204 protein-coding genes, 3 tRNA genes and 2 pseudogenes (2 of these 209 running past the window's edge) are annotated in these 230686 nt (G+C 56.4%); 83 read left to right on the top strand and 126 right to left on the bottom strand.

Translation table 11 applies throughout. The features are described 5' to 3' along the window. The 15 genes from xrt to D0851_RS03030 all read right to left on the bottom strand — a co-directional run. Positions 1-1117 carry the 5' portion of an exosortase gene (xrt, locus tag D0851_RS02960; RefSeq protein WP_117617283.1) on the bottom strand. 461 nt of this gene lie to the left of the window's left edge, so only the first 1117 of its 1578 coding nucleotides appear in the window; the start codon lies at positions 1115-1117; the stop codon falls past the left edge of the window. A gap of 75 nt (positions 1118-1192) precedes the next feature. Beyond that, entirely contained in the window at positions 1193-2323 is a 1131-nt protein-coding gene (locus D0851_RS02965; RefSeq protein WP_117617284.1) for a GNAT family N-acetyltransferase, read from the bottom strand. After that, the gene (locus D0851_RS02970; protein ID WP_162893669.1) at positions 2317-3414 is read right to left on the bottom strand and encodes a GNAT family N-acetyltransferase; all 1098 of its coding nucleotides are present in this window, start codon (positions 3412-3414) and stop codon (positions 2317-2319) included. The genes D0851_RS02965 and D0851_RS02970 overlap by 7 nt, the downstream gene beginning before the upstream one ends. Further along, positions 3411-4286, bottom strand: a complete 876-nt coding sequence (locus tag D0851_RS02975; RefSeq protein ID WP_117617286.1) for a glycosyltransferase — start codon at positions 4284-4286, stop codon at positions 3411-3413. The genes D0851_RS02970 and D0851_RS02975 overlap by 4 nt, the downstream gene beginning before the upstream one ends. Before the next feature lie 28 nt (positions 4287-4314). After that, a complete protein-coding gene (locus tag D0851_RS02980) occupies positions 4315-5199 on the bottom strand; it encodes a glycosyltransferase (RefSeq protein ID WP_227539426.1) in 885 nt (294 codons plus the stop codon). A gap of 62 nt (positions 5200-5261) precedes the next feature. Continuing rightward, positions 5262-7187 (bottom strand): asparagine synthase (glutamine-hydrolyzing), encoded by a 1926-nt coding sequence (gene asnB / locus D0851_RS02985; protein ID WP_117617288.1) that lies wholly within the window; start codon positions 7185-7187, stop codon positions 5262-5264. A gap of 3 nt (positions 7188-7190) precedes the next feature. After that, the gene (locus tag D0851_RS02990; RefSeq protein ID WP_117617289.1) at positions 7191-8705 is read right to left on the bottom strand and encodes an oligosaccharide flippase family protein; all 1515 of its coding nucleotides are present in this window, start codon (positions 8703-8705) and stop codon (positions 7191-7193) included. After that, positions 8702-9832 (bottom strand): glycosyltransferase family 4 protein, encoded by a 1131-nt coding sequence (locus D0851_RS02995; protein ID WP_117617290.1) that lies wholly within the window; start codon positions 9830-9832, stop codon positions 8702-8704. The genes D0851_RS02990 and D0851_RS02995 overlap by 4 nt, the downstream gene beginning before the upstream one ends. Before the next feature lie 25 nt (positions 9833-9857). Beyond that, positions 9858-11234, bottom strand: coding sequence for an O-antigen ligase family protein (locus D0851_RS03000; protein WP_117617291.1), 1377 nt, complete (start codon positions 11232-11234; stop codon positions 9858-9860). Beyond that, positions 11227-12240, bottom strand: a complete 1014-nt coding sequence (locus D0851_RS03005; RefSeq protein ID WP_117617292.1) for a polysaccharide deacetylase family protein — start codon at positions 12238-12240, stop codon at positions 11227-11229. The genes D0851_RS03000 and D0851_RS03005 overlap by 8 nt, the downstream gene beginning before the upstream one ends. Continuing rightward, positions 12237-13406 carry a glycosyltransferase gene (locus D0851_RS03010; RefSeq protein WP_117620257.1) on the bottom strand — a complete coding sequence of 390 codons (1170 nt, stop codon included), beginning with the start codon at positions 13404-13406 and terminating at the stop codon, positions 12237-12239. The genes D0851_RS03005 and D0851_RS03010 overlap by 4 nt, the downstream gene beginning before the upstream one ends. Before the next feature lie 51 nt (positions 13407-13457). Then, positions 13458-14339: a glycosyltransferase gene (locus D0851_RS03015; protein WP_117617293.1), complete on the bottom strand. Its 882-nt coding sequence runs from the start codon at positions 14337-14339 to the stop codon at positions 13458-13460. 343 nt (positions 14340-14682) lie between these two features. Then, positions 14683-14937, bottom strand: a complete 255-nt coding sequence (locus D0851_RS03020; RefSeq protein ID WP_264756464.1) for an RES domain-containing protein — start codon at positions 14935-14937, stop codon at positions 14683-14685. A 47-nt stretch (positions 14938-14984) separates the two neighbouring features. Further along, complete coding sequence (locus D0851_RS03025) at positions 14985-15332, bottom strand: hypothetical protein (protein ID WP_117617295.1); 348 nt, start codon at positions 15330-15332, stop codon at positions 14985-14987. Beyond that, complete coding sequence (locus D0851_RS03030) at positions 15332-15973, bottom strand: hypothetical protein (RefSeq protein WP_117617296.1); 642 nt, start codon at positions 15971-15973, stop codon at positions 15332-15334. Before D0851_RS03030 ends, D0851_RS03025 begins: the two co-directional genes overlap by 1 nt. Before the next feature lie 141 nt (positions 15974-16114). On the opposite strand from D0851_RS03030, the pseudogene D0851_RS20920 reads away from it, so the two are divergent. Next, positions 16115-16222, top strand: a pseudogene (locus D0851_RS20920) (AbrB/MazE/SpoVT family DNA-binding domain-containing protein); the annotation flags it as partial. A 486-nt stretch (positions 16223-16708) separates the two neighbouring features. Beyond that, complete coding sequence (locus D0851_RS03040; protein WP_162893671.1) at positions 16709-18511, top strand: PQQ-dependent sugar dehydrogenase; 1803 nt, start codon at positions 16709-16711, stop codon at positions 18509-18511. Here D0851_RS03040 and D0851_RS03045 read toward each other — a convergent pair. Beyond that, entirely contained in the window at positions 18498-20102 is a 1605-nt protein-coding gene (locus D0851_RS03045) for a hypothetical protein (protein ID WP_117617298.1), read from the bottom strand. The two genes, D0851_RS03040 and D0851_RS03045, sit on opposite strands and share 14 nt — an antisense overlap. Positions 20103-20317: 215 nt before the next feature. Here D0851_RS03045 and D0851_RS03050 point away from each other — a divergent pair, with 215 nt between their 5' ends. Continuing rightward, positions 20318-20869 (top strand): ferric reductase-like transmembrane domain-containing protein, encoded by a 552-nt coding sequence (locus D0851_RS03050; protein WP_162893672.1) that lies wholly within the window; start codon positions 20318-20320, stop codon positions 20867-20869. Positions 20870-20895: 26 nt separating this feature from the next. On the opposite strand, the gene D0851_RS03055 is transcribed toward D0851_RS03050, so the two are convergent. Genes D0851_RS03055 through D0851_RS03065 form a run of 3 tightly spaced genes read right to left on the bottom strand, consistent with a single transcriptional unit; the run spans position 20896 to position 24079 of the window. Beyond that, entirely contained in the window at positions 20896-21225 is a 330-nt protein-coding gene (locus tag D0851_RS03055) for a hypothetical protein (RefSeq protein ID WP_117617300.1), read from the bottom strand. A 30-nt stretch (positions 21226-21255) separates the two neighbouring features. Continuing rightward, the gene (locus D0851_RS03060) at positions 21256-23079 is read right to left on the bottom strand and encodes an NAD(P)/FAD-dependent oxidoreductase (protein WP_117617301.1); all 1824 of its coding nucleotides are present in this window, start codon (positions 23077-23079) and stop codon (positions 21256-21258) included. Positions 23080-23131: 52 nt separating this feature from the next. Further along, positions 23132-24079 carry a class I SAM-dependent methyltransferase gene (locus D0851_RS03065; RefSeq protein WP_117617302.1) on the bottom strand — a complete coding sequence of 316 codons (948 nt, stop codon included), beginning with the start codon at positions 24077-24079 and terminating at the stop codon, positions 23132-23134. 711 nt (positions 24080-24790) lie between these two features. Here D0851_RS03065 and D0851_RS03070 point away from each other — a divergent pair. From D0851_RS03070 to D0851_RS03095, 6 genes are all read left to right on the top strand, one after another. Further along, positions 24791-26170: a hypothetical protein gene (locus D0851_RS03070; RefSeq protein ID WP_227539427.1), complete on the top strand. Its 1380-nt coding sequence runs from the start codon at positions 24791-24793 to the stop codon at positions 26168-26170. Between the two features lie 107 nt (positions 26171-26277). Continuing rightward, the gene (locus D0851_RS03075) at positions 26278-27285 is read left to right on the top strand and encodes a methyltransferase domain-containing protein (RefSeq protein WP_117617304.1); all 1008 of its coding nucleotides are present in this window, start codon (positions 26278-26280) and stop codon (positions 27283-27285) included. Between the two features lie 40 nt (positions 27286-27325). After that, positions 27326-28948, top strand: coding sequence for a hypothetical protein (locus tag D0851_RS03080; RefSeq protein WP_117617305.1), 1623 nt, complete (start codon positions 27326-27328; stop codon positions 28946-28948). 88 nt (positions 28949-29036) lie between these two features. Further along, on the top strand, positions 29037-30299 hold the full coding sequence (locus tag D0851_RS03085) for a glycosyltransferase family 4 protein (RefSeq protein WP_162893673.1): 1263 nt from the start codon (positions 29037-29039) through the stop codon (positions 30297-30299). After that, a complete protein-coding gene (locus D0851_RS03090; RefSeq protein ID WP_117617307.1) occupies positions 30296-31198 on the top strand; it encodes a hypothetical protein in 903 nt (300 codons plus the stop codon). Before D0851_RS03085 ends, D0851_RS03090 begins: the two co-directional genes overlap by 4 nt. Before the next feature lie 32 nt (positions 31199-31230). Then, entirely contained in the window at positions 31231-32157 is a 927-nt protein-coding gene (locus D0851_RS03095; RefSeq protein WP_117617308.1) for a glycosyltransferase, read from the top strand. Positions 32158-32196: 39 nt separating this feature from the next. Here the strand turns inward: D0851_RS03095 and D0851_RS03100 are convergent, their stop codons facing one another. The 4 genes from D0851_RS03100 to D0851_RS03115 form a co-directional block, all read right to left on the bottom strand. After that, positions 32197-33150, bottom strand: a complete 954-nt coding sequence (locus D0851_RS03100; RefSeq protein ID WP_117617309.1) for a UDP-glucuronic acid decarboxylase family protein — start codon at positions 33148-33150, stop codon at positions 32197-32199. Between the two features lie 65 nt (positions 33151-33215). Continuing rightward, the gene (locus D0851_RS03105) at positions 33216-34262 is read right to left on the bottom strand and encodes a Gfo/Idh/MocA family protein (protein WP_117617310.1); all 1047 of its coding nucleotides are present in this window, start codon (positions 34260-34262) and stop codon (positions 33216-33218) included. After that, positions 34259-35296 (bottom strand): methyltransferase domain-containing protein, encoded by a 1038-nt coding sequence (locus tag D0851_RS03110; protein WP_162893675.1) that lies wholly within the window; start codon positions 35294-35296, stop codon positions 34259-34261. The genes D0851_RS03105 and D0851_RS03110 overlap by 4 nt, the downstream gene beginning before the upstream one ends. A gap of 2 nt (positions 35297-35298) precedes the next feature. After that, the gene (locus tag D0851_RS03115) at positions 35299-36348 is read right to left on the bottom strand and encodes a Gfo/Idh/MocA family protein (RefSeq protein ID WP_162893676.1); all 1050 of its coding nucleotides are present in this window, start codon (positions 36346-36348) and stop codon (positions 35299-35301) included. Between the two features lie 135 nt (positions 36349-36483). On the opposite strand from D0851_RS03115, the gene D0851_RS03120 reads away from it, so the two are divergent. The 7 genes from D0851_RS03120 (at position 36484) to D0851_RS03150 (ending at position 43989) form a co-directional block, all read left to right on the top strand. Then, entirely contained in the window at positions 36484-37536 is a 1053-nt protein-coding gene (locus D0851_RS03120) for a Gfo/Idh/MocA family protein (RefSeq protein ID WP_227539504.1), read from the top strand. 30 nt (positions 37537-37566) lie between these two features. Continuing rightward, positions 37567-38475, top strand: a complete 909-nt coding sequence (locus D0851_RS03125) for a hypothetical protein (RefSeq protein ID WP_162893677.1) — start codon at positions 37567-37569, stop codon at positions 38473-38475. Further along, a complete protein-coding gene (locus D0851_RS03130; protein ID WP_162893678.1) occupies positions 38385-39653 on the top strand; it encodes a glycosyltransferase family 4 protein in 1269 nt (422 codons plus the stop codon). The genes D0851_RS03125 and D0851_RS03130 overlap by 91 nt, the downstream gene beginning before the upstream one ends. Positions 39654-39690: 37 nt before the next feature. Further along, on the top strand, positions 39691-40557 hold the full coding sequence (locus D0851_RS03135) for a glycosyltransferase (protein WP_162893679.1): 867 nt from the start codon (positions 39691-39693) through the stop codon (positions 40555-40557). A 73-nt stretch (positions 40558-40630) separates the two neighbouring features. Continuing rightward, positions 40631-41653, top strand: a complete 1023-nt coding sequence (locus D0851_RS03140) for a glycosyltransferase (RefSeq protein ID WP_117617317.1) — start codon at positions 40631-40633, stop codon at positions 41651-41653. Positions 41654-41659: 6 nt separating this feature from the next. Next, on the top strand, positions 41660-42382 hold the full coding sequence (locus D0851_RS03145; RefSeq protein WP_117617318.1) for a polysaccharide deacetylase family protein: 723 nt from the start codon (positions 41660-41662) through the stop codon (positions 42380-42382). Between the two features lie 236 nt (positions 42383-42618). Continuing rightward, entirely contained in the window at positions 42619-43989 is a 1371-nt protein-coding gene (locus D0851_RS03150) for a hypothetical protein (RefSeq protein ID WP_117617319.1), read from the top strand. A gap of 196 nt (positions 43990-44185) precedes the next feature. On the opposite strand, the gene D0851_RS03155 is transcribed toward D0851_RS03150, so the two are convergent. The 14 genes from D0851_RS03155 to prpD all read right to left on the bottom strand — a co-directional run bounded on the left by D0851_RS03155 (position 44186) and on the right by prpD (position 60682). Then, positions 44186-45205 (bottom strand): glycosyltransferase, encoded by a 1020-nt coding sequence (locus D0851_RS03155; RefSeq protein ID WP_162893680.1) that lies wholly within the window; start codon positions 45203-45205, stop codon positions 44186-44188. Positions 45206-45207: 2 nt separating this feature from the next. Then, a complete protein-coding gene (locus D0851_RS03160; RefSeq protein ID WP_117617321.1) occupies positions 45208-46434 on the bottom strand; it encodes a sugar-transfer associated ATP-grasp domain-containing protein in 1227 nt (408 codons plus the stop codon). Beyond that, positions 46434-47765 (bottom strand): phenylacetate--CoA ligase family protein, encoded by a 1332-nt coding sequence (locus tag D0851_RS03165; protein ID WP_117617322.1) that lies wholly within the window; start codon positions 47763-47765, stop codon positions 46434-46436. Before D0851_RS03165 ends, D0851_RS03160 begins: the two co-directional genes overlap by 1 nt. Next, positions 47762-48916: a glycosyltransferase gene (locus D0851_RS03170; protein ID WP_117617323.1), complete on the bottom strand. Its 1155-nt coding sequence runs from the start codon at positions 48914-48916 to the stop codon at positions 47762-47764. The genes D0851_RS03165 and D0851_RS03170 overlap by 4 nt, the downstream gene beginning before the upstream one ends. A gap of 58 nt (positions 48917-48974) precedes the next feature. Next, a complete protein-coding gene (locus tag D0851_RS03175; RefSeq protein ID WP_162893681.1) occupies positions 48975-50099 on the bottom strand; it encodes an acyltransferase family protein in 1125 nt (374 codons plus the stop codon). 31 nt (positions 50100-50130) lie between these two features. Beyond that, positions 50131-51288, bottom strand: coding sequence for a glycosyltransferase family 2 protein (locus tag D0851_RS03180; RefSeq protein WP_117617325.1), 1158 nt, complete (start codon positions 51286-51288; stop codon positions 50131-50133). Next, positions 51282-52205 (bottom strand): XrtA system polysaccharide deacetylase, encoded by a 924-nt coding sequence (locus D0851_RS03185; RefSeq protein WP_227539428.1) that lies wholly within the window; start codon positions 52203-52205, stop codon positions 51282-51284. Before D0851_RS03185 ends, D0851_RS03180 begins: the two co-directional genes overlap by 7 nt. 16 nt (positions 52206-52221) lie before the next feature. Further along, positions 52222-53508, bottom strand: coding sequence for an outer membrane beta-barrel protein (locus tag D0851_RS03190; protein ID WP_117617326.1), 1287 nt, complete (start codon positions 53506-53508; stop codon positions 52222-52224). After that, a complete protein-coding gene (locus D0851_RS03195) occupies positions 53501-54379 on the bottom strand; it encodes a hypothetical protein (RefSeq protein ID WP_227539429.1) in 879 nt (292 codons plus the stop codon). Before D0851_RS03195 ends, D0851_RS03190 begins: the two co-directional genes overlap by 8 nt. 53 nt (positions 54380-54432) lie before the next feature. Beyond that, on the bottom strand, positions 54433-55959 hold the full coding sequence (locus tag D0851_RS03200; protein ID WP_117617327.1) for an XrtA system polysaccharide chain length determinant: 1527 nt from the start codon (positions 55957-55959) through the stop codon (positions 54433-54435). 57 nt (positions 55960-56016) lie between these two features. Continuing rightward, the gene (locus tag D0851_RS03205) at positions 56017-56661 is read right to left on the bottom strand and encodes an XrtA/PEP-CTERM system exopolysaccharide export protein (protein WP_117617328.1); all 645 of its coding nucleotides are present in this window, start codon (positions 56659-56661) and stop codon (positions 56017-56019) included. A gap of 59 nt (positions 56662-56720) precedes the next feature. Next, positions 56721-58133, bottom strand: a complete 1413-nt coding sequence (locus D0851_RS03210; RefSeq protein ID WP_117617329.1) for a TIGR03013 family XrtA/PEP-CTERM system glycosyltransferase — start codon at positions 58131-58133, stop codon at positions 56721-56723. Positions 58134-58323: 190 nt separating this feature from the next. Beyond that, positions 58324-59049: a PEP-CTERM sorting domain-containing protein gene (locus tag D0851_RS20440; RefSeq protein ID WP_117617330.1), complete on the bottom strand. Its 726-nt coding sequence runs from the start codon at positions 59047-59049 to the stop codon at positions 58324-58326. A gap of 148 nt (positions 59050-59197) precedes the next feature. Beyond that, positions 59198-60682 carry a 2-methylcitrate dehydratase gene (prpD, locus tag D0851_RS03220; protein ID WP_117617331.1) on the bottom strand — a complete coding sequence of 495 codons (1485 nt, stop codon included), beginning with the start codon at positions 60680-60682 and terminating at the stop codon, positions 59198-59200. A gap of 666 nt (positions 60683-61348) precedes the next feature. On the opposite strand from prpD, the gene D0851_RS03225 reads away from it, so the two are divergent. Together D0851_RS03225 and D0851_RS03230 are read left to right on the top strand one after the other, a co-directional pair. Beyond that, entirely contained in the window at positions 61349-62977 is a 1629-nt protein-coding gene (locus D0851_RS03225; RefSeq protein ID WP_264756475.1) for an FAD-binding oxidoreductase, read from the top strand. Positions 62978-63094: 117 nt separating this feature from the next. Beyond that, entirely contained in the window at positions 63095-63907 is an 813-nt protein-coding gene (locus tag D0851_RS03230) for a PEP-CTERM/exosortase system-associated acyltransferase (RefSeq protein WP_117617333.1), read from the top strand. 76 nt (positions 63908-63983) lie between these two features. Here the strand turns inward: D0851_RS03230 and D0851_RS03235 are convergent, their stop codons facing one another. From D0851_RS03235 to D0851_RS03295, 12 genes are all read right to left on the bottom strand, one after another. Next, a complete protein-coding gene (locus D0851_RS03235; RefSeq protein ID WP_117617334.1) occupies positions 63984-64838 on the bottom strand; it encodes a THxN family PEP-CTERM protein in 855 nt (284 codons plus the stop codon). Positions 64839-65537: 699 nt separating this feature from the next. Next, a complete protein-coding gene (locus tag D0851_RS03245; RefSeq protein WP_117617335.1) occupies positions 65538-65918 on the bottom strand; it encodes a helix-turn-helix domain-containing protein in 381 nt (126 codons plus the stop codon). A gap of 2 nt (positions 65919-65920) precedes the next feature. Then, the gene (locus D0851_RS03250; RefSeq protein ID WP_117617336.1) at positions 65921-66172 is read right to left on the bottom strand and encodes a type II toxin-antitoxin system RelE family toxin; all 252 of its coding nucleotides are present in this window, start codon (positions 66170-66172) and stop codon (positions 65921-65923) included. A 203-nt stretch (positions 66173-66375) separates the two neighbouring features. Next, on the bottom strand, positions 66376-67545 hold the full coding sequence (prpF, locus tag D0851_RS03255; RefSeq protein ID WP_117617337.1) for a 2-methylaconitate cis-trans isomerase PrpF: 1170 nt from the start codon (positions 67543-67545) through the stop codon (positions 66376-66378). Positions 67546-67719: 174 nt separating this feature from the next. Next, the gene (gene acnD, locus D0851_RS03260) at positions 67720-70317 is read right to left on the bottom strand and encodes a Fe/S-dependent 2-methylisocitrate dehydratase AcnD (RefSeq protein ID WP_117620261.1); all 2598 of its coding nucleotides are present in this window, start codon (positions 70315-70317) and stop codon (positions 67720-67722) included. Positions 70318-70444: 127 nt separating this feature from the next. Then, entirely contained in the window at positions 70445-71575 is a 1131-nt protein-coding gene (prpC, locus tag D0851_RS03265) for a 2-methylcitrate synthase (protein WP_117617338.1), read from the bottom strand. Between the two features lie 120 nt (positions 71576-71695). Next, entirely contained in the window at positions 71696-72583 is an 888-nt protein-coding gene (gene prpB / locus D0851_RS03270) for a methylisocitrate lyase (protein WP_117617339.1), read from the bottom strand. Between the two features lie 157 nt (positions 72584-72740). Further along, positions 72741-73421: a GntR family transcriptional regulator gene (locus tag D0851_RS03275; RefSeq protein WP_117617340.1), complete on the bottom strand. Its 681-nt coding sequence runs from the start codon at positions 73419-73421 to the stop codon at positions 72741-72743. A 340-nt stretch (positions 73422-73761) separates the two neighbouring features. Beyond that, the gene (mdoH, locus tag D0851_RS03280; RefSeq protein WP_117617341.1) at positions 73762-75873 is read right to left on the bottom strand and encodes a glucans biosynthesis glucosyltransferase MdoH; all 2112 of its coding nucleotides are present in this window, start codon (positions 75871-75873) and stop codon (positions 73762-73764) included. After that, a complete protein-coding gene (locus D0851_RS03285) occupies positions 75866-76114 on the bottom strand; it encodes a hypothetical protein (protein WP_117617342.1) in 249 nt (82 codons plus the stop codon). Before D0851_RS03285 ends, mdoH begins: the two co-directional genes overlap by 8 nt. An 18-nt stretch (positions 76115-76132) precedes the next feature. Beyond that, entirely contained in the window at positions 76133-77686 is a 1554-nt protein-coding gene (locus tag D0851_RS03290; RefSeq protein WP_117617343.1) for a glucan biosynthesis protein G, read from the bottom strand. 90 nt (positions 77687-77776) lie between these two features. After that, a complete protein-coding gene (locus tag D0851_RS03295; RefSeq protein ID WP_117617344.1) occupies positions 77777-78952 on the bottom strand; it encodes a ShlB/FhaC/HecB family hemolysin secretion/activation protein in 1176 nt (391 codons plus the stop codon). Positions 78953-79319: 367 nt separating this feature from the next. Between D0851_RS03295 and galU the strand changes: the two genes are divergently transcribed. After that, positions 79320-80156 carry a UTP--glucose-1-phosphate uridylyltransferase GalU gene (gene galU / locus D0851_RS03300; RefSeq protein ID WP_117617345.1) on the top strand — a complete coding sequence of 279 codons (837 nt, stop codon included), beginning with the start codon at positions 79320-79322 and terminating at the stop codon, positions 80154-80156. Between the two features lie 15 nt (positions 80157-80171). Here the strand turns inward: galU and D0851_RS03305 are convergent, their stop codons facing one another. Further along, positions 80172-80426, bottom strand: coding sequence for a hypothetical protein (locus D0851_RS03305; RefSeq protein ID WP_227539430.1), 255 nt, complete (start codon positions 80424-80426; stop codon positions 80172-80174). A 277-nt stretch (positions 80427-80703) separates the two neighbouring features. Here D0851_RS03305 and D0851_RS03310 point away from each other — a divergent pair, with 277 nt between their 5' ends. From D0851_RS03310 to D0851_RS03335, 6 genes are all read left to right on the top strand, one after another. Then, positions 80704-81780, top strand: a complete 1077-nt coding sequence (locus D0851_RS03310; RefSeq protein ID WP_117617347.1) for a hypothetical protein — start codon at positions 80704-80706, stop codon at positions 81778-81780. A gap of 102 nt (positions 81781-81882) precedes the next feature. Beyond that, complete coding sequence (locus D0851_RS03315; RefSeq protein WP_117617348.1) at positions 81883-82971, top strand: hypothetical protein; 1089 nt, start codon at positions 81883-81885, stop codon at positions 82969-82971. A gap of 153 nt (positions 82972-83124) precedes the next feature. Next, a complete protein-coding gene (locus D0851_RS03320; protein ID WP_117617349.1) occupies positions 83125-84075 on the top strand; it encodes a DMT family transporter in 951 nt (316 codons plus the stop codon). 55 nt (positions 84076-84130) lie between these two features. Continuing rightward, positions 84131-84207 (top strand) — tRNA-Val (locus D0851_RS03325). 330 nt (positions 84208-84537) lie between these two features. Next, positions 84538-85503, top strand: coding sequence for a universal stress protein (locus D0851_RS03330; protein ID WP_117617350.1), 966 nt, complete (start codon positions 84538-84540; stop codon positions 85501-85503). Beyond that, positions 85503-94010, top strand: a complete 8508-nt coding sequence (locus D0851_RS03335) for a GH36-type glycosyl hydrolase domain-containing protein (RefSeq protein WP_117617351.1) — start codon at positions 85503-85505, stop codon at positions 94008-94010. The genes D0851_RS03330 and D0851_RS03335 overlap by 1 nt, the downstream gene beginning before the upstream one ends. Before the next feature lie 42 nt (positions 94011-94052). On the opposite strand, the gene D0851_RS03340 is transcribed toward D0851_RS03335, so the two are convergent. From D0851_RS03340 to dapA, 5 genes are all read right to left on the bottom strand, one after another. Next, the gene (locus D0851_RS03340; RefSeq protein WP_117617352.1) at positions 94053-95060 is read right to left on the bottom strand and encodes an NAD-dependent epimerase; all 1008 of its coding nucleotides are present in this window, start codon (positions 95058-95060) and stop codon (positions 94053-94055) included. Positions 95061-95108: 48 nt separating this feature from the next. Then, positions 95109-95846 (bottom strand): TIGR04219 family outer membrane beta-barrel protein, encoded by a 738-nt coding sequence (locus D0851_RS03345; RefSeq protein WP_117617353.1) that lies wholly within the window; start codon positions 95844-95846, stop codon positions 95109-95111. 31 nt (positions 95847-95877) lie between these two features. Next, complete coding sequence (purC, locus tag D0851_RS03350; RefSeq protein ID WP_117617354.1) at positions 95878-96591, bottom strand: phosphoribosylaminoimidazolesuccinocarboxamide synthase; 714 nt, start codon at positions 96589-96591, stop codon at positions 95878-95880. Positions 96592-96637: 46 nt separating this feature from the next. Next, entirely contained in the window at positions 96638-97639 is a 1002-nt protein-coding gene (gene bamC / locus D0851_RS03355) for an outer membrane protein assembly factor BamC (protein WP_227539431.1), read from the bottom strand. 128 nt (positions 97640-97767) lie between these two features. Further along, entirely contained in the window at positions 97768-98646 is an 879-nt protein-coding gene (dapA, locus tag D0851_RS03360; protein ID WP_117617356.1) for a 4-hydroxy-tetrahydrodipicolinate synthase, read from the bottom strand. A 74-nt stretch (positions 98647-98720) separates the two neighbouring features. On the opposite strand from dapA, the gene D0851_RS03365 reads away from it, so the two are divergent. After that, positions 98721-99188, top strand: coding sequence for a peroxiredoxin (locus tag D0851_RS03365; protein WP_117617357.1), 468 nt, complete (start codon positions 98721-98723; stop codon positions 99186-99188). A 7-nt stretch (positions 99189-99195) separates the two neighbouring features. Here D0851_RS03365 and D0851_RS03370 read toward each other — a convergent pair whose 3' ends face one another. After that, entirely contained in the window at positions 99196-100275 is a 1080-nt protein-coding gene (locus tag D0851_RS03370) for an AI-2E family transporter (protein WP_117617358.1), read from the bottom strand. Between the two features lie 16 nt (positions 100276-100291). After that, positions 100292-100519, bottom strand: coding sequence for a sulfurtransferase TusA family protein (locus tag D0851_RS03375; RefSeq protein ID WP_117617359.1), 228 nt, complete (start codon positions 100517-100519; stop codon positions 100292-100294). A 165-nt stretch (positions 100520-100684) separates the two neighbouring features. Here D0851_RS03375 and D0851_RS03380 point away from each other — a divergent pair, with 165 nt between their 5' ends. Then, positions 100685-102163, top strand: a complete 1479-nt coding sequence (locus D0851_RS03380) for a M48 family metalloprotease (RefSeq protein ID WP_117617360.1) — start codon at positions 100685-100687, stop codon at positions 102161-102163. Here D0851_RS03380 and nadA read toward each other — a convergent pair whose 3' ends face one another. The 14 genes from nadA to aspS all read right to left on the bottom strand — a co-directional run bounded on the left by nadA (position 102164) and on the right by aspS (position 113329). Then, positions 102164-103225 carry a quinolinate synthase NadA gene (gene nadA / locus D0851_RS03385; protein WP_117617361.1) on the bottom strand — a complete coding sequence of 354 codons (1062 nt, stop codon included), beginning with the start codon at positions 103223-103225 and terminating at the stop codon, positions 102164-102166. 117 nt (positions 103226-103342) lie between these two features. After that, positions 103343-103418: transfer RNA gene (locus tag D0851_RS03390), tRNA-Lys, on the bottom strand. A 69-nt stretch (positions 103419-103487) separates the two neighbouring features. Further along, a tRNA-Lys gene (locus D0851_RS03395) sits at positions 103488-103563 on the bottom strand. Between the two features lie 85 nt (positions 103564-103648). Further along, positions 103649-104395 (bottom strand): tol-pal system protein YbgF, encoded by a 747-nt coding sequence (gene ybgF, locus D0851_RS03400; RefSeq protein WP_117617362.1) that lies wholly within the window; start codon positions 104393-104395, stop codon positions 103649-103651. 16 nt (positions 104396-104411) lie between these two features. Then, positions 104412-104981 (bottom strand): peptidoglycan-associated lipoprotein Pal, encoded by a 570-nt coding sequence (gene pal, locus D0851_RS03405; RefSeq protein ID WP_117617363.1) that lies wholly within the window; start codon positions 104979-104981, stop codon positions 104412-104414. 68 nt (positions 104982-105049) lie between these two features. After that, positions 105050-106363, bottom strand: a complete 1314-nt coding sequence (gene tolB, locus D0851_RS03410; RefSeq protein WP_117617364.1) for a Tol-Pal system beta propeller repeat protein TolB — start codon at positions 106361-106363, stop codon at positions 105050-105052. A gap of 16 nt (positions 106364-106379) precedes the next feature. Next, positions 106380-107369, bottom strand: a complete 990-nt coding sequence (gene tolA / locus D0851_RS03415) for a cell envelope integrity protein TolA (protein WP_117617365.1) — start codon at positions 107367-107369, stop codon at positions 106380-106382. Between the two features lie 79 nt (positions 107370-107448). Next, entirely contained in the window at positions 107449-107895 is a 447-nt protein-coding gene (gene tolR, locus D0851_RS03420; protein WP_117617366.1) for a protein TolR, read from the bottom strand. A gap of 46 nt (positions 107896-107941) precedes the next feature. After that, positions 107942-108631, bottom strand: coding sequence for a protein TolQ (gene tolQ, locus D0851_RS03425; RefSeq protein ID WP_117617367.1), 690 nt, complete (start codon positions 108629-108631; stop codon positions 107942-107944). 3 nt (positions 108632-108634) lie between these two features. Further along, positions 108635-109096: a YbgC/FadM family acyl-CoA thioesterase gene (locus D0851_RS03430; protein WP_117617368.1), complete on the bottom strand. Its 462-nt coding sequence runs from the start codon at positions 109094-109096 to the stop codon at positions 108635-108637. Further along, positions 109089-110120, bottom strand: a complete 1032-nt coding sequence (gene ruvB, locus D0851_RS03435; protein WP_117620262.1) for a Holliday junction branch migration DNA helicase RuvB — start codon at positions 110118-110120, stop codon at positions 109089-109091. The genes D0851_RS03430 and ruvB overlap by 8 nt, the downstream gene beginning before the upstream one ends. A gap of 131 nt (positions 110121-110251) precedes the next feature. Then, a complete protein-coding gene (ruvA, locus tag D0851_RS03440) occupies positions 110252-110881 on the bottom strand; it encodes a Holliday junction branch migration protein RuvA (protein WP_117617369.1) in 630 nt (209 codons plus the stop codon). Between the two features lie 30 nt (positions 110882-110911). Then, positions 110912-111439, bottom strand: a complete 528-nt coding sequence (gene ruvC / locus D0851_RS03445; RefSeq protein ID WP_117617370.1) for a crossover junction endodeoxyribonuclease RuvC — start codon at positions 111437-111439, stop codon at positions 110912-110914. 81 nt (positions 111440-111520) lie between these two features. After that, entirely contained in the window at positions 111521-113329 is a 1809-nt protein-coding gene (gene aspS / locus D0851_RS03450; RefSeq protein ID WP_117617371.1) for an aspartate--tRNA ligase, read from the bottom strand. A gap of 333 nt (positions 113330-113662) precedes the next feature. Here aspS and fabR point away from each other — a divergent pair, with 333 nt between their 5' ends. Further along, a complete protein-coding gene (gene fabR, locus D0851_RS03460; protein WP_117617373.1) occupies positions 113663-114295 on the top strand; it encodes an HTH-type transcriptional repressor FabR in 633 nt (210 codons plus the stop codon). On the opposite strand, the gene D0851_RS03465 is transcribed toward fabR, so the two are convergent. From D0851_RS03465 to D0851_RS20150, 9 genes are all read right to left on the bottom strand, one after another. Further along, entirely contained in the window at positions 114292-114726 is a 435-nt protein-coding gene (locus D0851_RS03465; protein WP_117617374.1) for an HIT domain-containing protein, read from the bottom strand. The two genes, fabR and D0851_RS03465, sit on opposite strands and share 4 nt — an antisense overlap. 33 nt (positions 114727-114759) lie before the next feature. Then, entirely contained in the window at positions 114760-116103 is a 1344-nt protein-coding gene (locus D0851_RS03470; RefSeq protein WP_117617375.1) for a UDP-glucose dehydrogenase family protein, read from the bottom strand. A gap of 28 nt (positions 116104-116131) precedes the next feature. After that, positions 116132-117127, bottom strand: a complete 996-nt coding sequence (gene galE / locus D0851_RS03475) for a UDP-glucose 4-epimerase GalE (protein WP_117617376.1) — start codon at positions 117125-117127, stop codon at positions 116132-116134. Between the two features lie 9 nt (positions 117128-117136). Next, the gene (tadA, locus tag D0851_RS03480; RefSeq protein ID WP_117617377.1) at positions 117137-117637 is read right to left on the bottom strand and encodes a tRNA adenosine(34) deaminase TadA; all 501 of its coding nucleotides are present in this window, start codon (positions 117635-117637) and stop codon (positions 117137-117139) included. A 272-nt stretch (positions 117638-117909) separates the two neighbouring features. Then, positions 117910-118218 carry a DUF3240 family protein gene (locus tag D0851_RS03485; protein WP_162893682.1) on the bottom strand — a complete coding sequence of 103 codons (309 nt, stop codon included), beginning with the start codon at positions 118216-118218 and terminating at the stop codon, positions 117910-117912. Further along, a complete protein-coding gene (locus D0851_RS03490) occupies positions 118215-121307 on the bottom strand; it encodes an efflux RND transporter permease subunit (RefSeq protein ID WP_117617379.1) in 3093 nt (1030 codons plus the stop codon). Before D0851_RS03490 ends, D0851_RS03485 begins: the two co-directional genes overlap by 4 nt. Positions 121308-121310: 3 nt before the next feature. Then, positions 121311-122411: an efflux RND transporter periplasmic adaptor subunit gene (locus D0851_RS03495; protein ID WP_162893683.1), complete on the bottom strand. Its 1101-nt coding sequence runs from the start codon at positions 122409-122411 to the stop codon at positions 121311-121313. Continuing rightward, entirely contained in the window at positions 122404-123705 is a 1302-nt protein-coding gene (locus D0851_RS03500; protein WP_162893684.1) for a TolC family protein, read from the bottom strand. The genes D0851_RS03495 and D0851_RS03500 overlap by 8 nt, the downstream gene beginning before the upstream one ends. A 138-nt stretch (positions 123706-123843) precedes the next feature. Beyond that, a complete protein-coding gene (locus D0851_RS20150; RefSeq protein WP_162893685.1) occupies positions 123844-124236 on the bottom strand; it encodes a hypothetical protein in 393 nt (130 codons plus the stop codon). A 508-nt stretch (positions 124237-124744) separates the two neighbouring features. Here D0851_RS20150 and D0851_RS03510 point away from each other — a divergent pair. The 6 genes from D0851_RS03510 to D0851_RS03535 all read left to right on the top strand — a co-directional run bounded on the left by D0851_RS03510 (position 124745) and on the right by D0851_RS03535 (position 127273). After that, entirely contained in the window at positions 124745-125047 is a 303-nt protein-coding gene (locus D0851_RS03510) for a type II toxin-antitoxin system HigB family toxin (RefSeq protein WP_117617383.1), read from the top strand. A gap of 17 nt (positions 125048-125064) precedes the next feature. Next, on the top strand, positions 125065-125433 hold the full coding sequence (locus D0851_RS03515) for a helix-turn-helix domain-containing protein (RefSeq protein WP_117617384.1): 369 nt from the start codon (positions 125065-125067) through the stop codon (positions 125431-125433). Between the two features lie 355 nt (positions 125434-125788). After that, positions 125789-126037, top strand: a complete 249-nt coding sequence (locus tag D0851_RS03520; protein WP_117617385.1) for a type II toxin-antitoxin system ParD family antitoxin — start codon at positions 125789-125791, stop codon at positions 126035-126037. Continuing rightward, entirely contained in the window at positions 126037-126336 is a 300-nt protein-coding gene (locus D0851_RS03525; RefSeq protein ID WP_117617386.1) for a type II toxin-antitoxin system RelE/ParE family toxin, read from the top strand. The genes D0851_RS03520 and D0851_RS03525 overlap by 1 nt, the downstream gene beginning before the upstream one ends. Before the next feature lie 284 nt (positions 126337-126620). Continuing rightward, positions 126621-126863 carry an antitoxin gene (locus tag D0851_RS03530; RefSeq protein ID WP_117617387.1) on the top strand — a complete coding sequence of 81 codons (243 nt, stop codon included), beginning with the start codon at positions 126621-126623 and terminating at the stop codon, positions 126861-126863. Continuing rightward, positions 126860-127273 (top strand): type II toxin-antitoxin system VapC family toxin, encoded by a 414-nt coding sequence (locus D0851_RS03535; RefSeq protein ID WP_117617388.1) that lies wholly within the window; start codon positions 126860-126862, stop codon positions 127271-127273. The genes D0851_RS03530 and D0851_RS03535 overlap by 4 nt, the downstream gene beginning before the upstream one ends. Before the next feature lie 167 nt (positions 127274-127440). On the opposite strand, the gene guaA is transcribed toward D0851_RS03535, so the two are convergent. Together guaA and guaB are read right to left on the bottom strand one after the other, a co-directional pair. After that, positions 127441-129018 carry a glutamine-hydrolyzing GMP synthase gene (gene guaA / locus D0851_RS03540; RefSeq protein ID WP_117617389.1) on the bottom strand — a complete coding sequence of 526 codons (1578 nt, stop codon included), beginning with the start codon at positions 129016-129018 and terminating at the stop codon, positions 127441-127443. Between the two features lie 63 nt (positions 129019-129081). Next, entirely contained in the window at positions 129082-130545 is a 1464-nt protein-coding gene (gene guaB, locus D0851_RS03545) for an IMP dehydrogenase (protein WP_117617390.1), read from the bottom strand. A gap of 192 nt (positions 130546-130737) precedes the next feature. Between guaB and xseA the strand changes: the two genes are divergently transcribed. The 3 genes from xseA to D0851_RS03560 all read left to right on the top strand — a co-directional run bounded on the left by xseA (position 130738) and on the right by D0851_RS03560 (position 134630). After that, a complete protein-coding gene (gene xseA / locus D0851_RS03550; protein WP_117617391.1) occupies positions 130738-132126 on the top strand; it encodes an exodeoxyribonuclease VII large subunit in 1389 nt (462 codons plus the stop codon). A gap of 103 nt (positions 132127-132229) precedes the next feature. Then, positions 132230-134104, top strand: coding sequence for a propionyl-CoA synthetase (locus D0851_RS03555; protein ID WP_117620263.1), 1875 nt, complete (start codon positions 132230-132232; stop codon positions 134102-134104). A 316-nt stretch (positions 134105-134420) separates the two neighbouring features. Beyond that, positions 134421-134630, top strand: coding sequence for a cold-shock protein (locus D0851_RS03560; protein WP_048494874.1), 210 nt, complete (start codon positions 134421-134423; stop codon positions 134628-134630). Between the two features lie 94 nt (positions 134631-134724). On the opposite strand, the gene leuA is transcribed toward D0851_RS03560, so the two are convergent. Further along, positions 134725-136419, bottom strand: a complete 1695-nt coding sequence (leuA, locus tag D0851_RS03565) for a 2-isopropylmalate synthase (protein ID WP_117617392.1) — start codon at positions 136417-136419, stop codon at positions 134725-134727. A gap of 145 nt (positions 136420-136564) precedes the next feature. Between leuA and D0851_RS03570 the strand changes: the two genes are divergently transcribed. Next, complete coding sequence (locus D0851_RS03570) at positions 136565-137062, top strand: Lrp/AsnC family transcriptional regulator (protein WP_117617393.1); 498 nt, start codon at positions 136565-136567, stop codon at positions 137060-137062. Between the two features lie 215 nt (positions 137063-137277). Beyond that, a complete protein-coding gene (locus D0851_RS03580; protein ID WP_117617394.1) occupies positions 137278-139011 on the top strand; it encodes a proline--tRNA ligase in 1734 nt (577 codons plus the stop codon). A gap of 56 nt (positions 139012-139067) precedes the next feature. Here D0851_RS03580 and murB read toward each other — a convergent pair whose 3' ends face one another. The 8 genes from murB to D0851_RS03620 form a co-directional block, all read right to left on the bottom strand. Further along, positions 139068-140108: a UDP-N-acetylmuramate dehydrogenase gene (gene murB, locus D0851_RS03585; RefSeq protein WP_117617395.1), complete on the bottom strand. Its 1041-nt coding sequence runs from the start codon at positions 140106-140108 to the stop codon at positions 139068-139070. A 63-nt stretch (positions 140109-140171) separates the two neighbouring features. Continuing rightward, a complete protein-coding gene (gene kdsB / locus D0851_RS03590) occupies positions 140172-140966 on the bottom strand; it encodes a 3-deoxy-manno-octulosonate cytidylyltransferase (protein WP_117617396.1) in 795 nt (264 codons plus the stop codon). Between the two features lie 28 nt (positions 140967-140994). Next, positions 140995-141183, bottom strand: a complete 189-nt coding sequence (locus D0851_RS03595; RefSeq protein ID WP_117617397.1) for a Trm112 family protein — start codon at positions 141181-141183, stop codon at positions 140995-140997. Between the two features lie 19 nt (positions 141184-141202). Continuing rightward, the gene (gene lpxK / locus D0851_RS03600; RefSeq protein WP_117617398.1) at positions 141203-142228 is read right to left on the bottom strand and encodes a tetraacyldisaccharide 4'-kinase; all 1026 of its coding nucleotides are present in this window, start codon (positions 142226-142228) and stop codon (positions 141203-141205) included. Beyond that, entirely contained in the window at positions 142225-144003 is a 1779-nt protein-coding gene (gene msbA, locus D0851_RS03605) for a lipid A export permease/ATP-binding protein MsbA (protein ID WP_117617399.1), read from the bottom strand. The genes lpxK and msbA overlap by 4 nt, the downstream gene beginning before the upstream one ends. Next, positions 144000-144425, bottom strand: coding sequence for an ExbD/TolR family protein (locus D0851_RS03610; RefSeq protein WP_117617400.1), 426 nt, complete (start codon positions 144423-144425; stop codon positions 144000-144002). The genes msbA and D0851_RS03610 overlap by 4 nt, the downstream gene beginning before the upstream one ends. A 5-nt stretch (positions 144426-144430) precedes the next feature. Further along, positions 144431-145057 (bottom strand): MotA/TolQ/ExbB proton channel family protein, encoded by a 627-nt coding sequence (locus tag D0851_RS03615; protein ID WP_117617401.1) that lies wholly within the window; start codon positions 145055-145057, stop codon positions 144431-144433. A 72-nt stretch (positions 145058-145129) separates the two neighbouring features. Next, positions 145130-147562 carry a DNA internalization-related competence protein ComEC/Rec2 gene (locus D0851_RS03620; RefSeq protein ID WP_227539433.1) on the bottom strand — a complete coding sequence of 811 codons (2433 nt, stop codon included), beginning with the start codon at positions 147560-147562 and terminating at the stop codon, positions 145130-145132. Between the two features lie 81 nt (positions 147563-147643). On the opposite strand from D0851_RS03620, the gene D0851_RS03625 reads away from it, so the two are divergent. Continuing rightward, positions 147644-148189, top strand: a complete 546-nt coding sequence (locus D0851_RS03625) for a DUF2062 domain-containing protein (RefSeq protein WP_117617402.1) — start codon at positions 147644-147646, stop codon at positions 148187-148189. Here the strand turns inward: D0851_RS03625 and D0851_RS03630 are convergent. Further along, positions 148177-148866: an ABC transporter ATP-binding protein gene (locus tag D0851_RS03630; RefSeq protein ID WP_117617403.1), complete on the bottom strand. Its 690-nt coding sequence runs from the start codon at positions 148864-148866 to the stop codon at positions 148177-148179. The two genes, D0851_RS03625 and D0851_RS03630, sit on opposite strands and share 13 nt — an antisense overlap. 13 nt (positions 148867-148879) lie before the next feature. Further along, positions 148880-150121 (bottom strand): lipoprotein-releasing ABC transporter permease subunit, encoded by a 1242-nt coding sequence (locus D0851_RS03635; protein ID WP_117617404.1) that lies wholly within the window; start codon positions 150119-150121, stop codon positions 148880-148882. 122 nt (positions 150122-150243) lie between these two features. Here D0851_RS03635 and D0851_RS03640 point away from each other — a divergent pair, with 122 nt between their 5' ends. The 9 genes from D0851_RS03640 (at position 150244) to infA (ending at position 157255) form a co-directional block, all read left to right on the top strand. Next, a complete protein-coding gene (locus D0851_RS03640) occupies positions 150244-150831 on the top strand; it encodes a PilZ domain-containing protein (RefSeq protein WP_117617405.1) in 588 nt (195 codons plus the stop codon). 107 nt (positions 150832-150938) lie between these two features. Next, positions 150939-151241, top strand: coding sequence for a hypothetical protein (locus D0851_RS03645; RefSeq protein WP_117617406.1), 303 nt, complete (start codon positions 150939-150941; stop codon positions 151239-151241). 106 nt (positions 151242-151347) lie between these two features. Further along, positions 151348-152397: an agmatine/peptidylarginine deiminase gene (locus tag D0851_RS03650; RefSeq protein ID WP_117617407.1), complete on the top strand. Its 1050-nt coding sequence runs from the start codon at positions 151348-151350 to the stop codon at positions 152395-152397. Beyond that, a complete protein-coding gene (locus D0851_RS03655; protein ID WP_117617408.1) occupies positions 152397-153320 on the top strand; it encodes a carbon-nitrogen hydrolase in 924 nt (307 codons plus the stop codon). The genes D0851_RS03650 and D0851_RS03655 overlap by 1 nt, the downstream gene beginning before the upstream one ends. A 7-nt stretch (positions 153321-153327) precedes the next feature. Next, complete coding sequence (locus D0851_RS03660; protein WP_117617409.1) at positions 153328-154239, top strand: AAA family ATPase; 912 nt, start codon at positions 153328-153330, stop codon at positions 154237-154239. Between the two features lie 141 nt (positions 154240-154380). Continuing rightward, complete coding sequence (gene trxB / locus D0851_RS03665; protein ID WP_117620265.1) at positions 154381-155334, top strand: thioredoxin-disulfide reductase; 954 nt, start codon at positions 154381-154383, stop codon at positions 155332-155334. A 194-nt stretch (positions 155335-155528) separates the two neighbouring features. Next, complete coding sequence (aat, locus tag D0851_RS03670; RefSeq protein WP_117617410.1) at positions 155529-156242, top strand: leucyl/phenylalanyl-tRNA--protein transferase; 714 nt, start codon at positions 155529-155531, stop codon at positions 156240-156242. Further along, positions 156243-156956: an arginyltransferase gene (locus D0851_RS03675; RefSeq protein ID WP_117617411.1), complete on the top strand. Its 714-nt coding sequence runs from the start codon at positions 156243-156245 to the stop codon at positions 156954-156956. It abuts the gene before it with no gap. Positions 156957-157036: 80 nt separating this feature from the next. Continuing rightward, entirely contained in the window at positions 157037-157255 is a 219-nt protein-coding gene (infA, locus tag D0851_RS03680) for a translation initiation factor IF-1 (protein WP_014421226.1), read from the top strand. A gap of 105 nt (positions 157256-157360) precedes the next feature. On the opposite strand, the gene clpA is transcribed toward infA, so the two are convergent. After that, on the bottom strand, positions 157361-159631 hold the full coding sequence (gene clpA / locus D0851_RS03685; protein ID WP_117617412.1) for an ATP-dependent Clp protease ATP-binding subunit ClpA: 2271 nt from the start codon (positions 159629-159631) through the stop codon (positions 157361-157363). An 18-nt stretch (positions 159632-159649) separates the two neighbouring features. Next, a complete protein-coding gene (gene clpS / locus D0851_RS03690; protein WP_117620266.1) occupies positions 159650-160009 on the bottom strand; it encodes an ATP-dependent Clp protease adapter ClpS in 360 nt (119 codons plus the stop codon). A 317-nt stretch (positions 160010-160326) separates the two neighbouring features. Between clpS and D0851_RS20925 the strand changes: the two genes are divergently transcribed. The 8 genes from D0851_RS20925 (at position 160327) to D0851_RS20780 (ending at position 167605) form a co-directional block, all read left to right on the top strand. Beyond that, on the top strand, positions 160327-160638 hold the full coding sequence (locus D0851_RS20925; RefSeq protein WP_117617413.1) for a cold shock domain-containing protein: 312 nt from the start codon (positions 160327-160329) through the stop codon (positions 160636-160638). A gap of 190 nt (positions 160639-160828) precedes the next feature. Then, positions 160829-161467, top strand: coding sequence for a pseudouridine synthase (locus D0851_RS03700; RefSeq protein WP_117617414.1), 639 nt, complete (start codon positions 160829-160831; stop codon positions 161465-161467). Then, on the top strand, positions 161464-161919 hold the full coding sequence (locus D0851_RS03705) for an NUDIX hydrolase (protein ID WP_117617415.1): 456 nt from the start codon (positions 161464-161466) through the stop codon (positions 161917-161919). The genes D0851_RS03700 and D0851_RS03705 overlap by 4 nt, the downstream gene beginning before the upstream one ends. Before the next feature lie 44 nt (positions 161920-161963). Continuing rightward, positions 161964-163151: a tRNA 2-thiouridine(34) synthase MnmA gene (mnmA, locus tag D0851_RS03710; protein WP_117617416.1), complete on the top strand. Its 1188-nt coding sequence runs from the start codon at positions 161964-161966 to the stop codon at positions 163149-163151. After that, on the top strand, positions 163148-163792 hold the full coding sequence (hflD, locus tag D0851_RS03715; protein ID WP_117617417.1) for a high frequency lysogenization protein HflD: 645 nt from the start codon (positions 163148-163150) through the stop codon (positions 163790-163792). The genes mnmA and hflD overlap by 4 nt, the downstream gene beginning before the upstream one ends. A gap of 89 nt (positions 163793-163881) precedes the next feature. Continuing rightward, positions 163882-165249, top strand: coding sequence for an adenylosuccinate lyase (purB, locus tag D0851_RS03720; protein ID WP_117617418.1), 1368 nt, complete (start codon positions 163882-163884; stop codon positions 165247-165249). A 16-nt stretch (positions 165250-165265) separates the two neighbouring features. Further along, positions 165266-166417 (top strand): cupin domain-containing protein, encoded by a 1152-nt coding sequence (locus tag D0851_RS03725; protein WP_117617419.1) that lies wholly within the window; start codon positions 165266-165268, stop codon positions 166415-166417. Positions 166418-166639: 222 nt separating this feature from the next. After that, entirely contained in the window at positions 166640-167605 is a 966-nt protein-coding gene (locus D0851_RS20780) for a GNAT family N-acetyltransferase (protein WP_117617420.1), read from the top strand. Here the strand turns inward: D0851_RS20780 and D0851_RS03735 are convergent. Next, a complete protein-coding gene (locus tag D0851_RS03735; protein ID WP_117617421.1) occupies positions 167594-168604 on the bottom strand; it encodes a LysR family transcriptional regulator in 1011 nt (336 codons plus the stop codon). The two genes, D0851_RS20780 and D0851_RS03735, sit on opposite strands and share 12 nt — an antisense overlap. Before the next feature lie 238 nt (positions 168605-168842). On the opposite strand from D0851_RS03735, the gene D0851_RS03740 reads away from it, so the two are divergent. Continuing rightward, positions 168843-169616: a hypothetical protein gene (locus tag D0851_RS03740; protein ID WP_117617422.1), complete on the top strand. Its 774-nt coding sequence runs from the start codon at positions 168843-168845 to the stop codon at positions 169614-169616. A gap of 56 nt (positions 169617-169672) precedes the next feature. After that, positions 169673-171700, top strand: a complete 2028-nt coding sequence (locus D0851_RS03745) for an ATP-binding protein (protein ID WP_117617423.1) — start codon at positions 169673-169675, stop codon at positions 171698-171700. Here D0851_RS03745 and D0851_RS03750 read toward each other — a convergent pair. Together D0851_RS03750 and D0851_RS03755 are read right to left on the bottom strand one after the other, a co-directional pair. Beyond that, positions 171651-172130: a MarR family winged helix-turn-helix transcriptional regulator gene (locus D0851_RS03750; protein ID WP_205422262.1), complete on the bottom strand. Its 480-nt coding sequence runs from the start codon at positions 172128-172130 to the stop codon at positions 171651-171653. The two genes, D0851_RS03745 and D0851_RS03750, sit on opposite strands and share 50 nt — an antisense overlap. Next, positions 172127-172618, bottom strand: a complete 492-nt coding sequence (locus D0851_RS03755; protein WP_117617424.1) for a glutathione peroxidase — start codon at positions 172616-172618, stop codon at positions 172127-172129. Before D0851_RS03755 ends, D0851_RS03750 begins: the two co-directional genes overlap by 4 nt. 253 nt (positions 172619-172871) lie before the next feature. Here D0851_RS03755 and D0851_RS03760 point away from each other — a divergent pair, with 253 nt between their 5' ends. The 3 genes from D0851_RS03760 to htpX all read left to right on the top strand — a co-directional run bounded on the left by D0851_RS03760 (position 172872) and on the right by htpX (position 175543). Next, positions 172872-174086 (top strand): pyridoxal phosphate-dependent aminotransferase, encoded by a 1215-nt coding sequence (locus D0851_RS03760; protein ID WP_117617425.1) that lies wholly within the window; start codon positions 172872-172874, stop codon positions 174084-174086. Positions 174087-174097: 11 nt separating this feature from the next. Next, complete coding sequence (locus tag D0851_RS03765) at positions 174098-174568, top strand: hypothetical protein (protein ID WP_117617426.1); 471 nt, start codon at positions 174098-174100, stop codon at positions 174566-174568. A gap of 93 nt (positions 174569-174661) precedes the next feature. Further along, entirely contained in the window at positions 174662-175543 is an 882-nt protein-coding gene (htpX, locus tag D0851_RS03770; RefSeq protein ID WP_117617427.1) for a protease HtpX, read from the top strand. Positions 175544-175595: 52 nt separating this feature from the next. Here htpX and pdxB read toward each other — a convergent pair whose 3' ends face one another. Genes pdxB through D0851_RS03785 form a run of 3 tightly spaced genes read right to left on the bottom strand, consistent with a single transcriptional unit; the run spans position 175596 to position 178611 of the window. Next, positions 175596-176747 carry a 4-phosphoerythronate dehydrogenase PdxB gene (gene pdxB / locus D0851_RS03775; RefSeq protein WP_117617428.1) on the bottom strand — a complete coding sequence of 384 codons (1152 nt, stop codon included), beginning with the start codon at positions 176745-176747 and terminating at the stop codon, positions 175596-175598. Between the two features lie 16 nt (positions 176748-176763). Then, positions 176764-178050, bottom strand: a complete 1287-nt coding sequence (locus D0851_RS03780) for a DEAD/DEAH box helicase (protein WP_117617429.1) — start codon at positions 178048-178050, stop codon at positions 176764-176766. 6 nt (positions 178051-178056) lie between these two features. Continuing rightward, a complete protein-coding gene (locus D0851_RS03785) occupies positions 178057-178611 on the bottom strand; it encodes an elongation factor P hydroxylase (RefSeq protein ID WP_227539435.1) in 555 nt (184 codons plus the stop codon). 210 nt (positions 178612-178821) lie between these two features. On the opposite strand from D0851_RS03785, the gene dsbD reads away from it, so the two are divergent. Continuing rightward, positions 178822-180693 (top strand): protein-disulfide reductase DsbD, encoded by a 1872-nt coding sequence (dsbD, locus tag D0851_RS03790; protein ID WP_227539436.1) that lies wholly within the window; start codon positions 178822-178824, stop codon positions 180691-180693. 21 nt (positions 180694-180714) lie between these two features. Here dsbD and tusA read toward each other — a convergent pair whose 3' ends face one another. Further along, complete coding sequence (gene tusA, locus D0851_RS03795; protein WP_117617431.1) at positions 180715-180954, bottom strand: sulfurtransferase TusA; 240 nt, start codon at positions 180952-180954, stop codon at positions 180715-180717. An 86-nt stretch (positions 180955-181040) separates the two neighbouring features. Between tusA and D0851_RS03800 the strand changes: the two genes are divergently transcribed. Then, positions 181041-181331, top strand: coding sequence for an antibiotic biosynthesis monooxygenase family protein (locus D0851_RS03800; protein ID WP_117617432.1), 291 nt, complete (start codon positions 181041-181043; stop codon positions 181329-181331). On the opposite strand, the pseudogene D0851_RS03805 reads toward D0851_RS03800, so the two are convergent. Further along, positions 181328-181483 (bottom strand): annotated as a pseudogene (locus D0851_RS03805) (23S rRNA (cytidine(2498)-2'-O)-methyltransferase RlmM); the annotation flags it as partial. The gene D0851_RS03800 and the pseudogene D0851_RS03805 sit on opposite strands and share 4 nt — an antisense overlap. After that, on the bottom strand, positions 181458-181550 hold the full coding sequence (locus D0851_RS21005; RefSeq protein ID WP_162893686.1) for a hypothetical protein: 93 nt from the start codon (positions 181548-181550) through the stop codon (positions 181458-181460). The gene D0851_RS21005 and the pseudogene D0851_RS03805, both read right to left, overlap by 26 nt. 115 nt (positions 181551-181665) lie before the next feature. Here D0851_RS21005 and D0851_RS03810 point away from each other — a divergent pair, with 115 nt between their 5' ends. The 10 genes from D0851_RS03810 to D0851_RS03855 all read left to right on the top strand — a co-directional run bounded on the left by D0851_RS03810 (position 181666) and on the right by D0851_RS03855 (position 192532). Continuing rightward, entirely contained in the window at positions 181666-183507 is a 1842-nt protein-coding gene (locus D0851_RS03810) for a diguanylate cyclase (RefSeq protein ID WP_117617433.1), read from the top strand. Positions 183508-183853: 346 nt separating this feature from the next. After that, the gene (gene ccoN, locus D0851_RS03815) at positions 183854-185284 is read left to right on the top strand and encodes a cytochrome-c oxidase, cbb3-type subunit I (protein ID WP_117617434.1); all 1431 of its coding nucleotides are present in this window, start codon (positions 183854-183856) and stop codon (positions 185282-185284) included. A gap of 15 nt (positions 185285-185299) precedes the next feature. Beyond that, positions 185300-185908 (top strand): cytochrome-c oxidase, cbb3-type subunit II, encoded by a 609-nt coding sequence (gene ccoO / locus D0851_RS03820; protein WP_117617435.1) that lies wholly within the window; start codon positions 185300-185302, stop codon positions 185906-185908. A 4-nt stretch (positions 185909-185912) separates the two neighbouring features. Beyond that, a complete protein-coding gene (locus D0851_RS03825; protein WP_117617436.1) occupies positions 185913-186098 on the top strand; it encodes a cbb3-type cytochrome oxidase subunit 3 in 186 nt (61 codons plus the stop codon). Beyond that, complete coding sequence (gene ccoP, locus D0851_RS03830; RefSeq protein ID WP_117617437.1) at positions 186095-186985, top strand: cytochrome-c oxidase, cbb3-type subunit III; 891 nt, start codon at positions 186095-186097, stop codon at positions 186983-186985. The genes D0851_RS03825 and ccoP overlap by 4 nt, the downstream gene beginning before the upstream one ends. Positions 186986-187112: 127 nt before the next feature. Beyond that, positions 187113-188543, top strand: coding sequence for a cytochrome c oxidase accessory protein CcoG (ccoG, locus tag D0851_RS03835; protein WP_117617438.1), 1431 nt, complete (start codon positions 187113-187115; stop codon positions 188541-188543). 47 nt (positions 188544-188590) lie between these two features. Beyond that, the gene (locus D0851_RS03840; RefSeq protein ID WP_117617439.1) at positions 188591-189106 is read left to right on the top strand and encodes a FixH family protein; all 516 of its coding nucleotides are present in this window, start codon (positions 188591-188593) and stop codon (positions 189104-189106) included. Next, a complete protein-coding gene (locus D0851_RS03845) occupies positions 189103-191550 on the top strand; it encodes a heavy metal translocating P-type ATPase (RefSeq protein ID WP_117617440.1) in 2448 nt (815 codons plus the stop codon). Before D0851_RS03840 ends, D0851_RS03845 begins: the two co-directional genes overlap by 4 nt. A gap of 38 nt (positions 191551-191588) precedes the next feature. Continuing rightward, complete coding sequence (ccoS, locus tag D0851_RS03850; protein ID WP_117617441.1) at positions 191589-191846, top strand: cbb3-type cytochrome oxidase assembly protein CcoS; 258 nt, start codon at positions 191589-191591, stop codon at positions 191844-191846. Beyond that, positions 191843-192532: a sulfite exporter TauE/SafE family protein gene (locus D0851_RS03855; RefSeq protein WP_117617442.1), complete on the top strand. Its 690-nt coding sequence runs from the start codon at positions 191843-191845 to the stop codon at positions 192530-192532. The genes ccoS and D0851_RS03855 overlap by 4 nt, the downstream gene beginning before the upstream one ends. Before the next feature lie 13 nt (positions 192533-192545). Here D0851_RS03855 and ttcA read toward each other — a convergent pair whose 3' ends face one another. Then, positions 192546-193460 carry a tRNA 2-thiocytidine(32) synthetase TtcA gene (ttcA, locus tag D0851_RS03860; RefSeq protein WP_117620269.1) on the bottom strand — a complete coding sequence of 305 codons (915 nt, stop codon included), beginning with the start codon at positions 193458-193460 and terminating at the stop codon, positions 192546-192548. Positions 193461-193690: 230 nt separating this feature from the next. Between ttcA and D0851_RS03865 the strand changes: the two genes are divergently transcribed. Next, positions 193691-194335 carry a DNA-J related domain-containing protein gene (locus D0851_RS03865; protein ID WP_227539438.1) on the top strand — a complete coding sequence of 215 codons (645 nt, stop codon included), beginning with the start codon at positions 193691-193693 and terminating at the stop codon, positions 194333-194335. Positions 194336-194385: 50 nt separating this feature from the next. Next, positions 194386-195417: a polysaccharide deacetylase family protein gene (locus tag D0851_RS03870; protein WP_117617444.1), complete on the top strand. Its 1032-nt coding sequence runs from the start codon at positions 194386-194388 to the stop codon at positions 195415-195417. 31 nt (positions 195418-195448) lie between these two features. On the opposite strand, the gene D0851_RS03875 is transcribed toward D0851_RS03870, so the two are convergent. The 10 genes from D0851_RS03875 to D0851_RS03920 form a co-directional block, all read right to left on the bottom strand. Further along, entirely contained in the window at positions 195449-196498 is a 1050-nt protein-coding gene (locus tag D0851_RS03875) for a MalM family protein (RefSeq protein WP_117620270.1), read from the bottom strand. Between the two features lie 33 nt (positions 196499-196531). Then, positions 196532-198157, bottom strand: a complete 1626-nt coding sequence (locus D0851_RS03880) for an OmpP1/FadL family transporter (RefSeq protein ID WP_117620271.1) — start codon at positions 198155-198157, stop codon at positions 196532-196534. A gap of 38 nt (positions 198158-198195) precedes the next feature. Continuing rightward, positions 198196-199206 (bottom strand): transporter, encoded by a 1011-nt coding sequence (locus tag D0851_RS03885; RefSeq protein WP_117617445.1) that lies wholly within the window; start codon positions 199204-199206, stop codon positions 198196-198198. A 53-nt stretch (positions 199207-199259) separates the two neighbouring features. Then, entirely contained in the window at positions 199260-200060 is an 801-nt protein-coding gene (locus D0851_RS03890; protein WP_117617446.1) for a C39 family peptidase, read from the bottom strand. A gap of 271 nt (positions 200061-200331) precedes the next feature. Then, positions 200332-201801, bottom strand: a complete 1470-nt coding sequence (locus D0851_RS03895; protein ID WP_117617447.1) for an SLC13 family permease — start codon at positions 201799-201801, stop codon at positions 200332-200334. Positions 201802-201850: 49 nt separating this feature from the next. Further along, positions 201851-202456 carry a DUF2238 domain-containing protein gene (locus D0851_RS03900; RefSeq protein WP_117617448.1) on the bottom strand — a complete coding sequence of 202 codons (606 nt, stop codon included), beginning with the start codon at positions 202454-202456 and terminating at the stop codon, positions 201851-201853. A 57-nt stretch (positions 202457-202513) separates the two neighbouring features. Then, positions 202514-203719, bottom strand: a complete 1206-nt coding sequence (locus D0851_RS03905) for an efflux RND transporter periplasmic adaptor subunit (RefSeq protein WP_117617449.1) — start codon at positions 203717-203719, stop codon at positions 202514-202516. A gap of 32 nt (positions 203720-203751) precedes the next feature. Continuing rightward, positions 203752-206121, bottom strand: a complete 2370-nt coding sequence (locus D0851_RS03910) for an ABC transporter permease (protein WP_117620272.1) — start codon at positions 206119-206121, stop codon at positions 203752-203754. Between the two features lie 21 nt (positions 206122-206142). Beyond that, complete coding sequence (locus D0851_RS03915; protein ID WP_227539439.1) at positions 206143-206853, bottom strand: ABC transporter ATP-binding protein; 711 nt, start codon at positions 206851-206853, stop codon at positions 206143-206145. 25 nt (positions 206854-206878) lie between these two features. Beyond that, complete coding sequence (locus tag D0851_RS03920) at positions 206879-207199, bottom strand: TraR/DksA family transcriptional regulator (protein ID WP_117617451.1); 321 nt, start codon at positions 207197-207199, stop codon at positions 206879-206881. Positions 207200-207356: 157 nt separating this feature from the next. On the opposite strand from D0851_RS03920, the gene D0851_RS03925 reads away from it, so the two are divergent. The 4 genes from D0851_RS03925 to D0851_RS03940 all read left to right on the top strand — a co-directional run bounded on the left by D0851_RS03925 (position 207357) and on the right by D0851_RS03940 (position 212685). Continuing rightward, positions 207357-207689 carry a phasin family protein gene (locus D0851_RS03925; protein ID WP_117617452.1) on the top strand — a complete coding sequence of 111 codons (333 nt, stop codon included), beginning with the start codon at positions 207357-207359 and terminating at the stop codon, positions 207687-207689. A gap of 9 nt (positions 207690-207698) precedes the next feature. Continuing rightward, entirely contained in the window at positions 207699-209501 is a 1803-nt protein-coding gene (locus D0851_RS03930; protein ID WP_117617453.1) for a PHA/PHB synthase family protein, read from the top strand. Between the two features lie 31 nt (positions 209502-209532). Next, a complete protein-coding gene (locus tag D0851_RS03935) occupies positions 209533-211257 on the top strand; it encodes a diguanylate cyclase domain-containing protein (protein ID WP_117617454.1) in 1725 nt (574 codons plus the stop codon). 63 nt (positions 211258-211320) lie between these two features. Further along, the gene (locus D0851_RS03940) at positions 211321-212685 is read left to right on the top strand and encodes a sodium:solute symporter family transporter (RefSeq protein ID WP_117617455.1); all 1365 of its coding nucleotides are present in this window, start codon (positions 211321-211323) and stop codon (positions 212683-212685) included. 19 nt (positions 212686-212704) lie between these two features. Here D0851_RS03940 and D0851_RS20455 read toward each other — a convergent pair whose 3' ends face one another. Then, a complete protein-coding gene (locus tag D0851_RS20455; RefSeq protein ID WP_117620273.1) occupies positions 212705-213682 on the bottom strand; it encodes an FAD:protein FMN transferase in 978 nt (325 codons plus the stop codon). A gap of 214 nt (positions 213683-213896) precedes the next feature. After that, positions 213897-216044, bottom strand: coding sequence for a methyl-accepting chemotaxis protein (locus tag D0851_RS03950; protein ID WP_117617456.1), 2148 nt, complete (start codon positions 216042-216044; stop codon positions 213897-213899). 486 nt (positions 216045-216530) lie between these two features. Between D0851_RS03950 and D0851_RS03955 the strand changes: the two genes are divergently transcribed. Then, on the top strand, positions 216531-217781 hold the full coding sequence (locus D0851_RS03955) for an ABC transporter substrate-binding protein (RefSeq protein WP_117617457.1): 1251 nt from the start codon (positions 216531-216533) through the stop codon (positions 217779-217781). A gap of 147 nt (positions 217782-217928) precedes the next feature. Here the strand turns inward: D0851_RS03955 and tpiA are convergent, their stop codons facing one another. The 8 genes from tpiA to D0851_RS03995 all read right to left on the bottom strand — a co-directional run bounded on the left by tpiA (position 217929) and on the right by D0851_RS03995 (position 226552). Further along, a complete protein-coding gene (gene tpiA / locus D0851_RS03960) occupies positions 217929-218735 on the bottom strand; it encodes a triose-phosphate isomerase (protein ID WP_117617458.1) in 807 nt (268 codons plus the stop codon). A gap of 22 nt (positions 218736-218757) precedes the next feature. Then, a complete protein-coding gene (gene eno / locus D0851_RS03965; RefSeq protein WP_117617459.1) occupies positions 218758-220059 on the bottom strand; it encodes a phosphopyruvate hydratase in 1302 nt (433 codons plus the stop codon). A gap of 359 nt (positions 220060-220418) precedes the next feature. Continuing rightward, entirely contained in the window at positions 220419-222161 is a 1743-nt protein-coding gene (locus D0851_RS03970; protein WP_117617460.1) for an ABC transporter substrate-binding protein, read from the bottom strand. Between the two features lie 224 nt (positions 222162-222385). Further along, entirely contained in the window at positions 222386-222661 is a 276-nt protein-coding gene (locus D0851_RS03975; RefSeq protein ID WP_117617461.1) for a DUF2160 domain-containing protein, read from the bottom strand. Between the two features lie 13 nt (positions 222662-222674). Beyond that, positions 222675-223481: a carbohydrate ABC transporter permease gene (locus tag D0851_RS03980; RefSeq protein WP_117617462.1), complete on the bottom strand. Its 807-nt coding sequence runs from the start codon at positions 223479-223481 to the stop codon at positions 222675-222677. A 10-nt stretch (positions 223482-223491) separates the two neighbouring features. After that, entirely contained in the window at positions 223492-224358 is an 867-nt protein-coding gene (locus D0851_RS03985) for a carbohydrate ABC transporter permease (RefSeq protein ID WP_117617463.1), read from the bottom strand. After that, positions 224358-225458: an ABC transporter ATP-binding protein gene (locus D0851_RS03990; protein ID WP_117617464.1), complete on the bottom strand. Its 1101-nt coding sequence runs from the start codon at positions 225456-225458 to the stop codon at positions 224358-224360. Before D0851_RS03990 ends, D0851_RS03985 begins: the two co-directional genes overlap by 1 nt. After that, the gene (locus tag D0851_RS03995; protein ID WP_117617465.1) at positions 225458-226552 is read right to left on the bottom strand and encodes an ABC transporter ATP-binding protein; all 1095 of its coding nucleotides are present in this window, start codon (positions 226550-226552) and stop codon (positions 225458-225460) included. The genes D0851_RS03990 and D0851_RS03995 overlap by 1 nt, the downstream gene beginning before the upstream one ends. Before the next feature lie 331 nt (positions 226553-226883). On the opposite strand from D0851_RS03995, the gene D0851_RS04000 reads away from it, so the two are divergent. After that, complete coding sequence (locus tag D0851_RS04000; protein WP_117617466.1) at positions 226884-228764, top strand: sigma-54-dependent Fis family transcriptional regulator; 1881 nt, start codon at positions 226884-226886, stop codon at positions 228762-228764. 28 nt (positions 228765-228792) lie between these two features. Here D0851_RS04000 and glpK read toward each other — a convergent pair whose 3' ends face one another. Then, a complete protein-coding gene (gene glpK, locus D0851_RS04005) occupies positions 228793-230265 on the bottom strand; it encodes a glycerol kinase GlpK (RefSeq protein WP_117617467.1) in 1473 nt (490 codons plus the stop codon). Positions 230266-230470: 205 nt separating this feature from the next. Here glpK and D0851_RS04010 point away from each other — a divergent pair, with 205 nt between their 5' ends. Continuing rightward, positions 230471-230686: the 5' portion of a DeoR/GlpR family transcriptional regulator gene (locus D0851_RS04010; RefSeq protein WP_117617468.1), read on the top strand. It continues 543 nt past the right edge of the window; only the first 216 of its 759 coding nucleotides appear in the window; its start codon is at positions 230471-230473; its stop codon lies beyond the right edge, outside the window.

Raw genomic sequence — 230686 nt, forward strand, 5'->3', positions numbered from 1 at the left:
CAAACAGTGTCTGGGTATACAGCCAGTCTGGATTCTGAACTCTTGGACGCCAACCCTCCAGGTTGGTTGAGAAAAGCGGACCGTAACGTTCCCCAACCAGCTCAAGGTTCAAAGCCAGAGGTTCCGGCTTAATGGCACGATCCGATGATGGCAACGCGGCCCATACCAGAACCGGCAAAAGAGCGGTGACAACAACACCAACTTTCAGCCCCATGGCGCCAGTGCGATTAAAAGATGCCACAGGTTCATTCGCTTCCACCTTCTGATCCGAGTCTCGCTCTCCCTTCATCGACTCCAGCCGTCGGCCCACCAGGAACAGAGGAACCAGGGTGACTGCAAACACCCACCAGCCAAAACTTTCGTGGTTTTCAATCAGAGAGGATTGCATGTTGGTTTCGTGGCCCATGTAAATAATCACGAAAACTCTTATCCAGTTGGCGAAAAGCGCAAGAAACACACCCGTCGCAAACAGGATTACACGGGCGCGAAGGGTGTGCAGATTCAACTCGCCATAGATCAGCGACAACGACTGGCCAACCAGCAGATACCGCAAACCCGAACAGCCATGGGCAATCTCAAAGGCCCCCACCCCTATGAGATAAACAAACACACCCTCAATTTCAAACTCAATATCAAACAGGCCGAGTAACAACTGATTGATTTCTACCGTAATGACCTGAAGCGTCCAGGATAGAAAGTCCCAGACCGGCATCGCGAAAAACAACAACCCTACCGGCGCAATAAAGAACCGGACCTGCTTCCATCCTAAAAGAATGGCCAGCGCACCAAGCAGTAGTGGGACCAACATCAGATGCTGGAGCGCCTGCACCCGCAGCAGATCACCCAGACCATAGGCTAGCAGCGCCAGCACAAAGGGCATTAGCCACAAGGGATAAAAACCGGGTACCAGAGCTCGCTGTTTCAGCACACGGAATATCAGAAAAACAGAAACCAATAGCAGCAGAAAACCGTGAGAGTAGGATTCATCAAACCTGAGCCACCGGCTGACAATACCCTCAACGGTTGGCCAGATAAGTAGGGAAAGGGCGCCAAATACTATAAGGAACGGAAGTACTGTCTGGATCAAACTGCGAAAACGAATCCTTTCAATCGTCATACGTCTACATCCCTTACATGCCAGCCGATCCCCGGTTCATTGTGCCTGCACGCAGCGGTTTTTGCCACGACAGGATCACAATCCCACCCTACGATTGAACCCCCTCGCCATAAACGGGGGGCTGGCCGCCTGGATACGATACAGAGCCTTGAGCAGAGGGCTGCGAACTACCTGGAATGTGGAGAAATGCACTGCTTCACCATGAAAGTGCGATTTATAGAACTGATTTTTACCATTACCGGCGAGCAGATCATAGGCGCTCGTTGTCCCGTGACTGAAAGCAGCTTCAATCGCGAGCCCCAGGTGAAGATAACCCAGGGACACTTTCGGGTCGAAATCCTCCTCATACCCGGCCTGAAGATTATATCGGCAGCCGCGAACCACCAAATCATACAAAACAGAAACACATTGGTCATTGTACAAGATCAGACTCATAGCCGGCTCACCTTCACACAGATGTAGCCTTTGCAGCAGCAGGCGGTGAAACCTTAGCGCCTCCCTGTCGAACGCCGGTTTCCCCCAGCGATTCATATGGAAAGCATTGAGGCGCTCAAAAAAGTCCCCATCACGGCCTTCCTCATGGTCAAGAAAAACAAGCTCACCCTGTTTTTTCAAGTACGATCTGCGGTTATAGGCTTTAAGCCGGGTATTCTTTCCAAGCCCGGCCAACCAGTCATCAAAGCGGCCAGCGGTATCGATGCGAATTCCCACATCTTCGGTTCGGTGAATCATCCGGTAGCCGCGTTGGTCATTAAACCCCCCGACTTTAAGGTTCTCCAACTGATCCACGGGCACATCGGTACAGATCAGCTCATCCCATTCCAGCTGTTCCAGCGCCGGAACAAGCGCCGCCGTGACCGCCTGCTCATAGCCCCGACGGGCAATGATTGCGCAATACTCCGTCCGCACCGTTGGCGCAAGCCGCCAGGCATTGCCGATCCTAAAAAGGCGGGCAACCCGAACACCCCCAGGCGTCACCAGAACCCGGCGACAGAAAGGGCCAATGCCGACTAGCTCACCCCGCTGATCGAAGACGCCGAGCAGCACCAATTCCATACCCAGAACCTGGGACCAGGTTTCCCACCAGCTATACAGCCAAGGCCAGCTCATGAACAGTGGATTGGCATCGGAGGCTCCAAGGCACGCCTGCCATTCCTCCGCCATGGCGGCAAATCCTGCCTCGGAAACCGGCTTAACCCTCAGCATGGTGCACGCTCCAAAGCCGACACACCCGGCACGGTTTCCGGGTTGTAAAAATCACTGGCGGCCTGAAGGAACTCCCCATCGGAGTCACCGGCCATAATAAACCAGGCAGACGATCCGGAAGGCTGCCCCCCCGGTTCATAAATATAGAAACGTGGCCGGCCCCGGAGCTGAACAAAGCCTTCCGCCAGAAACGCTTCCGCCAGCCCCGGATCCGAGGTAACAGAAAACACCTGATCTGCGTGGGGCCAGTGCCGGACCGCTGCACCCACAAGGGCACGTTTCAGCGGCTGATTCCGGGCCGGACCGCAATAATCGACAATACGCAATGTGCCCTGGCTGAACCGGGTAACCAGTGTTGCCGCCAGCTCATCGTCATACCAGGCACAAACGAACCCGTACCGGCCCAACGGGTGCCGCTGGTAACGCCAGTCAAGGTAACCAAAGTCTCTTTTAACAATCCTTCCATACTCCGGGGCACAACGTTCCCAGAGCGCATCAACCCGTGCCCTTTCGGGGAGGTTTGAGTGTACTTTAATACTCATTCCAGAGATGCCCGGCACGGCGGAGAAAGCCCTCCGTAGGCGATTCAGCCACTGGAGACCGCCCAGCAACCAGCTGCGAAGCCCCTTGCGCCGGCGTAGCATCCGGTAGCTTCTCACCGATTCATCGGGCACCCAACCCAGGTGACGGAGCACCTCGCTGGCCCGGTTACTGATGCCAAAGGCCATGATTAAAGGTGCCTTCCTATGCAGTTCGTGCTTGATGACACTCCCCAACCCCTGCCCACGCCACTGCTCAGCGAGGTAAAAATCACAGCTCCACAAAACCCTTATTGCGTCTCCCCGGTCGGTCACGCGAGCGGCCATCACGCCGTTGAATCCCACCACTGTGTCCTCGTCGTCAACCAGCACAACGGGCGTGAAAGGCAAACCAAACGGATTGGACTCAAATTGCCACTGCCACAGCTCCGCCTTGTAGGGCACTTCCCGGAAGAGCCTCAGCACGCCTTCCCGGTATTTCGCCTGCCAGGGCACACATCGGGGCACCCCGCTACCAGCAGGCACCGCGCTTACCTTTGTACCCTGTGTCATCTTCGGGGCACCGCAACGCGATACAACGCTCGCCAGACAACCGAATCCAGCGGCGCATTGCGCAGTGCCCCGGCAATGGCGCCGACGGCCTTGCCACGCTCACCGGCACTGGCAAAGTACCTTGCCTTGCGACAATAGAAACGGGCCAGCCCCCAGCGACGTTCACCGGGAGACAAAACCTCACCATACCGCGCCAGAAATTGCTGGATAATCCGCTCGTTCGCAGCATATCGCCTGCGCTTATCCGATGAAATCTGATCCGCCATCACCCGATACGAGGCGACAATGCCGGGCTCATACTGGTAACAGTACCGGGCGGAAAACCTCAGCCAGAGCTCGTAGTCATCAGCAACACCCACCGAGGTGTCGAAACCGCCCATCTCATCAAAGCACCGCCGCCTCACCAGCGCCGTGGTAATACTCACGCTGTTGTCAGCCAACAGATACCGCGTGATCCGGCCGGAATAACGCCTCATATTCTGAAGGCTGATAACCGCACCCTGCTCGTTAATTATGGCCTCATCACCATGAACGATATCAACCTCCGGATTTGCCCGGAAAACAGCCAGTTGCTTCTCCAGTTTGTCTGGAGCCCAGACATCATCGGAATCAAGAAACGCGATAAAATCCCCCGTCGCCTGCTTAAGGGCGAGATTACGGGCATGGCTCTGGCCCTGGTTTTCCTGGTGGAAATAACGAACCCGTTTGTCTGCAAGAAAGGGCTTCAAGACATTACGGGTATTGTCTTCAGAGCCATCGTCCACAATGATGAGCTCAAGATCAGCATGAGTCTGAGCCAGAACACTGGCGACCGCGTTCGGCAGGAACCGGGCCCTGTTATAGGTGGGCGTAATTACGCTAATGACCACCATTGCACGCTCCTGAAGTCATCCATGACGATTATCTTTTTATGAGTAGTTTGCCCAACGCTCGCCAGGGCCCTTGCCACCAAGGGTAATAATTAATCCCCCTGGCGATGTCGTAAATGGAATCCCGGAACGATTTAATAGATATTTCATAACGGGCTTTTCTAATATAAAAGTGGCTCAGACCCTGCCGCCGTTGCCTGCTCGTAACAGCATCAGGATACTGCTCAAGAAATTTCAGAAGCAATCTTTCGTTACTGGATAATCGCTTTATCTTATCGGACGAAATCTGGTTCTCCATAACTCGATAATAGCTCAAAAATTCGGGAATATAACGAAACTCGAACCTGGTAGAAAACCTGAGCCACAACTCATAATCTTCCGCTACACGATCTGATTCATTAAAGCTGCCCAACTCGGCAAAGCATTTTCTACGTGTCATAGTGGTATTCATGCTTACAAAATTATCTTTTAGCAGGTGATGAGTAATGCGGCCAGAATAACGTTTCATGGTATTCTTACCGATCTCAGCGCTCTTCTCATCAATCAAGATGCCGTCTCCATAAACGATATCAGACTGTGGAAACCGGCTAAATTCCAGAAGAGAACGATCAAGTTTGTTAGGCAACCACGCGTTATCAGAATCGAGAAAGCAGATAAACTCTCCACTGGACTCAGATATGCCTCTATTTCTTGCTACGCTTTGACCTTGGTTGGACTGATAAAAATATTTTATTCTTTGATCCGTCAGATAAGGCTCGACTACCTCTCTTGTGGTATCAGTTGAGCCATCATCTACAATTATAAGCTGAAAGTTTTGATAGGTTTGAGCAAGCACGCTATCTATAGACTCAGGCAAAAAATCAGACCTATTAAAGGTGGGTGTGATAACAGAAACTAACGGATTTTCATTCGCCACAACGATGCCCTTTAACCATGATTCGAAATAGTTGAACCCATCTATCGAATTATGATGTCCACTCAGTCTAACCACGACTGAAACATCAGAATACCCCATAACTCAAAACTATAGTCTTCCCTGCCAGAAAGGTGTTCACTCCAAACCTGCCGAACCATGTCCGTTCTCCAGTAACCCTGCTCTCTCAGCTTCACCGGATCCAGAAGAGTCTCCGCCCACTCCCGCAAAGACCCTCTCAGCCAGGCCGCGACAGGCACTGCAAAACCCTGTTTCGGCCGGTCAATCAGTTCCCGGGGCACATGGCGGTACAGCACCGACCGAAGCACCTGCTTGCCGACATTTCCCTCCATATTCAGAGACGCGGGCAGCCCCATGGCGAACGACACCACCCGATGGTCCAGCATGGGGATACGGGTTTCCAGGCTGCAGGCCATAGCGGCACGGTCCACCTTGGTCAGAATATCGTCTGGCAGATACCAGTTCAGGTCCCGCCACATCAGTGTTTTCAGGTCATTGTCGGGTACCCGGCCCGGAAGTGGGGCCGTCAACCCATAACTGCCCTCGCCCGGTTCCACCAGGGCCATGGCTGGGTCTGGCCAGATAGAAACAGACTGGCGATAGAAATCCGACAGGCTTTGTGAAGAGGCGACAGCTCTGACTCGCGCCAGGCGTAACCGGATTGCTTCCACACTGCGCCCCCTCTGGGAAGGTACCAGGGCACGAATGGCCCGGGCAGTTAATTCGGGCGGCAGCCGACCGGAGAGCGCTTTCAGGCGGGAACCAAACGAACGGCGATGCTGCCATCCACGCAACATACCCGGATAGCGGGTGTAACCACAGAACAACTCGTCGCCGCCATCACCGGAAAGCGCCACGGTAACGTGCTTGCGAGTCATCTCGCTGACCAGATACGTGGGCAACTGGGACGAATCCGCAAACGGTTCGTCGTAAATCTGCGGCAAACGTGGCACCAGATCCCTTGCGTTCTGCTCTGTTACATAGAGCTCAGTATGGTCCGTGCCCAGGTGCCCCGCCACTGCCGCCGCGTGTTTTGCTTCATTAAAACCTTCCTCGTTGAAACCAATGCTGAAGGTCTTAACCGGGGTCGACGCCTGCTTCTGCATCAGGGCCACGACTGTTGAAGAATCCACTCCGCCGGAGAGAAAAGCCCCCAGCGGCACATCAGACACCATCTGCTCACCGATCACCTTGGTAAGCAGCGCTTCAAGATGGTCCGCAGCAGCCTCCACCGTCCAATCATCGGATTCAACAAACTGATCCTCAAGGCGCCAATAACGAGAGGGTTCCGGCAGTTGCCCCGGCTCAAGACGCGCAAGGTCAACGGCAACAAACGAGGCAGGCAGAAGCTTGAAAATACCGGAGTAAATCGTGTGGGGCGCAGGAATCAGGTTATGCCGAACCAGCAAAGGCAAGGCGCCGCGATTAATTTCGCCCTGCCATTCAGGGTGTTGTTGCAACGCCTTGAGCTCTGAGCCAAAGACCAGGGTACTGCCCTGCCACCCGTAATACAGGGGCTTTTCCCCCATACGATCCCGGGCCAGGTACAACCGCCGTTCCTGCTGGTCAAACAACGCAAAGGCGAACATGCCGGCGAATCGCCCGAGCGCGGCTTCCACGCCCCAGGCCTCGAAGGCCGCAAGCATAACCTCTGTATCCGAATGGCCGCGGAAATGCGCCCCATCAGCCAGCAGCTCTTCGCCCAATGCCTGGAAATTATAGATTTCTCCATTGAAAGCGATCACAAACCGGCCCGAAGCCGATACCATCGGTTGAGCACCAAGGGGCGACAAATCCAGAATGGATAAACGACGATGGGACAGGCCAACAGACAAGGCATCGTTCAGCCACACCCCACCGGCATCAGGCCCACGATGGACAATGGCCTCCCCCATTTTCCGGAGCCTTGTCTCGCAGAAATCCCTGTCGATATTACGGCCAGCCCTGGCAAACCCTGCAAAACCGCACATTGTTTAATTCCTTCCCAGTCTGCGAGACACATACTCAACAATGTACTCCCGCTCTTCCCTGTTCAACACCAGAAACCAGAAACCAGCGAGCCAGCCAAAACTGCCGAACACCACACCCGTCAAAATATCAAAATAGGAATCGTATACCCACACCTCACCAATGCCGAGCAGGATCGCCGCCATGATTACGGCGGGAGCCGCCCCGGGCAGAACAGCCGATAGCAAATACTGCCGTACTGGCAGATCGAGATGCTTACAGGTATACCGCAGGTACACCGGCACAAAAATAAGCCCTGGCACCACCGACGCAAAGGCGACCCCCTCAAGGCCAAAAGGATGCACCAAAATCAAGCTAAGGGTGATATTCAACAGCGCAGCCATGGGCGTAAGCTTCGCGAATATACCGTGCCGGTCAATTGCGGTGAGATAACGGCTGGCAAACGGATTGATGAACGGGAAGATGGTAAAGAACACCAGGAAGACAATAATCAGTTCCGCTTTTTCACCAAACTCCGGATCAAGCCAGATGGAAATGAATGGCACCCCCAGAATAAGCACGCCCGTGCCCATGGCCAAAAGGATGCTCACTACATACCGAGACGACACCAGAAACACCTGGCGGATGGTTTCGTTCTCCTCCTTGGCGCTCAATCCACTGAACAGGGGCATAAAAGCATGCGTGAGCGTCCAACCAAGACCACGTATGTGCTGGGTCAGATTCGCGGGAATGCTATAAAAGGGCACCATTGCAGGCCCCATGATCACACCAATCACAAGCACATCTGTTGCGTTTTCTACGCGTGTCGAAATACCCTGAATGAACGACTTGAAGCCAAAAACAATCAACTCCCGAAGCCTGACCCAAGAGAAATTGACAGGCCGGGCCCGAATCGCGCCATGCGCAGGCCGGGAAAGAATCCACATAAACAAGAGATATTTAACAGACAAACCAATAGCATTAATTCCTGCCAGTAATACAAGCCCGTTTTCCGGCGAAATATAGAGATATAAGAGTGATGACCCGACAATTGAATTGAAAATCGTGATGTTATTTTTTAAATAATACTTCTGAAACCCTTCCAGATAGCTCTCTGCCACATATCCCGGAAACGAAATCAGCAAGTATGCACCGATTAGAATCAGAAACAGGGTGTACTTTTGATGGGGCTCACCCTGCGGAGCTACCGAACCCGAAAACCAGAATCCCCAGAAGAAGAAAAACAGGAAAAGCAGCACCCCGACCACTGCCATGAATGCTAAGGCAGACATGTAAACCGACTGCAAAGCAGTTTCATCCTTCTCGGCCAGATGCCGGGAAGCAAAACGGCTTATTGCCGGGCGCAGTCCAAGGTCCAGAATCCCCATATACCCGACAACGGCCCCGACCATTTCCCAGAGCCCGTAATCGTATCTGCCAAGGTTATATACAAAGATCGGGGTCATCACGAAAGTGATCGCCAGTTTGACGAGCATGACGAGAACGTTAGACCCTGTATTGACCAAAAGGGTACGGATCACCCCGCTGCTCCCCGGCTCTCAAGCACACGCTCAAACAGGTGCTTCAACTTAAAGGCGGTAATGCTGACATCAAAACGCTCAGCCGCCATTTTTCGATATTTATCGAATTCCGCCTTAACCTCCGACTGCGCCGATTCAAATCTCTCCAACTGTTCCAGTAAGCCGTCTACGGAACCAACACTGAAAACCAGCGTGGGGGAATCCGCCACAACCTCATTCATGCCAATACAGTCGGTGGCAATCAGCGGCCGCCCGGATACCATCACCTCCATGGGCAACAGCGGGCAGGCTTCCCACTTGGAGGGCATTACGACCGCATCGACACCACGAATTGCGGAAGCCATGGAATCAGTCGCCGGGAAGAAATGAAAAAAATCCGTCAACCCCCGGCGTTTAATATCCGCCTGCTCTTCGCGGATGAACCCGCCCCAACCAAAACAACAAACGTGTAAAGGCCGGTGGGGACGAGACTCATTCCAGCGCTCAAGCGCATTGACCAAAAGACCAAACCCTTTCTGGGCCATGAAACGGCCAAAGAATCCTACAACCAGAGCATTTCGGGGGATCGAAGCCTCGGCTCGCAGATCCCTCGAGTCATCCCCTAGGAATGCAACCGTTCTTATACCATTCATAACCGCGACAACCTTCCCCTTTGCAGAAAGAGCAGGAAAAGTCGCACGGAAATTTTCCGCCGCGTCCTCACCAACCGGGTTCACCAGATTTGCCATGGCAAACAACCGGGCCATAACAAATTTCTTTACCTGGCCCAGTCGGCCCTTGAACTGGCCCGGCATAAAGACATCGTGAGTGGTAATCACGTGAGGAATACGCAAAAGCCACAGGGGCAATGCTGCGATCAACCCGGCGGTGAATCCGTGGGAGTGAACCAGGTCCGGCCGGTTCGTTACAACCTCTCGAACAAGAACCAGCAACAAAGGAATCAAGCCCTCGGAAGTCTGGGAACTACAACTGACATTTTCCAGGGGCCCTACCAGAGACTGCAACGCGTCAGACCGGGGCGACACCAGCCTGAAAGCATGGCTCTTTAACGCTTCATCACCATAGACATAATAGAAGTAGGTTCTGATTCCCCCACCAGGATGCCTCGCAAACACAACAACTTGCATCAAAATTCCTTTTCTGGAGGCACAATCAGCGCCTGCCGGATAGATCGACCAGATTACTGAAACGGTTTTTACGGAGTGTTCGTACTGGCGTGGCCTCCGAAGTTTCCGGGACAACAAGGTTCAACTGCATTAACCGGTGAAAGACAACAACAGCGCCAGCAAACAGATACCAATAGTACTGGGAAAGCCCCCAGTAATTCAGGCTGTATACCGCGTACATCCAGAACACAGCAGTCATCGCTTTGTTCAGATTCACATAGAAAGTATTAGATCCATGCTCCGCGATGCGTTTATTATTTTCGGCTAGCCCTTTATAGACCTTGAACAAAAACCTGAGAAAAATGAACATGCCGATGAGGCCCAACTCTACCAGCAGTTCCGCATAGAGATTGTGTGATGCCTGGCGCCTGCCCAGTATATGTGTTTTTGCCTCGGGTGTAGTGCCCAACCCATGCCCTACAGCAGGTCGCTCCAACCCCAGGGAGAATTCTTTCATTAATCCCTCGAGGCGACCTTCCGCTGATGTTGCGTTGGATGTTTCGGATTGGCCAACCAGTGACAGGTAACGATCTTTCTGCTCATCCGTCATCACCTGCCATCCCGCCATGGCAACCAATACTGCAATAACAATCAGGCTAAACTTCCGGCTGGATTCCTTGAATACGAAGAACGCGACAACCAACAAGGCAAGAAACGCCCCCCGCGATTGAGTGAGAATCAGCGCATAAAGAATTGGCGGCATCAGCAGCAAATAAAGGAGCCTGGCCTTAGGTCCGGATGACCATAGAAGATAATGAAGAAAGGGTATTGCGGTTACAATCACAAAACCCAACTCATTTGGATTAATCACATCCGATGGTGCACCTGACAATCTCTGGGAGAATTCACCACCGCCAAGGTAGGTACTACTGCCCCAGTATCCTTCGGTCAGATTCAGAAATAACGGTTCAAATACCCGGATTAACTGGCAACCTATAAAAACCAGCAAGAAAATCTTCAGTCGACGATCTGAATCCACCAGCAAGACTGTAAAGAAAAAGAAAGTGATAGCCTTAATAAAATCACTCAGATTGTTCTTAACCACACTACCTGGCCACTCTACCAGAGGTAATGAAACGGCAAGATAGATCAGCAACACGAACAACGAAGCTACGATAGGATCTTTTGACCAACCCCTGAATTTTTCCCGCTGTATAAAAAGGCTGATGGCAATTATCAGGGCCAATAACAGCGTTGGCCTCAGCAACCCGTAACCGGGAATGCGCTGTGAGAGGTGCAGAAAGAAATCAATCAGGTAAAAAATGAACAGGCCGAAGGTAAACGAACTGGCCTGAAACCTTGCCGAAGCTCCCTGCTCATCAAAGTAATCTGCTGACGACAACTTTAAGGCCGCGTTACTCATAAGGCGTTTCTCTCTGGGCCTTTCGCCACTTCATCCCCAACAATTCGATACCCGACACCGCTTTCAAAAACTGAAACTGATCTGAAGAACTGGCGTGGCGGCGCATGGCGTATCTCTGACGGTGTTCCCGGCTATCGGCAAAGGCCACGGCAGCGCATGAAAACCCAGCTTCACGAATCAATTCAACTTGCCCACCAACAAAATCATCCGGAGTGCCATTGGGGTAGCAAAAAGAGCGCAATGACTTCCCAAGGTTCTGATCCAACGCCTCGCAGCATCCAAGAATCTCGTTACGAGCCTCCGCCATGCTAACCCTGGCGAGCGATGGATGGGTTACCGTATGCCCTCCTACTTCGAGCCCTTCGGCCTGCATTTCTTCCAGCTGCTGCCAGGTAACCGCCCGGTAGGCTTCCGGAGGGTCTTTCGGCAGCTCTACCTGCCAGGCTTTGGCCATTGCGGCAAGGCACCGCAACTTTTCCGCGTTACCAGCCTTCAGCAGGGCCTGATTAATACGCCAGAACATCCGTTCAAACTCGCCTGCTTTTACCGGAGTCTGAACCTTAAACAAACCGAAATCGAATCTGTTCCCGGATTCCGGCGACCGCTCCAGCAAGTAACGCAATTGATCAGGCCACAGCCACAAATCGCCGCTCACGAAACCTGTGGTTACATAAAAAGTAGCCGGCACTTTGTACTTTTTCAGTATAGGCCACGCAATGGAATAGAAATCCTCGTAGCCGTCATCAACAGTTATCGCAACGCTGTTTTTGGGGAGCACCTCGCCCTCGTAAAGCGCCATCGCAATGCGCGATACCGTTACGGGATTGAAATACTTCGAGATGTAACGCGCCTGCCGTTCAAACTCATCGGCACTCACATGGCCGGCCGCCGATGCCTCTGAAAAACGATGATACATCAGAATGCGGGGGCGACCCGCAGTAATCGCTCGTGCTACGGAATAACCACCGAACTTACCGGCCAGTTTTATCAATCTCGAAGCATTCACCGAACCTCCACATCAGGCAGGCCCACCCGGTTCGACACTACCCTGGCATACAGGGCTGCGTGGGACTCGATCATCGTTTGCAAGCCGTGCCTGCGATGGGCTTTCTGATAACCGGCCTCACCCATCGCTTTGGCCAGGCCGTCCTGATCTTTCAGTAAATCCTCCAAACAAGCAGCCAACCGCGTTATGTCCCCTCGGGGAAACAGGTACCCGGTTACGCCGTGCTCCACGGCCTCGCTATTACCTCCCACATCCGAGGCAATCACAGGAAGGCGAGCCTGCATGTATTCTACAATCGCATTGGAGTAACCCTCTGATTCAGAACAAAGCAAACCGGCATCCATTGTACGGAGGATATCCCTGACATCGGAGCGCACTCCCAGAAAATGCACACGGTCCGCGACGCCCAAAGACTCAGCCAGTACCCGGTAAGGTTCCTGGTCACCCGCGCCAATCAGGACCAGGTGGCTATCCGGTACCGGCTCGCTAACCTTGGCAATCGCTTTAATGGCATCGCCTATGCGCTTTATCTCGCGCAAATTCGCCACCAGAGCGACAAACTGACCGCTTGTCGGCAAACCAAGAGCGCTCAGCACCGCCGGTCGTTCTTCGGGCGGCAAAGGCGATGGATCACTATCTGGCACGGGATAACCGTTGTAAATCACTGAAATCCTGGAGGACGAATACCCTTCTTTCAAAGCAGTCACCCGTTTAACCGCCTCACTATTGGCAACAACGCCGCGAACGAAGCGCGCTGTCAACCTTAGTGCCCGCAGATACTTTCCAGTGTACCAATAGCCCATATCCCTGCGTGAAATTACAGTGGGAATACCCACAAGAGAAAAAACCGGCGGGCAGATAACCGACGAATCGTTAAAAAACACGTGACACAAGGCAATGCCGTCTTTCTTTTTCCGCCGCGCAAACCGAAACATGGCCAGCCACGTTGTTATACTGAACAATTTGGAGCCCCCCAACACCTCTGTCTTGCAGGGCATATTGCCTGCCTCAACATAGTCGGATGACCGAAGTAGCAATAGTTCAGGCTGGAACCGATCCACAGGGAGATTTGCGATAAGCTGCAGTAACTGCCCCTCTGTCCCGGCATGGGGGCTGGTGAAATTGTCAATCACGAACAGAATACGAACTGGACTTTCCTTTTCCATAACACCTGTTTCCAAAGCACCTGCCTTTTCCATAGTACATGGCCCAACCGCTCAATGTGCTTTCTCTGAACCAAATACAACACCCATGGAGCGCATGGGGTCACCAAGGCCGGCTTTCAGCAAATGGACAATCGCGGTCGAATAGCGCTTTTGTTGCCAATAGACCTGCCCAATCCTGAAATGCAACAGCGCACGCCGTTTCCGGATGGTAGATCGCCGATAAGGGTATCGAGCAGCCGCACGCCGGAGAATCTCAAACCCTGTTTGCCAACGCCTTTCCAACCCTTGGTTACTTATCGACGCCTCATGCTTTCGGTAGTAAAAAACAGTGCCCTTCATGAAAGAAAACGGCGCCGCTTCCGCAATTCGAACCGCCATGTCATGATCCTGGCTGGCACGGAAATCTTCTTCAAAAAATCCAACCTGATCGTAAACCGATTTACGCACCATAGCACCGCCCGGCAAGGCCATGTAGCAATCCAGGAGCAAGCGGTTCGGATCTCCGGGCTCGACATGCCCGTCGCCTGGGATGGGGAATAACTCGCGACCATCTTCTGAAATTGCCATGGCTTGCCCGTAAACCATGCCGACTTCAGTGTTATTTTCTAAAAACTCCACCTGCCTACTCAGCTTTTCCGGGTGGAGCAGATCGTCGCTATCAAGTATCACGAGATAACTACCGTTAGCCGCCCGCAAACCAACATTCAGTGCAGCGGACTGCCCACGGTTACTGTGATTTTCATGGGTTAACAACGTCAGTTTACCGGCAGCTTCATATTCCTGCAGGATCTCGAAAGTGCCATCGGAGGAGCCATCATCCACAACGATGTACTCAATATTCCCATAGGACTGGTTGAGCACTGATTCGACGGCTTCGCCAATAAACCCGGCCCGGTTATAGGCCGGAGTGAGAACTGTCACTAAGGGTTGCAAACCACCACCTATTTAATTCGGAAAAGCACCAACTGGGTAAACCGATTCAACTGGCTGACAGCCAAGCCCGAAACTCCTCCCAGGAACCACGCCAGAGACCAGCACTCCAGGCCCATAGATACGCACCCACCAACCATTATCCGGCCAAAGCTTGGACACAAGGTAAACAATTCTCGCCATGATCGCCATCACAGCCTATATTGGCGCCCGGAATGATCCGTAACTTAACGAATGCCACTCTTATGAGTCTGGATATCTGAGACGGCCAAAATCAAGCCAAAACAATCAGTGCCCCGTCTGGGCAATCCGCTAATCTTCTGAGCCCCTGAAAGCAGTGTTCGGGTCAGGGGTCGACCACCGGGTAGCCTATAGCGTCAGCGGTTTCGAGAATCACGCGTTTCAGGGCCGGGTCAGACAGCAGACGATGGACCAGTGGGTGGCGGGGCATGAAGGCCGTGCTACGCTCCCACAAGGTAATTGCAGGCTCATTGGCATGCATGGACGAGGGATAGATGATCCCATGCGCCCGGGGGTACGCCTCATATAGCCGCTGAGCCCAACGCTGGGCCCGGGGTCGTGGCCCGGTGTTGATCGCCATGCTGGCGCCGATCTGGGTTGCGAAGGAACCGCGTAAATCCAGCAAGGTCAGTGCGCGGTGAGAGCAAAAGCACTCAGAACAGGTACCCCGTCCTTTCGATTGATCTTCCGGGTTCCCTGGAAGAACTCAGCCAGGCAAGTAGGGATGGCCCGGGGGCCGATGGCGCCGTAGAGGACTCCTCGCTCACCATTACCCGGCTGGCCAACTTTGTTTCGCAAATGGTGGTCGAAACGGGACGACGTGGGACCGAAATACCGGAAGGTATTCCATGACACAGGATACGGCCCTTCGGTGCGAAATACCCGAAAGATCTTCTCCCCGGCCTCCAGATTGACGGTTTGAGACGGGATGCTTTTCAGTGCGTCGACATCTGGCGGCTCTGGAAACTTTGCCATCAGATATCCCTGATCAGGCTCAGGACAGGCTCAGCCGGGTACCCAGCGATCAGCCAGTCACGGGGAGACAGGTTTTCTTCCAGTTCGGAGCTCCATAGGTCGTTGTTCACCTGCGTCATGAACTGCTGAACTGTGACCGGGTGTGCCTGGGGGCTGAGGGTCTGGAGTACCAGTCGCAGATGGGGTATTACGGAACTCTCGACAAACTGCCAGCGTGGAAACCACGCTTTGCTCCGGGCCCCTTTGAAACTGTACAGCCCCGGGTTGCCCGGGTTGGTGAGTTGCCGCACCCTGGCAGCTGAGATACCTAGCAGCTCGGCCACAGCTGAGGCGTACAGCGAGTCACGCTGCAACTGCTTGAATTCCAGTTGGAGCCGCATGACCGCGAGGCGCCGGGACCTCGCCAAGGCGCCGGGGGATGTGTCATCAAGGCCGTAGGCGCCGCCCTCCCGGAGAATCTCAATCTCAGCGGCCGTGAGGCCATTGGCCTGATCGTGAACCGCTGCTTCGTTCCCGGACCGGAGATCGGTCGCCAGCGCATGGAGCATCTTCTCAATGTCCGCCTTATTGATGCCCGCATTCCCCAGAGCCTGCAGGTCCTGCGAGTTGACGTTGATAGTGGTATCTGGCTCGGCGGTCATGGTATTAACCTCATACACTGTATGCATGTGTTAATTATAGGCCGCACCCCACAAATAAAAAAGGTCCTCTTCATCATGAAATGCAGTGCCAAGTGCCAAGCAGGGATATACCACACGTACCTACACCGAGAGGCGCAAATCGTGGAACGAGCAAGCATCTTTAAAAGCAACAAGAGTCAGGCATTGCGGCTCCCAAACCCCGTAGCCTACCCGGACACCGTGAAACAAGTGGATATTGTTATCCAGGGGTTGGCGGTTGTTACGAACAACACGAAAAAGTTTGAAAACGTGCCGGCGATACGCCTGGCAAACTGGGTAAATTGATTGAAAAGCCCACCGGCACAGTAGATCAGCCTTAAGTCCGACGGGTTGCTAGATTCGATGAGTTATCATCAAGGCAGAAAACGGTCATGGCAGATCCATTTTCAGTGTGAAATGACAACGATAGAGGATCCAAGCAGTTGAAAACTGCTATCGGGGATTTGACGACTTAAAATAAGCGACCGGCCTCGGCTCCCACAAACGCTCTGTCCCGCATCGCTGACTACAAAATCAACAGGCTGGACGAACTAATGCCGTGGAATTACTCTGTGGGTGAGTGAAACCGGCGCTTACCTTCAAATGGGAAATGCCCGTAGAGATAGGATTATCGATTTGGTTCAAATTGGTGGCACTAAACTGCGCCCTTCGGGCACCCTATTTGAAGTGTTGAGATGGGGAAGTTGGCATGGCGTAGTGACGATTGCACTTAGCGTACTGGTAGCGGTTGCGCTTGGGGTTGATCGGGCTCCGTCCGATTTATGGCTTCCGGTGGGCTATGTCATCGGCTTTTATCTTGCATTATCTTTGGTGATCATCGCCGCAACGCCCCGACCGAACCTGTTGTTTGGTCTTTGGGTGACCATGACTCTGCTGGCGATGGCCGCAGGGTATATGGGTCTTCGCAAACTTGGACTTGCTTTCGCAGTGCCGGTGCTGTTCGCGAGTCTTGTTCTGGCGGCGCTTGCGGTCCTGGCCCCCCATTTAGGGTGGCGCGGGCGGCTGACGGTGCTCGCGGTTTCGGCGCTGGCAGGCACCGCGGCACTGTTGATTGACATGACGCGTAATACTTCGCGCAACGATCCAATGACCACCATGTCGAGCGCGCTTTATCCGCTAGAGTTGCGGCGTTTTGAGGGGCTGGTGGCAATACCTGCGGCGGATGGTGGCGCATTGGCGGTGTTGCCGGATGGGCTGTTGCTGGCTGGTGGCGACGGGAGCTTTCAGTGGCTTGCAGGGACTGAAGGTCTGAGCGGGCGAACGGCACTTCAGCTCGACTTGCCTGCACCTGCCGACCGCGCCGCCTACTTAGCGGACTTTGACGATCCCGCAAGTGCGCCACGGCTGCGGCTCACCGATGTTATATTCGCGCCCGGCGTCAGACCCACGCGGCTGTTTGCAGCGCATCAGGCATGGTCCTCGACAGAACGTTGCTACACAATGCGGGTGTCGGTTCTTGCACTGAATTGGGATGCGGGCTCCTCTCCACGAGCGGCGAACGCCTGGACGACGCTTTATGACTCCGCGCCCTGCCTGACTGCGGAGGGTCAATTTGACGACAGCGAAACCGGCGGACGACTTGCATGGGCGCAAGACGGCGCGTTATTGCTGACGCTGGGCGATGCGGGATTCAGCGGACTCGACGGCTCAATGCCATTTGCACAGGCAGAGGAAGACAACGCATATGGCAAAATCTGGCGGATCGAACCGGACACCGGCGCTGCACGGATCGTCAGCATCGGCCACCGCAATCCGCAAGGGCTCGTGGTCGCGCAGAACGGACGGATTTGGTCGTCCGAGCACGGGCCGCAGGGCGGTGACGAGATTAACTTGATTCGCGAGGGCGCAAATTACGGCTGGCCGCTGGTGACCTACGGCACCAACTACGGTTCCACCAGTTGGCCTCTCGATGTCGATGGCTTTAACCATCGCGGCTTCGCCGAACCTGCGCTTAGCTTTGTGCCGTCGGTCGCTACCTCGGCCATAATCGAAGTGACGGGGCCGATGTTTGCGCGTTGGAAGGGCGATCTGCTTCTGGCTACTCTGCGAACCAACAGACTTTACCGGCTGCGCCCCGTGGGGGACCGGATCGTCTATTCCGAAGCGATGTTCCTGGGTGAACGGCTGCGCGATCTGGCGGAGTTGCCAGATGGGAGCATCGTTGCGTGGGTCGACCGCGGCGTGTTGCTGGAACTGCGCACCGGCGCCAAAATGTCGGCGTTTGGCCGGTACTGCGAAGGTTGTCATGCGCCGACGTTTGGCGTCCCCGCAGGGCCGTCACTGGTCGGTCTGATCGGTCGCGAAATTGCCACTGTGCCCGGCTTCAGTTATTCGCCGGCGCTGACGGCACTCGGCGGTGTCTGGGATGAGGCCAGGCTCGATGCTTTCCTCCGAGACCCCCAGGCATTTGCGCCCGGAACATCGATGGTACTGCCCCCATTGGACGATGCGGTGCGCGCAGAGCTGATCGATCATTTCACGGTGGCTAACCCGGATTAATAAGGGTTGCGGACAAGGAGGTCACGCTTGTTGGACCGACGGTTAATCCGAAGCTCGCGTTATCTGAAAGCGTGAGGGGCGGAAGTTGTTTCCAGCGGTTTGACCTGTCCGAATACTCTCCTTTTACAGTTCCCTGCAAGGCCATATTTTTCATAGCGAAATCCATTTCAACCTCGAAACTTGAATTGTTGATAACTACCAGTGCCAGCTCATTCTGGCGGTCGGAACGAAAGGCTATAACCTTGACAAGTTGATTGTCTGATTCGGCATTAATTCGTAACGAACCCGGCTTGATCCAACGGGCAAAGTGACCAACAGCAAACCCGATTCCGGTTATATGGACCTCAGATGCTCTCTGGTCAACGAGTGCGATATGACTGGATTGACTAAAAAAATCGATGTCTCTGCCTTTGAAATGCGCATCGTGGCTTTGCCTGTCCCACATGTCGTACATCGCAAAATAGGCTGATGCATTGGCATAAACCAGCTCATCATGAATATGGTTGGCACGAGCCCGCAGGTTTTCCGGAGAACCGAACGGATAATCAGCGCGGCCCGGACCCTCGGAGGTCTCTGTCATCCACACCGGGATATCATAACCGGCGGCAAGTTCATAAAGCCGCTGGCGAATCCGTATCTCATCGTGATCCGGCAGCCCTCTCCCTGATGTCTGCAAAATACGCCGGACACTGGAGTAAGCAGAATCATAGGGATAAGCGTGATAAGCCAACGCACCGATATAGGAGCGCGCGTCTTCATCGGCAAGGATGGACTCGATTGTATCGATGGATTTGGCAACGGTCTCTTCAGCGGGAACAATGAATCTCGTGCGCGCAACCCCCTCTGCGCGCAACCGTTCGCCAGCGGATTTGATAATATCGACTATTTTGTGCTTCGAGCCGCCATGCAGTTCCCGGTTACCGCTCAATGGTTCGTTAAACAGTGTAATAAACCGGGGGGCGGCCCCGGTTATTTCCCGCCAGTGTAAAACACCGGCGGCTACATATTCGGCGACTTCCTGAAGATAGCGACTGTAATCTCTTTCACGCAGCTCATCCATCCAGCGCAATTCCCGCCGCATGTCTATCTTCAGGCCAAGCGAATAATTGCTGAAACCATAGGCTCTGGCAGGACGTACAAGCAGATCGTGCATCGCGTTTGATGTTTCCCACTGAAAACCATCCTTGTTGATCAGCATGGGGTCGTCGTTGTCGTTGGCCGGCTCCAGCCACAACTCCAGGCTGCCAAGCGTCAGGCCCACGTCATGATAGACCGCCTTGATGGCCTGGTGCCTTAACGTTTCGCCCAGCATGTCGCGCAGCCCGTTTTCCGTCAGCATGATCCCGGCAAGGGTTGTCGCGCCAAATCCGGCTATTTCCTGGTATTCGATGGCGTTGTCTATTCGCACGGTGACAGGCACATCCATTTTCCCGGAACCGGTTTCCAAAGAAGCGGCGAAGCAGGCACCGGAAATCAGGACGGATGCGATTGTTACCAGTCGAAGGAATCCTGAAAATTTAACGCAGACCGATTTTTCGGGACAGACATGACTTTCGTTTTTATTGTTCTGCCTTGTGAGCTTTATCAACATGTCAGTAAGCACCGGGTGAATACAACAGAGACTTTTTCTGCTTCTGATACACATGCCCGGATAGTATAATCTCGCCGGATTTCACTATAGAAACTCAGACATCAATGACAGGCAGACCAATGAATTTCAGGAGATGCGCAAGGCATTTGTTGCTGTTCACAGTGGCATTAATACTGATTTACGCCTTTTGCCAACTGCTACCCGACAAACCACTTATGCAGGCGCTCTCGATTGGCACCGCTTACACAAGCCTTCTCTACTTCGCTGTTACCCTGTCTATCGGGCCGGCGAACCTGATACGCTCCAGGCGCAATCCGCTGTCAAGCCTTCTGCGGCGGGATCTTGGCATCTGGTCCGGTATACTGGCCCTCGCGCACACCATCACAGGATTGCAGGTCCATTTCAAGGGCAGGCTTATCCAATATTTTATCTACCCGCCGGATGAATCGCACGTCCTTCCCTTCAGAACCGATCCGTTCGGGCTGACCAATTATATCGGGTTGATCAGTGCGCTGATAATGATCGCGCTTCTTTGCCTGTCCAATAACCGCTCCATCCGCATCATGGGTGCGTCTTCATGGAAAAAATGGCAGCGGTTGACGTATTTTCTGGTGTTGGCCATACCAATTCACGGTCTGGTCTATCAGTTGCTTGAAAAACGCATCGGGATATATACCGTGCTGTTGCTGGCAACCACGCTGATCGTCATTGCTGTGCAGGCGTCGGGCTTTATTCAGCACCGGAAACTCAAGACCTCGCGCCAGTGAGCCGGAGTGATCGGCGCTGCAGGTTCTCAGCGCCGCCGATAGATGACGATACGGTTGTAGATGACCGCCAGCACAAAGCCGGCGATAGCTCCGCTCAACGCACCGTAGAAGGCCCCCACGACCGCACCGGACCAGGTAACGCTATAACCCGGGAAGAAGTTTGCCAGCAGGCCCAGTGTCGGCCCAACATGCTCCGACCCTCCTGTCGGTCCCAGGATGATTAGCCAGACGGTTGCCACAAACAACATCAGGCCACCGACGATTCCGAAGGTCACTGCCATCACCGACGCCCGCAGACGGGCGACAGCCTGACCAATGACTTTCCACTCATCCTCTGAAAAATGCTCTTTATTCATGAAACGGTACCCTCTATCCCTGTCTGAACATTAGCCGATTGATCCATCCAGCACACCCAGGCGCCGGAGCAGTTTGCCAAGGTGTATCGATACTGTGACATTGATGGCCACAGCAATGATGAACCCGATAAGATAGCCGAATATCGCGCCCCAAAGAGCGCCCATTAACGAACCGGCCCAGGTGACGTCATAGCCGGGAAAATAATTGCCCAGCAATGCCAGGGTCACCCCGACATCTTCGCCCCCTTTCAAAAGCAGGCCTGCGGTCGCCAAAAACACCACGAAGCCGAGCATCGTGCCAAGCGCCCCGCCCAGAGCGACCGGGTCGTATTTTGCGAAGGCGTCATTCAAAAGCTCAATCGGTGATGCATCCTGAACTCGCTGTGGAACCAGACGCTCACCGCTCGCTCCATGACTCTTCTTGGCTCCCGCGTCTTCGTGATATTCCTCTTCCACATTTACATCCCAAACATCGTGGTTAGCGCCAAGAATATTCTCTGCCGCGTACATGGCAGTCACCATCGAGTGATCCTGGTTGTTATAACGATGCTGGCCGTTGCGACCAATCAGGTGGAGATTCGGAATTTGGTCTACGTAGTCACGAATGCTATCGATATTTTCTTTATAACCGTGGTCATAGACGGGATAAGCCTTTGGCACGCGTATGACCACACCGTCGATGACCTTTTCGGCGTCAATCAAACCCAGCCTGGCAGTTTCCTTTTTGCCAAGCTCAATGAGTTCTTCGTCGCTGGCGGTCCATAGTTCATCGCCTTCCTGGACAAAGTATTCAAGGCCAATGCAACTGGTTGATTTGTCAGGAATCATATAGGGACTCCAGTTGCCAAAATTCTGTATACGGCCAACTTTAACATCCGGGGAGTGGATATAAATCCAGTTATCAGGGAACAGCTCCGTCGATTCAACGACCAGCCCCACCGTCAAAAAATCGCGGTACCTGAGCCGATTGGCCGCCTCCAGGGATTCTGCGGGCGGCGGCGGGTCCATCGCATTTAGCAGTTCCCTCACCGGCATGGTGGAGATGACATGGTCAGCATCGAAACGCTCTTCTTTACCGTTGACGTCAACAACCGTAATGCCAATGACCCGCTCTCCATCACGATGTATCGTTTTCACCCAATGCTCCAGGTGCACCGGATGCCCCCTTTCTTCCAGCATGTCGGTGACCCGTTCCCACATCTGGCCAGGCCCAAGCCTGGGATAGTAGAATTCTTCGATCAGTGTCGTGATCTGATTTTTGCCGGTCAGGAGCTTGGGAGCGAGCATCGAAAGAGCCGCTTTGCCCAGATTCAGGTTCTTGATTCGTTGCGCCGCCCAATCTGCCCCGATCTGAGTGCACTTCATTCCCCAAACTTTCTCGGTGTAAGTCTTGAAGAACATCTCGAACAATCGCTTGCCAAAGCGATTGGTGACCCACTGTTCAAGGTTTTTCTCTTCACGGGAGGGGAACGCCTGGGCTTTGACGTAACTGAGGCCAACCAGGACGGACTCAAAGAGCCCCACGTTGAGCAATGCGTTCATTGGCTTTAACGGGTAATCGAAAAACTTGCCCTGGTAATAGATCCGGGACAAACGTGGTCGAACCAGAAATTCTTCAGAAAGAATATCCATCCACCAGTTATGAACCCTATCTACCTTGGTAAAAAAACGGTGGCCGCCAATGTCGAAGCGATAGCCCTTGTAATCAACCGTCCGTGATATCCCGCCGACCTGCCGGTCCATCTCAAAGACAATTGGCTCGATTCCTGCCCTCGACAACTCCAGCGCGGCGGTAAGGCCCGCAGGCCCAGCGCCGATGATCACACAGCGAACTTTGCTATCTGTTGAGCTCATTTTCTAATCTTCCCGGATTACATTGCTTCTCTGCACTAATGTGGTGGTTACGTCAGGGCTTAACTGCGGAGATAATCGCCGCCCCGGACTGGTAAACCAACCTCCCCTTCCTTGCCAGAACACCTTCACAAGTCGATATAAACTCTTTTTTCAATGCATCTACTGCTGGCCTTTCCGCCTGCCCGATTCGTTTGCGGGCAAGGCTGGAAAATGTCATTTGTAATTCCCAAAACGCCTCGGGCGACTGGATAACCGAATATTGCCCGCGCCAACTGCTGTTGATATCAGTGAAGCCTGCCGCCTCAAGCAGGTCTCTCACAGATCCCGTAAACCCATGGCGATGCCCTGTCCATTCCGCCGTCTCGCTATTGGCGCTCTCAGGGATATGTTTGTTGACCAGTTCATCCAGGAATTCGCACGCAGCCAGCTCCCGCCCGGTAAGTCGCCTGATAACGCTTCCGATTTTTCTGACCACAGCAGCCATGCCATCTTTGGACAACAACTCAGGCCGGCTTCCAACCGCGACTACCGCTTTGCCTCCAGGTTTGAGGACACGGTGTATCTCGGAAACCGCCTTTTCGGGGTTGGGAAAGTGACGCAGAGCGTACAGGGAAAGAACACTGTCGAACGAGTTGGCATCGAACTCAAGCGCCTCTGCATCCATTTTCAGGAATCGCACCGTTCCGGCCAGCCCGGCTTTTTCCGCCTTTTCTTTCGCCGTGGCAAGCATGCCGTCAGAGAGATCTATGCCAACAACCTCGCCCTGTTCACCGAGCTTGCGGGCAACTTCCAGCGCTACGATCCCCGTACCAGCGCCGATATCCAGAACTCGCTGGTCGGCCTTTATGCCCGCCATAGACATCATAGGGGTAGGTAAATGACCAGTGACCTGCTCGGTGTATTTGTCAAACAGGTCAACCACTTCGTTATAGCTGTCGGCGTCATCAAGCTTGAACAGCTTGTCGTGCGACGGGGTTACGGCCTGGTAGGAGTCGGTCATCGCAGGTCATCCATGAAATGTTTGAAAACTTCTAGAATACGATTAATCATCGCTGGAAATTATTCGGTTCGATAGGTGGGTCAAGGCTATACCCGCCTGCTTCGGAATGGGTCGGCGAGTTTATTATTCATATTAAGTAACCGGACCTTATCGATATAATCCCTGTCCCGACCGATGGCTTTCGGCGTGCTATCCCAAAATCCCTGCTGCCCCGACGACTGACTCACCGGGTAAAAAGCTGGTTGTCGCGGTATCACCTATTAGGGCCGAGACTACCGTGCAGCTTCCGTACGCCGCGCCAGCCGTGGGAGAAAACCCCACCTATCGACTTATCGTACGTATTCCTACCTAGAAATACACGCTATTTTGATGAAATTGGCCTCACGATTCAATTGAGCCCAATTGACAAACCACAAAGTCCTTGAAATCCCCCTGCAGTTTCCCAAGGGCGCATGCTCAGATGAAACCATCTTACTCAAGCTGCTGTGCATCGGTATACTGCCAGGTTCTGGCCACTTGACTCACCCGATCCAGAACCGGATTCTGGCAAAGGTTTTCAGGAGCCTATGATGGCGAGCAGGTCAGTTTTCCGTCGTTTTTAACAACCTTGATATAGGCCGGTTCCGAATGTCCAGGGTCCTCATCTCCGTAGGAGTCATACAGGTTTTTATTATTCTGACGGGGATGATACGGGCCAAAATCCTGTCCATAGTGCTTGGCCCGGCAGGTTTTGGGATCATCGCAACGATTGATCAGGTCGTGCTTACCGTCGTGCAGGTAGCCGGGTTCAGCATCCCCTTCTTTTCTATGAAGTTCATGTCAAGGGCGCATAGCGAGGGAAACCGGCGTTTCCAGACTGTGTTTTCCAGTTTTCTTCGGGGGCTATTCCTGCTCTCCATAATGGTCACCATTCTGGTTATCGGTATCACCTGGTGGCACCCGGCCCTTCTTGGTGTTGAGCTTGTCCCCTACAAGCTGTTCATTCTTCTCGCACTGCTGAATGTTCCTGCGATGATGCTGGGAATCTTTTTCGTTCATACACTGGCCGCGGCCCAGATGACATCGGCAAGTGCAACCCTGAATCTTGTGGTCACGTTCTGTCTAGCATTTGCCGCGAGCAGTGCCGCCTGGCTTTTCGGTATGGATGGCATTTATATAACTGTGGCCATTACCGGCGTTCTGACCACAATCGGATCTATTTTCTATATCAGGAAGAAGCTGTCGTTACGTGTGACTGATGCTTCCGCGGGCATCCTCAAGGAGTTGCGACGAAGTCCTGAAATCATTTCCTTTTCCCTGTACGGCCATATGGCTCTGTCGGCCTACTCGATCACGATGCTGATAGCACGTTATGAGGTTTTTTCGACCATGGGCGAGGCACAGGCCGGATTGCTGCAGGCCCTGTTCGCCATTGCACTTGCCCTGGGCGCGATATCGGGCCCGCTGAACTACCTCTACCTGACCCCCATTCTGAACCGGAACATTCCGAACGAAGATAAATTCGAGAAAGCTCACGAATTCCAGAGCCTGATGATCATCATCGTTTTCACGCTTTCCATTCCCTTTTTACTATTCCCCAATCTGGCCCTGACCTTACTCTATTCATCCGAGTTCAGGCCGGCATCCGCCCATCTCTACCTGTATGTTTTCTGGCAGAGCCTGTATTTAATTGTCAACGTCTACACACAGCTTCTGATTGGACTCGATGACGTAAGGTTCATCTCTGTCAGCTCATTGATTTCCTATATTGTCGCCATTGTGCTTGCACCTTACCTGGTTGAACTATTCGGGCTTCCCGGAGCCGCCTTCGCGTTGTCCTTAAGCGTGTTTTTAAACGGTTTGGTCATCCCGTTCAGACTGGCCGCCAAATTCCGGACAAGCATTCCCTCAGGCCTGTGGATCAGGACAATCATCTGCCTTGGCGGTATCGTTATAACAGGCCAGATATTCTCGCAACTTGAAGAGTTCTCGGTTACGGGGTTTCTGGCAAGAGTGCTCTATATCGCGTTACTGACTCCCCTGCTATGGAAATTGCTGCCGGATGAACAAAAGCGGATGATTGCCGACATGATCGGCCGGTTCAGGGCATGAGGATTGCTGTTCCTTTTCCGGGCGAGGGTTCCTGTAGCGATTTATGGACCTGTCGTTTTCGACTATACTTCTTTAACCACGATTCGACGAGATAGGGAATATCCGGCATGTCTGATACAGCCACGATGATCTGGCGTTGCCCCACTTGCCACGGCTCGCTGGGCGTAATTGACACGAATCTGCGTTGCGAGTCCTGCCAGGCGCACTACCCTGTCATTGACGGCATTCCCGATCTGCGCGTGGCGCTGGATTGCTGGATTGATCTGGACGAGGACCGCAAGAGAGCCCGGGAGGCGGCTGACCGGGTCGAACGTGACGGGCTCGAGGCCTCCATCCACCATATTTTTCGCTCCAGCCGCGGCATGGATGAACGAAAAGCCGGTTACCGTACTCGCCAGGTACTCGCCGGTGTTGGAAAATGTCAATCCCAATGCTCGGACTGGTTACGGCCCGCCCTTGAAGCCGATGGCGTCATCCTGGAAATCGGATGTGGCCCCGGTCAAATGATGGCCGCGGCAGCCAGCCTGGGGCATGAGATAACAGGGATTGATGTTTCCATGGAATGGCTGGTGATCGCCCGGCATCTGGCTGAGCACTACGGCGGCAGCCCCAAACTGGCCGCCGGTTTTGCAGAACGATTGCCGCTGGCCGACAATTCGGTCGCTGCCATTGTTTCGCTGGATGTCATCGAACATGTTGGTGATCAGGATGCGTATGTGAGCGATCTCAGGCGCGTGCTGAAGCCGGGCGGATTTTTCGCGCTGTCGACCCCGAATCGTTTCAGTCTCTCGCCAGAGCCGCATGTCAATGTCTGGGGGGTTGGCTATTTGCCCCGGCCGCTACAGGCCCGTTACGTGAAACTTGTCAGGAACCAGCCCTATACATTTACCCGTCTGCTGAGTGTCTGGGAAACGAAAAGGCTGTTTTCCGGGGCAAGGGGTTTCGACGCCAGAGTCGTGTTTCCGGCTATTCCGGAGCATGAACTTTCGGGCTTCACCAGCTCCAGGAAAAGACTGGCGCTTATCTACAATTGGTTGGTTGGGATACCACTGACGAAACTGTTCCTGCCGTTTTTCGGTGCCTATTACCGTGTATGGGGCAACATCAAAAATTGAAAGACACCCTGACTGCCAGTCAATCAAGGACGACACCAGAATGACACCACGACTGCGACGGCATTACTCAAATCCATTTCTCGCGAATCGCCCATGGCAGCCTGCCATCGCGCAATGGATAGACCATCCCGCAGCTGTTCCGCTGGCCATTCTGGCCCTTGCGGTTTTTTACCTTGTCACGTTGGTGAAAGGGCAGAACTGGAGCGGCGATTTCAGCCTCTATATTCTTCACGCCCAAAACCTGGTGGAGGGCAGGCATTATCTCGATACCGGTTACCTGTTGAACCCGGTTTCAAAATTCGTCGGGCCCTACGGTTACCCCCCTGTTTTCCCGTTACTGCTTGCTCCGGTGTATGCCTTGTACGGCCTCGACCTGGAGGCGCTGAAATGGGTTGGCGTTCTCTCCTTCGGCTTGTCGTTATGGCTGGCGGCCAAGGTATTCGAGCTCCGCCTTGAGCGACGCTTTGTTTTTTTTCTTGTGCTTGTTGTCGGCCTAAACCCCTACATCTGGGATTTCACCAACCTTATCCGCGCCGATTTCACCTTCATGGTGTTCTGTTATCTCTCGCTTTTGCTGATGCTGCGTTTTCTCGCCGGCGACCCGGGCAGGCCTCAGACTCCCGGCAGACAAATAACGGCGGGCGTCCTGATTGGTCTCTCCATGTACCTGGCATTCGGCGCCCGTGAAATCGGTGTTGTCCTGCCACTGACACTGCTGACGTACGACATTGTGTGCAGGCGGCGGATCTCGCTGCTGAGCATCGTTGCCCTGGGGATTTTCGCAATATTGGCCTGGTTGCAGAGCCTCTGGTTTTCAGCCTCTTTTGTCCCCGGGCATTTTGAGGAGAACCTGAAACACCTGACTGACAAATACTCCTCGCCCGCTGGGCTGAATCACCTGAGCTTTGTGGATCTTGATCCACGAAATATCCTGGAGCGGATTATCGGTTATCGGTGGGCATTACAGGGCTTCTGGCCCCCCTCCTCCAGCGCCTTCATCAACACATTGAATGAGCTGCTGTTCAACCTGTTCAGCCTGCTCGCTATTGGTGGCTATATTCTGGCGCTGCTTTGCAGAATAACGGTCGTGGAAATCTTTCTTGCCGGATATATCGCGGTACTGTTGCTTTTCGGTGCCGCTCCGACCATACGCTACCTGACCCCCATATTCCCTTTTTTCCTGTATTACGGATTTCTTTTTTGCCAGGAGACAATTTTTCCTCATCTGCCGAGGCTGAAATACCTTGTGGCCGGAGGGTATTTCCTGCTTCTGGCGACTATCAGTTTACCGGTCATGACCAACATGGAGTATCCGCAGCTGGAGCGCGGTATTACCCATCCGGATGCAGAAGCCATGTTCCGATTTATCAGGGAAGAGACCAGGCAAGACGATACCATTGTTTTCATCAAGCCCAGGATTATGGCGTTGATGACTGGCCGCAACAGCGCGACATGGCCATCGAGGAGATACAGCAGTCCTGAGTCCATGAACGACTTCTTCGAAGCCGTGGGCGCCGATTACTACGTTGACATGAACCTCGCTGCGTGGATGCTCCCACTTACCCATTCGGAGCGCCCAAGCAACTGTTTCAGCCCGGCTTTCAAAAACGACTACTTCGTTGTTTACCGTTACGGCAAAAGATACTGCCCGGAGCTGGAGTGACTGAGTCCTTTGGAATACACACCTGCCCTGAGGGCAGCGGAACCGGCCGGCGCCAACCGTCCAACGTTCACCAGATGCGGGGATAATTGTGCGACTCTGTATGGTGACCACCTTCTACCCGCCATACAACTTTGGTGGGGACGGCATATTTGTCCGGGAACTGGCCCTCTCACTGGCCAGGCTTGGGCACTACGTGCGCGTTATCCATTGCGAGGATGCTTACCGGCTCAATGCGAACTCAAGCGATCCGGGGCTCCCCCAGCGATACAACGATCAGGGCGTAGACGTATGCCGGCTGAAAAGCTCCATGGGCCCACTATCTCCCTTGTTGACCCAGCAACTCGGGCATCCCGGCCTGAAAACCGGCGCCCTTGTCGAGCTGCTCAAGGACGATTTTGATGTTATCAATTATCACAATATTTCGCTGATTGGCGGGCCTGCCGTACTCTCTCTGGGCAATGCCCCGGTAAAGCTCTATACCCTGCATGAACACTGGCTGGTGTGTGCTACCCATATATTCTGGAAAAATGGCGTCAGGCGTTGTGACTCCCGCCAGTGCCTGCAATGTTGTTTACGTTCTGGCATACCGCCCCAGATCTGGCGATACACAGGCCTGACGAAGCGTCATCTCGAAAAGATTGATTGCCTGATTGCACCCAGTCAATTCACTGCGGACCAGCACCAGCAACTCTATCCCGGCGTCCCGATTCGCATTATCCCGCTTTACTCACGGCTGGAGCCATCGAAGGAAATAACTGGCACAAGGAACGATCAGGGACCTCCCTGCTTCGTCTACAGCGGTCGCATCACCGCATCCAAGGGCGTGGAATCCTTGCTTGAAACCTTCACGACACTGGAGGATTACCAGCTGATACTTGCCGGTGAAGGTGATGCCCTGCCGCGTTTAAAGGAGCGTTTCGCCCGGTATCCGAATATCCATTTTGCCGGCAGGCTTAATGAAACGTCCCTGATCCAGCTCTACAGCAATGCCACGGCACTGCTCTTTCCGTCGCTTGCGCCCGAGACATTCGGCTTGACGGCGGTTGAGGCCATGGCCTGTGGCACTCCGGCGATTGTCAGGGATGCCGGTGGCTGCGCGGAAATCATCGAAACAACCAGAGCCGGTTTTGTTTATCGGCAGGACAGTGAGCTTCCTGCCTTGCTGCACCGGATCGTCCGGGAGCCGGGTTTGCGTCAGCGGTTGTCAGAGCTGGCCCAGAGCGGAAGCCGGAAACTCTACACCCGTCAGCGGTACCTGGATGATTATCTGGCCGTGATTGATGAACTGCGAAGCAGCCGCGGAACAGCAGGCGAGCAGCACTCCAGGACACTTCAGGGTCATGACCGATGAAAGACCAGCCAAGTGCTTCCGAACCACTGCTCATGATTGCCATCGCTTCCAGCAGTACACAGGGCGATCACGCCGGCCTTCTTGAAAGCCTGGCAAGCGCCGGATTGTTGAACCAGCCCGACATCAGGGTATGTATTGCACTGGCAGACGAGCAGGCCATGGATAGCCCGGCCGACAACCTGTCGCTGTTCAGAGTTTCCAGCCGCACGCCTTTTTTTGAACAGTATGCGACTATCATCCAACAGACCGGCAGCCGCTATATCGCTCTATTGGATGCCTCCTGCCCGCCCACGGAAGGGTGGCTTCGTGCAGTACGCCAGATGATGCGGAACAAGACGCCGGTGTTTTATGGCCCGGTCAACAGTGGCTGGCCTGGCAAGGATTCCCGCAACATCGGTTATCTGATCGAATACGCCCAATTCCGGGAGCCTCTCGACCCGGCGTTGCCGGAATACCCGGGCAACAATATCGCGTTCCGGCGTGATTTGCTCCGAGAGGTCCCCCTCGTGGGCTCGGGTTTTCAGAAAACCTTTTTCCTGCGCCAGGTGCGGGATAAGCTGGGCATCACACCCGCAGCATGCAACGACATGGCCGTAATCTATCGAAAGCAGTATTCATGGAGTTATTACCTGCGCAGGCGCTACCATCACGGTCGCCTCTATGGCGCAAGCCACGCCGAAATACTGGGTTATCGCCGCCTCCTCTACGCGGTTGGAATAGTCATACTCCCCCTGCTCCGATATAGTCGTATACTGCGAGCGTCAAGTCGGGCGCCAGCGCTGTCAGGGAATGTGATGCGGTTTTCCGTTCCCATTCTGATATCCGAGTGTGCCTGGTCCATGGGAGAGTGTGCCGGTTATATCGCTGGTGCCCCGGACGACGGGGTGTTTCTGGATTAGAGATAACAGGGAGAGGTTCTACATTGAGTCACATGCAAAACGAAAAGGACAGGGACGTTACCTATTCCGTCGTCATCGGCCGGGTGAGCACGGAAGATGACGAACGAATACTGGAAACTCTTGAGTCCCTTTACAAACAGGATGAAGCTCCATCACTGGAAGTGCTGCTTGCTGATCGAATCAGCGATCATGTTTCACAGCGGATTCGCAGCGAGTATCCGGACGTGACGATCATCGAATGTCCATCGACAACGGACCTTCCCACCATGCGCACACTGGCGACGAAGCAGGCAACGGGAGATTTCGTGCTGGTGACCGAAGATCACTGCGTGCCGCCCCGGGACTGGCTAAAGCAGTTTGCCCGGGCATTTGCCGAACACCCCGAGGCTTCCGCAATTGGCGGCAGTGTGGTTAATGGCGTAACGGATACAGCTCTCGACTGGGCCACCTTCCTGTGTGAATACGCGCCCATGTCTCCCCCGATCGAGAGCGGACCCACCCCAAACCTTGCGGGCATGAATGTCGCCTACCGGCGCGAGATTTTCGAGGAGGTGGACGAGCAGATACTGACATCGGGATTCTGGGAAACCACCTTGCACCCCTTGTTGCACAAACGGGGGCACATCCTTGTTGCCGACGACAAGGTGCGTATTTTTCACTGCAAGAAATTCAGTCTTGGTCTGTTCCTGAGGCAGCGGTTTGTCTATTCAAGGTACTATGCAGGGATACGTTTCGCCTCCGGGCAGAAAGCGAAGCGACTGACATACGCAATGGCATCGGTCGTCCTGCCGCCGCTGCTAACGTTCCGGTTTTTTCAGAACGCGCGCCATAAGGCCAGTGTCCGTTCCCACCTGGCTGAGGCCGCGCCTTATTTAATGTTGTTTTATCTTGTCTGGGGTGTTGGGGAAGCCTGGGGCTACCTGTTTGGGCCACGGGATGCCCTGCAAGAGATCGAATAGCGGCACGGGATTCGGGCAATAATTTCGTGCCGCGGCGCATTACAGATCGGGGTTCTCGGCCAAAAGCTCTTCAAAATAGGCTATCGTTTTTGTCAGCCCTTCCTTTAATTCAATCGTTGGTTGCCAACCCAGTTCGGTTCTGGCTTTGGTGATATCCGGACAGCGTTGCCTGGGGTCGTCCTGAGGCAGCGGCAGGTAGTTGATGCGCGACCCTGAGCCGGTAAGATCAATGACATGTTCCGCCAACTGTTTGATCGTAAACTCATTCGGATTGCCCAGGTTGGTGGGGCCAATGATGTCATCCGGCGTTCGCATCATCCTGACAAAGCCATCAATCAAATCATCGCAGTAGCAGAATGATCGCGTCTGACTGCCGTCACCGTAGATGGTGATAGCTTCATTCTTCAGAGCCTGCATAATAAAATTCGAAACAACCCGCCCGTCGTGGGGATGCATACGGGGACCGTAAGTATTGAAGATCCGAACAATCTTAATGCCCAGTTGATGTTCTTTCCGGTAATCCATGAATAGGGTTTCAGCGCAACGCTTGCCTTCGTCATAGCACGAACGCGGACCTATCGGGTTAACATTGCCCCAATAGTCTTCCGTTTGCGGATGAACCGTGGGATCGCCATAGACTTCGCTTGTGGACGCCTGCAATATTCGGGCGCCAATGCGTTTGGCAAGGCCAAGCATATTGGTGCTGCCATTGACATTAACCTTGGTGGTCTGCGTAGGGTCCCGTTGGTAATGAACCGGACTGGCGGGGCAAGCCAGGTTATAGATTTCATCGGCCTCCAGGTAGAGCGGAAAGCAGATGTCATGGCGGATAACCTCAAAATAGGGGTTATCCAGCAAATGGATAATATTGCGCTTTTGCCCGGTGAAGAAGTTGTCAACGCAGATAACTTCATGGCCTTCACCTAGAAGGCGCTCACAAAGATGGCTACCGAGAAACCCTGCTCCACCCGTTACAATGACCCTGTTTTTCATGCTACCCGCCCACTTGTTTGAATCTTGTTGCGCACCTTGATTCCGTTGTCGAGCCCAACTCGCTTTTAGCCCGGCCGGTCCAAAACTACAAAATTACGGTCCCTGTCGCTCTCATACACGGCATTTGGTATTGCTATGCTGCGAAGGCCATCTTCCGCTGTCGCGATAGCGCCTGCTGGCCCACCGCTCGCCAGGCTGACGAAATCGTGGAACTCCTCGACAAAGGTCTGCACAACGGTCGATTGCCAGCCCTTGAATTTTTCCCGGAAAATGGCGGGTATATAGAAGTTTCTCTTCTTATGGGCCTGCCCCCCTGGTTTGTCCATCGTAATGATGGTCGAGCTCATCGGGGCGTAATAAGCGCGAGCCATGCCGAGATCGCCGTAGGCTTCAACGTAGAAGTGATAGCCTTTCCATTCAGTCCAGCTACTATGGAGACTTCCCATGATGCCGGACTGAGTGCGCAGGTGGACAAAGGCGTTATCTTCGGTGCGGTCAAGTTGCCAGGTTTTTGTGCTGGTCATGCCCGACACATCGCTTACCCTGTCGTCCATCAGGTAACAGATCAAGTCCAGGGTATGGATGCCGTTATCCATGAGCGTGCCACCACCCATCTTATCCTTGTCGTACATCCATTCCGATTTGAATTCGGACAGGCCGGTATGCCCGGCGTAACCTTTGACATAACGTAACGTGCCCAAAGCCCCGCTCTGGATGGCAGCTTTCACTTCCTTGATGGCCGCGAAATAGCGATGGTTAAAACCGACAGTCAACAGTTTTCCGCAGCGCTTGGCTGTTTCAACCATCTGCTCACAGTCCGCAAGCGAGCTGGCCATCGGTTTTTCCACGATTACGTGTTTACCGTTTTCCAGTGCGGTCAGCGCAAGATCTTTGTGAAAGTGGGTGGGTGTAGAAATGATGATCGCATCGCAAGCATCTGACTTCAGGAGCTGTTCTGCGTCTTTGAACACACTGACATGACCAGGCAGCTTGGCCAGGGCCGCTGAATCAAGGTCGAAGGCGGCTGTCAGTTCACATTCAGTGGACACCTCAAGGGCCTGTTTACGCACCTCGCCAATACCGCCAAGCCCTATAAGTCCAAAGCGCATCATGCCTGATCAACTCCCTTTGATTCCATTGAATATGGTGACTTGCCCAGTATCATCTCAAATGCTGGCCCGACCCAGATCAGCAATTGGCGCAATACGGGCAGGCGTGCAACTAACATATAGGTCTTAATCAGAAGTCTGTCGATTGCCGGATAATGCCCTTCCTCATCCAGAGCCACCATCCTTGGAGATAGCATTTGGGCGTGCAATCCACTTTGTCTAGCATAGCGGATGATGCGCCCTGGTGAAATCAAATTGATAAAGCGCAGTGAGTCGACGCCTCGCAGACGCTTTACCAGTCGGCTACGCAGTTTTCCGGGAAAGTAACCGACGGCCCAGAGCCTGGTGCTCGGATGGGGGCCAAGGCAGAATTTATTGCTGCCGGCAAGCCATAACTTGCCGCCTGTCTTGAGAAGCCGTCCCAGTGCCACCAGTGTGTTGTCCACCGAGTACACATTTTCCAACAGATCGGTTGCGGTGATTTTTGAAAAATACCCGTCGGGAAACGGGGGCGCCTCAATGTCCGCACACACCAAAGTCGCGGTTATCCCCTGCTCCTTCAATCGCTGCTGGCAGATGACAAGCCAGCGTAACGCGATATCCACCCCGTAGATGTGGGAGCAATGCTCCGCAGCCGCAATAAGAGCGCCTCCGGTACCACACCCTGCATCCAGGAAAACATCGCCAGAGGACACGCCCAAGCGAGCCAGACTTTGTTGCGCCTGCCTGGGGCCATTGAGGTGATAGGCTTTATAGCGGGTTGCCAGGGCTGGAGGAACATCGTCGGTGATCTCATAGTAATAATCCAGCATGGCGGAAAAATTCTGCTCAGCTTCCGTCACCAGGCGTTTCGCTTTTGCCCGCTCCTGCTGCAGGCTGAGGTAAGGATCAGACCTGATGCGAAAATCCGCGATGCCGAAAATAACCGGGTACTCCCTGTTACAGCGTGAGCATTGATAGTGATCCGTTTGCGCTGACAGCTTTGTTCGGCATTGCGGGCAGACAAAAAAATTTTCACCTCCAGTATTTAAGCGCACGCTCAGCTCCAATGCTCGGCAAAGGGGACAGGCTTGCCCTGATCGTTGGAGGTGTAGGCCGCCAGCATCAGTGCCAGTGTCTTGATGTTATCCTGCGCGCTACAGGCGGGGACCCCGCCATTGTCTATCGCGTCAATAAAGTTTTTCAGGAGCTTGCTGGTGGCATTGGCAAAAATATCGAGCGGATCACTGGCAATCTTTTTGGCTTTCTCGGAATGGTACTGAAGAGCCCTGCCGCCCAATGAAACATCAAAGCCCACAAAGGGTTTTCGGTCACCGCCACGAATGCCGGCGGTAAACTGCACATTGCCGCCAAACTCCGTTTCGATGGACGCCTTGCTGCCGTCGAGCCGCAAGTCAAGATAGCGATGCCTGCCTCGGGTAAGCCGGTCCAGCGTGATCTGCGCACTGCGGCCACCGGTAAAGTCGAGTTGGATCAGATTCAGATAATCCGGTCCGGTCGGGTTGGAGGGTTTTGGCATTCTGGCGCTGATCCGCAATGGCTCCTCACCAAAAAAATAACGACACAGATCCAGTACATGGATGCCAAATTCCTTACAGGTACGCTGGGGATCGTTTCCGCGCCAGCCAGCCTCCGTTTTTTCGTTTACGTAAAAGCTTTGTTGAGCGTTAATAAAAAGCAGATCGCCAAAGCCGGGGCTGCCGATTTTATCCTTTGCCGCCTCATATATATTCATGAAACGGAATTCATTATTAACAACGATCCAGCGTTGCTGTTTTTCAGACAGGGCGATCAACTGATGCGCTTCATCCAATGTCGTGGTAAAAGGTTTTTCGCAAAAGATATGACAGCCGTACTTTAACCCTTGCTCTGCCAGCCCGTAATGAAACTGGGTCGGGCTGGCAATGGCCAGAATATCCGGTTTTGTTTGCTCCAGTAGCGTGTTGACGTCTTCGTATACCGGAAACGGAAATGCACCCTTGCCTGCCGCAGGCGTTATTGCCGGATCATGGCCACCAACAAGCTCCAGGTTGGCAAGTTTGCTATACGCGGGCAAGTGAATAGTTTTTGCAGCCGCCCCTAACCCCACCAGGGCGATTTTTTTTCGGTTTGAAGTCATGATTGCTACTCACGGGAATTAACGACATTAAACCACCACAGTCTGCCACAAAACTGTACGACATGTTTTTTGGCCGCTACATTGAAAGGGTTTGGGGTTTTCCCTGTGAGGAGCTGTCATCAGGCTGGGTGGCGCTATAGTGAGCAACTAAGTATGCATGAAAGAGAGCAACTAACGGTCGCGATTGTGGGCGCTGGACTCATGGGCAATTGGCATGCACATGCGGCCAGGAAAAACGGCGCAACGATAACGGCCATTATTGATCCGGACCTGGATGCGGCGAAGGTGCTTGTTGCCCGATATGGCGGCCGTGCCTTCGCGGATTTTGACCAAGCACTTGAACAAGCCCGTTTCGATATAGTGCATCTCTGTACACCGCTTGATACCCATGTGTTACTCGCAAAAAAGGCGCTGACGGCCAGTAAACACCTGATCATAGAGAAGCCCGTAGCACCTGCACGCAATGAGGTTTCTGAATTACTCGATTTGGCAGCAGGCCAGGACCTTTTGTTATGTCCGGTTCATCAGTTTGCTTTTCAGCGCGGTGTCGCATCAGTAAAGAATGAATTGGCACGCCGAACCGGTGGCCCTTTGGCAGTGACTTTTGATTTTGCTTCAGCTGGAGGCGTGGGGCGCCAGGCGCATGAATTGAACCGGATATTGATCGAGATTCTACCTCATCCCTTGTCGATTATGTCAGAGATCTGGCCTGAGACTCCGCTGGAGAAGGAATCCTGGTGTGTAGATAACCCAAGGCCCGGAGAATTATTTGCGTATTGTCACCACCAGGCGTTTCCCGTATCCATCAAACTAAGTCTGAACGCCCGGCCCACACAGTGTAAAATGACAATTTATCACGAGCAGGGAGCCATCCATGCCAATCTGTTTCATGGTTTCGCGGCTTTTGAGTCGCCTGCCGTTTCACGGTTCCGTAAAATCATTTCGCCATTTTCCCTTTCCTTGAAGACACTTTTGGCAGCGACCGACAATTTGTTAAGGCGCTCCGTCAACCGTGAACCAGCCTACCCTGGCTTGAGGTCACTCATCGCACAGTGTTATCAATCGATAAAAAGGTCAACGGACGGGCCGATCACTCGCGACAGCATTATTGCCGTCGCTACAATAACCGAATTGGTCGAGCGTAAACTCTCCCGTTAAATCATTACCCGAAGCTGGTCATTAAATGATATGAGTCCATCTACTAGCGCTCACTTACGTTTCTCTATCGTCGTTATTGAACTTGTCGGCGGCGAAGCGTTGGCGACCTGTCTTTCGGCATTGCAGAAATTTGATATTGAAATCGTTGTCGTATTGAAAGAAGCCTGCCCCCAATTACAAGCCCGGTTCGATCACGTGCGCTTTGAAATACGAAACGAACCCGTGCCGCTGCGGCGAAAAAGCGGTGTCGCTCTCGCCAGTGGCGATGTAGTGGCCCTTGTTGAAGACACGACACTTCCCAGTGACAGCTTGCTCAATGGCCTGGCGAGCGCATTTACAGATGATAATACCCTCGCAGCATCCGGCCCGGTGCTGATTGGGAACAATCTGTCAAGCCGTTATCAGGCGCTGGCATGCACGGAATACGGACGATATCACCCAAGCGTATTATTTGATCACCCTCATCAGCAATCCCAAAAAACAGTGGAAAGATTGCCAGGAAATTTCATCTGTTATCGTCGGGAGGTTTTGGTCTCGGTATTGAGCGAACACAGTGACGGCCTGGTCGAAGGAGTGATCAACCAGCGACTTTTGTCGGAAGGCGGCTCACTGGTCATGGAGCCCATGCTGGCCAACACCTATGGCGCTGAAGACCAGTGGAGCGGGCGCCTTGCCACCCGTTTCCATCATGGATGGATCTATGCCGGTGGAAAGGCGGAACAGAAGAATGTGTTTGCGTGTGCAGTGCAGTTTTTAAAATCACTGTTATTGCCCACGGTGTTGTCTTTCCGGGCAATTCGCTGTATGCCTGGGATGAATGAAATCAGGCACCCACTGAAAGTCAGCCTGTGGATCTGTCTGCTGGAAACCTTCTGGTCGGCTGGCGAAGCGGTTGGTTCGGTGTCTGGCGCACCAAAAAACATGGAGCATTGGCGTTGATGAGAATTGGGATAGATGCAACCTGCTGGTGGAATCAACGCGGCTTCGGGCGAATGGCGCGTGAATTGTTGTCGGCTATGTTTGCGCTTGATTCCGAACATAGGTTCTATCTATTCATTGACCAGGCGCCGACCGAATCAATGAACTTACCCAATATAGAAATCGTGCAGGTATTTCCTGATCGACCCGTGACAGATGCCGCAGTTGCCAACTCCAGCCGTTCTATTGGAGATATGGTGCGGCTGTACAAAGCGGTCTCGGATTCCCCGATTGATCTGATGTTTTTCCCGGCGGTCTACTCATGGTTCCCTGTCCCGCTGAAACTACCCACGGTGGTAACGCTGCACGATGCCATTGCCGAGCACTTTCCGGAAATGATTTTTCCTGACTGGAAAGGCCGACTTTTCTGGACGCTAAAGGTAAAGCTGGCCCTGTGGCAATGCCAGCGGGTGATGACCGTTTCGCATGCCGCAAAGGCAGAGATCGAACAGTATCTGGGGGTGGGAGGCGAGTCGATTGATGTCATCAGCGAAGCGCCGAATAAACTGTTTCGCCCAACAGACAATTCGGCAGCGTGTCAAAACCTGCGTCGCCGGACTGGTCTTCCCCTGGACGGCAAGCTGATTGTGTATGTCGGCGGGCTGGCACCACACAAAAATTTGCAAGGCTTCCTGGAGGGCTTTGCGCTGGCAAGAGAAAGCCGGCAACTTGAGAATGTGCACGTTGTTCTGGTGGGTGACTACGACGGCGCCGGTTTTCATTCGAACTACGACGAATTGCAACAACTGGCGAATGACAGCCGCTTAAAAGGCCTGGTTCATTTTACCGGCTTTATCTCCGACGAGGATCTGGTTATTTTATATAACGATGCCATGGCCGTGGCAATGCCCTCTTTTTCCGAAGGATTTGGTTTGCCCGCTGTCGAAGCGATGGCCTGCGGAACGCCGGTCCTTTCCAGCGACAAGGGGGCGCTGCCTGAAGTGGTCGGTGATGCGGGGATATTTTTTGACCCCTACGACGTCACATCAATCAGTCGCGCGATAAAGGACATGTCAACTGAACACGAGCTGAGACAAAAACTGTCAAACATTGCCATTGCAAGAGCCGGGACGTTTACCTGGGAACGGGCAGCGAAGCTTGCCTTGGGGCATCTGGAAGGGGCAGCTCTCCGTGGTTAAGGATACGGACCATAAGCTATCGGAAAAAAGGTATGATTTGACAGTCATCGTCGCCGAAGAAATGGCCTCGGCCAACCTTCCGGATATTATTATCCACTTACAACCAGAGAAATACCCCTGCGTTGAATTTCTGATCTGTAGTGGAAATGACGACACTTTGCTTAACGACATGCCGGACAGTCAAAATGTCCGTATCATTCGCGCCCAATCCGATAGCAGGATCCCAATGTTATGGCGCGACGGCATTCGTGCGGCCCAGGCAGACAAAGTCGCACTGACCACCGCACATTGTGTTCCTTCGCAAACCTGGATCAAACAGTTGCTTGCTTACCCATTGGAAGGGGATCAGGTCGCCGTTGGTGGCGCAATTGAGAATGTCGAAAACGATACCACGATCGGACGGGTGATTTACCTGTTGCGGTATGTACGCTACACGAGATCAAGACCAGGCGGTCGCGCAGACGATCTGGCAGCCGACAATGCACTTTACCGCAAAGCCGATATACTGGCCCATGAAGACTTGTTGGAAATCGGTTTTTGGGAGCCATCATTTCATGAGCGCTTTTTGGCCGAGGGCAAGCACATGACATTTGATAACGACCTGGTTGTTGTCCATAGGAATTGCTACAGCACAAGGCAATTTATACACCAGCGTTTTAGCCACGGCATTGAATTTGGCATGGCGAGGGCGAAAGTCATGAACGCTCCCAAGCGGTTGATGATGATTGCCCTCTCTCCTTTGATCCCGGTGGTGTTTACCCGGAAAATAATGGCCACCGCCCGCCGTGATAAACAGTTTAACCTGGGTTTGAATCGCGACATGTTCTGGCTGCTGGTGTTTGTATTGGCCTGGTCAATTGGTGAAACCGTCGGCTATGCTAAGAAACAGGAGACTCAATCGTAAATAGTCTCCGTGGCGGTTCTTTGAAAGAGAAAAAAGCGGGCGGATGGGAATTTTTATTTAAGGGGTCTGAAGCATGGATGGTCAGGGAAAATCATCGGATGGAAAAAAGCCACTGTCAATCAGTGTCATTATGCCGGTCTACAATGGCATCGAGTTTATCCGGCAAAGTTTGCCGCCACTGGTGGCCATGAAAGAGCGCGGCGAAGTGCTTGAGGTGATTGTCGTGGATGATACGTCGACGGATGATACACCTCATGTTGCCCGCAGCCTGGGGGCACAGGTAATGCCCTCCGGCGGTCGCCTTGGACCCGGCGCTGCCCGCAATATCGCCGCGAGAGAGGCGAAAGGCGATATCCTGTGGTTTATTGATGCCGATGTCGTTGTTCATGAAGATGCCGCCAGGGTGATGCTTGCGGGTTTCGACGAAGCAGGTGTGGTAGGTGTTTTCGGTTCATATGACGATAAGCCGCCGGCACAGAATTTTCTTTCTCAATACAAGAATCTGGTTCACCACTACTATCACCAGCGCGCAAGAAAAGAGGCGTCTACGTTCTGGTCAGGGTGCGGCGCGATTCGAAAAGAGGCCTTCCTCAAACAGGAGGGCTTTGACGTTGAAATGTTCAACCGACCTTCGATTGAAGATATTGAGCTGGGTTACCGGCTGATCGAAGCAGGAGGAAAGCTTTCTCTACTGACCAACCTTCAGTGCACACACCTCAAAAAATGGCACTTCATCAACCTTATTCATACCGAGGTGTTTTGCCGGGCAATTCCATGGGCCAGATTAATGCTAAGCCGCGGAGGTTTGGATAACGATTTAAATGTAGGTGTTAATGAGCGGATTAAAGCGGTTTTGGCCGGCTTGCTCGTTCTAACTGTCCTCTTTGCGCTTGGGGGCTTGCTATCCTGGCTCTACCCTGTGTTGGTGGTGATGGTTGTCGTGTATGCCAACTGGGATATCTTGCAATTGTTTTATCAGCGCAAGGGACTTTGGTTTGCATTGAAAGGTTTGTTATTTCACCAGATTTATTATCTCTATAGTGCATCCGCATTTGTTTGGGCACTGACCGAAACCAAACTGGGAATACTGAAATAAACCTGCATGAAAGCCATCCTTACCTTTCACAGCATTGATGACCGGGGCTCGGTACTTAGCTTCCCGCCTGCAACGTTCGCCAGGATGATTGCAGAGATCATGGACGGTGACGTTACCATCTGCTCTCTGGATCAATTACTCAGCCCGAATATCGATAATGCCCTCGCAATTACCTTTGATGATGGCATGCGTTCGGTCTATAACAATGCGCTACCGGTGTTAAAAGACGCGAATGTGCCCTCACACCTTTACCTGACAACAGGCTATGTGGGTGGCAAGAATAACTGGCCCACGCAGCCCGCCGGCGCACCAACCTTTGAAATGATGAACTGGCAAGAGATCGAAGCCTGTGTCGAGGCCGGCATGCAGATCGAAAACCATACCGTATCGCATCCTGACTTATGCCGGCTTACCCAGGAGCAAATTGAAGAAGAGTGTGAAACTGCCGACCTGAGTATCGAAAAGCAATTTGGGCGCCGGCCCAGGCATTTTGCTTACCCCTACGGAAACTACGATGCACGGATTGCTGGGATTGTCGGTCAAAAATATCAAACCTGTGTGACGACGGCGTTATTGCCGCTAGGGCGGAAGCTCAGAGCCGCCGAGCTACCCCGATTAGACAGCTACTACCTGCAAAACCGGCGGGACTATCGTCACTTTTTTTCTCCCACAGCGAGCAGTTATTTGCGCTTACGTCACTGGCTGCGTGTTTTCCGGAGTAGGCTTTAGTAAGATCCTGAGTGAATAGCCGCGAGCGCTCAGTAGTATCCCTATCTATCGTCAGCCCGTTAACACACTGCAATCTTCTAGGGCTAGGGATTCACCCCCAATCCACGTAATATTGTGTTAATCCGATCCCAAAACGGTAACACTTGATGGTGTTAAAGTAATTCCATGCGGTCCGTCGCAAAACGTTGCCCCGAGTCACCATACAGTGCCAGAAAATCTCTGATGAAGTGAGGTAGATGATGAATCGCACCGTCCAAAACATGTCGCTAACACTCTGCACTGCGGTGGCTTTTGTCCTTGGCGCTTCTCCGGCAACCGCCACTCCGACTATTACAGGCGTTGACATCCCACCCTCTCCTGACCTGACCTACGGCTCCACGATCACCATCACGGGTTCAGGGTTTGGATCGAAGGCCCAAGCTGAGCCTATCCTATACGACACCGTTGACGCCGCCTATGAAAATGGCGTCCTCAACCGCAAGCACAGTCAGCTTAGCAATGGCGACCTTATCCTGAATACCAATGAAAACCCCGATTCTATATGGGCAGGGCCATCAAGTACCGCTTTCGGCGCTTCCCGCGTGCAAGTCACCTCTAATCGGCCTACCCGCCACGCCAATTCCTCTGAACATTACTACTTCAAAGGCTTTAACGGCTTTGTGGGCAAGCCGGTCGCTTATGGCGGACAATCGGGATTCGACACACCCGCCGACGAACCGCAACTTTACGTTAGTTGGTGGTACAAACCCAAGTACTCTCCCAGCCTTTACTGGAGAATTGACCCACTGAATCAGGACGGAATATTTGTTCCCGGTGAAAAGCTCGCCATGAACGGAATCTCAGCCACCTTTATCGGTGTCGATGATGAAGGAATGATTAATCTAGTTTTCGATGACCCTGTCAATAGCAACGACCTAAAAGGCCAGTTGGTAAGAGGCTCGCTATCAAACGCTACAACGACATTCCCGGAGGTTTTCAAAGGAGGAGGCAGCTTTGGGTATCTCGGCCCTGGATCACAGAAATATTTAAGGATAAGAGAAGATGCTGACGGCAAGATTGGGATAGCTCTATCTTGGACCCAAATGCACCAGACTTTGAGTGGCTACAACACAGCTGACGTGCTGGTAAACTGGAAAAAGCGAGTTCTTGAAGGAGACCGATGGCATTTCATGGAGTTCATGATTGATACCGATAAAGGGATCTTCAAAATCAACATAGATGCTCAACCGATGACGAGCTTTAACTTTGATCCAAAATTAGCCTTTGAAGGCGAATGGAGCCCTACAGTCGCACTTCTCGGCCTCAACGGGAAAGTAGGGCATTTGCAAGAAAGCGACTTTGATGACATCTATATAGACAACTCGTTTCAGAGAGTTATTATTGCTGATTCGAAAAATATACAAGAGGCACGCTATATTGAGGTGCAATATCCAACATCTTGGTCAGATACAACCATAAAGTTCCAGCTCAACAAAGGATCACTACCTAAAGCACAGGAAATATACGCATTCGTATCAAACAGAGATGGTGATTTTAACTCGGAAGGTTATCCATTGTGCCAGGATTGCCTGGCTCCACCTGCAAGGATAGAGATGAAAGTTGACTAGCCACACATAAGACTAAATTCTTCGCCAGACGACCCTCAATAATAGATAAAATATAGTCTTATACCAAATTTTTGTATGGGCCGAACAGATAAATTTTGATAAGAAAGTAAGCTTCTCCCCGAAAGGCGCAGGTGTTAAATTAATCCTGTCACCGCACACACTATAAGTATAACCTGCCTTTCGGGATGGGAACTCGTTATTTCAATTGTCCAGCGCTATCATCAGTAAAACTCGATATTTTGGAATCGATATTAGAAAACTGCTTATTCCAACTTAATTCCAGTTCACATTTTAGCTCCTTAACTTCGTTTTCGAAAGTTTCAAAATTTTCAAAGAGTGACCCAATACCTTCAATTATTGATTGAGCGACAGGCTCAACGTACACAGCTCCCTTGTTAAAATAATTTATGATAGTTTTCTTATAAGACAATACCATGGGCTTATTTAATGCTACAGCTTCGTATGCACCACAGTTAAGAGTGTAGTCCAACGTCGTCAAAACCATCACTGCATCGACTGAACTCAAGTAAAGCAGATAATCATCTTCTTCTACAAAACCAAGGAGCACCACGTTCTGCGGAACACGATCAGGTTGAATATTAGCCTTTTTATAGTTTCCGGAAACATAGATAACCCAGTCAGACGGCATAAGCTTTGCGGCTTCGAGCACTTCCTGAAAAGGTTCATCATCGCTAAATGTACAGATAAAGAACACATTGAATTCGCCCTGTAGCTTTTCCTTTTTTAGAGGGGCTTGAAAAGCTGGAATTTTATCGGGCAAAACAACACCATTCCCTCCCATGCAGTCCACAAACTCCTTTAAGAAAGGGTTCGTAACAATCATTAAGTCAGAATGCCTAATCGTTATATTGCTAAGCATCCTATACAAAATCCACTTAAATTTATAACTTTTGGAGTAACGAAAAGCGAAATTCGTATGTCTATCAGCTACGAGATAGAAGCTAAACGTATTCTTCATCATACAAAGAAAAAGATTAAGAATGATAGATGGATTTTGGCAAACCACCACCTTTGGCCGAATAGAAATTAGGTATTTTAGTGTTTCAAGACAAAGAACAAAATACCTGATTTTTTTTAATTTTTTATCTCCAATCACTTTGTACCGAGCAGAAAAAGATTTAGCTAGAACTCGGGAGCGACGATGATCTTCCCAAGTTATCCATACTGTTTCTGTGTTTTTTTTTGCATCGTTCAATTCTACTTTACCTCAAAAGAAGCGTGCCACTTTTCGATCAATAATATCTGCCTTTTGCAAGATATCAATTTATATGACATAAAAAGGTCGTAAATATCTTTCCTTGAAAAAAGGGGGCCACAAATACCCTCTAAGCCCACATTATCATATATCGAGTTAATCTCAATTATTACCGGCCCTGAATCCGTTATAGCGATATCCATTCCAAGAATTCTATGGTAGTTTATTTTTTTCTGGACAGTAGAGGCAAGAGATCTAACCTGATCCCAACAAGGTATCGCGAAGTCTTTAAATAGTACGCCCGAGTCTGGATGTTCAGGAAATGATTTGCCAGCTATATTTTGCCCAGAACCAACTAAACAACCCTTCTTAGTATCTATTTTTACTGCCAAACCACCCTTACTGAGGTTGTCTATTAAAGAGGAGCAGGAACCAAATCTCATGTATGCTCCTAATTCTACAACCTGTTCTCTTTTATCAAGGGCGGTCACGAATCGAACAGTATTTATTGACTTTGAAACTTCATTTAGACGTTTATGTTGCTCAATGCACTCTTGAACTATCATCGATTCTACGGCGTGCGATGACTTTCGACTAGATGAAAATAAACTGTTTATCTCGCTTCCTGAAATCTCAAAAAAAATAATACCATGCCCTCCTTTTCCATTCACTGGCTTAACAACAATACGCTTGCTTAAATTTCTGTTGGTTTCCACCAACCTACTTACCGCACGCTCAATGTTTTCTCCTGGAGCAACAATCATGTATTCCTTGGGGGTTGAAATGCCATTTAAAACACAAATATCATGACATAGCCTCTTATCCTCATAAACCACTCTGTACTTTGGGAGCTGCAAAACACGAAAAAGACTTCTTCGCTGGAAGGGGTTGTAGTTTGACCCCCAATACAAAGCCCACTCCTGAGGCTTCTTTTCCCAAAGACGACATTGTTGATAATGATCTGGAAACGTCTTAAAAACAAAAAATATGTACAAAAAATCTTTTACGACTCCAATCTTTGATTTCTTGCAAACTTTCCAATCAATCAGAAAGGCGTAAGCGTACGGCAGAAACAAAAAACGTATTACCTGTCTAAGGTAGGGGACTAACTCTCCAATCAAAGATCTCAAAACCCTTATAATATATATGTAAATGTTCTCGATCTTGTTTCTGCCATTTAGTTCGACTATTTTTAAGCGTGGCGCCCCTGATTCTTTATCATGGTTCATTATGCAACCCTTTCCACCAACCTTAATTTTCCGGATGGCTCTCGTGGAATATACTTAACCCTTTCAAAGGTATAATCATACGAGACGTCAAACCGATCTTTAAGCTCACGCAAAAGGTGAGATTTTACTGAATTGAAGGTCTCTTCGGTAGCCACAATGGACAACCTGATGTTGTTGCTATTTTGTGTTATTTTGAAACCTCTTACAGGCAGTCCGACCTTTTTTAAGTCTTCGAACATGTATAAGAAAAATTCACCATGAAACCGTTGACCTTTGCTGTTTATTAAAACGTCATACTCTCGCCCTTGGATGCCAAACATCACCGGTAAAGATAATCCGCAGCGACAATTTTTATCTAATAGCATGATATAGTCCTTTAACCGGTAACGTATTAGTGGCATTGTAAAATTGACGAGGTCAGTAACAACAATTTCACCGAGTTCACCCACTTTCACGGGGCCCCCGGAATCAGCCAAGACCTCCACAATCATGTTCTCTGCGGAGATGTGTAAGCTCCGCTGCTCGCATTCATGGGCAATTGTTCCAAGCTCTCCACAGCCATATTCGTTGAACACCTTGCACTCAAAAATCTTTTCAATCTGCTGTCGATCCGGCTCGGTGAGAGCTTCAGCAGTAGTGACAATGGCTTTCGGTTTTAGGGTCCCGCATTCACCTGCGCGCTCGATGTAGTCGGCGAACTGGCGGATCATGGATACATAACCGTAAAAATAATCTGGCTTAAACTTCTGTAGCTCCAGAAAGTATTTGCCTAGGTCATCCTCCGAAAAAGCGAATGCAGACAACCGTTTGCGGTGGGCAACAAAGTCGATAAGCCTTGCTCGCCAATAGTCCTTCTTACTGGCCGGTATGCCCCAAAAGCGGGCCTGTTTGTCACCAACATCAATTCCCGCCCAATGGTAACCTCTCCAGGTGGCCGCCAGCTCATGAGCCATGCCGGCACTGTCCTTTCGAAGTGTGACCGGTGCCCCAGTGGAGCCACCAGTCGTCTTGTAGCGGGTCAAAAGCCCAGTTTTTCTTGAGTAAAGCTGGTCCGCATGGTTACGGAGGAAATCCTTCTCCAGTAAAGGAATTTCGCGAAGCTGTTCGAGTGAGGTCAGCGGTAACTCCGGAAGATCCGCGTAATGAGGAACCGTTGTCTTAGCATGCTGTAACAGCCGGTTCAACCTTCCCAGTTGCAACCTTTCAATCTGATTCTGCGGGGCATACTGGGTTTTCTCCAACGCCTTCAGATGTCGACCAATCCATTCTCCACGCAACAGGACCACGGGGTAGTAGACACCATACTTGAAAATTAAGTTTCTGATACTCAAGGAGTTACTCCTGGTTTCGTGGGCTTCTTTTGTCCAGGCAAGACCGAGTAAACGCTACGATATTTTTGCGCCATAGCAATGGCTGTATATCGGGCTTCAAAGGCCCGCATTCCAGCCCTGCTATGAACAATGAGATCATGACGATCATTGACAGCCCTTTTGATGCCTTCAAAAAGCTGGCTACAGGAGTTGGATTCCACCAAAATACCGGCCCTCCCTTGGTCTAATGCTTGAGGTATGCCGCCCACCGCCGTGGACAAAACCGCTAAACCTGCTCGCATTGCCTCCAACAAGGTAATTGGCAATCCTTCTGTCAACGAAGGTATCACCAGCAAATCAAAATGCTTCATCAGTCCCGGCACGTCATTCCTGTAGCCAAGCAGGCGCACTTTTGGCTCAAGCTCAAGGTCTGTACGCAACCTCTCCAACTCAGAGCGTTTGCCACCCTCGCCCACAATACACAACCCAAGTTGCATTTTATTGAGCGGTTCCCGGGCCATTGCCCGCAGGAGTTCCGAGAAGTTTTTTTCCGGTGAGAGCCTACCCACTGCCAGGAGGTTAAAGGTATTGCTTTCCAGGAACTGTTCCAGCTCCGGCCCCAGGTTCGCCTCCTGTTCCTCGGGCTGCAACTCAGGAAGGCCGTTTTCGATAACCGCGATTTTGTTTTCGGGCAGTCGGCGGACTATCGGCAGATCAAGCATGTGGGGGGCCACCAAGCAAACCCTGTCCATCAGTCGCAAGAAGACTCTGTCCATTTTTTCATAAACCCACAGCTTGCTGAACCTTGGCGCGTGGACATAGCCATGCAGAGTGGTGACCAAGGGTAGTTTCAAGCCAGCAAGCTTCTGCAGGCCCATCAAAATGTTGAATTTGTAGCCATGGGAATGGAGGATCTGGTAGCCGTTGCTCTTGGCCCACCGGGCGATCCTGACGGATTCACAGAGGTTTAGGCCCGGTTTCATGAGCCAGGGGGTTACCGGCAGATTTCTGCGGCGTGCCTCCAGTTCGATGGCCTTTTCGCCATCTTCATGGGCACCAGCACTCAGGAGCATGGGGCTATCGCCCATTTTGATCTGCTCTTCCATGAGGTTGAGGACCATTTTTTCCGCGCCGTAGAGGCCTCCGCTGTCGATCAGGTGTAACACTTTCATTGACAAACTTACACTCTTTAAAGAGTCGAGGCGGACGGGAATTACCACCTAGTTGTGCCTATCCTCGCCGCCCACCAAGAACGGACTTAATCAAGCTATCATCCGGGACGCCATCACGCATATCCATAATGGGTTTCTCAAAAAACCGGTATATTAAAGAGGATGCAAATATTGCCAAAAATATCCAAATAAGAAAGGCGCACAATTGCAAAAAATAATTATCCAGGATTTTTGGCAAAACAAAAATTGAGAAGCCTTCCATTGCCGGTACATGCACCAAATACAAGGAATACGACCAAACGGAAATATTCCTAATCGATCTTGCTAGCGCTCCCTCCCCTTCAATACTGGAACGCCAGGCTGCCAGTACCGGCAGCCAGCAACTGATACCCACGGAGAGAATCGGAAAAAGAAGCAACAGCATCCAATGTGTCTGATTTATCTCCGGATCGTTCCTGATAACAATTCCAGCGCCCAAAAAACACACACCTAACACAAAAAAATGCATCTTATACCGCGTTAGAAACTCTTTATGGTTGAGCCAAAGCCATGCCGCAGCCACGCCATAGATCAGAGAATCCAGACGCAGTACAGCGACTTGCCGTATTTCATTATTCCACGTCGCATCAAAGCCAACGACATATTGGTATCTGGCCATTAATGATGCCACAGTAACTAAACCAACCGTAGACCAGATCGCAATCGCTCTACTTTTGAAAACTCTTAGCCCGACAATAAAAACAAGGGGTACAGAAAGATAAAACCACTCCTCAACTGTAAGCGACCATGAAACGCTAAAAAATCCCGAATGTGGACCAATTAGATTCTGGAGGAAAAACAGGTAACGCCAATCAAAACTAAACTCATCCTTGAGGAAGCTGAAGCCGATAAAATTGATCAGAACGAAAAGATAGTAGTTTGGCAGGGTGCGCCACCAACGCCGCTTCCAGAAATAAACCAAATCGCTGACGCTCGATTGACACGAAAATGTTTTTAAAAAAATCGTACCAATCAGAAATCCACTTAACACGAAAAATAATTCAACTCCGATAAAATCGAATATTCGAAAAAAAATCTTGATCTCGGGAAAAGAAGGCATGAGTGTCAGGCCATGCCCTACAACTACCAGCATTATCGCCAGGAAACGAAGAAAATCGAGCCCGAAGATTCTGTCTGAGGTCATGATAAAGTCCAAGATATAACAGTTATTGTAATCATCCCTTCCTCGGATTCCAGATAACCTTCTTCTCACCCTTCAGAAACGCTGCCGTTGCTTTGTAGGAGGCAATATTCAGCAACATAAAGTAGTAGGGTATCGAGTAAATCACGGACAGCGGTTGCCCTTCCCCTTCCCGCTTGTGACCGGTCCACGCGAGTGCCATGAAGATGACCAGGCCGATGAATGCCAGTGTGTAGACGCCACGGGCCGGGGCGAGTATCAGTGTGCTGATGGCCAGAGTGATCAAAGGTACGAAGGCGGTATAACGTAACAGCTTGTGAGAAACGAGCTGCCAGGCAAACAATGGATACCGCACAGGGTTCATCAGGTGCCGCATGTCTTTCAATGCCCACAAGGCACGAAGGCTGACACGCACCCGCATGCTGAATTCGCTGTTGCTGTCGTTCAGGGTTTCCTCTTTCAGCAGGGCCTGGGGGTCGTAGATTACCCGATAGCCCTGCTCGACCACTTTCAACGGTTGTACGAAGTCCGGCAACTGGTCGGGGGCGAGGGGTCGGTAAAGCCCCTTGCGCATGGCGTCTATGCCGCCATCCACACCGACAACGGAACCTAACCGGGTTTCCTGCTCACGCAGCCAGTTCTCGTATTTCATGTAGGTGCTGCAGCCGTCGCCCACCAGAGAACCGTCGTCGTTCACGTAGACCATCTTGCCCGTTACATAACCCACATCGGGATCGGCGAAGTTGCTGCACAATTGTCTGACCGCCTGGCTGTCCCACTGGGAGTTGGCGTCGGAGAAGAGGATGATGTCGCCGGTGGTTTCCGGTACCAGAGTGTTCAGGCCGGCGGTTTTTCCCCGCCTTGGTACCTGGCGGAACAGGCGGACCGGGAAGCGAGATTCACTTGCCACACGCGCTATGATGTCATCTGTGCCGTCGTCGGATTCATCCGAGATCACCAGAACTTCCAGTTTGTCTGCCGGATAGTCCAGGGCCAGTTTGTTCTGCAGGGTGGCTTCAATGTCCTTTACCTCGTTGTAGGCGGCAATGAGGATAGACACCTTTGGCTGGTACTCGGCATTGGCTTTTACGGGCCTGGGCCACAGGGCAGCCACCGCTCTTGCCATCAACGGGTACCCGAAATAGATGTAGAAAAGCAGCAACAGGGATAGCCAGAACAGTGGGACTAGCATGGGGATGTGAATTCCATTCTCTCTTGGCCGGCGGTTGCCAATGGTTCCTTTTCGAGCAATTGCAGGTTTCTTAGCACGTCACCCATGGCGGTAAACCGGAAATGGCCCAGCAGTTGGCCCAGCCTGTGTTCGCACACATCCAGGTTGTTGTAGTGCCGAAACCGGGAAAACCATTTAACGTCCAGCCGTGGCTGGCCCGGGTCTACCTCCCAGGGATGGAGGTAGAACACGAACGGCTGGCCCTGGCGGTTGATGCTGCCCAGGCCCCAGCGGCTGAACCAGTAGGGAAACAACCGAAAATAGCCACCGCCGGCGATTGGCAGGGTGTACCCGGGAAACTTCAATGTGCTCAGGGGGAATTCGGCCAGTTCATGGCCTTTGTCGGTTTTCAGGCGGTGGGGCCAGCGTGGTGTACCCGGCATGCCGTAACGGTCGTGGTGCACCGGGAAAATGGAGGAGTCCCAGGTAAATCCTTCCTCGGCGAGTATATCCAGGGCCCAGCGTGACTGGCTGGTAATAGAGTAACTCGCGGCGCGATAGCCAGTGACGGATTCGCCGGTTATGTCTTCGAGGATCTGTTTTGAACGCCGGGTTTCTTCGCGGAAGACTTCAGGCGCCTGGTTATAAATCAACTGATGGCTGTACCCGTGGCTGGCAACCTCGTGCCCGGCTTTCTGGATCTCGCGAACCAGTTGGGGCGATTTTTCCGCCACCCAGCCGAGGGTAAAGAAGGTTGCCCGGGTGTTGTGTCGCTCGAGCAATTCCAACAAACGCCGGGTGTTGGCCTCCACGCGGTATTCCATGGAACCCCAGTCTTCACGCCGCACCGCTTCGGCGAGGGCAGCAACCTGGAAATAGTCTTCCACGTCGATGGTGAGGGCGTTTGCTATCTGGGTGGTATCGATATCATTTTTCACTGGTACACCCCCCTACTCAGAAAAATTGGTAGTTAAGGGAAACCACAACCCAGTTCTCCTTATATTCCCTGGACGCAACGTCACTGGTCTTCTGCTCGTGCCCGATGGCAGATCGAATAGCCATTCTGGTCGTCAACTGGTAATCGAGCCCGACGGACAACCGGGCCAGGTCATCTTCGGTGTCTTCCTCTTCAAAGCTCCGCCGCTCGTATCTGGCGTCGGTAAACCACGAGAGCAGCTCCGTAACCGGCCGTGAATAGAGCAGGTCAATCCCTCTTCGCTCTTCACGGTCGCCGGTCTGGACATAATCACTGCGACTGATAAATAGCCCGGCCCTGATTGCCGAGCCATCGCTGAACTGGTTGCTGTAGCCCGCCCTTATAGCAGTGACTTCCACAGTGGAGGATTGGGTCAGGTTAAAATTGAAGTCCTCAAACTGAAGGCCCAGGATAGAGGTCTGGTCTGTTAGGCGGCGGTTGGCATTCAGGGTAAATTCGCTGCTGGGATTGATTGCCCGTATCAGGTTGAAGGTGCCGGTGACACCGCTGCTGGAGACCGACTGGCTACCCAATCGGGTTTCAAGGCGGTTTCCGCCGAGGGAACCGCTTATCTGGGTTGTTGCCCAGACCTTACTGAAGGTGACAACTGCGGATTCACGGTCCAGTTCTTCGTCAGTATCCAACTCTGTACGTTCTGCACTGACAGACAGGCCACCCTGCAGTGTTTCGCTGAAGCTATGGTTGTAGGCAACTATTCCGGTAACGCGGTCGCTGTCTGGCTGCTCCGGTTCTTCAAATTCAGTGTTTCCGTAGGCGGCGGAGAACTGCAACTGGTCGACCTGGGTTAATCGCATCGTATAAACCGGGCCGGTGCGGAACACGTTTTTGCGGGTGCGGTTGTCCCGGGTGCTAGCCAGGCGGGTATCCTGTGTCACCTGGCTGATTCTATCGAAAGCCTGCCACACCAAGCCATCGGCCAGTTCGCACTGCCCGCTCAAGCTGCCATTGGTGTATACCTCCGGATCAAAGGTGTCCTGGTACCAGTAGCCGTAGCCGAGCCCCATGTCTACCGAGGATGTGCATCGCCCGGGGTCACCAAGATATTGGAAATTCAGGTTTACCCGGGTTTTCAGATCACTTTCTGCGTTGTTTTCAACGCGGCGCGAGTTATCGGAGTAGCGGTTGTCAATACCACCAGACAGACTGCTGGTGGCAGCGACTGCCGGTCCGGTTCCTGCCAGCAACAAACCTGCGCCGATGGAGGCAATCCACCGGGTCTTCACTGATCCGTCTACATCATCCATTGATTACGGCTCCTACAAACTTTTCGGGATCAAACGCCCGGGCAGCATTTTCCACGGCGGTAGCGGTTATCCGACCGTGCGGTACCACTAGCATGGAGTAGTCACACAGTTCGCCAAGAATACGGGCATCCGGTGAATCACCAATGGGCGCTGTGTCCAGCACAATGAAGCGGTCTGGGTAACGGCGGCGGATTGCCTGCAGGAACTGCTTCATGCGGAATGAGGTGAAGAACTCCGCTGGCGTTTCACGCTGGCTGCCTGCTGGTATCAGACGCAGGCGTGGGATGCCCGTGGGATAGATAATCCGACCGATGTCGTAGTCCGGGTCTTCAAGGAAGTCCGTCAGCCCGGTTTCGGCGGCCAGATCCAACTGGGAGTGCAGCGTTGGGTTGCGTAGGTTACAGTCGATGATCAGTGCGGTTTTGGACTGGTCAAAGGCAAACGCTGCTGCCAGGTTGAGGGCCATAAAAGAGGCTCCCGCACCTTCACAGGCCCCGCTGACCACCATGGTGAAGTTGTTGCCACCTGACAGTTCCAGCAGTTTGGTACGCAGGTGGCGAAACCGGTTGACAAGCGCCCGATTTTGGGATTCCGGATAAATGATGCGCCGCTCATCCATATCGTCGCGGGTGAGCCGGCGAGGCTCCTGCATCTTGACGATCTGTTTGCTGATCACGTACTTGTCGACGGCACCGGGGCCCAGCTCCAGGGAACTCGGTACCAGCATGCGGGAGTCATCCCACTGGGAGAAGTCATTGCCGTGCATGTTATCGGGAGCCGTGCTCTGCCTCCGCAAATCGCCCGCTCGCTCCGTTGCCTTGAAATCCACTCCATCGCTGTTGTTATCGCGGGCGCGGGTATCGGCTTTCATATCTTCCCTTTCCCTTTCCCTTTTCCTTTCCCTTTCCCGTTTTTGCTCTGTCATTAAATAACTCCCATCAGAGCAGCACCGGCAACACCACCATAGGCAGCTACAACCAGCACGGCGCATACAGCGACCGAAACGGTTAAAAAGCGATCTCTACGTTTCTCGTAGGGCGTTCGTACATGGGGAATCTCTGCCAGCACAGGCAGGCCAATGCCATCTTCAAGCTGTTTTCGGGCCCGTATACGGGGGTCAATCTGCAGTACGCCGGCCGCCAGGCCGAACGGGGTCAGGGCTCCGAGAATCAGGCCAGCGGCCGCAAACAGCTGGAACTGCGGCCCAATCGGGTCCAAAGGATATTGAGCGGTTTCGTTGATGCGGAAATTCAGCCCCTGACCTTCTATGTCCAGGTGCATCGATACACGGGCTCTCTCGCGACGCCTGAGCAGGTCGTTGTAGATCTGCTCGTTGACTTCCATATCCCGGGTGAGCTCGGAATACTGGGTCTTATTTTCCTGGATGCGCGCCATACGCTTTTCCTGCTCAGCGATCAGGTTCTCCAGGGAATTGATGCGTGATTCCTGGGTACGGACGCTGGCGCGGGTTTTGGCCACTTCCGCGCTGATGTCCTGGTACAGGGGATTGACCAATTGGTCGCTTTCACTAACGGCCTGGTCCAGTTCACCGCTCTGGGTTGCCCGGTTCCGTTGCTTTCTCAGCTCTGCAATCTGTTCCTTCAGTACAATAATATCCGGGTAGGTGTCGTGGTACTGCAGCCGCAGCTCATCCAGCAGCGTTTCCTTCTCGCGGATTCTGCGGGTGTAGGCATCCGCCGTCCGGCTCTGACTGAGCATGGAGGGCACGTTTTCCAGTTGTGACTCCAGTGATTCAGCCCGCGCCATCAATTCGGAGCGCTCCAGTTCGGCCAGTTCCAGTTCCCGACGCAGATTCGCCATGCGAGCATTCGCTTCGCTTTCCGTTCCGTCAACATTCTCAGAGAGGAACTTCTTCAGTTTTTGTTCAACCTCGGCGAGGATCGACTCGTAGTTTTTGACCTGTTTGTCGATGAAATCGTAGGCGTTGCGGCTCTCTTTGCGCTTTCTTGCCGAGTTCTCGGCGATAAAAAGCTGACCCAGGCGTTGTGCAATGCGGAAGGCTTGCATCGGCGACTCGGAGGTGTAGCCGATACTGAAGTAGCTGTCTCCGCGGGGGCGTACGTTCATGTTGGCGCGAAGTATACCGACCCTCCGCTCCATTTCCTCGTCTGTGAGCTGGTCGGCATCTTTGCCGAAGATGGTCTTATCCTTCGCAATCTGTAACATGACATCCCTGGACCAGAGCATCTCCCTGACTACCGACGTGCGTTCGCTGATTTTGGTAGTGACAGCACTGCCTTCCATTAGCGGTCGGATAATGTTCTGGTCATCCACAAATATCACAACCTGAGACTGATACTGATAAGGGTAGACAAATCCCGCCAATAATACAGCGAAACTGACAATAGCGAACAAGAATAAGGCCAGCCACTTACGTAACCGGACCTCTCTGATTATTTCTGAAGGGAGCTGACTTAATGGAAGTGCCATCTATCCTACCTTTTAGCCGATTCGGCGGCCTGCTTTACAGAACGGTTATAGCCGATCTCAAAAATTCCGTTCCGGAACGGTGAGGATATCTCCGGGCCGCATACGGTAATTGGTGGATATATCGCCCTTGTCCAGAATGTCGCCGAGCCGTACCGGGATAGCTACCACCCTATTGCCCGATAAGCGGTACAGCATGGAATCATTAAGTTTGGCAAAGGGATTTGCACCGCCTGCGCTCAGCACCATGTCCAGGACCGTCATTCCGGACCTGTGGGGTACGGAAATGGGCTGATTGACCGCGCCGGTTACCCGCACCCGGTCGCTAAACTCGTAGCTGCCCATTGACGTAACCACAACAGTTACCTGAGGTTCGCGGATATAGTTTGTCAGTCCCTGCTCGATTTCGCTGGCAAGCTGTTCCGGGGTCTTACCGGTGGCCATCAGATCACCAATGAGTGGCATGGATACCCGGCCGTCCGGCCGCACGGCAACGTTGATACTGAGATCCGCATTACGCCAGACCGAGATCTGGATTGCATCCGTTGGGCCGAGCACGTACTCGTCAACACCCGTTGAGGTCTGCATACTGAGGGCTTCGTTTATGGCTTCTTGCGACGATGGCTGAGGCCCGGCACAACCCGTGACAAACGCTACCGCCATGAGGGACACCAACAATCCCTGTAATGAATTCTTCGATGACATTGTCATTCCTCTCTGATTCCGTTTCTGCTTCCATGTCTCGGGGAGAGCAAGTCCCGAAACTACCTTGATCCTTTCTTGAACAATACCACTTCTACTGTCTGAATTATAATCAATAAATCCAGCAACAGGCTTTGATTCTTGATGTAATAGAGGTCGTAACGAAGTTTTTCCCGCGTATCCTCTTCATTATCTGCATAGGCAAAACAAAGCTGAGCCCAGCCAGTCAAACCCGGTTTGACACGAAGGCGCTCTCTGTAGAACGGTATCTTTTCGGACAACTGCTCCACGAACACCGGGCGTTCCGGGCGTGGGCCGACGAAGGCCATGGTACCGTTCAGCACGTTGAAGATTTGTGGCAGTTCGTCGATCCGTAGTTTTCGGATAACCTCGCCCACCCGGGTTACCCGGGTGTCGTTTTTGCTGGCCCAGACCGCTCCATGTCTCTCCGCATCGGTAACCATGGAGCGAAATTTGTACACTTTGAAGACCCTGCCGTTGAGCCCCACCCGTTCCTGGCTGTAAAGCGCCGGCGCCCTGAAGCCATCTTCTATTTTTATGGCCATGACGGAAAGGATCATCAACGGCAAACTCACGAGCAGGAGCATTGTTGCTGCCAGGATATCCAGTGACCGTTTACCAAATCCGAAGACGGACGAGACGGTAAAACCATCGGAAAACACCAACCAGCCGCGAGTGACCATTTCCAGCGCCACTTTTCTGGACTCCCGCTCATAGAAGCTGGCGCCATCGACAATCTTTACGCCTTCCATCTTACATTCCAACAGGTCTTCCATGGGCAGGCCTTTGCGCCGATCGTCCACGGCCACCACGATTTCACTGACCGGATGCTTGATGATGAACTGGTGAAGTGTAGTGGGAATGTTCAGCAAGTAGTCTTCGCTGATCTCAACCGGCTCGTCCGGCAGAGGGATAAAGCCCACCAGGATGAAGCCTTTGCGGTTCAATGGCGTTTTAAGGTCTTCGTGAATCTGCCTGGCGCGGAAGCCAGCGCCCAAGACCAGCACCTTTCGCTTGAAGGCGTCCTTGCCCACAGTGTCGAAAAAGATTGAGCGCGCGATGCCGATCAGGAAAAAGCCGAATACAGACCCTGTTGTCAAAACACCACTTGCGCCGAGGTACCACAGCCAATCCGCAGCCAGCAGGTAGGCGAAACCGCTTAAAGGAATGCTGACAATCAACGCCATGATGGTGCGAAGCATCATGCCCGACATGCCCTCCTCCAGGTGGGACTGGTGAACACCAAGCGCCACCATCACCAAAAGGTTCATTGCCGAAAAAACAACCGCGGATGGCAACAAAAAACGCAGGTTTTCAAGGAAGAAGGAAAGATCGCCGAAGTAGCGAAAAAATACGGTCAGGGCGAAGGCAAAGGCCAGCAGCAAAAAGTCAATCAGGCCGAGGATGAGATACGGAAGATGGATGTAATGTCTGAACAATCTGACGTGGGCCACGCCAACTCCTTTTGCTGCTCACAACAATGAAACAACGCATCCAGTGCGTTTACATACAGCGTTATATGAACAGCAGTGTACTGTAAATTTCTGTAACTGCAATTGGCGGTAAGCAAAACAGGTCCCTTTTAGTGTAAAGGAAACTGACAACGCAGGGCTTCCGAGTTGTCAGTTTCCCCTGTATCTGGCGTTACGACTTCTTGCGCATGCGAGCGAGAATAAGTCCGACGAGACCAAGACCGAACAGCGCCAGGGTGCCGGGTTCCGGGACTGCAACGGTGCCGACGGTTACGTTGTCCAGGCCGTAGCCGTCATTCGGGCTGTTGGAAAAGATCGACACGCTTCCAAGGCCAGCCGTGTCGAAAATGGAGATATAGAAAATCCTGCCGTTACCCAAAGCTGTTCCGAAGATGTCGCTAAAATTGAAGTCCACGCCGCCAATGGAAAACCGGCCACCTGAATCATTAGGATCCGTCATGTAGAGCCCCATGGCGTTGTAACCCGCAGCCGGCGAGATACTCATTTCCCTGGCGTCCATGCTGTCCAGCCAGTTGTCACCAGACACGGAATAGCGCCCGCTGAAAGGCGTTGTGCCCGCGTCAAGAACAGCGAGGCCTTGGGTGCAGTCGTAACCGCCGCTGTCGCAAAGGCCGCCCGAACCCGGCGACGCGCTGGTAAAGCTGCCAACACCAACCTGGGAGTTAATGGAAACTGACTGATCGCCAGGGTTGTAAAAGGTGTTATCGTCGAACGTTTCGGTGAGGTAGCCGCCGCTCAGGGTTGCCAGGAAGTCGCTTTCGGCCTGGCCAGCGGCGGTTCCGCCCTGGGGGCTGACGGAGAGAATGGGCACCGCGGAAACCCCGGAGCAGGCGCCAAAGAGCAGTCCGGTTGCAATAATGATTGTTACCTTGTTCATATCAGTACTCCATTCACCTGATGTAATTCGCTTTCACTGGAGTACTGAATGCACGGTTTGTGCCATAATATTAATTGATTATTTTTCAGTGACGTATGAAAACGCACCTCCCCCGCTGTAAATTAAACTGACACCCACTGTTTCATATTCAGATCACAAAAAGTGCGACAAACTCATGCACTGGCGTGCCTTCCAGCGCCTTCTGATCCTTGCAGAGCTGGTAGATCCGATCACAGCGCTGGCCAGGGAACCGGGTGGCGAGGTTGTTGTTGAATTTGTCTTCCAATAGCGGAATCCCTTCCTTTCTGCGGCGACGGTGGCCGATGGGATACTCGACTGCGACCTTGTCGGTGGTGCTGCCATCGTTGAAGAACACCTGAATGGCGTTGGCAATGGAGCGCTTGTCCTCTTCCAGATACTCGCGGGTATACCTTTCGTCTTCCACCACTTCCATTTTTTCCCGAATCTGGTCGATAACCGGATTGGCTTCGTGGAAGCTGTCTTCGTAGTGTTCCGCGGTGAGGCTCCCAAAGATCAGCGGCACTGCCGCCATGTACTGCAGGCAGTGATCCCTGTCCGCCGCGTTCGCAAGCCTGCCCTGCTTGGAGATGATGCGGATGGCGGATTCGTGGGTGGTGATGACAATCCGGTCTATCTCGTCGAGCCGGTCTTTGACCTGGGGGTGCAGGGTTACTGCCGCTTCCGCCGCTGTCTGGGCGTGGAACTCCGCCGGGAAGGAGATCTTGAACAGGATGTTCTCCATCACGTAGGAGCCCAATTCCTGGGGCAAAGAAAACTGGCGCTTATCCTCGGGCTTCAGCTTCTGATCTTTGTTGGTCTTGCTGAACAGCACGTCATAGAAGCCCCATTGAGGGGCTGTCAGTGCGCTCGGAATACCCATCTCCCCTCGCATGGCGATGTCTGCCAATCGTACGGCGCGGGACGTGGCATCCCCTGCTGCCCAGGATTTCCTGGAGCCGGCATTGGGCGCGTGGCGGTAGGTTCGTAATGACTGGCCGTCTACCCAGGCGTGGGACAGGGCCGACAGCAATTGCTCCCGGTTGGCACCCATCAGTTTTGCGGTGACGGCGGTGGATGCCACTTTGACCAGCACCACATGGTCCAGCCCTACCCGGTTGAAGGAATTTTCGAGCGCCAGCACACCCTGGATTTCATGGGCCATGATCATGGCTTCGAGCACGTCCTTCATGGTCAGCGGTTCTTTGCCTTCCGCCACTTTTTTCTGGGAAAGATGATCAGCGACCGCAAGTATACCCCCCAGGTTGTCAGACGGATGACCCCATTCGGCGGCAAGCCAGGTGTCGTTGTAGTCCAGCCAGCGGATGATGCAGCCAATATCCCAGGCCGCTTTCACCGGATCCAGCCGGAAGGAGGTTCCGGGAACACGGGCGCCGTGGGGGACTACTGTACCCTCGACGAGCGGGCCGAGGTGTTTTGTGCATTCGGGGAACCGAAGGGCCAGCAGGCCGCAGCCCAATGTGTCCATCAGGCAGTTTCGGGCCGTGTTCCAGGCTTCTTTGCTTTTTATCCGGTAGCCGAGGGTGTAATCGGCGATGGTCTGTATGAGCTGGTCGTAGTCGGGGCGTTCGTTGAGATCGAATGTTGCTGACATGGCAGTGACTCCTCTGATTTTGGTGCCCTTCAGTCACAGATTAGCGCACCCGGCACTGAGGCCCAAGATCCAAAGGACAGCAAAAGGAAAGAAGTGCCGGGCACCATTCACTTCTCACTTCCAGTACCCGGACTTGGCTTGCCAATCAGGCCTGGCTCTTTCTTCTGCTCAAACCTTCTTCTGCTCAAACCGAAACCAGCGAGCCTTCATTAGTAGGAGCTTGAAAAAGCACCCTATTAAATTCGTATTATACTCCTCCACCAAATATGTAAATAAAACTGACAGCCAGAATGGCGGCGGTTGTAACACAATATTTACACACTCTTTCAAATACCTGTTAACTTTATATATCTGTTAACATTAACTACACCTGCTTGACCGGGCAGCTAAAATTTATATATAAATCATTATCTTACTATTTGTTATCAGGACATAACCCAACCTTAATTAATTTTTTTTAATAACCAGATCCCCGCCGTATTTCTCTAATTTCACTTCAACTGTTTGTTTGCACTTCAGTTCTTTAAAGTAAATCGTTTTCAAAGCCGTAATGGTACAACATGGTTTTGCCGACCTTATCTCGCCTATAATCTCTGCGCAATTAATGAACAACCCATTAGCAAACTTTAACGAAGCATTCATAGAAGTCATCGATAAACCATGGAAATGCCAGTGAATCGCACCGCTACCGAATCTGCAATTGACGAATGGGCCACTATTCTGGGTGAATCCGGAGTCGTTGCGGCTGACGCAGCAGAGTTTGGCGCCTCCACAACAGGAGCGAAGCGCTCAATTCCGGCGGTGCTCCGCCCTGAGAACCAGGAGCAGGTCGCAGCGGTTCTTCAGGTTGCGCAACGCTGGCAAGTTGCGGTTTATCCCGTAAGCACGGGCAATAACTGGGGCTACGGTAGTGCCAATCCGGTTGAAGACGGCTGCGTCATCCTTGATCTGAGCCGGCTTGACCGTATTTCCGATTTTGATCCCGACATGGGCGTTGTCACTGTTGGGCCCGGCGTAACCCAGGGCGCCCTGAGGGACTTCCTTGATCACCATGATGGCAATTATCTCGTTCCGGTAACCGGCGCGGGCCCCACCTGCAGCATTCTTGGCAATGCGCTTGAGCGGGGTTACGGCATCACGCCGATTACTGACCATTTTGCAGCGGTGACAAAGATAGAAGCGATCCTGCCCGACGGCACCCTTTACCGGACGCCGCTCAGCGAACTTGGCGGTGCGGAAGTGGACGGGCTTTTCAAATGGGGCCTCGGCCCTTATCTCGATGGGCTCTTCAGCCAGGGGAATTTCGGAGTGGTTGTGAATATGACCATCGCCCTTGCGCCGGCTCCCGACACCGTGACGGCGTTTTTCTTTTCCACGAAGGACGACGCCAAACTGGAAGCGCTGGTGCCCACCGTCAGGGCGGTGTTGCGAGCGCTCGGCGGTTCGGTTGTGGCGATTAACCTGCTCAACAGCCAACGCATGCTCTCGATGATGACACCCTTCCCTGAAGACAGGGCCATTGACGGTGTTCTGCCTGCTCACGAAGTTGAACGTCTCGCCAACAGTCATGGCGTTCCTGCCTGGAGCGGGGTTGGTGCGATTTATGCCTCAAAGGAGGTAGCCCGAGCGGCCCGACGCACGCTACGGCGGCTTCTGGGCCCGGTAACCGACCGTCTCGTTTTTATCAACCAGCGAAAAGTTGACCTGGCGCGGACTATTGCCCGCGTGCTACCCGGCAGGCTGGCTGCACGGGTTAAGGGCATGGCGGATACCCTCTCCGGCGCGCTGGAAATCATGCATGGCACCCCCAACGATGTCGCGCTGGCGCTGGCCTATTGGCGCTCAGGCACCCTGCCCGAGACTGGGCAGCCCAAAAACCCCGCACGGGATGGCTGTGGGCTCATATGGTTCGCGCCGCTGGTTCCGATACGGGGAAAAGACGTTCGCCGCTACATCAATATGATTGAACGAATTTGCCCGCAGTACGGTGTCAATCCGTTAATTACATTGACGACAGTAAACGATCGCTGCTTCGACTCTACCGTTCCCCTGCTCTTTGATCGCAGGGACGAGAATGCGACAGCACGGGCCAACGACTGCTATCGCGCCCTGTATGAAGCGGGGCAGAAAGAAGGCTTCCTGCCCTACCGCCTCAACATCGACGCGATGAGCACCCTGAATACCAGTGACTCTGCTTTCTCCAGGCTGGCCAGTCAACTGAAAGCTGCAGTCGACCCCAATTTCATCCTGGCGCCCGGACGTTACGTGCCCAGGATCAAGCGTTCCGAGGTCTGATGGGCTGTAACCTCGATACACCCGTTGTACGCCGCCAGTGGAAGTTAAGACGGCGCTTTTTCTCCATGGACTATCGTCAAAACAGCTCCCTGAACGGGAAAACATGAGGACCTGAAAATGAACACAGGGTTTGCACTTCGGCATGAAACAGAATACACAAATAACCAACCGACCCAGGAAGACGTCAGTACTATTTTCAACTCGGTATTCAATGTCGAGTTGGCGACGTCTCCAGAGGTGATTAACGAGGTCTTCGAACTTCGGTACAAGGTTTATTGCATTGACCGGCCTTTCGAGGACCCCGATTGCTTCGCTGATAAACGCGAGCACGATGCCTACGATCCGCGATCCGCGCACGCCCTGATCCGACACCAAATGACGGGAGACAGCGTTGCCACCGTTCGTCTCGTTATGACGGGCGATAACCCGGAACAGGCTGACTTTCCGATGGAAGCCCCCTGTATCCACCGGATGGGTCAGCAGGCACGGGACGCATTTGCAGGCGCACGCCGCGAGCGGATCGCAGAAATTTCCCGCATGGCGGTCAGCCGGGAGTTTCGGCGGCGTCTCAATGAGGGCGAATCAGCCTCGGGCACCAGCGATTTCGTCTGCTACAGCGATTCGGAAAATGGTAAACGCGCCATGCCCTATATCAGTCTTGGGCTTTTCGCCGCGATTCTCCAGATGTCGGTCAGACATGGCATAACCCACTGGATGGCAGTCATGGAGCCGGCGCAGCTGCGCCTGTTAAAGCGATTTGGTGTGGAGTTTGATCATGTGGGACCGGTGCTGGAGTATCACGGCCTCCGCCGCCCTGCTTTCACTGAGGCAGCGTCACTGATTGAAGGTATAAGGAGGCGCCGTCCGGATGTCTGGTCGCTGATTACGGACGCCGGACGGTACCTGCCTGCGAAACCGAACACCGACTAACGAAAAAGCCCCCGGGTTCCTGCCGGGGGCTTCTTTTTTTCAGCACTCTCATCTGAACATTAAAACTGTTCAAACGTTATGCTTTCGCTGCTTTCTTCCTGCGCGACAGACCAAGGCCGGCCAGGCCCAGACCCAGCAGTGCCAGGGTGCCTGGCTCAGGTACGCTAACCGGTCTAGCCTCAATACGGAACGAGGTCTCGAAAGTGTTGGGGCCACCCTCTGGAGTCAGAAGACCCACACATCCGCTATTAGCACCCGCGGCTGTACAGGCATCATCAGGCAGCGTCATCAGGCCAGCCAGGTCAAGGAACACCGAGTAGGTATAGCCCTCCATAGTGAACTGCTGTGGAGGGAGGGCTCCACCGGTAAAGGGACCCAAACCCTCAATGTCGGTAAGGGTGAAAATATCACCGCAGGGATCGGGCAGTCCATCGGCACAGGTTCCGCTACCCGGGTTGTTCGGCGTTTCCGTAAAGCGACTGTTGAAGGTAATCGGGGGCAGCACCTCGGTACTGCCAACACCCATCGGTAAAAGCGGATTCAGGGTGAGCGTGGAGGTCAGGTCAAACGATAACAGCGTATCGAAACTCAAATCGATAGTATTATTGTTATGGGTAAATACGCCACCGTCTACGGAGCCCATATTGGTTTCAAGTTTTGGAAGGCTACCATCAGCTGTGGAATCGACATCAGTAATCGAAACGGACGACCGACTCGTAGCTGTCGTTCCACCCCATGAAATCACATTTGGGTCGCTAGTATCCTGAGTACCGGGGTTGGCGCTCCCTTTATTAGTGAATGTCGCGTTGGAGAAATTGCTGTCGACCGTATAATCCCATGTGGTAATCAGATCCGCGCTGGCAGATGCCGCGCCCAGCGCAAATGGCACAACAAGCGTTGATAAAAGCGTTCTTTTAAGTGCAGTGTTCATAGTTATCTCTCCTTGAAGGTGAACGCTGGCAGCTGGAATTCAGGCAAGCACGTCAGCGGTGTATCGCTACACGCATCATCCATACCAAATATTTAAACTGATTATCTTTCATAAACTTAAAATTTCGGCCTGGTGGATGTGGAGATGCAGGTGTAAGTATCTTCGACATTGAAGGAGCGTAAATGCATCGTCTTCCACGCTATGTATTTTTTGGAGAGGTATGTAAGCAGGGTCGATTAGAACAAAAACATTTAAAGAGATCGATTTATAGTTATTACAGAATTAAAAATGCCGTTAAACAGCAGACTGACTTCCGAGTGCGTAAATTATGCTGACGCCAGGAACCCGGGACCGGAGTATATCGCATCCAGGTGGACCCGCCAGCGAGGAAGTCCCCACCCTATTACCAAATTGATCGAACGTGTTTATACGCTCGGATTCGACTTCATCCAAAGCCACAAACCGCACCCCCTCAATCTCACTGACTGTCTCAAGCCAGTCATCGAGATTCATGCCCAGGGTCAGCCGGTCCCGCCCCACAAGCAATGCAATTTCCCATGCTGATATAGCTGACACGAGAAATTGTCACACCATGGTCATTGGGTATAGTCATTACTATATATCCGGCAGATGACTACAGTAAGCAGCCATCTGACAATTGGGTACTTGGCACCCTCACCCAGCCAGGCGCATCACTCACTATCGGCCCAACAGATCGTCTATTTCAACCTGCAAAGCTTTCGCAATCGCTCTGAGAACTTTTGTTGAACCCGTTTTGGTGCCAGCCTCAATTTGTGACACATACGATTTGCCAATACCGGCTTCTGTGCCCAGTGATTCCTGAGTATAGCCGCGATATTCCCTCCAAATCTTCAGCGGGTGTTCATCTCCAGACATGAGGCGCTTAGCGATAGCCGCAGGAATGCTTTCATCTTCTCCGGCGGAAAGTTCAGCCATCGCAACATCGGCATCCTGAATATCACGCGCATCCTGTGCCATCTCAAGCAACTCTTGATACTCGGCATAGGGAATGACTGCGTATTCGGGTTTTCCCGATTTTTCAATAATCTGCACGCTCATTTTTAAATATCTCCTCTGGCGCCGACTTTCAATACCAGTAAAATCAGCTCACCATTATCAAAACTGCAAATCGCCCTGTATCCACCCTGGCGAAGGCGCCAATAAGGCTTTCCTTTCATCGGCTTCCAGTCGCCACGGTAGTTGTCTGGATCCAGCGCAATCGCTTCGAGTTCGGACATTATCCTTTCTGCTACTGGCCTGGGGGCTTTCTTCAGTGCTTTCAGTGCGGATTTTTTGTATTTCAGTGAGTACATGCGGAAAGTTTACGAATAGGTTTACTGTAGGTCAACACTTGGAATGAAAAACGAGCGAGCCTGATTGGTAAAGTGGGGCCGGTGACCAGTATTCAGGCGAAGCAGAGCCGGGGCAACCCCGGCCTTTAAATGCAGGCTTTACTAAGGTCCTGTCAGACCGAATCCCCCGGCACTCTCACCCAGGCACTCTCACCCAGGCACTTTCACCCAGGCACTTTCACCCAACCTTCCATTAACACCCTCGCACTGCGGCTCATGATGGCTTTGGTGGCGGTCCACTGGTTATTCACCAGACTGGCTTCTGCGCCAACCTGCAGGGTGCCGGACGGGTGACCGAAGGTCACTGAGGTGCGGTCGCCACCACCGGCGGCTTCATTCACCAGGGTTCCCGGAATGGCTGCAGCAGTAGCAATGGCTACGGCGGCTGTGCCCATCATGGCGTGATGGAGTTTGCCCATGGATAGGGCCCGGACCAGTACATCCACATCCCCTTCCCCGATCTGTTTGCCGCTTGATGACACGTAATCGGAGGGTTTGGCCACGAAGGCGACTTTCGGGGTGTGCTGGCGATTGGCGGCTTCCTTGATGTTCTGGATCAGCCCCATCTTCACGGCGCCGTGGGCGCGGATGGTTTCGAACATGGCCAGGGCTTCGGGGTTGCTGTTGATGGCGTCCTGCAGCTCCGTGCCCTTGTAGCCGATGTCTCCCGCGTTCAGAAAGATGGTGGGAATGCCGGCGTTGATCATCGTGGCCTTGAGGGTGCCTACGCCAGGCACTTCCAGATCGTCCACCAGATTGCCGGTGGGGAACATGGAACCTTCACCATCCGCCGGGTCCATGAATTCCACCTGCACTTCAGCCGCGGGGAAGGTGACGCCGTCCAGTTCGAAATCGCCGGTTTCCTGGACTTCACCGTTGGTGATGGGCACGTGGGCGACGATGGTTTTCTTGATGTTGGCCTGCCAGATGCGCACGGTGCAGGTGCCATTTTCAGGAATCCGGTCTTTGGCGACGAAGCCGCCGTTGATGGCGAAGGCGCCCACGGCGGCTGTGAGGTTGCCGCAGTTGCCGCTCCAGTCTACGAAGGGCTTGTCGATGGAGACCTGGCCGAACAAGTAGTCCACATCGTGGTCCGGCTGGGTGGGCTCGGCCAGGATGACGGTTTTGCTGGTGCTGGAGGTGGCGCCGCCCATGCCGTCGATCTGTTTCTGGTAGGGGTCGGGGCTGCCGATAACGCGCAGCAGGAGTTTGTCCCGGGCTTCGCCTGGAGTCTGGCAGGGTTCTGGGAGGTCCTGAAGGCGGAAGAACACGCCTTTTGATGTACCGCCGCGCATGTAGGTGGCGGGGATTTTAATTTGGGGAGCGTGGGTCATTTTTCTGCTCTCTTGGTGAAGACGGGGTCAGATGAAAATTTCATCTGACCCCTTTGTCGATGCTATGGGTGCGGTGAACATGGGGTCAGAAGAAGGCTTTCTTCTGACCCCTTCTTCAACCCCGACCTCGGAGTTTGAAAATGGGGTCTGACCCCACGGGGTCAGACCCCTTGTTTACGCAGCACCTTCCGATTGCAGGAAATCTTCCGCAAACCGCTGCAACACGCCACCCGCACTGTAGATCGATACTTCTTCGGCGGTATCCAGGCGACAGGTCACTGGCACGCGTTCGGTGCTGCCGTTCTTGCGGTGGATGACCAGCGTCAGTTCGGCACGGGGCGCCGGGGTGCCTTCTACGTCGTAGGTTTCAGTGCCGTCTAGGGCGAGGGTCTTGCGTGTGGTGCCTTCTTCGAACTGCAGGGGCATCACGCCCATACCGATCAGGTTGGTGCGGTGAATCCGCTCGAATCCTTCGGCCACAATTGCTTCGACACCGGCGAGTGCCACGCCCTTGGCGGCCCAGTCACGGGAGGAGCCCTGGCCGTAGTCGGCGCCGGCGATGATGATCAGCGGCTGCTTGCGCTCCATGTAGGTTTCGATGGCTTCCCACATGCGGGTGACCTTGCCTTCCGGCTCGATACGCGCCAGCGAACCCTGCTTCACGTTGCCGTTTTCATCCCGGACCATTTCGTTGAACAGTTTCGGGTTGGCGAAGGTGGCACGCTGGGCAGTCAGGTGATCACCCCGGTGGGTGGCGTAGGAGTTAAAGTCTTCCTCCGGCACACCCATCTTGTGCAGGTATTCACCAGACGCACTGTTCATCAGGATGGCGTTGGACGGCGACAGGTGATCCGTGGTGATGTTATCCGGCAACACCGCCAGCGGACGCATGCCCTTGAGGGCTTTCTCACCCACCATGCCACCTTCCCAGTACGGCGGGCGGCGGATGTAGGTGCTCTGCGGGCGCCACTCATATAGCGGGTTGGTGTTGGCCTGGGCATCCCGGGTGATGTCGAACATCGGAATGTAAGTGCTGCGGAACTGCTCCGGCTTGACGCTGGATTTCACGATGGCATCGATCTCCGCATCATCCGGCCAGATGTCCTTCAGGGTGACGGGGTTGCCGTCTTTGTCATAGCCCAGGGCATCTTTCTCGATGTCGAAACGGATGGTGCCGGCGATGGCGTAGGCCACTACCAGCGGCGGCGACGCCAGGAACGCCTGCTTGGCGTAGGGGTGAATCCGGCCGTCGAAGTTCCGGTTTCCGGAGAGCACCGCGGTGGAGTACAGATCCCGGTCGATGATTTCCTGCTGGATTTTCGGATCCAGGGCGCCACTCATACCGTTACAGGTGGTGCAGGCAAAGGCCACCACGCCGAAACCGAGGTTTTCCAGCTCCGGCATCAGGCTGGCTTCTTCCAGGTACATCTTCACCGTTTTGGAGCCGGGCGCCAGGGAGGTTTTTACCCAGGGCTTGCGGGTCAGGCCCAGCTTGTTGGCGTTGCGGGCAATCAGCCCTGCCGCCACCATATTGCGGGGGTTGCTGGTGTTGGTGCAACTGGTGATGGCAGCGATGATCACCGCGCCATCCGGCATCTTGCCTTCTTCCTGTTCCCATTCACCGGCAATGCCGCGCTCTGCCAGCTCGGAAGTGGGCAGGTGAGCATGGGGGTTGGAGGGTCCGGCCAGGGTACGGGTGACTTTGGACAGGTCGAACTTCAGCACGCGCTCGTATTCGGCGTTCTTCATGCTGTCGGCCCACAAGCCGGTTTCCTTGGCGAATGTTTCTACCAGGGCGACCTGGTCGTCTTCACGGCCGGTCAGTTTCAGGTAATCGATGGTCTGGCCGTCGATATAGAACATGGCGGCAGTGGCGCCGTATTCCGGGGTCATGTTGGAGATGGTGGCACGGTCGCCGACGGTGAGGCTGTCAGCGCCTTCGCCGTAGAATTCCAGGTAGGCGCCGACTACGCGCTCCTTACGCAGGAATTCGGTGATGGCCAAGACCATATCGGTCCCGGTAATGCCCGGCTGCAGTCGGCCAGTCAGCTCCACGCCCACGATGTCCGGCAGGCGCATCATGGAAGCGCGACCAAGCATTACGCTCTCCGCTTCCAGGCCGCCCACGCCCACGGAAATGACGCCCAGGGCATCAACCATCGGGGTGTGGCTGTCGGTGCCTACGCAGGTGTCCGGGTAAGCAACGCCATCACGAGCCTGCACCACCGGGGACATCTTCTCCAGGTTGATCTGGTGCATGATGCCGTTGCCCGGGGGGATTACGTCCACGTTTTTGAACGCGGTCTTGGTCCAGTTGATGAAATGGAAACGGTCGTCGTTACGGCGGTCTTCAATCTGACGGTTCTTTTCGAACGCGTCTTTTTCGAAACCGGCGTGCTCAACGGCCAGGGAGTGATCCACGATCAGTTGGGTGGGAACCACCGGGTTGACCTTGGCGGGGTCACCGCCCTTCTCTGCTATGGCATCACGCAGGCCTGCCAGATCCACCAATGCGGTCTGGCCGAGGATGTCGTGGCACACCACTCGCGCCGGGTACCAGGGGAAGTCCAGGTCGCGCTTGCGCTCGATCAGCTGCTTGAGGGAATCGGTCAGTGCCTCGGGATTGCAGCGGCGAACCAGTTGTTCGGCCAGGATTTTGGAGGTGTACGGCAGTTTGTCGTAGGCGCCGGCCTGGATGTCTTCCACAGCCTGGCGGGTGTCGAAATAGTCCAGGTCGGTGCCTGGGAGATTCTTGCGGTATTCAGTGTTCATGGTCAGCAACTCGGTGGTGTGGACATGGGGTCTGACCCCTTGGGGTCAGACCCCTCCTTCATGGCTCGGAGTTCGCGGTCTGAACTTGGGGTCTGACCCCACGGGGTCAGACCCCTTTTTCACTCCCTCAGGGCCGCTCGTCGATCGGCACCCACTTTGCATCCGCCGGGCCGGTGTAATCGGCGCTTGGGCGGATAATGCGGTTGTTTTCGCGTTGCTCTTTCACGTGGGCGGTCCAGCCGGAGACGCGGGACATCACGAAGATCGGGGTGAAGAGTTCGGTCGGGATGCCCATGAAGTGATAGGCCGAGGCGTGGTAGAAATCCGCGTTGCAGAACAGCTTCTTCTCTCGCCACATGACGGCTTCGCAGCGCTCGGACACCGGGTACAGCACGGTATCCCCCACTTCGTCTGCCAGCTTTTTGGACCACTGTTTGATAATGGCGTTGCGCGGATCGGAATCCTTGTAGATCGCGTGGCCGAAGCCCATGATCTTTTCCTTGCGCTCGAGCATGCCCATCAGGCCTTCTTCGGCTTCGTCCGGGGTTTTGAACTTCTGGATCAGCGCCATGGCGGCTTCGTTGGCACCACCGTGCAGCGGGCCTCGCAGGGTGCCGATGGCGCCGGTTACGCAGCTGTGGATGTCCGACAGCGTGGAGGCGCACACACGAGCAGTAAAGGTAGAGGCGTTGAATTCGTGCTCGGCGTAGAGGATCAGCGACACGTTCATCACGCGCTCGTGCAGCTCGCTGGGCTTCTTGCCGTGGAGCAGTTCCAGGAAGTGCCCGCCGATGGAATCGACATCGCTGTCGGTTTCAATGCGCACGCCTTCGTGGGCGAAGCGGTACCAGTAAGTAATGATCGACGGGAAGATCGCCAGCATTCGGTCGATTTTGTCGTCCTGCTCGCTGAAATCCTGTTCGGTTTCCAGGATACCCAGCATGGAACAACCGGTACGCATCACGTCCATCGGGTGCGCATCCTTGGGAATCTGCTCGAGCACGGTTTTCAGGGCAGCCGGCAGGCCACGCAGGCCATGGAGCCTTGTCTTGTAGGCAGCCAGTTCCTGGCGGTTCGGTAGTTTGCCGCGCAGCAGCAGGTAGGCGATTTCCTCGAACTGGGCCTTTTCTGCCAGATCGGCGATGTCGTAGCCGCGGTAAGTCAGGCCTGCGCCGCTCTTGCCAACGGTACACAATGCGGTTTCACCAGCCACCTGGCCCCGAAGGCCGGCGCCGTTCAGTTGTTTTGCTTCAGCCATTGTTGTCTCCCCATTATTCGGGATCTGACCCAACCGGGTCTGACCCCATTTTCAGTTTTAACATGGGGTCAGATGAAAATTTCATCTGACCCCGTTTTCATCTGACCCCATTTTCAGTCTTTAACCTTTGCTCTGCTGGAACAGTTGGTCCAGCTTCTGCTCGAAGTCGTGGTAGTTCAGGAAATCATACAGTTCCATCCGGGTCTGCATCAGGTCAACCACGTCCTTCTGGTCGCCCTTCTCCAGGATGTTCTGATAAACCGTCAGGGCGGCCTTGTTCATGGCGCGGAAGGCGCTGAGCGGGTACAGCACCATGTCGGCGCCGGCATCGGCCAGCTCTTTGCGGTTATACAGCGGCGTGGCGCCGAATTCGGTGATGTTGGCCAGAATGGGTGCATCCAGGGCGTCAGAGAATGCCTTGTAGTGTTCAAGCTCGGTAACCGCTTCGGCGAAAATACCGTCTGCACCGGCTTCGATGCAGGCCTTGGCACGCTCAATGGCGGCTTCCAGGCCTTCTTTCTGGAAGGCATCGGTACGGGCCATGATGAAGAAGTCTTTGTCTTCACGGGCATCAACCGCGGCTTTGATACGGTCTACCATTTCTTCCTGGGAGACGATTTCCTTGTTCGGGCGGTGACCGCAACGTTTCTGGGCAACCTGGTCTTCAATATGGACCGCTGCCGCGCCGGCACGTTCCATTTCGCGAATGGTTCGGCCGATGTTGAAGGCGCCGCCCCAGCCGGTGTCGATGTCGACCAGCAACGGAACGTCGGTGGCTGCGGTGATGCGGCGAACGTCTTCAACCACATCGTTCATGGAGGTCATGCCCAGATCCGGCAGGCCGTAGGAGGCGTTGGCCACACCACCACCGGACAGGTAGATCGCCTGGTGACCGACTTTCTCGGCCATCATGGCGGCGTAGGCGTTGATGGTTCCCACGATCTGCAGGGGCTGGTTTGCTTTCAGGGCCTTGCGGAAACGGGCGCCTGGGCTGAGTTTTTTGGACATGGTGTTGGCCTCTCTTGGTTGTTTGTGAACTTGGGGTCAGACCCCTTTTTAGCCTGCTGATTTGGTGCGTGAAGTTGGGGTCTGACCCCGCGGGGTCAGACCCCTTTTTCAAACTCGGAGTTAGACCCTTCTTCACACTTCGAGTCAGACCCCTTATTCAGATTGTCAGTTCGCCTTCCTGGATTTTTTTCTCGATGTTCAGGCGGGCGGCGTTGATGTGTCTTTTCATCAGAAATTCGGCGAGCTCACCGTCTCGCTGCGCAATCGCTTCGACGATACGGCGGTGTTCACCCAGCGCCCGATGGGGGCGACCGGTGGAGGTGCTTAACCGGTAACGGTACATCCGCACCATGTAGTAAAGATCACCCAGTAGCATCTGGGCCAGTTTGGTGTTGCGGCTGCCGGTGGCAACCCTGTGGTGAAAGTCGTAATCGCCTTCAGCCTGATAATAGGCCTGCCCCTGAGCTTCCTCAATCATCTGTTCGTGGGTGTCGAGGGTGCGCTGAAGGTCCGCAATTTCCTGGTCGGTCATGCGCTCGGCGGCCTGGCGTGCTGCCAGGCCCTCCATCACTTCCCGGATCCGGTAAAGTTCCATCAGTTCCGAAGCGCTCACCGAAACCACCTTTACTCCGGCGTGCGGGCGGCGCACCAGTAGTCCACGGGATTCGAGTCGGCCAAGGGCTTCCCTCAAGGGGCCACGGGTAAGATTGAATCGGGAGCAGAGTTCAACTTCGCCGATTTTCTCGCCGGGGATGAGATCGCCTTTCACAATAGCCGTTTGCAGACAATCAAAGGCTTCATCAGCGCGAGTGTAGGTTTGAATAATGGCTTCAGACATACTTTGTTAACAATATTGACCGTAGTTACCCAAAAACTACGCCTGAAACGAAGTATTGTCAACAATCCTTTGAGCTAAGACTGATTACTTGTTGACAAATGCAAGCTCATTTACCCAGTAACTCCCCCACCGCTCTCAGATTGCTGACGTGGTCACACAGGGTTTTGATGATCATCAGCACCACAAACAGGAAGCACCCGCCTGGGCCCAGGAGATGAAATACAGAGCCCCGTCGCTCTTTCTGTTTTTTTCCTGTTTTTCCATGGCTATGCCCTCTATTGCTCAGGCGGCGGCGTGTACTGATACGGCCAGGTGTCTGTCAGCACCTGGCCGTCCGGCTTCAATGGTTTCTGCCTAGCAAAGTGATGCGCCGGCCCCAGAAACTGTCTGGCGGAGCCTGCCAGGCAAGCTGGTGCAGTTCCGCCAGCGACTGCCTGTCTCGGAATAACTGGCTGAGTTCGCTTCGCGACAATGAGGCGGGGCCGTCGCTGCCACAGCGCGCCACCAGGGGCGCCAGCAGCTCCGCCCTTCTGGCGAGGCGGACCTTGCGGGCAAGCGCCTGATGGAGCCGGTTAAGCCGGGGCCGTACCACCGCAGCTTCCACCGCCGTTAACACTGATCCTCTACCGCCGTTGCGCCTGGCTGCACGGGCGTCTTCCAACACCTTAACGGGCACTCGTTCTTCCGGTATCAGCAGCATGCCCCAGGTTCGCAGCGCCTGACCTGCGCCCACCCGGCTCAGCAACACAGACGTGGGAGCTGCCAGTACCAGTGGAATAGCAACCGGCAATGACCAGAGGAAGAAGATGGGGTCCAGGCTCCAGGCAAAGGCGGACCAGCCTGCCGCGACCACCATTCCGGGAAGCTGGGTAACAAAGGCGTCCCGCCAGGAGGTCTCCTGTGTGCGGTTCTGTCCAGCCCAGCTCAGCGAAAGGTTCAACAGGGCGCCAATAACATAGCGGCTGTGAGCCATCATTCTTATAGGCGCGAGCAGGACCGAAACCACGATTTCAGCCAGCACACTGATAAACAGCCTCAAAACCCCGCCAAACTGCCTGGCAGTACCGTGAATAACCGCGTCCAGAATGGCCAGGAATTTCGGGATAAACAGCAGGGAAAGGGTGCTTAACGCAAGGCCGAGCGCCCATTCCGGTCGCCATTCCGGCCAGAGCGGGAACAAACCCTGATGCCCCTCCGGGAAGTAGTCGATTCTGGCGACTGTCATCTGTACGGCTTCCACGGTGGTCAGAATCAGGAACGCCAGCCAGAGGGGCGAAGCCAGATAGGCCATGACCCCGTTCAACAGAGCCATCCTGTGGGCCAGTCGAAGCCGGCGCCCGAACAGCAGAATCCACAAATGCTGGAGATTTCCCCGGGACCAGCGGTTGTCACGGGATAGTTCGTCCGACAGCGTTGGCGGAGACTCCTCGAAACTGTTGCCAAGGCCCGGCTCCAGCCAGACTTCGTAACCGGCCCTGCCCATGTAGGCCGCCTCCACAAAGTCGTGGCTCATGATGGGCCCCCGGAACAGGCCGAACCCACGCAGTTTGCGCAGGCCACAATGATCCATAAAGGATTTGATCCGGATAATGGCGTTGTGTCCCCAGAAAGCGGCGTCGCCCATCTGAATGGCGGCAAGACCAGTGGCAAACAGGGTGGAATAGAGGCGGTTGGAAAACTGCTGCACCCTGGCAAACAGTGACTCGCCGTTGATAATGGAGGGGGCGGTCTGCAGTATGCCAACCTTCGGCTCACGTTCCATCAGTTGCACCATGCGCACGATGGTGTCTGCGCTGAGCAGGCTGTCGGCATCAAGGACCACCATGTAACGATAGCGGCGGCCCCAGCGGCGCAGAAAATCCGCCACATTACCGCTCTTGAAGTTCAGGTTCACCCGGCGCCGGCGGTAAAACAGCCGCCCCTCTGCCCCAAGCTCCCGGCACAGCTGATACCAGGTGGCCTGCTCCTCAAGCCAGACATTCGGGTCGCGGCTGTCCGAGAGAATATGAAATTCGAACTGGTCCAGATGGCCGGAGCGTTCAAGGTCCTGATACACCGCCTTGAGCCCGCTGAGAGTCCAGTGCACGGGCTCGTGATAGACCGGCATGATAATGGCCGTTCGGGCCAACGGTGTCGCTTCCAGCTCCTTCCCGGCATGTCGCTTCAGCAGGCTGTGGCGATCACCACCCATCAGTCTGAGCAGAAAACCAAATACGGCCGTCCAGAAGCCAACGGCAATCCACATGTACAGCAGCGCAAACAGCACCAACAGCCCCAACTCGACCATGGTGCCCCCGTGGTAAGGTAAAACCCAGAGCAGAAAATAGCAGGCTGTAAGGGTTTGCCCCACCACGAAAATGGTCAGCAGCAGTCGCCTGAACGTAGCGACTCTTCGCCAACCACCGGAACGTCTCCGAGCCAGTGTGGCTTCCCTGTTGGCTATATCAGTCATAGCCGATGTGCCCGCGCTTCAGTGGTGGGCTGGCGTCCGGAATGCTCTCATGGGGACGCTCGAAATAACCGGGAATGCTGTCGATACACCGGGCGGGCAGGTCCGGCCCGGCGCCCTGAGCCATCGACATTTCCAGGAGGCGAAGGGCTTGCCTGCAGGCGTCTGTTGTCAATTCAACGCCATCGTCATCCAGGTAGGTAAGTACCCTTTCCAACGCTTGCTGACACAAGATCTCGGGCATGATCAGGGCTCCCTCCCTTCATGATCTGTTCTGAGTGGCCCTGGAAGCCTCGAACAACAGATAGGTCCAGACTTCCGTCAGGGGCTTGTCATCCAGCAGTAACTGGCCGCGAAGAACCGTATCCTTTCCTTTACCAGGCCGCACCAGCATGGACAGACGCCAGCTCTTGTCCGCCTCAATGAATTCGACATAATGCTCAATAATTTCAAAGCCTTCGCCACCGCCCCCTGCACTGACGTTGCTGATCACCGCCGCGTCCGGTTTGAGTTCTTCCAGTGGTCCGCCGGCAAAATCAACAATGATTCGGTAAGCATTCTCTGCGTCGCCGCCTCCGGTGCGGCTACCATCCCCCACGAACGTTTTCACCACCCGTCCGGTATCCTGACCAGCCACGTCACTGCTACCAAAGCTGAGCGTATAGGCAAATTGGTGGTGAGCGCCGGCACTCGCGTCTTCCCCCGGTTTCCAGAAAGCGACGATGTTGTCGTTGGTTTCAGAATTCGTGGGGATCTCTACCAGTACCACTTCCCCATTGGACCAGCTTGGCCGGGGTGATACCCAGGCGCTGGGACGCAGGTCGTAACGGGCTTCTGCGTCCTCAAACTGGTGGAAGGCCGTATCTCTCTGGATCAGTCCAAAGCCGCCCAGGCGATTCACCTGCAGGTAACTGAGGCGCAGGCGGGAGGGATTGATCAGGGGACGCCACAACCACTCGCCACTGCCCTCGTCGTGAATCAACACGCCGTCTGAGTCGTGAACCTGTGGCCGCCACTCCCCAACCGGACGCGCGGTATTTTCGCCGTAATAGAACATGGAAGTGAGTGGCGCAAGGCCCGGCTGTTCCACTGCATTCCGGAAAAACAGTTCGGCCGTGACGTCAATCCGGGTAGTGGGCCCGGGTTGTATATCAAAGCTGTAGGCGCCGGACACGCTTGGGCCATTCAGCAACCCGTATACCCGCATACGATCACTGCCGCCGCCGGGCCGCTCAAGCCAGAATTCAACGAATGAGGGAAACTCTTCGCCGGAGGGCAAGCCCGTGTTCACAGCAATGCCTCTGGCGGAGAGCCCGAACCGGTTACCCGCCCCGACTCCCCGGAAGTAACTTGCTCCGGCAAAAACCAGGAACTGGTTCTGCTCCGTTCCGTCGCCCAGAGGATAGGTAAGCTTGAAACCGGCGTGACCGAGATTGGCGGGTATTCGTTTGGCAAGGTCACTGTCGGGAAAGCTGTAGGCAGACTTGTCAAAAGGGATGGGCTCTACACCATCCGCGTCAATTTCGTTCAGTTGCACGGTGTGAGTGTAGAAATTGCCGGGTGGCACCATCATGACCTGAAAACGGGAACGACCTTCACGCCAGAGACTCGCCTCGGGATTGAACCGAATGGCCTGATAGTTCTGGTAATCCAGATCTCTGAGAAATCCCGGCACCTCGGGTGGCGGCTCATACTTGGCGTTGGCCAGGGCCCTGGCCTTGTCGACTACCTCCTCAAACTTAAAAGCCTGAGCGGTTCCGGTATAGAGAGAGCACTGCAACAAAAGCAGCGTGAGCAATCTTGTCCCTGAGCGCATGGTTCTCCAACCCCATTAACATTCCGTAGAATAGTAATGTAACACCAGCGGTCGAAACTTACTCAAGTGACAACTTCTTAAGACTCGGGGTCAGATCCCCATGGACAGCGAGATCCGCACGTCCGGATAATCGGGCATTGTCAGGGCCATGGTGGAGGCGCGGATCATCCGGCCCACGCTGACGTTGGCGGTAAAGGCCCGGCCCTGCATCTTCACCGAGACCTGACCGGCACTGGCGTTACCGTGGCGGGCTGTCTGGACCCCGTAATCGGGAACCCAGCCCTGCAACACGGCAAAGTTCACAGTGGACAATACGCCATCCACGAATGGCACGGGCCACGCGGGGCTGGCGGTATCGATTCGCAGCCAGCCGCCCCTGAACACAGAAACGGTCTGGCCATTGAATCCGGTGAGCATGGACGGGCCGGCGACCGTCAGGTATTCCGACGACGGGAGATCTTCATCCGCAAACTGATACCGTCCGTTCACCCGCCAGTTCCACTGGAACAGCTCCTGCTCAACAGAAGCGGACACGGCGATCTTGTAGAACTCCTTTTCATCTGCCATGTCATCATGCGACGGATAATCGGTTGCGAGGAATTCGCGGCCACTCAATGCCAGAATTCGGGTGTTGGCAACCAGGCCGGCTGCCAGTTCATGACCTCCGCTTGCCTCCAGGCCAATGGACGAAACCTGGTAACGCGATTCTGATACCAGGCTGTCTTGCTCAAAGAATACGCTGTCTCGCCCCCGATGCCGGGCGATGCCATCAAAGGCCATGCCAAACCGGGAGAACAGCGGTCTGCTCGCCCCCAGACCGAGCACACGGGATTTACTGCTGGCGTTAAAGCGGCTGCCAGCATTGCTGGCAGCGTACTCGTAACGAGAGCTCCCCGCCTCAATCCGCAACTGATTCGCCCCTGCCGGGAAGCGATAACGGAATGACGCGGCACTGGAATCGGTCTCGTTCCTATAGGATCGGGCATCACGGTAGTCGAATCCAATGGCATCACTCTGACCGAGCAGTCTGTCTGCGGCCACGCCCACAGAGCCATCGATGCCATCACTGTTCAGTTCCGTCTTGCCGGAAAACTTCAGCCGGGACCTCAACCAGTGTTCGCGCTCCTCCCGGAACGCGTCCACACTGCCGGCTAAATTGCTCGAATAGGGTTGCCAGCCGTTGCGGAGCCACGAGCCGCCGTCTTCGGCGTAGAGAGGCTGACTGACTACGCACCACAACAGTGCGGTTAAAAGTGGCGATTTCAATGTAATAAGGTCCTGCCAGATAGCGCCGGCCACAGCACGAAAGGAAAGCCGCTTAATCTAAATAACTTTTCATGCGGGGAATGTATTGTACCCGGGACGATAAATCCAGTTGCCGTTGCCAAAAATTACAAACTAAATATTCCAATAATACAGTATCTTACTGACGTATTTGCAAGTTTTTTCTATGCAAATCAATGCACAACCCCGAAGGTGACCGGGTGCCCTTTTTTACCAAACTTTACATTTCAGTACCGGGGCCTCCATTTAGGCCAACAACTTGGTTACACTTGGCACACTTAATGAGTCCCTTTCACGGACGACCGACTGGCAACAGGCGGTGACCCAAGCGAATATAAGGACAAGCGTTATGATCAAGAAGTGTCTGTTCCCTGTTGCCGGCTACGGCACCCGCTTTCTTCCGGCAACCAAGGCCATGCCCAAGGAGATCCTCCCGGTGGTGAACAAGCCGCTGGTGCAATACGGCGTCGAAGAAGCTGCGGAAGCGGGCATCCACGAGTTCGGCTTTGTAACCGGCCGGGGTAAACGGGCGATTGAAGATCATTTCGATATCAGCTATGAGCTTGAGCACCAGATTGCCGGTTCCGGTAAGGAAGACCTGCTGACCTCAATCCGTGACCTGATTGATCACAACACCTTCGCCTTTACCCGTCAGAATGAAATGAAGGGCCTGGGCCACGCGATCCTCACCGGCCGTAATCTGGTGGGCGACAGCCCGTTTGCGGTGGTTCTGGCAGACGACTTCTGCATCGGCCCCGAAGGGGAAGACGGTGTTCTGGCGCAGATGGTGAAGCTTTACAACCAGTTCCGTTGCTCTATCGTTGCCATTGAAGAGGTACCTGCGGACGAAACCCACAAATACGGTGTGATTGCCGGCGAATCCATGAAGGATGGGCTTTACCGGATCACCGACATGGTTGAGAAGCCGGCTCCGGACGACGCGCCCAGCAACCTGGCCATTATCGGCCGGTACATTCTGACACCGGACATTTTCGACATTATCGAGCAAACACCGGCTGGCAAGAACGGCGAAGTACAGATTACCGACGCTCTGCTGGAGCAGGCCAAAAACGGTTGTGTACTGGCCTATCAGTTCAAGGGCCGCCGTTTTGACTGCGGCAGTATCGACGGCTTTGTGGAAGCCACCAACTACGTGTACGAGAACATTTACAAGAAAGGTAAGTAAAAGCTCCGGGCCGGATCAGCGGCCCAGGATCTGAAGAATCATTCGCCGGTTTTCCGCGGTTGTCCTGCGGAACCGGCGAAGCAGTTCCACCTCTTCCGCTGTCAGTTGCACCCGCTCAAGCTCTTCCTCCAGCTCATTCAGCGACAACAGCAGATCATCGCTTTTATCGAGGGCAATCCCGGGCAGTTCAAGTTGCCCGTCGTATCCAGGCTTCTCTGGCTCCCAGTGCCGAATGGGTTGCAAGTGCTGCATGTCCATGTACCTCGTCATTCAAACCAGGACCCCAGCCCCGGTAAATGCCCTGCGAAGTGAATCAATCCAGAAATGTAACGCACAAACCGCTTGGCGCACAATCTGCCTGTACCGGATATGGCACTGCCAGCGCCGGGCACTGCCAAAGCGGTCGTGAAACTCAACGGCCCGGGAATGTGACCCGCTGCTCAATCCGGGCAGATTCTGTTACATAAACCGGCCAGAATTTTGGCGTGCACCGCAAAGCCCGTTATGTTTAGGGGCACAGGAACAAAACAACAAAGAGACCTGATGCATGGCCCGAAAGGCGTTGCTGCTTCTGACACTGGTGTCCACCAGCGTGGTCGGGATGGGGTATATCCTGTCTGACGAGAATCGCTCTGCGTTTCGATGGTTGACCACCCTGGCCACCGGAGCGTCCTCCGCGCCTGCGGGGAAAGCCGCCTCCACCGCCCCTGCCGTTTTACCCTCCATTGACCAGGCGCCGGAGCCACCCTCAGACAACGCCCTTGGCTTTATGCTGGCCGGTATTGCCGAGCAGTACGAACAGTCTACTCGCTACCCTGCCTGGTCCGTCCCGCTCAGCAAAGCACAGGCGAAGGCCTACCAGGGCAATCGCTACGAGCCGGTCAGCCTTCCGCTGGAGGGTGAAGGGCAATTTACCGTCACGCTTGAGAAATACCGGTTCACCCGGGGCGAGACGATTCTTGTCGCCGCCGCCATCCAGAGCGCCCAGGTTGTTGGCCGCTCGCTCACGGCAACTCTTGAAAAGCCGGACAGCCGGGAGGCTGTTGCCAGTGCCACCCTGGAGCAAGCCGGTTCGGCGGGCTATTTCGAGGGGACGCTGGAGGCAAGCGAGGAGGAGCCCGGAGAATACCGCCTGATCGTAGAGGCACGCCTGGACGGGCGGCCCGTTCGTCACGCATCACCGCTTACCATCGAGCCTTATCTCGGCGATTTCGGGGGGCTCGGTGAGCCCCACGTGAGTAACAACAATCTGATCATTCCGGTTAGGTTCTCGCCCGAAGAGCCCGGCTTCTACGCGCTCTCTGCCCAGCTGTATTCCGGTCAGCGGCCTGTTGCCCAGTTGCAGATGGAGCAGCGGCTGGACGGCACATCGGACACCATCAACCTCAAAGCCCACGGCACCGTGTTGGCCAACGAGACTGAGACCGGTCAGCTCCAGCTGCGCCACATCCAGATACGCCAGCTGCCCGCCAGGCCCGGCGACCGGACCAACTATGCGTTTGGGCCCGAGAAAGGCTACGTATTCACACCCCCGGATCTCGACAACCTAACCGATACGCCGGCGGTAAATCCCGAATCGGAACAACGGGCGGCGCTGCTCCGGCAGCTTGCCGACAAGTTCTGATGACAGGGCCCCGGCCCTGCACCGGCTGACCCCGGGTTGTACCGCCGAAACCGGCGGAGAAGCGTCTTTTCACAACAACAACTCAGCAAAGACGGAGCTAGCATGACAACAACAAAGATCGGAAGTGCCTGCAAAGCGGCCCTGGCGGTCGCCATCACCGGCAGCCTGTTTGCCGGCACCGCCCAGGCCCGGTTGGCCGGGCACAATGTAATCCTGGTGCACGGCTTCCAGCAGGAAGACCTGGCCAACCCGCCGGCAAACCTCCAGGACGTCAAAAATGCCGGCGAGGACTACTGGCGAACCTTCTGGCTGTCCCGTGCCGAAGCCCGTATAGACTGGGGCAGCAACGGGCGCATTGAGGGTGGCATTGCCCAGCAGGCCTATGAGCAAATGCGACAGATCAGCCAACAGGGCCTGTGTAATGACTATTGTGTCATCGTCTCTCACTCCACCGGCGATCTGGTTACCCGCTACCTGCTGGAAAACCAGGCCCGCTGGCTTCAGTCCGAAGGCCTGCAACCCCTGAAAATCCTGGCAGCCCTGGACTATTCAGGCGCCGGAGGTGGTACCGAACTGGCGAACCTCGCCATGAGTCTTGCCTATAACAACAGCTGGTACAACTGGCCCCTGCGGGCAGCTGTGGAGGCGTTCACCGGCATTGAACCTGAACCGGGCAAACTGGGTGTGGTGAACGATCTGCAAACCAACACGGCCCGCAACCTGGCCGTGGGCCCGAATTCGATTCCGCGGTTGCGTTTTGTGGCGGGTGGTTCCTCCTACGGTGGCATCACCAAGCCATTTATCGCCGGAACCGACGACGGAGTGGTGCCTACACATTCGGCCTGCGGTGCCACCACGGCGGAAGGGATCGATTCCTGCTCTTCGAGCCTCAGCCTCGCTGGTAAAGTCACCAGCCAGAATGGTCCTGATGGGCTGTACTACAACCACTACCCGGTGTTGATGAACGAGGGCGTCACCCACAGCGGTGTGCTCGGGTCCGAGACCGGGAACATTTCGGTGCCGGTGGTGAACAACACCACGCTGAATGGCCTGCGGGTGGATTTCGCCAGCCGTACCTACAATCAACGGGCCTGGTGGCAATGGTGGGGGTCCGGTGACCGGTATATTGAGGTTCCGGGTTCAGACCAGACCGACATGTCCAACCTTGTGTACAGCACCCTCAACAACTAAAGCCACTGAAACAGCGGTTCAATCAGGAACACTGCGGCTCAGGGACGAGCCTTTTCGGTCTCGGTAGTTTTCCCATCTTTTCTTTTTAGTTCGCAAACTATACATTGGTGCGCTTCCCACTGACTCTCCGGTTGCCGGCAAAGCGATTACCCGATGTCTGACGCGCACAAATCCGATCTGTTACTGGTTGTTGTTACCCTGTTTGCCGCCATCAGCTGGATGTTTTCCAAAGAAGCGGTTCTGCTGATGCCTCCGCTGATGTTTATGGCAGCCAGATTCCTGATTGCCGGCGGGATACTCGCTTTCTTTGCCCGCCGCTCCCTGATGGCCCTCAGTCTGGATCAGATCCGCCGCAGTATCGGTGTGGGCCTGGTGTTCGGCACGGCCATGACCTTCTGGGTGATGGGTCTGTTTCATGGCACCAGCCTGGGTGAAGGCGCGTTTCTGACCAGCCTGGGCGTTGTTATTGTGCCCATCATTGCCCGGCTGGTATTTCAGGAAGCGCAGCCACCAAGCACCTGGCTGGCAATACCCATCGCCGTTGGCGGTCTTGCCCTACTCTCGCTGAAAAACGGTTTTCGGCCGGAAGCAGGCCAGATCTTCTTCGTGATGGCGGCAACCATCTTCGCCCTGTATTTCACCCTCAACACCCGGGCTGCCAACCGGAGAACAGTGGTGAACCGGCTTGGCGAAACCGTGGAAAAGCACCGGGTGCCCGCCCTGCCCCTGACCGCCCTGGCACTGCTCACAGTCGGCCTGCTGACCCTCGTGGAATCCATGATTCTTGAGCAGTGGCAGCCCACCCTGAGCGAGCCGGACCCTCTGCTGATCTGGTGGGTTATGGCCAGCGCGGTGATAGGTACCGCCGGACGTTTCCTGATCCAGACCTACGCCCAGAGCCTGTCCGCAAACAGCCATGGTGTCGTTATTCTTGTTCTGGAGCCGGTATGGGTGGCATTGTTCGCTGCAGGCTGGTTCGATGAGACCATGACCCGTATCCAACTCGGTGGATGCGGCCTGATCTTCGCGGCACTTATCGTGAACCGGTGGGCGGTGCTGAGCAAAGCCATCAAGGAAAAGCTGCGGAGCCGGAAAACCACATAAAAGTGGTTGACCAGCATCGGAGGAATCAGTATATTTCGTCCCCGTTGCAGGACACAGGACCATAGCTCAGTTGGTTAGAGCGCTACCTTGACATGGTAGAGGTCCCCAGTTCGAATCTGGGTGGTCCTACCAATTTTCAACAAGTTACGTTGATCCTGCAGCTCTTCTATGCAAATCTCCTCAATACCGACCTAATGCAGTATCAGCCTTAGCTGCTGTTTTTCTTGATCTCTGATACCCATGCTTTCCTGTACAGCAAGCGGCGTCGGCCCCATTTAGAATGGGTGAATTACCGTTGCAACGGACCAGCACTGCGGCTATAAGTGTTAGAGTCATTCCATGGATCCAATGCTTCAATACTAAGGAGTGGACCGGGCATTTTGCAGGAAGCACCTCCCATCAAGTTTGTCGTCTGATTATTCCCTGTGCCGGTGCTCTGAAGGCTGAGCGAGGGACACTGCTATGTTTCAACGCATCGTTGTGCCGCTGGACGGCTCCTGTCTGGCTGAATGGGCGCTGCCTCATGCCATCAATCTGGCCAAGGCTCTCGACATAAAACTCGCGTTAATTCGCGTCCTGCAGCAGGAAAATGACAGTCACTATCACTACCCTGCCGACCCCGTGGCCTGGGATGCATTGCAGGCAGAAGCCACCGCGTATCTCGACTCAGTGGTTTCAAGACTGGGCGCTCTGGGGCTTGAGATCGAGACAGCCACACTGGAAGGCGAGCCGGTCGATCAAATCATCAATTTTGCCAGGGAAGACGGTCAGACCCTGCTGGTAATGACCAGCCATGGCTTTGGTGGCATCAGCCACTACATGCTCGGCAGTGTGGCCCACAAGTCGATCCTTCAGGCCCACGTGTCGTTTCTTTTGGTACGTGCATTGAGCGATCAGTGTAACCCCCTGCAGGAGTCCCACTACAACCGGATGACCGTCCCGCTCGATGGCAGCAGCCGATCCGAGTGCGTGCTGCCCCTGGTTGAAATGCTCTCTCGCCATAATGAGAGCACTGTTGATCTGGTTTCCTTCGTACCCTCGCTTGGCCATCGCTATCAGATTGCCAGGGACGACCCACGGCTCGATACGGTCAGGGCGCTGGAATCCGAATTCAGGGCGCGCATCAAGGATAACCTGTCACACATCGCAGAACGCCTGAAAAATGAGGGGCTTCACGTTCAGTCGAGAGTTGACGTTCGGGATTCCCCCATAGCGGCTCTCTGGGAAATAACCCGCAAGGGTCAGTCCGACCTGGTGGTCATGGCCGCCCATGGGAACACCTGCGTCAGCCATTGGCCACTGGGCGCCCTGCCCCTCAATGCGCTGGTCTATGGTGAAACACCCTTGCTGGTGCTTCAGGATCTCGAACCCGATGAAATCGAACTCACCTTTGCCGAAAAGTCCGCGCGTGAAGCCTGGGGGCACTGATGGCCCTACACAACGAAAAAAGCCGGCGGCCGGATGGCAGCGCCGATGCCGGGGAGACGCTGAGCGATGAGCCAGGTGCTCAGCAGAGCCCGTGGACAGCCATCGGGCCGGGCACACGCCAGGCTCACCGGACACTGGGCGAGACACTGAGTCGCTATGCCCACCAGCTGGACCGAATCCATCTGGAACTCTATACCCTGAGAAGCGATCTCTCCGCCGCCGCGCCCTGGATCGACTGGTATATCGACAACGAATACCTGATACGCCGGGTTCTGCGCATGTTACGGCGGGACCTGTCGGCCGACTTTGTTGCCCATCTGCCCATACTTGTGTCCGGGCCATTGGCAGGCCCGACCCGCGTTCAGGAAATGGCACGCGTGGCACTGGAGCGCTCGGAGCAACGGTTTGACGATAACGTCCTCGAGGCGATGGTACTGGAACAAAAAGATACCGCACCCCTGAACACAGCCGAACTCTGGGCGCTGCCGCTGCTTCTGCGTTACCAGGCCCTGATGCTGGTCATGGAGACGGTTCAGCAGCGATCAATTGACTTGGCCTCCCGTGACTCACACCGGGGCATGGTCGATGTTGAAAGCCGTGACGTGGTGGCCGATGGCATCCTCACCCTGCACCGGCTTGAGCGCACCAACTGGCAAGGATTTTTCGAACGCACGTCCCAGGTCGAGGCCTTGCTCAGGCAGGACCCGGCAGGGGCCTACGGGCGCATGGATTTCAGCACCCGGAACCGCTACCGTACCCGGATTGAACAGCTGGCCCGACGCAGCAAAACAGATGAACTTGCAGTTGCACGATGCGTGCTGAGCCTCGCCCGGGACGCCCGCGAGGTAGCCCGGGCATTCACGCCCGCATCCGGTCACATCGGCTACTTCCTGCTCGGTGAAGGGTACCGGATACTGGAGCGGCAGATCGATGTCCGTCCGGACCGGGTAGGCCAATTAAAGCGCTGGCTGGCTCGTCATCGCCAACCGCTCTATTTCGGCTGCTTGTCACTGACAGCGCTTATACTGTTTGCCATCCCCACTGCCTACGCGTTCATCCAGGGCGGTCTTTGGCAGGCGCTACCGGTCACCCTGGTGGTGGCGGTACCCGCGTTGGTGCTGGCATCGATTCTGGTGAACTGGCTAGCCACTCTGACCGTGCCAGCAAGGGTTCTGCCCAAGCTCGACTTCACCGACGGCATTGATGCTGATCACAAGGCGGTCGTATGCATGGCCCTGCTCATCGGCAGGAAAGAGGACATTCAGGGCGCCATTGACCAGCTTGAGCGTCATTATCTTGCCAATCCCGACAACCAGCTGCGTTTTGGCTTGCTCACCGGCCTGTTCGACGCCGCCGAAGAAACCACACCGCGGGACAAGGGGCTGCTGGCCCGGTTGCGAGCAGGCATCGCGTCGTTGAACGAACATTACAACGATGATGGCCACGCCCCGTTTTTCTGGATGCACCGGTCCCGAAGCCTCAACCCGCAAGACGCCATCTGGATGGAGTGGGAGCGTAAGCGCGGCAAGCTCAAGGAGTTTAATCACTACATACTGACCGGTGAGCGCGGCTCTTTCACCGACATGGCTGGTGATGTCGAGTGGCTGCGACAGGCGCGTTACGTCATTACCCTGGACGCCGATACCTTGCTGCCTGTAGACGGGGCGCGGCGCCTGGTTGGCACCATCGCCCATCCACTGAACCAGCCGGTATGGGATGAAGAAACCGGCGTAATCCGCTCCGGTTACAGCATTCTGCAGCCCCGTATTGAAATCAATCCCATGACCGCTACCCGAAATATTTTCACCCGAATCTTTTCCGGTGACCGGGGCCTGGACCTTTACACCCTGGCCGTTTCGGATGCCTATCAGGACCTGTTTGGCGAAGGCATTTTCACAGGCAAGGGTCTCTACCACGTAGCCGCGTTCGAGGCCAGCCTGCGCAATGCGGTACCGGAAGGCACGGTACTCAGCCACGATCTTTTCGAAGGCATTCACGGGCGCACCGCACTGGTCAGCGACATTGTCATGTACGAGGAATACCCACCCGAATACCTGTCCTTCGGCCGGCGACTGCATCGGTGGATACGCGGGGACTGGCAGCTGGTGCCCTGGCTTTGGCCAACCGTTCCCACGGAAACCGGAGAGCGCAGACCCAACCGACTGTCCGGGTTACACCGGTGGCAGCTGGTTCACAATCTGCTGCGCAGTCTTCAGGCGCCCTGGCTTTTGTTGCTGCTGCTACTGGGCTGGTTTGCGCTTCCCGGCTCACCGCTTCACTGGACGGCTCTGGCCATGCTCACCCTGCTGGTTCCAAGTCTGACGGGCATTGTTGGGCTGGCCCATGCCACCGTCCGCAGGCGGCGGGCAGCGCAACAGATTCAGAACCTGAAGGGGGATCTGAAGCGATGGCTGCTCGTTGTCGCCTTTCTGCCCCAGGAAGCCGCTCTCACCCTGGATGCCGTGATTCGCTCCTTGTACCGCAGCCGCGTCAGTCACCGGCGCCTGCTGGAATGGGCACCGGCAGCTTTGGAGGCCGGGCGTACCGGCACGTCCACGCCATGGAAATATTGGCGTGCCATGTGGGCAGGGCCGGTCAGCGCGCTGGTCATCACACCGCTGCTGGCCGCCAGCACGCCCATGACGCTGATCTACGCCATCCCCATTCTGCTGCTCTGGCTGGTGTCACCACAGATAGCCTTCCTGGCTCGCCGGGACCGAAAGCCACCAGTGGAAAAAATCCGTGCCGAAGACCGAACGCACCTGAGAAGACTGGCGCGCCGCACGTGGTATTTTTTTGAACGGTTTGTCGGACCGGAAGATCATTGGCTACCCCCTGACCACTTCCAGGAAGAGCCCAAGGGTGTGGTCGCTCACCGCACCTCACCCACCAACATCGGCTTGCTGCTGGTCAGCAACCTGACCGCCTATGACATGGGTTATGTGGATGCGCAAGAACTGGTCATCCGCTCACGCAACACGCTGCGTTCCATGGAAAACTTGCCAAGCTTCCGGGGCCATATCCATAACTGGTGCGACACCCATCACCTCACAACCCTGCCGCCAGCGTATGTGTCGACCGTGGATAGCGGCAACCTCCTCGGTTCTTTGCTGGCGCTGAAGCAGGGGCTGACGGGACTTGAGGACGATCCTGTCTGGCGCTTTAACCAGTTTGAGGGGCTGCTCGATGCGATCGGCGTGCTTGAGGACTCGCTCCGGGACCACCCGGGAACAGCCCCAAGGCGACACCTTGCCAGGGCGCTGGCGGATATTCGCAAACGGGTAATGGATGTCCGCCTCGCGCCCCGGCAATGGCCCGGTTTGATTGAGACACTGGCAAACCGTCTGGTCAAGGGCCTGGACCCGGCGGTGCAGGAAGTTTTGCTCGAAACCCCATCGCTGCCACCGGAGGTTTTGGCCGACATGGGGCTTTGGCTGGAGCGGTCACACCATCACCTCGAACGCATGTTTCAGAGCCGTGATCAGTTTCTGCCCTGGTGGTCGGCACCGGACACCTGGCCAACCATCGACAAGGGTGAACTGACGCCCGAGCAATATGGGGCCTGGCTGTCACTGGAGCAGTCACTCCTGCAACCCCCGACCTTCCACGAGCTGACCACGCTGGAGTCACGGCTTCAGCCTTTGATTGAGCAGCTCACGGCCCCCAGCCGGGACGGAGCATTGACCACCAGTCTGCAACGTTGGCTACAACCTCTTGCAGGCAAATTCAATCAAGCAGCCGAGGCCGCCAGTTCCCTGCTTGTGACGGCCCAGCAGCTGGCCGATACCTGTGAGGGCTGGTTCGATAATACCGATATGGCCTTCCTCTACGACCGGGAAAAAAAAGTGTTCCGCATTGGCTACAACGTGGACCTGGGCAAACTGGACGACAACGCCTACGATCTTCTTGCCTCGGAAGCCCGTCTGGCCAGTTTTCTGGCCATCGCCAAAGGCGATGTTTCCGCCCACCACTGGGTCCACCTTGGGCGCCCGCTGACCCGTGAACAAGGGCAGCCATTGTTGCTGTCCTGGAGCGGTACGATGTTTGAGTACCTGATGCCCCAGTTGCTGATGCGAGAGCCGGCAACAACACTGCTCGGTCTGAGTGCCCGGGGTGCCATTGACCACCAGATCCGCTATGCCACGAGCCGGGGCCTGCCCTGGGGCATCTCCGAATCGGGCTACTACCTTCTGGACGGTGCCCAGAACTACGCCTACCACGCTTTCGGTGTGCCGGAACTGTCGCTTCGAAGCAACAAGGGAATCGAGGATTGGGTTATCGCGCCCTACGCAACCTTTCTGGCCCTGTTCTGGCGACCAAAAGCCGCCTTCGACAATCTCCGGCACCTGGAGAAACTGGGCATGCTGGGGCGTTATGGCTTCTTCGAAGCGCTGGATTACACCGAACGCCGGATGGATGTGGGCAGCTCATACAGCATCGTGCGCAGCTACATGGCCCACCATCATGGCATGTCGCTGATCAGTCTGGGTATTTCCCTGAGCCCGCAACACGCGATATCGCGATTTTCGCGGGACCCGCGGGTGGAGGCCTGTGAACTCTTTCTGCAGGAGCGGATCGATCTGGATGCAGACATCGAATACCCGACCCACAGCGAGGAAGAAGACAGCGTCAGAGGCACTCAGGAAGCCCCTTCCATCACGCCCTGGGAAATTCCCCTGGACAGCCCGACACCACGGGTTCATCTGCTGTCTAATGGCCGGCTGAACGTCCTGGCGTCGAGCTGGGGTGGCGGTGGCACCAACTGGAAGTCGGACGCCATAACCCGCTGGCGGCCGGACAGCACCCTTGAGCGATGGGGAAACTGGCTCTATGTTCAGGATCTCGGCAGCCGCGATATCTGGTCTATTCCACGAGCGCCGGCGAAAGGCCAGGGCCTCCGGGAGCATGTGCGTTTCCATAGTCATTGCGCCGAGTACCAGCGCCACGACCAAAGCCTGATACAAACGCTCGAAATAACGGTGTCACCCTGGCACGACGTTGAATTACGACGCGTCACGATCACCAATCACGGCGATCAGTCGCGACACCTGAGATTCACCAGTTACGCCGAAATTGTGTTGGCCGACCCCCGTGCCGATAGCCAGCATCCGGCCTTCGGCAACCTTTTCGTTCATTCAGAGTACGTGTCTGCCCGTTCACTGCTGCTGTTTGAGCGTCGCACCAGGGACCCGGACGACCAGGCACCGGTGGTGGGTGAGGTCATCATGGGCCTGTCTGGTGTTCTGACACCCGATGCCATGGAAACGGACCGGGCTGCCTTCCTCGGTCGCGGCGGTTCCATCGCTCATCCGCGGGCACTGGAAACAGGCGAGGTTCTTTCCGGCTCGCTGGGATACACCCTCGATCCGGTTGCCGTCTTGCAGAAAACCATCCACATCGAACCCGGAACGTCCATCCAGCTCGCCTTTCTGCGCATCGTCGGAGACAGCCGCGACGATGTGCTGGCTACCGCCACACGATTTGCTTACTGGCCGCGCGTTCAGCGAACCTTCGATGAGGGCCAGGCCCAGGCCAGCCGGGAGCTCTGGCGCAGCAAGCTCAGCAGCGACGAATTCCGTGCCCTGACCGCCGTAACGTCCGCGCTGCTGTATAACCAACCGAAACTTCGGGCGCCGGTACCGATACTGGCGGCAAATCGACTTCAGCAGGCCAACCTTTGGGGTGTGGGCATCTCCGGCGATTTCCCCATTGTGCTGGTGCGCATCGGTCGTGAGGCGGATCTCGAAACCGCCCACCTGCTGCTGAAAATCCACTCGTTCTGGCGCAAACGCAACTTCAAGGTTGACCTGATCCTGCTGAACACCGGGGACACTGGTTACGAGGGCACCACGCAAGATACCGTCCGGCGGTTGCTGGCCCAGCACAATGCCGAGCCCTTTGTCGGCAGCCGTGGCGGCGTTTACCCACTCACTGCCGATGCGCTGGGCAAGGAAGAAGTGGTTCTGTTACAAACCGCCGCAAACGTGGTGCTGGATGCCACGACCGCGTCGCTATCCCAAGCGCTCGGTACGCTGGAGCACGGTGAGTCTCCTCTGCCAAGATTACGGGTACGACCGCTCAATGCCCTGCCACCGATCAGCTCGCCGTCACTCCCGCCCCTGCCACCTCTGCGTTTCGATAACGGCCATGGCGGCTTCACGCCCGATGGCCGGGAATACGTAATCACGGTCAGTCATCGCTCGCCGACACCAGCACCCTGGATCAACGTGCTTGCTAACCCGACCTTCGGCTCGATCCTATCGGAATCCGGCGGCGGCTTCAGCTGGTACCAGAACAGCGGCGAAAACCGTCTGACGCCCTGGCGCAACGACCCTACTCTGGATGAGCCGGGGGAATGCCTCTACCTGCGGGATGAGGAGACGGGCGCCTTGTGGGCACCGACCTCCAACCCGGTGCCCCATGAGTCCACTTACCGAGTCAGCCATGGCGCCGGTTACACCCGCTTTGAACATATCCGCCATGACATCGAGAGTCGGATGACCGTCTTTGTACCGCCCGACGACTCACTCAAGATCGTCCAGGTAACCCTTCGCAACCGCTCGGACCGGCAGCGGCGCCTGACGCTGACTTACTACGCTGAATGGGTTCTGGGCACCCGCCGGGAAGATACCAGTCAGTATATCCAGCCGGCTTTCCTTGCCGAGCAGCGCGCGCTGATCGCAGCCAACCCCTATAACCCCGACTGGCCCGAGCAAATCGCCTTTCTCGCCACCGACACTCCCGTCCACGGCTACACCACCGACCGCAGCGAATTCCTGGATCGCCAGCGCGGTCTTGAGAAGCCGGCCGCTTTAAAGCGGGTGGGTTTGACCAACCGCGTTGAACCGGGACGCGACCCCTGTGCCGCGCTTCAGGTGCATGTGGATCTGCTGGCATCCGGCGAGCAGACTGTGACCTTCTTCCTTGGCGCCGAAAACAGTTTCGATGCCGCCCTGGCGCTGCTCAACCAGTACCAGCAGCCTGACGCCGTCGCCAACGCATGGGAAGCCACCAACCAATACTGGGAGCAGGCACTGGGCGCGCAGACATTATCCTGCCCGGACGACGGTGTTGCTTTCATTTTCAATCGTTGGCTGCTCTACCAGACCCTGGCCTGCCGTATCCACGGTCGCAGTGGCCTCTACCAGTCCAGCGGCGCGTTCGGTTTCCGCGATCAACTGCAGGACTCCATGGCCATGCTGCATGCCCGGCCGGATGTCTGCCGTGCCCAGATTCTTGCCGCCGCCGCCCGCCAATTCCCCGAAGGCGATGTTCTGCATTGGTGGCATCCACCTCACGCCCGGGGAGTCCGCACACGGATTTCCGATGACCTGGTTTGGCTGCCCCTGGTGGTCAGCGAATACCTGGAGACCACCGGTGACACCGGGCTACTGGACGAACCCGTGCCCTGGCTTGTGGGGGATCCGCTGGCCGACAACGAGGCGGAACGGTATGCGCAGTTTGAATCTTCAACGGCCACCAGTTCGTTGTACGACCACTGCTTGCGGGTACTGGAGCGTGCTAACCGCCTGGGCCCCCATGGGCTGCCCCTGATTGGCGGCGGGGACTGGAATGACGGCATGAATCGTGTCGGCCTGGGTGGGCGCGGCGAAAGTGTCTGGATGGGCTGGTTCCTGATTCAGGCCCTTCAGCGCTTCGCGCAGGTCTGTACTGGACGGGGCGACCAGGCCACGGCGGACAATCTCAGCGCCCGGGCAGCCGGTCTGGCCGACGCCCTTCATCAGCAGGCCTGGGACGGAGACTGGTATCGGCGGGCTTACTACGACGACCAGACTCCGATGGGTTCCGCGGGGCAGAAGGCATGCGAGATTGATTCCATTCCCCAGTCCTGGGCGGTTTTATCCGGCGTTGCCGAACCCGACCGTACCCGAAGCGCCATGACAGCAGTCTGGGAGCGACTGGTCAGGACGGATCCGGGCCAGGTGCTTCTGTTTACGCCACCGTTCACCGGCCGGGGTCAGGGCCAGCCTGACCCCGGCTATATCGCCGCCTATCCACCGGGTGTGCGTGAAAATGGCGGTCAATATACCCATGCGGCCTGTTGGGTCGGGCTGGCATTCGCGGCCCTGGGCGATGCCGAGCGCGCCAGCGCTGTGCTGGACTGCCTGAACCCGGTCAGACACGGGGATTCCGCGGAGCGGATCGCGCACTATCAGGTGGAACCCTACGTGCTGGCCGCCGACATCTACGGCGAGCCTCCCCATGTCGGGCGCGGTGGCTGGACCTGGTACACCGGCTCCGCCGGCTGGCTCTACCGTTTTATTCTCGAAGGTATTCTCGGAATCCGGCGCGTGGGCAATAACCTGCGGGTGTCGCCATGCCTGCCGCCACACTGGCCGGGATACACCCTGGACTACCGCTTCGGCAAGAGCGTCTACCACATCACGGTACAACGCCGCACCGAATCAACGTCCGACATCGACGGACCCAGCTGCATCGCACTTCAGGATGATGGGGCCGAGCATGCAGTCGTGATTGATGTATGACGCGTGGTGGGAACCAGACTTATATTTCAATCACCTGCACAGTCAGACTCGGTAAAAATCCCGATACCAGTCCACAAAGTTGGCAATACCTTCTTCAACCGTGGTCGATGGCTTGTAGCCCACATCTGCGATCAGGTCATCAACATTGGCGTAGGTGGCTGGCACGTCGCCGGGCTGAAGGGGCAACAGCTTTTTCTCGGCTTTTTTCCCGATCCGCTGTTCAATAATTTCGATAAAGCGAGACAGCTCCACCGGATTGTTACTGCCAATATTGTACAGGCGATAAGGTGCTTTGCTCGTGCCCGGATCAGGGGTTTCGCCACTCCAGCCCTGATTTGGCCCGGCTACGTGGTCCAGGGTGCGGATCACGCCCTCCACGATGTCATCAATGTAGGTGAAATCCCGGCGGTGGTGGCCGTGATTGAAGACATCGATGGGTTCACCGGCCAGAATCTTCCTGGTAAAGATGAACAGTGCCATATCCGGCCGGCCCCAGGGGCCGTAGACCGTGAAGAACCGAAGGCCGGTGGTCGGCAGGTTGTACAGATGGCTGTAGGTGTGTGCCATGAGCTCGTTGGCCTTCTTGGAGGCTGCGTAGAGACTCAGGGGGTGGTCCACATTGTCATGCACCGAGAAGGGCATGGTCTCGTTGGCACCGTATACGGAGCTGCTGGAGGCGTACACCAGGTGTTTCACACCGTTGTGACGGCAACCCTCGAGGATGTTCATGAAGCCAACCAGATTGGCGTCCACATAGGCGTTCGGATTCTCGATGGAGTAACGTACCCCGGCCTGCGCCGCCAGATGCACTACCCGCTCCGGCTTTTGCCTGGCAAAGAGCGCTTCCATGGTGGCCCGGTCAGACACATCCTCGCGGACTTCGGTAAAGCCCGCTTTGCTGGTCAGCCGTTCCAGGCGAGCTTCCTTCAGGTTCACATCGTAATAATCATTGACGTTATCAACGCCAATGACCTCATCACCCCTGTCCAGCAGCCGGTGAGCCAGGTGTGATCCAATAAAGCCCGCAGTACCGGTTACGAGAATCTTCAAGTGTCTCTCCTTTGAACGAAATGCCGGCCTTTGAACCAAACGGCGATGTCAGAATGAAACGCCCGCACTCACAAACGGCCCGCCAATTTCCACATCCAGCCGGTCGTTGCCATCTTCGTAATCGATGGACATCTGGCGATAGCCGGCCCGGAACCGCAGAACTGCCATTTCATACTGGCCGTAGGCGTTGAAATCAAGGAGCGAATCGCCGTTATAGCTGATGAAGTTGCCTTCCGCGCCCACCGATACGCCGGTGAACGGCAGATCGAAGCGGGCAGCGAGATAGCCCATGGGGATAACGGCATCAACTTTGGTTTCGCTGGGATTAAAGTTGCCGTCAACGTCCCGAACGACAAGCTCACCGGAAAGATCCCTCGCGGTGAGGCCAAGATCCAGGTTGACCCAGTTATCCAGCACTTCGTAATACAGGGTCAGATCCAGCTGCTCAAGATCGAAATCGGACTGGACCGGGACATTGCCGGGAATGTCAATAAAGCCCGAAGTACCCAGTTCACCACGACCACTCTGTTCAACCAGCGTGTAGTTTAACCGGATATTCGGCAATACCGGAACCGGATGCTCCAGGTACAGCGAGGCGTTGGCAGTGGAATCGCCGCCCAGGTTCAGGTCGTTTTCGACATCGACCACGTCGTTGTTCGTCGCAGCCTTACCAGACAGATCCGAATCCCAGTAACTTACACTGGCCCCCAGACCAACCACGTCCGCCTGGGACAGAGGGGCCACCAGGACCAGCGAACCGCCCACAGCAAGCATCAGTTTACGCATGACACATCCTTAAAATTGATTTCGGTTTCAATCAGTCGAACTGGATTCCCAGACGGTGTCCGACTTCCTCATAAGTTTCTATAACGTCACCTAGGCCCTGGCGGAAGCGATCCTTGTCCATTTTCTTGCGGGTTTCCCTGTCCCAGATGCGGCAGCCGTCAGGGCTGAACTCATCACCCAGAACAATTTGCCCGTTGCTGCGTCCAAACTCGAGCTTGTAGTCAACCAGTAACATGCCGCCCTGCTCGAACAGAGACTTCAGAACATCGTTAACCCTTTGGGTAAGTTCTTTCATCCGGGCCAGCTCATCGGCGGTTGCCCAGCCAAAGCTGACCGCCAGAGACTCGTTGACCATCGGGTCGTGGAGCGCATCGTTCTTGAGAAACAGCTCGTAGGTGGGCGGATTCAGCTCCCGGCCCTCTTCCACACCCAGGCGCCGGCAAAGACTTCCGGCGGAAATGTTGCGAACCACACACTCAACCGGAATCATGTCCAGTTTTTTTACCAGGGATTCGGTGGAAGACAGCAACCCTTCGAAATGGGTAGGCACACCCGCTGCTTCCAGTTTTTCCATGATGAACGCATTGAACCTGTTGTTCACCATGCCCTTTCGGTTCAGCTGTTCCTTTTTCTCGCCGTCAAAGGCGGAAGTGTCGTCACGGAATACCAGCACAAAGCGTTCGGGATCGTCCGTCCGATAGACGGATTTTGCCTTGCCGGCATAGAGTTCTTCGCGTTTTTCCATCAGAGGTTCTCCGGAAAGCGGCCGCATCAGGCGGCCGTTTTCTGAATCAGTATAGGTAATCGAACAGTTGCGTGAGCAAATCCGACGCTGACCGGCTACCAGTGTAATCCGGCAGGCGCTCGGCGGAGATGACAATTGCATCATCACGCTGGCTCAGGTTCACCGTGTGGCTATGACGGGGTGCTTCCTTATCACGGAACCAGCTGAACCAGCCCGGACTGCGCTCGTCTTCGGTACGGAAATCAACCTGGAACCACCCTTCGCTGCGATTCAGGTCTACAATGGGGATACCGGAATCCGTAAGCGCGCGGCTGACTTCCGCCCAGGAGCGACCGTAGTCCAGCTCGACGCGGATAGCAACGGCCTCATCATTCTCCGAGATCAGGCGGACAACAGGATCCCTCACCATTCCTGCTGCGGCACGGGAAAAGGATTTGCTCTCTTCCCGGGCCCTGAGAAATTCGCCCATGTCCGCCAGCAGGCGTTTCTGCAAGGCCAGAACCTGCTCCGGGGGGGCGGATACGCCGGTCCAGGGAATCAGCTCGTCCGGCTGATCGGCAACTTCCAGCTTGCGCACCTGAACTTCCGTGGTTTTGCGCCGAACGCCGGGTGTTATGCGGACCTGAAGGACCACTTTCTGCTCACCGGCCGAGGGATCGTCAGACAATTCCACCAACTCACGGGCACGCTTGCTGAAGTTGGCCAGTTCACTCTGCAGAATCCCCAGTTGCGGACTGTCGAAGCCAACGCCAAGACCGCGTTCTGCCAGATAGGTGTTCACCGCCGGCCAGATCCTTCCGGGCACATCGTTCACCAGCAGCCAGGCCCTGCCATCAAGCTCTTCGATAACATAATTCTCATCGAGGATATCGGAGGTCATATCCGGTGGCCGGGGAATGGCGGATGGATACATTTTGCTGGCGTCGGCCGATCTGACGTCACGGATTGGCATGGTCTGGCTGAAGCGGGAACCATCGGCCGTTTCCGGGAGTTCCAACGGTTGCCCTTCCTTCGCGTTTACATAACGCTCGGATCGGTCTTTAACCATACTGCATCCGGAAACTGTTGCTACAAGCAACAGTCCGGACAATACAACGGGTTTAAGCATGAAGGTATTACCGGTTCCTTGTAGAACCTGCATCAGGTCACTCCGGGTCGGGGACGATTTCAGCAAACTCAGAGTACACCTGAGGCCTTGAGAGCATCTTCCACTTCGTTGTGGAACTTTTCACTAAGCGGTGTCAGTGGCAGGCGAATGCCTTCCCCGATCATTTCCATTCGATGCAGTGCCCATTTTACGGGAATCGGGTTGGCCTCCAGGAACAGCTTCCGGTTGAGCGGCATCAGCAACTCGTTGAGCCGCTCTGTTTCCTCACGATTGCCTGCAATCGCCGCTTCGCACAGCTGCGACATACCCTTCGGAGCAACGTTAGCGGTAACGGAGACGTTGCCTTTGGCGCCGGCAAGCATCAGTTCCGCTGCTGTGGCGTCGTCGCCGGAGTAGACCGCAAGGCGCCCGTCCAGAGCTTCGATCAGTTCGGCACCGCGAGGGATGTTACCGGTGGCATCTTTGATGCCGACAATATTCGGGATATCCGCCAGCCGCAGTACGGTCTCGTTCAGCATGTCACAGGCGGTCCGGCCCGGCACGTTGTAGAGCATCTGGCTCATGCCCGGGACGGCTTCGGCAATCGCCTTGAAGTGCCGGTACAGGCCTTCCTGGGTCGGCTTGTTGTAGTATGGCACCACCAGCAGGCAGGCATCAGCACCCAGCTTATGGGCTTCGGTGGTCAGCTCAATGGCTTCACGGGTGCTGTTACCACCGGTACCCGCGATAACCGGAATCCGGCCGTTCACACGTTTGATGATGTGGCCGATAACCCGGCAATGCTCTTCCGGGTCAAGCGTTGCGGACTCACCGGTGGTACCGACAGCTACAATACCGTGCGTGCCGTTTTCAATATGAAAGTCTACCAGCTTGTCCAGATCCTCCCAGTGAATTTCACCGTCTGGATGCATGGGCGTGACCAGTGCGACAAGGCTACCCGTAATCATAAAAGCTCCGTCCGAATAAAACCGATATGGTAATGTTGGGCACGAACTGACACAAGGGAATTAAAGGAGATGTCATGCCATTCGTCGAGTTAAACAAACCTGTTCCGGATTTTGAAGCAGCGGCCACGGGCGACCAGACCATTCGCCTGGACGATCTCAAAGGGCGGAATGTCGTTATTTATTTTTATCCGAAGGACAACACGCCCGGCTGTACCACTGAAGGCCAGGACTTCCGGGACCGGATGAAACAGTTTGAGGAACTGGACACCGAGATCCTCGGGGTGTCGCGGGATGGGCTGAAAGCACACGAGAATTTCAGGGCAAAACACGAGTTTCCTTTCCACCTGATTTCCGACAAGGACGAAGCATTATGCAAGCTCTTTGATGTCATCAAACTCAAAAAGCTGTATGGCAAGGAGTACATGGGGATCGACCGCAGCACCTTCCTGATCGATCAGGAGGGTGCGCTGAGAGCCCAATGGCGTGGCGTCAAGGTAAAGGGCCACGCGGATGAAGTGCTGGAGGCTGTGAAGGGGCTTTGAACGCCATTCAGACCTTTTCGCTATCCGACGGAGGAAGGGAGTCCTTCACCGGCCAGGCGGAAAACACAGCCTTGAGCATGGTGGCGAGCGGAATGGCAAAGAAGACACCCCACAGGCCCCAGATGCCCCCGAAAAAGAGCACCGCCACGATGATGGCGACCGGATGCAGGTTGTTCACTTCCGAGAACAGCACCGGAACCAGCACATTGCCGTCCAGGGCCTGGATAATACCGTAAATGGCCATCAGCCAGATAAACTGGCTGCCCCAGCCGAAGGCAAACAGCGCGATTACCGCCACGGGAATTGTCACCACCGCGGCCCCGATGTAGGGAATCACCACGCTCAAGCCAACCAGCAGAGACAGCAGCGCGGCATAGGGCATGCCGAGCAGCTTGAAGGCAATGTAGGTTGCCCCGCCGACTATGAGAATTTCCAGCGCCTTGCCGCGAACATAATTGGCGCACTGCAGGTTTACCTCATGCCAGATCGTCAGCATCATCGGGCGCTGAGGCGGAAGCAGTTTGGCAATGGAGCCAAGCAGGACCTCCCGGTCTTTCAGGAAGAAAAACACCAGGATGGGCACCAGTACCATGTAGATCAGCAGCGCCACCAGATCCGGAATACTGGACAGTGAAAAGGACACCAGCCATTGAGTGAACTGACCCACTTCGGTGCTGACCTGCTGGTAAACCGTACCGACAGCCTCTGATGAAATAAGGTGTGGGTACTGCTCCGGCAACAGCTCAAGGTAGGACTGCAGCTCGCGGATAATCCGTGGTGCCTCCCCGGCCAGGGCGCTGAGCTGAGCCCAGATCAGCGGCAGCAAGCCGAACAGAAAGCCCACAAGCACGCCAAGGAACACCAGGAACACACCGAGGATGGAGACCGTCTCGGGAATGCCGAGCCTGTTGAGCTTGGTGACCAGCCCCTGCAGAATAAAGGCGATGATGAGCGAAGCGATGGCCGGGGCCAGCATGGCACCAAACCAGATAACAAAGACCGTTCCTGTTACCAGAATCAGGAACAGGATAACTGCTTCTTCATCCGAGAAATATTTATGCGCGAGACCGCGTAATGTCCTGATCATTGACAACTCCGAAATATTAGCCGCCGCACTTTATCACAAACCGGTATTGCCCGGCGGTTTCAGAGCTGCTCATCAGTGTATGCGGGGAAAGCTTCAAAAACGCCGGGATGTCCCGGGCAGAACCGGCGTCGGTAGCGATAACTTCCAGCTCCTCGCCGGGCGCCATGGTGTTCAGTTCCAGTTTGGTTTTCAGCAGCGGCATCGGGCAATGCAGCCCGGAGGCATCGAGGGATCGGTCAACCATACAAACGAGGCACCATCACAGTCACTATAAGCGGATTTAACAAGCAGGCATTATGCCGACAGTGATAATGTATTGCATCACAATCCTCTTCAAGGAGGGGATCAGAACTTTTTATCGTAACCCGCTGTCAAACCGGCGATTCAGACCAAAGGCAACCGGCACTACATGATTCTAAACCAATCCCGCTATCAGGCATTCCTGACGTTCGGAAGCGCCGCGCTGCTTACCCTCACACTGCTGATCATCTCCCGGCCAGTCCACGCCCAGGAAAGCAGACTCCCCAGTATTGGTGGCAACGGTGGCGGTCTGATCGCGGGCCAGCAGGAATCGGATATCGGCCAGCAGGTGATGATCTCCATTCGTCGCTCGACACCACGCATCGCGGATCCTCTGGTTTACGACTACCTGGGTGCCATTACATACCGGCTGGTACCTTCCGCCCCGCTTCAGAACCGCGATCTTACGCTGGCGCTGATCGACAGCCCGGCCATTAATGCCTTTGCCGTGCCAGGCGGTATCGTCGGGGTGAACGGAGGCCTTTTCCTCAACGCCGCAACCGAGCAGCAGTTTGCATCGGTACTGGCCCATGAACTTGCGCACCTCAGCCAGCGGCATTTCGCCCGCCGCATGCAACAGCAGGAAACCAGTGCGCCCCTGACCATTGCGGGGATGATTGCAGGAATCGTACTGTCAGCAGTCACCCAGTCCGATATCGGGATTGCCGCTATTGCCGGAACCCAGGCCCTGGCGGTCCAGAACATGCTTGCCTACAGTCGGGCCAACGAGCAGGAAGCGGACCGGGTTGGCCTCGACATCCTGGCCACCGCCGGGATGGATCCTCGCGGCATGCCGGAGATGTTTGAAATCATGATGCGTCAGAACCGGATGCAGGGAAACCGGCCGCCCGAGTACCTGTCCACGCACCCCCTGACCCAGAGCCGGGTCGCAGACACCCGAAACCGTGCCGAACAGTACCCCGATAAAGATATCCGGGACGGGCAGGAATACCATCTGATGCGCAGTCGCCTGCAGGTTCGTTACGCCCCCTCTCCGGATGTGGCCGTCGCAACCTTCGAAGCCTACCTGAAACGGCCGGATGCGCAGCGAAACGACGCCATCCGGTATGGCCTCGCGGTCGCGTACACGGAAGACAGGCAGTATGAAAAAGCCACTGACATCCTGAACGATCTGCTGGCAGGGAATCCCGGGAGGATCACCTTCCAGGTGTCACTGGCGGAAGTGCGGCTTGCCCAGAACCGGCCAGACGACGCCAGGGCGATCCTCATGGGGGCGTTGGCAAGAAATCCGGGCAACTATCCGATTACCTACACCCTGGCCCAAACGGAAATTGCCGACGGCAATGGCACCGCCGCTGCGGAATACCTAAGGCAACTAACCCGCAAGCTGCCGAGCCAGGAGCAGCTCTGGCTGAAGCTCGCCGAGGCCGAGGGTATGGCACGGAACATCGTGGGCGTGCACCGGGCCCGCGCGGAATACGACGTTCTCATGGGAGATCTGGAAGCCGCACAGCGACAATTGAGGCAGGCACAGGAGAAACTTCCCGCAGGCGCGCCCCAGAGGCAGGTCGTGACCGAACGGCTGGCAGAAATTACCAGCCACCTGAACGCCCACTTCAACAACTGATCAGGCGTTGCCTGCGGCTTTCAGGTTCGTATTTGCGGTAAAATCGAGCATACGCTGCAGCGGCCTTAGCGCCCGCTCCCGCAGGGCCGGGTCCACATGAACTTCCTGATCACCCTGCTCCAGTACGTGCAACAGGTTTTCCAGACCGTTCATCGCCATCCACGGACAATGGGCGCAGCTGCGACAGGTAGCGCCATTACCGGCCGTTGGTGCTTCAATCAGCGTCTTGTTCGGTGCCAGTTGCTGCATCTTGTAAAAGATGCCATTGTCAGTGGCAACAATGAACTTCTCATTTGGCAGCGTCTGGACCGCATGTATCAACTGGGACGTTGAACCCACCACGTCGGCCATTTCCACGACCGCATCCGGAGACTCCGGGTGCACCAGCACGGCGGCATCAGGGTAGAGCGCCTTGAGATCTTCCAGGCCACGGTACTTGAATTCCTCATGGACAATACAGGAACCATCCCAGAGCAACATGTCGGCACCGGTCGTCTTCTGAACGTAATGTCCCAGGTGTTTGTCCGGCGCCCAGAGAATTTTCTCGCCGCGGGCGTCAAGATCTTCGACAATGGCCTGGGCACAGCTTGAGGTAACTACCCAGTCTGCCCTCGCCTTGACTGCAGCAGATGTGTTGGCATAAACCACTACGGTACGATCCGGATGCTGGTCACAGAACTCCGAGAACTCGTCTTCCGGACAACCGACGTCCAGGGAGCAGGTCGCCTCAAGCGTAGGCATCAGCACCCGCTTCTCCGGATTCAGGATCTTGGCGGTCTCCCCCATGAAGCGAACACCGGCCACCACCACCGTCGACGCCGGATGCTGATTACCAAACCGGGCCATCTCCAGGGAATCGGCGACACAGCCGCCGGTCTCTTCGGCAAGGCGTTGAATGTCCGGATCCGTGTAGTAATGCGCCACAAGCACCGCATCCTCAGTTTTCAGGGCGGACTTGATACGGGCTTCCAGGTCAGCCTTTTCGCTGGCGCTGAGCGGCTTCGGCTCGGCGGCATGGGCCAGATGTTCCTGGACAAGGATACGGTCTTCAGCGTGTGTCATTACGGCATCTCTGTGTTGCATTTTCAGGGGGGAGTATTACCTAGGTAAGATCGTATACGCAAAAAAAAAAGAGCCCTAAGGCTCTTTTTTCACAAAAACCCGGAGGCTTCTGTTATTTGGTGGGTCGTGAAGGATTCGAACCTTCGACCAATTGGTTAAAAGCCAACTGCTCTACCAACTGAGCTAACGACCCATGACTGTTGATCAAAGCCTGTGGCCTCAATCCATACCGAACGATTCAGCCCATCCGGTATTTCGTAATTGGTGGGTCGTGAAGGATTCGAACCTTCGACCAATTGGTTAAAAGCCAACTGCTCTACCAACTGAGCTAACGACCCAAACGAGGCGCATATAGTAATGATTTTTGGCCGCTGATCAACCCCTTTTTTTCAGGTTTCTCAACATTTTTCCCGTACGGAGAGCTCAGATGTTTCCTGACGCCAGATACTTCCTTGCCAGGTCTGCAGCACTACTGGCGGGGTAATCCTCAATCACCATTTTCATACGGCGCTGCGCTTCAGCCTTTTCACCCAGGCGATCATGAGTCACGCCGAGCTTGTAAAGCGCATCCGGCGCTTTCCGGTGATCGGCAAAACGGGTGGCAACAATGGTGAATGCCTGCTTCGCCTGTTCCAGCTGCGGCTTGACCAGATAAACCTCACCCAGCCAGTAATAGGCGTTTACGGTAAGGTCGCCTTCCGGATACTTATCGATAAACTCGTAAATCCGGCTGATGGCCTCATCATATTTCTTCTGGTTGCGGATAAGATCCTGAATCTGTTCGTAGGCCTTGCGCTCTTCGGCACCGGGCTGGCGATACTCCCTGACTGCCGGGGCCGAACCGGAAGTGGCCGGATTCGGGCCTGCTGAGGGCTCAGGAGCCGGTTGCGAAGCCAACTTCTCAGACAGGTCCAGGATACGCTGATCCAGGTCAATATACCGGTCGCGCCCCTGTTCCTGCAGGCGGTTAATCAGATGCCTTTGCTCCTCCACTTCACCCTGGAGGCGCCTGACTTCGCCCTGAAGCTGCTGGATCATGTAGAACAGCTCAGCCGTGGCCTGGCTGTTGTTGGCGCTACGCTGAGCGTTCTGAGCTGATTGCGCCAGGGCTGCCCCCGCCTGCCCGAAGGCAAGCGGGAGCAACACTGTCGCCATGAGTGTTTGTCTCATGGTCCTTCCTGTGTGATTACTCAAATACGAGTTCCACACGACGGTTCTGGGCCCACGCACTTTCACTGGAACCCATCACTGCCGGCTTCTCTTCGCCATAGCTTACGGTTTCAATCTGTCCCCGTGAAGCACCATTCACAATCAGGAAGCGCTGAACTGCGTTGGCACGGCGCTCACCGAGGGCCAGGTTGTACTCCTTGGTGCCGCGCTCGTCAGCGTGGCCTTCCAGACGAACATTCCGGCCCGGATTGTTGGCCAGGTAGCGGGCATGGGCCACCAGGACGTCACGGGCTTCGGGCTTGATTTCCGCAGTATCGAAATCAAAATAAAACACGGTAATATCACGCAGCGCTGCCTGCTCGGCCTGCTCACGGGCGGCCATACGCTCTTTTTCTGTCATTGCAGAGGAGGAAACGCCACGCTGATCATCACCGCCGTACACGGTAGAACCGCCTTCCTGATCCACAGCCCCGACGTCTGAGCCGTACTCGCCGTCTTCCGCGGTTCCGCCGGTCGAACTACAGCCTGCAACCAGGCCTACGGAGAGTAAAAGTGCAAATGCCTTGGATTGAGCTGAAAACTTCATAATCTTTTCCTTTCAGTTGATTGACGTTATTTCTTGAACAATTACCGAAGCCGGTCGGGCTATGGCAATCAGCGAACCAGAGGCCCCCAGGCCGGGTCCCGAACCTCCCCCTCAGAGCCCGGAAGACTGTATGCAGCCCCGCCATCCGACGATATGACGGTAAGCACGCTGGTGCCATTCTGGTCGGTTGCATAGATCAGCATCCTGCCATTAGGGGCAACACTTGGAGATTCGTCAGACTCTGTCCGGGTGAGGATGGTTTCCTCCCCGGTCTCAAGGTCTGTACGGGCAATGTGAAACGCGCTGTCACGCTGATGTACGTAATAGACAAATTCTCCGTTGCTATCGGCCCGCGGGCGGGCGTTGTAACGGCTACCAAAGGTAATGCGCCGGGGTTCGGCACCGGGTGTTTCCATATGATAGATCTGGGGGCCCCCCGAACGGTCGGAGGTAAAGAAAATTCCTTTGCCACTGGCGTCCCAGTTCGCTTCGGTATCGATCGCCCAATGGTTGGTCAGCTTGGTCAGCTGACGGGTCTCCAGATTCATGCGGTAAATCTCCGCATTACCGTCCCTGGAAAGCGTCATCAGCAGCGACCTGCCATCATCAGACCAGGCGGGCGCCGAGTTAAGGCCCGGAAAATCCGCAACCTTGGTACGCTTGCCAGAGGCAAGTTCATGCACGAATATCACCGGCTTTCCGGTTTCAAAGGAGACATAAGCCAGCTTTTTACCATCCGGCGACCAGGCCGGCGAGAGGATTGGCTCCTGACTTTCCAGCCGGATGCGGGCCCGCTTGCCATCCACATCGCTTACCTGCAAACGGTAGCGCGGCTTGCCACCGGCGGCATCCAGAGTCACAAAGGCAAGCTGGGTCGAGAATACCCCGGGCACGCCGGTAATCGCTTCGTAGACCTTGTCGCTGATGTGGTGGGCCAGGGAGCGCATGTTGGAGGCGGGCGCCGCCGCCGTTTCTCCGAGAATCCGCTCCTCGCGGTTTACGTCGAAGAGCTCGTAGCGGGCCTGAACCCGGTCGCCACTGCGGCTGAGCCCGCCAACAAGCACGTAACGCTGGCCTAGCAAACGCCAGTCCCGGAAATACACTTCTTCCCGCCTGGATGGCAGACTCAGCATCTTTTCCGGTGACAGGGCGCGAAATTCGCCTGTCATGGTGAGGTCCGCCTGAACAATACTGCTGACCTTGTCTCCGGCGGGCATCTGACCGGACTCGGCGAATGGAACCACAGCGACAGGTATGGCGGAATCTGCACCCTCGGTTATCCGGATTAGCAGTTCTGCCCGCACGCCTGAAACAGCTACGAATACCAGAGCGATTGCTGCCAGAATTGTCTTTGACGGGTTGTACCAAATCCCCTGTGTCATGGTGTTATCCGTATCCTTATCTCAACCTGCGTGGGTTGAACTCAATCGTAAACTGCCGGAAATACCGTTCAAACGTATCACGCTCGTTGGGTATTGGGTAACGACTCAGGGAGCGTACAGCGCCCAGAGCTGAATTGTCGAAAGCGGTATTGCCACTGCTGCTGACCAGTTTCACACTGGCAAGTTCACCCGTGGGCAGCAGCGTGATCTGCAACCGCGCTGTCATCTCCTCCGTGGCCGACGACGGCGGATACCAGGCCTGACTGAGCCTTTCCCGTATCAGAGCCTGATACTTTTCACTCTCGGACAGCATTTGCGCTTCTCTGGCCTTTGCTGCTGCCGCCTCTTGCTGGCGGCGAGCCTCCGCCTCGCGAGCTCGCCGGGCTTCATCTGCCTGAGCTTCCAACTGCTGCTCCCGGAGCTTCCGTTCCGCCTCAAGGCGCTTACGTTCAGCCTCCTGGCGCGCCAACTCTTCCTGGCGCTTGCGCTCCGCGTCTTCACGCTTGCGCTGTTCTTCCTGCCGGCGCTTCTGTTCCTCAGCCTTCTTTCTGGCCTCTTCCTGCCGCCGCTTTTCTTCCTCAGCTTTCTGGCGTTCGCGCTCTTTCGCCTCAGCCTCGGCTTTTTGACGGGCGGCTTCCTCTTCACGGGCTTTCCGGGCCTCCCGTTCCCTCGCCTCGGCTTCCTGTTGCTCACGCTCCTTCTGTTGCTGGTGTTGCTGGAGCCGCTTCTCCTCTTCGCGCTGCTTCTGCTCGGCAACCCGCCGTGCCTCTTCTTCCTGGCGTCGCTTCTCGGCCTCGGCCTGCTTGCGCTGCTCCTCGGCCCTGCGTTCCTCGTCACGTTTTTGCTGATCTGCCAGATCCACGACCGGGCTTGGCTCTGGTTCCTGCTGCGTGATCAGGCGTGCCGAGATGCTTCTGGGCGGTGGTTCGTGTTCCGGCGAGCTCCAGGACCAGCCTGTCAGTGCAATACCGACGATCAGCACATGAAGCGTTACCGAAAGCACCACTGGCGACTTCCAGGGCGGCACTCCGGTTGTGGTTACTTCGCGCTGGTTATCTCTCACAACACTCCTGCCCGCACCGGTGTCACTTGTCGTCCCGGGGTGATTCAGTGATCAGGCCAATACTGCTGGCACCGGCACCCTGCAATTCCGCCATCAGACGGACAACCGTGCCATATTCAACGTATTCATCGCCACGGACCAGAATTTCACTGGAGGAGCGCTGAGACAGAATTTTGGCGATCTGCTCCCGGACTTCGGCCAGCGACATCGGATCGCTGCCCTTATCGCCCACTTCCACGTAGTAGGCACCGTTAGCGTCCACTGAAACGATTACCGACTCGACGTCTTTATCCGCCTGAATCGGATCAGCGGTGGTCTGTGGCAGGTCCACCTTGACGCCCTGAGTCAGCATCGGCGCGGTAACCATAAAAATAATCAGCAGCACCAGCATCACGTCAATGTACGGAACCACATTGATTTCCGACATTGGCTTTCGCCGTTGTTCCGGCATCATTCCCATGCCTTTCATAAACTTTCGCTCCTGCCCCGACTCCTACCCTCAAAAGGTGTAGCCATCACGCGGCGCTCTTTTCAGTCTGGTGAACGCGGCGATGAAGAATACTGGAGAACTCATCAGCAAAGGTTTCATAATTCTTCAGCAACGCATCGGACATGGCGGAGAAGCGGTTGTAGGCGATAACCGCCGGAATTGCCGCAAACAGACCCATAGCGGTTGCAATCAGGGCTTCGGAAATACCCGGGGCAACGGTTGCCAGAGTCGCCTGCTGCACCTGGGCCAGGCCGCGAAATGAATTCATGATGCCCCACACGGTCCCGAACAGACCCACATAGGGGCTTGTCGAGCCGACCGTTGCCAGAAACGGAAGATGGGCCTCCAGGCGCTCCTGCTCGCGGGAGAAGGCAACACGCATTGCCCGCTGAGTGCCTTCCATCACGGCATCGGCATCGCGGCTTTGCTGGCGCAGCCGGGAAAATTCCTTGAAGCCGGCTCGAAACAGCGATTCCATACCGGAAAACGGTGTCGGTTCAGCATTCACTTCCCGGTACAACTGGCCGAGATCCATACCAGACCAGAAACGCTCCTCAAATGCCAGCTGCGCCCGCTTGGCTTGTCGGAACACCTGAAGGCGCTGAAAAATAAGCGCCCAGGACATAATTGATGCCAGGGCCAGCAAAAGCATGACCAACTGCACCAATACACCTGCGTTTGCAATCAGGTACCAGACTGAAAGTTCTGAATCCACCTCTTACTCCTGACTCATTCTGTTAGTTGTTTCAGGAGGCTGGACATTTCTGGCCAGCAGTTCCTGCATATTGTCCGGCAGGCGACGGGGCCGGCCGGTGTCCAGAGAGACACAGGCAACCCGCACTTCACCGTCACAGAGCAGTTTCCTGTCTGCCGCGCGACTGACTCTCTGCCTGAAGTCCATCCACACCCGGCCGAAAGCCACTGGCTCAGCAGTTACCAGCAGTTCGTCGTCGAGCTTCGCCGCTACAGAGTAGTGGATGGACAGCCTCTGCACGACATAGCTGATGTTTTCGGCAAGACCCGCTCTCAAACCGACGCCACAACTGCGCACCCACTCGGTCCGGGCCCGCTCCATGTAATGAAGATATTTGGCATGGAATACGATGCCTCCCGCGTCCGTGTCTTCGATATAGACCCGGACCGGCAATTCAAAACTCGCTTCTACCGACTGTTCAACCAAAAAGATCGCCCTCCCTGCCCGATTTCGGAGGGACAACCCCGAAATGCTGGTAGGCGTTGGAGGTGACCATGCGGCCCCTCGGCGTACGCAGCATGTAGCCCTGCTGGATCAGGAAGGGTTCGAGCACATCCTCGATTGTGCCCCGCTCCTCACTGATGGCGGCGGCAAGGCTCTCCACGCCCACAGGGCCACCATCAAACTTTTCAATCATCGCCAGCAACAGCCGGCGGTCCATATGGTCGAAGCCCTGACTGTCCACTTTCAGCATGTTCAGGGCCTGATCGGCGATGTCAGAGGTGATACGACCATCGAAGCGGACTTCGGCAAAATCACGGACCCGGCGCAACAGACGGTTGGCGATCCGCGGGGTGCCCCGTGACCGGCGTGCAATCTCGAACGCACCGGCTTCATCGATAGAAACAGAAGACAGGCGGGCGGATCGGATAATAATACTGGTGAGATCTTCAGTGTTGTAGAACTCCAGGCGCTGAACAATGCCGAAGCGGTCCCGCAATGGCGATGTCAGCAAACCGGCACGGGTGGTGGCCCCTACCAGGGTAAACGGCGGCAGATCCAGCTTGATTGAACGGGCGGCCGGGCCTTCACCGATCATGATGTCCAACTGATAATCTTCCATGGCCGGATACAGCACTTCTTCCACAGCAGCGCTGAGGCGGTGGATCTCGTCAATAAAGAGAACGTCGCCTTCTTCAAGGTTGGTCAGCATCGCCGCCAGATCCCCGGCCTTCTCCAGAACCGGGCCCGAGGTTGTCTTGATGGACACACCCATCTCGTTGGCAATGATATTGGCGAGGGTGGTTTTACCAAGACCGGGTGGGCCGAAGATCAGCACATGGTCCAGAGCTTCCTGGCGCCCACGGGCAGCTGAAATAAAAATATCCATCTGCTCACGGACCGTCGGCTGGCCAACGTATTCGGCCAGTAAGGCCGGGCGAATCGCCCTGTCATGCACTTCTTCGTATTCACCGGCCCGGGCCGAAATCAACCGGTCGGATTCGATCATGGCATCACCCATAGTGTGGGAATCAACATCGTGCCTCACCTTCGCCCGCGGTTCCAGGCTGCCCCAATTGTACAAAGGGCTTTGAGGGTGTCACGTTACGCTCTCTACAGGTTCGCGACAGGTGTCGGTGATCAGGCCGGTATCATGTTGCGAAGGGCCAGCCGGATCAGGGTCTCGCTGGTCATGCCCTCCTCTGCCACCTTGCTGATGGCCTTGGCCGCTTCCTGGGGCTTGTACCCCAGCGCAATCAGCGCGGCTTCCGCCTCCTCTGTCGCCCCCGGCCCGGCAGACGCCGCATGTCCGGCCACCTGCCCCAATCCTGTCGTATCAGGCGACGTTGGCACGAATTGCCCTTCAAGTTGCCCTATCCGGTCGGTCATTTCAACAAGAAGCCGCTCAGCCGTCTTCTTGCCAACCCCAGGCAGCTTGACCAGCGAGGCGGAGTCCCGGTTTTCCACGCAGCGGATAAACTGCCGGGCATCAAGGCCGGAAAGAATGCCCACCGCCAGTTTTGGCCCCACACCATTAACCTTGATCAACAGGCGAAACAGGTTCCGGTCCAGCCGAGAGGCAAAGCCGTAGAGACTCTGGGCATCTTCCCGGACGGCAAAATGGGTGTGAAGGGTAACTTCATCGCCCGTTTCGGGCAGATGAAAGAAGGTGGTGTAGGGAATGTCGATTTCGTAGCCAAGACCGGCGCACTCTATCAGCGCCTGGCCCGGAGCTTTTTCAACCAGAATACCTCGGATACGACCAATCAAGGGGTATCTCCTGTGGCTCTTGTGAGCAGTTTACTGTTGTCGCACGCGACCGCTTCGAACCTTTCCGGCACCACTGGCCAACCGCAGGATACTCTGACTCATGTGGGCATGACACATCGCAATTGCCAGCGCATCGGCCGCGTCCGCCTGAGGTTTGCGTGAGAGTGAAAGCAGCACCTGGACCATGTGCTGGACCTGGGACTTGTCTGCCCCACCCTTGCCGACAACGGCCTGTTTGACCTGTCGGGCGGAATACTCGTGAACCGCGAGGCCGCTGTTGGCGGCACTGACGATAGCTGCCCCCCTGGCCTGGCCCAGTTTCAGGGCCGAATCGGGATTGCGCGCCATGAACACCTGCTCGATGGCAAATTCTTCCGGACGATACTCGCCGATCAGCGTGGCCAGACTTTGGAAAATGGTCTGCAGGCGCTCTGCCATGGGTTTCTCACCCACGCGGATGCAGCCACTGTCGATGTATTCGATGTGCCGACCTTCCACACGGATGACGCCGTAACCGGTAATCCTCGATCCGGGATCAACGCCCAGAATTATCGCCACATCAATGCCTCTGTCTGGTCACAGCGACTCTGACGGTCGCCCGGGCGCAGAGCGTAAGGCCTCGCGCCCGTTGCTCACAACTTAGTCTTTACCCTCGCCTGCTTCGGCCTTGTTGCCTTCCACCGGCTTTGCCGGCTTACGCAAACGGATGTGCAGTTCGCGCAGCTGTTTCTCGTCCACTTCGCCCGGCGCCTGAGTCATCAGACAGGTAGCGGTCTGGGTTTTCGGGAAAGCGATCACGTCACGAATGGACGTAGCGCCGGTCATCAGCATCACCAAACGGTCCAGGCCAAAGGCCAGACCACCATGGGGCGGGCAACCGAACTTCAGGGCGTCGAGCAGGAAGCCGAACTTGGCCCGCGCTTCTTCCTCGCCGATACCCAGGATGCGGAACACCGCTTCCTGCATTTTCTCGTCATGGATACGGATCGACCCACCACCCAGCTCGGTACCGTTCAGGACCATGTCGTAGGCACGGGACAACGCGTTGGCCGGATCTGCCGCCAGCTCTTCCGGGCTGCAGGAAGGCGCAGTGAACGGGTGGTGAATAGCGGTCAGACCACCGTCCGGGGTTTCCTCGAACATCGGGAAATCCACAACCCACAGCGGTGCCCACTCGCAGGTCAGCATGTCCAGATCGTGACCAACCTTGATACGCAGCGCGCCAAGGGCTTCGTTCACAACGTTGGTTTTGTCGGCGCCGAAGAAAACGATGTCTCCATCTTCAGCACCCACCCGCTCCATAATCGCAAGGGCAACATCATCACCCAGGAACTTGATGATCGGAGACTGCAAACCCTCTACGCCCCTGGACAGGTCGTTGACCTTGATGTAAGCCAGACCCTTGGCACCGTAGATACCGACGAATTTGGTGTAATCGTCAATCTGCTTGCGGGTCAGCTCGCCACCTTTGGGTACACGCAGGGCGGCAACACGGCCTTTCGGGTCTTTGGCCGGGCCGGCGAACACCTTGAAGTCCACACCCTCGACCAGATCATTCACGTCCAGCAGCTCCAGCGGAATACGAAGGTCCGGCTTGTCGCTGCCGTAGCGCTGCAGGGCCTCGGCATACGGCATTTGCGGGAAGGACGGAAGATCGACATCCAGCACATCCTTGAACAGGGAGCGGATCATGTCCTCGTTCAGGCCCATCAGGATCTCTTCATCAATGAAGGAGGCCTCGATATCCACCTGGGTGAATTCCGGCTGACGGTCCGCCCGCAGGTCTTCGTCCCGGAAGCACTTGGCAATCTGGTAGTAACGGTCAACGCCAGACACCATGAGCAGCTGTTTGAACAGCTGGGGAGACTGAGGCAGCGCAAAGAACGAACCCTCGTGGGTACGGCTGGGTACCAGGTAATCACGGGCGCCTTCGGGTGTGGCTCGGGTCAGGATGGGGGTTTCCACATCCATGAAGCCGTTACTGTCCAGGTAGTTACGAATGTAGCTGGTTACCCGGGAGCGGAAACGCAGACGGTTGATCATCTCCGGACGGCGCAGGTCCACATAACGGTAACGCAGGCGAACGTCCTCACCAACATCCACATGCTCGTCCAGCGGGAACGGCGGCGTTGCGGCGGCATTCAGGATACTCAACTCCTTGCCCAGCAGCTCAACCTGCCCGGTGGGCATGTTGTTGTTCTCGGTCCCGGCGGGACGACGACGCACGCGACCGGTAACCTTGATCACAAACTCGCTACGGACTTTCTCCGCCAGGGCAAAGCTTTCAGGGGTATCAGGGTCGACAACCACCTGAGACATACCATCCCGATCCCGCAGATCCAGGAAGATAACCCCACCGTGGTCACGGCGGCGGTGGACCCATCCGCAAAGTGTGACTTCCTGATCAATGTGGGATTCGTTGATCCCACCGCAATAATGACTGCGCATACCGGTTCCCGTTACGTTTAATGTGTTCAAATTTGGTGCTTTAATGCCGCACCGGGTGTGGTGGGCTTTTCCGAAACACGCTGTGAATACGTCCCTGTACGCTCTGCTCCGCCATCCATGGCTCCGCAAGGTTTCGGAAAAGCCCACCACACCCGGCGCTACGTTGTTCGTGCCCGCTCAAAAAATGTTGCGACCATAGCGGAAAAGCCGCCCATTATAAACACAATGGCGCTGAAAATCAGGCGTGCTGGCACGCAAATGAGGCGACCGGATGACTGTGGGTTGGCAGCCGGCTAGAATGCTGCCTTTTCTATCAGCAGATGGAGTCTGAACTTGGCCACCAGAGCGGAGCAGAAACTGAAAACCCGGCGGGCATTAATGGATGCGGCGCTCTCGCAACTCAGTGCCGATCGGGGATTCGGCAGTCTGAGCTTGCGGGAGGTTGCCCGGGAGGCAGGCATTGCCCCGACTTCCTTTTACCGACACTTTGCCGAGCTCGATGAACTGGGTCTGGCCCTGGTGGATGAAGGTGGCGTTGCTCTGCGGCAACTGATGCGTCAGGCCCGTAAACGGATCGCCCGGGACGGTGGCAGTGCCATTTCAACATCCGTGGAGACGTTCATGGAGTATCTTGGCAACAATTCGAACCTTTTCCGGCTGATGCTGCGTGAGCGTACGGGCGTTTCAACCACGTTTCGAACAGCGGTGAAAGCGGAGATCGATCATTTCGTGACGGAACTGGCCGATGACCTTCGGCGGGTCGCGGAGGAAAAGAACAAGCCGCTTTCTGAAGCGAGGCTGGTGGCCGAGGCCATGGTGACGCTGGTGTTCAACCAGGGTGCCGAGGCGCTGGATGCGACTCCGAAGGAGCGTGAGGAACTCAAGGTTAAGCTGAAAACCGAGCTACGGATGATTCTGGTCGGTTCCCAGACGCTGGCAAAATACCAGGCTCGTTCAGGACGCTAGACGCCCGACCGGAGTTCCAAGAGCACCGGACCAAGCTGCTTCCTGACCAGCTCCAGCTCCTGATCGGTATAAGGCACCGGCGCCTGCGTGCCCCACACCGGGCCTGGCCACGCCGGGTCGCCTTCGAAACGCACGATATGGTGAATGTGAAGCTGGGGCACCATGTTGCCGAGGGCGGCGACGTTCATCTTGTCGCCGCCGAACACGTCCATCATGGCCTCGCTGAGCACCGAGGACTCCCGCACCAACTGGTGCTGCTGATCCGCCGACAACTGGTAGATCTCCCGGACCCCGGCAACAGCCGGAACCAGAAGCACCCAGGGCCAGGTACTGTCGTTCATCAGCCGGATCTCACACAGCGGACTATTGCCGAGACCAATGGTATCGGCATTTAACCGTTCGTGTAACCGGAAGTCCTCTGGGCTGCTCATGATCGCCCCCCCCCTTGTTTGCTGCCAATGTGATTACTGCGAATGGAACTGGGTACGGCCACGGCCGATGGCGTAGTAAATCAGCCCATAACGTTCGAGCATGTCCGGCTCGTACAGGTTGCGGCCGTCGAACACGACCGGCTCACGGAGAGCGGAAGCGACCGACTCGAAATCCGGTGAACGGAACTCCTTCCATTCGGTGCAGATTGCCAGCACATCCGCGCCCTTGAGTGCTTGCTCTTTGGTACCGCAGAGGGTCAGACCGTCCTGGTCACCGTAGATGCGCTGGGTTTCTTCCATGGCCTCGGGATCAAAGGCCTGAACGGTGGCGCCGGCTTTCCACAGGTCTTCCATCAGGGTACGGGCGGACGCTTCGCGCATGTCGTCAGTGTTGGGCTTGAAGGCCAGCCCCCAAATGGCCACGACCCTGCCCTTCAGGTCGCCACCGAAGTAGTGACTGATCTTATCGAACAGGACGTGCTTCTGGGCGTAGTTGACCGCCTCAACCGCGTTCAGCAGACGCGCCTCATAGCCACAGTCACTGGCCGTCCGGGCCAGCGCCTGTACATCTTTCGGGAAGCAGGAACCACCGTAACCACAGCCCGGGTAGATGAAATGATAGCCAATCCGGGGATCGGAACCGATACCACGGCGGACGGCTTCGATGTCCGCGCCCAGTCGTTCGGCCAGGTTGGCGATCTCGTTCATGAAGCTGATCTTGGTAGCCAGCATGGAATTGGCAGCGTACTTGGTCAGCTCCGCAGATCGCAGATCCATGAAGATCATGCGGTCATGGCTGCGATTGAACGGGTAATAGACTTCCCGCAGCAGTTCCGCCGCCCGCTCGCTGTCGGTACCGACAACAATGCGGTCGGGCTTCATGAAATCATTGATGGCAGCGCCTTCCTTGAGGAACTCGGGGTTGGACACAACGTCAAAATCAAGCTCCAGCCCACGGCGGTCAAGCTGGGCCCGAACCGCTGCCCCGACCTTGTCACCAGTACCAACCGGCACCGTGGACTTGTCCACGACCACCTTGTAGTCGTCCATGAATTCACCGATGGACCGGGCCACAGCAGTAACGTACTGCAGATCCGCTGACCCGTCCTCATCCGGAGGCGTGCCGACCGCAATAAACTGCAAGGTCCCGTGGCCGACGGCTTCTTCGGTGTCTGTGGTAAAGGAAAGACGCCCTGCCTCGACGGTGTGCTTCACAATGCTGTCCAGACCTGGCTCGTAGATGGGAATCTGACCATTCTTCAGCTTCCCGATCTTGGCCTGATCAACATCCATACACAGAACGTGATGACCAACATCCGCCAGACATGCGCCGGTCACAAGCCCTACATAACCGGTTCCAAAAATCGTAATTTTCATCCGTTAAATCCCAACACAAACAAGAAAATTAATGGGTGTCGCTGGCTTTTTTCTTCCGCCAGATGGCTTCCCAGGCCAGCGCGGTGCCAACAATCGTATTCAGGTCGTCATAATCAGGCTGCCAACCCAGGGTTTGCCTGATAAGAGTGTTATCCGCCATCAGCGCCGCCGGGTCGCCCGCGCGCCGGCCGGTTTCGGTAACCGGAAAATCGGTGCCGGACTGTTTCTTCACAACATCAATCACTTCCCGAACCGTGAACCCGCGACCATAACCGCAGTTCATGACCTTCGAACGACCGCCGTCCGCCATGTAATCCAGCGCCATGACATGCGCTTTGGCCAGGTCTTCAACATGGATGTAATCCCGGATGCAGGTGCCGTCGCGGGTGTCGTAGTCGGTACCGAAGACACTCATGCCCTCGCGCTGGCCGGTGACGCACTCACAGGCCACCTTGATCAGATGGGTCGCCTCGGGCGTGGCCTGGCCGAGCAGGCCATCCGGGTTGGCCCCCGCCACATTGAAGTAGCGGAGGATCACGTAGTTGAGGCCGGAGGCCGCCGCCAGGTCCATGATCATCCGCTCGCTCATCATCTTGGAGGCGCCGTAGGGATTGATGGGGGCCAGCGGCAGATCCTCGGTCAGCACCGTCTGCTCCGGCATGCCATAAACCGCCGCAGTGGATGAAAACACCATGTAGGGCACTTCGTGCTTCTCGACCGCTTTCAGAAGGTTCAGGGTGTTGCGGGTGTTGTTACTGTAATACTTCAGGGGATTGGCGACCGACTCTGGCACGACGATGTTGGCTGCGAAGTGCAGGACCGCTTCAAACCGGTGCCGGGAGAACAGTTCCCCGACCGCCGCTTCATCGGCCAGATCGCCGACAACCAGCTCCCCTGCCGTGACCGCCCAGCGATAACCCGTGGACAGATTATCGAACACCACGATGTCGTGACCGGCCTGGCCCAGCTGGCGAACCACATGACTGCCAATATACCCGGCGCCGCCGGTAACGAGGACTTTCATAGGCGGGAACTACTCCTTCCCTGAAGATTGTTTGCGAAGGCGCCGGATTTCCGCCCGCCGCCGACTGAAAAATTCAGTGATCATCTCACTGCAACGATCTGCCAGAACACCACCGACCGAGGTCACACCCCAGTTCAGATGAGGCTCTTCCAGCGTCCGGCGTGCCGATTCCACCGCCCCGGCCTTGGGTTCGGCAGCGCCGTACACAAGGCGACTGATGCGGCCATGGACAATGGCACCCACGCACATGGTACAGGGCTCCAGCGTAACGTAAAGCGTGGCGCCAGGCAGCCGGTAATTGCCAACCCGGGACGCGGCGTCGCGCAATGCCCGGATTTCGGCATGGGCAGTCGGATCGCAGCCGGAGATGGGCGCGTTAAAGCCCGCCCCGATCTCCCCGCCCTCCAGCACCACCACGGCGCCCACAGGCACTTCCCCCTTCGCCGCGGCTTCCGATGCAAGCTGCAGAGCCCGGGTCATCCAATAGTGATCGGCTTCTGTGCGGGACATTGTCTTTTCGGGCATGGCGTCAGTTAAGCCGGGGGCAGAGTTTAGCCGGGGTCAGAAGAAAGCCTTCTTCTGACCCCTTGTTCACTGACCCCTTATTCAAATAACCACTTAAATACAGCAGGTTATGATTTTCCAGAAGATTTAAAGTGCGATGAAAATACCATGATCAAAAATCTATTGAAAACACTTCTGTTCCGGGAGCCGTTTTCGCCATCATACCGGCGAGTCGGAAGCCAGACCGAGAATGGGTTTTCGCCTATCGGTTGTCTCAATCAAAGGTGACCTCCTTCTTCCACAGGCGTTATCCAGTAAACAGCGTCACCGGTCACGCTGTTTTCCGCCTGGCGAAGCGCCTCCAGTACGGCACTTACATCGGCGTCATCAAGCAGGATATCCACCCGAACCCGCGGTGTGTAGCCGACCACTTTATCACGTGCCGAGAGAAACGGGTCGCGTTCCACCTGAGCCCCGTGCCCTTCCACATGGCTGAACGTAAAGCCGGATACCTCGCTCAGGGTCCGCAGTTGGTCGCCCAATTCCTGCTGGGTATTGGCATGCACAATAAGCGTCAGAATCTTCACACGTGGTCCTCCGTTGCGGGTTGAGCCAGGCGTCGCTGCGCCCGCCCTTCTGTCCAGGCATATAAGGTAGGAAGCAGCACCAGTGTGAGCAGCGTCGACGTGAACAGTCCGCCGATCACCACGACCGCCAGCGGGCGCTGCAACTCGGAGCCCGGCCCGGTCGCCGTCAATAGCGGCACCAGGCCCAGGCTGGCGATTAATGCGGTCATGAGTACCGGGCGCAACCTGCGTTCGGCACCTTCCTGAACCGCCTGGAGCAGCGTTCGGCCGGCTTCACGCAACTGGTTGAAGTAGGTCACCATCACCACACCATTGAGCACCGCCACACCGAACAGGGTGATAAAGCCTACGGATGCCGGTACCGACAGATACAGGCCGGACAGGTACAGGCTGATCACGCCGCCGATCATGGCGAACGGGATGTTGAGTATGATCAGGCCGGCCTGGCGAAGGGAGCGAAAGGTGGTAAACAGCATGACGTAAATCAGCGCGACGGCCACCGGCACGACCAGCGCCAGACGGGCGCCGGCGCGCTGCTGGTTCTCGAACTGGCCGCCATAGGTGACGTAATAACCCGGTGGCAGTTGCAGTTCGCGTTCCAGTGTGGCGCGTACATCGTCGACGAAACCCACCACATCGCGGCCTTCGACGTTAGCCTGCACCACCACCTGGCGCTTGGCCGATTCGCGGGTGATCGCCACCGGCCCATCCACTTCCCGCAGCCTGGCCAGACTGCTCAAGAGGATCTTTTCTCCCGTCGGTGTTTCCACCTTTAGCGCACCGATGTCTGCCGGGGATGTGCGTGACTTTTCCGGATAGCGTAGCAGTACACCTACCCGGTAGTTGCCCTGGATCACCTCGGTGACCACACGACCACCGACCGCAATCTCCACCAGCCGATTGATGTCATCGACATTGATCCCGAAGCGGGCGATGGCCTGGGGATCGATCTCGACCTGCAGGTAAGTCTGACCCGAGAGCGGCGCACGAAAGACATCGACGGCGCCGGGAATGCTGTTGACCAACGTTTCGATCTGTTTGGATTTTTCCTCCAACACCGGAAGATCGTCGCCATACAACTTGATGGCCATCGCGGCCCGCACGCCGGTCAGCATCTCCGAGACCCGCATGTCGATGGGCTGGGTGAAGGCGTAGTCGATGCCGACGAAGCGGTCGAGCTTCTCACGCAACCGTTCCTGAAACTCCTCCAGGCTTACCGTCCACTGATCGCGCGGCTTGGTGATGATGAAGTTGTCGGTCTGGTACAGGCCCATGGGGTCCATGCGCAGTTCGTCGGCGCCGGTACGCGACACCACGCCGGTGACCTCGGGTAGTTCCATCATGGCCTTTTGGTAGGGCTCATCAAGCGCCAGCGAGCGCTCCAGCGAAATGCTGGGCAGCTTTTCGATGATAACCACGGTGGTGCCTTCATCCATGACCGGCATGAACTCCTTGCCAATCATAGGAAACAGTGCGGCTGCGATCACCAGCAATACCAAGGCACCGCCAACTGCGGTCTTGCGGCTGTTCAACGCCCAACGCATTACCGGCAGATAGGCCTGTTTCAGCAAAGCCAGCACCCGGTTATCCTTTTCCGCGCCACCGCGCATCAACAGGCTGGCGAACACCGGAATGACCGTCAGCGACAGGAGCAACGAGCCGATGAGCGCGAACGCAATTGTCACCGCCAGCGGCGTAAACATCTTGCCTTCCAGCCCGGACAGGCTGAACAGGGGCAGAAACACCACGATAATGATCAGCACGGCGGAGATCACCGGAGTCGCCACCTCCAGTGTTGCCCGGTAGACCAGGTGCAGACGACCAATCCCCTTGGGCGCATGACTGAGTTGCGCATGAATGTTCTCGACCACCACCACCGCGGCATCCACCAGGATACCGATGGCAATCGCCAGCCCGCCGAGCGACATGAGATTGGCGCTGACGCCGAACAGGCGCATCATTACAAAGGTGAACAGCACCGAAAGCGGCAAGATCAGCGCGACGGTCAAGGCGGCCCGGAGGTTGCCAAGCATGATGATCAACACCAGCAACACCAGCACCACGGCCTCGCCCAGCGCTTTTTCCACGGTCCATACCGCCTGCGTCACCAGCTCGGTGCGATCATAGAAGGGTACGATATGGACCCCCTCGGGCAGCGCTGTCTTGAGCGCCTCCAGTTCGCGTTTCACTCCATCAACGGTGGTGCGGCTGTTGGCGCCCTTGCGCAACAGCGCAAGGCCGGTAACCACCTCGCCTTCGCCGTCGGCGGTGACCGCCCCGTAGCGGGTCAGGGAGTTGATGCGGACCTTGGCTACGTCACTGATGTGTAGAGGAATTCCGTCACGGGTTGCCACCGTGATGCTCCGAATGTCGTCCGGATCCCGCAGTTGTCCCACAGTGCGCACCAGCAATACTTCGTTGTTACGGTTGATGCGGTCTCCGCCGGCGTTGCGGTTGTTATTCTCCAGTGCGGTCTCCAGGTCCTCGATCGACAGACCGTAGGCCAGCAGCGCCTCGGGATCGGCTACGACTTCAAACACCTTGACCTCGCCGCCCAGGGAATTGACCTCCGCCACTCCCTCGAGTGTACGCAAGCGTGGGCGGATGACCCAGTCCTGAATACGGCGCAGCTCCCGGTTGCTGTAACCTTTCCCCTCGACCCGGTACATATACCCCTCGCCCAGCGGCGTGGTGATTGGGCCCAGACCGCCCTCCACGCCAGCCGGCAGCTCGCCCCAGACCTGGTTGAGGCGCTCGGCCACCTGCTGGCGCGCCCAGTAGATGTCGGTGCCGTCCTCGAAATCGATGGTGATGGAACTCAGGGCGTACTTGGTGGTGGAACGGAGCACGGTCTGGCGCGGCAGCCCCTGCATCTCCGCCTCGATGGGAAAGGTGATGCGGCTTTCCACCTCGGTGGGCGACAGGCCCGGCGCCTTGATGATCACCTGCACCTGGGGCGAGGCGATATCCGGGAAGGCGTCGATCGGCAGGGTGCGAAATGCCCATATCCCACCGACGGTAAGTGCGGCAGCGAGCAGCAGGATCATCAGCCGCTGGATCAGGGAGAAACGAATCAGTGCAGCAATCATGGCTTACTCGCCTCCCTGGTACTGCCAGTGCGATTTCAGCTCGGCCACACCGCCGCTGACAATCTCGGTGTCGGCCGCGATACCGGCGCGCACCGCAATCCAGTCGCCCGCCTCCGTGCCGATTTCGATCGGAACCGGCTTGAAGCGCCGTGGACCCGTCACCTCGAACAGGTAAGCCTGCTCGCCGACCCGGAACACCGCGCTGGCCGGCACCACCAGGCCCTGGTAGGAAATCCCGGTCAGCGTCACGGCAGCGTACATGCCAGGCCGCAAGACGTCGTCCGGGTTGTCGACCACGATTCGACCGCCCAGGGTCTGGCTTTGACGCTCCACTTCCCCGCCCAGAGATTGCAGCCGCCCGCGGTATTCACGCCCGGGGCTGGCCTCAACCTGGATCAGGACTTCCGCTCCCAGCTCGATCCGGGGCAGGCTTGCCACCGGCACTCGTACCTCGGCCCACAGGCTGGACAGGTCGTCGACATGAAAAGCGGCCTGGCCAGCGGTAGCCAGTTGCCCCGACTCGATCTCGACACCGGTGACCATGCCATCAATCGGGCTGATCAGCTCGAACTCCGCCAGGCGGTCGGGCTTTTGCGCCAGCGCCTGTATCTGGTCGTCCGACAACCCGGCCAGCGATAACAAGCGACGGCGGGCATCCAGGGTGGCACGGGCACGCTTGTATTCGCTGTCCACCGCGAGCCAGCGGCTTTCCGCGACGATGCCGTCCTTCCATAACCCCTCGATGCGGGCGCGCTCGGCGCGCGCCAGATCGAAGCGGGCCAATGCCTCCAGGTAATCCGCCTGCGCCTGGCCCAGGCTATTGCTACGCAACCGGGCCAGTACCTGTCCCTTATGCACCGTGTCATTCTCCACCATCAGCAACTCGGTCACCAGGCCATCCACGACAGGTGTAACACGGTGGCTCTTGCGCCGGTCAGCGGTGAGGGTAGCGGTCAGACCCAGGCGTGGTTTCAGCTCACGGGCAGTCACGGTAGTGGTGGCAAGCTGGGCGCTGGCCAGTTGCTGCTGAGTCAATACCAGTTCAGCGGCCGGCGCCAGCGCCGGGATTAGCAGGAAAAACAGAGTGGCTAAAGGCTTATTCATTATCAGTATCCTGTTCAGTGGCGACAAGGGCACGACCGGCGGCCAGGCGCAGATCCGCGGCCTCCAGCCACGCCTCTTGCAGCAGTTCCAAATAGCGTTCGTGGGCGTCAAAATAGGTGTTGTTGGCATCGATCACCGAGAGGATCTCCACCTCACCGCTGGCATATGCCTTGCGCGTCAGCTCGAATACTTTTTGCGCAGGCTGGAACACCCGCGTGCGGTAATGCTCTCCCTGCTTAACGAGCTGATTCAGATTCAGATAGCTCTGCCGCAGGCGGCTATCCAAATCCCGTTCCAGCACCTGCAGTTCCGACTGGCCCTCAATGACTTGAGCCCGGGCTTCTCCGATGCGACCGCTGTTTCGGTCCCAGAGAGGTATGGTGATACCCAGGCCGATTCCGGTGACATCCTGGCGACGTCCGTTGAGTAAATCCTGCTCACGAAACACACTTAGGCTGAGATCCGGCAAGCGCTCGGCACGGGCCAGGTCCACACCTGATCGCGCCGCCTCGACTCGGTGTTTCGCGGCGAGCAGCGCCGGATGGTTCGCCAGACCGGCTTGCAACTGTTCCAGCGCGGGGACGAGGCCGAACGGTTTAAGGGAAGTCAATTGAGGTGTCGTCTCGCCGGATAGCCCCAAGTAGACACGAAATCTGCTCAGCGCTTCGTTATAGGCGCCTTCGGCACTATTCAATGCCTGTTGCGCGGCTTCCCGGATCAGATCCATGCGCAGACGCTCCAGCTCGGAAAGCTCCCCGGCCTGGGCGCGGCGGCGCCCGGTGTTCTGCAGGTCATCGGCAAGTTGCAGGCGCTGCTGTGCCAGGCGCAGGCGCCCCAAAGCCAGCTGCAGGCTGTGATAGCGCTGCGCCACCTGGGTTTCCAGGCGGATCTGCTGATAGCTCTGCTCAGCACGGGCAGCGTCCAGGGCCGCCCCGGCGACCGCTTGCTGGTGTCCAAGACGACCGCTCAGCGGCAGCGGCTGGCTGATCGCAAACTGGGTAAAATCAGTGCCTCCGGTGCCCGCGTCCTTGCCGATACTGTCGTCGGCACGCAATTCGATCTGCGGGTTCGGCCACACACCGGCCTGTTGCAGTGCACCCTGGCGGGCACCGACCGCCGCCTGCGCACCACGGATTTCCGGCGCAATCTCGACCACGCGCCGGATACTGTCTTCCAGTGTCCATATACCCTGCGATTGACCCATGGCCGATACCGGCACAGTACAGGACAGCAGGAACCACAGTACTACCGCTCGCCGGTTTTTTCGGCGCGCCAAGAACAAAACATTGAACATTACCCACTCCTGAGCGCTGCGTCGGTGATACGACACGCGCGGAAAAGCATTCAAGATAAAAAGCCATGCGGCATTGCTCAGCACAGACCAACGGCAGGTCTTCGCAGGCAAAACCATCTAAAGGGAAGTCTCAGAGTCTCAGAGCGGGGGTGCGCGCAGGGGCGGTCTTAGACTGAAAGCGGAAGAGAGGAATGGTGCATGGCGATAGAGGCGCCACGATATCCGGGAGCAAAGCCGTCTCGGCAGAAGCAGGATCACTGCCGAAAACAAAGCGATGACCAGCGATCCAGGCGGCAGTTTTTTCAGGACTCCTTGTTGAGACAGGTCGATTTGACCCACTTGGTCAGGATGTTTCTTAGCCGAAACTCCGTAGTCGACGTGGCCATGTTCCTGATGCGCATGTTCCGACGTGGTCGACTCATGATCGTAAGTATGCATGTGCAACCGCGCGCCCTGGATAAACACCAGGGCGATAGCCAGGTAGGCTACCCAGAAGATTTTCGTGAGCGTGGTTAATTGTGATCGATGCATGGTTTCGGGATCATACTCAGTTCTCCGATGCCGGGCAATAACCTGTTAGCTCAAGCAGAAGACCCGCACCATATACCTGAATCATGGCAATCCGGCCGCCAGCAGCTTTGACGACCTGAGTTAAGCCGGGGTCAGAAGAAAGCTTTCTTCTGACCCCTTGTTCACGGGACTTGACGTGAGAACGCCCACGACGTCCGCCACATCCGTCAAGCCGACAAGATCCGGCGAGGCCTCGATCAGGCGCTCCACCAGCGCATCCGGGTCACAGTCGCGGTCGGACAGTTAGTACTTCAGCGTAAAAATGTATTCCATAGATCAATCCTCCGGTACCGTCTCGCCAGCCCTCCTCTTCCGCATGCTTGAGCGCGGTTTCAATCTCTTTCTTCGGATGTGCCGGACGAGTCATTCCTTGTTTCCAGTATGGGGATAACGACCAAGGTCGTCAGCCAAATTAGGGTACATCCAAAAACTGTTGTAATAGTCCCGTATTGGGACTAACGTTTTAAGCATGAGAATCATCGCACTATCGACACTGAAAGCCTTCTGGGAAGAAAACCCGGAGTACCAGGATGCCAAAGAGCCGACACTGGCCTGGCACCGTCATACCCAACATGCCGATTGGAGCTCACCTGCAGAGGTAAAGCAGGACTTCAGGAACGCAAGCATCCTCAAGGATGGCCGGGTGGTGTTCAATATTGCGGGGAACAAGTATCGACTTGTGGTCTGGATAAGCTACGCCTATCGCGTCGTATACATCCGCTTTATTGGCACCCACTCACAGTATGACAAGATTGATGTGCAAACGATTTAACTGCCGGAGGATTAACGATGGATATCAAACCGATTAAAACTGATACCGACTACCAAGCGGCATTAAAAGAAATTGAAAGCCTGATGATGGCTGGACCAGACACCTCAGAAGGCGAAAAGCTGGATGTCATGGTCACACTGATCGAGGCTTATGAAGCCAAGCATTTCCCGATGGATTTGCCTGATCCTGTTGAGGCGATCAAGTTCGAAATGGAACGCAAGGGCTTAACCGCTAAAGACCTGGAGCCGATGATCGGCAAAAGTAATCGCGTGTACGAGATCCTAAATCACAAGCGCTCGCTGACTTTGAAGATGATCTGGAAGCTCCACGAAGGCTTGGGTATTCCGGCTGAATCGCTGATCAAACCGCCTCAAGCTCATGCCTGACCAAAAAAAGGAAAAGGAGACACCCAGATTTATTTTCTGCTCAAATATTGATCGGCGCCTGTCCGGGACATTGCTTTTTCGGGCCTGGCGTCAGTTAAGCCGGGGTCAGAAGAAAGCCTTCTTCTGACCCCTTGTTCATGCGGACTCCGGTTATTCCCACTCAATTACAAACGAGCAGTTTTTTGTATTTATTTTCATACTCTTACGATTTCCGTTAATGTTAATACCATGAAAAATATCATGTTCAGAAATTGTTGCTAATCACTCGAAAAACTGACGGATCAAACAACGGTTGCCTCTCTTTCCAGCTTGATATATATTCATATTTGTTAATTATGAATATTTGGAGAGCAATATGGCAACGACAAGTCTCAGCCTAGGTGAGCACTGGGAAGTTTACATCAAGAATGAGATTGCCAGCGGGCGTTACGGCTCTGCCAGTGAAGTTGTCCGGGATGCCCTACGCTCAATGGAAGAGCGCAAAAGCAAACTTGACGCTTTACGAAGTCATTTGGCGCAGGGCGTTGAACAGGCCAGAGCCAGTGAGTTCATTGATAATTTCAAAATGGACACACTGATCAACGATCTGGATAACGAAGTCTGATGCCCGGATTCAGAGTTACCCCGAGGGCTCAGGATGACTTAAAAAACATCGGCCGATATACAGAGCAGCACTGGGGTAAACGCCAACGAAATAATTACCTGAAAGCACTCGAAAAACGCTTTGGCTGGTTAGCAGAAAATCCACGGTTGGGCAAACATCGCCTGGATGTGGCTGAAGGCTATTACAGTTTCCCTCAAGGCGAGCATGTTGTCTTCTACCTGATTGGTGAAAAAGGCATTGATATTATCGGCGTCCCGCACAAGGAGATGGATATCATTACTTATTTTCTACCTGACTGAACAATCAGGTATTAAGGGTGACATGCCTGCTGTTGCCTGCCAGTGCCAGATCTGGCCTACTCCCACTCAATTACAAACTGGTCATTTTTATACTTTATTTTCAATAGCTTAAGCATATTGGTAAGTGACATTACCATGACAGATACCATGTACAGTTGTGCTGCTAATCACCTTGTAACTTACCGGGATAACGCTGTCACGCCGCACACTTACAGGATCGGTTGACTTACCGGACTCCTAGGCATATGCTTTGACATATGCCTTATAAGCCGGAGGATATTCGAATGTCAACTTCTGAACGCCATGTACGCCTCTTTCGCAACGGGCGCAACCAGGCCCTACGCATCCCTCGCGAGTTCGAGTTGGAGGGTGAGGAAGCACTCATCCACAAGGAGGGTGACCGGCTGATTGTGGAGCCGATCCGTAAAGGCAGGCTGCTGGCGCTGCTAGCCTCTCTGGATCCCTTGACTGAACCCTTCCCCGATATCGATGATGACCTGCCTCCATTGGATGACGTGCAGCTATGAATGGATCCCTGGCGTATTTACTGGATACCAACATCCTGTCCGATCTTGTCCGCAATCCGCAAGGCGTGGTAGCAGCACAGATCACCAAGGCAGGCGAGGATACTGTCTGCACCAGCATCATTGTAGCCGCGGAACTCCGCTATGGCGCAATCACGTCAAACTCTGCAAAACTTGCAGAGCGCATTGACATGATCCTCTCGGCACTGGAAATCCTGCCACTGGAAACACCCGCCGACCACCAGTACGCATCATTACGCCATCACCTCACACGTCAGGGAACACCCATTGGGCCAAATGATCTGCTGATTGCTGCACATGCACTCGCAAATGACCTTACAGTTATAACCGCCAATGTCAGGGAATTCTCCCGGGTGCCAGGGCTGAAAGTGGAGAACTGGCTACAGGCATAGTCTGCGGCGCCTGCCCAAAACACATTCCCGCCGGCATTTACTTATGGAATGATATCAGTTTACGCTTCTCTTACTTGATAATACCATGAAAAATGCCATTGATAATGCAGATTGTATTATCGATTAGGTAATTTTTATTATTATATTTCAATGTGTTAAAATTTTTGTCACTCCCACTCAATGGTCGCCGGCGGCTTGGAGGATACGTCGTAGGTTACCCGGGACACACCGGTAATCTCGTTGATGATCCGGTTGGAGACCGTTTCAAGCAGGTCGTACGGCAGATGTGCCCAGCGGGCTGTCATGAAGTCGATGGTCTCAACCGCTCTCAGGGCCACCACGTACTCGTAGCGGCGGGCATCGCCAACCACGCCTACCGACTTGACCGGCAGGAACACGGCAAACGCCTGGCTGGTCTTGTGGTAGAGATCGGCACGGTGGAGCTCTTCCAGGAAGATGGCGTCTGCCTTGCGCAGGATATCGGCGTATTCCTTTTTCACTTCACCGAGAATGCGCACGCCCAGGCCCGGACCCGGGAACGGGTGACGATAGACCATATCGTAAGGCAGGCCCAGCTCAAGGCCAATCCGGCGCACCTCATCCTTGAACAGTTCCCGCAGCGGCTCCACCAGCTTCATTTTCATGGTTTCCGGCAGGCCACCCACGTTATGGTGAGATTTGATGACGTGCGCCTTACCGGTCTTGGAGGCGGCTGACTCGATTACGTCCGGATAAATGGTGCCCTGGGCGAGCCAGTTCACATCGCGGATGTTGGCCGCTTCGCTGTCAAATACATCGATAAAGGTGTTGCCGATGATCTTGCGCTTCTGCTCAGGATCATTGATGCCCTTGAGTTTAGACAGAAACAGGTCTTCTGCATCCACCCGGATTACTTTCACGCCCATATTGCGGGCAAACATGTCCATCACCTGGTCGCCTTCGTGGAGACGCAACAGGCCGTTATCCACGAACACACAGGTCAGCTGGTCACCGATCGCCCGGTGCAGCAACGCAGCAGTCACGGAGGAGTCGACACCCCCGGACAAGCCCAGCAGCACCTTGTCGCTGCCTACCTGATCCCGGATCTGCCGAACCGCGTCGTCCACGATCTTCGCCGGCGTCCACAGCGCCTCGCAACCACACACGTCCAGAATAAAATGCTCGAGAATCCGCTTGCCCTGAAGCGTATGGGTCACTTCCGGATGGAACTGAACACCATAGAGGTTCCGGCTCAGGTCCTGCATGGCGGCAATGGGGGCGCTTTCGGTAGACGCCAGCAGCTCGAAGCCTTCTGGCATAGCCACCACCTTGTCACCGTGGCTCATCCAGACATCCAGCAACGAATCGCCGGTGGTGGTCAGGTGATCGGTGATATCCCGTAGCAGCGGGCCGGTGGCGCGCACTTTCACCTGGGCGTAGCCAAATTCCCGCTTCTCGGAACTGGCAACCCGGCCGCCGAGCTGCTCCGCCATGGTCTGCATGCCGTAACAGATACCGAGGACCGGAATGCCGCGATCAAACAGGCCTTCCGGCGCCCGGGGGCCGCCCAGCTGTGTGACCGACTCAGGCCCACCGGCAAGAACAATCCCTTTCGGGTTGAACTCGTTGAGTTCTTCCTCGGTAATATCAAACGCCCTGATCTCACAGTAGACGCCAATCTCCCGTACACGGCGGGCAATGAGCTGGGTGTACTGGGAACCGAAATCGAGAATCAGGATGCGGTGGTCGTGAATGTTCTGGGCCATGGAGTCCTCGGAGCTAAATGAACAACGCGGCCCTCAGGGGAGCCGCGTCTGGTCAGGCAATGATTAACCGATACGGTAGTTTGGCGCTTCTTTGGTGATGGTCACATCGTGCACGTGGCTCTCACGCATACCAGCGTTGGTGATGCGCACAAATTCCGGCTTGGTACGCATCTCTTCCATTGTGGCGCTACCGGTGTAGCCCATGGAAGCACGCAGGCCGCCAATCAGCTGGTGAACGATGTTGCGCATTGGCCCCTTGCAGGCGACACGGCCTTCAATGCCCTCGGGCACCAGCTTTTCGATACCCTTGCTGGCATCCTGGAAGTAACGGTCGCTGGAGCCCTGCCCCATAGCGCCGATTGAGCCCATGCCACGGTATGCCTTGTAGCTGCGGCCCTGGAACAGCTCAACCTCGCCGGGTGCTTCATCGGTACCGGCCAGCAGGCTGCCGATCATGACGCAATGGGCACCGGCGGCTATGGCCTTGGCGATATCGCCAGAGAATCGTATGCCACCGTCGGCAATCAGCGGTACGCCGCGTTCCTTCAGGGCAGCCGCCACGTTCGAGACCGCTGAAATCTGGGGTACGCCAATGCCGGCGACAATGCGGGTAGTGCAGATAGAACCGGGACCAATACCCACCTTCACGGCGTCGGCACCGGCGTCCGCCAGAGCGAGAGCCGCCTGGGAGGTTGCAATGTTACCGCCAATCACCTGAACTTCCGGGAAGTTCTGCTTGACCCAGCGAACACGCTCGATCACACCCCGTGAATGACCGTGGGCGGTATCAACCACGAGCACATCCACGCCGGCCTCTGCCAGCGCCGTAATCCGCGCCTCGGTGTCGCCGCCGGTACTGACAGCGGCACCGACACGCAACCGCCCCTGGTCATCCTTGCAGGCCAGCGGGTAGTCTTTGGCCTTCTGAATGTCCTTGACGGTGATCAGTCCACGCAGCTCGAAATTGTCATTGACCACCAGCACCTTTTCGATGCGGTGGCGGTGCAGCAACTCCTTGACGTCGTCCAGGCAGGCCCCTTCTTTCACCGTGACCAGCTTATCCTTGGGCGTCATGATGTCCTGCACCGGGGTGTCCATCCGGCTTTCAAACCGGATGTCGCGGCCAGTGACAATGCCCAACAGATCGCGGCCATCGACCACCGGCAGGCCGGAAATGTTGTTGGCCATGGTGATATCCACCAACTCGCGGACGGTGGTATCCGGTGTCACGGTAATCGGGTCTTTCACCACTCCGCTTTCGAACTTCTTGACCTTCCGAACCGCTGCTGCCTGCTGCTCAACGGTCATGTTCTTGTGCATGATGCCAATTCCGCCTTCCTGGGCCATGGCGATGGCCAGGTCCGCTTCGGTAACGGTATCCATTGCGGAAGACACCAGCGGAATGTTCAGAGTGATACCTTTGGTCAACCGGGTCTGCAGGCTAACCTGGTGGGGAAGAACTTCTGAATATCCGGGAACCAGCAGAACGTCATCAAATGTGAGGGCTTCTTCGGCAATTCGCAGCATTGGGATCCGCCTTTTGAACGTGCTAAGTTGGGAATTTCCGTGCTGTACCCGCGGCGGTACAACAAAGCAAAATCCTTAATCGATCCATTATAAAGGGGCTCTCGGGGACAGTAAACCGCGCCGTTTTCAACGTTCGATTGCATCTTTTTGAAATTTCGCTATTTTTAACCTCCCATTTTTCGGCTTTTGCGTATGCATAACGACGGAGTCAGACCGGTGACATCTCCCCTTCAGGACACCCGCCCCCGGGCACTCAGCGTCAGCGAACTGAACCACCAGGCCAGGCACCTGCTGGAATCCAGTTTTATGCAGGTGTGGGTGGAAGGTGAACTGTCGGGATTTTCACGGCCTTCCTCCGGGCACTGGTACTTTTCCCTGAAGGACCGAAAATGCCAGGTACGCTGCGCCATGTTCCGCGGTTTGAACCAGCGAATCCGCACATTGCCAAAAGAAGGGGACCAGGTACGCATCCGCGGCAAAGTCACCCTCTACGAGAACCGGGGCGACTTCCAGATTATCGTCGAGCATATAGAGCCGGCCGGCCTCGGCGCACTGCAGCAGGCCTTTGATGAGCTCAAGCGCAAACTTCTCGCCGAAGGCCTGTTCGATAACGCCCGAAAAAAACCGTTACCTTCACTACCAAAACACATTGGTGTGGTTACCTCTCCAACCGGCGCGGCCATTCACGACATCCTCACGGTACTGGCACGTCGCTGCCCGGCCATTCCGGTTACCCTTTATCCAACCGCCGTGCAGGGCGAGGCAGCAACCTCCGATATTGTCCGTGCCATTGAACGGGCCCAGGCCCATGGCGTTGCCGATGTACTGATCATCGGCCGGGGTGGCGGATCTCTGGAGGACCTCTGGTGCTTCAACGAAGAAGCCGTGGCCCGGGCCATTGCAGCCTGCACAATCCCCACCGTCAGCGCGGTCGGTCACGAGGTGGATGTCACCATTGCTGATTTCGTTGCCGATCTGCGGGCCCCGACGCCCTCGGCCGCTGCCGAAAAAATCTCACCGGACCAGTCCGACTGGCTGAAGCAGCTCCGTGAGCGGGAGTTCCGGCTCTCCAACGCCATGGAGCTTGCCCTGAAACGCCTCAACACCCAGCTCGGGCACCTGGCCGCGCGACTGCGGGATCCGAGACGGGAATTGCTTGAAAAGGCCCAGCGCATGGATGAGTTGGAGCTGAGGCTTGGAAAGGCTATCCGACAGCGCTTGAGCACGGTAAGTACCAGGAATGACCACCTGCGCCAGAGGCTGGTGATGCAATCACCTGGCCGGCAGCTTTCGCAAAACCAGGCTACGGTGAACCGCATTACCGATCAACTGGTCTCGCTGATGCAACAGGGCCTCAGGTATCGGCGGGAAAACCTGGAACACGCGGCACAGACTCTCAATGTCGTGAGCCCCCTGGCGACCCTGGGCCGTGGTTACGCCATCGTGCGGGATAGTGATGGCAGGATCATCCGGGAGGCATCGGCGGTCAGTGCCGGGGAAACCGTTTCTGCCCGGGTTGCCAAGGGTGAGCTGACGGCAAAGGTGACATCGGTCAAATCTGCGGAGGAAACGGAGCCATAAACCGGCCAGACTAAGCCAATGGTCTACTAGTCCGTGATTTCAAACGGCCTAAAGTTGTCAGGAAACGCACTAAAACAACAACAGGCACGATGAGGTGGAATATATGGACTACCACTCAGAATTCCGGCGGTCAATAGACAACCCGGACGACTTCTGGCGTGAACAGGCGGAAAAAATTGACTGGTTCGAACCGCCGAAAACCATCTGGCAGCCGACCGACAACGGCCACGGGCAGTGGTTTCCCGACGGCACCCTGAACACCTGTGACGTGGCGCTGGATGCCAACATCCGGGCCGGCCGGGGCGACCAGAAAGCCCTGATCTACGATTCACCGGTCACCAACACCAAGCGCTCCTACACCTACAACGAACTCACCGACGAGGTGGCCCGTTTCGCCGGCGCCCTCAAGGATCGTGGCATCACCAAAGGTGACCGGGTCATCATCTACATGCCGATGATTCCTGAAGCCGTTATCGCCATGCTCGGCTGCGCACGCATCGGCGCGATTCACTCGGTGGTGTTCGGCGGTTTTGCCGCCCACGAACTGGCGGTTCGCATTGATGATGCCACACCCAAAGCGGTTATCACCGCCTCCTGCGGTATCGAAGTGACTCGCGTCATCGAATACAAGCCACTGGTGAACAAGGCCATCGACCAGGCCAGCCACAAACCGGAAACCTGCATTGTTTACCAGAGACCCCAGGCAAAGGCAGACCTGAGCCCGGGCCGTGATTTCGACTGGAACGAACTGATGGCGGCCGCCGAACCGGCTGACCCGGTGCCCGTCAAATCAACCGATCCGCTCTATATCCTCTATACCTCCGGCACAACCGGCAAGCCGAAAGGCGTGGTCCGGGACAATGGCGGCCACGCGGTTGCCCTGAACTACAGCATGAACCTGGTATACGACGCCAAACCCGGCGATGTTTACTGGGCCGCCTCGGACGTGGGCTGGGTAGTCGGCCACAGCTACATCGTCTACGCCCCGCTCTTTGCGGGCTGCACCACCATTCTCTACGAGGGTAAACCGGTAAAAACGCCCGATGCCGGCGCATTCTGGCGGGTGGTTCAGGATCACAAGGTAAACATGCTGTTCACCGCTCCGACGGCCTTCCGGGCGGTTCGCAAGGAAGACCCCGAGGCGGACCAGCTTTCCCGCTACGACATCAGCTCTCTCAAGCGCCTGTTCCTGGCCGGCGAGCGGCTGGACCCGGCGACGTACGAATGGCTGAAGGAACATACCGGCCTGCCGGTTCTCGATCACTGGTGGCAGACCGAAACCGGCTGGGCCATTTGCTGCAATCCGGTCGGCATCGAAATGATGGCCACCAAACCCGGCTCTGCGACTGTACCCTCACCCGGTTACAACGTTCAGGTGGTGGACAGGAACGGCAGCCAGATACCCGCGGGCGAACAGGGGCAGATTGCCGTAAAACTGCCACTGCCACCGGGCTGCATGATGACCGTTTGGGGCGACGACGAGCGCTTCCGCAAAACCTATCTGGAACCCATTTCCGGGTTTTACAGTTCCGGCGACGGCGGCTTCATTGATGATGACGGCTATGTATTCATCATGGGCCGCACGGATGACGTGATCAACGTTGCCGGCCACCGCCTGTCTACCGGCGAGATGGAAGAAGTGGTGGCCTCCCATCCAGCCGTCGCGGAGTGCTGCGTGGTGGGTGCTCACGATGACATGAAAGGACAGATTCCCATTGGTCTCGTGCTGATCAAGGATGGTGCGACCATTGACCACGATGAGCTGGAAGATGAGCTGGTGGAGATGATGCGTGACAAGATCGGTGCCATTGCCTGTTTCCGGCGGGCCCTGGTGGTCGAACGCCTGCCGAAAACCCGCTCCGGCAAGATCCTGCGACGGGTGATCCGGCAGATTGCCGATGGCGAGGAATACACCGTTCCCAGCACCATTGACGACCCGGCCATACTGGAGGAAATCAGCGAGCAATTCCGCCACTAGCAGCCTGTCGGCAACCGGTAATCGTCCCCGGTCAAACCGGGGACGATGGGTCTGTATGTCCTGACTCACAACCCGTTGTTTCCAGGCAAATTAAAACCTGCATGAAAGGGTTGAAAATTTCGTTGACGGCCCCCGAACTCGGTCTATACTGAAAATGCTGTGAACATACAGCGGTATTTGGTGAATGCGTTTCAACGTCCTGCCGAAGTGCTCTTCGTTGCCCCTTTCCTCAGTACTCTCTGGATTTCTCAGCACCGGTTCCACATGGAATTTGAAGGTCCCGTGAGGGCAAATTACAGAAAGACAGGAAAGATCAATGTCCGATACTAAAACTGGCCACGTTAAGTGGTTTAACGAGTCCAAAGGCTTTGGCTTTATCGCTCAGGACGGTGGCAGTGACGTGTTTGTTCACTACAGCGCAATCAATTCAAGCGGTTTCCGTACCCTGACCGAAGGCCAGCAGGTACAGTTTACCGTTACACAGGGCCCGAAAGGTCCCCAGGCGGAAAACGTAACCCCCGTCTAAGGGTTTCCGTTCCGTCCTTTGCCCCTCACGGGCATTGGAAAATCAACAGGCCGGCATTCGTGCCGGCTTGTGTCGTTCCGGGCGCCGGTCTGGCTCAGGCGCCCGCAACCTCGGCCTCCCTCGCCGGCTCCGGCATTTCGGCTCCCACCGCCTGTGCCACGGCCGAGAACAGCGCCTGCAGCGTCGCAGAGGCGGTATCTTCCGCCAGTGCCGCCGCACTGCAGTGCTTGCCATTCGCAGTCAGCCGGATACAGGCCAGGGCATTGGCATTGGTGCCTTCGCCCAGGGCAAACTCGTCATACGCTTCAACCGCAATGGAGAGTCCGAACCGGCCTTCCAGGGCTTCAGACACCGCTTCCACGGCACCCAGGCCGCGGCCGTCCAGGCGCACTGGTGCAGACTCACTGCCAACGGACACTTCGGCGCGAACGCCCTCTTCGTCCCGGTGCAGATCGTAGGACCTCAATGCCCAGTCAGCATGAACCTTCAGGTAGCGGTCCTCGAACAGCCGGTGAATGGTCAGTGAATCGATCTCGCCGCCGTTGGTTTCGGCTTCTCTCTGCACCACCTTGCTGAACTCGATCTGCAGCCAGCGCGGCAGGCTGATGTTGTAATCCCGCTCCAGCACATAGGCGACACCGCCCTTGCCAGACTGACTGTTGATGCGCACAACCTCCTCATAGCGGCGGCCTACATCAAACGGATCAATGGGCAGGTAGGCCACATTCCAGGTCTCCCCTTCTTTCCGGCGCGCCAGACACTTGCGAATGGCATCCTGGTGACTGCCCGAGAAGGCGGTGAACACCAGCTCCCCGGCGTAGGGGTGGCGGGGATGGGTGGAGATCTCGGTACAGGCTTCAACCAGCTCGCTGATCTCCGCCATTCCGGAAAGATCCAGCGTGGGGTCAATGCCCTGGGAATAGAGGTTCATCGCCATGGTGACCAGATCCATATTCCCCGTACGCTCCCCGTTACCCATCAGGGTACCCTCAACGCGGTCGGCACCGGCCATCACAGCCAGTTCCGCAGCCGCCACGGCGCAGCCGCGGTCGTTGTGGGTATGCACACTGATACTGATGTGCTCACGACGCCTGATGTTGTCGCAGATCCATTCAATCTGGTCGGCAAACACGTTCGGCGTAGCCATTTCAACGGTCGCTGGGAGGTTGATGATCATCGGCTGCCCCTGGTCCGGACGCCAGACGTCGCTCACGGCATCGATCACTTCCGCCGCGAAATCCAGCTCGGTGCCAGTGAAACTTTCCGGTGAATACTGGAACGTCCATTCCGTTTCCGGATGGCGTGCCGCTATGTCCCTGACCACCTTCGCGCCATTTACCGCAATATCACGGATGCCGTCGCGGTCGAGCCCGAACACCTGCTCCCGCTGCACGGTCGATGTCGAGTTATAGACATGCACGATGGCCTTGCGGACACCAGAGAGCGCTTCGTAGGTGCGCTCGATCAGCTCCGGCCGGGCCTGGGTCAGTACCTGGATCTTTACATCCTCGGGAATGCGGTTTTCCTCGATCAGCTTGCGGCAGAAGTCAAAGTCAGGCTGACTCGCAGCAGGAAAACCGATTTCAATTTCCTTGAAGCCCAGCTTGACCAGTAAATCGAACATCCGCTGCTTCTGGGCAACCGACATGGGCTTCACCAGCGCCTGGTTACCGTCCCGAAGGTCTACCGCACACCAGGCCGGCGCCTTTTCGATGACCTTGTCGGGCCAGCGGCGATCGGTTTTGGCAACAGGTTTGAACGCAACGTATTTGCGATGATCGAAAGCCATGCGTGTTATTCCTTGCAGTTTCGGGGGTGAAATTCTCAGTGCGTACAGGTTAACGCGATAACGCTGATATTTGATTGCGAAGTTTGGTTGAAAAGCGTACTTTTTAATTCATTAATTGCTATTTATATAATATTCATGGAATTTTATGCCACATAATCAGAAAAATCTCATCAAAATCGATAAAATTGACCGGCGGATCCTCGAACAGGTCCAGAACGACGGTTCCCTGACCAACCAGGAACTGGCGGAAAAGGTGGGGCTTTCTCCCTCTCCCTGCCTGCGCCGGGTTCGGGCCCTTGAGGAAGCGGGCATCATTGTCAGGACTGTGACCATCCTGGACCACAAGAAGCTGGGCCTGTCACTCACGGCGATCATACTGATCGGCATGGACCGACACACGCCAGAGCGTTTTGCCACCTTCGAAGAACAGGTTGCCGAATACCCGGAAGTGCAGGAGTGCTACCTGATCACCGGACAGGATGCCGATTACATGCTCAAAGTCGTGGTTCCGGATATGGACCACTACCACCATTTCCTGCTCAACCGGATCACCCGGATTCAGGGGGTCAGTGGTGTACATTCAAGCTTTGTGCTTCGACGGGTAACAGACAGTACCGCCCTGCCCCTGGGCTACCTGTCCTGATTCAGGACACCAGTTCGCGAACGCAGGCTCGGCTGCGAGCCTGGACCGGCCGACGCCGCGGGGCAACATCAATGGATTCGTCGGTCATCATCTGTACCTTGTGCAACAGGCTCCGTACAATAACGACCACTTTACGACAAATAAAGGCTGCGGCGGGGCAACCGCCGACTGTCCATTAGTCTAACACTCCAGATTTCTGACAAACGGAAGACACGATGCGAGCAAGCCGTTACCTGATTGCCACCCAGAAAGAGACCCCCGCCGACGCGGAAATCATCAGCCACCAGCTGATGTTGCGCGCCGGCATGATCCGCAAACTGGCTGCCGGGTTATACACCTGGTTGCCGATGGGGCTACGGACTCTGCGCAAGGTTGAACGGATTGTTCGTGAAGAGATGGACAGGAGCGGTGCCCAGGAAGTTTTGATGCCGGCTGTTCAGCCCGCGGAACTGTGGCAGGAATCCGGCCGCTGGACCCAGTATGGCGGAGAACTGCTGCGGATGAATGACCGTCACGGCCGGGACTTCTGTTTTGGCCCGACCCACGAAGAGGTCATTACCGACCTGATCCGCAACGAGCTCAAGAGCTACAAGGAACTGCCGGCCAACTTCTATCAGATCCAGACCAAATTCCGGGATGAGCGCCGTCCCCGGTTCGGCGTGATGCGTGCCCGGGAATTCATCATGAAGGACGCCTACTCCTTCCATATCAATGCCGGGTCCCTGGATGAGACCTACCAGCTCATGCACCGCACTTACTGCGCGATTTTCGATCGCCTGGGGCTGGATTACCGCCCGGTACAGGCTGATTCGGGCGCCATTGGCGGCAGTGCCTCCCATGAATTCCATGTGCTTGCTTCCTCCGGTGAGGACGACATCGTCTTCAGCACCGACAGCGACTACGCCGCCAACATCGAAAAGGCCGAGGCCGTGGCCCCTGCCGGCCAGCGCCCGGCGCCTGCTGAAGCGCTGAAAGAGGTCGCCACTCCGGACCAGAGAACCATTGACGCGGTGTCTGAATTCCTGGGCATTGATGCCACGCGCACGGTCAAGACCCTGCTGGTCAAGGCCGAGGCCGATGAGGAAGGCCACTCAGGCCTGGTGGCACTGATCCTCCGGGGCGACCACACCCTGAACGAGATCAAGGCCGGGAACCTGGCAGGCGTGGCTGAGCCGCTGACCATGGCTACGGATGAGGAAATCGAGCAGGTCATTGGCTGCAAGGCCGGCTCCATTGGCCCGGTCAAGCTGAACGTACCGGTGATTGTTGATCGCAGTGCCGCTCACCTGGCGGACTTTGTCTGCGGCGCCAACCGGGACGGCTTCCACCTGACCGGCGTGAACTGGGAAAGGGACGTCCCGGTGGATCGCGTGGAGGATCTGCGCAATGTCGTCGAAGGCGACCCGAGCCCGGACGGCAAGGGCACCCTGGAAATCCGCCGGGGCATCGAGGTTGGCCATATCTTCAAGCTCGGCAACAAATACAGCACCGCCATGAACGCGACGGTCCTGGACGAGAACGGCAAAAGCGTGATCATGGACATGGGTTGCTATGGTGTCGGCGTATCCCGGATCGTCGCCGCCTCCATTGAACAGAACCACGACGATAAGGGCATCATCTGGCCGGACGCCATTGCCCCGTTCCAGGTGGCCATCATCACACTCAACGCCCACAAATCACCCACGGTTGCCGAAGCTGGCGAGAAACTGTATGAACAGCTGCGCCAGGCGGGCTATGACGTCCTGCTGGATGACCGGAACGAGCGCCCGGGTGTGAAGTTTGCCGATATGGAACTGATTGGTATTCCGCACCGGTTCGTGGTCTCAGAGCGAGGCCTTGCGGCGGGCACCCTCGAGTACAAGGGACGCCGGGATGAGGAAAAACAGGATATCCCGGTGGCTGAAGCACTGCCTTTCCTGGTGAATGCTTCGCCCCGTAAAGGGCTTTAATCCCGACCCGTCGGACGACGGGTTGAAACGCTGACGGTACTACCGAACGAGTGCCGTCAGAGGCTCCCGGCCCCGGCAACAATGCCGGGTTCCATTTCCAGACAAACTCCGAATCGCTTCTCAACGGATTTCCGGATCTCCTCCGCCAGCGCCAGAATGTCTCTGCCACTGCCGCCGGAGTGATTAATGAGAACCAGCGCCTGACGGTTGTGAACACCCACCCGGGCATTCCGGAAACCTTTCCAGCCACTCTGGTCAATTAACCAGGCCGCGGCCAGTTTAATGCCATGCTCCTGAGGGTAACCGACAATATCCGGATGTTGCGTTCTGAGCGAATCGAACTGCGCCACATCCACCACCGGGTTCTTGAAGAAGCTGCCTGCGTTGGGAATGATGGCCGGGTCCGGCAGCTTTCGCCTCCGGATCGCCATGACCGCCTCGGCGACATCCAGGGCGTTCAGAGCAGAGTCCGGCGTATCGCCGAGATACTCCTGCAGGTCACGGTAACCCAGTGCCAGGGGCTTGTTACGGGATAGCCCCAGGCGGATTTCCGTAATCACGAAACGACCGGGGGTGTGCCTGAACAGGCTATCGCGATAGCCGAAGCGGCACTCGGCATTGTTGAGGGCAACCAACTCACCGGTGGTGCGATCCAGTGCCGTGACCGATTCCAGGCAGTCACATAGCTCAACCCCATAGGCGCCAATATTCTGAACCGGGGCAGCACCTGCAGTGCCCGGAATCAGGGCCAGATTCTCAATACCGCGATAACCGGCCCTGGCAGCGTACAGGACAGCCTCGTGCCAGTTCTCTCCGGCGCCCAGAACCAGCGTGGCCCGGTGATCAACGACTCGCTCCCAGCTCCGCCCCCGGATGGCCATGCGAACAACCAGCCCCCGGAAATCACCGGCAAACACCAGATTACTTCCACCGCCGAGAATCAGAGTCTTGTGCGGCCCTTTTGCTGCCCACTCCAGCGACCAGGCCAGCTCGGCAGCACTTTCGACCTCGACAAAAAAACGGGCCCGGGCAGACACACGAAGCGTGTTCAGCGACTCCATCTGAACGTCTTCCAGGATCTCCGGATTCTGCCTCAAGTCAGCCGCTCCCGGATACCGGCCAGCAAACCCGCAGTACCACAGGAATCAATGTCTACCTGTTCAGCCATTGTCGTTGCTTCTCCTTTCCAGCCATTCCCTCACCCGTTTCAGATCGCTTTCGGTATCCACACCGGCGGGCGGATTCACCGACGCCACATCCACGTGGATCCGGGCGCCGTTATACAGGGCCCGCAATTGCTCAAGGGACTCGGTGAACTCGGTTGGCGCGGGCGCCCAACGGACAAACTGCCCCAGCACCGAGACCCGGTAACCGTAGATGCCGATGTGCCGGAAGTAACCGATGTGATCAGGCATGGAAACGTCGACACGGGTCAAAGGCGTGCCATCCTGCCAATGGTCCCGGGCCCAGGGAATGGGCGCACGGCTGAAATAATGGGCCATGCCCTGATGGTCGAACACCACCTTGACCACATTGGGGTTAAAAACCTGCTCCGGATCGTGGATGCGCTCGCACAGGGTGGCAATGGCGGCTTCCGGGTAAAACTCCAGATTGTCCGCCACCTGGTTGATCAGTTCCGGCGGAATCAGGGGCTCATCACCCTGCACGTTAACGACACGATGGTCCGGTTCAAAACCGAGCGCCCGGGCAACTTCTTCCAGCCGGTCAGTACCGCTGGCATGGTTTGGCGATGTCATGACCACTTCCGCACCGAAGCCTTCGCAGACGCTCCGGATACGTTCGTTGTCGGTCGCGACAACCACCCGCCCTGCCCGACTTTCGCCGGCGCGGTCACAGACATGCTGAATCATGGGCTTTCCGGCGACATCCGCCAGCGGCTTTCCGGGAAGGCGGGTGGAGGCATACCGGGCCGGAATCACAACAGTAAAAGACATGGTGTAGCTACCCTGATGACCTCTGGTTTCAACGCTTGTGCAGGCGCTCGTCGGTGGAGAGCGTCCGGGCCTCGCTGGCCAGCATCACCGGAATCCCCTCACGGATCGGGAACGCCATGGCATCCTGATAACAGATCAGCTCGGTTCGGGCGTCGTTGAGCTTCAGATCTCCCTTGCAGACCGGACAGGCCAGCATTGCCAACAATTTTTTATCCATGGTGTTTACTCACTCGCTATCAAGAAGTTAACTGTTCGGAGCACTGGCGAACCCGGGCCAGAAGAGCGTCCCGGAACCGGTCCGGCAACCTGGCCTCAACGGTCAGGCTCCAGGCGTTGTCGGGAGCGAAGCCACGGCACTTCACCGCGTCCTTCGCAGTCATAACGATCAAATCATTCGGGCAGGCATTCAGGTCGGCAACGCGGAAGCGATGATGATCCGGGAAAGCTGCCTCGGTAACCACGGCGCCCAGTGCCCTGAGTGTATCGAAAAAACGGGACGGATTGCCGATTCCCGCCACGGCCCTTACGGACAGCCCTTTCAGATCGGAGATGGGCCGGGGTTTACCGGTCCTGACGTGAACCAGGGTTCCGGGTTCGAGTACCATTGAATAGATCTGTGGGTGCTCTATACCAGCAAAACTCCCCATGACCTGATCGGAATAATCCGTGCCGTTAACAATAACAAAATCCACGGAGGCGAGCCGGGAGAGCGGTTCGCGCAGTGGTCCGACCGGAATCAGGGCACCGTTGCCAATGCCACGCTTGCCATCGAACACCGACAATTCCACATCCCGGGGCAGCTTGTAGTGCTGGAGACCGTCGTCACAGACCAACAGGTTTCCGAGATTATTGTCCAGGGCATATTCCGCCGCACGCCGGCGCCGGGGGTCCACAACAACCGGGCACCCGGTGCTGAGAGCCAGCATTACAGGCTCGTCGCCGGCCTCCAGGGGGCTGGTTCGGGCATTAACTTCCAGGGGGTAGTCAGCGGCCTTGCCGCCATACCCGCGGCTGAGGATCACCGGACACCACCCGTCACCGATCAGTTCCGAAACCAGCCAGGCGGTCAGGGGCGATTTGCCGGTACCACCTGCGGTGATATTGCCAACAACCACAACCGGAACCGGCAGCGAGACATCCCGGGCCTCCCACGCAGAACGGCGGCGGGCTTCCGAGAGGCCGCGGTATAGCCAGGAAAGAGGTGCAAGAAACCCCAGAGGACGATTTCTGCCATACCAGAGACGATCTACCAACGAGCTCATGACTGCTCACTGAACTGCATCTGGTGCAATTGAGCGTAGGCGCCACCAGTAGCAAGAAGTTCATCATGACGACCGGATTCAGCAATACGACCGTTTTCCATCACCAGTATCCGGTCTGCCTTTTCGATGGTGGACAGACGGTGTGCGATCACCAGGGTGGTACGTCCCCGCATCACGGTTTCAAGGGCATCCTGAATGTGGCGTTCGGATTCCGTATCCAGCGCAGACGTGGCCTCATCCAGGATCAGGATCGGTGCATTCTTGAGCAATGCCCGGGCAATAGCGAGCCTCTGACGCTGGCCACCGGAAAGCATCACACCGTTATCACCAATCATGGTGTCCAGGCCTTCGGGCATCCGGTCAATGAACTCGAGAGCATGGGCCTTGGCCGCTGCCTCCCGGATTTCATCGCGACTGCAATCCCTGAGGGCACCATAGGCGATATTGGCGGCGATGGTATCGTTGAACAGCACAACGCTCTGGGTGACCAGAGCGATCTGCGCCCGCAAGGCCTTCAGCGAGAAATCCCGCAGCGAATGGCCGTCGATGCGGATATCACCGCCGGTAAATTCATAGAACCTCGGCAACAGGCTTACGAGTGTGGATTTTCCGCTTCCGGAGCGGCCGACCAGCGCAACACTCTGCCCCGCAGGAATCTGCAGCGAGATGCCTTCCAGTACATTGTCCAACTGGTCCCGATACCGGAAAGACACATCATTGAGCTCGATCTTGCCTTCGACACGGTCGGGGGAGTAGGTGCCCGGGTCCTGCTCCGGCGATTCGTCAATGGTTTCGAACACATCGTAAGCCGCCGCCACGCCCTTCTGTATCTTGGCGTGGACCGACGTCACCTGCCGGATGGGCTTGGCCATGGTGGTTGCCGCCGTGATAAAGGCCACGAGCTGGCCGGTGGTCATTCCACCCCGGATTTCCGGGGCCAGCATCATCCACACCAGACCGGCGATCGCGATGGCCACGAGTACCTGAATCACAGGAACACTGATCGCCTGAGTCGATGCCATCTTGAGGCTTTGCTTGAGGTTTTTGTCGTTAACGTCCCGAAAACGCTGGCGTTCGTAGTCTTCACCACCGAAGGTCCGCACCACCCGGTATCCGGTGATGGATTCGGAGGCCACATGGGTGATGTCTCCCATGGACCCCTGAATCCGCTTACTGATTTTTCGGAAACGTTTGCTGGCATAACTCACCACCGCACCGATCAGCGGTCCGACGGCAAGGAATATCAGTGTAAGCTTCCAGTTGGTGTAAAACATGTAGCCCAGCAGACCGATGATGGTCAGACCTTCCCGAAGGGTAATGGTGACGGCGTTGGTGGTGGCTTCCGCCACCTGCTCGACGTTGAAGGTAAGCTTGGAGACCAGACGCCCGGCCGCATTGTCATCAAAATACCGGGACGGCAATGTCATCAGGCGATTGAACACATCATTGCGCAGCGAGTTGATAACCTGACGACCAACATAGCTGATGAAATACTGGCTCAGGAAGGTGCCCAGGCCCCTGAACGAAAATACCCCGACGATGACCAGGGTGAGCATCAGACGGTTCTGCTCGGTGGGGTTCTCGATGGCCGCAATCACGTATTCCATGGCGGCCGCCATGCCAGTTGATGCAGCAGCGTAAATGATGTTGCCGACCACAGCCAGGGAGAACGCCAGCAAGAAAGGCCTCACGTAGGCCAACAAACGCTTGTAGGTTTCCCAACTGCCGGCCGGCACTACCGGAGAGGGATCAGGCAGAGGCTCGGTTACCCTCACTGACTCTCAGCCTCCCGCTCCGTGGTGATGCTCAGCTTTGCAAACCCCAGGCGGCCGGCAACGTCCATGGCACGAACCACAAATTCGTGGGGGGTGCGGGCATCCGCCGTGATGATAAACGGCATCGAGCTGTTACCCTCCGCCAGCTCACGCACGCCCCGCTCCAGGGTTTCACGCCGGTTATTGACCAGCGTGCGGTCGTTCAGGATGTACTGCCCTTCGGCATTGATCACCACGTCAATTTGCTTGACCTCTGAGGCCTCCGCGGGTTCCCCGCTTGCCTCCGGCAGCTCCACCTGAAGGTGGCTCTCCCGGGTAAAGGTTGTGGAAACCATAAAGAAAATCAGCAGCAGGAACACCACATCGATCAATGGTGTCAGGTCAACCCCGACTTCCTGGCTTCTCTGGCGCTTGAACTTCACGGTGTTCAGGCTCCTTCCACGTCGATTTCGCGGTCTCCGTGCACAACCTCAACCAGCTTGATGGCTTCCTGCTCCATGCCGACCACCAGCTCGTCTACCCTGCGGATAAAGTAGCGGTGACAGATCAACGCAGGGATGGCCACACTCAGGCCGGCAGCCGTGGTAATCAGCGCCTCGGAAATACCACCGGCCAGGTTGCCTGCGTTACCGACACCGGCCAGCTGAATCTCGGCAAACACCTTAATCATGCCGATGACCGTGCCCAGAAGCCCCAGCAGCGGTGTGATGGTGGCCACGGTGCCCAGCGGATTCAGGAAGCGCTCCAGGTCATGAATCACCTGACTGGCTTCGTGCTCAATACTCTCTTTCATGATTTCGCGGCCATGCTTGGCATTGATCAGGCCGCCGGCCAGAATCCGGCCCAGGGGAGATGATCCCTGCAGGGCTTTCAGTTTCCGGCCATTCAGTTCTTTTTTCTTGATCCAGCGCCACAGTTCGTTAATGGTCTGCGACGGCGCAACCCTGGAAGCACGAAGGGTCCAGAAACGTTCCAGAATGATGGCAAGTGCAAGTATGGAACAGGCAACAATTGGCACCATCAGAATGCCACCGGCTTTCAACAGCTCGAACACGCTTGGTCTCCCTGGTTGTTTACAAGCCGCGCTACTTTAGCATAGCTACCCGTGGAGGCCACAGCGGCAATGTCACGGTATTTCACATTGATCACGGGTCAGCCCCGGGCCACCTATCCAGAATGGCGCCTCACGCCGCATTTCCTTTAACACCAACCGGTTATCGGCAATAGTCATCAATACGCTGCCGGAACAGGCGGTGTTCAGTGAGACCGCACCAGAGCGCCGGTAACGGGCGGTTACCATCTGATGGGGATGACCATACCTGTGGCGGTATCCGGCGGTGTAGATGACCCAGTCGGGATCAAGCCCCTGAACCCAGGCTTCGGAAGAGGATGTCTTGCTGCCATGATGGGGAGCGAGGACCACCCGACTGCCCGAATGACGCAATTTCCCGCCGGCCGAAAGAAAGGCCAGATACTGCGACTCCATGGGGTCGGTAATATCCCCGGGCAGTATCCATTCAATACCCGATTCGGGATGATGGATCCGGATTACACAGGACGCATCGTTGCCTTCGGAAACACCCTCCCCTTGCCAGTAGTCGATGGTCAGAGCGCCGAAGGTTTCAGTGGCCCGTTCACAGGGTACGGTGGGCACATCCGGAATTCGATTCCTGATTGCCCCGGTTTCACCGGCAACAACGCGACCGATTTCGATCTGCTCCGCGAGCTCTGATACGCCTCCGGCATGATCACTGTCCCCATGACTTATCACCAGGGTATCGATTCTGTGGATGCCCTCTGCCTTCAGATTTGGCAACAGCGTCGACTCAACGGCTGAAAACACCCCGGGCACAGCCGGCCCGGTGTCGTAGACAAGGACCTCCCGGCCGTGACGGACAAGCACCGACAAGCCCTGCCCGACATCCCAAACCCGGATTTCGGGCTGAGCCACCCGGGAATTCTGCGGTAACGACGAGGATGAAGATCCCAGCCACACAAGCGCCGACACAACCGCCACCAGCCGAAACCCGGTGAATGGCGCAAGCACCATAAACACTGACAGCATCGATAAAGCAGCGATTTCTTCGGCGCTGGCAGCGATTTCGGGCACCTGCCAGCGTGCGAGCCAGTCCAGAAAATGCCAGAGCAGACCGAGCACCAGATCAAATGCGGGCCCGAACAGGTTCGCCGCTTCCGGAATAGCGGCAGTAATCAACCCGCCCGTGACCAGCAGAGGCATAACCACCAGGGATACCCAGGGAATGGAAATCAGGTTTGCCAGCAATCCCGCCAGGGGCTGCCCCTGCCCGAAGGTTTCCAGAACTGGCCATAAGCCAGAAAACACCGAGATCTGGGCAACCAACAGGCTACCCAACCACCCGGCGCCTGCCAGCCGCGCCGAGAATACAGCGATGAGTACCGCGACGGCAGCGAACGATAGCCAGAATCCCTGGTCCAGGGGTGCAAGAGGATCCAGCAGCAAAACCACCGCCAGAGCAACCAGAAACGGTTGCCAGACGGATGACTGTCGGGCCAACAGAAGCAGCCAGCCGCCCACGATCACCATAACCAGTGCCCGGCGGGTGGGCACGGTAAAACCGGCCGCAAGAGCGTAGGCCAGGCAAGATACCACCACGAAAACAAAGACAATCCGGCGCCCATTGAGTTCGCTCACGCGGCGGGCCGGCCAGGCCAGCAAGAGGCGCCGACACAAAAAACCTGCACCCAGAGCGACCAGCCCCAGGTGCAAACCGGAGATCGCGACCAGATGAATGGTTCCCGTTGCTTTCAGAACGTCCCAGTGCTTCTGGGTCATGTACCCGCGATGACCAATCAACAGCGAGGAAGCCAGCGCGAAGTGTTCGGTGCCGCCGAACCGGTTTTGCACCCAGTCGCCCAGCGACAGGTGTGCACTCCGGTACTGGCAGTGCAGGGAACAAGGCACGGTTGGATCCACCTGAACACTACGGACATTTCCGGTGGCCTGGTACCCTTTGCGGAACAGCCAGTTTTCATACCGGAAACCCACCGGGTTGAGGTTCCCGTGTGGTCTTTTGAGCTTGACCTCCAGGCGCAAACGGGCCCCCGGTAATCTCTCTGCTGCGTGACCATACCAGGCCAGCCGCAGCAACTCGGGCGGACGCGTGCCCGGGACGTTTACCGGGGGAAGGTTATGCCAACGGGTAACACAGAAACTGAAGCGCAAACTGTCGAAACTTCCCGGTGACGGGATATCACACAGGTAACCGGATACCGACAGACGTTTCCCCTCGGCTTCAGGCGGCAACACTTCCGAAAGCTGGCTCCGGGCATGCCACGCTGCCCAGGAAAGTCCCACCAGAAAGCCAAGAGCCAGCACCGTTAACCGGCGGATCATGACAGACGCCGGACGGCAAAGGGTCAAAAAAAGCAGAAGTCCGGGTGCCGCCAGCCACTGCGGAGGTGGCAGTATCGACAGCCAATACAGTAAGATGACGCCACCAGAGAAGGCGATAACGCCCAGGACTGCGGCACCGCGCCTGCCCGGCGGGTACGGCGAGCGGTTCAGACTTCCGGACAATCCTTGTCCTCCCGTATGTCACATTCACCGGCGACATCCGATGTGCCGGTTTTTTAACTCCGTTTAAAGGCAGAACTTCCAATGCCGAAGAAGTTCATGAAACGCTATCTGCCCTCACCAGAGAAGGTGCAAGCGATGCAGTCGCTGAGCTTTCTGGGCGATATCCTTCACGAGCCCAATCTCTGGCATATCAATCGCCACAGTGTTGCCCGCGCCTTTCTCGTCGGCGTCTGGTTCTGTTTCATACCCATGCCCTTCCAGATGCTTGCTGCTGCATTTTTCGCGATCTGGTTCAACGCCAATCTGCCGCTGTCGGTTGTTCTGGTCTGGATCAGCAATCCGGTAACCATGCCACCGATTTTCTACTTCAATTACAAAGTCGGGGCCTGGGCCCTTAGCCGCCCGGTTCTCAGTTTCGAGTTTCAGCTGTCATGGTCCTGGATCACTGAACGGCTCATGGACATAGGCATCCCTCTGTATCTTGGATCCCTCATTGTTGCGACCGTGTCAGCCTGCCTCGCTTACCTGGTCATCCAGTTCCTGTGGCGCCGGAAAATACGCACAGACTGGCAGGTGCGGCGGATCAATCGCCGGAAACGTCGTCGGGAGACCGATCAGACTTCCTGAATCAGCCGACCCTGTTCAAGCCGTAATACCCGCCCCAGACTCCGGGCCATCTTCATGTCATGGGTAACCATGACAAATGCAATGCCCAGCTGATCCCGAAGAGACTCGATCAGCGACCTGACCCCTTCTCCCGTGTGCTCGTCAAGGTTGCCGGTTGGTTCATCCATCAATACACAATCCGGCTCATTGACCAGTGCCCGGGCAATGGCCACCCGCTGACGCTCGCCGCCCGACAGTTCACCCGGCTTGTGGGTCAGTCGCGCAGCAAGGCCAACTCTGCCTAACAGCGTTTCCGCTTTCTTCCGGGCGTCAGCGACCGCCATGCCACCCAGTACGCAGGGCATCATGACGTTTTCCAGTGCCGAGAATTCCGGCAGCAAATGATGAAACTGGTACACAAACCCAAGGTAACGGTTACGGAACCTGGCGCGGCCGGCTTCGGAAAGCCGGTGAATATCCTTGCCGCAAATGGAAATCTGGCCCGATGAGGGCTTGTCCAGCCCGCCAAGCAGGTTGAGCAGGGTGGTTTTACCGGCGCCACTGCTGCCAACAATGGCGACCGTTTCTCCGGGCGCCACTTCCAGAGAAATATCCGAAAAAATGGTGAGTTTTTCGGGGCCCTCACTGTAGGTACGGGTCACCTGCCGACAGTCAATCACCAGGGATGAATCCACCATAGCCGAATGTTCCTTACTCATAGCGAAGCGCCTCCGCGGGATCCACTCTCGAAGCCCGCCAGGCCGGGTAGATGGTTGCCAGAAGACTCATGGCAAGGCCGGCGCCGCTGATTATTAAGACATCCTGCCATTGCAGCTGCGAAGGCAGGTAGCTGATGAAATAGACGTCGGCACTGAGAAACTGGTGCCCCAACGCGCCTTCAAGCCAGGAAATGAAGGTACTGATATTGAGCGCGCCAAACACACCCAGCGAGGTGCCTATGACCGTGCCAAAGATACCGATCACCGCACCCTGAACAATGAAAATCCGCATAATCCGGCCCGGAGTCGCCCCCATAGTCCTGAGAATGGCTATGTCACCGGTTTTGTCGGTGACGACCATCACCAGCGTGGACACGATATTGAACGCCGCCACGGCGACAATAAACATAAGCAGCAGACCGATCATGGTTTTCTCCATGCGGATGGCCTGGAACAGATTGCCATGGGTGCGGGTCCAGTCGGACACGTAATAACGCCCGCCAAGCTGCTTCGCAGCCTCTTCCGCTACCCGGGGAGCTGCAAACAGGTCATCCACCAGCAGGCGAATGCCTTCCGCCTTGCCTCCGGTGCGCATGAGTTTCGAGGCATCGTCCATGTGGATCAGGGTGTAATTGCCATCCAGCTCCGCCCCGACGCTGAACACGCCCTTTACCGTAAATCGCTTGAGCCGCGGCAGTACGCCCGCAGGCGTTACGGATGCCTCTGGCAGCACCACCGTGACCTTGTCACCTACCTGGAGGCGCAGACTGGCTGCCATCAGCCGACCGATGATAATGCCGAATTCACCGGACACCAGGTCATCAAGCCTGCCTTCGATCATGTGATTTTCAATGATGGAGACGGTGCGCTCCTCTTCCGGCAGGATACCATTGAGCACCACGCCGCGGACATTCCCACCGCCAGTGACCATGCCCTGTCCCTGAATAAAGGGAGCAGCTGCCAGCACGCGGGGATGCTTCTCAACCCGGGCATCCACGGATTTCCAGTCGTCCAGGGGGCCTGTGCCCTGAATCGTGGCGTGGGGCACCATACCGAGAATTCTCTGCTTAAGCTCCCGGTCGAATCCGTTCATCACGGAAAGAACAATAATCAGGACCGCAACACCCAGCATCAACCCGATCATCGACGTCAGGGAGATAAAGGAAATGAAGTGATTCCGGCGCTTGGCCGCCGTGTATCGCAAGCCTATATAAAACGATAAGGGTCTGAACATGGAGAGGAGCCTGTTGCTACCTTCAGGTCTGTCGTGGTCTGGTTTTCCCTGGCACCTTCCAGCACAGAGGGAAACTGCTAAACTACTCTGTATCAATAAAATTTCAGTTTTCCGGAGCCGAGATGCCGTCATCCAACATCCCCAGCGAACCGGCGGATTATTCACCCGAGCGCCGGGACTTTTTCCGCATTGAAGACCGAATCGGCCTGGAAATCCGCAAGCTTGCGCCCGACACACCCCTGGATGCAGATGCTTTCGACGGCGACCATCTTGAGAGCCTGAAAGCGGAGTTCAGGCGGCTGGACCAGGACGTGAAGTCCCAGCTTGCCAGCCTTGCCGAAAGAGACCGGCTACTTACCGGACTGATCAAATCCCTGAACGGCAAGCTGGATATGCTTGCGCGCATTATGGCCTTTGAGCAAAATCCGTTGCAACCGGAGGACTGGCAGGATGTGACCCTGAGCGAGGGCGGCCTGTCATTCTCAAGCAGTACGCCTGCCTGGCAACCGGGGGACCGGCTTGCCGTTCGCATGACACTTCCGCCAGAGCTTTTCCAGCCTCAGGCTATCGCCCGGGTACTGGAGGTACACCCCGACTCCTCAGGTGGGGCAAGGGTCCACACCGAGTTTGCCCGGATTGATGACGGCGACCGGCAGCAGATCGCGCGGCATGTGATGCGGTGGCAGATTCGCCAGCGCCAAAAAGAGTAGACTGAGGGAAACGGGTGACTTTTACTAATCTTTTTCGGATATTACGCTTTATCCATGTCCTCCGGAGCAAACTTTCAGAGGACGTTAGCCTTCATGGAGATCGATCAATGAAAAAAAACAGAATCCTGCTCGGCGTACTGGCTCTGTCTACCACCCTGACCCTTTTCCCGGCCGCATCTGCGGTTGCAGAGCAAATCCGCGTACCGGTGGGAACCCAGGCAGATCGCGACCAGGCAAACGTTCCTGGCACCGGAATGAGCCAGGCTTTGGTGCGGGCTTCCTGGGGCGCCCCCCTGGAAATTCAGGGTCCGGTTGGCCAACCTCCCATCAGCCAGTGGCACTACCCGACTTTTGTCGTTTATTTCGAAAATGATCGGGTAATCCATACCGTTCTCAAGCACAATCGCTGAATAGCCGATAGCGGCCCTCAAAGGCCCGAATTTCCCCACTCATGTCCTGACGTTCAGCCGACCTTTGGTTAGAATGGCGTCTTTTGTGATTTAAGGTGGCTGCGAAGTGACAACCAGACGCGTATTGCCCGCAGAGTGGGCTCCCCAGAGTGCCATAATGCTGACCTGGCCTCACCCCGGAACAGACTGGGCGGATATACTTGATGAGGTCGAGCCGGTATTCCTCGACATTGCCAGGGCCGTACTTCGCTACGAGAACCTCCTGATCAGCTGCGAGTACGTCGCCCGCCTGCAGGAACTTGACCGGGATCTGAACCGGTACGCTGAGGAAAACGACTTTCCGGGTCGGGTACGCATCGTTCCGGCACCGGCAAACGACACCTGGGCCAGGGATCATGGCCCGATTACCATCGCAACCGAAGACGGCCCGGCGCTGCTCGATTTCCGCTTTAATGCCTGGGGCGGGAAGTTCCCCTTCGAAAAAGACGACGCCCTCAACCAGCATCTGGCCAACGCCGGCGTATTTGGCGCCACTCCGATGCAGCAAGTCGATTTTGTACTGGAAGGCGGCTCCATCGAATCCGATGGCCAGGGCACCCTGCTGACCACCTCGGAGTGCCTGCTGACTCCTTCCCGAAATCCCTCCGTGGACCGGACCGCGATTGAGCAGCTGCTGGCCGAGGTTCTGGGCGTCAACCGCATTCTCTGGCTTAACCACGGCTATCTTGAAGGCGACGACACCGACAGCCATATCGATACACTGGCCAGATTCTGCGCCCCGGACCACATCTGTTATGTGGCTTGCCCGGATGTCGCCGACGAACACTACAGCGCCCTGGCTGCCATGGAGGAGGAATTGCAGGAATTCCGCCAGCCCGACGGCACGCCCTACAAGCTGACAGCTTTGCCCTGGCCGGAAGCAATCCACGATGAAGACGGACAACGCCTGCCTGCCACCTATGCGAATTTCCTGATTATTAACGGTGCGGTTCTGCTTCCCGTCTATGGCGTTGCCCAGGACGACGAGGCGATTGCGGTCATGAAGGAGATCTTCCCTTGCCGGGACATTGTGCCGATTGATTGCCGGGCCCTGATTCATCAGCATGGCAGCCTTCACTGTGTCACCATGCAGATTCCGGCCGGAGTCGTTACCTGATGAGCATTAATTCAAGCAACAACCGGATCACCATCGCGGCCATTCAGCAGGCCTGCAGTCCGGACAAGGCCGCCAGCCTCGCCGCCACGGAAAAACTGGTACGGGAAGCCGCAGCAAACGGGGCCGATCTGATCATTCTGCAGGAGCTCCACGCCACGCTGTACTTCTGCCAGACCGAAGACACCTCGGTTTTTGAACTGGCGGAGTCCATACCCGGGCCCACCAGCCAGAGACTCTCTGATCTCGCCCTTGAGCTGGATATTGTCCTGGTAGGCTCCATCTTTGAGCGGCGAATGAACGGTGTTTACCACAACACCGCCGTGGTGTTTGAGAAAGACGGCTCCATGGCCGGGCTGTACCGTAAAATGCACATTCCGGATGATCCCGGCTTCTATGAAAAGTTCTACTTCACCCCCGGTGACGCCCAATTTAACGATGGCCGCAGTGGTTTTACTCCCATAGATACCTCCGTGGGCAGGCTGGGCGTCCTGGTGTGCTGGGACCAATGGTACCCGGAAGCGGCCCGGCTGATGGCCCTGGCCGGTGCCGAGATACTCATCTATCCGACTGCCATCGGCTGGGATGTCACCGACGAACCGGACGAACAGGCCCGGCAGCTGGAAGCCTGGGTAACCGTGCAACGAGGCCATGCCGTCGCCAACAATCTGCCTGTGGTGGCGCCAAACCGCGTCGGCACCGAACCGGATCCTTCCGGCCAGAGCGATGGCATCCGCTTCTGGGGTAACAGTTTCATTTGCGGACCCCAGGGCGAATTTCTTGCCCGGGCCGATGACAGTTCCGAATGCATCCTGGCCGTAACACTTGATCGCAACCGCAGTGAATCGGTTCGTCGCATCTGGCCGTATCTGAGAGACCGCAGGATTGACGCCTACGGAGATATTCTCAAACGCGTGAGGGACTGAGCCCGGAATGAAAAAACTGGTCGATACCGTTGTCAGTGAACTGAACCAGATACTTCTCGGCAAGGATCAACAGGTTCGCCTCGCTCTCTGTGGGCTTCTGGCCCGGGGCCACCTGCTGATTGAAGACATTCCCGGCATGGGCAAAACCACCCTCTCCCATGCCCTGGCCAAAGTGATGGGGCTCAGCTACCAGCGCATCCAGTTTACCAACGACCTGCTGCCGGCCGATGTGCTTGGCTACTCCATGTATGACAAACAGGCCGGCAGCCTGGTTTTCCACCCGGGCCCGATCTTCGCCCAGGTAGTACTGGCCGATGAAATCAACCGGGCATCACCACGCACCCAGAGCGCCCTGCTTGAAGCCATGGAAGAACGCCAGGTGTCCATCGAGGGCGAAACCCGGCCATTGCCCCACCCGTTCTTCGTGATTGCGACCCAGAACCCGACCGAACAGGGTGGCACTTATCCCTTACCGGAATCACAACTGGACCGGTTCCTGATGCGCCTGCGCCTGGGCTATCCTGATCCCAGAGCCGAGCGGGAACTGCTGGAGGGCGAAGACCGGCGTGTGCTGACCGAAAAGCTTGGCACCCTGCTCTCCCGGGAGGATCTGAAGACCCTTCAGGAAGCCGTAACCCGGATAACCGCCAGCCCGGCCCTGCTGGACTATATTCAACGCCTGCTGGAGCAAAGCCGCAGAATGCCGGGGCTGCTGTACGGGCTCTCGCCAAGAGCCGGACTCGGCCTGCTGCGGGCTGCCAGGGCATGGGCCCTGATGGAGGGCCGGCATCACGTACTGCCGGATGATATCCAGGCCGTCTTCCCGGCAGTAGCGGAACATCGCCTGGAACAGGGCGAATCCGGCAAAAGCACCGAACGTGTCAGACAACTGCTTGCCACCGTTTCAGTGCTTGAGTAAATAGCAAGGTTTTATAAGCGGTATTACCCAAAACGAATGGCAGGCCGCTTCTTTCATGTTAGCCTTTCCACCTTTCCCCGAAGCGTCTGGCCCTGAACACCGGGCCGGGCAATGTACGGCTTTTTCAGTGAGAGACCTTCAATGAGCGACACCAAACATTCCCGACTGATCATCCTCGGTTCCGGCCCCGCAGGCTACACCGCTGCTGTTTACGCAGCCCGCGCCAACCTGAACCCGACCCTGATTACCGGTATTGAAGTCGGCGGCCAGCTCACCACCACCACCGACGTGGACAACTGGCCCGGCGACAATGACGGCGTACAGGGCCCGGAACTGATGCAGCGCATGCTCAAACACGCCGAGCGCTTTGAAACCAGCATCGTCTATGACACCATCAACGAAGCTGACCTGCGCAACCGCCCCTTTCGCCTCAAGGGCGACGGCGGCGAATACAGCTGCGACGCCCTGATCATCGCAACCGGCGCCTCCGCCATGTACCTCGGCCTCGAATCCGAAGAGAAATTCAAAGGCCAGGGCGTCTCCGCCTGCGCCACCTGCGACGGCTTCTTCTACAAAAAACAGAAAGTCGCCGTCATCGGCGGCGGCAACACCGCCGTTGAAGAGGCGCTCTACCTCTCCAACATCGCCGACGAAGTCACCCTGGTCCACCGCCGCGACAGCCTCCGGGCCGAAAAAATCCTCCAGGACAAACTGTTCGAGAAAGCCGAAAACGGCAACGTCAACATCGTCTGGGACCACACCCTCGACGAAGTCCTGGGCGACGGCACCGGCGTCACCGGCATGCGCATCAAAAGCATGAAAGACGGCTCGACTCAGGACAAGGAACTGGCAGGCGTCTTCATCGCCATCGGCCACAAACCCAACACCGACCTGTTCCAGGGCCAGCTCGATATGGAAAACGGCTACATCCGCATCCGCTCCGGCCTCGAAGGCATGGCCACCCAGAGCAGCATCCCCGGCGTCTTCGCCGCCGGCGACGTAGCCGACCACGTTTACCGCCAAGCCGTCACCTCCGCCGGCTTCGGCTGCATGGCCGCCCTGGATGCGGAAAAGTTTCTGGATCAGCAAGACTGATTGTGATTCAGTAACAAAAGGAACGCGAACTCAAAAGTTTGCGAAGGCCGGTGGGAGCCGCCTTCTGAAACTGTGCGGAGCCATGGATGGCGGAGCCAAGCGTACAGGGACGTATTTACAGCGTGTTTCAGAAGGCGGGTCCCACCGGCCGGTACTCTACAGGCCCGAAACACTGAAGTAATTGCCGGAGAAGGATGACCTCACTACCTTGGCTAGACCCTGACCAACTCTGGTTCCCCCCAGCCAACGAAGCCCTGGACGACCCCGACGGCCTCCTGGCACTCGGCGGCGACCTGTCCACAGACAGACTCATGCTCGCCTACCGGAACGGCATCTTCCCCTGGTACAGCGACGAACAACCCATACTCTGGTGGTCCCCCAACCCCCGATGCGTGCTGTTCCCTAACGACATCCACGTATCCCGAAGCCTCCGCCGCACCCTGAACCAGCAACGCTTTCAGGTCACCGCCGATCAGGCCTTCGGGCGAATTATCCGCCTGTGCGCCTCCACCCGGGCCGAAGGCACCTGGATCACAGAAGAAATGATCGCCAGCTACGCCGAACTGCACCGAATGGGCACGGCACACTCTATTGAAGTCTGGAACCGCCGCGGTGACCTGGCTGGCGGGATGTACGGCCTGGCCATCGGCCGGTGTTTCTTCGGCGAATCCATGTTCTCCCTGGAGACCAACGCCTCCAAAGTCCTGATGGTCCACCTTGCCCATCAGCTCCAGGCTTGGGGCTACCGGGTTATGGACTGCCAGGTGGAAAGCCGCCACCTACTGACCATGGGTGCCAAAACTATTCCCCGGGAAGAGTTTTTATCTATACTCAGGATGAGCATCGATCAGAAACCGGATCAAACCGACTGGACCTTCCGCTGGCAATGGCCCGGGCCGGAGGCGTGAATGAGCAATCTCAGAACCCTGGTGTTCTTTGCAACCCCGCCACACGATTGCAGTTACCTGCCAGACCGGGAGGCAACCACCATGTTCGTGGATCCGCGGGCCCATATCGACAAAAAACTCTACAGCCAGCTCACCGCCCTAGGCTTTCGCCGCAGCGGATCCCATTATTACCGCCCCCACTGCGAGCAGTGTAACGCTTGCATTCCCGTTCGCCTGAAGGTCGATGATTTCAAACCCGACCGTAGCCAGCGACGCGTACTGAAGAAAAACGAGGATCTGGAGTGCACCCTGGTGCCCGCCACCTTTTCCGAACGGTATTATCAACTTTACGCCACCTATATCGAGCAGCGGCACCAGGACGGCGATATGTACCCGCCGTCCCGGGAGCAGTTCACCTCGTTTCTAGTGGAAGGTGCGACCGATTCGTGGTTTCTGGAGATCCGCAAGGACAATAATCTGGTGGGTCTGGCCGCCGTCGACTTGCTGGATGACGGCCTGTCTGCCATCTATACGGTTTTCGAACCTGAAATGGAGGATCGCAGCCTTGGTACTTTTGCCATCCTGTGGCAAATTGACGAGGCCCGCCGCAAGGGCCTGCCGCATCTGTATCTCGGTTACTGGATCAAACAGTGCCGGAAAATGAACTACAAAACCCGGTTCCGCCCCATTGAGGCCCTCCGTGACGGGCACTGGCGAGAACTGAGTGCCGGCTGACTTTGCCAAACGCGGATAAATCAGGCAGAATTGCGCAATTTAAAATCACGAGAAGCATATCCAAACGAGGTTTCTACTGAATGGCGAAATCAGATGTCATTGAAATGGAAGGCGTTATTATCGACACCCTTCCAAACACCATGTTCCGCGTTGAGCTGAGCAACGGTCACGTTGTCACAGCTCACATCTCCGGCAAGATGCGCAAGAACTATATCCGCATCCTGACAGGTGACAAGGTCAAGGTTGAGCTGACTCCCTACGACCTGAGCAAGGGCCGCATTGTGTACCGCGCCCGTTAAGGCTCACGTGACATCTGAAAAGCCCCTTCGGGGGCTTTTTTTTGTCAGGTCATAAAAAACCGCTGTCCGGGCAACCGGACAGCGGCTTTTCTTTACGTCAGCACCTCAGACGGCTTCCGCCGGTTCGTCCTCGTACTCAAACACCAGCTCATCGTCACGGAGATGGATGTACACATCTCCACCCTTCTTTGACAGGCGTCCGAACAGGATCTGCTCAGCCAGCGGCCGCTTGATCTTGTCCTGAATCAGACGGGACATCGGACGGGCACCCATGGTGACGTCGTAGCCTTTGTCTGCCAGCCAGGATTTCGCAGCATCATCCACATGCAACACAACATGCTTCTCGTCCAGCTGCGCCTGCAGTTCGGTCAGGAACTTGTCCACCACATGGGTGATGGTGTCCTTCTGAAGGTCGCCGAACTGGATGATACCGTCCAGACGGTTGCGGAACTCCGGCGTGAAGGTCTTGCTGATAATCTCCATGCCATCGGTGCTGTGGTCCTGTTCGCTGAAGCCAATCGAACGACGGGCCATGCTTTCTGCGCCGGCATTGGTTGTCATAACCAGGATCACGTGGCGGAAGTCCGCCTTGCGGCCGTTGTTATCAGTCAGCGTACCGTGGTCCATGACCTGCAGAAGCAGGTTGAAGACTTCCGGATGGGCCTTTTCGATTTCATCCAGCAACAACACACAATGGGGGTGCTTGGTGACAGACTCCGTCAGCAGGCCTCCCTGGTCGTATCCAACATAGCCCGGCGGCGCACCGATGAGTCTTGAGACAGTGTGGCGCTCCATGTACTCGGACATGTCGAAGCGCACCAGTTCGATTCCCAGAACCTTGGCCAGTTGTTTGGTGACCTCGGTTTTACCGACACCTGTCGGCCCCGCGAACAGAAACGCACCTTCCGGCTTCTCAGGCGCCTTCAGGCCGGCACGGGCCAGCTTGATGGAAGTAGCGAGGGACTCGATGGCCGGATCCTGACCAAACACCACCATCTTGAGGTCCCGCTCGATATTGCGAAGCAGGTCCTTATCGCTGGTGGAGACATTCTTCGGCGGAATGCGGGCAATGTTCGCTACCACATCCTCGATATCAGTTACGTCGATGGTCTTCTTGCGCTTGCCTTCCGGCTGCAACCGCTGCCGGGCGCCCGCCTCATCAATCACATCAATAGCCTTGTCCGGCAGATGACGATCGGTGATGTACCGGTCTGCCAACTCCGCGGCAACCTGCAAGGCCTTGTCCGTGTACTTGAGATCGTGGTGCTTCTCGAAGTTCGGCTTCAGCCCCTTGAGGATCTGGTAGGTATCCTCAACGCTGGGCTCGTTGACATCGATTTTCTGGAAGCGGCGGGCCAGCGCGCTGTCCTTCTCGAAGATGCCACGAAATTCCTGGAACGTGGTGGAGCCGATGCAACGGATCTCCCCGGAACTCAGCATCGGCTTCAACAGGTTGGAAGCGTCCATAACGCCACCGGATGCAGAACCTGCACCGATAATCGTGTGGATCTCGTCGATAAACAGAATCGCGTGGCTCTCTTTCTTGAGTTCCGCCAGCAGCCCTTTCAGGCGCTTCTCGAAATCACCGCGATACTTGGTACCCGCCAGCAAGGCACCGAGATCCAGCGAGTAGACCACGGCATCGGAAATGATGTCGGGTACCTGACCATCCACGATTCGCTTGGCAAGCCCTTCAGCGATGGCGGTCTTGCCTACGCCGGCCTCACCGACCAGCAGCGGGTTGTTCTTGCGACGGCGCACCAGAATCTGTACCACCCGCTCAACCTCGTGCTCGCGCCCGATGAGTGGATCAATCCGGCCCTGGCGGGCCTGCTCATTGAGATTGGTTGCGTAACTTTCCAGTGGCTTGGAATGGCCACCCTCCTCTCCGGCTTCATCATGGGAAGCCTGATCATGACTTTCCTGATCTTCGGCGCCCTGAACCCGGGAGATTCCATGAGAGACGAAATTGACCACATCAATGCGGGCAATGCTCTGTTTCTTGAGCACATAAACTGCCTGGCTTTCCTGCTCGCTGAAGATAGCGACCAGTACATTGGCCCCGGTTACCTCTTTCTTGCCCGAGGACTGCACATGGAACACCGCCCGTTGCAGCACTCGCTGGAAACCCAGCGTGGGCTGGGTCTCCCGCTCACCGTCGCTGCTCGGGATCAATGGTGTTGTTGAGTCAACAAACTCGACCAGTTCCTCCTGAAGTCGCTTGAGGTCTGCACCACAGGCCTTCAGAACGCCCACCGCCGATTCGTTGTCGAGCAGGGCCAGCAACAAATGCTCCACAGTCATGAACTCATGACGCTTATCGCGGGCATTCTTGAAGGCCGTGTTCAGCGTAATTTCCAGATCTTTGCTCAGCATGGGCCACCCCAACGTCTTTCAGTCCGCACGTTCAATCTCGCAAAGGAGCGGATGTTCGCATTCCGAGGAATACTGGTTCACCTGTGCCGCCTTTGTTTCCGCGATGTCCCGGGTAAATACCCCGCATACAGCTTTTCCCTGCGTATGGACGAGCAGCATCACCTGCGTCGCCTTTTCCTCGTTCATTCCGAAGAACGTCATCAGCACATCCACCACGAAATCCATGGGTGTGTAATCGTCGTTCAGGAGCACTACCCTGTATCGCGCCGGGCGCTTGAGAGCAGGCTTTTCGGGAGCAACACTGAGGCCATCCTGCCGCCCCGGCTGTTCGTCCTCCCCCTGATTTAATACTAGTAGAGAATTTTCGATAGTCCGCATCATTGCTTACCGGTTTATCGGTGCTCCTGTCTAAATGTGGATGTCGGCCCCAAGCTTTTCAAGCAGGACGTGTGGGATATTTACTGATACAAACATGATACCGCTTCCAGACTGCGTTCAACCACACATTCCCGGCATAGAAACTATTGACTCGACGCTACGATTGGCCGAAAGTTAAATAGCATTGTAAAATAATGTAAATCCATGCAATGTTTGTGTAACGCGATTCCGACGGTAATTCGGACGGAAAGTGCGACGGCCGAAAGGCAAACACCACGAATAAGAACAGTGACAGCAAAAGAACAGGGGAGTTCATCATGCCAAGAGGCAAAGTCAAGTGGTTCAACAATGCCAAAGGGTACGGATTCATCATCGAGGATGGTTGCAGTGACGACCTGTTTGCTCACTTCTCATCGGTCCAAATGGACGGCTACAAGACCCTGAAAGCCGGTCAAGCCGTATCCTTTGATAAAAAGCCAGGCGACAAGGGCATTCACGCAGTCAACATCATTCCGGATGAGCAGCCCGCCAGCAAGGCCCAGACTGGTGCCGGAGGCGACGCTGCAGAAGAATCGGGGCAACAGGAATCCGGCCGGGACGGTTATCCGCCCCGTGCAGTAAACGGCTGACCTGTCTGGCGTCGGGAGCCTGACACCCCCACCGGCGAAAGCTGGTGGGAGGTGTTATTTTTTCTCTGAAAACCTGACGATCCTGCTAACGGCTGAAACTTGACGCCGCAATCTGACTTTGTCACTCCTTACCTTTGAAGTACCCTACTCTCTCTGAAGCACTCTGCAACTTCTGGAAACGTGCGATTGCATGGCTGAGCTCATTCTTTTCAACAAACCCTTTCAGGTCCTGAGCCAGTTTACTGACGATGGTGCCGCTGGAGGCGACTCGCCGCGCGCGACGCTGGCGGACTACCTGCGAATTCCCGGCGTCTATCCGGCCGGTCGACTGGATTATGATTCCGAGGGCCTGCTTCTGCTGACATCCGAGGGTGCCTTGCAGCACCGGATTGCGTCGCCGGCGCTCAAGATGCCCAAGACCTATTGGGCGCAGGTAGAAGGCGAGATTTCAGACGACGCCCTGAAACGTCTGGCGGAAGGCGTTGAGCTGAAAGATGGCCTGACCCGGCCGGCAAAAGCCACAAGAATGCCCGCGCCGGCCATCTGGCCCCGGATACCTTCTGTAAGGCACCGCGATACCGTTCCAACCAGCTGGCTGGAGCTGACCATTACCGAAGGCAGGAACCGGCAGGTCCGGCGAATGACTGCCGCGGTCGGCTTCCCGACGCTGCGACTGATCCGTTACCGCATTGGCGACTGGACCCTGGCTGGCCTGAAATCCGGTGAACACCGGACAGTCACCGTCAACCTGCCGGCCAGCTCAAACACCAAATCCCGCCCCGGTCGTGCCGGACCCGGGGCCCGACCCCGGAGAACCAGAAAGTCATGACCTGGACACCCCATGCCACTGTAGCGGTTGTTGTTGAAGATCAGACAGGACGTTTTCTCATGGTGGAGGAGTTCAGCGGTGGCAAGGTTGTGTTCAACCAGCCCGCCGGCCATATCGAGGAAAACGAGGCCATACTCGATGCCGTTCGCCGGGAAGCCCTGGAGGAAACCGGCTGGGAGATTGACCCGATACACTTTTTGGGCATCTACACCTACAAGGCGCCGGCAAATGACGTTACCTATTATCGCTTCTGTTACGTCGCCCAAGCCGGGGCGAAGGTTTCAGACCATCTGGACGACGGCATCATTGCCGCCCACTGGCTGACCCTTGACGAGATTCGTGGCCTCGGCGAAAAACTTCGCAGCCCGCTTGTACTGCGGTGCATAGAAGATTACCGAAACGGCCGCCAATACCCGCTGGACGTCGTCGTCGATTCAAAGACGGCGTACTAGGAAAATGGTAAACTCGCGGTTTTTTAACCGGTAGCAACGCTGTAATGACCAACGCATCTGAAGCTCATTCTTCAACCAGCCCAACCAACACCCGCGTTGTCGTCGGCATGTCCGGCGGTGTGGATTCTTCCGTGGCCGCCTGGCTACTCAAGGATCAGGGTTATCAGGTTGAAGGCCTGTTCATGAAGAACTGGGATGAGGATGACGGCACCGAATACTGCACCGCCATGACCGACCTGGCGGACGCCCGGGCCGTTGCCGATGCCATCGGCATCAAACTGCATACCGCCAGCTTCGCCGCCGAGTACTGGGATCGGGTATTTGAGCATTTCCTGTCGGAATACCAGGCAGGCCGCACCCCGAACCCCGACATTCTGTGCAACAAGGAAGTCAAATTCCGCGCCTTTCTGGACTACGCCATCACCCTGGGTGCTGACTATATTGCCACCGGCCATTACGCCCGCCAGCGCCCCATTGCCGGCTCCCAGGGCAAGGCCCAGCTGCTGAAAGGCCTGGATCCGAACAAGGATCAGAGCTATTTCCTGCACGCGGTCTCAGGCGACCGCATCGCACGGACCCTGTTCCCCGTGGGCGAACTCGAGAAACCGGAAGTGCGCCGGATTGCCGAACAGCAGGGCTTCGTGACCCACGACAAGAAAGACTCCACGGGCATCTGCTTTATTGGTGAGCGCAAGTTCCGGGACTTTCTGAAACAGTACCTGCCCGCCCAGCCCGGCGATATCGAAACACCGGATGGCCGGAAGATCGGGCGCCATCAGGGCCTGATGTACCACACCATTGGCCAGCGCCAGGGCCTCGGCATCGGTGGCCTCAGTGAATTTGGCGATGAGCCCTGGTATGTGGCGGAAAAGGACCTCAGTCGCAATGTGCTCATTGCCGTTCAGGGCAAGCATCATCCCCTGCTGTTCTCCCGGGGCCTGGTATCCGGTCCGATTGACTGGGTCGCCGGCCAGCCTCCCGCAGAGTCCTTCCGCTGCAAGGCGAAGACCCGCTACCGGCAGCCGGATCAGGACTGTCAGGTTTCTGTCATTGACGGTGGCTTGCGGGTCGATTTTGAGGATGCCCAACGGGCGGTCACGCCGGGACAATCGGTTGTCTTCTACGACGGCGAGGTGTGTCTCGGCGGTGGTGTCATTGAGGAAACCTGGCGTGATGGCGAGCCCCTGCCGGCCCGCCTGACCGGTTCCCGGACTCAGGAAGAATCCGTATGAGCCGCTCTCTGAAAGACCAGACCCTGGCCCTGGCCGGGGTTTTCCAGGCCGCTAACCTGGTTCAGCAGATTGCCCACAGCGGCCAGTGTAATCAGGCCAGTCTGGAAACCTCCATACGCTCCCTGTTTGCAACGAATCCGGAGAACACCCTGGACGTTTACGGTGGTGAACTCCGGGATATCCGGGAGGGCCTGGTAACGCTTTCCTCCGTGCTCAGCCAGCAGAGCAAGCAGCAGGATATCGAAGTGCTTCGCTATGCCCTTAACCTGGTTCACCTGGAATCCAGGCTGAACCGCCGGTCAGACATGCTGGACGTCATCGGCAGCAGGATCGACCAGGCGCGGCATACCGCCAGCCACTTCGGCTATACCCACCCCAACCTGATCAGCAACCTGGCCTCGGTATACGCCGATACCATCAGCACGTTCCGGATGCGCATCCAGGTGAGCGGCAATCCCTCAGTCCTGCAGCAGGAAGAGAACGCCGCCAAGGTTCGGGCTCTTCTGCTGGCGGGTATACGGTCGGCGGTGCTCTGGCGCCAGACCGGCGGGCGTCGCTGGCAACTGATTTTTTCCCGCAAGAAGGTCATCCTGTTGGCCCGGGAACTGGCCGAGGAAGCGAATCGCTCCCTGTACCACTGACAGCGCTGATTCAGTGCCTGCGCTGGTGTATGATAGGCACCCCCTGATTTTCTTTTGACACAATTCTTTGATGACTTGAGAGGTTTTCGATGGAACTCACCGCCCTGACCGCCATTTCCCCGGTCGATGGACGCTATGGCAGTAAAGTCAGCGTCTTCCGTGAAATCTTCAGTGAATATGGCCTGATCAGGAACCGCGTGACCGTCGAGATCCGGTGGCTGCAGAAACTGGCCGCTCACCCCGGCGTAACCGAAGTGCCTGCTTTTTCCACTGAAGCCAATGCCGTGCTCGACCGCATCGTGAGCGAATTCAGCCTGGAGGACGCCGAGCGTATCAAGGAAATCGAACGCACCACCAATCACGATGTGAAAGCGGTGGAGTATTTCATCAAGGAGAAAATCGCCAGCGTTCCGGAACTGCACGCGGTGACCGAGTTTGTCCACTTTGCCTGCACCTCGGAAGACATCAATAACCTGTCCCACGCGCTGATGCTTCGGGAGGGTCTGGATCACGGCATGCTGCCCGCCATGGACCGGGTTGTCGACAAGCTGGCACAGCTGGCACACGATCACGCATCCCAGCCGATGCTCTCCCGTACCCATGGGCAAACCGCTTCACCCACAACCGTGGGCAAGGAGCTGGCCAATGTGGTCTACCGGTTACGCCGGCAGGTCAAACAGATCCGTGAAACCGAGCTGCTGGGCAAGATCAACGGCGCGGTTGGCAACTACAACGCCCATATTTCAGCCTACCCCGACATTGACTGGGCGCTGAATGCCCGGGAATTCATCGAAGGTCTCGGCCTTGACTGGAACCCGTACACCACGCAGATCGAGCCACACGATTATATTGCCGAACTGTACGATGCCGTCGCCCGTTTCAACACGATTCTGATCGACCTGGACCGGGACATCTGGGGCTACATTTCCCTGGGTTACTTCAAGCAGAAGACCGTGGAAGGCGAAGTGGGCTCCTCCACCATGCCCCACAAAGTCAACCCGATCGACTTCGAGAACTCCGAAGGCAACCTTGGTATCGCCAATGCCCTGTTCAGCCACCTCTCTGCCAAGCTCCCCATTTCACGCTGGCAGCGGGACCTGACTGATTCAACAGTTCTCCGCAACCTGGGGGTTGGCTTTGCCCACAGCCTGATCGCCTATGAGGCCAGCCTCAAGGGGCTGGGCAAGCTCGAAATCAACCCGGCCCGTCTTGATGACGACCTTGACCACGCCTGGGAAGTACTCGCCGAGCCGATCCAGACCGTGATGCGCCGCTACAACATCGAAAAGCCCTATGAAAAGCTCAAGGCATTGACCCGCGGCAAGGCAATGACCCCGGAAGTGATCAAGAATTTCGTTGAGACCCTTGAGATTCCGGAGCAAGCCAAGGCAGAACTGATGGCGCTGACACCAGGCAGTTACATCGGCAACGCCATTGATCAAGCACAAAACATCTGAAACCGGGAGCACGCCCATGGACATGCTTGGCGGACTGACACCCTCTGAATTTCTACGGAACTACTGGCAGAAGAAGCCCCTTGTCATCCGTCAGGCATTTCCAGGTTTCCGGTGCCCGGTCAGTGCCGATGAGCTCGCGGGCCTCGCCTGCGAAGAAGGCGTGGAGTCCCGGATTGTCATTGAAAACGACGATGGCAAACCCTGGCAGCTCCACAACGGCCCCTTCTCTCCGGACCGGTTCAGCGCTTTACCAGAGCAGGACTGGACCCTGCTGGTTCAGGGCCTGGACCACTGGGTGCCGGACATTGCCGATCTGCTGGAGCACTTCCGTTTCATACCCAACTGGCGCCTGGATGACATCATGGCCAGTTACGCCCCCAAGGGCGGCAGCGTTGGCCCTCACTATGACCAGTATGATGTCTTTCTACTTCAGGCCCAGGGGCACCGGCGCTGGACCTTTGGCGGCCACTGCGACCACGCCTCTCCACAAGTGGAAGGCACCCCGCTCCGGATTCTGAGTAGCTGGGATGGAGAAGAAACCGTCACCCTGTCCCCCGGTGACATGCTGTACCTGCCGCCAGGCATCGGACACCATGGCATTGCCGAGGACGACTGCATCACCCTGTCAGTGGGTTTCCGGGCGCCGACCATCGACGACATTCTTACCGGGTTCACCGACTTTCTGGCCAGCCAGTCCGATACCTCCGAGCATCTCAACGACCCGGACCTGCAGGTTCAGGATAACCCGGGCACTATCCGGCCCAACGTTGTGGACCGCCTGGAAGGTGTTATTCGGGAGAAACTGGGTGATCGCCGGCAACTGACTCTCTGGTTTGGTCAATATTCCACGGCTCCGAAGAGTATGGACATCGTAGTCCCTGCCGACGAACCGGCCGATGCCGGGGATATTGCGGAAGCGATTCAGGCCGGCGAGCAGATGCGCTGGAATGAAGGCTCGCGCTTCGCCTATTACGATTTTGAAAGCGAAACCGCGCTGTTCGTGGACGGCGAACAATTCCTGCTAAAAGGTGAGGCCCGGCCTCTGGCCCCGCTGCTATGTTCCTCCGCCCGCATCGATATGGCGGCACTGGCCGGATTTGCCGACGACGAAGCGTTGCTTGGGCTTCTGACCACGCTCTACAATCAGGGCTCTGTCTATTTCGAGTAAACATAGGCGGTCGAGGTATCGGCGAGCGGGTAAGCCCTGATAAAACACGCTGTGAATACATCCGTGTACGCTCGGCTCCGCCCTTTAGCGCTTATCGCTCCTGCGTCGCGCTAAAGGTCCGGGGCAAGCCGTCCATGGCTTTCCCGTGAAGTGCTTTGCACTTCACCCATGGCTCCGCACGGTTTTATCAGGGCTTACCCGCTCGCCTTATCAGGCATCATCATGAATATCCGATTCAGAAAATACGATTGGCAACTCGCTCCAGCATCAATCCGGGAAATTCGTCAGCAGGTGTTCATTGACGAACAAAAGGTCCCTCCGGAGCTGGAGTGGGATGAAACCGACGAAATTGCCGATCATTACCTGGCGGTGTTGCCTGACAACACGCCCGCCGGCGTCGCCCGGCTGTTCCCGGCCCTGGAAGAAACCGGCCACATTGGTCGCATGGCGATACCGCCGGAGTACCGCGGACAGGGTATTGGCGAGGCATTGCTGCGACACCTGATCAATGAATCCGCGGGACGGTTTTCAGAGCTCAGGCTCTCTGCCCAGGAACACGCTATCCCCTTCTACCAGCGTTCAGGCTTTCATGTCTGCTCGGGTGTCTACGACGATGCCGGCATTCCTCACTTTGATATGCGTTGCCTGGCACCGGATCTCGCGGCCGAGGCCCTTGCCGGCAAAGACCAGCCGATGATTCTGGGTAATGACACGGAGTCCTGGCTGTTTGATACCGAGGCCAGGCTCCTGGGCCTGATGGATTCCGTGGTTGGCCAGGCAGGTCAGCGAATCTGGCTTTACGACCGCCTGCTGGAACACGATCTGTACGACCGCCATCGTTTCCGGGAGCTGATCTCCGCCCTCGCCCGTCGGCACCGGCTCAGTGAGGTCAGGCTGCTGATCCATGACGACAAACCGCTGGTGAAGCGTCGCCACAAACTGGTCGAGCTCATGCGTCGGTTACCCAGTCGGATGGAACTGCGCCTGGTCAATGAAGATTACCCGGTGGAGGATCAGCCGTTCATTCTGGCGGATCGGGAAGGTGTGGTGTACCGGCATGACTTCTACAAGCCGGAGGGTTTCGCCAGGTTTTCGGACGGTGGCCGGGTGAAACTGCTCTCGGAGAGTTTCCAGCGAATGTGGGATGCCGCCCGCCCTTCCCTGGAATTGCGGGAATTACCGCTCTGAGTGATGAGCCTGTGGCGCGTCCGGCGCTTCAAACTTGGCGCCGAACGGGGCAAATTCGGCATCCACCTCACTGGCAACCTCAGCGATCAGCTTGCGCAGCCACTGATGGTCGGCATTGTGTTGCAGCAACGGACTCCAGGCCATTTTCAACTCAAAGGGCGGAATCTCGAACGGCGGCACCTTGACGACAAGATTCGGATTGTCCCTCTGAAGCCAGGCGGCGCGGGAGGGCAATGTGGCAATCAGGTCATGCTGCTCAGCGAGCAGCATTGCCACCTGATAATGCCGTGTGAAGACGGAAATCTGACGCTTGCGCCCCATTCTGGACAAGGCTTCGTCAACCCAGCCCAGGCGCTGGACGTCCTTGGGATTTACACCCACGCCAACGCCAAAGCCGGTCTTACTGACCCAGATGTGACTGGCATCCAGGTAGGTATCGAGCGTAAACGGCTCCCTGAGCAGCGGATTACGGGCATTCATCAGGCAGGCGAAATATTCGGTCCAGAGAGTTTTCTGGTGGAACGACTGGGGTATCTTGTCGAACCGGTTAATGGCCATGTCCAGCCTGCCCTGCTCGACGTCGAGAAAACTGACGTCACTCGGGGTCAGGACGTCCAGCGTCACCTGTGGCGCCTCTTGCCGGATGCGGCGGAGCACGCGGGGCATCAGACAGGACTCGGCGTAATCACTGGCCATAATCCTGAACACCCGCTGGCTTTCGAGAGCCGAGAACGGCGTCTTTTCCTGCACTGCCTGCTCGATATCTGAAAGGATCCCGCGTACCAGCGGTTGAAGCTCCCGGGCGCGCTCCGTGGCTGTCATACCTTCACTGGTTCTCACCAGCAATGGATCGCTGAACAGATCACGCAACCGCCTTAACCCATTGCTCATGGCAGGCTGGGTGATGCCCAGGTGGTTGGCTGCCTTGGTTACATTCCGCTCGCGCAAGAGCACGTCCAGATAAACGAGCAGGTTCAGATCAACACGGGAAATATCCACAGACAACTCCGGAACGCCATAATAACGGGGTAAAAGAACCTTCATTCACGGGGACAATATACATGATACGGAAAATTCACGTAATCAATGTGCAATACGAACTTTCACATTTGAAAACGGATTCAACGCCGTATTTCTGTTAGTCTTTCGGATACTTGCTGAATAATATCGGTATTTTGAGGCCGGGCCTGCATTCCCGCCGTCCTTTGATCCTGAAGCCGGAGTCGTTACTGACAAAATGGATACCACTACGATTGTCCTTGTGCTGGCCGCCATCGTTACCGTCTCGATTGTCATTATTGTGATCAGCCAGATGCGAGAGCGGGCCCGAATCGAGCGGGCCCGGAAAATCACCGCACAGGAGGACGCGTACAACCGCGCCTTTCGGCTGCTCTCGGAGATCCCCGGTCAGTACCTGACCGCAGACCTTAAGCTCGTGCTGATCAAACGCATGGAAGAAGCGTGTAATGAACTCGCGGGGCTTAAGTCCGGCCTCCCGGTTAAACAGTGGCAGGATTCGGCGACCGATCTGAAAAAACAGGTCATGGAAAAACGTGACACCACCGTGCCGGTAAAGATCGATTCCCCGGAAAAATCCAATTACGTCAAGGAATTGCTTCAGAATCTGTTCAAAATGATTGAGGCGATGCATAAAAGCGGGCGGATTGACGCTGGCACTGCCAAGAAGAACCTCAGGTATGTCCTGTTTCTGGTTCACAAGACCCACGCCGACCTGCATGTGTTCCAGGCCCGGGATTATGTCCGCCAGAACCAGATTCGCAAAGCCATCCACGCCTATCACCTGGCCAGCACCGAAATGGGCAAGTCCCGTGACAATCCCCTTGCCATGAAAGCGGTCAAGAGCTTCCGGACACGTATCAAGGAACTGGAGGCAATGAGCGCAGAAGGCAAGGATGGCCAGTACCATGAATCCCAGTCCCAGCTGGACCGGGAATGGGACACCTTCCTCCACGATGATGAGTGGAAGAAAAAAGCCGACTACGACGACTGAAGGCACAGACCGGGTCGTTAATAGGTCCGGCCCGCCAACAGGGACAGTGCATACCCGTGAGCAAACGCTTCAAGCAGCGGCTTTCCTACCGACTCACCCGTGACACCGTACTGGTTGCCATGGCCTTGGGGCTGGTGCTCAATTTTATCCAGATCACCCTGGATTATTTTAGCGCCAGGGAATCCCTGGAAAGCGAAATCCACGCCCTGATGGACATCAGTACCAGCCCGGCGTCCCAGATTGCCTACAACATCGACATCCGGCTGGCGGAAGAATTGCTGGATGGCCTGCTCAGACACCCGGCGACAATCGACGCCCGAATTATCGACAGCGACAACGAGCCCATGGCGGCTTCCAGCAAAAGCAGCCCGACGTCGTCCTACCGCTGGGTCAGCGATCTTCTGTTCGGCTCAGACCGGGTTTTCAGGCATGAGCTGAGAGTGCCTCAGCTTGAGGATCTGCCCCTCGGAGAACTCGTTGTCACCATCGATACCTTCCACTATGGCGCTCAGTTTCTTGAGCGGGCCGGCTACACTCTCATGAGCGGGCTATTCAAAACCCTCATCCTGTCCGCCGCGCTGTTTCTGATTTTCTATTTCGTGCTCACCCGCCCCATGCTCAATGTCATCAGTGCCCTCAGCCAGGTGCGCGCAAATTCTCCGGAGAAAGTCAGGTTGCCAATACCGCACAACCATCGGGAAGACGAGATCGGAACCATGGTTGGCGTCATCAACCAGCACCTTGAAACCATGGATGCCAGTCTGGCGCAACTCCGGCATGCCGAGAGCGCCATGAAGAACTACTCCACTCAGCTTGAGCAGGAAGTTGAAGACCGCACCCGGGAAATCTCCGAGAAAAATCAGGCCCTGCAACGGGGTAACCGCGCCCTGGTGAAAGCGAAGGAAGACGCCGTACGCCGCGCCCGGGCGAGAGCCAGTTTCCTGGCCAGCATGAGCCACGAGATCCGTACTCCCCTGAATGGCGTTCTGGGGCTGCTTGGTCTGGCATTGGAGGGAGATCTTGATTCCGCTGAGCGCAACCGACTGGAGATCGCCCTGAATGCCGGAGAGAACCTGCTGGAGCTTCTGAACGATATACTGGACATTTCGAAGGTTGAAGCCGGCAAGCTTAGCCTCGAAAACATCCCGTTCAGCGTCCGGCAGCTGATCGAGGAATGCGCAACGCTCCATACCCAACAAGCCCGTCGCAAGAATATTTACCTGATTAACGAAATAGATCCGGATCTCCCGGAGAGTTTTCTGGGCGATCCGACCCGGGTCCGGCAGGTGCTCAATAACCTGTTGAGCAACGCCATCAAATTTACTGACGAGGGCGGCGTCCGAATCCGGGCGGGCTATTCTGGCGGCAGTCTCAGAATCGGCGTGGTAGATACCGGGATTGGCATGTCAAAAGAGGGTCTGGACAGGATATTCTCACCTTTCTCCCAGGCCGACGCGGACACCACCCGACTTTATGGCGGGACCGGTCTTGGGCTGACGCTCTGCCGCCAGTTGGTGGAACGAATGCATGGCCAGATCCTGGTGGACTCCCGGGAGGGCAGCGGCACCCACTTCACCGTTATCCTGCCGTTGGCGGTCCATGATGCCGGGCCAGCAGACGCTGAAAGCGTGGCTTCCCCGAAAAACCGTCTCGGCATCACTCCGGAGCCATCGCAAACCGACACCGATCAGCCGCTGTCGATTCTTCTTGTAGAAGACAATCAGGTCAATCAACTGGTGGCCACGAGCCTGCTCAAAAAGCTTGGTCACCGGACAGACCACGCAGAGAATGGCGAGGAAGCCATCCATGCGCTGGAGCGAAAGCATTATGACATGGTGCTGATGGACTGTCAGATGCCCGTGATGGACGGTTATGCGGCAACGCAACGGATACGCCAGAACCCGGACTGGAAGAACCTGCCCATCATTGCCGTTACTGCCAACGTGATGCAGGGAGACCGGGAGGACTGCCTGGCATCAGGAATGAATGATTACATCACCAAGCCCTATAAATGTGACGAGCTCAGGGCAGTGATCAATCGCTGGCGCCCACCTGGTGCTCCAGAACACTCAGGACCTGCCTGAGCTCATCCCGGAGCGCAACCAGCCGGCCCGGCTCGACATCAATACCGCACAAGAGGCGCCCGGGAATCTGCCCGGCTTGCTCTCGCAAGTCATGCCCAGCTTTGGTCAACGCTACCGTCACCACCCGCTCGTCATCCAGGTTCCGTTGTCGGATGACCAGCCCACGGTCCGCCAGGCGCTTCAGCAACGGTGTCAGGGTTCCCGAGTCCAGTCGAAGCCGCGCTCCCAGATCAGAAACCCTCGTTAGCCATCCGTTTCTTGCCTGCTCCCAAAGCACCAGCATCACCAGATACTGCGGATAAGTGAGGCCAAGGTCCACCAGCAGTGGACGATAACGAGCGGTTACCGCCCGGTTTGCAACGTATAATGCGAAGCAGATCTGGTTATCGACACTCAGCATGTCGCTCAACGGGTCACTCTGTGCTGTCATGCCGGCAGTAACTTCTCGATGTCAGCCCGAATATCCTCGGGTTTGGTTGTGGGCGGATAGCGGCGGACTACCTTTCCATCGGGGCCGACCAGGAACTTGGTGAAGTTCCATTTCACGTTTTCTGACCCCATCAGGCCTTTGGCCTCGCGCTTGAGAAACCGGAACAGCGGATGGGCGCCATCGCCATTGACTTCAATCTTGGAAAACATCGGGAAATCCACCCCATAATTCAGGCTACAGAACTGGCTGATCGCGTCGTCATCACCCGGATCCTGGTTAAGGAACTGGTTGCAGGGAAAGCCCAGCACTTCGAACCCCTTACCCCCCAGCTCAGTATGGAGCGATTGCAGACCCTCGAATTGCGGTGTGAATCCACATTTACTGGCGGTGTTAACAATCAGGAGCACCTTTCCCCGATAGTCTGCCATGCTTTTCTCATTGCCCTGGATATCCCGTACTTCGAAGTCGTATATCGTGTTGCCAGCCATCGGACTCTCCCATAATGAATTTATCTTTTCCACATTTATATTGTGCACAATTTAGTTAAAAAAACCATGTCCGTGCAGGCCTCCCGGGACGCACTTTTACAAACCGGTTCAGCTTTGCATTGTAAATCTGCCTGAACACGACACAATTCATCATAATTCCCCTGTTGCCGCCGACCGTCGCTCCGCTAGAATAAAGGCCTGTCGTTTTGGCAGGCGTCATTTTCCGATCTCACAAGAAGGAAGCCCGGGTCCTATGCAGAACTACTATAAATCCGCCAAACTGGATAACGTGTGTTATGAAATACGTGGCGTAGTTCTGCGGGAAGCACGTCGACTGGAAGAAGAAGGCCACCGCGTCCTCAAGTTGAACATTGGCAACCCGGCCACATTTGAGCTGGATGTGCCGGAAGAAATCCAGCAGGACGTTATCTACAACATGCACCTGGCCCAGGGCTACGTGGAATCAAAGGGCCTGTTCTCCGCCCGCAAGGCTGTGATGCACTATTGCCAGCAGCGAGGTATCGACAAGGTCGATATTGACGACATCTTTCTTGGCAACGGCGTCAGCGAACTGATTGTCATGACCATGCAGGCGATGCTCAATACTGGCGATGAAGTATTGATCCCGGCACCGGATTACCCGCTCTGGACAGCGGCTGTTACCCTGTCCAGCGGCAAACCGGTGCATTATCGCTGTGACGAACAGCAGGACTGGTTCCCGGATATTGACGATATTCGTAAAAAGATTACCCGTCGTACGCGGGCAATTGTGCTGATTAACCCGAACAACCCGACCGGTGCCGTCTACTCAAAAGAACTGCTTGAACAGGTGATCGAGCTTGCCCGCGAGCACAACCTGATCGTTCTGTCCGACGAGATCTACGACAAGATTCTCTACGACGGCACTCAGCACATTTCCACCGCTTCACTGGCCGACGATGTTCTGTTCTTCACCTATAACGGCCTTTCAAAGAACTACCGGGCGGCCGGTTACCGCTCAGGCTGGATGATTGTCAGCGGTGCCAAACACCGCGCCAAGGACCTGACCGAGGGCATTGAGATGCTCTCCAACATGCGCCTGTGTGCCAACGTGCCCGCCCAACTGGCCATCCAGACTGCACTGGGCGGGTATCAGTCCATCAACGACCTGGTAGCCCCGGGCGGACGGCTCTACGAGCAACGGGAGACGGCCTGGCGGATGCTCAACGATATTCCGGGCGTAAGCTGCGTCAAACCCCAGGGCGCGCTCTATCTGTTCCCGAAGCTGGATCCCAAGCGCTTCCCCATCGTTAATGATGAAAAGCTGGTATTGGATCTTCTGCTGCAGGAAAAAATCCTTCTGGTACAGGGCTCAGCGTTCAATATCGATGACAGGCAGCATCTCAGGGTGGTTTTCCTGCCCCGGGAGGACACCCTGGAAGACGCCATGGGCCGGCTCGGAAACTTCCTGGGCAAATACCAGCAGTAACGGGGCTCATCATGGCGGATCTTCACGTCGAGGAATTCTACAAGGATGCTGCAATTGCTCTTGTTCAACTTTATGGCGCCTTCCCGAGGCGAATAAACCTGTTTGTTGAAGATATTGCCGGGCCCGATGAACCCGACGAGTTCGGCCTGCACAGCAAGCGACATATGGCCTGCTTTGGCGCGCTGCTCTGGCTCGCCGAGGAAGGCCTGCTTCGGTATGTTGATACCATTCGTCAGGAAGCGCTGGACCAGGCGGTCCTGACACGGGGTGCGTTTATCCGCCTGAGCGCTCCGGCACCGGCGTCTCTGACCCGGGAACTGGGAATTGCGGATGGGGGATCCGTCAGCACCCTGCCCCCCTCGGTTCAGGACGATCTTTCCACCCATATCCACCTGGTGCGCACCGTACTCAGAAGCGGCAACTCCGGCCGCATCAGTCAGGCAATGCAGGCGGTCTTCTTTGCTGACAGTGGCAATTATTAAATCGACGTAAGAGCGTTGATTGATTGAACCCGAGCCATATATATCGGTCTGAACACCGGTTTTTTTTCGTGACGGACAGAACAGGGACCTAACATGCGTATTCTGCTGTTTCTGGCAACCAACCTTGCCGTGATCCTTGTCGCCAGCTTCACGCTGCGACTGTTGGGGGTGGACAGCTACCTGGCCCAGAACGGCATTCAGTATGGCTCGCTACTGGCTTTCGCCACTATCTTCGGGTTTGCCGGCGCCATCGTCTCCTTGCTCCTATCGAAGCCCATGGCCAAGTGGAGCACCAAGGCGAAGGTCATTGAATCTCCGAGAACACCCGCCGAGCGTTGGCTGGTCGGGACGGTCGCTGAAATGGCCAAAAACGCCGGTATTGGCATGCCTGAAGTGGCCATCTTTCCGGCGTCACAGTCGAATGCTTTTGCCACGGGATGGAACAGGAATGACGCGTTAGTGGCAGTGAGCGAAGGCCTGCTGCAACGCTTCAACAAAGATGAGATCCGGGCAGTGCTTGGCCACGAAATCGGCCATGTAGCCAACGGTGATATGGTGACCCTGGCGCTGATTCAGGGGGTGGTGAACACCTTCGTAATATTCGCGGCACGAGTGATAGGTTCTTTCGTTGACCGTGTGGTGTTCAAGAATGAGAGCGGCTATGGTCTCGGTTTTTTTGCAGTCAGTATCGTGGCCGAAATCGTACTGGGGATCCTCGCCAGCACCATTGTGTTCTGGTTCTCGCGCCGCCGGGAGTTCCGGGCCGACATCGCTGGAGCACAACTGGCCGGGCGCTCGGCGATGATCAGCGCACTGGCGCGGCTCAGGCAGGAGAGTGAGGTCCCGGACCAGATGCCCGACACCCTGCAGGCGTTCGGCATCAACCGCGGCGCCCGGGGCGGATTGAGCGCACTCTTTATGACGCACCCTCCGCTGGAAGACCGCATCCAGGCCTTGCAGAGCGCAAAGCTGTAAACAGAAAACCGGGGCACTGCCCCGGTTTTTTCTTTCCTGCCAACACTACTGATCAGATCTTCAGCTTGAACCCTATGGCCCGGAAACTGTCCTGCAGGGATTTACTCGTTCCCTTCAGCTGGATCTTGAGGCTGGAGCACTCCCGACGCACCGGGTAGTCACGACGAAGTCGGTCAAATGCCGCCCCTCGCTCCTCAACCGAACCGCTCATGGCGTTCCGAAGCCGGATATCGTCCCGGCGGGGATCATAGCATGCCCTCAATGCAATGCGGATTGCATCTTCCTCCTCCGCGGAGCTGGTAAAAGAAATTTTGCTAAGTGCCGGCTCCGGCAGAAACTGGCCCGCCTTTTTGCGAACCGGCAACCCAAGGAACTGGCTCAGCGCCTGATAAATCATTTCCGTGCCCTGAACCTTCCCCTCCAGGCTGTGCCCGGCGATATGCGGTGTTGCCAGCCATACCTGATCAACGAGTTCAGGGTGGATTCTTGGCTCCTGCTCCCAGACATCCAGTACCACGGTGGGCACATTGCTCTTACCGAGACGCGCCAGCAGGGCTGATGAGTCGATAACCCCGCCTCTGCCGGCGTTGATAAGCAACTGACCTGCACCCAGACTATCCAGCTCCTGTTCGCCAACCATGTGGAACGTCGGATGGTTACTCTCACGGGTTAACGGTGTGTGCAAGGTAACTACATCGCACTTCATGGCCTCTTCGAGGGACACAAACTCCTGGCCTTCTTCGCCCAGGTCTGCTCTTGGCGGATCGCAAAGCCGCACGTCAAAGCCAAGGCGTTCCAGTTTACGCGCCAACTCGCCACCAACGTTACCCACACCGACAATACCGACACTGAGCCGCGACCAGTCGATCAGCCCCCGCTTCTCGGCATAAAGAGACAGAACAGACAGCACGTACTCGGCAACACTGTTGGCATTGCAGCCGGGCGCTGCGGAAAACCGGATACCTTGCTGTTCGAGCCAGTCCCGATCCACGTGGTCGGTGCCAATCGTGGTCGTACCCACGAAACGCACGCGGCTGCCTTCAAGCAGCTCACGGTTTACCCGGGTAACGGAACGGACCAGCAGGATATCGGCAGCGCGGACCTCGCCGGCAGTCATGGAGCGGCCGGAAACACGTCTGATCTCACCGATATCGCCAAAAAAGGAGTCCAGTAACGGAATGTTTTCGTCTGCTACGATCAACATAATGATGTCCGGCCTGTCAGTTCCTGCGCTGACGCTGATTGCGACCGCCCTGACCACCGCGGCCACCCTGCCCCTGAGGGCGGCGACCACGCTTGCGGGTAATCGGCGGATTGTCCATGGCCGCCATGAGCGCTTCATCAGGCACAGCGGTTTTCAGCTTCTGGCTGATGTAAGTCTCGATGGCCGGCAGTGAGAAAGAGTCATCCTCACCGGCAAAACTGATTGAAACCCCATGCTTGCCAGCCCTGCCGGTGCGGCCAATGCGATGGACATAGTCCTCGGCATTGTCCGGAAGATTGTAGTTGAAAACGTGGGTGACACCGTTCACATGAATACCACGGCCAGCAACGTCGGTGGCAACCAGCACCTGAATACTGCCCTTCTTGAACTGATCGAGGGTTTTGAGGCGCTTGTTCTGAGCAATTTCACCGGACATCAGGGCCACTTTCACGCCCTGATTCCTGAGATCTTCTTCCAGGTCGCGGCACTGATCACGCCGGTTGGCAAATACCAGGGCTTTTTCCACTTCCGGGCGTTTGAGGAAATTCACCAACACCGGCAGCTTTTCGTCATCGCCCACCAGGTAAACCGTCTGCTCTACCCGCTCGGCCGTTTTCTGTTCGGGCTCGATTTCCACGAACTCGGCATTGCTGGTCCACATTGATGCAAGGTTCAGCACATCCTGGTTAAAGGTGGCACTGAACAACAGTGTCTGGCGCTCGTCCTTGGGCGTGCACTTGCGGATAATCCGCTTCACATCCGGAATAAACCCCATATCGAGCATACGGTCGGCTTCATCCAGGATCAGGATATCGATCTGATCGAGGAACACGTCCTGGGAGCCCAGGAAATCAATGAGGCGGCCGGGGGTGGCAACGAGAATATCGACAATCTCATTCTGCAACTGATCGCGCTGTTTGTCATAGTGCATGCCGCCCACCACCGTGACTACGTTGTGGCCGGTGTGCTGGCACAGCTGCTCAGCGTCCTTGGCAATCTGCATGGCCAGCTCGCGAGTTGGCGCCAGGGCAAGAACCCGGGGCTCTGAGGCGCACCGGTCCGTTTCCGGAATCGGCGTTTCCAGAAGACTCTGGATAGCCGTGATCAGGAAGGCTGCTGTCTTACCGGTACCCGTCTGAGCCTGGCCGATCAGATCTTCACAGGCTAGTGTCCAGGGCAGTGTTTCTGCCTGAATCGGGGTGCAAAATTCAAAACCAATGGCCGTAATCGCATCCAGCAAACGCTTGTCGAGGTTCAGATCACTGAATCTCAGATCGCCGGTGTGTTTTGGGTCAGATGTCATAGAGTCTCAGTTTTCCTGCAAATGTCCTGATTCAGAGTATAACGGAGCGATGCGCCGGGCATCTTCACGCCAGCGCTCCCCGAGGATTTCTCCGGTTCCATAAAATGTTGCCAGCGCGCAAAAAAAAGCCTGTGCACGGGTCGGCAGCCCGCGTTCCAGGAACTCGCTCGCCTGCGTCCGCACATTCCGGCGGAAGCGCTCTTCATTTGAGGCGCCACCTCCGGAAAGGTTGTCCACACTGATGTGGAAGCGGGACCCCGAGGCCAGGGAAAACAACCATTCGATGGCCTGGGGTTTCACTTCCACCTGCTCGAATGCCTGTTGCTGTTGCGGTGTACGGCCATCCGGACAGTACCAGTAACCATAGTCATGAAGTGTGCGCCGGTACTCACCAGCAATACACCAGTGGCTTATTTCATGTAAAGCACTGGCATAATAGCCGTGAGCAAAAACGACCCGTGCCGGCCGATTCGGCCCGCTCTCCGGTATGTATTCAGGTTCATCGCTGCCTTTAACCAACTCGGTCCGGTATGCTTCCCGGAACAGGTCATTAAACAGCATGATAAGATCATCTGGACTGTGGTTCATTGGCTGGCTATTGTGCGGCTTTACTGCCGCCAATACCAGAGGGAACTTTGACAGGTGCCCCGTGTCCACAGCAGGCGTGGCAAACCGGCCTGCCAGTGGCAATCGCACCGCGACAGTCCGGCCGAATCAGACACTAACCTGGAATCTCTACGATCAATGACGGCTTTCTCTGCAGTAACGAAGATGAAACGCCAATGGGCGAACCCACTAACTCTGATCCTGGCATTCGCCCTGTTCCTGTCAACAGCCAACCCGGCCTGGGCACTGGGCACCGGCGGGAGTTCCCTGTTCGGCGGTCAGGGCAACGAATTTCTCCCGGTAGACGAAGCTCTGCCATTCAGCTTCGCAACCGACAATGGCAGCGTGGTGCTGACCTGGGAAATCACCCCTGGCCACTATCTATACCGTGACAGGATCAGCGTTGAGGCCACGGACCCGGGCGTCCGCATTGGCGACCCGGTATACTCCAGGCCCGGCACGGACATTGAAGACGATTTTTTTGGAAAATCCACCGTATTCTTTGACCCGGTGGAAGCCCGGGTTCCGGTCACGCTGCCCGAAGGCGTTCGGGAAGCCCAACTGCAGGTGACTTATCAGGGTTGCGCAAAGGCCGGCTTGTGTTACCCGCCCCAGACCCGGGACGTCCTGTTCTACCGGGGTAGCCCCAGTGCCGGATCCCAGACTGTTTCCACCGGAGGTGTCGACGGCACCGCAAACCAGGGACCGGTGAACACCGAGACCGCGACGGGCCTTGCGGGCTTCCTCGCTGGGCAGTCCACCCTAGTGATTGCCGGCGTCTTTCTGCTCCTTGGCCTGGGGCTGACTTTTACGCCCTGTGTTCTGCCCATGGTGCCGATCATTTCAACGCTGGTTTCCGGCAGAAATACCTCTACCACCGGCCATGCCCTGCTCCTTTCATGCAGCTATGTTCTGGGTATGGCGTTGACCTATGCCGCAGCCGGGGTTCTGACCGGCTTGCTCGGTGCCAGCTTTAACCTGCAGTCGCAACTGCAATCGCCCTGGGTGTTGAGCATATTCGCCCTGATGTTCGTGATATTTGCGCTCTCCATGTTCGATCTGTTCGAGATTCAGCTGCCCCGGTTTATCCGCGAACCTCTCAACGATGCCAGCCATCGTCTCACGGGCAGCCGGGTTGTCAGCATATTCGGCATCGGCGCACTGTCGGCATTGGTCGTTTCTCCGTGCGTGTCGGCCCCGCTGGCCGGCAGCCTCCTTTATATCTCTACAACCCAGGATGCCGTCATCGGAGGTATCGCCCTCTTCGCGCTTGGCCTCGGGATGGGAATTCCACTGATTCTGGTTGCCGTTGGCGGCCGAAAAGTGCTGCCAACCACCGGGCACTGGATGACGGCGGTAAAACACTTCTATGGCGTTATGTTGCTGGCGGTGGCGATCTGGCTGGTTGAACGCCTGGTGCCGGGCTGGCTGGCGCTGACGCTGTGGGGGCTGCTGATTGCCATCACCGGTGTTCAGATCGGGGCGTTTGATGCGGCAAAGGCAGGCTGGGAACGCACGCGCAAAGGCCTTGGCCTGGTTCTGTTTGCCTACGGCCTGGCCCTGCTTGCCGGTGCGGTCAGCGGCGCCAACGACCCGTTCAAACCACTGGCACCCTTTACCACGGCAAGCGCATCCGCCGGATACGGTGGCACGGCCAGTGCGCAGCACGCGGATTTTCAGCGGGTGGAACAGCCTGCTGAAATAAGGGCCATGCTCAGACAAGCCCGGGAGCAGGAACGTCCGGTGGTACTGGACTTCTACGCCGACTGGTGCATTTCCTGCAAGGTCATGGAGCGCAACGTCTTCAGCCAGCCGGATGTCATTCAGGCTCTCGCCCCCTTCACGCTGCTGCAGATCGACATAACGGACAACACGCCCGAGCAGCAGGCCATGCTTGATGAACTGGGCCTGTTCGGGCCGCCGGCTATTCTGTTCTACCGCAGCGACGGCGAGGAGTTGCCCCAACGGAGGGTGCTGGGTGAGATGAACCGCGACGAGTTCCTGAGCCACCTCCGGAAGCTGCGCCCGGAAGTCTAAAGGCGCGCTTTATTGGCCTCTCTATGTGCCTCTGCGTATCAGGTAGATGAACAGATCGCCGGACTCCGCCCGACCGACCAATTCATGCCCCAGGAACTGGCAGAATCTTGGAATATCCCGTGTGGTGGAGGGATCCGTGGCAACGACCCGCAAGACGCCACCAGGCTCCACATCGTTTATGCGATTGTGTAACATCATCACCGGTTCCGGGCAGAAAAGACCACGGGCGTCCAGTTCAGCGTCGTACTCAGATGCTCTCAAGCCCTATCTCCTGTCGTTTGAGCTGATTTTTTGGAAATACCTGCTAAATTATTGTTTATAACAGTTAAAGTACGTGGAGGTTTGCCATGATCCGGGTTCTGATTGAACGTCACATTGCTGAATCACTGGAATCAGCCTACGAAGAGCGCTCTCGCATGGTTTTGCAGCAGGCGGTCAGCGCCCCCGGCTTCATTTCGGGAGAAACACTGATCGACAGTCACGACCCCAATCACCGTATTACCCTGGCAAACTGGCGGTCCGAGGCAGACTGGGACCGCTGGTTTCACTCCGAGGAACGCCGTGACCTCATGCTTGAATTAGTTCCCATGATGGACCACGAGGAGCACATCACTGTTCTGGAGCAGAGCGCCTTTTAACCTGTCCGCTCAATGAAACAGGTGGTTTCCTCACGATCATGGTAGGGATGGCGGGCTTTCAAACGAAAACCGATGCCCGCCTCCCTGAGCCCGTTTACCAGAATATCACGGCAGATCACCCACTCGTCATAGCGTTTCTTCATCGGCAGCTGAGTCTGCCATTTCACGGCCGGCTTCGGTTTCGAACCCGGGCCGGCAAAATACGAGAATCTGTTCCATGCAATACCTGAAAGATGCGAACTGAAAGCCAACCCGCAAAAGTTGAATCTGTTTAACAGCGCTGATTGTCTTCTCAGGCTACACTTCCTGCTCTGATATCCGCAGGAAGTACCAAATGTCGCTGATTATGCGCCTGTTTGCCATCCTGAGTCTTTCGCTGTTCCCTGCCCTGGCAACGGCAAATTCCGGCTCACTCAGGACCGGGTGTCCGACGCTTGAGGCAACGGACAGCGGAGCGCGCAATTCGCTGATGCAGTACATCTGCTTCTACAGTGCGCCGCCCGGCGAACCTGCCCACAATGCATCCAGGCCCGAGCAACTTCCGGAGAATCTTGCATGGACACCGGCACATGGCCGGGACCTGGTCTTCAGCGCCACGAAATCGGTGTACTGGATTCATCTGCATATCCGGAACTCCGGGGCGGAGCGTAGCCTGTGGTACCTGAAACTCAACTACCCCCTGCTCGATGAAATCACCTTCTGGCAAACGGGGGATGATACTACAGAGTCCATCGTAACCGGGGATCAGCACCCGTTTTCTTCTCGTGGGATAGACTACCGGTATTTTCTGCTGCCCGTCACACTGGATGCCGGCGAAACCCGCTCGATTACCCTCAGGGTTCACAGCAGCGGAGCACTGAATGTTCCGCTGAGCCTGGAAACCCCGGCGGAAGTGATTGCCGGCAGCAATCACCTGACCCTGACCCACGGACTGTTCTACGGGGCGTTACTGGTGTTTGCCGTGTTCAATCTGCTGCTTTTCTTCAGCTCCGGAACGGCTTACTACTTTTACAACGCCTTTTATATGGCCGCCCTCGGGCTGTTTCTGTTTGCCATGGGCGGGTTTGCCAACCAGTATTTCTGGCCCAATAGTACTGGCTTTGCCAACATGTCCATTCCCCTGTCCCTGACCCTTTCCGCGCTGGCCATGACACTTTTTGGCCGTTCATTCCTGGAAGTCTCCAGGGGAACCACCTCGGAAACCGCGCTGAAAACCCTGGCCTGGTCCTGCGTCGGATTTCTTGCGCTGACGCTGGTTCTGCCGTATAGCAAAACCATTGTGCTGAACACCGTGCTGGCACTGACCGTCATTTCAAGCCTCTTTGTCATCGCTGCTGTTCGCTGGAAACAGGGCTATCAGCCGGCCCTGTGGTACCTTCTGGCCTGGCTGGTGATGCTGATTGGCGGGCTGATCTATGCACTGGCGGCGTTCGGCTATCTGACCGACTTCCTGGCCCGGGAAGCGCTGATGCAGTTTGCGGTCGGTGGACAGGTCATTCTTCTGAACTATGCCATGGTGCAACGGTGGCGGCTGCTCAATCAGAAGTTGCTGGAAGTGGAGCATAACGCACGCACCGAGCTTGAGTTCAAAGTGCATGAGCGTACCGCACAACTGAGGAGCATCATGCGGGAGCTTGAAAAGGCCAACCGCCAGCTGTCGGCGCTGAGCACGAACGATGCCCTGACCGGCCTGCACAACCGAAGGCACCTGGATAACATTTTCCCTGAATTATGTGCCGAGGCGCGCCGCACGGGCCATACACTGACCCTGGCATTGGTAGATGCCGATCATTTCAAAACAATCAACGACACCTGGGGCCACAGCTTTGGAGACGCCTGCCTTCAGTTTATTGCCGAAATGCTGACCCGGCATGTGAAACGCCCGCGGGATATTGCTATCCGGTTTGGCGGCGAGGAGTTCGCGCTCCTGCTGCCGGAAACAGACGCGGCCGGAGCACGAAAAGTCTGCGAGACATTGCTCGCAGACATCGCCAATACACCACTGACATCACCCGATGGAACCGAGATCAGGATCACCCTAAGTGCGGGCATTGCCTCCCTGAGTGCCGGCGAAAGCCAGAATCAGCTTTTCGAGCGGGCAGATGAAGCCCTCTATGCCGCGAAAAGTGAGGGCCGCAACCGCGCGCTGTTTTCTGAAGCAACCGAATTGGCGTAGCCCTCAGGCATTCAGACACTCATCAACAAATAGCCGCGTTTCCCGGGCCGGTGCACCGGCACGTGCGCCAAAACAAGCACGACTTCCGGACGATTTCCACAACCTTTGATCTTAATCAATCTCACAGAATTCACCTCTGCTGTTTGAGGGTCTATCATTGCAAACTAGGCAACACACATTCCGAGCGCTGAACAACTCCAATAACGGCATAAAAAAAGGAAGCCATGTTGCTGATTCCGGCGCATTTGACGGATGTCATGAGTTGACCTGAGTCATTGCAAACAGGTAATGGTTTCTCCATACTTGCGCCCGCATATTTCCCCACTTTAAACCCATTGGTAAGGCTATGAGCACAGTAAATGCAAACCTGACATACAACTACAAGGTGGTGAGACAATTCGCCATCATGACAGTGGTATGGGGTATTGTAGGTATGGCGCTGGGTGTGCTGATTGCAGCACAGCTGGTCTGGCCGTCCCTCAACCTCGACCTGCCCTTTACCCACTTCGGCCGTCTCCGGCCGCTGCATACCAACGCCGTCATCTTCGGCTTTGGTGGAAGTGCCTTGTTCGCCACCGCCTATTATGTGGTGCAGCGTACGTGTCAGGCCCGCCTGATTTCAGATGGACTGGCAGCGTTCACCTTCTGGGGCTGGCAGGCGATCATCGTTTCGGCAGCCATCACTCTGCCGCTTGGCCTTACCACTTCCAAGGAATACGCCGAACTGGAATGGCCGATCGATATTGCCATCGCAGTTGTCTGGGTCAGTTACGCCCTGGTGTTCTTCGGAACCATCATGAAGCGCAGCACCCCGCACATCTACGTGGCCAACTGGTTCTACGGCGCGTTTATCATCACTGTGGCCTTCCTGCATATTGGCAACAACATGGCGTTGCCCGCCAGTGCTTTCAAGTCCTACTCTGCCTATGCCGGTGTCACCGACGCCATGATGCAGTGGTGGTATGGTCACAACGCCGTGGGCTTCTTCCTGACTGCCGGCTTCCTGGGCATGATGTACTACTTCGTCCCCAAGCAGGCCAACCGTCCGGTTTACTCCTACCGTCTGTCCATCGTTCACTTCTGGGCACTGATCGCGACCTATGTCTGGGCCGGTGGTCACCACCTGCACTACTCTGCTCTGCCGGATTGGGCCCAAACTGCGGGCATGGTTATGTCCCTGATCCTGCTTGCGCCTTCGTGGGGCGGCATGATCAACGGCATGATGACCCTATCAGGTGCCTGGCACAAACTGCGCACCGACCCGATCCTGCGTTTCCTGGTGGTTTCCCTGTCCTTCTACGGTATGTCTACGTTTGAAGGCCCGATGATGTCCATCAAGACGGTGAACGCGCTTTCTCACAACACTGACTGGACCATCGGCCATGTTCACTCCGGTGCCCTGGGCTGGGTTGCCATGATCAGTATCGGTGCGGTTTACCACCTGATTCCCAAGCTCTGGGGAGTCCGGGCCATGTACAGCACCAGCCTGATCAACGCTCATTTCTGGCTTGCGACAGTAGGCACCGTGCTTTACATCGTCGCCATGTGGGTTAATGGCATCATGCAGGGCCTGATGTGGCGCGCAGTTAACCAGGACGGCACGCTGACCTACAGTTTCGTTGAAGCACTGGAAGCCTCGTACCCGGGCTATTTCGTCCGCTTCCTCGGTGGCGTTATCTTCCTGGCCGGCATGCTCGTCATGGCCTACAACGTCTACATGACCGTGCGCCAGAAAGACGCGGTTGCGCAAGACAATGCGGCAACACAGCTTGCGTAACGGGAGAGAGATCAGATGAAACACGAAATTGTTGAAAAAAATATTGGTCTGATGATCGTACTGATCGTCCTGACCATCAGCGGTGGCTTTCTTGCCGAAGTAGTCCCCCTGTTCTTCCAGAAGAGCGTAAATGAGCCAGTGGAGGGCCTTGAGCCCCTGTCCGCGCTAGAGCTGGAAGGCCGGGATATCTATATCCGTGAAGGCTGCCACGTGTGCCATACCCAGCAGATCCGCCCGTTCCGTGCGGAAACCGAACGGTATGGCCATTACTCTGTCGCGGGCGAGTTCGTATACGACCGCCCGTTCCTGTGGGGTTCCAAGCGTACCGGCCCGGATCTCGCCCGCGTAGGTGGTCGTTATTCCGACGCCTGGCAACGCCAGCACCTTTACAATCCGCGCAGCGTGGTACCCGAATCGAATATGCCAGCGTTCCCGTGGCTGTTTGAGGACCAGGTAGACCATACCAAGACCGCCGCGAAGCTGGAGACTCTCCAGACTCTGGGCGTGCCCTACACCGACGAGCAGATTACCAACGCATCCGCTCAGGTTGAAGGCAAATTTGAAATTGAGGCTCTGGTCGCATACCTGCAACAGCTGGGTACAGTGATTTCAGAAAAACGGTGAACCCATGGATATTAATGAGTTACGCGGCATTCACACTCTTCTGGTAATGGCGGTTTTTTTTGGAATCGTCTGGTGGGCCTACAGCGCCCACCGCAAGAAGGCCAACGAGGAGGCAGCCCATCTGCCCTTCGACGATGACGACGTGGAAAAGCGTACGCTCGAACAGGAAAAAACGGAGAAGAAACAATGAGTACCTTCTGGAGCATCTGGATCAGTGTGATCGTGCTCGGTACCGTTTTTGGCTGCTGGTGGCTGCTTTGGGCAACCCGTAAAAGCCAGACGACCGATAGCGAAACCGACCGTACTATGGGCCATTCCTTCGATGGCATTGAGGAATACGATAATCCCCTGCCCAAGTGGTGGTTCTATCTGTTCCTCGCTACCTGTATTTTCGCGCTCGGCTACCTTGCCCTGTACCCTGGTCTTGGCAACTGGAAAGGCCTTCTGGGCTGGACTTCCACGAATCAGTGGGAAGCCGAAGTTGCCGCAGCTGAAGACAAGTACGGCGAGATTTATGCCCAGTTCGGCCAGACGCCGGTTCCGCAGCTGGCGGAAAACAGCGATGCCATGAAAATCGGCCAGCGCCTGTTTGCCAACAACTGTTCGGTCTGCCACGGCTCTGCAGCCCGCGGCCAGGTTGGCTTCCCGAACCTGACGGATGACAACTGGCTCTGGGGTGGCACGCCTGACGCTATCCTGACAACCCTGCACAAGGGCCGCATGGGTAACATGCCCGCCAAAGGCACCATGCCCAGCATGACCAACGAGCAGGTTGATCAGGTTGTTAACTACGTCCTGAGCTTCAGCGGGCGGGAACAGGATGCCGAGGCTGCGAAAGCGGGCGAACAGGTCTTCGCTCAGGCCTGTGTGGCCTGTCACGGTCAGGACGGCAAGGGCAATCAGGCCATGGGCGCCCCCAACCTGACAGACAACACCTGGCTGTACGGATCCAACTACGAGTGGATCAAGGAAACCGTGATGAATGGCCGTCAGAATCAGATGCCCGCTCAGCAGGGTCGCCTCTCAGAGGATCAGATTCAGATTCTGGCAGCTTACGTATACAGCCTGTCTAACTGAGTCACCCGGCCGGGGGTTGCCCCGGACCGGTCTTTTCAACCCTGTGTCTGCCCTGCGGGCACAGGCTTGAAAAGATCAGCAGTCCCAGGGCCTGTTGTCCCGCATTACAGTTTTTCTGGAGGTAACGATGAGCAGTGAGATCCCGGTCAAACAGGTTGACCCATCCTCTGATCCCTCCGGCGACAACAATAAATCCGGAACCGTCGAACTCTACGCCAGCCGCAAGAAAATTTACGTAAAGGAAGTTAAAGGCTCCTTTCAGCGAATCCGGAATGTCAGCCTGACCATGTTGATGGGCATGTATTTCCTGTTTGTCTGGATTACGCTTGACGGGCAACCACTGATTTATTTCAATCTGCCAGCCCGCGAATTTCACCTCTTCGGCGTTACCTTCTTTCCCAAGGACTTTATTCTGCTTTCGGGCACGCTGATTATCGCCGCCTTCGGTCTGTTCTTCGTCACAACTCTGTTCGGCCGGGTCTGGTGCGGCTATACCTGCCCGCAAACCGTCTGGACCTTTATCTTCATGTGGGTCGAGGAACGGATCGAGGGCAGCCGTAACAAGCGCATGAAGCTGGACAAATCTCCCCGATCAGCCGGGAAACTGGTCAAAAAGTCCGCCAAACACGCCGTCTGGCTGTTGATTGCCCTTGCCACCGGCCTGACCTTTGTTGGCTACTTCTACCCTATTCGCGAGCTGCTGGGCGACCTTTTCACATTACAGGCAAATGGCTGGGCCTACTTCTGGGTTGGTTTTTTCACCGTTGCCACTTACCTGAATGCGGGCTGGATGCGGGAGCAGGTCTGCCTCTACATGTGCCCATATGCCCGCTTCCAGTCGGTGATGTTTGACCCCGACACCCGTGTCGTTTCATATGATCCGAACCGGGGCGAGCCAAGGGGTGGCCGCAAGAAGGGCGTTGATCCTGCAGAAGTCGGCCTGGGTGATTGCATTGACTGCGGTCAGTGCGTGCAGGTCTGCCCCACAGGTATTGATATCAGGGACGGGCTGCAATACGAATGCATCGGCTGCGCATTGTGTATTGATGCCTGCGACGAAATCATGGACAAGATGAATTACCCGAGGGGACTGATTCGCTATACCACAGAGAACCAACTGGAAGGCAAGGCGTCAAAGCTCATGAGGCCTCGTACCTTTGGTTATGGCGCGGTGCTGTCATTGATGATCGCGGCGATTATGTTCACCATTGCAACCCGGGTTCCGGCCCAACTGGATGTACTGCGTGACCGCGGCGCCCTCTACAGCTTTAACGGCGAAGGCCGGATTGAAAACTCCTACACGCTGAAAATTGCGAACATGTCCGAGGTGCCCCAGACCTTCTCCCTGTCCGTGACCGGCATGGAAGACATCCGGATTCTTACCGAAACCAAAGTCACGGTGGAAAGCGGGGAAAACCGGTCAATGCCTACGGTTGTTGACGTGCCGCCGGAATCCATCGTGGAATCGAATAGCGAAATCCTGTTCAGGGCCCAATCGGAAACAGATACTTCTCTGAACCTTGAAACTGAAAGCCGGTTTGTTGGTCCAACGCGCTGACCCTTCATTTCGCGGCGATTCCAATTTTTAAAACGGGACATTGATTTATGACTACTGAAACACAAACAGGCCCCTGGTATCGTCAACCCTGGCTCTGGTTCCTGCTTATGTTCCCCGCAGCGTCAATCGTTTATTGCGCCATCGCGATTACGGTTTCCCTGAATATGGATAATTCGTTGGTGACGGACGACTGGTCCAAGCAAGGCCGCGGTATCAATATGTCCATTGCACGGGACGAGAAAGCTGCCAACCTGAGTATGGAAGCCCAGATTGATTTCAACAAACGGAACGTCACCATCAACCTGAATACCGCTGATGGCCCTGCGGATTTTCCGTATCTCGTCCTTAACCTGTTTCATCCCACTCTGTCGGGCCAGGACCGTATCGTCCAGTTCAAACAGATTGCCCCGGGCAAGTTCGTCGGCCAGCTTCATGAAGACATTAAAGGCCGCTGGTACTACGACCTTCGGGGGCCAGCCAATGAATGGCGCCTGAAGGGCGAAACCCAGCTACCCTCGAAAAGCGGAATCACGGTCAAAGCTGCGGAGTATGCCCAAGGTTGACCACCCTGGATTGCTTTCATTGCGGCGAGCCAGCCGACGGTGAGCCGCCCATCACCCTTGAACTCGATGGTACCACCCGCCATTTTTGCTGCCAGGGCTGCAAGGCGGTTTGCCAGACCATCCACAATGAGGGTCTGACCGGGTTCTACGAATTCCGGACAGAGGCTGCGGTTACCCCAAAGCAGCTGACTCCTGCAGAGGTGAGCCGCCTGAGAGAAATGGACCATCCACTGGTTCAGGCATCGTTTGTTGCTCCCGTCAAAGGCGCCCAGGAAGCCCAGTTACTGATCGGTGGTATTACCTGCGCTGCCTGCATCTGGCTACTGGAAAACCACCTGAAAAAGCAGCCGGGCGTAGTGTCCTTCTCGGTCAATCACACCACTCAGCGGGCAAGGCTGGTTTGGTCCCAGAATCAGGCGCCGCTGAGCGACCTGCTGATTGCCATCCACGAACTGGGATATACCGCCCGCCCCTACCAGGCAGACGAAGCTGAACAGGCCCTCAAGGCCGAACACCGTTCCATGCTGATCCGGCTCGCGATTGCCGGCATTGGCTCCTTCCAGAGCATGATGCTGGCGTTTCCTCTGTATTTTGAGCTGGTTAACGACCTGTCCCCGCAGTTTGTCAGCTTCTTCCGCTGGTTCAGTCTGCTGGTCGCCACACCGGTGGTTTTCTACAGTGCCGCGCCTTTTTTCAGGAACGCCCGGCGCGATATCCTGAGCCGGCAACTGACCATGGATGTACCCGTTGCTCTCGCCATCGGTCTTGCCTATCTCGCCAGCGCCTGGGTAACCGTGTTTGGTGGCGAGGAGGTGTACTTCGAGTCTGTGGTCATGTTCACCTTTTTCCTGCTCCTGGGACGCTACGTTGAGGTTCAGGCCCGCTATCGCGCCGGGCTGACAGGCAATGCTCTTGCCGGCTTCCAGCCAACCGTGGCGACGCTGGTGACGGGTGATGATTCGGAGATTGTGCCCGCCCACCAGGTAAAACCAGGCGATACGATCCGCGTGCGGCCGGGAGAAACCCTGCCTATTGATGGCGAGATTGTCCGGGGCCAGTCAACCCTCAACGAGGCAGCCCTGACCGGCGAGTATCTGCCGGAGACCCGGTTCCCCGGGGACCCGGTCCATGCCGGCAGCGTCAACGGTGAAAACCCCCTGGACATCCGGGTGGTGAAAGCCGGCTCCCAGACCCGCCTCTCCGGCATTCTGAGGATTCTGGACCGGGTGCAGTCAGAGAAACCCCAGGTAGCGAGGATGGCCGACAGAATGGCGGGCAAGTTCGTTGGCCGGGTATTGATCCTCGCGCCCATTGTTTGGGTGGGTTGGTGGCTGGCCGGTGCCGATAATGCTTTCGACATTACCCTCTCAGTCCTGGTCGTTACCTGTCCCTGCGCATTGTCGCTCGCAACACCCACCGCCATCACCTCGGCAACAGTCAAGCTTCGCCGCCTTGGTTTCCTGCCAACCCGGGGGCATACCCTGGAATCGATGAACACCGTTGATACCGTGGTATTTGATAAAACCGGGACCCTGACCCGGGGTGAGCTGAGCCTCGTGGAAACCGACATTGTCGGCAGCATGGACGAACAAACCTGCCTCAGGCTCGCTGCCGGGCTGGAAAAATACTCCGAACACCCGATTGCCAGGGTTTTCCATAAACGAACCGCCGCCGCGGTCGAACGCGTGGAGAACCACCTTGGCGGTGGACTTTCCGGAAAGCTGGAAGGTCTCGCACTTTTTATTGGCCACCGGGGATTTGTAGAACAACATACTGGGGCGCCTTTCCCGGATACCGGGCAGCACAGGGGTATGGAAGTCTGGCTGGCGTCTGACAAGGAATGGCTGGCCTGTTTCAGGCTGGACGATCAACCCCGTGACGATGCCCGCTCAGCCATCAGGGCTTTGCAGAAGGAAGGCATTCACACACTGCTCCTGAGCGGCGACCGCTCGGGCCATGTCGATCGGATTGCCGCCCTTCTGGGGATTGATGAAGCCGTCGGCCAGGCCTCCCCGGAAGATAAGCTCGCAGTGCTTGAAAAGCTGAGGGCCGAGGGGCGACAGATCATGATGGTGGGTGACGGGTTGAACGACCTGCCCTCCATGGCCGGAGCCGGCATTTCGGTTGCGATGGGCACCGCCGCAGACCTGACCCAGCTGAAAGCCGATGCAGTACTGCTCAACGGCCAACTATTACAGCTGGTTGAAGCCCTGAAAACCAGCCGCCAGACCCGCAAGGTTATCCGCCAGAATCTGTGGTGGGCCCTTGGCTACAATGTATTCGCACTGCCACTCGCTGCGGCTGGCATGGTGCCGCCCTGGCTGGCCGCGATCGGCATGTCGCTCAGTTCACTGGTCGTTGTCCTTAACGCCCTGAGACTCGGCAAAGCCCCTGGCGAGGGACATCCGGACAATCGCCCGGTTGGCGCCCGGACGCTGGCCTGATAACGTGCCCCTATACTCTTTTCCGCGAGGTTTAACCCGTGCAAATCGTAATGTTCCTGGTTCCGGTAATGCTCATACTGGTGACGCTGGGGATCGCACTGTTCTCATGGGCCGTCAAAAACGGCCAGTATGACGACCTTGAAGGTCCCGCCCACCGGATACTCTACGATGATGACAAGGACATGATTCCGGACGAAGCCCGGACCGATAAGCCGGCGGACAAAAAAACCACCGGGCAGACAACCGAGGCCGGCGCAAAGACCAAATCAGGAGAGGATGAGCCGAAACAAGGATGAGCCCGGAACTCTACCTCAGCTATCCAAGCGCTTTCCTGATCGGCCTGCTCGGCAGCACTCACTGCCTGGGAATGTGCGGAGGCATCAGTGCCTCACTTTCCATGGCCCTGCCGGTTGGCAGGGGCTTCCGGCTTCGGCAGTCGGTCATGCTGCTTGCCTTCAATTTTGGTCGCATCGGCAGTTACGTCCTGATCGCAACCCTGGTTGCACTGGCCAGTACCTTCGCCGCCAGTCAGTGGGAGCTGGCTGGCCTGGTCCTGCGGACCCTGGCGGGCGTATTGCTGATTTTCATGGGTCTGTCCATGGGCCAGTGGTGGCAGGGAATCCGGCATATCGAGCGCGTCGGAGCACCGATCTGGAGCCGACTGTCTCCCCTGACCCGACGTTTCCTGCCGGTAAACCACGGCGGACAGGCACTGGCCCTGGGTGCGCTCTGGGGCTGGCTGCCCTGCGGCCTGGTGTACAGTACCCTGGGCTGGGCAGCATTGCAGCCGACGGTGGGTTCGGCTGCTTTGACCATGCTGTTTTTCGGGCTGGGAACCCTGCCGTCCATGCTGGCAACAGGGTATGCAGCAGGCTGGATCCGGGGTTTGCAGAAACACCGGTTATTCCGGAAAGTCACCGGCGCCCTGCTGATTCTGTTCGGCGTCTGGACGCTGCCATTCCAGTATCTGGTCGGGCATTAATGCGCGGCTTTGCCTAGATATTCAGCACATCCAGGCGACCAAAGCTGCTTGCCTCTTCCGGTTCCGCCGTCTGCACCGCCTGGCGTTTGCCGCCCAGCCGTCTGCCCTCCCGGAAATCGTACAGGTTGGTATCCGCCAGGTGTGAAGGTTCAACGTTGCACATGGCGCGGAACATGGTTTCAAGGCGCCCGGGGTGCTGCTTGTCCCAGCTCTGGAACATATCCTTGATCACCTGGCGCTGGAGGTTTTCCTGGGAACCGCAGAGGTTACAGGGGATGATCGGAAACTCCCTGAGGGCGGCGTAGCGGGCAATGTCCTTCTCACGACTGAACGCCAGCGGCCGGATGACCGTATTGCGGCCATCGTCGCTGTGGAGCACTGGCGGCATCGACTTGAGTTTGCCGCCATAGAACATGTTCAGGAACAGGGTTTCCAGAAGATCGTCCCTGTGGTGGCCCAGGGCAATCTTGGTAACGCCGTGCTCCTCCGCGAAATTATAGAGAATTCCGCGACGTAGGCGGGAACACAGGCCACAGGTGGTCTTTCCTTCCGGCACTTTTTCCTTAACAATACTGTAGGTGTCCTTCTTGATGATGTGATACTCGATACCCATGGACTCAAGGTATTCGGGCAGTACCTCTTCCGGAAACCCGGGCTGCTTCTGGTCAAGATTGACGGCAATCAGCTCAAACGAAACCGGCGCGCTTTTCTGCAGGTTAAGCAGAATGTCGAGCATGGCGTAAGAGTCTTTACCGCCGCTGAGACAACACATGACTTTGTCACCGGCTTCAATCATCGAGAAATCGGCAATCGCCTGCCCGACTTCGCGGCGCAGACGTTTCTGCAGCTTGTTCAACTCCAGTTTCTGGCGGCGTTCGCGCTCTGGGTTGAGAGACTGTTCGGAACTGGCGATCATTGCTTCGGGCATACCAACTACGTTCATAAGGCCGTTCATAAGGCAAGTGGACGTGGGATTATACGCGTCACATGGATTCAGGGACAGGTTACCAACATGGATATGGTGCAACCGGGTAAAGAAGCCACCGGGAAACGGGAACACAATCGCATAGGGAACCGAAAGGCCATCCTGGCTGGAGTCACTTCCCTGAGGGACCCGAGTCCCCTACCATTGGGCTTATGACAGATTACTACTCCAGCATGAGTTCCTCATCCCCCCGGGCGATCGAAACCGATGCCCTGCTTGAGCACCAGATTCAACATCTTCTGGTCGCCGTGGAGCATGAACTTCGAACGGCGCCTGCGGGAATGAGCGAGCTGTCGCTGATCAAGTCGCTCCAGAGACCACCGTGGAAACTTCTCGGCGAAGTCACTTTCAACGAACCGGAAAAGCTCTACCCGGTTCATTTTCTGTTGTTCCACGTATTATACCGGCTGCGTGACCAGTTGTCCGACACGGGTGAAAGTCTCCGGATTTCACCGCTGAATATCTGCCTGGAAACCCAGAAGGTCATCGGTGGCAAAGGGGTACCAGATGGTGTCGACACACTTCGCCAATTCTATCTCGACCTTTCCCAGTACCATTTGCCGGAAGACGCAATACACCAGATGATGGATGATTTCTGGGCCGGTCGCCCTGGCAAGGGCCCGGCACAGGCAGAAACGAAAGCCGCCGCCGAGGTACTGGGTTTTGAGGCCTTGCCATCGGATTTCCCCTCCGTGAAGCAACGTTTTCGACGCGCGGTTATGCGGGCGCACCCTGATCGGGGGGGCAACACGGAAACTATCCAGCATCTGAATGAAGCGTTCGCCGTTCTCAGAGCCCATTTTCGCCACAGCACCTGATCGATCTTGAAAAAAGATCTGTTTTCGGTTCAGTCAATTCAGGAGACACAATGCCGATCAAAGCACTCGCTAAACCGCTTGCCGTGTTTTCACTGTTGGCGACAGCCTTTCCAGCATGGGCTGATCTCGTCGTGCTCCAATACCACCATGTGAGCGATGCCACGCCGCCGGCGACCTCCACATCGGTCTCGCTATTCGAAGGCCAACTCGAAATGATTTCGGATCTGGATATTGAGGTCGTCAATTTGCTCGACGGTACAAGGAAAACTCTCGCTGGCGGGGACGAAAGTGACAACCGCATCGCCATCACTTTTGATGATGCCTACGAGTCCGTCTATTCAGAGGCAGCGCCCTTGCTGGCGTCGAAAGGCTATCCCTATACCATATTCGTGAACACCCAGGCCGTAGGGCGCAACGGCTACATGACCTGGGATCAGATACAGGAACTTGCCGGACGTGAAGGCATCACCATAGCCAACCACAGTGCCGACCATGGCCACCTTGCGAAAAAGCCCGGCGAGACAGACAGCAAATGGCAAACCCGCGTCTCGAACAGTCTCGACTCTGCCCAGGAAACCCTTGCCGACGAGCTCGGTACCAATGCCCCCCTGTTCGCTTATCCCTACGGTGAGTTTGACGAAGCACTTGAAAAGGAAATTGCAGCGCGCGGTTGGTATGGTTTCGGCCAGCAATCCGGCGCCATTGGGTCAAAATCCGCCCCCACGCGGTTACCCCGTTTTCCGATGGCCAATGCCTACGGGCAGCTGGGCAGCCTTGATGACAAACTTCGCAGTAAGGCCTTTCCTGTAAGTGCCGGAGACCTGCCCGATGGCGTGATCTCCGACAACCCACCGACACTGACTTTTCCGCTGATTTCCCCCATTGATGCCAACCAGCTGACCTGCTTTGCCTCAGGCAAGGGGCGGATCGGTTTCGAGGTGATTGACGGCAACGTGAGAGTGCAGGCCCCGGACAGCTTCAACAGCCGGCGTTTTCGCTACAACTGTACCCACCCTGCCGGTGATGGCAGCTACTACTGGCTGTCGCAACAGTGGCTGGACCTGAGCAAACCCGAGGACTGAGAGAACTGAGAGAACTGAGAGGACAGCGACGTCAATCCTCCAGTTGCATCAGTCCGATTTCGCCCTCGCTGACATGTGGGATTTTCCGGGGGCCGGACGGTGTTTCAATAACGGTCTGGCCGCTCAGGTCCTCCGCACGCGTGAACACGACCATCCATCGCTCCCCCCGGGCCGGAAACGCGGGTATCCATGCCTCCAGATAGCCGCGACGGCGCCAGTTCTCAGGCTCAAAATCCATCACCAGATCCGTCACCAGCCTGAGCGGCTTCATCTGGTCATCAAGAAACACCAGCGATGGCACCAGCACCCCGTTTCTGGCGTAGGAACGCAGCCGCATGACAAAACTGTCAATTCTGTCCGGCCCGGGAAGTTCAACCACCTGATAGGGGCTCGGACCCGTCAGAAATGGATGTACCTGCGAGCTTTCCGTTAGGGCAATTCCGAACTCCCGGCCCGACTGCCAGCTTTCACGATGACGAATGTCCATCGATTCACAACAGGCCTCAGAGAAGCGGGAGAAGTAATCGCTGATGGCGGGTTCAATACCCAGGATTGTAAAAGCGTCCGGATCATGGCCGGGCACCCGTGCACGGTCCGCTGTGTCCGGACCGGCATGATAAACGCGGGCCTCGGTAATCCGGACAGGCGGCGCTACCAGACCTTTCTGGCGATCGGAGCGGGTATCCGGCTGGTAATAGTCGACCCTGACATTGCCTTCGGCGTCCCGCCAGGTGAAGTAGGGTTGCCGTTCGCCGGGGCGAACGTAACCGTCCTTTTCAAGCTGGCCGGCGTCCGGGTAATTCTCAAGGGTGTATTCCGTTTCTTCCCGCAACTCCGGCTTCGGTCCGGTTCCTGCGGGGGCCGGGGCAGCGGCATCGGTACCGCCTTCTTCCCCGGTTGGTTGTTCCGGTTCTTCACCCGTGGCGCCGGCAATGGGTGAGTATCTCACCCTGCCCTGCTCATCCACCCAGGTAAAATAACCCTCTCGCTCGGATACGACCGAACCCCCGATCTGGCAACCCGCCAGCGACGTTGCCAGCAGCAGGGGTAATATCCGTTTTAGTCTGGAGCCGTTAGTCACTGACAATCACTACCCCCGGGTTCGAAATCGTCTTCAGAATTTGGTCCGGAAACTGAGGCCAGCCATTACAACCCGAAGCGAGGTTTTCACGTCCAGGCCAGCGTAGGGGTTATAAATGATATTGGAAATATTGTCACAGTTCAGGTTGCAACTGCCGTTGGCGGGTATCGACTCCACCGACTGAAGATAGCTGAGGTTCATATCAATCTCTGTGTTCTTGTCCCACCGATACCCCATACCGATGCTGTACAGGTTAGCACCCCCGAACGGCGCCATCACCTGCCGCTGGTCATCCGGGATAACCGAATCCCGGATTTCGACCCCCGCCCGCAGGTCCAGACGGGTCGACGCATGAAATTCCATCCCGAAAGCCCAGTTCCACTGACTCTTGAACCCCAGTGGCAGTCTCAGGGTATTCGGCGTGGCGTTATCCGGCGACAGGATCCGTGCCGCGTTCAGGAATTCAAGGTTGCGGTCAAAGCGGAAGACAAAGGCGTCCCATTGCTTGTAGTCGGTCCAGCCAATGTCTGTGTTCAGGGTCAGTTTCGGGTGCACGTCGACACTGATACCGGTCTGGAAATGCTGGGGATAAACCAGGTCCATGCTGACATTGCCGGCCTCCTTGGGGGCACCGGAGGGAAGACTCAGAATGGCCGAGGTAATGGCACCCAGCACCGAACCGTTGACGCTTTGCCAAAAGCCGGACCAGTCATCCGTATACTGGATCTCGAAGGTACCCTTCATGTTCATTTCAGCTTCGGAGGTATAGCTTGCCCCCCAGCTGAACCAGTCGGTCGGCTCCCACATGACGCCCAGCGCATAAGTGGGCGACAGCGTTTCCTGCACATTGATGCTCAGGGCGCCAATATCATCCCAGGGGCCAACATTACCACCACACAGCGCAAGCCATGGCTGCAGCGGTTCGTCACCGCTTTCACAATTAAAGGCATCCTGAAGGACTTCCGCCACGCCCAGCAACATGTTGGGCGCCCGCATGTACTGATCCGCGGCGATCCCCATCTGCGACAGATGAATACCGGCGCCAACCGACCACTGGTCGTTGATCTCGTAACCAACCGTTGGTGACAGATAGGTCGTTCTCTGCAAGGCGGTGGCCTGGGGCTGATACCGGCCCGGATCGTCCTTGTCCCGATAGAAACCCGCCGCCAGCGGCAGGTAAAACGCATTCCCGAAGGTCAGTTTGGACCCGGGCGAATTGATGCTGATACCCGCCGAAGGCGCAATAGCCGGCCCCGGCGGCGCCCTCAGAATGCCATAGCCCGGTAGATACAGAGCCACGTTGTTGGAATGGCTGTGGGTATTGGCAACCGGGTCCCTTTGCTTGCCCGTCCGGGGATCAATCTCCAGCCCGTCTATGCCAAAAATCTCGTAGCCTTCAGGCGCCGTGAAATCCGCGTCGATATCCAGGTAGACGCTCATCAGATTCACTTCCAGTTGACGACCGTCCAGCTTGGTCAGACCCGCCGGATTGTAGTGAATCGCCATGATGCCCGGTGGGTCAGCGGTGACGGCATTGCCGAGCGCCAGCGCCTTGGGATGAATGGTCAGGTTCTGCGCAAGCTGGGCCTGGGTACCACACGAGATGGTCGTGGCAATCAGGGCCGCGAGAATCCGACGGTTGTGGCTTTTCTGTGCCATGAAATCCTTCCCTTCCCGTAATTCGTCAACGACACCAATCACTCTTTGAGGCCGGAGAAGTTAATGGGCAGGGATACCCCCAGGGAAAAGTCCGGCGCATCCTCGGTGAGGCCAATGCCAAGGCTGGTGTTGACTATTGTGGTATCGCTGACGCGAGTACCCAGGGACAGGCTCAGAAAACCGGTCATCTGGTCCTGAGCCACCGCCTGATCGCCATTCGAGAAGCTCAGCACGGTCTCGTCGGTGTAGCTGAGCTGAGCTGAAATACTGAGGGAGATGTCATAGGACAGTGAATAGGCGAAGCCGGCCGAACCCGACAGCCCGAATCCGGGATCCACGTTCGTCAGCAGCCGTGCTCCCCGGACTTGCTGAAGGTCTTCCGCAGGCAGGTTATAGGTGGCGCTCACCGAACCGAAGATCACCACCGGATCCAGCACCTTGGACAGACTCGCGCCGCCACCGATTGAATAATAGCCGCTGCCAGTGGAGAGTTGTTCGTTGATATCGATCTCGTAGGGGCTGACGCCGGTCTTGCTCGTCAGGGTTCCGAACAGGGTGGTCGACATCTTGCCGGGCACATAGGCAAAGGGCTGCCAGCGGCCGGTAAAGGAGATGTCACCGAAATCGTAAACGTTCAGTTCATCCTGGGTGTCATACTTGACCACCAGTGGAATACGGGTACCAACCGTCAGGTTATCAAGCAGGCCGTAGTCGTAGGTAAAGGAATTGGTGAAATTGTGGGTGGCCGACGGCACCACATCAAGGTTCCTCACCGAGCCGTTGGTAATGGCAAGGTCCAGCCGCTGGTCGGCGGTATAGGAATAGTCGAATGAGTAATTCAGGTAGTGAGACCCCTTCCTCTGAAGGGAATAATTCTTCTCCGCAGCCTGGAAGACCTCTTCCAGCTGCTGTGACGCATCCTCGTCTCCCTCCTGTTTGGCCAGCGCCTCCCGCGCCTGATCCACACTTCCTTCATCCGCCAGGGTCATGCCCGAAAGCGGACCTGCCATGGAAACAAGGATAACGCCTCGCGCAAACCAACGATTCATCCTGACTCCCTTTCTTATTAGTAATTTTCCTGACGCCGGTGAACCCCGGCAAGTTAGTTACGACGGTAAAACAACTGCTTCCGGGTATTCTCGACGCTGCCATCGGGATTGTTTTTCTGGCGCTCCAGCAGATTCTGGATGCGCCTCTCAGTGGATTCGTGAAATTCCGGTATCCTCTCCAGCGCCAGCAACGTCATGGTCTGGTCGTCCACAAAGCGAAGGTCTTCCTCTTTCAGCTCCAGGTTGTCCAGGGGCTTGTCACCTCCCGGAAATACTATGAACAACACGTTGTCGTCCCATTTTTCCCTGAACTGCTCAAGCGTGAAGGAGATATTGCCAACGGAGGGGTCGGCGAGGTAAACGCGCCCGTCCCGGATCGCGCGTAGCACGACGAAGTGTTTGAAACCCGCATGATGAATCGGAACGATTGCCGGGTGGTCCAGATCCTTGAGGTCATCAATGGTGGCCCGGAACCCCCCTGACGGATAACCCAGAGCAGTAACCAGCCGCTTCATGTCGAGCATGGAAAACGCCCGGCGTTCGACAATTCGCTCGCTTTCTCCGTAATGCAGCAGCCCCTCCATGACCTGCCGTTCCGACAACGTTCGCCCCAGGTAGAAATTCAGCACGGTGGTCAGCGCGGCACTGCCACAACTGTAGTCATAGGCCTGGCGCACGATATTCCGGAACTTCTGCTCAATGAGCGGTTCAATCCGCACATCGAAGTGCAGCTCTACGGGGCTGGAATCCACATCCTGTTCAATGACAACAGCCCCTCTTTCAAAGGGCTCCACCACAGTTGCTTCCTGCGCCATGGCAAAGGTAAGAATGGATCCGGCGAGCACCAGCAGCATGTCAGACGAAGTCCCTGTTTTTATTGGCCACGGTATTTATTGGGTTACATGTTGTTACGGTAAGATACCGAAAAGCCTGTCCCCTTAAAGATAACTGTGCCTCAAATCTGTCGCTGCAGAGGGGGCTTTCCAGAAGGGATTTGAGAACTGGTTCATGGCAACGACCGGGAGGACCCCGGAGTTTGACGGGATAACACGAAAACGGACTCGACAATGACCAGCCACTGTACCTGGGGCCCGGAGGCCAGCGCCTGATTGTCAGCGGTGGGGTTCAGGGAGAGTAGGTGAAAACCAGCCCCAGAAGCAGGTAACTCAGCAGGGTCACCACCACAATCCCCATCAGGTTCAGGGCAAAGCCCGCCCGGATCATGTCGCTGATCTGCATGTGGCCACTGGAAAACACAATCGCATTGGGTGGCGTCGCCACCGGCATCATGAAGGCACAACTGGCTGCGATAGCTGCCGGGACCGTCAGCAGCAGTGGTGATACTCCCTGGCTCATGGCCAGTGCACCCAGCAGGGGCAGAAAGGCGGCGGCCGTTGCAGTATTGCTGGTGACTTCAGTGAGAAAAATAATCACACCTGTCACCATCACGATCATCACAAGTGTTGGCAGGGTGCCCGCCACCCCGAGACTTTGCGCGATCCATTCCGCCAGCCCGGAGCTGCTGATCACGCCGGCCATTGCCAGGCCACCACCGAACAGCAACAGAACCCCCCAGGGGATACCCCTGGCCGTTTCCCAGTCCAGCAGGAACTCCCGTTTGCTGGTATTTACCGGAATAACAAACATGGCAATAGCGGCGGCGATGGCAATACCGGTATCGCTTAACCATGGCATCAGGCTGCCAGATAACAGCGGCCGGAAAATCCAGGCACTGGCAGTGATCAGAAATACTGCGGCAACCAGTTTTTCACCCTTGCCAAGCGGCCCCAAAGCATCAAGCTCCTCCCGTATTGCGCTGCCGCCATCACTGGAATTGCCCAGGTCAAAGTCCCGACGGGTCAGCCACCACCAGGCCAGGGCCAACATAACGATCGTGACCGGAACCCCAAGTAGCATCCATTGGGCAAAGCCGACCGAGATGCCCTGGTTTTCACTCAGATACGCCGCCAGCAGAGCATTGGGCGGTGTACCGATCAGTGTTGCGATGCCGCCGATACTGGCGGAATAGGCAATGGCCAGCAAAAGCGCGGTGGCATAGCGGCGAACCCCCTTGGGATTACCGCTGTCCAACATGCCCACCACCGACAGGCCAATGGGCAGCATCATGATGGCCGTTGCGGTATTGCTTACCCACATGCTCAAAAAAGCGGTGGCCAGCATAAAACCGCCGATCTGCCGACGCGGCTCACTGCCAACGGCCTTCAGGGTCATCAGGGCAATCCGGCGGTGCAGGTTCCAGCGCTGCATGGCAAGCCCGAGTGTGAAGCCGCCCAGGAACAGGAAAATAATCGGATGGGCGTAAGGCGACGTGGCCTGGCCAACGTTCCCGAGCCCGAGCGCCGGCACCAGAACGATGGGCAGCAAGGCGGTGACCGGAATCGGAATGGCTTCCGTTGACCACCAGGTGGCCATCAACAGCATCAGACCCAGGGCTGCCCAGGCTTCTGCGCTCATGGTTTCCGGGGGTGGGAAAATCATTGTTGCCAGCAGAAATGCGGCGCCAAGGATCAGGCCGGCGACCTGGCTGCGTGGAAGTCCATCCGATGTGCTCTGAGCCGGTTGTTGTTCAGACATGCCGCTCTATTCCATTTTCCGGGAGGTGAAATTTGTGACGATCACAACTTTACAGGCCCTGCAATTGACGGTCATGAACACGGCCCAGCAGAATCAGGGCAATAACAGCACCGGACAACGCCCAGGCCATATCCGACTGGGTATCCCACACATAGCCCTGGGTTCCAAGGAAGGCTTCGGCCGCTTCGTCACTCAGCAGGGCCACCCACCACTCAATCATCTCATAGAAGGCACTCAGGGCGAGAGTGAAACAGACGATAAAAAATGATCGCCACCTGCGGCGGGCAAAAACGCCGAACCGAATCACCAGTTCCCGGGCAATGATCGCAGGCACAAAGCCCTGGGCCAGGTGCCCCAGTTTATCGTAGTTGTTGCGCTCCCAGCCAAACCAGTCCCGGAACCAGTCAAATACCGGAACTTCAGCATAGGTATAGTGGCCGCCAACCATCAGAATGATGGCGTGCACCAGTATCAGCTGGTACACCAGCGGCGTGAGCGGATACCGGAAAAAGCACCAGATAACCAAGCCAAAACCGACTGCTGCCGGCAACACCTCCAGCACCCAGGTTGCCCGGTCCTTCGGCTCGATGGCAGACCAGAAAAACACAGCCAGGAATACGACTACCCAGGCCACAGGTGCAAGTCGATTGATCATTCTCTCACTCCAGTATTGTGATTATCGGCCGGGTCGGCGCTGAAGAAAAGGCCGACACTATCGGACTCTCACCCGACTGCCATCTTCCAACTGGCGACCCGGATGGCGGACCACAAGATCGCCTTCGCTCAGGCCGTCCAGAATGACCGTGTAGAACCCATTGGTGCGGCCTGTTGAAACGGTTGTGAGCTCCCCCCGTTCGCCCACCACCCGGAATACAAGGCTCTGGCCATCCTTGCGAAAAATGGCGGACTCGGGGATCTGAAGCTCATCGGCAGAGGCCCAGAGCACGAATTCCGCATCCACCCGATAGCCATCGCCAAGTGTCTCCCAGGCTTCCAGCGGACTGGTGATATCCGCAACCACCTGTACCCGCCTTTCTTCCACGCCAAGCGCGGAGACATCCTCGAATCCGACAGGTTCAACCCGCCTGACTACCGCATCCAGAGTGCCACCACCCCACCCTGTGAGACGCACAGTCACTCCGGGGCTGAGCTTGACAGCGTCGAAGCTCAGGACGTCGATAACTACCTCAAGCGCGCCCGGATCACCCAGCTCCAGGATAGCCTCGCCGGCATGAATTACGCCCTCACTTTTCCGTATAATGCCCAGCACCGAACCATTGACCGGGGACCGAACCGGAACCCGTTCCACGGCGCCATTACCTGAAGCCCTGGCTGCAGAGACTTCAAGGCGGGTTCTGGCGGCTGCCAGTTCGTGTGCCATGACTTCTTCATCAAAACGGGCTGAGCGCAGGATAGCCTGAGCCCTGTCCGAAGCGGCCTTGGCCTGCTGCAAACGCTCTTCGGAGACAAAATGATCACCACGGAGCGCCTGCAGGCGGGCCAGCTCCCGCATCGCCAGATCCGCTTCCGCCTCGGCAGCCGTGGCCTTCTGGCGAGTGGAGTTCAGCGCTGACCGGGCCGACTGAACCTTGGCTTCCGCCTCCGCACGGCTACGGGCATCCAGGGTGCTGGCGGGCATAGGGTCGACCTCGGTGAGCAGTTCTCCGGGGATAACCGGATCGCCCACCTCCAGAAGCACCCGATGGAGGAAGCCAGCCACCGGGGATGAAACCACATACCGGTCCCGAACCCGGGTTCTACCCTCTTCCCTGATGGTTATTTCCATTGGCCCGCGGCTCACCGTTGCCAGATCCACCCACACCGGATCAGGGCGAACGGTGAACACGACTGCTGCGATGGCCAACAACACGAACGCGCCCCAGAACAGCCATTTTCCTGCAAACCGTTTTGCTGCCATAGCGTCAATTCACTCCTTGTTTCCTGCAGCAACTATTCCCGTGTTTTCAGCACGGCCACCAGGTCCAGCGCCTTCAGGCGCCACCACGCAATAACCCCTGAAGCAATCGCAGATACCACCACGACTAACGCCGAAATACCCAGGGTCTGGGAAGTTATGGTCAGCGGCACCCGATAGAGCTCCGTTTGCATGGCCGTGACAATCAACAGCACCAGGCCCTGCCCGATTAACCACCCGAGTGGCACGCCAAGCAGCAGCAACAGCGCCACCTCACCCAACAATATATGCGCAACTTCATTGTGGGTGTACCCGAGTACTCTGAGGCTTGCCAGCTCCCGACCCTTCTCGGCGAGGGATATGCGGATCGTGTTATAAACAACACCGAAGGCGATGATGCCGCCCATCAGACTGTTGAAAAAGGTGAACGTCAGGAAGGTCCGGGCCAGGGTATCGTAGAAGCTGTCCAGCATGGCCTGACGAATACTCAGGCCAAGAACTCCGGGGGTTTCCCGAAGGCTGTCGTAGACTTCCGCCGCTTTGGTGGGATCCAGATTTATCATGGCCTGATTGATCAGGGGCCCATCGCCCAAGGCCCGGTTCAGGGCATCGAGGTTCATGTAGGCGCCCACGCCGAGAAACTCACTGGTAACCCCTGCTACAGGCACCAGTACCGTTCTCCGGTCGCCTTCAAGCAGCTCCAGCTGAAGGGTATCGCCGGGTTTCGCCCCCAGTTCCCGGGCCAGGTAATCCGTCAGCAGAAGTCCCTCGCCCGGAAGGCTTACGCGCTCCAGGTCGCTGTCGACAACATACTGCAGCCGCGCGTCGGCGGGTATCCCGGTCACAGCACTGCGCCATTCCCGATGCCCGAATTTCAGGCGTGCGGGTACCGTGCGCCGGCCCTCAACGTAACGGATCCCCGGTTGGCGTTGTATTCCGTACAGAGCCGAACTGTTCACCGGATCAATGAACGTGGTGGCCAGATCCTGTTGTTGAACCCGTGCAAACTGGGTATGCACCATCAATGACACCGAATCAAACTGGAAATTACCAACCATGACAATGGCCGAGGCCATGGCAACTCCACTCATGGACAGCAGTGTCCGTGCAGGGCGGCGGGAAAGTTGGCGCACGATCATTCGCGATGGCTGGGAAAAACGGATTCCCGAGAGCAGCTTTTCCACCCCGGTAACCCGGTATCTGGCAGGCCCCTCCGGCCTCATGGCCTCAGCAGGCGGCAGGGCCGCCGCCTGCCTGATGGCCCTCCAGGCACCGAGCCACGCGACTACAGTGGTCAGTATGGCCAGTAACACCAGCCAAAGCGGATTGATACGGAACAGCAGGCCGGGGAACCGGTAGAAATCCATATAAAGCTCCCCCAGCGCCCGCCCCAGCCATAATCCCAGGGCAAGCCCGAGCAACAATCCGATAACCGCGATCACAATCACCAGTTTGCTGTAGTGCCAGGCGATCTGGCGGTTGCCGTAACCAAAGGCCTTGAGCACCGCGATAATGTCCCGCTGGGTACTGATCAGCCGGCTGATGACCACATTCAGGAGAAACATGGCCACCCCCATAAAAATCAGGGGAAAAACCGTGGCCATGGTTTTCAGCTGGTTCAGCTCATCACTCAGGAAACGGTGCGAAAACTGGTCATCCCGGCCATAGGCTCCGGTCGCACCGTAGCGAGCCAGTAACCGATCAAGAGCATCCGCCACAGAGGCAACCGAATAGCCCGGCCTGAGCGTAACCACCAGGCTGTTAAACGCGCCCCCCATATCCATGGCGGCTTCCAGAGCCTCTCTGCTCATCCAGAGCACACCGTACCGCTGGTAATCCGGTAGCATTGCGCCAGGCGGAATCACGTAAATGAATTCCGGCGATTCAACAATGCCGGTCAGAATAAGAGCCTGCCGCCGACCATTAATGATGGCCTCGAACCTGTCACCCAGTGACAACTCGTGTGCCTCGGCAAAGCTCCCGATGACCGCGACTTCCTGGTTTCGGCCGGGGGCTGGAAGCCGCCCCTCCCGGATGAAGAGACGATTGATGTCCGGCTGGCCATCCGGGGGGATCGACACCAGCCGGGCCGAGACCGGATCCGCGAAGCCGGGCATCTCCAGTTTGGCGCCGCCCTCCACGCGGCCTTCGTAACGTGCGACACCTGGCAGTTTTTCAATCTCTTGAAGGATATGGCGGGGCGCCCGTTTCAGGGCGGAAAACACCTCTGCGAACTGGTGCTGCTCGTAATACTGGGCCCGGGTTGCCACCAGGGAGGAGTAATTCACCAGGGACATGACACACACGGCCACGCCGCCGGCGATCACGAGGGCAATGGCGAGCACCTGGCCCCGCATCTGCCAGAGCTCCCGGCAAAGTTTGGTGTTCAGTGCATTGCTGGCCATCGCGTTCACTTTTTCGCCCTGTTACCAGGACAGAGTCCGGGGATCCTGGCGCTGATCGTTACGGCGTTCGCCGCTGATATTGCCGTCGGAAAGCGTGATCACACGATCCGCCATGCCGGCTATGGAAGCGTTGTGGGTAATGATAACCGTCGTAGTGCCGGTTTCCCGGTTCGCCTTTTCCAGGGCTTCGAGAACCAACACGCCGGTGGCCGAATCAAGGGCTCCTGTCGGTTCATCGCAAAGCAGCACTTCTGGTCGTTTGGCGATGGCCCGGGCAATGGCAACGCGCTGTTGCTCGCCACCGGAAAGCTGTGCTGGAAAATGGTCGATGCGCGCCTTTAGTCCAACCAGTTCGAGAGCTTCTTCGGGCAACATGGGATTGGACGCAATTTCGGTAACTGCCGCTACATTTTCCCGCGCGGTCAGGCTTGGAATCAGGTTGTAAAACTGGAACACGAAGCCAACGTGCTCCCGGCGGTAGCGGGTCAGTTCACGATCCCCCGCCGCACTAAGGTCAATATCCCGGTAGCAAACCTCACCGGAGGTCGGCACATCCAGTCCGCCGAGGATGTTCAGAAGGGTCGATTTTCCCGAACCTGAGGCGCCCAGCATCACGACAAGTTCACCAGGGTAAAAATCCAGGTCCACCCCCCGGAGTGCGTAAACCTGGACCTCACCCTGACCGTAGGTCTTGGTCAGCCCCCGGGTGTGAAATACCGGTGGCTCTGTCATGGTGCCCGTCCCTGGTTCCATGAGATCAGTCTTCAGCGCAGTCGACACATACGGTGGTGTAGGGCAGCACCTGCAAACGACGGGGGTCAATGGCCTCGCCACAGGATTCGCACTCATCGCCAACGCCGCTCTCGATACGCTCAAGCGCTCGCTCTATCTGTACCAGTTCGGCGCGGGTTTCTGTTTCGAGGGAATCAACCACTTCGTCATTCTGGGTCTGGGCTGCCTGCTCTTCGAAGTCCTTGTCCAGCGCGCCGCCCTCGCGATGCTGATGGGCTTCATAACGGGAAAGCCTGGCCTTCAGGTCTGCTCGCAGTGTTTCCAGTTCCGATTTGCGGTCACTCATATTACGCCTCCTGCCCCGTGCGGATAATCCGGGATATACAAACGTCTACAGTAAAGCATAAGCTGAACCCGGGGTTGATACTTGTCAAATTGCGTAATACTGACTGAGGCAAAATAAGGCTTCATTTAACTGACCTGTATGCAAGGGAGTTGTAGCAATGACTAATGACCTGTTTGAAAAAGCCACGCGCCTGAACGAGACCCTGTTCGAGCAGTTCAGCAAGGCTGCGGAAATGCAGATGAATGCCTTCCGCCGCTATGCTGATGTCACCAGGGAACAGGCCAGGAAAGTTTCTGAAGTACGGGACCTGGAGGGGCTGAAATCCCTGACCGGTGACCAGGCCGAAACCCTCAAGTCCCTCAGCGAACAGTTTACTGCAGACTGGAAAGCCTGGCAGGACTACTTCAACGAAAGCCGGGAGCAATTTCAGAAGGTGTTCGAGAAGGCCCAGGAAGAAACCACAAAACCCGGCCCGAAAGCCGCCAAGTAAGGGATTGTTATGTTCGGCCTGGATACGCTCGGCAAAACCGTCAATCAGCTGGTTAACAGCTTTGAAACCAATGTCCGGCAGGGGCAGCAGCAACTGGAGAAGCTGCTCGGGGATGCAGGCGTCATGGACGACGCGAAACTCTCTACCCTGACTGAAATGTCTGATGCCTACCGGACCATGGCCGAGGATCTGTTGCTCCATCCGCTCAGGTTTGCCGGTGCGGAGCTGGATCTGGCCCGCAAACACCTGGCGCTGAGTTATTACACCCTTGCGCGTTTGGCGGGCAAGGGGGAGCCGCCGGTGGCTGCGCCGGAGCCTGACGACCGGCGTTTCCAGGCTGAAGACTGGCACCGGCATCTGCCTTTTGATGTTCTGCACCAGGCCTACCTGATCAATTCCCGGGCGTTCCTGAACTGGGTGGAAGGTATCGGAGGCATGCCCGAGGCGGGGCGGGACCAGATGCTGTTCTATGGCAGGCAACTGACCAGCCTGCTCTCGCCCTCGAACTTTCCGGCAACCAATCCGGAAGTGCTCAGGATTACCTGGGAGCGCAAGGGCATGAACCTGGTCGATGGGGGCCGCCAGCTGATCGAGGACCTGCGTCAGAACCCGTCACTGTTCAATGTCGGCATGACTGATCGCTCCGCCTTTGAGGTGGGCCGGAACCTGGCAACCACCCCGGGCAAGGTAATCTTTCAGAATGAGCTGATGCAACTGATCCAGTATTCGCCCACAACGGAAACCGTCAGCAAGCGTCCCCTTCTGATCGTGCCTCCCTGGATCAACAAGTATTACATCCTGGACCTGACCACCAGGAACTCCTTCATCCAGTGGCTGGTGAACCAGGGTCAGACCGTTTTTATCATTTCCTGGCGTAACCCCGGGCCCTCGCTCCGGGACAAGGGCTGGGACGACTACATGCAACTGGGGCCATTGGCCGCCATGGATGCGGTAACCGAGACCACCGGCGAAGAACGGATGAATGTCATCGGATACTGCATCGGTGGCACCCTGTTGGGCTCCACTCTCGCCTGGCTGAAGAAAAAGCGGCGCAACCCGGTGGCGAGCGCAACTTATCTGACAACCCTGCTGGATTTTTCGGACCCGGGCGGCATCGGCGTGTTTATCAACGATCACTCCCTCCGGGGGATCGAGCGCATGCTTGAGCGCAAGGGCTATCTGGACGGCCGCGCCATGGCCTTTACCTTCAACCTGCTCCGGGAAAACGAGCTGTTCTGGTCGTTCTGGACCAATAACTATCTGAAGGGACAGAAACCGGCCGCCTTTGACCTGCTCTACTGGAACACCGACGGCACCAACCTGCCGGCGAAGATGCACAGCTTCTATCTGCGGGAAATGTATCTGAATAACCGGCTGGTGCAGCCGGATTCACTGACCCTGGCCGGGGAATCCATCAACCTGTCCGAGATCGATGTGCCATCCTTTTTCCTCTCGGCCAGGCAAGACCATATCGCCAAGTGGAAAACCACCTACAAAGGCGCGCTGGCGCACGGTGGTGATGTTCGCTTTATACTCTCCGGCTCGGGCCATATCGCCGGGGTGATCAACCCGCCTTACAAGGAAAAATATGGCTACTGGACCAACGACACGCTGGTACCGGACGCCGACGACTGGCTCGACAGCTCCGAACACCATCCGGGATCCTGGTGGCCACACTGGCTTGAGTGGATTGCTACGTTCTCTGAAGAGAAAGTACCAGCCCGCGTACCGGGAGATGGCAAACTGCCCGCACTTGAGGACGCTCCCGGGAGCTATGTGAAAGTTAAAGCGGCGGATGCGGCGAAATGTTAGACTGATAATAAAACAAAGGAAAGGAAAGCCCATGGGGCGACCGCTACCAATATCACGCATCATGCACAGCGGTTTTTTGCTGCACTGCTCTCCGGACACCCCCATCGCTGACGCAGCGGCTCAGATGGCAGAGCGCTCGGTCAGCTCGATTCTGATTACCGAAAATGGTCAGGTGACCGGCATCTGGACCGAGCGTGATGCCCTGACAATCGACTTTTCCGAGCCGGCCAGCTTTGAACGTCCGATCAGTTCAGTCATGAGCTCGCCGGTGCTCACCCTGCCCGGGGATATGGATGCGGGCGAGGCCGCCCTGCGGTTTCGGGATACCGGGAAACGGCATTTCCTTATTGTCGATGAGTCCGGTTCACATTTGGGCATCCTGTCCCAGACCGACCTTGCCCTCAATCAGGGACTTGAGCCCTACCTGCGGCTGAGGGAGGTCAGTACCGCCATCCCGCACCCCCCGCTGGTCGTGGATGGGCAGGTTGCCCTCGCTGAGGTTGCGGCGATCATGCATCGGCATCAGGCTGGTGCCGTCGTGGTCGATTGCCATGACGAGGGGCTGGGCATTCTCACCGAAAGGGATATAGTCCGATTGATTGCGTGCAATACCGGTAATGCCCTGGCCGCCGACCTGGCCATCCGGCCATTACTGACCGTCAGCGAATCCGAGCCGTTAATTCGTGCCAGGGACCTGCTGATCAATCACCGGATCCGGCATCTGGCCGTAACCAACAGCCGGGGTGAGGTCACTGGCCTGATTGGCTACAACGACATGCTTGCGGGTGCCGAGCAGATGTACCTGGACGATTTGCGGGAAGCACTGGAGCAACGGGACCAGGCACTTGCGAAATCCCGGCAGACCCTGCAACTGGCGGAGCGGGTGATCGAGTCTTCCTTCGAAGGCATCATGGTGACGGACAGGGACATAAACATTGAGTTCGTCAATCCGGCGTTCACGCTACTCACAGGTTACAGCCAGGACGAAGTTGTAGGGAAAACACCGCAAATCCTGTCCTCGGGCCGTCACGACGACGATTTTTACCAGCGGATGTGGAATTCGCTGGTCACCCATGGCTACTGGCGGGGCGAGATATGGAACCGGCGCAAGACCGGAGAGCTCTATCTGGAGCTGCTGACGATCACCGCCATCACCGATGAAGAGGGCAACACCACCCACTACGCCGGGCTCTTCACGGACATCACCCAGAACAGGAAGAACGAGGAGCAGATCCGCCAACTTGCCTACTACGATGCCCTAACGGGCATTCCGAATCGCCGGCTTCTTGAGGATCGCCTTGAACACGCCATTCGCCATGCCCATCGCCGCTCATCCCTGCTGGCAGTCATGTTCATGGATCTGGACCATTTCAAGGGCGTTAACGACAGGCTTGGCCACGCTGCCGGCGATGAATTACTGCTTCAGTTCACAAGCCGTGTCCAGAGCTGCTTGCGTGAAGACGATACCCTGGCCCGGCTCGGCGGGGACGAATTCATTGTCCTGTTGCCCGATCTGGAACATCTTGACGATGTCTATCGGGTGGCAGAACGATTGATCGCCAGAAACCATGAACCCTACCACATCAACGGCGAGTCCCTGAACGTGGGTTCCAGTATCGGCATCAGCCTTTACCCCCGGGATGGCATTACCGCCTCCGAATTGCTGCAAGGTGCCGACATCGCCATGTATCGGGCCAAGCAGGACGGACGGAACCTGTTCCGGTTATTCAACCCTGCGGTTGCTGAAGACGCCTGATCTCGCCCCGGAATCGCCAGTGTGGCACTATGGCCCGCTGGATGACCGGCGGAGAACCACCTGATGTTTTATACTACCCTCGTGGCGATTGCAGCCGCCATGATCCTGTTTGCCTGGCTCGGGCTCAGAGCTCGTCTCGCTGACGGCGGCCTGGACGATTACGTGACCGCACGGAACAGCCAGGGAGCCAGAGCCCTCGGGCTTTCTTTCCTCGCTTCCGGCATGGGGGGATGGATCCTGTTCGCGCCGCCGGAGGTAGGAGCGTTGGTCGGCCCTCTGGCACTGGCGGGCTATGCCCTTGGCGCCGCCCTGCCGTTTATCGTGTTCGCCTTCTGCGGGCCCGCCATCCGTCATTTCCTGCCCCAGGGCCGCAGCATTGGTGAGTTCGCCCACGCCTGTTACGGCAACGGAGTCCGCCATTACGTTTCCCTGATCTCCGTGCTGTACATGCTCTGTTTCCTGACCGCCGAGCTGACCGCCATTGGTGCGATCACCTCACTCCTGTCCGGCATCAATGGCGGTATTGTGGTAGTGGGTGTTGCGATAACCACACTGATTTACACCGCAGTCGGTGGCCTTCGCGCAAGCATCGTCACTGATCAGTGGCAGGCCCTGTTGTTGATCGCCCTGCTGGCCATTGTCAGTTTCGTTGCTATCGGCAAACTCCCGGAAGCGGCTCCGGCGGCGCTCCCGGACATCCCGACCTCCGCTGCCCTGAGCGTGGCGCTGACCCTGGTGATAGCGGTGACCGCCGCCAACCTGTTCCACCAGGGCTACTGGCAAAGGTTGTGGTCAGCCCGGGATACCGACGCCCTGAGCCGGGGGGCGCTGCTCGGCGGCGTGGTCACCATCGGCGTGGTCGCTGTGGTTGGCGGGCTTGGGATATTGGCGGCCATGAGCGGCGCCGACCTTGGTAATCCGCCGATTCCCTTCTTTGCTTTGCTGGCCGATGCCCCGGCCTGGCTGTCATTGCCAGCACTTATTCTGGCGATCACCCTGGTCGCCTCGTCGGTGGATACACTGCAAAATGCCCTGGCGTCCCTGGCTGTTACCGAGAAACAGGGGCTTTCCATTGTCAGTGCCCGATGGTTCACCGTGCTGCTGATGATTCCGGTGGTTCTGGTGGCACTGCAGGGGATCTCGGTGCTCCGGCTGTTCCTGATCGCCGACCTGCTGTGCGCCACGGCGGTGTTGCCTGTACTGATGGGGCTTTGGAGCAGAATGACCACGCGAGCGGCGATTCTGGGCTGTCTGGCGGGGCTTCTTGGCGCCATTCTGCCGGGTTGGATTGCCGGAGGCAGCTTTATGGCCGGCCTGGAAGCCGCCAGCTTCCCCGGCAGCATCCCAACACTGATGCCGTTTGTTGGTGCCCTTGCGGGCTCCGGAGTGGTTAGTCTCGTGGTCGCAGCTACGACCCCAAAACGTTGAGAGAGTGCTGTCCGGCTTTTCAGCTGGACAGCAGTTCAATCGGGTACCGGATCCTGGTCTGGTCGACCCCGGGCCGGGCTCCAAAATCCACCAGCCTCAAACGGTTACAGATCTTGCTCTCGAGCGCCGGCTCATTAAGCGTGGACTCCACCACCGAGCAGCTCGACACTGCTCCATTCGGCTCAATAACCAGTTCAGGCGTGATGCTTCCCTGGAGGGAAGGTTTCCGGCGCAACTCCCGGTTGTAAATGCTGTAGATCGCTGATTTGTTGGCGTCCATGGTGCGGCGCAATTCTTCCTTGCTCCGGGTTCTGGCGGCCGTTTCCTGCTGCTCCCTGCGTGCAGTCTCTTTTGCGGCTGCAATCCTTTCTGCTTCCGCAACTTCGGCGCGCTGACGTTCGGCCAGGGCAACCTGACGGGCCTCCCGGTTCAGCGCTTCCTCATTCACACCGCTGCTCCTGGTGTTTGCGGTAGCGCGGGACGCCAGCGTATCACCGGTTTTACGGGTAATAGGCTCTGCGGTATTGGCGACGACCCCCGGCAGGCGTTCAATCCCCAGATCCACCGTGTAGCCTTTGGCGATGCCGCCAAGGTCGACCCGGATACCTGGCAGGCGGTACTCGACGGTTCGGACGTCTTGATCAAGAATCACGTCACGGAAATTTACCCGGGGCAAACCGGACCGAATTTCTTCTTCCGTGGGCTTTTTCCCGGATCTGAAGTCGTAAAGATAACCAACGGAACCAAACGTTATGTCAAACGCGCCGTCACTGAGAAGAGACACTTCCCGGGCCTTTTGCAGCACCTGAAACAGGCCGGCACTGACGGCAACCGGTCCGCTGGCCGCGCTGCGGTTGAGCCCGGAAACTTCCGAGTCATCACGGTAGCGGCTCATCTGCTCATCTACCTGATGAAAAACCGCCAACACTTCTGTTCCAACCCGGTCCGCCAGCTCTTTATCGTCTGCCCAGAACTCCAGTTCGATGGGGGTCGTCATGGCGGTATCGGTGAATCTGTACCAGTCGGCGCTGGCGGTCAGAGGCAGGAGCATAAGTCCTGCCAGGACAAGCCGGCACCGGAATCCGGACTTCAGAAACGTGCGATTACCCTCTGCCCCTACCTGCACCAGACACTCTCCGCTCGTTGGTGGCCTGTCCGGCCGTTTCGAGAGAAGTGTATCCAGTCCCCGTTCGGAAACCAAATGACGGTTTTCAGGCAATCCCTGCCGACACCTGGAACTGCCCGGTCAGTCTCTGAAGCTTGTTGGCCGAAGCCTGAGTGCGCTCGGAACTCAGCACCAACTGCTCGACTACAGACCTCATTACCGAAGCACTCTCAGCTACGCCGGAGGTCTGCGAGCTCTGGCGTCGATTGGTCTCTTCGATACCGTCGATGGCTTTGAACAGCTTTTCGACCATGTGATGCAGGGCTGAATTGTCATCAACCGCCGCTTCAGCCTTGCGAAGACGGTCTTCCATTTCTGACATGCCCTCTTCCATGGTGAAAACCGCTCGCCGGGTCTCCTCCTGCACCCGATCAAGACGCTCCCCGATTTCGCTGGTGGCCTGGGCGGTTCTGCTTGCCAGTTTCCTGACTTCGTCTGCCACAACTGCAAATCCTCTCCCGGATTCCCCTGCCCGGGCGGCCTCAATGGCCGCATTCAGAGCCAGAAGGTTGGTCTGTGCTGCAATGTCATTTATGACTGATGCCGTTTTTGCTATCTCGTCTGTCCGGTCATTTGCCGCACGAATTCCCTCTGCCGAGCGGTTGATGATCGCCCGAATACTCTGTGTTTCCTGACTCACGCGGGCAAACTGTGCCCTCGCGCGCTCAACCACTTCATCCATTCCGGAGCGCATTTCATGGGCGGTAGTTGAAGCATTCCGGATTTCATTCTGCTGCCAATTTGCGCCTTGCAGCATCTCGTCGATATGCGCCAGAACGTCGCGGATTCTCTGATCAGCGAGCCGGTTCTGCTCCATGAGTTGATCGCTCGCCTGGCGGGACTCCGAGGCCAGTGTGATAACCTGCCCGACCATGCCATCAAGACTGTCTATGAAGCTGTTGATCCAGCGAGCCAGATCACCGGTTTCATCCCGGCGCATCCGGGATGGGTCCATCCTTTGCCTGAGGTTACCGCCGCCCTCGGCAATATTGCGAATAACCTCCGCCATGGCACTTAGTTTATCTGAGACGGGGAGCACTGCAGTGATCCTGAACAACCACACCAGGCAAAACGCGACGCCGGCGTTGACCAGCCCCTCAAGCCAGAGCGGCACACCCGCCCACGCCATGGCAAAACTGGTCGCCCAAAGTACAGCTATAAACAGAGCAAACCTCATCGACAGCCGGTAGGACAGGGACCGTCGGCGATAAACCTCCTCAAGGTCACCCTCGCACATCATGCCCCAAAGGTCGGGAGAACCGGGCAGGCGAAAAGTGACACCCTTTCCGATCACCGGAATATGACGATAATCGGAATAGCCTGGATACTTGATATACAGGTTTTCGCCTTTGGCGATGGTTTCCCGCACCCCCGGGTGCAGCTCGCCAGTGGCAGGGTCCGTGAACCGGATTTCAAACTCGGTATGCTCGCGCACTCCCACGATGCCAAAACCGGTTCGGATGCCGTCTTTCAGATTATCGCCATGGCTGAAAGTGGCGTCTTCGAATCGAGAGCGTGAAAGGGCCGTTCCGGGCAGAATGGATCGGTCGAAATGACTCTCAATCATGAAAAGGTAGTTGTCGCCTGATTCCTCGAAGACGTGCCCGGCCTCCCGCTGAATAAGATCACTCATCACATCGTTGGGTATTCTTGCGCACAGGGCCCCGGGGTCTCCGTTGGCAAGGGTGAGGGGCTGATAGAACATCAGAGTTACCGAATCGTGGAATCGGGACGTCGTGGCTCCGAGCCGAAGGGTTACGGGGTCTTTATATGGCCCGTGAAGAAACCGGTTTCTGATACCTTCGGCAACCGCCCCCTGCGGCAGGTCGCTCTTGCCTGCCCGGCCCCCGGCGGTTGATTCGATAACGGTGCCGTCCTTATCAATTACGAACAGCTCGGAAATTTCCCGCAGCCGCCCTGCCGATGCCGTAATAATGCCCCGGACTGTCGCCTCGTTCTCGGCCGAAACCCGGCTCGCCATTGACTCCATGAACGACCACTTGTGCTCTGCCCAGGCAATCAACGCATCCCGACGGGTTCTGGCGATACTCTCGAAAATCTGTTCATTGGTCGCATACATGCCCCTGTTGAGAAAACAGGACCAGCCCATGGCCAGTTTCCCGCTCTCCCCGAACACGGGTAACCAGCGGCGCTCCGCCGGCGTCAGATTCATTGATGTGCTTTTCAGTGTCATGGGATGCTCCTCCAGACGGTACTTCCTGATCGCGCCTCAGGTGCAGCGCGCGACCAGACCGAAAAGTTCCCTAGCAAAGTTCAGGCCCGCTGTAGGCTATGAAAGCACCCCATGCCCCACTCGTAGCTGGGGCATCTCAAAGGAGCGTTCATGCAAAACAATGCCCACTTACAGTGCGCATTGATTTATTTTTGAGCACTGAAAATACCAAATTGGTGCACGTCAAAAGTGAGCGTTTTGTGCTCCCGATTACGAACCTACTCAGATTTAAAGCGGGGAGTGGTCTTGATACCCGTCACTAACCTACAATTTGTTACCTAAATTTCCACTTTAGTCCCATTGTTGGCTCCATACTCAGCGCTGAAACTTGATGTACCGCCCGGCCAATTCTTTAATCTGCCGCGGGGCACTGTGCTTAACAAATAATCAAAAAAATGATTGCAGTCTGCTCCCCCAGTGGCGCTGCAATTCTGGAGGCCAACCTGAATGAATGTCAGAAAAGTACTCTTTTCTGCTTGCCTGCTATTGCTGGCAAGTACCACCGTCTATGCCGAAACCCTGAAAATCGGGCTGAATTACCCGCAGACCGGCCGTTACAAAGACCAGGGGCTGCAACAGCGTCTTGGCGCCTTTCTGGCTGTTGACGAGATCAACAAGGCCGGTGGCGTTATGGGCCGGCAACTGGAGCTGGTGATCCGAAACACCCGGGGGGAACCTGGCCGGGGTGCCAAAAACACCGCAGAATTAATTGACCGTGAGGGCGTCCAGATGGTATTCGGCGGTGTCTCCAGCGCGGTAGCCATCGCCTCGGGCAAAGCGGCCCGGGATCGTAACCGGATCTACTTCGGCACCCTCACATACTCGAACGCGACCACCGGCGCTGAAGGCCATTCCCACATGTTCCGGGAACCCTACAACGCCTGGATGACAGCCAGGGCCCTGAGCCATTACCTGAAAACCAACCATCAGAACGACGATTATTTCTACATCACCGCCGACTACACCTGGGGCTGGTCGGTGGAAGAATCGGTCCGGAAGTTCTCTGGCACCGAAGACACCGCACGCCACAAGGGTGTTAAAACTCCGTTCCCACGGGCCCTGATTACCGACTTCCGTGAGGCTTTGGAACAGGCGGAGGCAAGCAATGCCAAGGTTCTGATGATGGTACTGTTCGGCAACGACATGGTGCGGGCACTGAACGTCGCCTATGAAATGGGGCTCACCAGCAAAATGCAGGTCGTCGTACCCAACCTGACCCTCGGCATGGCAAAGCAGGTCGGCCCCACCATCATGGAAGGAGTTGTAGGGGGATCGCCCTGGGTCTGGAATGCGCCCTACGAACTGAACCACCCCCGCGGCAAGGAATTTGTCGAAGCCTTCTCCAGGCACTACGAGATGCGCCCGTCAACCGCAGCAGCGTCTGCCTACAGCATCGTTTACCAGTACAAGGACGCCGTCGAGCGGGCAGGTACCACCGATACCGGCGCAATCATAAAGGCCCTGGAGGGACATCGGTACACCTTCCTGAAAGACGAACAGTACTGGCGGGAGTTTGACCACCAGAACGTTCAGACGGTGTATGTGGTCAAGGTAAAACCAAGAAACACCGTCGTGGAGGACGAGTACAGTTCCGACTATTTCAGCATCATCGATTCCATGCCCGGCGATCAGGCGGCCCAGACAAGGGAGGAATGGGAGGAGCGCCGGCGGGAGGCTGGCAAGCCCCCCCGGCTCTGAGCTTCATCCTGAGCGGACTATCAGAACAGGTAGTCCGTTGTCAGGATCTTTGAACGACGCCGCCGTTACAAAACTGCTCAGACACGGCATTCTCCCCGGGAAAACTCTCTCTCGGCATCCAGCGTGTTGGCTGCATTTCTTTCTCCATCAATTAGTATCGCATTCGCCTGCCAGAATGCCGGAAGCCTCAGCCAGCGCACCGGCGATAGTTCCGAATTCGTCCGCGTGCAGGGAGGCCCCGCCAATCAGCCCTCCATCCACATCGGCAAGGCTGAACAGTTCAAAGGCGTTTGCACTTTTGACGCTACCTCCGTAAATCACCCGCAGTTCCTGGCTGATGTCATCGGACGCCTCTGGTGCATTGTTAGCTATGAATTGCCGGATTTGCTGATGTACCCTGGACACCTGCTCCGGCGTTGCGGTTTTGCCCGTACCGATGGCCCAGACCGGTTCATAGGCGATAATTCCGTTAGCCATGGCCGCCAGCCCCACCTCGCCAATGACCGCCTGGAGCTGCTGCTCGATAATCAGACCGGTGCGGTTTGACTCCCGATCTTCCAGGGTTTCGCCCACGCACAACACCGGAGCGACCCCGGCGCCGAGGACTGATCGGTAGCGGGCGGCGACTTCCTGGTTGCTTTCGCCAAACAGCAACCGGCGTTCGGAGTGACCCACCAGCACATAGCGGCACCCCATTTCCTGGAGCATGGTGGCGCTGACTTCCCCCGTGTAGGCTCCGGAGACAAACCCGGAGGCGTTCTGGGCTCCGAGCATGATGCCGGTGTAACCCAGCAGATCCCGGACCTGGAACAGGTAGGGATAAGGGGGACACACCGCCAGATCAATCGACTTACGAAACTTCCTCAGGCGCGGCAGTACCCGCACCATCAGGGCCTGGTTGGCCTGAAGGCTGCCGTTCATCTTCCAGTTTCCGATCAGAATCGGTTTTCTCATGATGTTTCTCCCAAAAAGCGGTTCAGGTGTCGAGGGCACAGCGGATAGCACCAACACCGGGATAAAAGGCGTGAGCGCCCAGATCCTGTTCAATGCGCAGCAGACGGTTGTACTTGGCGACCCGGTCTGATCGGCAAAGCGAGCCGGTTTTGATCTGGCCCGATCGCGTTGCCACGGCCAGGTCCGCGATGAAGGTGTCTTCGGTTTCACCGCTGCGGTGGGAAATCACCGTGGTATACCCGGCATCCTGAGCCATACCGATGGCGTCCAGGGTTTCGGTCAGGGTTCCTATCTGGTTGAACTTGATCAGCACCGAGTTGGCAATGCCCTTGCGGATGCCCTCGGTGATGATCGCGGTATTGGTCACGAACAGGTCATCGCCCACCAGCTGAACACGTTCACCGAGTTTTTCGGTCAGCAGTTTCCAGCCGTCCCAGTCGTTTTCATCCATGCCATCCTCGATTGAGGCGATCGGGTATTTCATGGCCAGGTCGAGGAGGTAGTCGGAGAACTCATCGGAGCTAAACTGTTTGCTGGCGCCCTTCAGGTTGTAACGGCCACGTTCATAGAATTCGGAAGCGGCGCAATCCAGAGCAAGGACAACATCGGTTCCTGGCTGGTATCCCGCCTTTTCGACAGCGGCCAGGATAAGGTCCAGAGCTTCCTCGCCGGAACGCAGATCGGGTGCGAAGCCGCCCTCATCACCCACGGCCGTGGACAGGCCTTTTTTTCGGAGCAGGGACTTCAGGGCATGGAAGGTCTCCACTCCCATGCGAAGCGCCTCGCTGTAGCTGGGCGCGCCCACTGGCTGGATCATGAATTCCTGAATATCCACGTTGTTGTCGGCGTGGGCGCCGCCGTTGATGATGTTCATCATGGGCACAGGCAGGATGCTGGGGCCGCTGCAGCCGTATAACTCGGCAAGATACCGGTACAGAGGCTGTTGCCGGTAATTGGCACCTGCATTGGCCATGGCCAGCGAGACAGCGAGAATGGCATTGGCGCCAAATTCCGCCTTGTTGGGAGTACCATCCATCTCGCACATGAGCCGGTCCATTACCATCTGGTCAAACACCACGCGTCCCTCCAGAGCTGGTGCAATGCGTTCGTTAACAGACCGGACCGCCTGCAGGACACCCTTGCCGGTATAGCGGTTGTTGTCACCATCGCGCTTTTCCAGCGCTTCCCGGGTTCCCGTCGACGCCCCGGAAGGCACCCGGCTCTGCCCGACTACGCCGTTACGGAGTTCAACGTCCACTTCCACTGTGGGGAATCCCCGGGAATCCAGAATCTCCCGGGCCGTGACTGTTTTTATGTGTTCCATAGCGTCGTTCCTGTTACATCATTGTTGTTTGCGAATTATATTTTTTTGGATAACGAACATAAACACTATATTAATATTCGTAAACGAACATCATCAATCGAAAACAACCGGTCGATCAGACAAATTTGATATGGAAACGAAAGTTAGCCCGTAACAGATTTGGTCAGTGGACCCGAAAGCGCGGGCCAAACGGTAGAAAAAGGGCCGGCAGGGCTCACCCCGGGAGGGGTTACCTTGAAATGCCTGAAAGGGGGGAACTATAAGCAACCGGCCAAAACCCACAGTGACAACGGTGCTCTGCCTGCCGCAACTGAAGGGTCCTGTTGCGGCAGGCATTGCTCTTCAGGAATCAGCCCACCTTAGCGAGCCTCTTCCCAGGTTTTCAGCAGTTCGTCATAGGCAACGGTCTGGCCCTGCGGCTTCTCGTTTGCCAGCTTGGGCTTGGGCGCACCTGGCTGATCCAGCCAGTACTGCGGATCGCGGGGTTCGTTCAGCCTGGGACCGCAAGTCGGCATTACATTGGCGCGCTCAAGACGCTCCATCACTCGATCCTGAGCTTCAGCGAGGCCGTCGAGAGCTTCCTGCGGAGTCGCTTCACCACTGGCTGCCTGGGCAATATATTGCCACCAGAGCTGAGCCAGCTTGGGATAGTCCGGTACGTTGGTGCCGGTTGGTGACCACTGGACACGGGCCGGGCTACGGTAGAATTCCACCAGACCACCCAGTTTCGGTGCCATCTCCGTCATAGCTTCAGACTCGATATCGGACTCACGGATCGGAGTCAGGCCCGCGATGGTTTTTTCCAGTGAAACGGTCTTGGCCACGGTGAACTGTGCATACAGCCAGGCGGCGAGGCGACGCTTCTGCGGAGTAGACTTCATGAAGGTCCAGGAACCTACGTCCTGGTAACCCAGCTTCATGCCTTCTTCCCAGTAGGGTCCGCGTGGAGACGGTGCCATACGCCACTTGGGAGTGCCATCCTCATTAACCACCGGCAGGCCGTCTTTGATCATGCTCGCGGTGAACGCAGTGTACCAGAAAATCTGCTGGGCAATATTGCCCTGCGCCGGTACCGGACCCGCCTCCGAGAAGGTCATACCCTGAGCCTCTGGCGGCGCGTACTCCTCCAGCCAGTCAACATACTTGGTGGTTGCGTATACGGCCGCCGGGCCGTTGGTGGCGCCACCGCGGCTGACGCTCGCCCCAACCGGGTGACATTCGTCAACGCGAATACCCCACTCGTCTACCGGCAGACCATTCGGCAGCCCCTTGTCACCGGCTCCCGCCATGGAGAACCAGGCATCCGTAAAGCGCCAGCCCAGGGACGGATCTTTCTTGCCATAATCCATGTGACCGTATACGCGCTTGCCATCAATCTCTTTCACATGGACCGAGAAGAACTCGGCAATGTCTTCATAGGCGGACCAGTTCACCGGCACACCCAGTTCATAACCGTAAATATCCTTGAACTGCTTCTTCAGGTCCTCACGCTCGAACCAGTCCGCACGGAACCAGTACAGGTTGGCAAACTGCTGGTCCGGCAACTGATAGAGCTTGCCATCGGGGCCAGTGGTGAAATCCAGACCAATGAAGTCTTCAAGATCCAACGTCGGCAGGGTCAGGTCCTTGCCTTCACCGTTTATGATGTCATCAACCGGGAACACCTTACCGTACCGGAAATGCGTACCGATCAGGTCTGAGTCGTTAACCCAGCCGTCGTAGATATTCCGGCCTGACTGCATCTGGGTCTGCAACTTCTCGATAACATCGCCTTCCTGAATCAGCGTGTGGGTCAGATTGATGCCGGTAATTTCGGAGAAGGCTTTGGCCAGAACGTTGGATTCATATTCGTGGGTGGCAATGGTTTCTGAAACAACGTTGATATCCATGCCACGGAATTCCTTCGCAGCTTCGATAAACCACTTCATTTCTTCCATTTGCTGTTCTTTGGTCAGGGTTGACCGCTTGAAATCCTGATTCACCCACTTCTCAGCCGCATCAGTATACTGATCAGCGCTGACCTGCAGGCTCAAACCCAGCCCTACAGCACCGATGGCGGCGCTCAGAAGCAGGGTTCCAGGATATTTATTGTTCTTGAACATATCCAACCTCGTTCGTCTTGTTTTGAGTAGAACGAATCACCGGGTGCTCCGTTCCGGTTGCATAGCGCTTTTGAGTCGCTATCCGTTGAAGCCGGAACCAATCAATGATCGATTCCGATCATACTTAAGAAAATAGTTCGTTTTCGAAATATTTACAAGCCTTTTCTCGTCGTAATTTGCGCCCGGATGTTCGGTTTAACACAACACCCGGGCACAGCTTCCATTCAGCCCCAGCGCAGCAGCACCAGAAGCCAGATCACGGAAACCGCCAGCGCGATCCAGAGCGTGATGTCACTGACTGCCAGGAAGGTCAGATGGATATACGCGGCGGAAAGCAGCCCGATAAAAAGCCGGTCCCCACGGGTGGTCGAGATCGGAAGGAACCCCTTCCGTTCCACGCAGGGTGAAACAATTTCGTAAACGGTCATAATCGCAAGAATCGTTGCAATCACAGCGAAGAAAATCGCCACGGACGGTGTCCAGTTCATCCACGCAAGCATGTTCGTTCTCCTGTTAAACGCGTCCGAGGGCGAACCCGGTGGCTACATGGTTGCGAACGAACCAGATAACCAGGATCCCGGGAAGAATTGTAAGCACACCGGCGGCGGCCAGCACGCCCCAGTCGATACCACTGGCCCCCACGGTCCGGGTCATGATCGCCCCGATCGGTTGGGCATCAACAGAGGTCAGCGTTCGGGCCAGCAACAGTTCCACCCAGGAAAACATGAAGGCAAAGAACGCCGTTACCCCAATGCCGGAGCGGATCATCGGTAGAAATATCTTCACGAAGAACCGGGGGAAACTGTAGCCATCAATGTAGGCCATCTCGTCGTATTCACGAGGCACCCCGGACATGAAACCTTCCAGGATCCAGACCGCCAGCGGCACATTGAACAGGCAGTGAGCCAGCGCCACGGCGATATGGGTGTCAAACAGGCCGATGGAGGAATAGAGCTGAAAGAATGGCAGCAGGAAAACCGCTGGCGGAGCCATCCGGTTACTCAGCAGCCAGAAGAACAGGTGCTTGTCGCCCACGAACTTGTACCGGCTGAACGCGTATGCGGCAGGCAGAGCCACCAACAGGGTGATGACCACGTTCATGGAAACGTAGATCATCGAATTGATGTAACCGTTGTACCAACTCGGATCGGTAAAGATGACGGCGTAGTTCGCAAACGTGAAATTCTCCGGCCAGAGTGTCAGGCCACTGAGGATTTCCTGGTTGGTCTTGAAGGACATGTTCAGCAACCAGTAGATCGGAGTCAGCAGGATCACGATAAAAATCGTGATTCCGACATTCTTGGAACGTGTCTGTTTCATCACAGTCTCCTTATTTTTCTTTGTCGGCGGCGGTGATGGCGGTAAAAAACAGCCATGAGATCAGCAGCACGATCAGGAAGTAGATCAGGGAGAAGGCTGCCGCCCGGCCCAGGTCGAACTGGCCGATGGCCATGGTGGTCAACGTCTGACTCAGGAAGGTGGTTGAGCTTCCGGGGCCACCGCCAGTCAGCACGAAAGGCTCGGTGTAAATCATGAAGCTGTCCATGAAACGCAACAGCACCGCAATGATCAGAACATTCTTCAGGCGGGGCAGCTGGATGTACCGGAATACGGCCCACTTGGAAGCACGGTCAATTTCCGCCGCCTGGTAGAAGGCTTCCGGTATGGCCCGCAGCCCGGAATAACACAGCAGGGCCACCAGTGGCGTCCAGTGCCAGACGTCCATCAAAAGCACCGTAAGCCAGGCGTCCAGGGTGTCGCCGGTGTAATTGTAGTCAAACCCAAGGGCGTTCAGGGCCCAGCCGAACAGGCCGATATCGCCGCGACCAAAGATCTGCCAGATCGTGCCAACCACGTTCCAGGGAATCAGGAGGGGAATGGCCAGTAATATCAGGGCCAGGGACGCCTTGATACCCGATTTCGGCATCATCAGGGCAACCCCGATGCCGAGCGGAATCTGGATCAGCAGCACGGCGCCGGAAAAGATGAACTGTCGCAGGAGTGACTCCTGAAGCCGCTGGTCATGCAGAATGATTTCGAACCATTCGGTACCAACGTAGTAGGCACTGCCAGGCCCGAAGATATCCTGAACCGAGTAGTTCACAACGGTCATCAAAGGAATCAGGGCCGAAAAAGCCACCAGCAGGAAGACCGGCAGCACCAGCCACCAGGCGCGGTTGTTAGGTGTCTTAACCATTAGTCTTGCTCCTTGATCAGAAACTCATCCACGTAGAGCATCAGCCACTGGCTAGGGAAGGAAAGGTGCACGCGGGCGCCGATGTCAGCCTCGAAATCCTCACTCTGGCGCACTTTCAGGGTCTCATGGTCGAGCTGCACGGTAACGATCTTGTAGGTACCCAGGTCCTCAATATCCAGAACCCAGGCTTCGTAGGTGTCATCGGAAGACTGGCCGGAAATCTCAACGAACTCAGGGCGGATACCAACCTTGATGTTGTCGGTTTTCAGGCGTTTGAGCGCCTCCACCTTGCCGTTTTCCAGGGGCACCACCGTACTGCCAAAGCAGACACCGCTGGGGCAGCGCTGCACTTCAATCAGATTCATACCGGGGCTGCCGATGAAGAACCCGACAAAGGTGTGGTTGGGCCGCTCGAACAACTCCGTAGGGGTGCCGAACTGGACAATCTGGCCGCCGTACATGACCGCAATCTTGTCAGCGAAGGTGGAAGCTTCCAACTGATCGTGGGTGACATACACCATGGTGATGTCGAATTGCTCATGAATCTGCTTCAGTTTGCGCCGCAGCTTCCACTTTAGCTGGGGGTCGATCACCGTGAGCGGCTCATCAAACAGAATGGCGGATACGTCTTCGCGGACCAGACCACGGCCCATGGAGACCTTCTGTTTCTCGTCCGCCGTGAGGTTCCTGGCCTTTTTGTAGAGCTTGTCTCCGATTTCCAGAACTTCCGCGATCTCATGAACCCGGGCCGCGATCTTGGAGGCAGGCACCTTGTTGTTCTTGAGAGGGAACGCCAGGTTATCGAACACTGTCATAGAGTCGTAAATGACCGGGAACTGGAATACCTGTGCAATGTTACGGTCTCGCGGAGACAGTTCGTTGACTCGCTTGCCATCGAAAAGAACATCGCCCTCAGAAGGCTGCACCAGCCCGGAGATGATGTTCAGCATCGTGCTTTTTCCACAGCCCGACGGCCCCAACAGAGCGTAGGCGCCGCCTTTGTGCCAGACATGGTCCAACTGCCGGATGGCATAATCATCCGGCCCCTGCGGCGTATCGGTATAACTGTGGGCGAGTGATTTCAATTGAATTTCAGCCATCAGATCGACCCTCGTGAAGCCCGGGATGGTGTGTGCACCAGTTGCTCGTTGTCATCGAAAACGAACAGTTTATTGATCGGCAGGTAAACCTTGATGGGGGCACCGGTGTGGTATTGGTGAACGCCCATCAGCTGCAACACCATTTCAAAGTGGCTGTTCTCGACATGCATGAAGGTTTCAGAACCACTGATGTCACTGAGTTCAACTTCCATCGACATTTCCAGATCGTCATCGCTGGCCGGAACCAGGCCGATATGGCTGGGCCTGATACCGAACCAGTAATCACCCGGTTCGAGCCTGCGCAGCTCCTTGGTCAGGGCGTGGTGCGAATACTCGTCAAAAGTGACCTCGGTATCCGTGACCCGACCGCGAATCATGTTCATCGGGGGTTCACTGAACAGTTGTGCGGCCAGGGTGTTCACCGGTGCCCGGTACACGTCCATCACCGGTCCGTTCTGAACAACCCCGCCGTCATGCAACAGGGTGGTAGTGCCCCCCAGCGCAAGCGCTTCGTTCGCCTCCGTGGTTGCATACACAGCAATGCACTGACGCTCTCGGAACAGTTCCCGTAACTCGGCCCTGAGTTCTTCGCGCAACTTGTAATCAAGGTTTACCAGAGGCTCATCGAACAGAACGAGGGTGGCGTCTTTTACCAACGCCCGGGCCATTGCCGTGCGCTGCTGCTGACCACCGGACAGCTCCAGGGGATACCGTTTCAACAGCGGATCAATCTGGAGCATGGCCGCCGTTTCCTTTACCCGGCGATCAATTTTTGACTCGGCCATTTTTGCCAACCGCAGGGGCGAAGCGATATTTTCGTAGACAGTCAGGTTGGGGTAGTTGATGAACTGCTGGTAGATCATCGAGATATTGCGGTCCTGTACGCTCTGCCCTGTTACGTCCTTTCCGTTGTAGATCAAACGGCCAGTATCGGGCTTGTCCAGCCCGGCCATCAGTCGCATCAGAGAGGTTTTTCCGGCGAGTGTCCGGCCGAGCAGAACGTTAAAAGAACCCGCCTCAAAGGTGAGGTTCGCATCCCGGATGTAGTCGACGCCGTCAACCACACGGGAGAGATTCTCCAGTGTTAAAGACATAGGCCTTCCTTTTTGTTCTTGTGGAAACGCATTCCGGGCCCGCATCGTCAGCCCCGGAAATTCGATTTCGAATCTCAATACGCAAAGCCTGTACCAGCTTTTACGCTACTCCAGGTATATTTACCTATCCTTCTGTTTTTACAACTAATTTTACTAAACCATAATTTCTCATTCGAAAATTATAATGTTCGTTTAGCAACACTTTGTGCAAATTGAACATTGACGTGAACAGCTTTTGCACAGATGATTGAACACTTGTCAGCTCGGAGTTGAACAGCTGTCCGGAGGATGTGGCGGCAAAAACAACAAACGAACACGAGAGCGCGGACTGATGAGAAAAAACGAATACTCCGATTATCGGAGCGTGATTGCCGATTCCTGGAACCGTTGCATCGCCTGGGGCCTTGATCATGAACACGAGCCAGCCCCTCTTGAGTCAGAGGCCGGCCGGCTGGAGGAAATACAACGCCTGTACGGCGAGTTACTGTCAGTGACCGAGGCAGAGGTACTTCCCTACTACCGGAATGTGCTCGCAAACAGTCGCTGTCTGATTCTGCTTGCTGATCAACATGCCACCGTTCTGAACAGCTGGGGCGATGAACGCATCACCGAGACACGCCTCAAGCCCTGGCTCCAGACGGGCGCCAACTGGCAGGAACGGAACTGCGGAACAAACGCCATCGGGACAGCGATTGCCATCGGCGCGCCGGTTCAGATAAAGCGCAATGAACATTTCCTTAAAGCTAACCGCAGCATCATCGGCTCCGCCGCCCCGATTTTTGACGCCCATAAGAAAATTACCGGAGTTTTGAGTGTCTTCAGCGACGCTTACCTGCCCCAGGCTCATACTCTGGGCATGGTGCGGCTGCTTTCACAGTCGGTGGAAAATCGGCTTATCAGTCGCCAGTTTGGCCCGGATCACTTCCAGATAACGGTCAATACCACCGCGGACAATTTTGACAGCCCCTGGTCTGGCATCCTTGCCTGTGACGACTCCGGCCGGATTATTGCCAGCAACCAGAGGGCGGACCAGTTGCTGGGAATGCCGACCGTTGATGCGCGCCTTGATGAACTGTTCACCACCCATCGAAACCATATTCTTGGCCATCCCGAACAGGAGACGCTGCAACTGACAACGCGGAGCAGGGTTCGGCTAAGCGCGCGGCTAAAGCGCCCGTCTGTGACAAGACGGAATCCTGAGCGGGCAGACCCTGCCGGGACCAGGGGTACCGGACAAGACCTCCGCCTGCCGGGTATAGACAACCTGGAGCACGGGGATTCGGTGGTGAAACGGTGCGCGACCCAGAGCCTCAAGGTGCTTGAGCGGGGCGTACCAGTGCTGATCACCGGCGAAACCGGGGTCGGGAAAGAGGTCCTTGTTAAGGCACTGCACCAGGCATCGCATCGAAAAGACCAGCCCCTGGTTGCCGTGAACTGCGCAGCCATTCCACCGGAGCTGGTGGAGTCGGAGCTGTTCGGTTACGAAGCAGGTGCTTTTACCGGAGCCCGGGCCCAGGGCTCCCTGGGCTTCATTCGAAAGGCCCACAAGGGCATTCTGTTTCTCGATGAAATTGGTGAAATGCCCCTGTCAGCGCAGTCCCGTCTGCTGCGGGTACTCCAGGAACGGGTTGTCACGCCTGTCGGCTCTACAGAGAGCGTTCCGGTCGATATCCTGCTGGTGACCGCGACCAATCGCCCTCTCAACTCACGCATCGACAGCGGCCATTTCCGGCCAGATCTCTACTACCGTATCAACGGACTGTGTGTAGAGCTCCCGTCGCTCCGAAATCGGGCCGATCGACGGCTTCTGATACAAAATATCTATGGCCGGCACAGAGACCAGGGCCAGGCTGAAGAGCTATCGCCGAAAGTGCTGTCTGCCCTTGAAAACCATCCATGGCCGGGCAATATCCGGCAGCTGGTGAACGTGCTGAGAGTGGCCATCGCTATCGCCGATGGTGAAGACATACAGATTTGGCATTTGCCCGGGGACTTCCTGGCGGAATTTGATTTGGCAGTGAACAACGAGGCCAGCATGGAGGGTCTGGCGCCGGCAGAACCCACCAATTCAGATACGGAGGTAACCGACACGTTTGCCAGAACACTGCAGGTCTATCACAAGTACACGGGGAACATTTCGCGGGCGGCCAGAGAGCTGGCCATCAGCCGGAATACCCTCTACAAGCGCCTGCGGGAACTCGGGGTCCGGTGACCCCCTCAGATTTTTTATAAAGTTACTGTCAAAGTTTCAGCACCGCCGTCATCCAGCCATCGTAAAGCTGGTCCCGATCCCCTTTTGTCATCACCGGCTCAAAGCTCCGGTCACAGCGCCACAACCCCGCCAACTCCTCCAGAGAGCCGTAGATTCCCGCCTCGAGGCCCGCCAGATAGGCAGCACCCAGCGCCGTGGTCTCGACCAGTGAAGGGCGGTCAACCCGCGCGCCGAGAATATCCGCCAGGAACTGCAAAACCCAGTTGTTCGCCACCATGCCGCCATCCACACGCAGCGTGACTGGTCGTATACCATCCTTTTCCATGGCTTTTTGCAGGTCCTTGGTCTGGTAGCACACAGACTGGAGGCCGGCGGTCACGATTTCCTTGATGCCGGTGTCCCTAGTCAACCCGAAAATGGCCCCCCGGGCATTCGGGTCCCAATAGGGCGCGCCCAGTCCGGTAAACGCCGGCACCAGGTATACACCGTGATCCACGGGGGTTCCCTCTGCAAGCGGCTCGGTTTCGCAGGCATCGCGGATCAACCGCAAGCCATCCCGCAACCACTGGATTGTGGCCCCGGCAATGAAAATACTCCCTTCCAGTGCGTAGGTGGGCTTGCCATTCACACGGTAGGCCACCGTGGTAAGCAACCGGTGTTCCGATTGAAGGGCCTTGTCACCCGTGTTCAGCATCAGAAAACAGCCCGTGCCATAGGTGCTTTTGGCCATACCGGTCTGGAAACAGGTCTGGCCAAACAACGCCGCCTGCTGATCACCTGCAACACCGAGCACCGAGGTGCCATTGAGAGCACCACCGTCAGTGATCTGCCCGAACTGGTCCGCTGAATCCATGACTTCAGGCAACAGAACCTCAGGGATTCCGAACAGTTCCAGCAATTCGGAATCCCATTGCTGAGTGTGAATATTGAACAACAGAGTCCGGCTGGCATTGGTAGCGTCGGTCCTGTGTTCCCGTCCACCGGTCAGTCGCCAGAGCAGGAAGCTGTCGATGGTGCCAAAGGCCAGCTCGCCGCACTCCGCGCGCTCCCGGACACCGGCAACGTTTTCCAGGATCCAGCGGATCTTGGTGGCGGAAAAATACGGATCGATCAGCAAGCCGGTCTTGCTGCTTACCCAGGGTTCCAGGCCCTCGCTTTTCAGGGACTCGCAGTAGGAGGCCGTTCGTCTGTCCTGCCACACGATTGCGTTATACACCGGCTCACCGGTTTTGCGGTCCCAAAGAACGGTAGTTTCACGCTGATTGGTAATACCCACAGCGACCACTTCACCCCCCTCCCCGCACTCTTCGGCCATCACGGCGTCACAGGTACGCTGGACCGATGACCAGATATCTCCGGGATCATGCTCCACCCAGCCGCTGGCCGGGAAGTGCTGCGGAAATTCCTGCTGTCGGGTAGCGTGGATGTTGCCTTGCAGGTCAAAGAGTATGGCCCGGGAACTGGTGGTTCCCTGATCAATGGAAAGAATGTACTGACTCATATTGTTTTCCACCTAAGGTTCTTATTTTTTCGTATTTTTCCCTTTTTGAACATAAATGCCAAGCAGTTTTCACGGGATCCGCGCGTTGGTGATGGGCAACTCTCTAAAAAAGCTGCATAAACTCCTGAAAACCACTAAACTTTAAACATGTTTCCGGACGCACAATATTTCGCATGAGAAAAACGACAACGCGGAGGAGGTAGTAATGGCACAGCGTCGCCGACAGGATCTGATCATGGAGCTGATCCAGCAGAACGGTTTCGTGACAACCGAGCAGCTGGTTGACCAGTTCAGGGTAACGCCCCAGACCATCCGCCGTGATCTGAACGAACTCGCGAAACAGAAGAAGCTCCGCAGGCATCACGGAGGCGCCGGTATTGACTCCAGCACGGTCAACACCGCGTACCAGGCTCGCAAGATC

This window comes from Marinobacter sp. Arc7-DN-1, assembly GCF_003441595.1.
Lineage (GTDB): Bacteria > Pseudomonadota > Gammaproteobacteria > Pseudomonadales > Oleiphilaceae > Marinobacter > Marinobacter metalliresistant.

Bases quoted from the DNA above. Each gene is read 5' to 3' on its own strand.
- D0851_RS03000 (WP_117617291.1), bottom strand. From the start codon at position 11,234: ATGAGTAACGCGGCCTTAAAGTTGTCGTCAGCAGATTACTTTGATGAG.
- D0851_RS03915 (WP_227539439.1), bottom strand. From the start codon at position 206,853: ATGACAGAGCCACCGGTATTTCACACCCGGGGGCTGACCAAGACCTAC.
- dapA (WP_117617356.1), bottom strand. From the start codon at position 98,646: ATGATTACGGGTAGCCTTGTCGCACTGGTCACGCCCATGCATCCAGAC.
- D0851_RS03090 (WP_117617307.1), top strand. From the start codon at position 30,296: ATGAAAGACCAGCCAAGTGCTTCCGAACCACTGCTCATGATTGCCATC.
- D0851_RS03125 (WP_162893677.1), top strand. From the start codon at position 37,567: ATGAGTCCATCTACTAGCGCTCACTTACGTTTCTCTATCGTCGTTATT.
- D0851_RS03525 (WP_117617386.1), top strand. From the start codon at position 126,037: ATGCCCGGATTCAGAGTTACCCCGAGGGCTCAGGATGACTTAAAAAAC.
- lpxK (WP_117617398.1), bottom strand. From the start codon at position 142,228: ATGAGCTCGTTGGTAGATCGTCTCTGGTATGGCAGAAATCGTCCTCTG.
- D0851_RS03095 (WP_117617308.1), top strand. From the start codon at position 31,231: ATGCAAAACGAAAAGGACAGGGACGTTACCTATTCCGTCGTCATCGGC.
- purC (WP_117617354.1), bottom strand. From the start codon at position 96,591: ATGGAAAAACGCGAAGAACTCTATGCCGGCAAGGCAAAATCCGTCTAT.
- D0851_RS03345 (WP_117617353.1), bottom strand. From the start codon at position 95,846: ATGCGTAAACTGATGCTTGCTGTGGGCGGTTCGCTGGTCCTGGTGGCC.
- D0851_RS03990 (WP_117617464.1), bottom strand. From the start codon at position 225,458: ATGGCTGAAATTCAATTGAAATCACTCGCCCACAGTTATACCGATACG.
- galU (WP_117617345.1), top strand. From the start codon at position 79,320: ATGATCAAGAAGTGTCTGTTCCCTGTTGCCGGCTACGGCACCCGCTTT.
- D0851_RS03955 (WP_117617457.1), top strand. From the start codon at position 216,531: ATGAATGTCAGAAAAGTACTCTTTTCTGCTTGCCTGCTATTGCTGGCA.
- D0851_RS03530 (WP_117617387.1), top strand. From the start codon at position 126,621: ATGTCAACTTCTGAACGCCATGTACGCCTCTTTCGCAACGGGCGCAAC.
- D0851_RS03335 (WP_117617351.1), top strand. From the start codon at position 85,503: ATGGCCCTACACAACGAAAAAAGCCGGCGGCCGGATGGCAGCGCCGAT.
- D0851_RS03250 (WP_117617336.1), bottom strand. From the start codon at position 66,172: ATGTACTCACTGAAATACAAAAAATCCGCACTGAAAGCACTGAAGAAA.
- D0851_RS04000 (WP_117617466.1), top strand. From the start codon at position 226,884: ATGAGAAAAAACGAATACTCCGATTATCGGAGCGTGATTGCCGATTCC.
- D0851_RS03195 (WP_227539429.1), bottom strand. From the start codon at position 54,379: ATGAAAGCCGATACCCGCGCCCGCGATAACAACAGCGATGGAGTGGAT.
- xseA (WP_117617391.1), top strand. From the start codon at position 130,738: ATGCATAACGACGGAGTCAGACCGGTGACATCTCCCCTTCAGGACACC.
- D0851_RS03555 (WP_117620263.1), top strand. From the start codon at position 132,230: ATGGACTACCACTCAGAATTCCGGCGGTCAATAGACAACCCGGACGAC.
- D0851_RS03380 (WP_117617360.1), top strand. From the start codon at position 100,685: ATGATTCTAAACCAATCCCGCTATCAGGCATTCCTGACGTTCGGAAGC.
- D0851_RS02965 (WP_117617284.1), bottom strand. From the start codon at position 2,323: ATGCTGAGGGTTAAGCCGGTTTCCGAGGCAGGATTTGCCGCCATGGCG.
- D0851_RS03840 (WP_117617439.1), top strand. From the start codon at position 188,591: ATGACTACTGAAACACAAACAGGCCCCTGGTATCGTCAACCCTGGCTC.
- D0851_RS03705 (WP_117617415.1), top strand. From the start codon at position 161,464: ATGACCTGGACACCCCATGCCACTGTAGCGGTTGTTGTTGAAGATCAG.
- glpK (WP_117617467.1), bottom strand. From the start codon at position 230,265: ATGAGTCAGTACATTCTTTCCATTGATCAGGGAACCACCAGTTCCCGG.
- D0851_RS03625 (WP_117617402.1), top strand. From the start codon at position 147,644: ATGCCGAAGAAGTTCATGAAACGCTATCTGCCCTCACCAGAGAAGGTG.
- D0851_RS03900 (WP_117617448.1), bottom strand. From the start codon at position 202,456: ATGATCAATCGACTTGCACCTGTGGCCTGGGTAGTCGTATTCCTGGCT.
- D0851_RS20440 (WP_117617330.1), bottom strand. From the start codon at position 59,049: ATGAACAAGGTAACAATCATTATTGCAACCGGACTGCTCTTTGGCGCC.
- D0851_RS03535 (WP_117617388.1), top strand. From the start codon at position 126,860: ATGAATGGATCCCTGGCGTATTTACTGGATACCAACATCCTGTCCGAT.
- D0851_RS03080 (WP_117617305.1), top strand. From the start codon at position 27,326: ATGACACCACGACTGCGACGGCATTACTCAAATCCATTTCTCGCGAAT.
- D0851_RS03065 (WP_117617302.1), bottom strand. From the start codon at position 24,079: ATGACCGACTCCTACCAGGCCGTAACCCCGTCGCACGACAAGCTGTTC.
- D0851_RS03785 (WP_227539435.1), bottom strand. From the start codon at position 178,611: ATGCTGTTTAATGACCTGTTCCGGGAAGCATACCGGACCGAGTTGGTT.
- D0851_RS03660 (WP_117617409.1), top strand. From the start codon at position 153,328: ATGAAAAAACTGGTCGATACCGTTGTCAGTGAACTGAACCAGATACTT.
- ttcA (WP_117620269.1), bottom strand. From the start codon at position 193,460: ATGCCCGAAGCAATGATCGCCAGTTCCGAACAGTCTCTCAACCCAGAG.
- D0851_RS03320 (WP_117617349.1), top strand. From the start codon at position 83,125: ATGTCTGACGCGCACAAATCCGATCTGTTACTGGTTGTTGTTACCCTG.
- D0851_RS03510 (WP_117617383.1), top strand. From the start codon at position 124,745: ATGAGAATCATCGCACTATCGACACTGAAAGCCTTCTGGGAAGAAAAC.
- D0851_RS03760 (WP_117617425.1), top strand. From the start codon at position 172,872: ATGCAGAACTACTATAAATCCGCCAAACTGGATAACGTGTGTTATGAA.
- D0851_RS03490 (WP_117617379.1), bottom strand. From the start codon at position 121,307: ATGATTGCTGCACTGATTCGTTTCTCCCTGATCCAGCGGCTGATGATC.
- D0851_RS03640 (WP_117617405.1), top strand. From the start codon at position 150,244: ATGCCGTCATCCAACATCCCCAGCGAACCGGCGGATTATTCACCCGAG.
- galE (WP_117617376.1), bottom strand. From the start codon at position 117,127: ATGAAAGTCCTCGTTACCGGCGGCGCCGGGTATATTGGCAGTCATGTG.
- D0851_RS03995 (WP_117617465.1), bottom strand. From the start codon at position 226,552: ATGTCTTTAACACTGGAGAATCTCTCCCGTGTGGTTGACGGCGTCGAC.
- prpC (WP_117617338.1), bottom strand. From the start codon at position 71,575: ATGGCTGAAGCAAAACAACTGAACGGCGCCGGCCTTCGGGGCCAGGTG.
- prpB (WP_117617339.1), bottom strand. From the start codon at position 72,583: ATGTCCAAAAAACTCAGCCCAGGCGCCCGTTTCCGCAAGGCCCTGAAA.
- D0851_RS02975 (WP_117617286.1), bottom strand. From the start codon at position 4,286: ATGGTGGTCATTAGCGTAATTACGCCCACCTATAACAGGGCCCGGTTC.
- ccoP (WP_117617437.1), top strand. From the start codon at position 186,095: ATGAGTACCTTCTGGAGCATCTGGATCAGTGTGATCGTGCTCGGTACC.
- D0851_RS03740 (WP_117617422.1), top strand. From the start codon at position 168,843: ATGGATACCACTACGATTGTCCTTGTGCTGGCCGCCATCGTTACCGTC.
- D0851_RS03205 (WP_117617328.1), bottom strand. From the start codon at position 56,661: ATGTCATCGAAGAATTCATTACAGGGATTGTTGGTGTCCCTCATGGCG.
- D0851_RS03020 (WP_264756464.1), bottom strand. From the start codon at position 14,937: ATGGCGATCAACACCGGGCCACGACCCCGGGCCCAGCGTTGGGCTCAG.
- D0851_RS03145 (WP_117617318.1), top strand. From the start codon at position 41,660: ATGAAAGCCATCCTTACCTTTCACAGCATTGATGACCGGGGCTCGGTA.
- D0851_RS03285 (WP_117617342.1), bottom strand. From the start codon at position 76,114: ATGCCCGAGATCTTGTGTCAGCAAGCGTTGGAAAGGGTACTTACCTAC.
- D0851_RS03180 (WP_117617325.1), bottom strand. From the start codon at position 51,288: ATGCTAGTCCCACTGTTCTGGCTATCCCTGTTGCTGCTTTTCTACATC.
- tolB (WP_117617364.1), bottom strand. From the start codon at position 106,363: ATGACACAGGGGATTTGGTACAACCCGTCAAAGACAATTCTGGCAGCA.
- tadA (WP_117617377.1), bottom strand. From the start codon at position 117,637: ATGTCCCGCACAGAAGCCGATCACTATTGGATGACCCGGGCTCTGCAG.
- D0851_RS03140 (WP_117617317.1), top strand. From the start codon at position 40,631: ATGGATGGTCAGGGAAAATCATCGGATGGAAAAAAGCCACTGTCAATC.
- D0851_RS03725 (WP_117617419.1), top strand. From the start codon at position 165,266: ATGGACATGCTTGGCGGACTGACACCCTCTGAATTTCTACGGAACTAC.
- purB (WP_117617418.1), top strand. From the start codon at position 163,882: ATGGAACTCACCGCCCTGACCGCCATTTCCCCGGTCGATGGACGCTAT.
- ybgF (WP_117617362.1), bottom strand. From the start codon at position 104,395: ATGAGACAAACACTCATGGCGACAGTGTTGCTCCCGCTTGCCTTCGGG.
- D0851_RS03800 (WP_117617432.1), top strand. From the start codon at position 181,041: ATGATCCGGGTTCTGATTGAACGTCACATTGCTGAATCACTGGAATCA.
- D0851_RS03515 (WP_117617384.1), top strand. From the start codon at position 125,065: ATGGATATCAAACCGATTAAAACTGATACCGACTACCAAGCGGCATTA.
- D0851_RS03755 (WP_117617424.1), bottom strand. From the start codon at position 172,618: ATGGCTGGCAACACGATATACGACTTCGAAGTACGGGATATCCAGGGC.
- D0851_RS03920 (WP_117617451.1), bottom strand. From the start codon at position 207,199: ATGAGTGACCGCAAATCGGAACTGGAAACACTGCGAGCAGACCTGAAG.
- D0851_RS03160 (WP_117617321.1), bottom strand. From the start codon at position 46,434: ATGAACCATGATAAAGAATCAGGGGCGCCACGCTTAAAAATAGTCGAA.
- D0851_RS03310 (WP_117617347.1), top strand. From the start codon at position 80,704: ATGGCCCGAAAGGCGTTGCTGCTTCTGACACTGGTGTCCACCAGCGTG.
- aat (WP_117617410.1), top strand. From the start codon at position 155,529: ATGACCTCACTACCTTGGCTAGACCCTGACCAACTCTGGTTCCCCCCA.
- D0851_RS03055 (WP_117617300.1), bottom strand. From the start codon at position 21,225: ATGAATAAAGAGCATTTTTCAGAGGATGAGTGGAAAGTCATTGGTCAG.
- D0851_RS03470 (WP_117617375.1), bottom strand. From the start codon at position 116,103: ATGAAAATTACGATTTTTGGAACCGGTTATGTAGGGCTTGTGACCGGC.
- D0851_RS03810 (WP_117617433.1), top strand. From the start codon at position 181,666: ATGTCGCTGATTATGCGCCTGTTTGCCATCCTGAGTCTTTCGCTGTTC.
- D0851_RS20150 (WP_162893685.1), bottom strand. From the start codon at position 124,236: ATGCATCGATCACAATTAACCACGCTCACGAAAATCTTCTGGGTAGCC.
- D0851_RS03765 (WP_117617426.1), top strand. From the start codon at position 174,098: ATGGCGGATCTTCACGTCGAGGAATTCTACAAGGATGCTGCAATTGCT.
- infA (WP_014421226.1), top strand. From the start codon at position 157,037: ATGGCGAAATCAGATGTCATTGAAATGGAAGGCGTTATTATCGACACC.
- ccoO (WP_117617435.1), top strand. From the start codon at position 185,300: ATGAAACACGAAATTGTTGAAAAAAATATTGGTCTGATGATCGTACTG.
- D0851_RS03750 (WP_205422262.1), bottom strand. From the start codon at position 172,130: ATGACAGCACAGAGTGACCCGTTGAGCGACATGCTGAGTGTCGATAAC.
- D0851_RS03030 (WP_117617296.1), bottom strand. From the start codon at position 15,973: ATGACCGCCGAGCCAGATACCACTATCAACGTCAACTCGCAGGACCTG.
- D0851_RS03245 (WP_117617335.1), bottom strand. From the start codon at position 65,918: ATGAGCGTGCAGATTATTGAAAAATCGGGAAAACCCGAATACGCAGTC.
- kdsB (WP_117617396.1), bottom strand. From the start codon at position 140,966: ATGTCTTTTACTGTTGTGATTCCGGCCCGGTATGCCTCCACCCGCCTT.
- ccoG (WP_117617438.1), top strand. From the start codon at position 187,113: ATGAGCAGTGAGATCCCGGTCAAACAGGTTGACCCATCCTCTGATCCC.
- D0851_RS03655 (WP_117617408.1), top strand. From the start codon at position 152,397: ATGAGCATTAATTCAAGCAACAACCGGATCACCATCGCGGCCATTCAG.
- D0851_RS03500 (WP_162893684.1), bottom strand. From the start codon at position 123,705: ATGTTCAATGTTTTGTTCTTGGCGCGCCGAAAAAACCGGCGAGCGGTA.
- D0851_RS03170 (WP_117617323.1), bottom strand. From the start codon at position 48,916: ATGAAAGTGTTACACCTGATCGACAGCGGAGGCCTCTACGGCGCGGAA.
- D0851_RS03930 (WP_117617453.1), top strand. From the start codon at position 207,699: ATGTTCGGCCTGGATACGCTCGGCAAAACCGTCAATCAGCTGGTTAAC.
- guaA (WP_117617389.1), bottom strand. From the start codon at position 129,018: ATGGCCCAGAACATTCACGACCACCGCATCCTGATTCTCGATTTCGGT.
- D0851_RS20455 (WP_117620273.1), bottom strand. From the start codon at position 213,682: ATGACGACCCCCATCGAACTGGAGTTCTGGGCAGACGATAAAGAGCTG.
- bamC (WP_227539431.1), bottom strand. From the start codon at position 97,639: ATGGTTAAAGACCGATCCGAGCGTTATGTAAACGCGAAGGAAGGGCAA.
- asnB (WP_117617288.1), bottom strand. From the start codon at position 7,187: ATGTGCGGTTTTGCAGGGTTTGCCAGGGCTGGCCGTAATATCGACAGG.
- D0851_RS03150 (WP_117617319.1), top strand. From the start codon at position 42,619: ATGATGAATCGCACCGTCCAAAACATGTCGCTAACACTCTGCACTGCG.
- dsbD (WP_227539436.1), top strand. From the start codon at position 178,822: ATGAAACGCCAATGGGCGAACCCACTAACTCTGATCCTGGCATTCGCC.
- eno (WP_117617459.1), bottom strand. From the start codon at position 220,059: ATGGAACACATAAAAACAGTCACGGCCCGGGAGATTCTGGATTCCCGG.
- D0851_RS03865 (WP_227539438.1), top strand. From the start codon at position 193,691: ATGAGTTCCTCATCCCCCCGGGCGATCGAAACCGATGCCCTGCTTGAG.
- clpS (WP_117620266.1), bottom strand. From the start codon at position 160,009: ATGCGGACTATCGAAAATTCTCTACTAGTATTAAATCAGGGGGAGGAC.
- D0851_RS03780 (WP_117617429.1), bottom strand. From the start codon at position 178,050: ATGACATCTGACCCAAAACACACCGGCGATCTGAGATTCAGTGATCTG.
- D0851_RS03290 (WP_117617343.1), bottom strand. From the start codon at position 77,686: ATGCGCTCAGGGACAAGATTGCTCACGCTGCTTTTGTTGCAGTGCTCT.
- D0851_RS03100 (WP_117617309.1), bottom strand. From the start codon at position 33,150: ATGAAAAACAGGGTCATTGTAACGGGTGGAGCAGGGTTTCTCGGTAGC.
- D0851_RS03105 (WP_117617310.1), bottom strand. From the start codon at position 34,262: ATGATGCGCTTTGGACTTATAGGGCTTGGCGGTATTGGCGAGGTGCGT.
- guaB (WP_117617390.1), bottom strand. From the start codon at position 130,545: ATGCTGCGAATTGCCGAAGAAGCCCTCACATTTGATGACGTTCTGCTG.
- D0851_RS03235 (WP_117617334.1), bottom strand. From the start codon at position 64,838: ATGAACACTGCACTTAAAAGAACGCTTTTATCAACGCTTGTTGTGCCA.
- D0851_RS03595 (WP_117617397.1), bottom strand. From the start codon at position 141,183: ATGGATAAAAAATTGTTGGCAATGCTGGCCTGTCCGGTCTGCAAGGGA.
- D0851_RS03190 (WP_117617326.1), bottom strand. From the start codon at position 53,508: ATGGATGATGTAGACGGATCAGTGAAGACCCGGTGGATTGCCTCCATC.
- D0851_RS03675 (WP_117617411.1), top strand. From the start codon at position 156,243: ATGAGCAATCTCAGAACCCTGGTGTTCTTTGCAACCCCGCCACACGAT.
- D0851_RS03890 (WP_117617446.1), bottom strand. From the start codon at position 200,060: ATGCTGCTGGTGCTCGCCGGATCCATTCTTACCTTTGCCATGGCGCAG.
- trxB (WP_117620265.1), top strand. From the start codon at position 154,381: ATGAGCGACACCAAACATTCCCGACTGATCATCCTCGGTTCCGGCCCC.
- tpiA (WP_117617458.1), bottom strand. From the start codon at position 218,735: ATGAGAAAACCGATTCTGATCGGAAACTGGAAGATGAACGGCAGCCTT.
- D0851_RS03985 (WP_117617463.1), bottom strand. From the start codon at position 224,358: ATGGTTAAGACACCTAACAACCGCGCCTGGTGGCTGGTGCTGCCGGTC.
- D0851_RS03825 (WP_117617436.1), top strand. From the start codon at position 185,913: ATGGATATTAATGAGTTACGCGGCATTCACACTCTTCTGGTAATGGCG.
- mnmA (WP_117617416.1), top strand. From the start codon at position 161,964: ATGACCAACGCATCTGAAGCTCATTCTTCAACCAGCCCAACCAACACC.
- D0851_RS03905 (WP_117617449.1), bottom strand. From the start codon at position 203,719: ATGGCAGCAAAACGGTTTGCAGGAAAATGGCTGTTCTGGGGCGCGTTC.
- D0851_RS03060 (WP_117617301.1), bottom strand. From the start codon at position 23,079: ATGAGCTCAACAGATAGCAAAGTTCGCTGTGTGATCATCGGCGCTGGG.
- D0851_RS03305 (WP_227539430.1), bottom strand. From the start codon at position 80,426: ATGACGAGGTACATGGACATGCAGCACTTGCAACCCATTCGGCACTGG.
- D0851_RS03520 (WP_117617385.1), top strand. From the start codon at position 125,789: ATGGCAACGACAAGTCTCAGCCTAGGTGAGCACTGGGAAGTTTACATC.
- D0851_RS03970 (WP_117617460.1), bottom strand. From the start codon at position 222,161: ATGTTCAAGAACAATAAATATCCTGGAACCCTGCTTCTGAGCGCCGCC.
- D0851_RS03645 (WP_117617406.1), top strand. From the start codon at position 150,939: ATGAAAAAAAACAGAATCCTGCTCGGCGTACTGGCTCTGTCTACCACC.
- pal (WP_117617363.1), bottom strand. From the start codon at position 104,981: ATGAAGTTTTCAGCTCAATCCAAGGCATTTGCACTTTTACTCTCCGTA.
- clpA (WP_117617412.1), bottom strand. From the start codon at position 159,631: ATGCTGAGCAAAGATCTGGAAATTACGCTGAACACGGCCTTCAAGAAT.
- D0851_RS03935 (WP_117617454.1), top strand. From the start codon at position 209,533: ATGGGGCGACCGCTACCAATATCACGCATCATGCACAGCGGTTTTTTG.
- D0851_RS03950 (WP_117617456.1), bottom strand. From the start codon at position 216,044: ATGACACTGAAAAGCACATCAATGAATCTGACGCCGGCGGAGCGCCGC.
- D0851_RS03700 (WP_117617414.1), top strand. From the start codon at position 160,829: ATGGCTGAGCTCATTCTTTTCAACAAACCCTTTCAGGTCCTGAGCCAG.
- D0851_RS03045 (WP_117617298.1), bottom strand. From the start codon at position 20,102: ATGTTGATAAAGCTCACAAGGCAGAACAATAAAAACGAAAGTCATGTC.
- D0851_RS03870 (WP_117617444.1), top strand. From the start codon at position 194,386: ATGCCGATCAAAGCACTCGCTAAACCGCTTGCCGTGTTTTCACTGTTG.
- D0851_RS03885 (WP_117617445.1), bottom strand. From the start codon at position 199,206: ATGAATCGTTGGTTTGCGCGAGGCGTTATCCTTGTTTCCATGGCAGGT.
- ruvB (WP_117620262.1), bottom strand. From the start codon at position 110,120: ATGATCGAATCCGACCGGTTGATTTCGGCCCGGGCCGGTGAATACGAA.
- D0851_RS03635 (WP_117617404.1), bottom strand. From the start codon at position 150,121: ATGTTCAGACCCTTATCGTTTTATATAGGCTTGCGATACACGGCGGCC.
- D0851_RS03570 (WP_117617393.1), top strand. From the start codon at position 136,565: ATGCCACATAATCAGAAAAATCTCATCAAAATCGATAAAATTGACCGG.
- leuA (WP_117617392.1), bottom strand. From the start codon at position 136,419: ATGGCTTTCGATCATCGCAAATACGTTGCGTTCAAACCTGTTGCCAAA.
- D0851_RS03230 (WP_117617333.1), top strand. From the start codon at position 63,095: ATGAACACAGGGTTTGCACTTCGGCATGAAACAGAATACACAAATAAC.
- D0851_RS03495 (WP_162893683.1), bottom strand. From the start codon at position 122,411: ATGAATAAGCCTTTAGCCACTCTGTTTTTCCTGCTAATCCCGGCGCTG.
- D0851_RS03275 (WP_117617340.1), bottom strand. From the start codon at position 73,421: ATGTCTGAAGCCATTATTCAAACCTACACTCGCGCTGATGAAGCCTTT.
- D0851_RS20780 (WP_117617420.1), top strand. From the start codon at position 166,640: ATGAATATCCGATTCAGAAAATACGATTGGCAACTCGCTCCAGCATCA.
- D0851_RS03075 (WP_117617304.1), top strand. From the start codon at position 26,278: ATGTCTGATACAGCCACGATGATCTGGCGTTGCCCCACTTGCCACGGC.
- D0851_RS03980 (WP_117617462.1), bottom strand. From the start codon at position 223,481: ATGAAACAGACACGTTCCAAGAATGTCGGAATCACGATTTTTATCGTG.
- D0851_RS03580 (WP_117617394.1), top strand. From the start codon at position 137,278: ATGCGAGCAAGCCGTTACCTGATTGCCACCCAGAAAGAGACCCCCGCC.
- hflD (WP_117617417.1), top strand. From the start codon at position 163,148: ATGAGCCGCTCTCTGAAAGACCAGACCCTGGCCCTGGCCGGGGTTTTC.
- D0851_RS03975 (WP_117617461.1), bottom strand. From the start codon at position 222,661: ATGCTTGCGTGGATGAACTGGACACCGTCCGTGGCGATTTTCTTCGCT.
- D0851_RS03925 (WP_117617452.1), top strand. From the start codon at position 207,357: ATGACTAATGACCTGTTTGAAAAAGCCACGCGCCTGAACGAGACCCTG.
- mdoH (WP_117617341.1), bottom strand. From the start codon at position 75,873: ATGACTGATATAGCCAACAGGGAAGCCACACTGGCTCGGAGACGTTCC.
- D0851_RS03370 (WP_117617358.1), bottom strand. From the start codon at position 100,275: ATGATCAGGACATTACGCGGTCTCGCGCATAAATATTTCTCGGATGAA.
- D0851_RS03175 (WP_162893681.1), bottom strand. From the start codon at position 50,099: ATGACCTCAGACAGAATCTTCGGGCTCGATTTTCTTCGTTTCCTGGCG.
- D0851_RS03880 (WP_117620271.1), bottom strand. From the start codon at position 198,157: ATGGCACAGAAAAGCCACAACCGTCGGATTCTCGCGGCCCTGATTGCC.
- D0851_RS03560 (WP_048494874.1), top strand. From the start codon at position 134,421: ATGTCCGATACTAAAACTGGCCACGTTAAGTGGTTTAACGAGTCCAAA.
- D0851_RS03025 (WP_117617295.1), bottom strand. From the start codon at position 15,332: ATGGCAAAGTTTCCAGAGCCGCCAGATGTCGACGCACTGAAAAGCATC.
- acnD (WP_117620261.1), bottom strand. From the start codon at position 70,317: ATGAACACTGAATACCGCAAGAATCTCCCAGGCACCGACCTGGACTAT.
- D0851_RS02970 (WP_162893669.1), bottom strand. From the start codon at position 3,414: ATGACACAGGGTACAAAGGTAAGCGCGGTGCCTGCTGGTAGCGGGGTG.
- D0851_RS02995 (WP_117617290.1), bottom strand. From the start codon at position 9,832: ATGCAAGTTGTTGTGTTTGCGAGGCATCCTGGTGGGGGAATCAGAACC.
- prpD (WP_117617331.1), bottom strand. From the start codon at position 60,682: ATGTCAGCAACATTCGATCTCAACGAACGCCCCGACTACGACCAGCTC.
- prpF (WP_117617337.1), bottom strand. From the start codon at position 67,545: ATGACCCACGCTCCCCAAATTAAAATCCCCGCCACCTACATGCGCGGC.
- D0851_RS03465 (WP_117617374.1), bottom strand. From the start codon at position 114,726: ATGAGCAGCCCAGAGGACTTCCGGTTACACGAACGGTTAAATGCCGAT.
- D0851_RS03940 (WP_117617455.1), top strand. From the start codon at position 211,321: ATGTTTTATACTACCCTCGTGGCGATTGCAGCCGCCATGATCCTGTTT.
- aspS (WP_117617371.1), bottom strand. From the start codon at position 113,329: ATGCGCAGTCATTATTGCGGTGGGATCAACGAATCCCACATTGATCAG.
- D0851_RS03630 (WP_117617403.1), bottom strand. From the start codon at position 148,866: ATGGTGGATTCATCCCTGGTGATTGACTGTCGGCAGGTGACCCGTACC.
- D0851_RS03855 (WP_117617442.1), top strand. From the start codon at position 191,843: ATGAGCCCGGAACTCTACCTCAGCTATCCAAGCGCTTTCCTGATCGGC.
- D0851_RS03050 (WP_162893672.1), top strand. From the start codon at position 20,318: ATGCAGGCGCTCTCGATTGGCACCGCTTACACAAGCCTTCTCTACTTC.
- pdxB (WP_117617428.1), bottom strand. From the start codon at position 176,747: ATGTTGATCGTAGCAGACGAAAACATTCCGTTACTGGACTCCTTTTTT.
- D0851_RS03895 (WP_117617447.1), bottom strand. From the start codon at position 201,801: ATGTCTGAACAACAACCGGCTCAGAGCACATCGGATGGACTTCCACGC.
- tolR (WP_117617366.1), bottom strand. From the start codon at position 107,895: ATGAAAGGCATGGGAATGATGCCGGAACAACGGCGAAAGCCAATGTCG.
- D0851_RS20925 (WP_117617413.1), top strand. From the start codon at position 160,327: ATGCCAAGAGGCAAAGTCAAGTGGTTCAACAATGCCAAAGGGTACGGA.
- htpX (WP_117617427.1), top strand. From the start codon at position 174,662: ATGCGTATTCTGCTGTTTCTGGCAACCAACCTTGCCGTGATCCTTGTC.
- D0851_RS21005 (WP_162893686.1), bottom strand. From the start codon at position 181,550: ATGGAACAGATTCTCGTATTTTGCCGGCCCGGGTTCGAAACCGAAGCC.
- ccoN (WP_117617434.1), top strand. From the start codon at position 183,854: ATGAGCACAGTAAATGCAAACCTGACATACAACTACAAGGTGGTGAGA.
- D0851_RS03330 (WP_117617350.1), top strand. From the start codon at position 84,538: ATGTTTCAACGCATCGTTGTGCCGCTGGACGGCTCCTGTCTGGCTGAA.
- D0851_RS03225 (WP_264756475.1), top strand. From the start codon at position 61,349: ATGCCAGTGAATCGCACCGCTACCGAATCTGCAATTGACGAATGGGCC.
- nadA (WP_117617361.1), bottom strand. From the start codon at position 103,225: ATGACACACGCTGAAGACCGTATCCTTGTCCAGGAACATCTGGCCCAT.
- D0851_RS03910 (WP_117620272.1), bottom strand. From the start codon at position 206,121: ATGGCCAGCAATGCACTGAACACCAAACTTTGCCGGGAGCTCTGGCAG.
- D0851_RS03200 (WP_117617327.1), bottom strand. From the start codon at position 55,959: ATGGCACTTCCATTAAGTCAGCTCCCTTCAGAAATAATCAGAGAGGTC.
- D0851_RS03315 (WP_117617348.1), top strand. From the start codon at position 81,883: ATGACAACAACAAAGATCGGAAGTGCCTGCAAAGCGGCCCTGGCGGTC.
- D0851_RS03375 (WP_117617359.1), bottom strand. From the start codon at position 100,519: ATGGTTGACCGATCCCTCGATGCCTCCGGGCTGCATTGCCCGATGCCG.
- D0851_RS03365 (WP_117617357.1), top strand. From the start codon at position 98,721: ATGCCATTCGTCGAGTTAAACAAACCTGTTCCGGATTTTGAAGCAGCG.
- D0851_RS03010 (WP_117620257.1), bottom strand. From the start codon at position 13,406: ATGGAAAAGGAAAGTCCAGTTCGTATTCTGTTCGTGATTGACAATTTC.